Annotated in this window: 208 protein-coding genes, 1 tRNA gene, 1 other RNA gene, 2 pseudogenes and 1 riboswitch (2 of these 213 cut by a window edge); of the genes and pseudogenes, 121 read left to right on the top strand and 91 right to left on the bottom strand. The window is 67.7% G+C overall.

The annotated features are described in order from the left end of the window. Positions 1 to 303 carry the beginning of a transglycosylase SLT domain-containing protein gene (locus tag AC3A56_RS07390; protein WP_487769852.1) on the bottom strand. It extends 1,743 nt beyond the left edge of the window, so 303 of the gene's 2,046 nt are visible here — the first part of the coding sequence; its start codon is at positions 301 to 303; the stop codon falls past the left edge of the window. A 36-nt stretch (positions 304 to 339) separates the two neighbouring features. Here AC3A56_RS07390 and AC3A56_RS07385 point away from each other — a divergent pair, with 36 nt between their 5' ends. Beyond that, on the top strand, positions 340 to 2,025 hold the full coding sequence (locus AC3A56_RS07385; RefSeq protein ID WP_487769851.1) for a glycoside hydrolase family 17 protein: 1,686 nt from the start codon (positions 340 to 342) through the stop codon (positions 2,023 to 2,025). Here the strand turns inward: AC3A56_RS07385 and AC3A56_RS07380 are convergent. From AC3A56_RS07380 to AC3A56_RS07360, 5 genes are all read right to left on the bottom strand, one after another. Next, complete coding sequence (locus tag AC3A56_RS07380; protein ID WP_487769850.1) at positions 1,939 to 2,355, bottom strand: hypothetical protein; 417 nt, start codon at positions 2,353 to 2,355, stop codon at positions 1,939 to 1,941. The two genes, AC3A56_RS07385 and AC3A56_RS07380, sit on opposite strands and share 87 nt — an antisense overlap. Continuing rightward, the gene (locus tag AC3A56_RS07375; protein ID WP_204109876.1) at positions 2,352 to 3,161 is read right to left on the bottom strand and encodes an endonuclease/exonuclease/phosphatase family protein; all 810 of its coding nucleotides are present in this window, start codon (positions 3,159 to 3,161) and stop codon (positions 2,352 to 2,354) included. The genes AC3A56_RS07380 and AC3A56_RS07375 overlap by 4 nt, the downstream gene beginning before the upstream one ends. 113 nt (positions 3,162 to 3,274) lie before the next feature. Then, the gene (locus tag AC3A56_RS07370) at positions 3,275 to 3,925 is read right to left on the bottom strand and encodes a thiol:disulfide interchange protein DsbA/DsbL (RefSeq protein WP_056714378.1); all 651 of its coding nucleotides are present in this window, start codon (positions 3,923 to 3,925) and stop codon (positions 3,275 to 3,277) included. A gap of 56 nt (positions 3,926 to 3,981) precedes the next feature. Further along, positions 3,982 to 4,860: a thiol:disulfide interchange protein DsbA/DsbL gene (locus AC3A56_RS07365; protein WP_056768092.1), complete on the bottom strand. Its 879-nt coding sequence runs from the start codon at positions 4,858 to 4,860 to the stop codon at positions 3,982 to 3,984. A gap of 65 nt (positions 4,861 to 4,925) precedes the next feature. After that, entirely contained in the window at positions 4,926 to 5,645 is a 720-nt protein-coding gene (locus tag AC3A56_RS07360; protein WP_487769849.1) for a c-type cytochrome, read from the bottom strand. Between the two features lie 164 nt (positions 5,646 to 5,809). On the opposite strand from AC3A56_RS07360, the gene yihA reads away from it, so the two are divergent. Then, on the top strand, positions 5,810 to 6,469 hold the full coding sequence (yihA, locus tag AC3A56_RS07355; protein WP_487769848.1) for a ribosome biogenesis GTP-binding protein YihA/YsxC: 660 nt from the start codon (positions 5,810 to 5,812) through the stop codon (positions 6,467 to 6,469). A 222-nt stretch (positions 6,470 to 6,691) separates the two neighbouring features. Here yihA and AC3A56_RS07350 read toward each other — a convergent pair whose 3' ends face one another. Further along, positions 6,692 to 7,183, bottom strand: a complete 492-nt coding sequence (locus AC3A56_RS07350) for a GAF domain-containing protein (protein WP_056715369.1) — start codon at positions 7,181 to 7,183, stop codon at positions 6,692 to 6,694. A gap of 61 nt (positions 7,184 to 7,244) precedes the next feature. On the opposite strand from AC3A56_RS07350, the gene AC3A56_RS07345 reads away from it, so the two are divergent. The 5 genes from AC3A56_RS07345 to AC3A56_RS07325 all read left to right on the top strand — a co-directional run bounded on the left by AC3A56_RS07345 (position 7,245) and on the right by AC3A56_RS07325 (position 13,468). Further along, positions 7,245 to 7,928: a TMEM175 family protein gene (locus AC3A56_RS07345; RefSeq protein WP_487769847.1), complete on the top strand. Its 684-nt coding sequence runs from the start codon at positions 7,245 to 7,247 to the stop codon at positions 7,926 to 7,928. Next, positions 7,925 to 8,605, top strand: a complete 681-nt coding sequence (bioD, locus tag AC3A56_RS07340; protein ID WP_487769846.1) for a dethiobiotin synthase — start codon at positions 7,925 to 7,927, stop codon at positions 8,603 to 8,605. Before AC3A56_RS07345 ends, bioD begins: the two co-directional genes overlap by 4 nt. Positions 8,606 to 8,657: 52 nt before the next feature. Then, on the top strand, positions 8,658 to 9,005 hold the full coding sequence (locus tag AC3A56_RS07335; protein ID WP_056715433.1) for a hypothetical protein: 348 nt from the start codon (positions 8,658 to 8,660) through the stop codon (positions 9,003 to 9,005). 283 nt (positions 9,006 to 9,288) lie between these two features. Continuing rightward, positions 9,289 to 11,484: a peptidyl-dipeptidase Dcp gene (gene dcp, locus AC3A56_RS07330; protein ID WP_487769845.1), complete on the top strand. Its 2,196-nt coding sequence runs from the start codon at positions 9,289 to 9,291 to the stop codon at positions 11,482 to 11,484. A 148-nt stretch (positions 11,485 to 11,632) separates the two neighbouring features. Beyond that, positions 11,633 to 13,468 (top strand): monovalent cation:proton antiporter-2 (CPA2) family protein, encoded by a 1,836-nt coding sequence (locus AC3A56_RS07325; protein WP_487769844.1) that lies wholly within the window; start codon positions 11,633 to 11,635, stop codon positions 13,466 to 13,468. Between the two features lie 44 nt (positions 13,469 to 13,512). Here AC3A56_RS07325 and AC3A56_RS07320 read toward each other — a convergent pair whose 3' ends face one another. The 9 genes from AC3A56_RS07320 to putA all read right to left on the bottom strand — a co-directional run bounded on the left by AC3A56_RS07320 (position 13,513) and on the right by putA (position 29,051). Beyond that, positions 13,513 to 16,947 (bottom strand): ankyrin repeat domain-containing protein, encoded by a 3,435-nt coding sequence (locus AC3A56_RS07320; protein WP_487769843.1) that lies wholly within the window; start codon positions 16,945 to 16,947, stop codon positions 13,513 to 13,515. 122 nt (positions 16,948 to 17,069) lie between these two features. Continuing rightward, a complete protein-coding gene (locus tag AC3A56_RS07315) occupies positions 17,070 to 17,363 on the bottom strand; it encodes a YcgL domain-containing protein (RefSeq protein ID WP_056715437.1) in 294 nt (97 codons plus the stop codon). Between the two features lie 93 nt (positions 17,364 to 17,456). Beyond that, positions 17,457 to 18,866 (bottom strand): coniferyl aldehyde dehydrogenase, encoded by a 1,410-nt coding sequence (locus AC3A56_RS07310; RefSeq protein ID WP_487769842.1) that lies wholly within the window; start codon positions 18,864 to 18,866, stop codon positions 17,457 to 17,459. A 159-nt stretch (positions 18,867 to 19,025) separates the two neighbouring features. Next, entirely contained in the window at positions 19,026 to 21,512 is a 2,487-nt protein-coding gene (locus AC3A56_RS07305) for a TonB-dependent receptor (RefSeq protein ID WP_487769841.1), read from the bottom strand. Positions 21,513 to 21,583: 71 nt separating this feature from the next. After that, positions 21,584 to 22,750, bottom strand: a complete 1,167-nt coding sequence (locus AC3A56_RS07300) for an SO2930 family diheme c-type cytochrome (protein WP_056715390.1) — start codon at positions 22,748 to 22,750, stop codon at positions 21,584 to 21,586. Continuing rightward, positions 22,747 to 23,982 (bottom strand): parallel beta-helix domain-containing protein, encoded by a 1,236-nt coding sequence (locus AC3A56_RS07295; RefSeq protein WP_056715393.1) that lies wholly within the window; start codon positions 23,980 to 23,982, stop codon positions 22,747 to 22,749. Before AC3A56_RS07295 ends, AC3A56_RS07300 begins: the two co-directional genes overlap by 4 nt. Positions 23,983 to 24,207: 225 nt before the next feature. After that, complete coding sequence (locus tag AC3A56_RS07290) at positions 24,208 to 25,293, bottom strand: AraC family transcriptional regulator (protein WP_487769840.1); 1,086 nt, start codon at positions 25,291 to 25,293, stop codon at positions 24,208 to 24,210. 201 nt (positions 25,294 to 25,494) lie between these two features. Continuing rightward, positions 25,495 to 25,692 carry a hypothetical protein gene (locus AC3A56_RS07285; RefSeq protein WP_487769839.1) on the bottom strand — a complete coding sequence of 66 codons (198 nt, stop codon included), beginning with the start codon at positions 25,690 to 25,692 and terminating at the stop codon, positions 25,495 to 25,497. Between the two features lie 170 nt (positions 25,693 to 25,862). Then, entirely contained in the window at positions 25,863 to 29,051 is a 3,189-nt protein-coding gene (gene putA, locus AC3A56_RS07280) for a bifunctional proline dehydrogenase/L-glutamate gamma-semialdehyde dehydrogenase PutA (RefSeq protein ID WP_487769838.1), read from the bottom strand. A gap of 260 nt (positions 29,052 to 29,311) precedes the next feature. Here putA and AC3A56_RS07275 point away from each other — a divergent pair, with 260 nt between their 5' ends. From AC3A56_RS07275 to AC3A56_RS07255, 5 genes are all read left to right on the top strand, one after another. Next, positions 29,312 to 29,752, top strand: coding sequence for a DUF2244 domain-containing protein (locus AC3A56_RS07275; protein WP_056715440.1), 441 nt, complete (start codon positions 29,312 to 29,314; stop codon positions 29,750 to 29,752). Positions 29,753 to 29,772: 20 nt separating this feature from the next. Continuing rightward, positions 29,773 to 30,684 (top strand): cytochrome c oxidase subunit II, encoded by a 912-nt coding sequence (gene coxB / locus AC3A56_RS07270; protein ID WP_056715406.1) that lies wholly within the window; start codon positions 29,773 to 29,775, stop codon positions 30,682 to 30,684. Positions 30,685 to 30,755: 71 nt separating this feature from the next. After that, the gene (ctaD, locus tag AC3A56_RS07265) at positions 30,756 to 32,372 is read left to right on the top strand and encodes a cytochrome c oxidase subunit I (protein WP_056715410.1); all 1,617 of its coding nucleotides are present in this window, start codon (positions 30,756 to 30,758) and stop codon (positions 32,370 to 32,372) included. A gap of 55 nt (positions 32,373 to 32,427) precedes the next feature. Continuing rightward, positions 32,428 to 32,571: a hypothetical protein gene (locus AC3A56_RS07260; RefSeq protein ID WP_487769837.1), complete on the top strand. Its 144-nt coding sequence runs from the start codon at positions 32,428 to 32,430 to the stop codon at positions 32,569 to 32,571. Positions 32,572 to 32,685: 114 nt separating this feature from the next. Next, entirely contained in the window at positions 32,686 to 33,573 is an 888-nt protein-coding gene (locus tag AC3A56_RS07255; RefSeq protein WP_056715413.1) for a cytochrome c oxidase subunit 3, read from the top strand. 113 nt (positions 33,574 to 33,686) lie between these two features. On the opposite strand, the gene AC3A56_RS07250 is transcribed toward AC3A56_RS07255, so the two are convergent. Then, positions 33,687 to 33,902: a twin transmembrane helix small protein gene (locus tag AC3A56_RS07250; protein WP_007806734.1), complete on the bottom strand. Its 216-nt coding sequence runs from the start codon at positions 33,900 to 33,902 to the stop codon at positions 33,687 to 33,689. 59 nt (positions 33,903 to 33,961) lie between these two features. Between AC3A56_RS07250 and AC3A56_RS07245 the strand changes: the two genes are divergently transcribed. The 7 genes from AC3A56_RS07245 to pyrC all read left to right on the top strand — a co-directional run bounded on the left by AC3A56_RS07245 (position 33,962) and on the right by pyrC (position 41,980). After that, positions 33,962 to 34,726 carry an SURF1 family protein gene (locus tag AC3A56_RS07245; RefSeq protein ID WP_487769836.1) on the top strand — a complete coding sequence of 255 codons (765 nt, stop codon included), beginning with the start codon at positions 33,962 to 33,964 and terminating at the stop codon, positions 34,724 to 34,726. Beyond that, positions 34,723 to 35,295 (top strand): hypothetical protein, encoded by a 573-nt coding sequence (locus tag AC3A56_RS07240; RefSeq protein WP_487769835.1) that lies wholly within the window; start codon positions 34,723 to 34,725, stop codon positions 35,293 to 35,295. The genes AC3A56_RS07245 and AC3A56_RS07240 overlap by 4 nt, the downstream gene beginning before the upstream one ends. Beyond that, a complete protein-coding gene (locus AC3A56_RS07235) occupies positions 35,295 to 36,470 on the top strand; it encodes a COX15/CtaA family protein (RefSeq protein WP_487769834.1) in 1,176 nt (391 codons plus the stop codon). The genes AC3A56_RS07240 and AC3A56_RS07235 overlap by 1 nt, the downstream gene beginning before the upstream one ends. 2 nt (positions 36,471 to 36,472) lie before the next feature. Further along, entirely contained in the window at positions 36,473 to 37,375 is a 903-nt protein-coding gene (cyoE, locus tag AC3A56_RS07230; protein ID WP_487769833.1) for a heme o synthase, read from the top strand. A gap of 303 nt (positions 37,376 to 37,678) precedes the next feature. Beyond that, the gene (locus AC3A56_RS07225) at positions 37,679 to 37,909 is read left to right on the top strand and encodes a hypothetical protein (RefSeq protein WP_056715427.1); all 231 of its coding nucleotides are present in this window, start codon (positions 37,679 to 37,681) and stop codon (positions 37,907 to 37,909) included. A gap of 187 nt (positions 37,910 to 38,096) precedes the next feature. Further along, positions 38,097 to 40,730 carry a magnesium-translocating P-type ATPase gene (gene mgtA / locus AC3A56_RS07220; RefSeq protein WP_487769832.1) on the top strand — a complete coding sequence of 878 codons (2,634 nt, stop codon included), beginning with the start codon at positions 38,097 to 38,099 and terminating at the stop codon, positions 40,728 to 40,730. Between the two features lie 197 nt (positions 40,731 to 40,927). Then, positions 40,928 to 41,980: a dihydroorotase gene (gene pyrC, locus AC3A56_RS07215; protein WP_487769831.1), complete on the top strand. Its 1,053-nt coding sequence runs from the start codon at positions 40,928 to 40,930 to the stop codon at positions 41,978 to 41,980. A gap of 26 nt (positions 41,981 to 42,006) precedes the next feature. Here the strand turns inward: pyrC and AC3A56_RS07210 are convergent, their stop codons facing one another. The 5 genes from AC3A56_RS07210 to trxA all read right to left on the bottom strand — a co-directional run bounded on the left by AC3A56_RS07210 (position 42,007) and on the right by trxA (position 47,487). Next, complete coding sequence (locus tag AC3A56_RS07210) at positions 42,007 to 42,387, bottom strand: tautomerase family protein (protein ID WP_056717122.1); 381 nt, start codon at positions 42,385 to 42,387, stop codon at positions 42,007 to 42,009. Between the two features lie 76 nt (positions 42,388 to 42,463). After that, positions 42,464 to 43,831 (bottom strand): glutamate--cysteine ligase, encoded by a 1,368-nt coding sequence (locus AC3A56_RS07205; protein ID WP_487769830.1) that lies wholly within the window; start codon positions 43,829 to 43,831, stop codon positions 42,464 to 42,466. Between the two features lie 149 nt (positions 43,832 to 43,980). Then, complete coding sequence (locus AC3A56_RS07200; protein WP_487769829.1) at positions 43,981 to 45,060, bottom strand: acyltransferase family protein; 1,080 nt, start codon at positions 45,058 to 45,060, stop codon at positions 43,981 to 43,983. Positions 45,061 to 45,131: 71 nt separating this feature from the next. Then, positions 45,132 to 46,973, bottom strand: coding sequence for a transcription termination factor Rho (gene rho / locus AC3A56_RS07195; RefSeq protein WP_487769828.1), 1,842 nt, complete (start codon positions 46,971 to 46,973; stop codon positions 45,132 to 45,134). Positions 46,974 to 47,160: 187 nt separating this feature from the next. After that, positions 47,161 to 47,487 (bottom strand): thioredoxin TrxA, encoded by a 327-nt coding sequence (gene trxA / locus AC3A56_RS07190; RefSeq protein ID WP_007808139.1) that lies wholly within the window; start codon positions 47,485 to 47,487, stop codon positions 47,161 to 47,163. Between the two features lie 554 nt (positions 47,488 to 48,041). Between trxA and rhlB the strand changes: the two genes are divergently transcribed. The 5 genes from rhlB (at position 48,042) to ung (ending at position 53,275) form a co-directional block, all read left to right on the top strand. After that, complete coding sequence (rhlB, locus tag AC3A56_RS07185) at positions 48,042 to 49,793, top strand: ATP-dependent RNA helicase RhlB (protein ID WP_056717118.1); 1,752 nt, start codon at positions 48,042 to 48,044, stop codon at positions 49,791 to 49,793. A 148-nt stretch (positions 49,794 to 49,941) separates the two neighbouring features. Then, positions 49,942 to 50,619 carry a cell division ATP-binding protein FtsE gene (gene ftsE / locus AC3A56_RS07180; RefSeq protein ID WP_056717117.1) on the top strand — a complete coding sequence of 226 codons (678 nt, stop codon included), beginning with the start codon at positions 49,942 to 49,944 and terminating at the stop codon, positions 50,617 to 50,619. Between the two features lie 23 nt (positions 50,620 to 50,642). Continuing rightward, a complete protein-coding gene (gene ftsX / locus AC3A56_RS07175; protein WP_487770032.1) occupies positions 50,643 to 51,596 on the top strand; it encodes a permease-like cell division protein FtsX in 954 nt (317 codons plus the stop codon). A gap of 129 nt (positions 51,597 to 51,725) precedes the next feature. Continuing rightward, complete coding sequence (locus AC3A56_RS07170; RefSeq protein WP_056717115.1) at positions 51,726 to 52,568, top strand: response regulator; 843 nt, start codon at positions 51,726 to 51,728, stop codon at positions 52,566 to 52,568. Then, complete coding sequence (ung, locus tag AC3A56_RS07165) at positions 52,565 to 53,275, top strand: uracil-DNA glycosylase (RefSeq protein WP_487769827.1); 711 nt, start codon at positions 52,565 to 52,567, stop codon at positions 53,273 to 53,275. The genes AC3A56_RS07170 and ung overlap by 4 nt, the downstream gene beginning before the upstream one ends. On the opposite strand, the gene thiD is transcribed toward ung, so the two are convergent. Genes thiD through thiC form a run of 7 tightly spaced genes read right to left on the bottom strand, consistent with a single transcriptional unit; the run spans position 53,221 to position 59,419 of the window. After that, positions 53,221 to 54,021, bottom strand: a complete 801-nt coding sequence (gene thiD, locus AC3A56_RS07160) for a bifunctional hydroxymethylpyrimidine kinase/phosphomethylpyrimidine kinase (RefSeq protein WP_487770031.1) — start codon at positions 54,019 to 54,021, stop codon at positions 53,221 to 53,223. The two genes, ung and thiD, sit on opposite strands and share 55 nt — an antisense overlap. A 29-nt stretch (positions 54,022 to 54,050) precedes the next feature. Then, positions 54,051 to 55,037: a ThiF family adenylyltransferase gene (locus AC3A56_RS07155; RefSeq protein ID WP_487769826.1), complete on the bottom strand. Its 987-nt coding sequence runs from the start codon at positions 55,035 to 55,037 to the stop codon at positions 54,051 to 54,053. Beyond that, complete coding sequence (locus tag AC3A56_RS07150; protein WP_487769825.1) at positions 55,034 to 55,642, bottom strand: thiamine phosphate synthase; 609 nt, start codon at positions 55,640 to 55,642, stop codon at positions 55,034 to 55,036. The genes AC3A56_RS07155 and AC3A56_RS07150 overlap by 4 nt, the downstream gene beginning before the upstream one ends. Then, on the bottom strand, positions 55,639 to 56,409 hold the full coding sequence (locus AC3A56_RS07145; RefSeq protein WP_487769824.1) for a thiazole synthase: 771 nt from the start codon (positions 56,407 to 56,409) through the stop codon (positions 55,639 to 55,641). The genes AC3A56_RS07150 and AC3A56_RS07145 overlap by 4 nt, the downstream gene beginning before the upstream one ends. A 3-nt stretch (positions 56,410 to 56,412) precedes the next feature. Then, entirely contained in the window at positions 56,413 to 56,610 is a 198-nt protein-coding gene (gene thiS / locus AC3A56_RS07140) for a sulfur carrier protein ThiS (RefSeq protein ID WP_487769823.1), read from the bottom strand. Then, a complete protein-coding gene (locus AC3A56_RS07135) occupies positions 56,595 to 57,575 on the bottom strand; it encodes an FAD-dependent oxidoreductase (RefSeq protein ID WP_487769822.1) in 981 nt (326 codons plus the stop codon). The genes thiS and AC3A56_RS07135 overlap by 16 nt, the downstream gene beginning before the upstream one ends. 5 nt (positions 57,576 to 57,580) lie before the next feature. Continuing rightward, positions 57,581 to 59,419: a phosphomethylpyrimidine synthase ThiC gene (thiC, locus tag AC3A56_RS07130; protein ID WP_487769821.1), complete on the bottom strand. Its 1,839-nt coding sequence runs from the start codon at positions 59,417 to 59,419 to the stop codon at positions 57,581 to 57,583. A 69-nt stretch (positions 59,420 to 59,488) separates the two neighbouring features. Further along, a riboswitch (TPP riboswitch) is annotated at positions 59,489 to 59,589 on the bottom strand. A 290-nt stretch (positions 59,590 to 59,879) separates the two neighbouring features. Between thiC and rpoH the strand changes: the two genes are divergently transcribed. Further along, entirely contained in the window at positions 59,880 to 60,743 is an 864-nt protein-coding gene (gene rpoH / locus AC3A56_RS07125; protein ID WP_487769820.1) for an RNA polymerase sigma factor RpoH, read from the top strand. Between the two features lie 96 nt (positions 60,744 to 60,839). Here the strand turns inward: rpoH and AC3A56_RS07120 are convergent, their stop codons facing one another. Beyond that, entirely contained in the window at positions 60,840 to 62,213 is a 1,374-nt protein-coding gene (locus AC3A56_RS07120; protein ID WP_487769819.1) for a S41 family peptidase, read from the bottom strand. A gap of 131 nt (positions 62,214 to 62,344) precedes the next feature. Then, positions 62,345 to 63,568, bottom strand: a complete 1,224-nt coding sequence (locus tag AC3A56_RS07115; protein WP_487769818.1) for a murein hydrolase activator EnvC family protein — start codon at positions 63,566 to 63,568, stop codon at positions 62,345 to 62,347. An 88-nt stretch (positions 63,569 to 63,656) separates the two neighbouring features. Here AC3A56_RS07115 and AC3A56_RS07110 point away from each other — a divergent pair, with 88 nt between their 5' ends. Together AC3A56_RS07110 and ligB are read left to right on the top strand one after the other, a co-directional pair. Further along, complete coding sequence (locus AC3A56_RS07110) at positions 63,657 to 64,430, top strand: NRDE family protein (protein WP_487770030.1); 774 nt, start codon at positions 63,657 to 63,659, stop codon at positions 64,428 to 64,430. Positions 64,431 to 64,537: 107 nt separating this feature from the next. Continuing rightward, a complete protein-coding gene (gene ligB / locus AC3A56_RS07105) occupies positions 64,538 to 66,226 on the top strand; it encodes an NAD-dependent DNA ligase LigB (RefSeq protein WP_487769817.1) in 1,689 nt (562 codons plus the stop codon). 3 nt (positions 66,227 to 66,229) lie between these two features. Here ligB and AC3A56_RS07100 read toward each other — a convergent pair whose 3' ends face one another. The 5 genes from AC3A56_RS07100 to dinG all read right to left on the bottom strand — a co-directional run bounded on the left by AC3A56_RS07100 (position 66,230) and on the right by dinG (position 70,386). Next, a complete protein-coding gene (locus AC3A56_RS07100) occupies positions 66,230 to 66,631 on the bottom strand; it encodes a YchJ family protein (RefSeq protein WP_487769816.1) in 402 nt (133 codons plus the stop codon). A gap of 194 nt (positions 66,632 to 66,825) precedes the next feature. After that, on the bottom strand, positions 66,826 to 67,419 hold the full coding sequence (locus AC3A56_RS07095) for a DUF938 domain-containing protein (protein WP_487769815.1): 594 nt from the start codon (positions 67,417 to 67,419) through the stop codon (positions 66,826 to 66,828). A 12-nt stretch (positions 67,420 to 67,431) separates the two neighbouring features. After that, a complete protein-coding gene (locus AC3A56_RS07090) occupies positions 67,432 to 67,629 on the bottom strand; it encodes a hypothetical protein (protein WP_056763563.1) in 198 nt (65 codons plus the stop codon). Between the two features lie 82 nt (positions 67,630 to 67,711). Then, positions 67,712 to 68,272, bottom strand: a complete 561-nt coding sequence (locus AC3A56_RS07085) for a HutD/Ves family protein (RefSeq protein ID WP_487769814.1) — start codon at positions 68,270 to 68,272, stop codon at positions 67,712 to 67,714. Then, positions 68,269 to 70,386 (bottom strand): ATP-dependent DNA helicase DinG, encoded by a 2,118-nt coding sequence (gene dinG, locus AC3A56_RS07080; protein ID WP_487769813.1) that lies wholly within the window; start codon positions 70,384 to 70,386, stop codon positions 68,269 to 68,271. The genes AC3A56_RS07085 and dinG overlap by 4 nt, the downstream gene beginning before the upstream one ends. Positions 70,387 to 70,603: 217 nt before the next feature. On the opposite strand from dinG, the gene AC3A56_RS07075 reads away from it, so the two are divergent. Next, the gene (locus AC3A56_RS07075) at positions 70,604 to 73,555 is read left to right on the top strand and encodes a bifunctional diguanylate cyclase/phosphodiesterase (protein ID WP_487769812.1); all 2,952 of its coding nucleotides are present in this window, start codon (positions 70,604 to 70,606) and stop codon (positions 73,553 to 73,555) included. 9 nt (positions 73,556 to 73,564) lie between these two features. Here the strand turns inward: AC3A56_RS07075 and AC3A56_RS07070 are convergent, their stop codons facing one another. The 4 genes from AC3A56_RS07070 to AC3A56_RS07055 all read right to left on the bottom strand — a co-directional run bounded on the left by AC3A56_RS07070 (position 73,565) and on the right by AC3A56_RS07055 (position 77,883). Then, a complete protein-coding gene (locus AC3A56_RS07070; protein WP_487769811.1) occupies positions 73,565 to 74,218 on the bottom strand; it encodes a DsbA family oxidoreductase in 654 nt (217 codons plus the stop codon). 78 nt (positions 74,219 to 74,296) lie between these two features. Beyond that, positions 74,297 to 75,940, bottom strand: coding sequence for an NAD(P)/FAD-dependent oxidoreductase (locus tag AC3A56_RS07065; protein WP_487769810.1), 1,644 nt, complete (start codon positions 75,938 to 75,940; stop codon positions 74,297 to 74,299). 87 nt (positions 75,941 to 76,027) lie between these two features. Continuing rightward, the gene (locus tag AC3A56_RS07060; protein ID WP_056717098.1) at positions 76,028 to 76,534 is read right to left on the bottom strand and encodes a DUF1993 domain-containing protein; all 507 of its coding nucleotides are present in this window, start codon (positions 76,532 to 76,534) and stop codon (positions 76,028 to 76,030) included. Further along, the gene (locus AC3A56_RS07055; RefSeq protein ID WP_487769809.1) at positions 76,531 to 77,883 is read right to left on the bottom strand and encodes a TCR/Tet family MFS transporter; all 1,353 of its coding nucleotides are present in this window, start codon (positions 77,881 to 77,883) and stop codon (positions 76,531 to 76,533) included. Before AC3A56_RS07055 ends, AC3A56_RS07060 begins: the two co-directional genes overlap by 4 nt. A 126-nt stretch (positions 77,884 to 78,009) precedes the next feature. On the opposite strand from AC3A56_RS07055, the gene AC3A56_RS07050 reads away from it, so the two are divergent. Continuing rightward, a complete protein-coding gene (locus AC3A56_RS07050) occupies positions 78,010 to 79,731 on the top strand; it encodes a dipeptidyl-peptidase 3 family protein (RefSeq protein WP_487769808.1) in 1,722 nt (573 codons plus the stop codon). A 25-nt stretch (positions 79,732 to 79,756) separates the two neighbouring features. Here the strand turns inward: AC3A56_RS07050 and AC3A56_RS07045 are convergent, their stop codons facing one another. Then, positions 79,757 to 80,587, bottom strand: coding sequence for an alpha/beta fold hydrolase (locus AC3A56_RS07045; RefSeq protein ID WP_487769807.1), 831 nt, complete (start codon positions 80,585 to 80,587; stop codon positions 79,757 to 79,759). Then, positions 80,580 to 81,716: a ferrochelatase gene (hemH, locus tag AC3A56_RS07040; protein WP_487769806.1), complete on the bottom strand. Its 1,137-nt coding sequence runs from the start codon at positions 81,714 to 81,716 to the stop codon at positions 80,580 to 80,582. Before hemH ends, AC3A56_RS07045 begins: the two co-directional genes overlap by 8 nt. Before the next feature lie 147 nt (positions 81,717 to 81,863). Between hemH and AC3A56_RS07035 the strand changes: the two are divergent. From AC3A56_RS07035 to tatC, 4 genes and pseudogenes are all read left to right on the top strand, one after another. Continuing rightward, positions 81,864 to 82,535, top strand: a pseudogene (locus AC3A56_RS07035) (lipid-binding SYLF domain-containing protein); the annotation flags it as partial. Between the two features lie 63 nt (positions 82,536 to 82,598). Next, positions 82,599 to 82,838: a Sec-independent protein translocase subunit TatA gene (gene tatA / locus AC3A56_RS07030; RefSeq protein WP_487769805.1), complete on the top strand. Its 240-nt coding sequence runs from the start codon at positions 82,599 to 82,601 to the stop codon at positions 82,836 to 82,838. Positions 82,839 to 82,856: 18 nt separating this feature from the next. Beyond that, the gene (gene tatB / locus AC3A56_RS07025) at positions 82,857 to 83,306 is read left to right on the top strand and encodes a Sec-independent protein translocase protein TatB (RefSeq protein ID WP_487769804.1); all 450 of its coding nucleotides are present in this window, start codon (positions 82,857 to 82,859) and stop codon (positions 83,304 to 83,306) included. Then, complete coding sequence (tatC, locus tag AC3A56_RS07020) at positions 83,293 to 84,051, top strand: twin-arginine translocase subunit TatC (protein WP_056717091.1); 759 nt, start codon at positions 83,293 to 83,295, stop codon at positions 84,049 to 84,051. Before tatB ends, tatC begins: the two co-directional genes overlap by 14 nt. 16 nt (positions 84,052 to 84,067) lie before the next feature. Here the strand turns inward: tatC and AC3A56_RS07015 are convergent, their stop codons facing one another. Together AC3A56_RS07015 and AC3A56_RS07010 are read right to left on the bottom strand one after the other, a co-directional pair. Further along, positions 84,068 to 86,242 (bottom strand): primosomal protein N', encoded by a 2,175-nt coding sequence (locus AC3A56_RS07015; protein ID WP_487769803.1) that lies wholly within the window; start codon positions 86,240 to 86,242, stop codon positions 84,068 to 84,070. Between the two features lie 387 nt (positions 86,243 to 86,629). Continuing rightward, entirely contained in the window at positions 86,630 to 87,832 is a 1,203-nt protein-coding gene (locus tag AC3A56_RS07010; protein ID WP_487769802.1) for a DUF3667 domain-containing protein, read from the bottom strand. Positions 87,833 to 87,939: 107 nt separating this feature from the next. Between AC3A56_RS07010 and AC3A56_RS07005 the strand changes: the two genes are divergently transcribed. After that, a complete protein-coding gene (locus AC3A56_RS07005; RefSeq protein WP_487769801.1) occupies positions 87,940 to 89,325 on the top strand; it encodes an MATE family efflux transporter in 1,386 nt (461 codons plus the stop codon). 46 nt (positions 89,326 to 89,371) lie between these two features. Further along, positions 89,372 to 91,231 carry a signal peptide peptidase SppA gene (sppA, locus tag AC3A56_RS07000; RefSeq protein ID WP_487769800.1) on the top strand — a complete coding sequence of 620 codons (1,860 nt, stop codon included), beginning with the start codon at positions 89,372 to 89,374 and terminating at the stop codon, positions 91,229 to 91,231. 17 nt (positions 91,232 to 91,248) lie between these two features. Here sppA and AC3A56_RS06995 read toward each other — a convergent pair whose 3' ends face one another. Next, positions 91,249 to 91,452, bottom strand: a complete 204-nt coding sequence (locus AC3A56_RS06995) for a hypothetical protein (protein ID WP_007809979.1) — start codon at positions 91,450 to 91,452, stop codon at positions 91,249 to 91,251. A 102-nt stretch (positions 91,453 to 91,554) separates the two neighbouring features. Between AC3A56_RS06995 and AC3A56_RS06990 the strand changes: the two genes are divergently transcribed. Further along, positions 91,555 to 92,337 (top strand): SDR family oxidoreductase, encoded by a 783-nt coding sequence (locus AC3A56_RS06990; protein WP_056763589.1) that lies wholly within the window; start codon positions 91,555 to 91,557, stop codon positions 92,335 to 92,337. Between the two features lie 28 nt (positions 92,338 to 92,365). On the opposite strand, the gene AC3A56_RS06985 is transcribed toward AC3A56_RS06990, so the two are convergent. Then, positions 92,366 to 93,310 carry a DegV family protein gene (locus AC3A56_RS06985; RefSeq protein ID WP_200946052.1) on the bottom strand — a complete coding sequence of 315 codons (945 nt, stop codon included), beginning with the start codon at positions 93,308 to 93,310 and terminating at the stop codon, positions 92,366 to 92,368. 194 nt (positions 93,311 to 93,504) lie between these two features. Between AC3A56_RS06985 and AC3A56_RS06980 the strand changes: the two genes are divergently transcribed. After that, positions 93,505 to 94,296, top strand: a complete 792-nt coding sequence (locus tag AC3A56_RS06980) for an AMP nucleosidase (protein ID WP_056717084.1) — start codon at positions 93,505 to 93,507, stop codon at positions 94,294 to 94,296. A gap of 74 nt (positions 94,297 to 94,370) precedes the next feature. Here the strand turns inward: AC3A56_RS06980 and grxD are convergent. Then, a pseudogene (grxD, locus tag AC3A56_RS06975) lies at positions 94,371 to 94,979 on the bottom strand (Grx4 family monothiol glutaredoxin); the annotation flags it as partial. Positions 94,980 to 95,092: 113 nt separating this feature from the next. Between grxD and AC3A56_RS06970 the strand changes: the two are divergent. Together AC3A56_RS06970 and AC3A56_RS06965 are read left to right on the top strand one after the other, a co-directional pair. Continuing rightward, positions 95,093 to 95,791, top strand: coding sequence for a TetR/AcrR family transcriptional regulator (locus AC3A56_RS06970; protein ID WP_487769799.1), 699 nt, complete (start codon positions 95,093 to 95,095; stop codon positions 95,789 to 95,791). Continuing rightward, positions 95,775 to 96,560: an SDR family NAD(P)-dependent oxidoreductase gene (locus AC3A56_RS06965; RefSeq protein ID WP_487769798.1), complete on the top strand. Its 786-nt coding sequence runs from the start codon at positions 95,775 to 95,777 to the stop codon at positions 96,558 to 96,560. Before AC3A56_RS06970 ends, AC3A56_RS06965 begins: the two co-directional genes overlap by 17 nt. Positions 96,561 to 96,576: 16 nt before the next feature. Here AC3A56_RS06965 and AC3A56_RS06960 read toward each other — a convergent pair whose 3' ends face one another. Further along, on the bottom strand, positions 96,577 to 97,185 hold the full coding sequence (locus AC3A56_RS06960) for an SGNH/GDSL hydrolase family protein (RefSeq protein ID WP_487769797.1): 609 nt from the start codon (positions 97,183 to 97,185) through the stop codon (positions 96,577 to 96,579). 5 nt (positions 97,186 to 97,190) lie between these two features. After that, the gene (locus tag AC3A56_RS06955) at positions 97,191 to 98,432 is read right to left on the bottom strand and encodes an aminotransferase class I/II-fold pyridoxal phosphate-dependent enzyme (protein WP_056763597.1); all 1,242 of its coding nucleotides are present in this window, start codon (positions 98,430 to 98,432) and stop codon (positions 97,191 to 97,193) included. A gap of 171 nt (positions 98,433 to 98,603) precedes the next feature. Between AC3A56_RS06955 and rsgA the strand changes: the two genes are divergently transcribed. The 5 genes from rsgA to AC3A56_RS06930 all read left to right on the top strand — a co-directional run bounded on the left by rsgA (position 98,604) and on the right by AC3A56_RS06930 (position 107,398). Continuing rightward, positions 98,604 to 99,659, top strand: coding sequence for a ribosome small subunit-dependent GTPase A (gene rsgA / locus AC3A56_RS06950; RefSeq protein ID WP_487769796.1), 1,056 nt, complete (start codon positions 98,604 to 98,606; stop codon positions 99,657 to 99,659). A gap of 152 nt (positions 99,660 to 99,811) precedes the next feature. Then, positions 99,812 to 101,101, top strand: a complete 1,290-nt coding sequence (locus AC3A56_RS06945; RefSeq protein ID WP_487769795.1) for a peptidase MATCAP family protein — start codon at positions 99,812 to 99,814, stop codon at positions 101,099 to 101,101. 104 nt (positions 101,102 to 101,205) lie between these two features. Further along, on the top strand, positions 101,206 to 103,497 hold the full coding sequence (locus AC3A56_RS06940; protein WP_487769794.1) for an NADP-dependent malic enzyme: 2,292 nt from the start codon (positions 101,206 to 101,208) through the stop codon (positions 103,495 to 103,497). Between the two features lie 156 nt (positions 103,498 to 103,653). Further along, entirely contained in the window at positions 103,654 to 106,353 is a 2,700-nt protein-coding gene (gene aceE / locus AC3A56_RS06935) for a pyruvate dehydrogenase (acetyl-transferring), homodimeric type (RefSeq protein ID WP_056717077.1), read from the top strand. Between the two features lie 202 nt (positions 106,354 to 106,555). Continuing rightward, positions 106,556 to 107,398, top strand: a complete 843-nt coding sequence (locus AC3A56_RS06930; RefSeq protein ID WP_487769793.1) for an OmpA family protein — start codon at positions 106,556 to 106,558, stop codon at positions 107,396 to 107,398. Positions 107,399 to 107,507: 109 nt separating this feature from the next. On the opposite strand, the gene AC3A56_RS06925 is transcribed toward AC3A56_RS06930, so the two are convergent. The 4 genes from AC3A56_RS06925 to AC3A56_RS06910 form a co-directional block, all read right to left on the bottom strand. Continuing rightward, positions 107,508 to 107,837: a hypothetical protein gene (locus AC3A56_RS06925; RefSeq protein WP_056714192.1), complete on the bottom strand. Its 330-nt coding sequence runs from the start codon at positions 107,835 to 107,837 to the stop codon at positions 107,508 to 107,510. Between the two features lie 87 nt (positions 107,838 to 107,924). After that, on the bottom strand, positions 107,925 to 108,593 hold the full coding sequence (locus AC3A56_RS06920) for a glutathione S-transferase family protein (RefSeq protein WP_056763607.1): 669 nt from the start codon (positions 108,591 to 108,593) through the stop codon (positions 107,925 to 107,927). Positions 108,594 to 108,662: 69 nt separating this feature from the next. Further along, complete coding sequence (locus tag AC3A56_RS06915; protein WP_487769792.1) at positions 108,663 to 109,580, bottom strand: arginine deiminase-related protein; 918 nt, start codon at positions 109,578 to 109,580, stop codon at positions 108,663 to 108,665. 26 nt (positions 109,581 to 109,606) lie between these two features. Further along, a complete protein-coding gene (locus AC3A56_RS06910) occupies positions 109,607 to 110,872 on the bottom strand; it encodes an MFS transporter (protein WP_487769791.1) in 1,266 nt (421 codons plus the stop codon). Positions 110,873 to 111,018: 146 nt separating this feature from the next. Between AC3A56_RS06910 and AC3A56_RS06905 the strand changes: the two genes are divergently transcribed. Beyond that, a complete protein-coding gene (locus AC3A56_RS06905) occupies positions 111,019 to 111,321 on the top strand; it encodes a DUF3247 family protein (protein ID WP_056714204.1) in 303 nt (100 codons plus the stop codon). 3 nt (positions 111,322 to 111,324) lie between these two features. Here the strand turns inward: AC3A56_RS06905 and AC3A56_RS06900 are convergent, their stop codons facing one another. Beyond that, positions 111,325 to 112,524, bottom strand: coding sequence for an acyltransferase family protein (locus tag AC3A56_RS06900; RefSeq protein ID WP_056763612.1), 1,200 nt, complete (start codon positions 112,522 to 112,524; stop codon positions 111,325 to 111,327). A gap of 144 nt (positions 112,525 to 112,668) precedes the next feature. Here AC3A56_RS06900 and AC3A56_RS06895 point away from each other — a divergent pair, with 144 nt between their 5' ends. From AC3A56_RS06895 to AC3A56_RS06885, 3 genes are all read left to right on the top strand, one after another. Further along, positions 112,669 to 113,535 (top strand): LytTR family DNA-binding domain-containing protein, encoded by an 867-nt coding sequence (locus AC3A56_RS06895; RefSeq protein WP_487769790.1) that lies wholly within the window; start codon positions 112,669 to 112,671, stop codon positions 113,533 to 113,535. An 82-nt stretch (positions 113,536 to 113,617) separates the two neighbouring features. Next, positions 113,618 to 114,355: a hypothetical protein gene (locus tag AC3A56_RS06890; RefSeq protein WP_056714244.1), complete on the top strand. Its 738-nt coding sequence runs from the start codon at positions 113,618 to 113,620 to the stop codon at positions 114,353 to 114,355. 70 nt (positions 114,356 to 114,425) lie between these two features. After that, positions 114,426 to 114,884, top strand: a complete 459-nt coding sequence (locus AC3A56_RS06885) for a DUF6491 family protein (protein WP_487769789.1) — start codon at positions 114,426 to 114,428, stop codon at positions 114,882 to 114,884. Between the two features lie 22 nt (positions 114,885 to 114,906). Here the strand turns inward: AC3A56_RS06885 and AC3A56_RS06880 are convergent, their stop codons facing one another. Next, positions 114,907 to 115,323, bottom strand: a complete 417-nt coding sequence (locus AC3A56_RS06880; protein ID WP_056714247.1) for a universal stress protein — start codon at positions 115,321 to 115,323, stop codon at positions 114,907 to 114,909. Positions 115,324 to 115,591: 268 nt separating this feature from the next. Between AC3A56_RS06880 and AC3A56_RS06875 the strand changes: the two genes are divergently transcribed. The 10 genes from AC3A56_RS06875 (at position 115,592) to AC3A56_RS06830 (ending at position 122,164) form a co-directional block, all read left to right on the top strand. Continuing rightward, positions 115,592 to 116,050, top strand: a complete 459-nt coding sequence (locus tag AC3A56_RS06875) for a hypothetical protein (RefSeq protein ID WP_056714215.1) — start codon at positions 115,592 to 115,594, stop codon at positions 116,048 to 116,050. Positions 116,051 to 116,165: 115 nt separating this feature from the next. Further along, positions 116,166 to 116,696, top strand: coding sequence for a peroxiredoxin (locus tag AC3A56_RS06870; RefSeq protein WP_056763618.1), 531 nt, complete (start codon positions 116,166 to 116,168; stop codon positions 116,694 to 116,696). Further along, positions 116,696 to 117,169: a hypothetical protein gene (locus tag AC3A56_RS06865; RefSeq protein WP_487769788.1), complete on the top strand. Its 474-nt coding sequence runs from the start codon at positions 116,696 to 116,698 to the stop codon at positions 117,167 to 117,169. Before AC3A56_RS06870 ends, AC3A56_RS06865 begins: the two co-directional genes overlap by 1 nt. Before the next feature lie 53 nt (positions 117,170 to 117,222). Next, positions 117,223 to 118,077, top strand: a complete 855-nt coding sequence (locus AC3A56_RS06860) for an energy transducer TonB (RefSeq protein WP_487769787.1) — start codon at positions 117,223 to 117,225, stop codon at positions 118,075 to 118,077. 92 nt (positions 118,078 to 118,169) lie between these two features. Beyond that, positions 118,170 to 119,012: an energy transducer TonB gene (locus AC3A56_RS06855; RefSeq protein ID WP_056763623.1), complete on the top strand. Its 843-nt coding sequence runs from the start codon at positions 118,170 to 118,172 to the stop codon at positions 119,010 to 119,012. Between the two features lie 122 nt (positions 119,013 to 119,134). Continuing rightward, the gene (locus tag AC3A56_RS06850; protein ID WP_487769786.1) at positions 119,135 to 119,893 is read left to right on the top strand and encodes a DUF2884 family protein; all 759 of its coding nucleotides are present in this window, start codon (positions 119,135 to 119,137) and stop codon (positions 119,891 to 119,893) included. 84 nt (positions 119,894 to 119,977) lie between these two features. Beyond that, positions 119,978 to 120,553 carry a DUF924 family protein gene (locus AC3A56_RS06845; RefSeq protein ID WP_487769785.1) on the top strand — a complete coding sequence of 192 codons (576 nt, stop codon included), beginning with the start codon at positions 119,978 to 119,980 and terminating at the stop codon, positions 120,551 to 120,553. Positions 120,554 to 120,579: 26 nt separating this feature from the next. Continuing rightward, positions 120,580 to 120,852: a DUF2845 domain-containing protein gene (locus AC3A56_RS06840; protein ID WP_487769784.1), complete on the top strand. Its 273-nt coding sequence runs from the start codon at positions 120,580 to 120,582 to the stop codon at positions 120,850 to 120,852. A gap of 38 nt (positions 120,853 to 120,890) precedes the next feature. Further along, entirely contained in the window at positions 120,891 to 121,199 is a 309-nt protein-coding gene (locus tag AC3A56_RS06835) for a DUF2845 domain-containing protein (protein WP_056763634.1), read from the top strand. Positions 121,200 to 121,312: 113 nt separating this feature from the next. Beyond that, positions 121,313 to 122,164, top strand: coding sequence for a mechanosensitive ion channel family protein (locus AC3A56_RS06830; protein WP_487769783.1), 852 nt, complete (start codon positions 121,313 to 121,315; stop codon positions 122,162 to 122,164). Between the two features lie 30 nt (positions 122,165 to 122,194). Here AC3A56_RS06830 and AC3A56_RS06825 read toward each other — a convergent pair whose 3' ends face one another. Both AC3A56_RS06825 and AC3A56_RS06820 read right to left on the bottom strand, forming a co-directional pair. Then, positions 122,195 to 125,782 (bottom strand): ABC transporter permease/M1 family aminopeptidase, encoded by a 3,588-nt coding sequence (locus tag AC3A56_RS06825; RefSeq protein WP_487769782.1) that lies wholly within the window; start codon positions 125,780 to 125,782, stop codon positions 122,195 to 122,197. Positions 125,783 to 125,881: 99 nt separating this feature from the next. Beyond that, positions 125,882 to 126,766, bottom strand: a complete 885-nt coding sequence (locus AC3A56_RS06820) for an ABC transporter ATP-binding protein (protein ID WP_487769781.1) — start codon at positions 126,764 to 126,766, stop codon at positions 125,882 to 125,884. Positions 126,767 to 126,992: 226 nt separating this feature from the next. Here AC3A56_RS06820 and aceF point away from each other — a divergent pair, with 226 nt between their 5' ends. From aceF to AC3A56_RS06805, 3 genes are all read left to right on the top strand, one after another. Next, entirely contained in the window at positions 126,993 to 128,414 is a 1,422-nt protein-coding gene (gene aceF, locus AC3A56_RS06815; RefSeq protein ID WP_487769780.1) for a dihydrolipoyllysine-residue acetyltransferase, read from the top strand. Between the two features lie 15 nt (positions 128,415 to 128,429). Further along, positions 128,430 to 130,280, top strand: coding sequence for a dihydrolipoyl dehydrogenase (lpdA, locus tag AC3A56_RS06810; protein WP_487769779.1), 1,851 nt, complete (start codon positions 128,430 to 128,432; stop codon positions 130,278 to 130,280). 128 nt (positions 130,281 to 130,408) lie between these two features. Continuing rightward, on the top strand, positions 130,409 to 131,038 hold the full coding sequence (locus AC3A56_RS06805) for a DUF6624 domain-containing protein (protein ID WP_487769778.1): 630 nt from the start codon (positions 130,409 to 130,411) through the stop codon (positions 131,036 to 131,038). An 80-nt stretch (positions 131,039 to 131,118) separates the two neighbouring features. On the opposite strand, the gene AC3A56_RS06800 is transcribed toward AC3A56_RS06805, so the two are convergent. After that, positions 131,119 to 131,622 (bottom strand): Spy/CpxP family protein refolding chaperone, encoded by a 504-nt coding sequence (locus AC3A56_RS06800; RefSeq protein ID WP_487769777.1) that lies wholly within the window; start codon positions 131,620 to 131,622, stop codon positions 131,119 to 131,121. A 131-nt stretch (positions 131,623 to 131,753) separates the two neighbouring features. Here AC3A56_RS06800 and AC3A56_RS06795 point away from each other — a divergent pair, with 131 nt between their 5' ends. The 4 genes from AC3A56_RS06795 to AC3A56_RS06780 all read left to right on the top strand — a co-directional run bounded on the left by AC3A56_RS06795 (position 131,754) and on the right by AC3A56_RS06780 (position 135,981). Continuing rightward, positions 131,754 to 132,455, top strand: a complete 702-nt coding sequence (locus AC3A56_RS06795; protein WP_056713636.1) for a response regulator transcription factor — start codon at positions 131,754 to 131,756, stop codon at positions 132,453 to 132,455. Beyond that, positions 132,452 to 133,804, top strand: coding sequence for a sensor histidine kinase (locus AC3A56_RS06790; RefSeq protein WP_487769776.1), 1,353 nt, complete (start codon positions 132,452 to 132,454; stop codon positions 133,802 to 133,804). The genes AC3A56_RS06795 and AC3A56_RS06790 overlap by 4 nt, the downstream gene beginning before the upstream one ends. A 917-nt stretch (positions 133,805 to 134,721) precedes the next feature. After that, the gene (locus AC3A56_RS06785; protein WP_487769775.1) at positions 134,722 to 135,375 is read left to right on the top strand and encodes a hypothetical protein; all 654 of its coding nucleotides are present in this window, start codon (positions 134,722 to 134,724) and stop codon (positions 135,373 to 135,375) included. A 93-nt stretch (positions 135,376 to 135,468) separates the two neighbouring features. After that, positions 135,469 to 135,981, top strand: a complete 513-nt coding sequence (locus AC3A56_RS06780; RefSeq protein WP_487769774.1) for a hypothetical protein — start codon at positions 135,469 to 135,471, stop codon at positions 135,979 to 135,981. 720 nt (positions 135,982 to 136,701) lie between these two features. Here AC3A56_RS06780 and AC3A56_RS06775 read toward each other — a convergent pair. The 4 genes from AC3A56_RS06775 to AC3A56_RS06760 all read right to left on the bottom strand — a co-directional run bounded on the left by AC3A56_RS06775 (position 136,702) and on the right by AC3A56_RS06760 (position 141,082). Beyond that, positions 136,702 to 138,690, bottom strand: coding sequence for a DUF2207 family protein (locus AC3A56_RS06775; RefSeq protein ID WP_487769773.1), 1,989 nt, complete (start codon positions 138,688 to 138,690; stop codon positions 136,702 to 136,704). Position 138,691: 1 nt separating this feature from the next. Next, entirely contained in the window at positions 138,692 to 139,294 is a 603-nt protein-coding gene (locus tag AC3A56_RS06770) for a LemA family protein (protein WP_487769772.1), read from the bottom strand. A 167-nt stretch (positions 139,295 to 139,461) separates the two neighbouring features. Next, positions 139,462 to 140,175, bottom strand: a complete 714-nt coding sequence (locus tag AC3A56_RS06765) for a hypothetical protein (RefSeq protein WP_487769771.1) — start codon at positions 140,173 to 140,175, stop codon at positions 139,462 to 139,464. A 235-nt stretch (positions 140,176 to 140,410) separates the two neighbouring features. Further along, a complete protein-coding gene (locus AC3A56_RS06760; protein ID WP_487769770.1) occupies positions 140,411 to 141,082 on the bottom strand; it encodes a LemA family protein in 672 nt (223 codons plus the stop codon). A 134-nt stretch (positions 141,083 to 141,216) separates the two neighbouring features. Between AC3A56_RS06760 and dapB the strand changes: the two genes are divergently transcribed. Next, a complete protein-coding gene (gene dapB, locus AC3A56_RS06755; protein ID WP_056715270.1) occupies positions 141,217 to 142,017 on the top strand; it encodes a 4-hydroxy-tetrahydrodipicolinate reductase in 801 nt (266 codons plus the stop codon). 49 nt (positions 142,018 to 142,066) lie between these two features. Here dapB and AC3A56_RS06750 read toward each other — a convergent pair whose 3' ends face one another. Then, positions 142,067 to 142,525, bottom strand: a complete 459-nt coding sequence (locus AC3A56_RS06750) for a hypothetical protein (protein ID WP_487769769.1) — start codon at positions 142,523 to 142,525, stop codon at positions 142,067 to 142,069. Next, positions 142,522 to 143,097: an RNA polymerase sigma factor gene (locus AC3A56_RS06745; protein WP_487769768.1), complete on the bottom strand. Its 576-nt coding sequence runs from the start codon at positions 143,095 to 143,097 to the stop codon at positions 142,522 to 142,524. Before AC3A56_RS06745 ends, AC3A56_RS06750 begins: the two co-directional genes overlap by 4 nt. A 122-nt stretch (positions 143,098 to 143,219) precedes the next feature. On the opposite strand from AC3A56_RS06745, the gene AC3A56_RS06740 reads away from it, so the two are divergent. Together AC3A56_RS06740 and AC3A56_RS06735 are read left to right on the top strand one after the other, a co-directional pair. Beyond that, positions 143,220 to 143,546, top strand: a complete 327-nt coding sequence (locus AC3A56_RS06740; RefSeq protein WP_056715278.1) for a DUF6249 domain-containing protein — start codon at positions 143,220 to 143,222, stop codon at positions 143,544 to 143,546. 59 nt (positions 143,547 to 143,605) lie between these two features. Beyond that, a complete protein-coding gene (locus AC3A56_RS06735; protein WP_487769767.1) occupies positions 143,606 to 144,232 on the top strand; it encodes a trimeric intracellular cation channel family protein in 627 nt (208 codons plus the stop codon). A 52-nt stretch (positions 144,233 to 144,284) separates the two neighbouring features. Here the strand turns inward: AC3A56_RS06735 and AC3A56_RS06730 are convergent, their stop codons facing one another. Continuing rightward, positions 144,285 to 145,289 carry an OmpA family protein gene (locus AC3A56_RS06730; protein ID WP_487769766.1) on the bottom strand — a complete coding sequence of 335 codons (1,005 nt, stop codon included), beginning with the start codon at positions 145,287 to 145,289 and terminating at the stop codon, positions 144,285 to 144,287. Between the two features lie 363 nt (positions 145,290 to 145,652). Here AC3A56_RS06730 and AC3A56_RS06725 point away from each other — a divergent pair, with 363 nt between their 5' ends. The 15 genes from AC3A56_RS06725 to AC3A56_RS06655 all read left to right on the top strand — a co-directional run bounded on the left by AC3A56_RS06725 (position 145,653) and on the right by AC3A56_RS06655 (position 158,227). Continuing rightward, the gene (locus tag AC3A56_RS06725; protein WP_007807412.1) at positions 145,653 to 145,937 is read left to right on the top strand and encodes a hypothetical protein; all 285 of its coding nucleotides are present in this window, start codon (positions 145,653 to 145,655) and stop codon (positions 145,935 to 145,937) included. A 117-nt stretch (positions 145,938 to 146,054) separates the two neighbouring features. Further along, the gene (locus tag AC3A56_RS06720) at positions 146,055 to 147,638 is read left to right on the top strand and encodes a pilus assembly protein TadG-related protein (protein WP_487769765.1); all 1,584 of its coding nucleotides are present in this window, start codon (positions 146,055 to 146,057) and stop codon (positions 147,636 to 147,638) included. A gap of 48 nt (positions 147,639 to 147,686) precedes the next feature. Then, positions 147,687 to 148,661, top strand: a complete 975-nt coding sequence (locus AC3A56_RS06715) for a hypothetical protein (RefSeq protein ID WP_487769764.1) — start codon at positions 147,687 to 147,689, stop codon at positions 148,659 to 148,661. 21 nt (positions 148,662 to 148,682) lie between these two features. Next, positions 148,683 to 149,597, top strand: a complete 915-nt coding sequence (locus tag AC3A56_RS06710) for a TadE/TadG family type IV pilus assembly protein (RefSeq protein ID WP_487769763.1) — start codon at positions 148,683 to 148,685, stop codon at positions 149,595 to 149,597. Continuing rightward, a complete protein-coding gene (locus tag AC3A56_RS06705; RefSeq protein ID WP_487769762.1) occupies positions 149,587 to 150,243 on the top strand; it encodes a hypothetical protein in 657 nt (218 codons plus the stop codon). Before AC3A56_RS06710 ends, AC3A56_RS06705 begins: the two co-directional genes overlap by 11 nt. A gap of 17 nt (positions 150,244 to 150,260) precedes the next feature. After that, positions 150,261 to 150,467 (top strand): hypothetical protein, encoded by a 207-nt coding sequence (locus tag AC3A56_RS06700; RefSeq protein WP_056715297.1) that lies wholly within the window; start codon positions 150,261 to 150,263, stop codon positions 150,465 to 150,467. 5 nt (positions 150,468 to 150,472) lie between these two features. Then, positions 150,473 to 151,264 (top strand): Flp pilus assembly protein CpaB, encoded by a 792-nt coding sequence (gene cpaB / locus AC3A56_RS06695; RefSeq protein WP_487769761.1) that lies wholly within the window; start codon positions 150,473 to 150,475, stop codon positions 151,262 to 151,264. Between the two features lie 2 nt (positions 151,265 to 151,266). Next, complete coding sequence (locus AC3A56_RS06690) at positions 151,267 to 152,619, top strand: type II and III secretion system protein family protein (RefSeq protein ID WP_056763680.1); 1,353 nt, start codon at positions 151,267 to 151,269, stop codon at positions 152,617 to 152,619. 10 nt (positions 152,620 to 152,629) lie between these two features. Continuing rightward, a complete protein-coding gene (locus AC3A56_RS06685; RefSeq protein ID WP_056763681.1) occupies positions 152,630 to 154,348 on the top strand; it encodes a TadA family conjugal transfer-associated ATPase in 1,719 nt (572 codons plus the stop codon). Next, on the top strand, positions 154,345 to 155,193 hold the full coding sequence (locus tag AC3A56_RS06680) for a type II secretion system F family protein (protein WP_487769760.1): 849 nt from the start codon (positions 154,345 to 154,347) through the stop codon (positions 155,191 to 155,193). The genes AC3A56_RS06685 and AC3A56_RS06680 overlap by 4 nt, the downstream gene beginning before the upstream one ends. Then, a complete protein-coding gene (locus AC3A56_RS06675; RefSeq protein WP_204110463.1) occupies positions 155,190 to 156,080 on the top strand; it encodes a type II secretion system F family protein in 891 nt (296 codons plus the stop codon). The genes AC3A56_RS06680 and AC3A56_RS06675 overlap by 4 nt, the downstream gene beginning before the upstream one ends. 8 nt (positions 156,081 to 156,088) lie before the next feature. Continuing rightward, on the top strand, positions 156,089 to 156,430 hold the full coding sequence (locus AC3A56_RS06670; protein WP_235580623.1) for a DUF192 domain-containing protein: 342 nt from the start codon (positions 156,089 to 156,091) through the stop codon (positions 156,428 to 156,430). After that, positions 156,415 to 156,927: a tetratricopeptide repeat protein gene (locus AC3A56_RS06665; protein WP_487769759.1), complete on the top strand. Its 513-nt coding sequence runs from the start codon at positions 156,415 to 156,417 to the stop codon at positions 156,925 to 156,927. Before AC3A56_RS06670 ends, AC3A56_RS06665 begins: the two co-directional genes overlap by 16 nt. Continuing rightward, positions 156,924 to 157,580, top strand: a complete 657-nt coding sequence (locus tag AC3A56_RS06660) for a TadE/TadG family type IV pilus assembly protein (protein ID WP_056715320.1) — start codon at positions 156,924 to 156,926, stop codon at positions 157,578 to 157,580. The genes AC3A56_RS06665 and AC3A56_RS06660 overlap by 4 nt, the downstream gene beginning before the upstream one ends. Further along, positions 157,577 to 158,227 (top strand): hypothetical protein, encoded by a 651-nt coding sequence (locus tag AC3A56_RS06655; RefSeq protein WP_487769758.1) that lies wholly within the window; start codon positions 157,577 to 157,579, stop codon positions 158,225 to 158,227. The genes AC3A56_RS06660 and AC3A56_RS06655 overlap by 4 nt, the downstream gene beginning before the upstream one ends. 4 nt (positions 158,228 to 158,231) lie before the next feature. Here AC3A56_RS06655 and dinB read toward each other — a convergent pair whose 3' ends face one another. The 3 genes from dinB to AC3A56_RS06640 all read right to left on the bottom strand — a co-directional run bounded on the left by dinB (position 158,232) and on the right by AC3A56_RS06640 (position 160,675). After that, on the bottom strand, positions 158,232 to 159,305 hold the full coding sequence (gene dinB / locus AC3A56_RS06650) for a DNA polymerase IV (protein ID WP_487769757.1): 1,074 nt from the start codon (positions 159,303 to 159,305) through the stop codon (positions 158,232 to 158,234). Between the two features lie 57 nt (positions 159,306 to 159,362). Then, positions 159,363 to 160,265, bottom strand: coding sequence for an ATP-grasp domain-containing protein (locus AC3A56_RS06645; RefSeq protein ID WP_487769756.1), 903 nt, complete (start codon positions 160,263 to 160,265; stop codon positions 159,363 to 159,365). An 86-nt stretch (positions 160,266 to 160,351) separates the two neighbouring features. After that, on the bottom strand, positions 160,352 to 160,675 hold the full coding sequence (locus AC3A56_RS06640) for a hypothetical protein (RefSeq protein WP_056715331.1): 324 nt from the start codon (positions 160,673 to 160,675) through the stop codon (positions 160,352 to 160,354). A gap of 116 nt (positions 160,676 to 160,791) precedes the next feature. Here AC3A56_RS06640 and AC3A56_RS06635 point away from each other — a divergent pair, with 116 nt between their 5' ends. From AC3A56_RS06635 to AC3A56_RS06600, 8 genes are all read left to right on the top strand, one after another. Beyond that, positions 160,792 to 162,129 carry an APC family permease gene (locus AC3A56_RS06635; protein ID WP_056715333.1) on the top strand — a complete coding sequence of 446 codons (1,338 nt, stop codon included), beginning with the start codon at positions 160,792 to 160,794 and terminating at the stop codon, positions 162,127 to 162,129. 14 nt (positions 162,130 to 162,143) lie between these two features. After that, entirely contained in the window at positions 162,144 to 163,376 is a 1,233-nt protein-coding gene (locus AC3A56_RS06630) for a hypothetical protein (RefSeq protein WP_487769755.1), read from the top strand. After that, positions 163,360 to 164,274: a hypothetical protein gene (locus AC3A56_RS06625; RefSeq protein WP_487769754.1), complete on the top strand. Its 915-nt coding sequence runs from the start codon at positions 163,360 to 163,362 to the stop codon at positions 164,272 to 164,274. The genes AC3A56_RS06630 and AC3A56_RS06625 overlap by 17 nt, the downstream gene beginning before the upstream one ends. A gap of 249 nt (positions 164,275 to 164,523) precedes the next feature. Further along, complete coding sequence (gene lexA, locus AC3A56_RS06620) at positions 164,524 to 165,144, top strand: transcriptional repressor LexA (RefSeq protein WP_056715361.1); 621 nt, start codon at positions 164,524 to 164,526, stop codon at positions 165,142 to 165,144. Next, positions 165,144 to 165,767 carry a translesion DNA synthesis-associated protein ImuA gene (gene imuA, locus AC3A56_RS06615; RefSeq protein ID WP_056715339.1) on the top strand — a complete coding sequence of 208 codons (624 nt, stop codon included), beginning with the start codon at positions 165,144 to 165,146 and terminating at the stop codon, positions 165,765 to 165,767. Before lexA ends, imuA begins: the two co-directional genes overlap by 1 nt. A 12-nt stretch (positions 165,768 to 165,779) precedes the next feature. After that, entirely contained in the window at positions 165,780 to 167,180 is a 1,401-nt protein-coding gene (locus tag AC3A56_RS06610) for a Y-family DNA polymerase (RefSeq protein ID WP_487769753.1), read from the top strand. Further along, complete coding sequence (locus AC3A56_RS06605) at positions 167,177 to 170,251, top strand: error-prone DNA polymerase (RefSeq protein ID WP_487769752.1); 3,075 nt, start codon at positions 167,177 to 167,179, stop codon at positions 170,249 to 170,251. Before AC3A56_RS06610 ends, AC3A56_RS06605 begins: the two co-directional genes overlap by 4 nt. Positions 170,252 to 170,369: 118 nt before the next feature. After that, positions 170,370 to 170,798, top strand: coding sequence for a hypothetical protein (locus tag AC3A56_RS06600; RefSeq protein WP_056763701.1), 429 nt, complete (start codon positions 170,370 to 170,372; stop codon positions 170,796 to 170,798). Between the two features lie 39 nt (positions 170,799 to 170,837). On the opposite strand, the gene AC3A56_RS06595 is transcribed toward AC3A56_RS06600, so the two are convergent. From AC3A56_RS06595 to AC3A56_RS06585, 3 genes are read right to left on the bottom strand one after another with little or no spacing between them, the layout of a single operon-like run. Next, positions 170,838 to 171,242 (bottom strand): hypothetical protein, encoded by a 405-nt coding sequence (locus tag AC3A56_RS06595; protein WP_056715349.1) that lies wholly within the window; start codon positions 171,240 to 171,242, stop codon positions 170,838 to 170,840. After that, a complete protein-coding gene (locus AC3A56_RS06590; protein ID WP_487769751.1) occupies positions 171,239 to 171,709 on the bottom strand; it encodes an Mpo1 family 2-hydroxy fatty acid dioxygenase in 471 nt (156 codons plus the stop codon). The genes AC3A56_RS06595 and AC3A56_RS06590 overlap by 4 nt, the downstream gene beginning before the upstream one ends. A gap of 21 nt (positions 171,710 to 171,730) precedes the next feature. Then, complete coding sequence (locus tag AC3A56_RS06585) at positions 171,731 to 172,627, bottom strand: phosphoribosylaminoimidazolesuccinocarboxamide synthase (RefSeq protein WP_487769750.1); 897 nt, start codon at positions 172,625 to 172,627, stop codon at positions 171,731 to 171,733. A 124-nt stretch (positions 172,628 to 172,751) separates the two neighbouring features. Here AC3A56_RS06585 and AC3A56_RS06580 point away from each other — a divergent pair, with 124 nt between their 5' ends. The 3 genes from AC3A56_RS06580 (at position 172,752) to rpe (ending at position 174,703) form a co-directional block, all read left to right on the top strand. After that, the gene (locus AC3A56_RS06580) at positions 172,752 to 173,078 is read left to right on the top strand and encodes a c-type cytochrome (protein WP_056715356.1); all 327 of its coding nucleotides are present in this window, start codon (positions 172,752 to 172,754) and stop codon (positions 173,076 to 173,078) included. Beyond that, positions 173,075 to 173,887, top strand: coding sequence for a co-chaperone DjlA (gene djlA, locus AC3A56_RS06575; protein WP_056715359.1), 813 nt, complete (start codon positions 173,075 to 173,077; stop codon positions 173,885 to 173,887). Before AC3A56_RS06580 ends, djlA begins: the two co-directional genes overlap by 4 nt. A gap of 135 nt (positions 173,888 to 174,022) precedes the next feature. Next, on the top strand, positions 174,023 to 174,703 hold the full coding sequence (rpe, locus tag AC3A56_RS06570) for a ribulose-phosphate 3-epimerase (RefSeq protein ID WP_487769749.1): 681 nt from the start codon (positions 174,023 to 174,025) through the stop codon (positions 174,701 to 174,703). A 144-nt stretch (positions 174,704 to 174,847) separates the two neighbouring features. On the opposite strand, the gene AC3A56_RS06565 is transcribed toward rpe, so the two are convergent. Beyond that, the gene (locus AC3A56_RS06565) at positions 174,848 to 175,495 is read right to left on the bottom strand and encodes a class GN sortase (protein WP_487769748.1); all 648 of its coding nucleotides are present in this window, start codon (positions 175,493 to 175,495) and stop codon (positions 174,848 to 174,850) included. Further along, a complete protein-coding gene (locus AC3A56_RS06560; protein ID WP_487769747.1) occupies positions 175,486 to 177,447 on the bottom strand; it encodes a marine proteobacterial sortase target protein in 1,962 nt (653 codons plus the stop codon). The genes AC3A56_RS06565 and AC3A56_RS06560 overlap by 10 nt, the downstream gene beginning before the upstream one ends. 652 nt (positions 177,448 to 178,099) lie before the next feature. Here AC3A56_RS06560 and pdsR point away from each other — a divergent pair. The 5 genes from pdsR (at position 178,100) to AC3A56_RS06535 (ending at position 183,729) form a co-directional block, all read left to right on the top strand. Next, positions 178,100 to 178,789 (top strand): proteobacterial dedicated sortase system response regulator, encoded by a 690-nt coding sequence (pdsR, locus tag AC3A56_RS06555; RefSeq protein ID WP_007807361.1) that lies wholly within the window; start codon positions 178,100 to 178,102, stop codon positions 178,787 to 178,789. Next, positions 178,777 to 179,367 carry a hypothetical protein gene (locus AC3A56_RS06550; protein ID WP_487769746.1) on the top strand — a complete coding sequence of 197 codons (591 nt, stop codon included), beginning with the start codon at positions 178,777 to 178,779 and terminating at the stop codon, positions 179,365 to 179,367. The genes pdsR and AC3A56_RS06550 overlap by 13 nt, the downstream gene beginning before the upstream one ends. A gap of 27 nt (positions 179,368 to 179,394) precedes the next feature. Further along, the gene (locus AC3A56_RS06545; protein ID WP_487769745.1) at positions 179,395 to 181,419 is read left to right on the top strand and encodes an ATP-binding protein; all 2,025 of its coding nucleotides are present in this window, start codon (positions 179,395 to 179,397) and stop codon (positions 181,417 to 181,419) included. A gap of 91 nt (positions 181,420 to 181,510) precedes the next feature. Beyond that, a complete protein-coding gene (trpE, locus tag AC3A56_RS06540) occupies positions 181,511 to 182,983 on the top strand; it encodes an anthranilate synthase component I (protein ID WP_200946068.1) in 1,473 nt (490 codons plus the stop codon). A gap of 41 nt (positions 182,984 to 183,024) precedes the next feature. Beyond that, on the top strand, positions 183,025 to 183,729 hold the full coding sequence (locus AC3A56_RS06535) for an SIMPL domain-containing protein (RefSeq protein WP_056714161.1): 705 nt from the start codon (positions 183,025 to 183,027) through the stop codon (positions 183,727 to 183,729). A gap of 31 nt (positions 183,730 to 183,760) precedes the next feature. On the opposite strand, the gene AC3A56_RS06530 is transcribed toward AC3A56_RS06535, so the two are convergent. Continuing rightward, positions 183,761 to 184,072 carry a hypothetical protein gene (locus tag AC3A56_RS06530; protein WP_056714164.1) on the bottom strand — a complete coding sequence of 104 codons (312 nt, stop codon included), beginning with the start codon at positions 184,070 to 184,072 and terminating at the stop codon, positions 183,761 to 183,763. Positions 184,073 to 184,271: 199 nt separating this feature from the next. Between AC3A56_RS06530 and AC3A56_RS06525 the strand changes: the two genes are divergently transcribed. The 4 genes from AC3A56_RS06525 (at position 184,272) to AC3A56_RS06510 (ending at position 190,925) form a co-directional block, all read left to right on the top strand. Continuing rightward, entirely contained in the window at positions 184,272 to 185,828 is a 1,557-nt protein-coding gene (locus AC3A56_RS06525; protein ID WP_487769744.1) for an efflux transporter outer membrane subunit, read from the top strand. After that, entirely contained in the window at positions 185,825 to 187,000 is a 1,176-nt protein-coding gene (locus AC3A56_RS06520; protein ID WP_487769743.1) for an efflux RND transporter periplasmic adaptor subunit, read from the top strand. The genes AC3A56_RS06525 and AC3A56_RS06520 overlap by 4 nt, the downstream gene beginning before the upstream one ends. Further along, positions 186,997 to 190,116: an efflux RND transporter permease subunit gene (locus tag AC3A56_RS06515; RefSeq protein WP_487769742.1), complete on the top strand. Its 3,120-nt coding sequence runs from the start codon at positions 186,997 to 186,999 to the stop codon at positions 190,114 to 190,116. Before AC3A56_RS06520 ends, AC3A56_RS06515 begins: the two co-directional genes overlap by 4 nt. A gap of 77 nt (positions 190,117 to 190,193) precedes the next feature. Beyond that, on the top strand, positions 190,194 to 190,925 hold the full coding sequence (locus AC3A56_RS06510; RefSeq protein WP_487769741.1) for a hypothetical protein: 732 nt from the start codon (positions 190,194 to 190,196) through the stop codon (positions 190,923 to 190,925). Here AC3A56_RS06510 and AC3A56_RS06505 read toward each other — a convergent pair. The 8 genes from AC3A56_RS06505 to AC3A56_RS06470 form a co-directional block, all read right to left on the bottom strand. Further along, positions 190,915 to 191,682 (bottom strand): N-acetylmuramoyl-L-alanine amidase, encoded by a 768-nt coding sequence (locus AC3A56_RS06505; RefSeq protein WP_487769740.1) that lies wholly within the window; start codon positions 191,680 to 191,682, stop codon positions 190,915 to 190,917. The two genes, AC3A56_RS06510 and AC3A56_RS06505, sit on opposite strands and share 11 nt — an antisense overlap. Beyond that, positions 191,682 to 192,737, bottom strand: coding sequence for a serine hydrolase domain-containing protein (locus tag AC3A56_RS06500; RefSeq protein ID WP_487769739.1), 1,056 nt, complete (start codon positions 192,735 to 192,737; stop codon positions 191,682 to 191,684). Before AC3A56_RS06500 ends, AC3A56_RS06505 begins: the two co-directional genes overlap by 1 nt. A gap of 31 nt (positions 192,738 to 192,768) precedes the next feature. After that, the gene (locus tag AC3A56_RS06495) at positions 192,769 to 193,461 is read right to left on the bottom strand and encodes a M15 family metallopeptidase (protein WP_487769738.1); all 693 of its coding nucleotides are present in this window, start codon (positions 193,459 to 193,461) and stop codon (positions 192,769 to 192,771) included. Between the two features lie 140 nt (positions 193,462 to 193,601). Beyond that, on the bottom strand, positions 193,602 to 195,128 hold the full coding sequence (locus AC3A56_RS06490; RefSeq protein WP_487769737.1) for a serine hydrolase: 1,527 nt from the start codon (positions 195,126 to 195,128) through the stop codon (positions 193,602 to 193,604). Positions 195,129 to 195,183: 55 nt separating this feature from the next. Then, the gene (locus AC3A56_RS06485; RefSeq protein ID WP_487769736.1) at positions 195,184 to 196,395 is read right to left on the bottom strand and encodes a dipeptidase; all 1,212 of its coding nucleotides are present in this window, start codon (positions 196,393 to 196,395) and stop codon (positions 195,184 to 195,186) included. Continuing rightward, complete coding sequence (gene lysA / locus AC3A56_RS06480) at positions 196,392 to 197,693, bottom strand: diaminopimelate decarboxylase (protein WP_487769735.1); 1,302 nt, start codon at positions 197,691 to 197,693, stop codon at positions 196,392 to 196,394. Before lysA ends, AC3A56_RS06485 begins: the two co-directional genes overlap by 4 nt. Positions 197,694 to 197,775: 82 nt before the next feature. Continuing rightward, complete coding sequence (locus AC3A56_RS06475; protein ID WP_487769734.1) at positions 197,776 to 200,775, bottom strand: TonB-dependent receptor; 3,000 nt, start codon at positions 200,773 to 200,775, stop codon at positions 197,776 to 197,778. Between the two features lie 53 nt (positions 200,776 to 200,828). Then, positions 200,829 to 202,355: a transglutaminase-like domain-containing protein gene (locus AC3A56_RS06470; protein ID WP_487769733.1), complete on the bottom strand. Its 1,527-nt coding sequence runs from the start codon at positions 202,353 to 202,355 to the stop codon at positions 200,829 to 200,831. A gap of 166 nt (positions 202,356 to 202,521) precedes the next feature. Between AC3A56_RS06470 and AC3A56_RS06465 the strand changes: the two genes are divergently transcribed. The 11 genes from AC3A56_RS06465 to AC3A56_RS06415 all read left to right on the top strand — a co-directional run bounded on the left by AC3A56_RS06465 (position 202,522) and on the right by AC3A56_RS06415 (position 213,699). After that, positions 202,522 to 203,673: a DUF819 family protein gene (locus AC3A56_RS06465; protein WP_056718517.1), complete on the top strand. Its 1,152-nt coding sequence runs from the start codon at positions 202,522 to 202,524 to the stop codon at positions 203,671 to 203,673. Positions 203,674 to 203,699: 26 nt separating this feature from the next. Beyond that, positions 203,700 to 205,103, top strand: coding sequence for a C40 family peptidase (locus AC3A56_RS06460; protein ID WP_487769732.1), 1,404 nt, complete (start codon positions 203,700 to 203,702; stop codon positions 205,101 to 205,103). 48 nt (positions 205,104 to 205,151) lie between these two features. Continuing rightward, complete coding sequence (locus AC3A56_RS06455) at positions 205,152 to 206,249, top strand: dipeptide epimerase (protein ID WP_056763731.1); 1,098 nt, start codon at positions 205,152 to 205,154, stop codon at positions 206,247 to 206,249. Next, positions 206,249 to 207,097 carry a MurR/RpiR family transcriptional regulator gene (locus AC3A56_RS06450; protein ID WP_487769731.1) on the top strand — a complete coding sequence of 283 codons (849 nt, stop codon included), beginning with the start codon at positions 206,249 to 206,251 and terminating at the stop codon, positions 207,095 to 207,097. The genes AC3A56_RS06455 and AC3A56_RS06450 overlap by 1 nt, the downstream gene beginning before the upstream one ends. A gap of 94 nt (positions 207,098 to 207,191) precedes the next feature. Then, entirely contained in the window at positions 207,192 to 207,977 is a 786-nt protein-coding gene (locus AC3A56_RS06445) for a L,D-transpeptidase family protein (RefSeq protein ID WP_487769730.1), read from the top strand. Next, the gene (locus tag AC3A56_RS06440) at positions 207,974 to 209,224 is read left to right on the top strand and encodes a dicarboxylate/amino acid:cation symporter (protein WP_487769729.1); all 1,251 of its coding nucleotides are present in this window, start codon (positions 207,974 to 207,976) and stop codon (positions 209,222 to 209,224) included. The genes AC3A56_RS06445 and AC3A56_RS06440 overlap by 4 nt, the downstream gene beginning before the upstream one ends. A gap of 51 nt (positions 209,225 to 209,275) precedes the next feature. After that, positions 209,276 to 210,400 carry an NAD(P)/FAD-dependent oxidoreductase gene (locus AC3A56_RS06435; RefSeq protein WP_487769728.1) on the top strand — a complete coding sequence of 375 codons (1,125 nt, stop codon included), beginning with the start codon at positions 209,276 to 209,278 and terminating at the stop codon, positions 210,398 to 210,400. A gap of 84 nt (positions 210,401 to 210,484) precedes the next feature. Then, positions 210,485 to 211,081 (top strand): anthranilate synthase component II, encoded by a 597-nt coding sequence (locus AC3A56_RS06430; RefSeq protein ID WP_056763738.1) that lies wholly within the window; start codon positions 210,485 to 210,487, stop codon positions 211,079 to 211,081. Beyond that, positions 211,078 to 212,148, top strand: a complete 1,071-nt coding sequence (trpD, locus tag AC3A56_RS06425) for an anthranilate phosphoribosyltransferase (RefSeq protein WP_487769727.1) — start codon at positions 211,078 to 211,080, stop codon at positions 212,146 to 212,148. The genes AC3A56_RS06430 and trpD overlap by 4 nt, the downstream gene beginning before the upstream one ends. Before the next feature lie 61 nt (positions 212,149 to 212,209). Further along, positions 212,210 to 213,004, top strand: coding sequence for an indole-3-glycerol phosphate synthase TrpC (gene trpC / locus AC3A56_RS06420; protein WP_056718498.1), 795 nt, complete (start codon positions 212,210 to 212,212; stop codon positions 213,002 to 213,004). A 5-nt stretch (positions 213,005 to 213,009) separates the two neighbouring features. Continuing rightward, positions 213,010 to 213,699: a haloacid dehalogenase-like hydrolase gene (locus AC3A56_RS06415; protein ID WP_487770029.1), complete on the top strand. Its 690-nt coding sequence runs from the start codon at positions 213,010 to 213,012 to the stop codon at positions 213,697 to 213,699. A 29-nt stretch (positions 213,700 to 213,728) separates the two neighbouring features. Here AC3A56_RS06415 and AC3A56_RS06410 read toward each other — a convergent pair whose 3' ends face one another. Further along, the gene (locus tag AC3A56_RS06410) at positions 213,729 to 214,475 is read right to left on the bottom strand and encodes a sulfite exporter TauE/SafE family protein (RefSeq protein WP_056718497.1); all 747 of its coding nucleotides are present in this window, start codon (positions 214,473 to 214,475) and stop codon (positions 213,729 to 213,731) included. 92 nt (positions 214,476 to 214,567) lie between these two features. Further along, positions 214,568 to 215,269, bottom strand: coding sequence for a cAMP-activated global transcriptional regulator CRP (gene crp / locus AC3A56_RS06405; protein WP_007807303.1), 702 nt, complete (start codon positions 215,267 to 215,269; stop codon positions 214,568 to 214,570). A 288-nt stretch (positions 215,270 to 215,557) separates the two neighbouring features. Between crp and speD the strand changes: the two genes are divergently transcribed. Next, entirely contained in the window at positions 215,558 to 216,343 is a 786-nt protein-coding gene (gene speD, locus AC3A56_RS06400; protein ID WP_007807301.1) for an adenosylmethionine decarboxylase, read from the top strand. A 131-nt stretch (positions 216,344 to 216,474) separates the two neighbouring features. Here speD and coq7 read toward each other — a convergent pair whose 3' ends face one another. Beyond that, positions 216,475 to 217,116, bottom strand: a complete 642-nt coding sequence (gene coq7 / locus AC3A56_RS06395; protein ID WP_056763743.1) for a 2-polyprenyl-3-methyl-6-methoxy-1,4-benzoquinone monooxygenase — start codon at positions 217,114 to 217,116, stop codon at positions 216,475 to 216,477. A gap of 290 nt (positions 217,117 to 217,406) precedes the next feature. Between coq7 and rplM the strand changes: the two genes are divergently transcribed. From rplM to AC3A56_RS06375, 4 genes are all read left to right on the top strand, one after another. After that, the gene (gene rplM / locus AC3A56_RS06390) at positions 217,407 to 217,835 is read left to right on the top strand and encodes a 50S ribosomal protein L13 (protein ID WP_007807297.1); all 429 of its coding nucleotides are present in this window, start codon (positions 217,407 to 217,409) and stop codon (positions 217,833 to 217,835) included. A 9-nt stretch (positions 217,836 to 217,844) separates the two neighbouring features. After that, entirely contained in the window at positions 217,845 to 218,237 is a 393-nt protein-coding gene (rpsI, locus tag AC3A56_RS06385) for a 30S ribosomal protein S9 (protein ID WP_007807295.1), read from the top strand. A 12-nt stretch (positions 218,238 to 218,249) separates the two neighbouring features. Further along, positions 218,250 to 218,323: transfer RNA gene (locus AC3A56_RS06380), tRNA-Gln, on the top strand. 185 nt (positions 218,324 to 218,508) lie between these two features. Further along, the gene (locus tag AC3A56_RS06375) at positions 218,509 to 220,407 is read left to right on the top strand and encodes a chloride channel protein (protein WP_056718495.1); all 1,899 of its coding nucleotides are present in this window, start codon (positions 218,509 to 218,511) and stop codon (positions 220,405 to 220,407) included. 63 nt (positions 220,408 to 220,470) lie between these two features. On the opposite strand, the gene rpiA is transcribed toward AC3A56_RS06375, so the two are convergent. The 6 genes from rpiA to AC3A56_RS06345 all read right to left on the bottom strand — a co-directional run bounded on the left by rpiA (position 220,471) and on the right by AC3A56_RS06345 (position 223,090). After that, complete coding sequence (rpiA, locus tag AC3A56_RS06370; protein WP_487769726.1) at positions 220,471 to 221,112, bottom strand: ribose-5-phosphate isomerase RpiA; 642 nt, start codon at positions 221,110 to 221,112, stop codon at positions 220,471 to 220,473. Between the two features lie 34 nt (positions 221,113 to 221,146). Then, positions 221,147 to 221,584: an EVE domain-containing protein gene (locus AC3A56_RS06365; RefSeq protein WP_200950320.1), complete on the bottom strand. Its 438-nt coding sequence runs from the start codon at positions 221,582 to 221,584 to the stop codon at positions 221,147 to 221,149. A gap of 11 nt (positions 221,585 to 221,595) precedes the next feature. Further along, positions 221,596 to 222,216: a 5-formyltetrahydrofolate cyclo-ligase gene (locus tag AC3A56_RS06360; protein WP_056718492.1), complete on the bottom strand. Its 621-nt coding sequence runs from the start codon at positions 222,214 to 222,216 to the stop codon at positions 221,596 to 221,598. A 66-nt stretch (positions 222,217 to 222,282) separates the two neighbouring features. Then, positions 222,283 to 222,469, bottom strand: a non-coding RNA gene (gene ssrS, locus AC3A56_RS06355) — 6S RNA. 67 nt (positions 222,470 to 222,536) lie between these two features. After that, positions 222,537 to 222,851: a cell division protein ZapA gene (locus tag AC3A56_RS06350; RefSeq protein WP_487769725.1), complete on the bottom strand. Its 315-nt coding sequence runs from the start codon at positions 222,849 to 222,851 to the stop codon at positions 222,537 to 222,539. Next, on the bottom strand, positions 222,851 to 223,090 hold the full coding sequence (locus tag AC3A56_RS06345; RefSeq protein ID WP_056718490.1) for a TIGR02449 family protein: 240 nt from the start codon (positions 223,088 to 223,090) through the stop codon (positions 222,851 to 222,853). The genes AC3A56_RS06350 and AC3A56_RS06345 overlap by 1 nt, the downstream gene beginning before the upstream one ends. Positions 223,091 to 223,200: 110 nt before the next feature. On the opposite strand from AC3A56_RS06345, the gene AC3A56_RS06340 reads away from it, so the two are divergent. Both AC3A56_RS06340 and AC3A56_RS06335 read left to right on the top strand, forming a co-directional pair. After that, entirely contained in the window at positions 223,201 to 223,764 is a 564-nt protein-coding gene (locus tag AC3A56_RS06340; protein WP_487769724.1) for a UPF0149 family protein, read from the top strand. Continuing rightward, a protein-coding gene (locus AC3A56_RS06335; protein ID WP_487770028.1) for an aminopeptidase P N-terminal domain-containing protein crosses the window boundary here: on the top strand, positions 223,761 to 225,058 show its 5' portion. Its footprint extends 43 nt past the window's final position; only the first 1,298 of its 1,341 coding nucleotides appear in the window; its start codon is at positions 223,761 to 223,763; its stop codon lies off the right edge, out of view. The genes AC3A56_RS06340 and AC3A56_RS06335 overlap by 4 nt, the downstream gene beginning before the upstream one ends.

The following is a 225,058-nucleotide window of genomic DNA, read 5'->3' as shown; positions in this document are numbered from 1 at the left end:
CGCGGGGATCCAGTCCGGATACTGCGCGAGATAGGCTTCCACGCTGGCGCGGTCGACCTGCTGGATGTCGTGTTGCAGCGCCGCCGCAGCCAGGTAGGGATACAAGGGGTAGTCGTGCAGGTTGCCGGCAAACTGGCGCCAGCCGTCGCCGCCCTGCTGGGCGACGGCGTACGCCTGCTTGAAGGCGACGCGTTGCGCGGCATCGGGCGTGGCGGCCAGTGCGGTCGAGCCGGTGAGCAGCCAGGCGCCGGCCAGCGCCAGCCAGGCCAGCGGCACGCGCCGCGACGAAGCGAAAGAAAACATGACAACTCCTGCGGTGGATCGCGGCCAGTGTAGTGGATGGCCCGTTTCGACTTGTCGGCGTTCGGTGAGTGCGTGGTGGGCCCTGTTAAGCTGTCGCGCTTCATCCACGCCTTTACCGGGATCGGCATGTCGCCAGCTGCTTCGCCTGTTTTCCGTCGCGTCTGGCCGGCGTGGCTCGCGCTGGTGGTGATGGCACTGGCCGCCGCGTGGTGGTGGTGGGCGATCGGTCGACCGGTGGCCTTGCCGGATGCGCCGTCGGCGCGCATCGCCTGCGTGTCGTATGCGCCGTTTCGTCGTGCCGGCGAGACGCCACTGGACCCGACGGCGCACATCAGCGCCGAGCGCATCGATGCCGACCTTGCCGCGCTGTCGCAGCGCTTCGATTGCGTGCGCACGTATTCGCAAGGGCAGGGCCTGAGCGAGGTGCCGGCGATCGCCGAACGCCATGGCATGAAGGTGCTGATGGGCATCTGGCTGGGCGGCGACGCGAAGGCGAACGCCGAGCAGGTGCGACTGGGCATCGCTACCGCAAACAGGTATCCACAGGTGCTGCGCGGGGTGATCGTGGGCAACGAGGTGCTGTTGCGTGGCGATCTGCCGGCCAGCCAGTTGGCCGTCTATCTGAAACAGGTGCGCGAGGCGGTCACGGTGCCGGTGACCTACGCCGACGTGTGGGAGTTCTGGCTGCGCCATCCCGAGCTGGCCGGCTCGGTCGACTACCTGACCATCCACATCCTGCCGTACTGGGAAGACCAGCCGGTGTCACCCGAGCGGGCGGTGCAGCACGTGGCCGACGTCTATGCGAAGGTGCAGCAGGCGTTTCCCGGCCGCGCCGTGATGATCGGCGAGACCGGCTGGCCCAGCGCCGGCCGCCCGCGCCAGGCGGCCAGTGCCAGCGTGGTCAACGAGGCCCGCTACCTGCGCGAATTCCTGCGCTACGCGGCCACCGTGCACATGCCGTACAACGTGATCGAAGCGTTCGACCAGCCGTGGAAACGCGCCCAGGAAGGCACCGTGGGCGGCTACTGGGGCATCTTCGATGCGCAGGCGCGGCCGAAGTTCGCGATGCAGGGGCCGGTGGTGGAAGAGCCGCACTGGTGGGCGGGCTGGCTGGCCGGCGTGGCCGGCGCCGGCGTGTTCCTGCTGGTCGGTGCGTGGCGGCGTCGCTGGCGCGGAGCGCGTGGCTGGCTGGCCCTGACGCTGGCCGGCGCGGCCAGCGGCGGCGCGCTGGCCTGGCAGTTCCGGCAGATGTGGTACGCCTGTCGCGACGCGTGGGAATGGACGGTGTCGCTGGGCGCCTGCGTGCTGGCGCTGCTTACCGCGCTGCGCCTGGCGCGCTGGATCGCCGCGCGCCTGTGCGGGATGACGCCGCCGCTGCCGCGGTCGTGGTGGCGACTGGGCTGGTTGTTCGCGCTGGCCTTCTACGGCCTGTTGCTGGTGGTCGACGGGCGCTACCGGGATTTTCCGCTGGGCCTGTTCCTGTTGCCCTGCGCCGGCTACGCGCTGTCCGGCTGGCTGTCCGATCGTCGCGCGCCGCTGATGCCGTTGCTGGAGGAGCGCTTCCTGGCTTGCCTGCTGCCGCTGCTGGCGGCGACGGTGCTGTGGCAGGAATCCGGTCTCACGCATGTGGCGTGGCTATGGCTGGGTGTGAACCTGCTGCTGGTCCTGCCGGTGTGGTCGGCGTGGCGGCAGGCCGTCCGCCTGCAGCCCGATCAGGCGTAGGCAGCCGATCAGCGCAGCCAGTGCGCCGCTCTCGAAGCAGTACAGCTGCAGCGCCACGATGCCCAGGGCGGCGGCCAGCCAGGCCAGCCACGGGCGCTTCCACACCAACGCCAGCGCGGTCGCGACCAGCGCCGCGATGCCATACACGTTGTGCAGGAAACCGAGTACCAGCCGTTGCCGCCACGGGCACCACCACGGCGCGTGGCCGGCGCCGCACTGCTGCGCCATCGAGCCGGGCTCGACCACGCCGTAGCGCAACCACGCGCCGAGCAGCGCCACCAGCAGCAGGGCCAGCCATGGCCAGGCCAGTCGCCATCGGTTCGACGTCATCGACTGCGCTTCGCCGAGGCCTTGCCGCCGACGTGCGCCGGCAGGCGGATCTCCGCCGCCAGCGGCAGGTGATCGGAGAACGCCTGCGGCAAGGCCCAGGTTTTCTCCAGCGTGATCGCCGGCGAGGTGAGGATGTGATCCAGCGCCCGCCGCGGCTTCCAGCTGGGGAAGGTGGGCGTGGGCTGGGCTGGTGGCTGCAGCGTGGACCTGGCGAAAAGATGCTTCATCTCGGCGCTGCCGGGCTCGGCGTTGAGATCGCCCATCAGCACCGCATGGGGGAAATCCTGCAGCAGCTCGGCGATGAAGCCGAGCTGGCGCGCGCGCGCCTGCGCGCTCAGCGACAGGTGGGCGATCATCACCGCCAGCGCGTTGTCGCCTTCACCGAACTGGGCCAGCAGGGCGCCGCGGCCCGGGATGCGGCTGGGCAGCGGGTAGTCCGTCACCGAATGCGGTTCGAGCCGGCTGATCAGCCCGTTCGCCGAATGCGCCAGCCGCGCCATCGCCCGGTTGGGCTGGTGGCTCCAGAACGGCAAGCCGGAGGTTTCGGCGAGGTAGCGGGTCTGGTTGAGGAAACCCGAACGCAGGCTGCCGGCATCGGCTTCCTGCAGGCCGACCACGTCGAACTGCGCCAGCACTTCGGCGAGCCGGTCGAGGTTGTCCATCTTGCTGCGCCCGGGCAGCACCGCACTGAGGCTGCGGGTTACGTACTGGCGATAGCGCTGCACGCTGGCGCCGGCCAGGATGTTGCAGCTCAGCAGGCGCAGGTGGCGCTCGGCAGGGGCGGTGGAAACGGAGGCGCGAGTCATGGCGGGCCACTACGCGAAAAGGGGAAGCCGGCGCATGGGTTCATGCGCCGAGATGACGACAAGCATGATCCATCCGTTGTGAATGCCACGCCAGCCGCCGGGGAACCCGGCGATTACTTGCCGGCCAGCTCGCGCTTCACCAGCCACTGCGTGACGGCGACCATCTCGTCATAGGAGTGCACCGCGGCGACGCGGTACTTGCCGTTGATCACGATGGTCGGCGTGCCATCGACCTGCCACTTCTGGATCAGGGCGAGGTCGCTCTTCATCTGGTCGGTGGTCTGGGTCGATGTGGCCGCCTGCATGAACGCGGCGCGATCGACACCCGCGCGGGCGTAGAAGTCGGCCAGTTCGTTCATCGAGTTGATCGGATAGTGCTGTTCGAACTTCGCCTGGAACAGGGCCAGGTGCGTGCGGTCCAGCACGCCCAGCTGCCTGGCCGCGTAGAACGCCCGGGCAAACGGCACCCATTCGGCACTGAACGGCGCCGGCAGCAGCTTGAACTCCACGCCCTTGGGGAACTGTTTGGCCAGCGCATCGGCCACCGGCGCGAAGTGGGCGCAATGGATGCAGCCATACGAGAACACCTCGACCACTTCCACCTTGCCCTCGCTGCTGTAGCGCTGGTGCGGGGCGGGCAGGGTGACGTACTCGGCGCCGTCGGTGTACGGGTCCACCGCACCGGATTTCGCGGTGCAGGCGGTGGCCAGCAGCAGGCCGGCAAGCAGGATCAGGACGCGGGAACAGGCGAATCGCTGGAACATGGGTTTCTTCGCTCGAATGCGGTGGGGATGCCGGCTGACCAGCTTAACCGAAGCGCCTACTTGCCGGCCGCTTCCTTCGACACCAGCCACAGGGTCAGCTCGATCGACTGCGCATAGCCGCCCGCGTCACCGGCGGTGAAGCGGTACTTGCCGTTGACGATCATGGTCGGCGTGCTTTCCACGCCGTAGGCCTTCATCAGGTCGTCGGCGCGCTTCATCTGGGTGTTGACGCTGAACGAGTTGGCGACGGCGACGAATTCCTTCGGGTCGACGCCGTACTTGGCGTAGAACTTCGCCGCGTCCTCGATCGTGGGCCACGCCTCGTGCGGCTTCAGTCCGCTGGAGGTGGCGTTGTAGGTCGACAGTTCCTTGCTCTTCCACACCGCGTCGTACATCGCGTCGTGGCTCTTGTCGACCACGCCCAGCGCCTGCGCGGTGTAGAACGCGCGCTGGTACATCGGCCAGTTTTCGTCAGGACGGAACGAGGCGGCCAGGTAGTTCATCACCGCGTCCGACGGCAGGCTCTTGGCGATGCGGTCGACGGTGGAATGGAAGGCGTTGCAGGCGGGGCAGCCGTAGGAGAACACCTCGGTCACCTCGATCTTGCCGGGGTGGCTGGTCGGCTGCGCCGGATCGATGCGGAAGTAGTTCTTGCCCTCGACCCACTTGCCGGTGTCCACGAACGGCGCGGCGGCCACCGCCGGTGTTGCTGCCTCGGCAGGAGCCTGGGCCGGCGCGACGGTCGCACTGCTGGCGGGCGCCGCGGCGGTGCTGGCGGCAGCGGCCGTGGCGGGGCTGCTCACGGCGCTGGCCGGCGCCGTGCTGGTGACGGCCGGAGCGCTGGCCTCGGCGGCGGGACTGCCGTTGTTGCTGTCATGGCTGCAGGCGGCAAGCGCGAGCAGGGCGGCACACAGGAACGGCAGACGCTTCAACATGGCAGACCTCGAAAGTGGGGCGCGAAAACCAGCGCGCCGACGTTTGAAGGTCGGCGCGGGTTCGATCAGGGAGTGGCGGCCGGCTGGCTGTCGGCGCTGTGCAGGCCTTCGATGTAGCTGGCCAGGGCGGCGATGTCGTCGGGGGTCAGCTGCTTGGCGATCGCCGGCATGATCTGCGCGTGCGCGTCGTCACCCCAGGTGGTGCCGTCGTGCCAGGACTTCAGCGTCGCCTCGATGTACTGCGCGTGCTGGCTGGTCAGCTGCGGATACATCGCACCCGGATTGCCGCGGCCGTCGATGCTGTGGCAGGCCATGCAGGCCGGGATGCCACGGGTCGAATCGCCCTGGCGGAACAGCGTCTGGCCATGCTCGACCAGGGCCTGGTCGGCCACGCCCGGCAGCGCCGTCTTGCTGGCGAAGTAGGCGCCCACGTCGTGCATGTCCTGGGTCGACAGCGGCGCGGCCATGCCCATCATGATCGGGTTCTGGCGCTTGCCCGCCTTGAAGTCGGTCAGCTGACGCACGATGTACTGCTCGCTCTGGCCGGCCAGCTTCGGGTACTGCGCGTCGGCGGAATTGCCGTCCATGCCGTGGCAGGCGCCGCAGACGGCGGCCTTGGCCTGGCCCGCGGTGGCGTCGCCCGGCTTGGCCGGGGCTTCAGCAGCGGCGACGGCCGGTGCGGCAGGCGCTGCAGCGGCGGTGCTGGCGGCAGCGGGGGACGCGGTCTCCGGCTTGGCATCTTGGGCCATCGCGGCGCTGGCGGACAGCGCGAACACGAGGGCCATGGCGGACCCGAGAACAGCGGGCCGAAAACCAGCGGACCGAAAACTCATACACTTGACTCCCGAGAGACTTGCAAACACTGCCAGCGATTGCGGCCATGCGGTCCGCAACAGGCAGAAACCGAAGAATTATCCCTGCGCCACCCCAGCTTGGTCAAACCATCCCCATGTCGAATCCCCTCCAGGGCGCGCAATTCGTGCTCGCCGCCCATCGCATCAGCCAGCTTCCCGTCGACCAGGGCGCGGAAGTCGCCTTCGCCGGCCGTTCCAACGCGGGCAAGTCCAGTGCGCTGAACGCACTGACCAACCACAAGGGACTGGCACGCACCTCGAAGACGCCGGGGCGCACCCAGCAGATGGTGGCCTTCAGCCTGCCGCCGCACCGGGATGTGCAGGAGCGACCGACCCCCGACCTGCGCCTGATCGACCTGCCCGGCTACGGCTACGCCAAGGTGCCGCTGGACATGCGCGAGCACTGGAAGCAGGAGATCGACGCCTACCTGCACCAGCGCCGCAGCCTGCGCGGGCTGGTGCTGATCGTGGACATCCGCCATCCGCTGAAGGAATTCGACCGGCTGATGCTGCAGTTCTGCTTCGACACCCAGCTGCCGTGCCACGTGCTGCTGACCAAGGCGGACAAGATCTCGCGGGGCCAGGCGGCGCAGGCATTGGCCGCGTTGCGCAAGCAGTTCGCCGCCGAAAACCTGTCCGCCACCGCCCAGGTGTTTTCCTCGTCCGCCGGCACCGGGGTGGAGGAGGCGCGGCAGGCGGTGATGGACTTGCTGGCGCAGCCGCGCGAAGGCGCGCATCAGGACCGCGAGCGCTGAGATCTCAGAGCCTGTGAAGAAAGCCACTTCCTGTCGCTTTCTTCTATCGCACGTCCGGTACATGCCCGGACGTGCTCACGTGAATCAGTCACTTGCGTGACCGATCCACGTCCGGCCATCGGGCAACTGCTCCTGCGTTGCCTCAATTCGGGCATCCATGCCCTCGCCATGGCCGGGCTTCGAGGTTGAAAAATCACAACCTCTCACGGCTGAGCTCCGGTTTCAGCCCTGCACGGCGTCCATGAACACCGCGCACAGCGCTTCCATGCCGGCGCGGTCGTCCTCGTCGAAGCGGTCGGTGACCGGGCTGTCGACATCCCACACGCCGAGCAGCGAACCGTCGGCCCTGACCAGCGGCACCACGATTTCCGATTGCGAGGCGGCGTCGCAGGCGATGTGCCCGGCGAACGCGTTGACGTCGCGCACCAGTTGGGTTTCGCGGGTCTGCGCGGCGGTGCCGCAGACACCCCGGCCCAGTGCGATGCGGATGCACGCGGGCTTGCCCTGGAACGGACCCACCACGAGTTCATGGCCGTCGTACAGGTAGAAGCCGGCCCAGTTCACCTGCGCCAGGCTGTGATAGACCAGTGCGCCGAAATTGGCCGCGTTGGCGATCAGGTCGCGCTCGCCGGCCAGGATGCCGCGCGCCTGCTGCACCAGGTCGGCGTAGTGCTCGCGCTTGCTGGCGTAGGTCTGGGCTTTCAGGTCGAACATGCGATGCGTCCCGCGGCAAAGTCCGTATTATGCGCCGAGCCATCATCACGGGGGATGCCAGATGAGTCTGACCGAGCAGCGCGAAGGGATCGAGGCGGGGCGGCTGGACATGTTCGTGGATGGCGCGTTCGCGTTCATCCTCACCTTGCTGCTGATCGGCGGCGAGTCGATTCCCGACAGCACCGGCAAGTTGCTGCACGCGCTGGGCGGCATCCCCGCGTTCGCCGTGTGCTTCTTTCAGATCGCGTTTTTCTGGCATGGCCATGTGCGCTGGCGCAAGCGCTGCCATGGCGCCGGCGCCAGCGGGCGCTGGCTGTCGCTGCTGCTGGTGTTCTTCGCGATGATCTTCGTCTACCCGCTGCACATGGTGTTTTCCGGGGTGTTCTCCTCGATCAGCGGCGGCTACCTGCCCGGTGATTTCAAGGTGAGCGGGCCGGCCGACATGCGCACGCTGTTCGTCTGCTACGGGCTGGCCTATGCCTGCATGGCGGGCACGTTGACGCTGCTGTTTCTGGATGCGGCCAAGGTCGCGGCGCGGCACGGCCTGGACAACCTGGACGCGCGCCGCGAGATGCGGATCTGGAGCGTGCCGGCGGTGATCGGTCTGGCATCGGCGCTGGTCGCCCTGCTGATGCCGTTGTCGGTGCCCGGATGGATGTGGTCGATCCCCGGCATGATGTATTCGCTGCTGTTCCTGATCGGGCCTGTGACGAGTCACTTCGACCGACGTCACGCGCCGGCATGATGTCGGCCGTGTTCATCGCCGGCACCGATACCGGCATCGGCAAGACGCACTCGGCCTGCACGCTGCTGCACGCCTTGCGTGCGGCCGGTCACGACGCCTGCGGCATGAAACCGGTTGCCAGTGGTTGTGTGGAAACGCCGCAAGGCCTGCGCAACGACGATGCGCTGGCGCTGCTGGCGGCGGGCGCTGACGTCGAGCTGCCGTATGCGCTGGTCAACCCGGTGGCGCTGCGCGATCCGTTGTCGCCGCATCTTGCCGCGGCCCACGATGGTGTGGAGATCACGCTGGCGCCGTTGCGCGCGGCGTTCGAACAACTGGCCGCGCGGCACGCGAAGGTGGTGGTGGAGGGCGTGGGTGGCTGGCTGGTGCCGCTGGCGCCTGGCCTGTTTGCCTCGGACATCGCCAAACAATGGCGACTGCCGGTAATCCTGGTGGTGGGCCTCCGGCTGGGTTGCCTCAACCATGCCCTGCTCAGCGCCCGGGCGATCGTGGCCGACGGCTGCCACCTGCTGGGCTGGATCGGTAACCGGGTGGACCCATCGATGGACGCGCCGGAAGAAAACCTGGACACGCTGCGCGCGTTGCTGCCCGCGCCGTGCCTGGGCGTGCTGCCGCATGGCGTGGCACCGGCGCAGGCCGCCGGCTGTCTGGACGCGGCCGTGGCAGCCTTGGACTGAGCTTCACATTCGATGTGTTCGGATGGCGCACGTTTCCCACGCCGGAGTGACCATGGCCCGCAACCATTACTACCTTTCGATCGCCGACATCGTCCACGCACGCGGCGACGATCCGCGTTTCTCGTGGGATGGCGCCGGCCCGGACGGTTTCGCCAGCACCCTGCAGCAGGCCTTGCGCAGCGACGAGCTTTTCCAGCGCTGGCGCGCGGCGCAGCCCGATCCGGACGCGGTCGACGACAGTCTCGGCGCCACCGACCCGACCGCGCAGGTGGACGCACGAGTGGTCGACCTGCACACCGAGGTGGACCTGATCACCGACCTGCCGATGAGCGTGGTGCGCCATCGGCTGTACCTGATGATCGGCGGCGCCTGGCAGTTGCGCGACCTGCGCGCCGCCTGAGTCGCAGGATTCTGCGCCGCTTCACGGCGTCACCGTTTGGAAACTGGCCGCCGTCTCGCCAGGAGCGTGGGTGGTAGAAACCAGGTGAGCGAGGCAACGTGGTTTTTGAGTCAGGTTTTTCGATCGTTTGAGGCGAATAGCCGCAGCTATTCAACGAAAAGGAGCGGAAAAGCTGGCCAAAACCACGCAGCCGCAGCCGCTTGTGTTTCTACCGCCCACGCTCCTACAGTCGGCGGTCAGACTTCCGTGCCCGATGCCGGGCGCACCACTCCTGGGGAACCCGATGCTTCGACTGCGCACGATTGTGATCGCCACCACGATGGCCCTGGCCGCCTGCTCGCAGCAGCCGGAAGGCGCCGCCAACCCACCCGCGCCGGCCGCTTCCGCCGCCAGCACCAGCAGCGCCGCGCCGGCGGCCACCGACATGACCAGCAACCCGTTCTACAGCGCCAGCACGCTGCCGTTCCAGGCGCCGCCATTCGACAAGATCCACGATGCCGACTACCAGCCCGCGATCGAAGAGGGCATGAAGCAGCACATGGCCGAGATCGAGAAGATCGCGAACAACCCCGAAGCGCCCACCTTCGAGAACACCTACGTGGCGATGGAGAAGTCCGGCGCCATGCTCAACCGGGTGATGACCGCCTTCAACGCCGTCACCGGTGCCAACACCGACGACGCGCTGCAGAAAGTGCAGGAAGACGAAGCGCCGAAGCTGGCCGCGCACGAGGATGCGATCTATCTCGACAGCAAGCTGTTCCAGCGCGTGCAGACGGTCTACGACCAGCGCGACACGCTCAAGCTCGACCCCGAATCGGCGCGCCTGGTCGAGGTGGTCTACCGGAACTTCGTGCACGCCGGCGCCAAGCTGTCCGACGCCGACAAGGCGAAGCTGAAGGACCTCAACAAGGAAGAGTCCACGCTGAGCACCGCGTTCACCAACAAGCTGCTGGCCGCAACGAAGGACGCCGCGCCGGTGATCGCCGACAAGGCGAAGCTGGCCGGCCTGTCCGATGCCGAACTGGCCGCCGCCAGCCAGGCCGGCAAGGACCGCAAGCAGGACGGCAAGTACGTGCTGTCGCTGCAGAACACCACCCAGCAGCCGGAGCTGCAGGACCTCACCGACCGCGCCACCCGCCAGGCGCTGTTCGAGGCTTCCTGGAACCGTGCCGAGCAGGGTGACGCGAACGACACCCGCAAGACCATCGAGCGGCTGGCGCAGATCCGCGCCGAGCAGGCGAAGCTGCTCGGCTTCCCGAGTTATGCCGCGTGGAAGCTCGACGACCAGATGGCCAAGACGCCGGAAACCGCGCTGAAATTCATGCAGGACCTGGTGCCCGCCGTCACCGGCCGCGCCAAGGTGGAGGCGGCCGACATTCAGGCGGTGATCGACCAGCAGCACGGCGGCTTCAAGCTGCAGCCGTGGGACTGGAACTTCTACGCCGAGCAGGTGCGCAAGGCGAAGTACGACCTCGACGAAAACCAGATCAAGCCGTACTTCGAACTGGACAACGTGTTGCAGAACGGCGTGTTCTACGCGGCCAACCAGCTGTACGGGCTGACCTTCAAGGAGCGCAAGGACATCCCGGTGTACCAGCCGGACGTGCGCGTGTTCGAGGTGTTCGACAAGGACGGCAGCTCGATGGCGCTGTTCTACTGCGACTACTTCAAGCGCGACAACAAGAACGGCGGCGCCTGGATGGACAACCTGGTCACCCAGTCGAAACTGCTGGGCACCAAGCCGGTGATCTACAACGTCGGCAACTTCAGCAAGCCGGCCGCGGGCCAGCCGGCGCTGCTGTCGTTCGATGACGTGATCACCATGTTCCACGAGTTCGGCCACGCGCTGCACGGCATCTTCGCCGACGAGCAGTACCCGACCCTGTCCGGCACCAACACCGCGCGCGACTTCGTCGAGTTCCCCTCGCAGTTCAACGAGCACTGGGCCACCGATCCGAAGGTGTTCGCCCACTACGCGAAGAACTACAAGACCGGCGAGCCGATGCCCAAGGCACTGGTCGACAAGATGACGAAGGCCGGCAAGTTCAACTCCGGCTACAACATGACCGAGCTGGTCTCGGCCGCGCTGCTGGACATGAACTGGCACATGCTGGGCGCCGACGCGCCGCTGCAGGACGCCGACAAGTTCGAAGCCGCCGCGCTGAAGAAGGACGGCATCGACCTCGGCTACGTGCCGCCGCGCTACCGCTCCAGCTACTTCCAGCACATCTGGGGCAACGGCTACGCCGCCGGCTACTACGCCTACCTGTGGACCGAGATGCTGGCCGACGACGCCTTCGTGGGCTTCAAGGAACACGGCGGCCTGACCCGCGAGAACGGCGACCGCTTCCGCGCGATGGTGCTGTCGCGGGGCAACACCGAGGAGCTGGCGAAGATGTACAAGGACTGGCGCGGCCAGGACCCGCAGATCGAGCCGATGCTGGAAAACCGCGGCTTGAAGGACGTGCCGAAGAAGTAAGCCGTTGCAGCATCCGTGTTGGAAGCTCAGGCCCGCCGCAAGCGGGCCTGATCTTTTTCGGGAACTGCGAGATGAAACCGCACCGCCAGCGGGTGCCGCCGGCCTTCACGTGGAATAATCGAACCTCCCCGACCGGAGCCGCACGCGCTTGGACAACCACCACTACCTGCAGACCGCGCTGGTGTTCCTGCTGGCCACGGTGATCGCGGTGCCGCTGACCAAGCGCTTCCGGCTGGGTTCGGTGCTGGGCTACCTGCTGGCCGGCGTGGTGATCGGTCCGCAGTTGCTGGGGCTGGTCGGCGATACCGCCGGGGTCAGCACGATTTCCGAGTTCGGCATCGTGCTGATGCTGTTCGTGATCGGCCTGGAATTGTCGCCGCAACGGCTGTGGGTGATGCGCCGCTCGGTGTTCGGCACCGGCCTGTTGCAGGTGCTCGCCAGCAGCGTGGTGATCGCGGCGGTGGTGTACTTCCTGGAAGGCCTGCCCGGCAAGACGGCGGTGGTCGTGGGCGGCAGCCTGGCGCTGTCGTCCACCGCATTCGGCCTGCAGATCCTCGCCGAGCGCAAGGAGGCCGGCTCGGCCTATGGGCGCCAGGCGTTCGCGATCCTGCTGTTCCAGGACCTGGCGGCGATCCCGCTGATCGCGATGGTGCCGTTGCTGGCCACGGCCTCCGCCCGGCATGGCGTGGACCTGACCGGCGCCATGCGCACGATCGGCGTGATCGTGGCGGTGGTGGTCGGTGGTCGCTACCTGTTGCGGCCGGTGTTCCGCTTCGTGGCCAAGGCCGATGCGGTGGAGGTCTCCACCGCCACCGCGCTGCTGGTGGTGATGGGCACCGCCTGGCTGATGGAGCTGGCCGGCGTGTCCGCCACGCTGGGCGCCTTCCTGGCCGGCGTGCTGCTGGCCGATTCCGAATACCGGCACGACCTGGAATCGCATCTCGAACCGTTCAAGGGGCTGTTGCTGGGGCTGTTCTTCATCAGCGTCGGCATGTCGATGGATCTTTCGCTGCTGCTGCATCAGCCGCTGCACGTGCTGGCGGTGGTACTGGTCCTGATGCTGCTGAAGGGGGCGCTGCTGTGGCCGCTGGGGCGGCTGGTCGGCGGGCTGGATCGCGCCGAGGCGCTGCGGCTGGCAGTGCTGCTGGCCTGCGGCGGCGAGTTTGCATTCGTGGTGCTGAAGCTGGCGCAGGAGCAGCAACTGCTCAACGGCCCGCAGCACAACCTGCTGGTGCTGGCGATCTCGCTGTCGATGGCGTTGACGCCGCTGCTGGTCGCCGTGTCGTCGCGGCTGCTCGGCGGCAAGGCGAAGAAGCCCACGCGCGCCTACGACACCATCGACACGCACGTGCCGCGGGTGATCATCGCCGGCTATGGCCGCATGGGCCAGATCGTGGCGCGCGTGCTGCGCGCGCAGAGCATTCCGTTCGTGGCGCTGGACCACTCGGTGGAGCAGATGGACCTGATCCAGCGTTTCGGCAACGTCACCGACATTTTCTACGGCGATCCGGCCCGGCCGGAGCTGCTGCGCGCCGCGCAGGCGGACAAGGCCGAGGTATTCGTGCTGGCCAGCGACGACCCCGAGTCGAGCCTGCGCGTGGCGCGGGTGGTGCGCCGGCAATACCCGCACCTGAAGATCATCGCGCGGGCGCGCAACCGCCAGCATGTGTGGCGGCTGATGGACCTGGGCGTCGACGATCCGGTGCGCGAGACGCTGTATTCCAGCCTGAAGATGACCAAGCAGGCCCTCGTCGCGCTGGGCCTCACGCCGGAACAGGCGGTCGACCGGGTGGAACGTTTCCGGCGCCAGGATGCGGAGCTGATCAAGGCGCAATACCTGGTCTACGACGACGAAACCAAGCTGGTGCAGACCACGCGCGAGGCGCTGGCGGACCTGGAGCGCCTGTTCGAGGCGGATGCCTCGCCCGAGGCCGAGCGTGCGCGCGAGCGCGATGCCGGCACCCCGCTGACCGGGGAAGAGTGAGGCGCTGATCGGGCGATGGCTGCGCCGCGGCGCGCGGCCGCGCCTCAGTCGGCCGGCTGGGCGGGCTGGCGCAGGGTCTGCCGCACACTGGGGATCGCGCTGCTGCGCGCGGCCAGTTCGTGGGCGATGTCCACATAACCGAGTTGCCGCGCCACGTCCGCCGCGCTGCGTCCGAACGCATCGGCCGCGTTGCGGTCGGCGCCGCGGGACAGCAGCACGCGGGCGGGCGGCAACAAGGCGTGCATGGCGCAGGCGTGCAGCGCGGTGACGCCGCGCTGGTCGGCGTGGCCGACCTGGGCGCCCGCGTCCAGCAACAGCGGCACCAGCGCCCCGATGTGGGTGGCGTCGCAGCTGCTGCCCGGCCGCAGCTGGGCGCCGAGCAAAAGCAGCAGCGGCGTCTTGCCTTCGTGGTCGGCGTGGTTGATGTCGGCGCCGCGCTTGAGCAGCGCGTCGAACAGGCGTCGCGCGCGCAGGCTGTCGTTGTGCTCGAAGCCGAACTGCGCCGCCGCGTGCAGCGCGCTGCGCCCGGCGTTGTCGACCGCCTTGATGTCGGCGCCCGCATCGAGCAGCTGTTCGGCGATTTCCGGATAACCCATCGCCGCCGCTGCCATCAGCGCGGTGGCGTCGTTCGGCAGGCGCTGGTCGACGGCGACCTCGCGCTGCAGAAGCAGGGCCACCAGCGATTCGCGCCGCGCGGCGACCGCGGCGGCCAGCGGGGTCACGCCGCTGCGGGCGGCGCGGGTCGCGTCGGCGTTGGCGTCCAGCAGGCAGGCGGCGATCTCGCGGTGACCGGCGCCGCAGGCGTGCAGCAGGGCGCTGGCGCCCTGTTCGTCGAGAGTGTCCACGGCGAAACCCAGTTCCAGCAGTCGCTGCACGCTGGCCAGCGCGCCGGCGCGCGCGGCGGCGGGAAGGTCGCTGGCGCGCAGCGCGCGATCCGGCCGCGACCAGTCGCGCCAGTCCAGCCAGCGCTCCACCGCGGGATGTTCCAGCGCCAGGCCCAGCGGCGTTTCGCCGTTGGCGTCGGTGGCTTCCGGGTCGGCGCCGTGGGCGATCAGTGCGCGCACCAGCGGCAGCGCCTGGGCGCCGTGTTCCAGCGCGGCGAACAGCGGCGTGCGGCCGTCGCGGTCGCGTGTGTTGGGATCGCAGCCCCGCTGCAGCAGCGCCTGAAGCAGTTCCACCTGGTCGTTCACCGCGGCCAGTTGCAGCGGGCTGCGCGCCCGGGCGTCAGGGCCGAACGGATCGGCGCCTGCCTCGAGCATCTTCAACGGCAGCGCGGCCGACTGGACCGCACCGTTCGTGTTCAGCAGCGCCTGCGCCAGCAGGCCGGCGCCGGCGGGCGTGGCGCCGGCTTGCAGCAGGTCGTCGAGCGCTTCGGTGGCATCGGGCAACTGCTGCAGCAGCGCATCGAACAGGCGCTGGCCCGGTGGCGGCAGGTGCGGCGTGTCGCCGGTGTCGGCGTCGTCGATCTGCGGTGCGTCCAGCCGCGCTTCGGCGGCCAGGCCGTGTTCGAGCAGCCAGCGGCGGGCGGCGCCCAAGCCGGGCGAGGCCAGTTCCAGATACATCCGGGCCAGCTCGGCCTGCGGCCATTCGTGTACGCGGGCAACGAAGCCCGAGACGATCGCCCAGTGGCCGAAGCGCAGGGCATCGAGCAGGTGTCCGGGGGTGTCGGCGCCTTCGGCCAGCACGTCCTGGCTGAGGCTGGTCGGCAGCGGCGTATCCGGATCAAGCACGGCGACCAGGTCCCAGCGTCCCGCGGCGGCGGCATGGTCGAGTGCGCCGCGACCGTCGCTGGCCGGCGCCTTCGGGTCGGCGCCCAGGGCAAGCAGGGCGCTGATCGTGCCGGCGTCGGCATGCGGCGACTGGCAGGCGAGGGTCAGTGCGTCGCGACCGTGGCTGTCGCGCAGGCCCGCGTCGGCCTTCGCCTCGGCCAGCAATTGCACGATGCCGCCGGCGCCGGCGCGGGCCGCTTCCATCAGCGCGCTGCTGCCGCGGTGGTCGACCAGGTTCACGTCGGCACCGGCGGCGCAAAGCGCGCGGGCGATCTGTTCGTGGCCTTCGGCGGCGGCGCCGAGCAGGGCGTGCCGGTGACGTGCATCGCAGGCATTCACCGGGGCGCGGTGCTTGAGCAGCAGCTTCACGCCTTCGACGTCGTCGTCGGCGATGCCGCTGGCGGCGACCAGGGCCGGCTCGCCGTCGGGCACGACGGGCTTGGCGCCGTGCTCCAGCAGGAACTTCGCCAGCGGCCAATTCGCCGCGCGGCAGGCGGTGGCCAGCGGGCTGATGCCGGCCTGGTTCAGCGCGTTGATCGGTGCGGCGGCATCCAGCAGCATCGCGGCCACGCCGGCGTCGGCGCTGAGTACCGCGCCGTGCAGCGCGGTGTTGCCTTCGGCATCGGTGACCAGCGGGCTGGCGCCGTTGGCCAGCAGGGTCAGCACCGCCTCGGCGCGGCCGTGCCAGCTGTCGCGGGTGGCGGCCAGCAGCGGGGTGATGCCGCCGCTGGCGCGATTGACGTCGGCGCCCCGGGCGATCAGCGCGCGCAGCAGGCGGGTGTCGGGCAGCAAGGCGGCCAGCATCAGCACCGGCCGCTGGTCGCGATCGTCCGCCGCGGGCGCGGTGTCCGGATCGGCGCCCACCTCGACCAGCGCCAGCGCGCGCTCGATGTCGCCATCACGGGTGGCGGCGAGCAGCGCGGCGGCCTGTTCCGGCGTGCCGGCGGTGCGCTCGACCTCGGTGAGGATCGGGCGATGCGCCGGGGGCGGCGCCAGGTCGGAGCGCCGGCGCGCATGCCGGCTTTCGCACAACAGCGCCCGCAGCGTGCGGTTGGCGATCACCAGGCAGCCGGCCGGCAGCAGCACGATGCCGTACAGGGCCAGCGCCGCGATGCGCGGCTCGGAGGGCACCACGCCGTACAGGCCGGTCAGCGTGATCGCGCCGAAGGACAGCACCAGCAGCGAGAACGCGACCGGCAGGAAGTGGCTGAAGAAGTGCTCCTCGCGCGACAGGTGGCGGCCGAATGCGACGCTGCGCAGGGTGGCGGTGAAGATCCACGAGCCGTCACGCTGGCTCGGATAGGCGTCATCCCACAGAAACACCAGCCCGAACGCGGGCCACAGCCGCCACAGCGCGACCAGCGCCAGCACCAGGGCGGCAGCCAGCAGCAGGGCGCCGCTGAGGCTGGGCGCGTGGGTCAGCTGCATCATCGGCCAGGCCACCAGCACGAACACCGCCACGGTGTAACCGGTGAACATCACCAGGTGCGCGGCGCCACGGCGCAGCACGGTGCGCATGAACTTCGGTTCCGGATCGAAGCCGATCGCATGGCAGACCGCCGCCAGGGTCAGCGCGTTGGCGACCAGCAGCGGAATCAGGGTCAGCGGATGGTTGACCAGGCCGGCCACGAAGACCGCCAGCAAACCGGGAACGAACCAGGCCAGGGCTTGCAGAAAGGGAGGGCGGCGACGTGATTTGGGCTGGGTCATGGAGGGAGTATAGAAATCGTTGGATGGGCAGACGGTAACCAAGTGTTAATGCCGATGGAAATCCGCCGATGTAGATCCGCCGGCGCGAACAGGCCGGCGGAATCCGCGCGCAGGTCGGCGCGTCACTCGTCCCGGTCATCCTGCGGGGAGTGGGTATACGGCAGGTGGTTGGCCGCGGCCAGCGTTTCGTTGGGCGGCACCTGCAGGTGCCAGCCCTGCTCGCGCAGGTGGGCGAGGACCTGCGCGGTGTCTTCCACCGGCAGCTTGCGCTGTTCGTCCAGCTGCACTTCCATCACGAAACGCAGCTCGCCCAGCAGCAGCAACAGCGACTCGGGCAGCCTGGCGAACGCGTCGCGTTCGGCCAGCCACAGGTAGCTGCCAGCCTTGCGCAGGCTGGCGTAGACGAAACATGGCATCGCGAAACCCATCGGAAAGTGCCGGGCCGGCCCCGGCATCGCATCGAGGGTAGCAGGTGCGCAAGCCGGGCGTGCCCGGCTGCGGCCCGCGGTTCAACCGCGCTTCAACAACAACTCGAGCATGCGCCGGAAGCGTGCCCCGTACGGCGGGTTGAGCAGGCCGGTGCCGTTCAGGCGGGCCTGCCGGAACACCGGCTTCAGGTGCGAAAACGTGCGGAAGCCCGCTTCGCCGTGATAGCCGCCCATGCCCGAGGCGCCGACGCCGCCGAACGGCAGCTTGTGCTGGGCAATGTGGTACAGCGTGTCGTTGACGCTGACGCCGCCGGCGTGGGTGCGCGCCAGCACGCGGTCGACCAGCGCCTGGTCGTGCTCGAACAGGTACAGGGCCAGCGGATGCGGCCGCGCGCGGACGTGGGCGATCGCGTCATCCAGGTGGTCGTACGGCACCAGCGGCAGCAGCGGGCCGAAGATTTCCTCGCGCATCACCGCCATGTCGTCGCTGACGCCGGTGAGCAGCTGCGGCGGCAGCAGCCGGCTGGCGGCGTCCTCGCCGGCCTCGCCGAGCCGGTGCAATTGCGCGCCGGCGGCCAGCGCGTCATCGCGCAGGCCGGTGAGGCGCTGGTACTGCCGGTCGGAAACGATGCTGGCGTACTGCCCGTTCTGGCCGAGCGCGGGGTACATCCGCGCCAGTACCTTGCCGGCGGCCTCGATGAACGCCGGTATCCGGGCGCGCGGCAGCAGCACGTAGTCGGGCGCGATGCAGGTCTGCCCCGCATTGACCAGCTTGCCGAACACGATGCGCTCCACCGCGTGGTCGAAGCGCGCCCCGGGGCCGATGATCGCCGGTGACTTGCCGCCCAGCTCCAGCGTCACCGGGGTGAGGTTGGCGGCCGCCGCGCGCATCACGTGGTGGCCCACCGCGGTGGAGCCGGTGAACAGCAGGTGGTCGAACGGCAGCGCGGAAAACGCCTGCGCCACCGCCGCGTCGCCGTTCACCACCAGCACTTCGTCGGCGGCGAAATAGCGGGCCACCTGCTCGGCGAACAGCGCCGAGAAACGCGGGGTGAACTCGCTCATCTTCAGCATCGCGCGGTTGCCGGCCACCAGCGCGTCGACCAGCGGACCGACGGCCAGGTACAGCGGATAGTTCCACGGCACGATGATGCCGACCACGCCCAGCGGCTGCGGGCGCAGTTCGGTGCGCGCGGGCAGGAACAGCCAGTCGGCCAGCCGTCGCCGCGGCTTCATCCAGCGCCGGCCATGGCCGAGCGCGTGGCGGATCGCCGACAGGCTGGGGAAGATCTCCAGCAGGTCGGTTTCCTCGACCGGGCGCTGGCCGAAGTCGGCGTGGATCGCGGCGGCGAAAGCCTTGCGCTGCTCGCGCAGCATCGCCTCCAGCTTGCGCAGGCGCTGCGCGCGCAGCGCCCACCCCGGCATCGGTTCGCGCGCCTGCGCCTCGCGCAGGCGTTGCAGGTCGGCGGTCAGCGGCTGGCTTTCGGTCATGGGCTTCTCAGAGTCTGTGAAGAAAGCCACTTCCTGTCGCTTTCTTCTATCGCACGTCCGGTACATGCCCGGACGTGCTCGCGCGAATCAGTCACTGGCGTGACCGATCCGCGTCCAGCCATCCCTGGCCGGACTTCGAGCTTGAAAAATCACCACCTCTCAGAATTTCACGCGCAGTTCGACGCCGACCGCGCGTGGTGGGGTGATGCTGGCGAACGGCGTGCCGAACACGCTGGTGGAGATATTGTTCACTCCGGTCACGTAGCGCTTGTTGAACACGTTGTTGGCGTACAGCGCGACGCCCCACTGGTCGTCGGCCGCATGCCAGTCCAGCCGCGCGTCGGTGCGTTGCTGGGCGACGCCGGTGTCGAAGTTCGGGCTGATCTGGCAGGTGCCCTGCAGTTGCGAGTCGCGGTTGCAGCGCGACTTGCCGCGGTAGGCATGCGACAGGTCGAACTCCAGCGCGCCGCCCGCCACGCCCTGCCAGGTGTACGACAGCGAGCTGGCAAACGAAAACAGCGGTTCGCCGGTGGGCTGGCCGGACAGGTCGGCGCCCGACGGCGCCACCGCCTGGCGGTAGGTGGCGTCGATGTAGGCTCCGGTGAAGCTGAGCTTGAACGCATCCACCGGTTGCCATTGCGCCTCGAACTCCAGGCCGTGGGCTTCCTGGTCGGTACTGCTGACCAGGTAGCGCGGCACGCCGGAGCCGGCGCTGTTGGGATCGAGCGTGAGCGACTGCTTGTTGTCGTAGCGGTAGTAGTAGACCGAGCCGTTCAGCAGCAGGTGCTGCTCGGGGAATAGGGTCTTCAGGCCGGCCTCGTAGTTGAGCACCTTCTCCGGGTCGAAGCGCGAGCCGATCTGCACGCTGTTGTAGCCGCCGGCCTTGTAGCCCTTGGTCACCGAGGCGTAGCCCATCACGTCGGGGGTGAACTTGTAGTCCAGCACCACGCGGGGGCTGAAGTCGTTCCAGCTGTTCTTGTCCTTCACCAGCACGTTGACCGGAGCGCCGCCGGCGGCATTGAAGATCAGGTTCTGCTGGAACACGCTGGGGTCGATGCCGACCAGGTTGAGCAGGGGCATCAGCGCGTCGATGGTGGCGTCCAGCTCGTCGGCGCGGCGCGGCGGGTTGAACCACGAGAACTCCTTCTCGTCGCGGGTGAAGCGGGCGCCGGTGGTGAGGCTGAGCTGGTCGGTGAGGTGCCAGATCACGTCGCCGTAAGCGGCGTAGGCCTTGAAGCGGCCCACATTGTCGATCTGCTCGCGCCACGGATCGCCCAGCAGGTGGTACTGGCCGTAGCCGACCAGCGGCAGCAGCGAATCGTAGAAGGCGAACGTGTCGGTGGCCGCCGCGCCGCCCACGTTCATCGCCAGCGAATCGACGCTGTCGGTGAACACGTTGGTCTGGCTGGTCTGCCGCGCGTGTTCGTCGTAGTAGCTGACGCCGCCGACCCAGTCGGCGATGCCGGTGGTGCCGGCGAACTTGAACTCCTGGTACCAGCTGTTGTTGCTCTCGATGTTGGCGGTGTCGAGGTAGGTGGCACGGTTGTTGGTGCCGTCGTAGTCGCCGCGGTTGTAGGTGTTGAAGTGCCGCCACGCGGTGGTCGAGGTGAGGCTGCCCCAGCTGAAGGAGTGGTCGACGGTGAGCGTGGCGCCGTCGAAGTGGCGCTTCTCGCCCGCGTTCACCGTGTCGTTGTACAGCGGCGCATGGCGCGGATCGAGGTAGCTCGACGGATCGGCCGGGAACGGCGGGACCTGGTCGTTGAACGGAGGGTCCCGCGTCACGTAGTCCGATTTCGCGATCAGCCCGATCGCCGGCTGCGGCGGCTGCTTGAGTTGTTCGTGGTCCCACGCCAGCAGCACGCGGGTATCGGGCGTGGCGTTCCAGCGCCACACCAGGCGGCTGCCCCAGTCGTGGTCCTTGCCGTAGCTTTCGCCGGTGGCGGCGTCCTTGATCCAGCCGTCGCTGCGGTTGTCCAGCACGCTCATGCGCACGGCCATGTCGCGGTTCACCGGCACGTTGACCAGGGCGTCGGCGTACTTGCGGCCGTCGTTGCCGAAGCGCACGCGGGCCTTGCCCTCGAAGCGGTCGCTGGGTTCGTTGGTGACAATCGAGATCGCGCCGGCGGCGGCATTGCGGCCGAACAGCGTGCCCTGCGGCCCCTTCAGCACTTCGATCCGCGCGATGTCGTTGAACGCCAGCAGGGCGCCGCCGGAGCGGGCCGCATAGACGCCATCGACGTAGACGCCCACGGCCGACTCGGTGCCGATGCCGAAGTTGCTGGTCTCGATGCCGCGCATCTGGTAGCTCGGCTGGGTCGGCTGGTCGGCGCCGACCACCAGGCCGGGCACGAAGATGTCCATCCGGCTGAGGTCGGTCGCCGCCAGCGTGTCGATCTGCTTCGCGGTGACGATCTGCAGCGGGATCGGCACTTCCTGCATTTCCTGCGAGCGGCTTTGCGCGGTGACGGTGATCTTGCCCAGCTGGGTGACGTCCTTGACCGGGTCGCTCGCCGGCGCATTGCTGCCGGCGGCATCCTGCGGCGGCGCCTCGGCGCCGAAGGCCAGCGACGGGCTGCACAGCAACAGCAGCGTGCTGCCGCCGAACAGCAGTTTGCGCAGGCTGATCGAAAGTGGGCGTTGGCGCATGTTCATTCGGTGCTCTCCCCTTGCATCGGATCGCGCGGCCATGGACAGCCGCGCACAGTTGTCTTGTGGAATCAGTGGATCGCCACGCAGCTCCCCGGCTGCGCCGCAATCCATGCCTTGATCAGCGCCACGCCCTCGCGGTGCACGGTGCTGCGGCCGAGCTCCGGCATCATCACGCCCGGTTCGGTCGACGACAGCCGGTAGGGCAGGATCGACTCGTCCGGCTGGCCCGGCACGATGTCGAAGAAGTGGTCGCCGGTGCCCTGGCCGGCCGCGGTCGGCGGCTTGCAGATGCCCAGGTGACGGTCTTCCGGCGTGGTGTAGTCGAGCGTGAGGCCGGTGGTGTTGGCGGCGCCGTTGGCGTTGTGGCAATGGCCGCAGTTGATGTCGAGGTAGGCGCGGGCGCGGGCGTCCAGCGGCGCGTGCGGATCTTCCCAGTTCGCGTCGCGGGGGACGTCGGCCGCGGCGGGCAGGCCGCCGAGGTAGCCCAGCTTCACCAGGTGTTCCAGCTGGTTGGCGCTGCCCTCGGCGTAGTGATAGTCCTTGTTGAGGTGGCGCGCCTTCGGCCCGATCGGATGGATCTTGCGGCTGACCCAGTCCTGCGCATGGCAGCTGGCGCACTGGCTTTCGTCGGGCACCACGTAGTTGAAGTCCTCGCGGGCAGGTATGCCGGCGGCCGGCTGGTCGGCGACCAGGGTCATCGGCAGCACCGCGCCGGTGCGCGCCAGGGTGGCTTCGGTCTGCGCCTCGTTCCACACATAGGGAATCGCCGCCCAGCCGTCCTTGCGATGGACCAGGATGCGCGTTTCGACCAGGTGCACGTGCGCCATGTCCAGGCCCTGCCCGGCGAAGTCGCGCGAGTAGTCGTCATTGCGCAGGACTTCGCCCACCTTGCCGTCGGCGGCGCGCGGGTAATAGAAGGTCTTGCTGATCACCGTGCCGACCGGGAAGTCCAGGGTGTCGGTCGGGTTGTATTTTGCCGACGTGCCCGCGGGCATCCAGATCGTGCGCAGCTTGTGCGCGTAGTCGGTGAACAGCGGCGTGTTGAGGTCGTACGGCACCACGCCGGCGTTGAGCTGCAGCTTGCCGTCGTGGACCTCGACCACGTGCCAGTCACCGAGCTTCTGCGGGCGGCCCTCGGCATGGAAGGCCACCGGCGCCATGCCCTGCTGGCATCCCGCCAGCAGCAGCCATCCCAGCAGTGGAAGTGCGTAACGCCAGTGTCGCCCTGCCGTCATGCCTTCGGCTCCGGGTTCAGCACCACCGGCGACAGCTTCGGCAGCGTGCACTGGTAGGGCTTCATGTCGTTGCTGGGGCTCTTGTAGTCGTGCGGGCCGTCGGCGTTCAGCACGCCGCTGACGTCCTGGATACAGATGCGGTCGGCGGCCGGTGGCACGCCGTCGACCAGGCTCTTCGCGTCGACGTAGCCGTCCCACAGCACGTCGGGGAAGTGGCCGGTGAGGCCGTACATGGCCGTCTTCAGCGTCTTCAGCTTGATCCCGTCCGGCGAATCGCCGCCGCCCTTGAGCCGGTTGCCGTAGATGAAGATGCCTTTCGGATACGGGTTGTAGTTCGGCGAGACGCCGCGGGTGTTGTAGTAGTTGGTCGAGAAGTAGCTGGCGATGATCAGGTTCGCGGTCTGGTTGTCGGAGATGTCGTTGTCGAAGATCTCCACCTTGTCGTTCGAGTTCACCACCACGCCCGAGCCGGCCGGCACGCTGGCCACCGCGGCGCCCTTGGCGGCGAAGTTGCCCGTGTTGTTGGAGTAGATCTTGTTCTTGAACACCCGCGTGCTGTGGCCTTCCTGCGACAGGTTCGGCATGTTGAACACCAGGATGCCGCCGGTGTTGTTGGTGGCGGTGTTGCCGTAGACGTCGGCGTTCACCGAGTTCTCGATCTCCACGCCGGCCACGTTGTACTCGGCGCGGTTGTTGCGCACGATGATGTCGTGCGACTGGCCCACGTAGATGCCCGCGTCGGAAGCGCCGATCACCACCGAGTTCTCGATCAGCACGTTCTGCGTCTTCACCGGATACAGGCCGTAGGCGCCGTTGGTGGTCTTCGGGCCGCCGGTCCACTCGATGCGCACGCCGCGAATGGTGATGTTCTTGCCCTGGTTGATCTTCAGCGCGTCGCCCTTGGTGTCTTCCAGCGCCAGGTTCTCGATGGTGAAGTCACTGGCGTTGACCAGCAGGCCTTCCGGCCCGACCACCTGGCCCTTGAACGACAGCACGGTCTTGTCCATGCCGGCGCCCTTGATGGTGACGCCGTCGGTGCGCAGGCTGAGACCGCGCCGCAGCGAGTAGTGGCCGGCGGGAATCTCGATCACGCTGCCGGGCTTGGCGTCCAGCAACTGTTCCTGCAACCTGGCTTCGAAGCTGGCGTCGGTGCCGGTCTGTGACGCCGGCTCGGACTTGCCGCAGCCAGCCAGGGCCGCGGCGATCGCCACCGTGATGAACAAAGTGCGCATGTTGCTGACTCCCCGTTAGGCATCGAATGCCGACAATGACCCCACTCTCCCTCAATCCACGCCAAAGGGGGAGGGCAGAACGGCCAGGGTACGGGGGGCAAACCGGTCAGCGTGGCGGGGCGATGGGGGGTGAGGAGTGGGTAGAGGGGAAAGCTGGAGCGCGGTGCGCCAGGCTCTTCTCTCATTTCCCACCTCTCTCTCTTCCCTGCACTCACTCCTGTTTCATCAAACCGCGTTGCGGCGGGCGTCCTGTGGCGGCATGCCGGTCCAGCGCTTGAAGGCGCGGCGGAATTCGCGCGGGTCGTTGAAGCCGACCTCGCTGCCGATCTGGGCCACGCTCAGGGTGCCGGCCTGCAACAGCTGCAGCGCCCGCTCAGCCCGCACACGGTCGTGGATCTCGCGGAAGATGCGGCCACTCTCGGCGAGCTTGCGCCGCAGCGAGCGCTCGCTGAGGTTGAGCGTGCGCGCCACGTCGTTGAGCTTGGGCTGCTGCGCCAGTTGGCTGCGCAGCAGGCGTTCCACCGCGGCGACGATTTCCTGGTGCGGCTCGCCGCCGTCCGGCGTGCGCTGCTGCGCGCACAGGGCCAGCGCCTGCTGCGCGGTCAGCGGGTTGTAGCCGGGCAGCGTCCGCGCCAGCCATTGGGTGTCGATCAGTAACTGGTTGCGCGGCGCGCCGAAACGCACCTCGCAGCCGAACAGCGCTTCGTACTTGGCGGCATAGGCGGGCCTGGGATAGGCGAAGTCCGCCCGCACCGGGCACAGCTCGGCGCCGACCAGTTCGCGGGCGATCATCAGGCAGCTGGCGAACAGTTCCTCGCAGAAGAACGGCATCAGTTCGGTATCGCCGAAGCGTGGCCAGGCCAGCAGCGCGACCTCGCGCTCGCTGACCGGCTCGACGGCGACCTCCAGCAGGCAGCCGCAGATCTTGTGATGGGCGATGCCGGCGAACATCGCCTCGCCCAGCGTGCGCGAGGTCATCATCGCCAGGCCAAGCAGGCCGAAGCCGCCGATGGTGCCTTCGCGCCCGATGCGCAGGCCGGCATCGGGAACATCCAGGGCCTGCAGCGCGCGACGCACGAAGGTATTGGCCTGGCGATAGGACACGCGCAAGGCGGGGTCGGCGATCTGTTCCCGGCTCAGCGCCAGGCCGGCAAACCAGGATCGGCTGTCCACCCCGGCGGCATCGGCCAGCTGCACCAGGTAGAGCAGCTTGTTGGGCGGAAATTCCGCGGCGGTATAGCGCGGATCGTCGCTAGCGATGGCGGGGCTGGCGACGGGTGATGGGCCGATCATGCCGGCGGGACGTGCCATGTTGCGAGTGCTCCAGGAAAGCCTGCCGGCACCGGGCCGGCGACGAAAGGGTCTCTATAACATGGCCCGGCGCCCCGCCGTTTGCGCGCCGCACAACATCGGTGTTGCTGACGATTCGCAGGTCATCGAAGCGACGGCATGGCACCACGCGATCAAGGCGAGGCGGTATCGCATCGCTCCCCGGTCCGCACCCGCCAGGCCTCAGTGCCAGCGGTCACCGTCGCGATCCCGGTCGCGGTCGCGATCGTGGTGGCGGTCGTTGTCATGGCGGCGATCATGGTCGCGGTGATGTCCGATGTAGCCGTGATCGCGTGGCGGTACCACGATGCAGCCATTGAGCGACAAGCTGCCCACCAGCACGCTGGCGGCGATGAGGGTGGTGGTCATGAATCGACGCATGGCGGCTTCCTCGTGGCGGTGGACGCAAGAAGTAGCACGCCGGTGAGCGCGCCGCCGTCCACGGGAGCCGTCGGTGACGGCTCCCGTTCATCCGCTGGGCGCTTGTCGTTCAGCTGGATGAAGCCCCGCTGAGGATGCGCCGGATCTCCGGGCGGATTCCGGCGCGGGACTTACTCGCCGATCGTCAGCAGCGAGGCATTGCCGCCGGCCGCGGTGGTGTTGACGGTGAGCGTGCGCTCGCCGGCGAAACGCAGCAGGTAGTGCGGGCCGCCGGCCTTGGGGCCGGTGCCGGACAGGCACTCGCCGCCGAACGGCTGCACGCCGACCACCGCGCCGATCTGGTTGCGGTTGACGTAGCAGTTGCCGACGCGGGCGTGGCTGGCGATGTAGTCGACGGTGTCGTTGATGCGGCTGTGGATGCCCAGGGTGAGGCCGTAGCCGGTGGCGTTGATCTGGTCGACGATCTGCTTCAGCTCGCTGCCCTTCCAGCGGATCACGTGCAGCACCGGGCCGAACACTTCGCGGGTCAGCGTGGCGAGCGAGGGGATTTCGTAGGCCCGCGGCGCGAAGAAGGTGCCGTTGGCGGTGAGCGCGGGGTCCAGCGCGACCTCGCCGATCTTCTTCGCTTCCTTGTCCATGCGCGCGGCGTGGTCGACCAGGATCTGCTTCGCGTCCTCGTCGATCACCGGGCCGACGTCGGTGGACAGCAGGCCCGGATCGCCGACCTTCAGCTCGGCCATCGCGCCGGTGAGCATGGCGGTGACCTTGTCGGCGATGTCTTCCTGCACGAACAGCACGCGCGCGGCCGAGCAGCGCTGGCCGGCGGACTGGAACGCCGAGGCGATCACGTCCTTGACGATCTGCTCGGGCAGGGCGGAGGAGTCGGCGATCATCGCGTTCTGCCCGCCGGTCTCGGCGATCAGCGCGGCGATCGGTGCATTGCGCGCGGCCAAGCTCCGGTTGATCGCCCACGCGGTGTCGGTGGAGCCGGTGAAGGCGACACCGGCCACGCGCGGGTCCCTGGTGAGCGCGGCGCCCACGGTAGCGCCGTCGCCCGGCAGGTACTGCAGCACGTCGACCGGCACGCCGGCTTCGTGCAGCAGCTTCACCGCGGCATGGCCGATCAGCGAGGTCTGCTCGGCGGGCTTGGCGATCACGCTGTTGCCGGCGGCCAGCGCGGCGCTGACCTGGCCCAGGAAGATCGCCAGCGGGAAGTTCCACGGGCTGATGCAGACGAACACGCCGCGACCGTTGAGGAACAATTGATTGCTCTCGCCGGTGGGGCCGGGCAGCGGTTCGGGCTGGCCGAACAGGCGGCGCGCCATGGCCGCGTAGTAGCGCAGGAAGTCGGCCGCCTCGCGGATCTCGGCGATCGCGTCGGGCAGGCTCTTGCCGGCCTCGCGCACGCACAGCGCGATGAACTCGCCGCGGCGCGCTTCGAGCTGGTCGGCGGCGTGTTCGAGGATCGCGGCGCGGCTGGCCGCGGGCAGGCGATCCCAGCCGAACTGGGCGGCGACCGCGTTGCCCAGCGCCTTGTCGACGGTGGCGCTGTCGGCGCCGGTATAGCTGCCCACCACCTGGCGGCGATCGGCCGGGTTGGTCACCTGCACGGTCGGGCCGTTCGCGCTCGCGCCCGGCACCAGCGGCGTCGCGGTCCACGGGCCGGTGTGTGCGTTGACCGCGTCGGCCATCGCCTTCAGTTCGTTGTCGTTGGAGAAGTTGACGCCCATGGAATTCTTCCGGGTGATCGAATTGGAATGCTGCGCAGGCGCGGTGTTGTCGCCGTAGAGATTCACCGGCAGCGGGATGCGCGGATGCGGAATGGAACTGAAGCCGCGCACCGTCTCGCAGGGATCGGCGACCAGCTCGCGCACCGGCACGCTTTCATCGACGACGCGATTGACGAAGCTGGTGTTGGCGCCGTTCTCCAGCAGGCGACGCACCAGGTACGGCAGCAGGTCTTCGTGCGTGCCCACCGGCGCATACACGCGGCAGGGCACGTTCAGATTCTGCGGGCCGATCACCTCGGCGTACAGGTCGGTGCCCATGCCGTGCAGGCGCTGGAACTCGAACGGACGGCCGTGCGCCAGGTGATGGACGGCGGCGATCGAGTGCGCGTTGTGGGTGGCGAACTGCGGATAGATCAGCTCGCTGCCGGCATCGAACAGCTTGCGGGCGCAGGCCAGGTAGGAGACGTCGGTGTTCGGCTTGCGCGTGTACACCGGATAGCCGGCCAGGCCGTTTTCCTGGGCGCGCTTGATCTCCGCATCCCAGTAGGCGCCCTTGACCAGGCGCACGTACCAGCGGCGGTTGGCGGCGCGCGCGGTCTCGACCAGCCAGTCGATCACGAACGGCGTGCGCTTGGCGTACGCCTGCACCACGATGCCCAGGCCGTTCCAGCCTTCCAGCGAGGGATGGGCGAAGACGTCGCCGATGATGTCCAGCGACAGCTCCAGCCGCTCCGCTTCCTCGGCGTCGACCGACAGCGCGATGCCATGCTTCATCGCCAGCTGCGACAGTTCCAGCAGCTTTTCGGTGAGCTGGCGGCGCGCCAGCTCGCGCTTGGCCACTTCATAGCGCGGATGCAGCGCGGACAGCTTCACCGAGATCGACGGCGCGTCGGTGTGGTTGGCGAACGGGCCGCGCGCGCCGATCGCGGCGATCGCGCGGCGGTAGTCTTCCTGGTAGCGCTCGGCGGTGGCGCTGGTCAGCGCGGACTCGCCCAGCATGTCGTAGGAATAGCGGTAGACCGCGTATTCCTTCTTCGCGCAGCGGTCGAGCGCCTCGTCGATGCTGCGACCCATCACGAACTGGTGGCCCATGATGCGCATGGCCTGGCGCACGGCAAGGCGGATCGCCGGTTCGCCCGCACGACCGACCAGCCGCTTCAGCGCGCCGGTGAAGTCGTGGCGGGTGTCCTCGGCGAGGTTGACCAGGTGGCCGGTCAGCATCAGGCCCCAGGTCGAGGCGTTGACGAACAGCGATTCGCTCTGGCCCAGGTGCTTCTTCCAGTCCGCGTCGCCCAGCTTGTCGCGGATCAGCTTGTCGGCGGTGGCCTTGTCCGGAATGCGCAGCAGGGCTTCGGCCACGCACATCAGCAGCACGCCTTCCTCGGAGGAAAGATCGTACTGGCGCATGAAGGATTCGACCGCGCTCTGGTCGCTGGCGCGCGACCGCACGCGGGTGACCAGGCCGGCGGCCACGTCGATCACCTGTTCGCGTTCGGCCGGCGGCAGGCTGGCCTGGACCAGCAGGTCGTTGACCGCTTCGGTCTCGTCGCGCAGCCAGGCCGCAGTAATGCGCGCGCGCGCGGGCGTGCAGTCGAGGGGAAGTTCGGGGCTGAGAATGGCTTGGGTCACGGGAAGCTTGCCAGAATCCGCTCGGGGCGGAGGGAAGCGCGGGATTGTACGCCGCAGCTCGCCATTTCGGGCGGCTGCGGCCGCTTTCCGCAGGGCAGGCGAGCATGTCCGCAGGCCCTGCCCCGAGACGTGATCCAGGTCAACAGGGTGCGACATTCTTGCCCGTTGCGCCGCCGCGGCCTATCATTCCCGCGTTCCAGGCACGCCGGATCCCCATGATCGTGCTTCGACCAGCTACCGCCGGCTTGCCCTGCGTGACGATGTGGCTCAAGCCCAATCGCACGCTCAGCCGGCGCGGTCTGCGTCGACTGATCATGGTTCTGGCAGCGCTGGTGCTGATGACGGCTGGACTGGGATCGTGGCAGGGGAATGTGTTCGCTCCGCTGTTTGCCCTGGTTGAATCCGCCGCCGTGGCCTTCGCCCTGAGCGTGGCATGGCGGGCCGGTGACCGTAGTGAGCGCATCACTCTCGACGCCGTGTCGCTGGAGGTGCAATCGCTGCCAGGCCGGCGCCGCATGCGTTTCCAGTCGTACTGGGTACGCGTGTTGCTGGAGCCCGCCAACGGGCGCCAGCGGCTGCTGCTGTCATCGCATGGGCGCGAGCTGGAGATCGGCGCATTCCTGGCGGATCAGGAACGCGTCGAGCTGTCGAAGAAACTCATGGTGTTGCTGGCCGATCTCAACGGACAGCTACGCAGGTAGGTTCAACAAAGGTGCAAGACATGACATCTGGCGGCATCAGGCGATCATTCACGGCAGCGGCGGCTCTCGCCCTTGCCTCGTTCGGCAGCGTGGCCCTGGCCGCTCCCGGTCCGTGGCAACTGAACATGGAGCGTGGTTCGAGCACCTGGTCGCAGGTGCCGTACCATCTCAACAACATCTCGCTGGCCGTGTGCACCGTGATCGGCGTGCTGGTGTTCGGCGCGATGTTCGTGGCGATGTTCCGCTTCCGCAAATCGCGCGGTGCGGTCGCCGAGAAGTGGTCACACAACACCATGGTGGAAGTGATCTGGACCACCATCCCGGTGCTGATCCTGATCACTCTGGCGTGGCTGGCCACCGGTGGCCTCACCAGCTGGGCCGACACCACCGGCTCGCAGATGACCGTCAAGGTCACCGGCTACCAGTGGAAATGGCGCTACGACTACGTCGACTACATGGGCAAGTCGATCGACAAGGTCGGCTTCATGTCCAAGCTGGATACGCAGAGCGACCAGACCCGCCAGCTCGGTTCGGGCATGGACCCGTTCGCGGTCAAGGTCGGTGACGAAAGCACCTATCTGCTCAATGTCGACAAGCCGCTGGTCGTGCCGGTCGACACCAAGATCCGCTTCGTGATCACCAGCGGCGACGTGATCCACTCCTGGTGGGTGCCGGCGACCGGCTGGAAGATCGACGCCATCCCCGGAATCATCAATGCCGCGTGGGCGAACTTCACCACGCCGGGCACCTATCGCGGCCAGTGCGCCGAGCTGTGCGGCCAGGATCACGGCTTCATGCCGATCGTGGTGGTGGTGAAGTCCAAGGCGGATTTCGCCAAGTGGCTGGCCGAGCAGGAGACGCAGTCCGCCGCGCCCGCCGCCACGCCGCAAACCGCGCAGGTCGCCATCCCGGCCGGTGGCAAGCAGGGCTGACCCGCGGGTCAGCCTTGTCGGCACGACTTCATTTTCGCAGTTGCATTCCACTTTCAGGTTAGAGGTACGTCATGTCCCACGCAGCCACCCATGATCACCATGATGATCACCACGGCGCGCCGAAGAATTTCTTCCAGCGCTGGGTCATGTCCACCAACCACAAGGACATCGGCACGCTGTACCTGGTCTTCGCGCTGACGATGTTCTTCATCGGCGGCAGCTTCGCGATGGGTATCCGTGCCGAGCTGTTCAAGCCCGGCATGCAGCTGATGCAGCCGTACTTCTTCAATGAGCTCACCACCATGCATGCGCTGGTGATGATCTTCGGCGCGATCATGCCGGCCTTCGTCGGCCTCGGTAACTGGATGATCCCGCTGATGGTCGGCGCGCCGGACATGGCGTTGCCGCGCATGAACAACCTGTCGTTCTGGATCCTGCCGTTCGCCTTCATCCTGATGCTGTCCACCCTGTTCATGCCCGGTGGTGGCCCGGCCGGTGGCTGGACCATGTATCCGCCGCTGGCGCTGCAGAGCGACTCGCTGGCCTACGTGGTGTTCGCGGTCCACCTGATGGGCATCAGCTCGATCATGGGCGCGATCAACATCATCGCCACCATCCTCAACATGCGCGCGCCGGGCATGGATCTGCTGAAGATGCCGGTGTTCGTGTGGAGCTGGCTGATCACCGCGTTCCTGCTGATCGCCGTGATGCCGGTGCTGGCCGGTGCGGTGACCATGCTGCTCACCGACAAGTATTTCGGCACCAACTTCTTCAACCCGGGCGGCGGCGGCGACCCCGTCCTGTACCAGCACATCTTCTGGTTCTTCGGCCATCCCGAGGTCTACATCATGATCCTGCCCGCGTTCGGGATCATCTCGGAAGTGGTGCCGACCTTCGCGCGCAAGCCGATCTTCGGCTACAAGGCGATGGTGTTCGCGATCGCCTGCATCGCCTTCCTGTCGTTCATCGTGTGGGCGCACCACATGTTCGCGGTCGGCCTGCCGCTGGGCGCTGAAATCTTCTTCATGTACGCCACCATGCTGATCTCGGTGCCGACCGGCGTGAAGGTGTTCAACTGGGTCGCCACCATGTGGGGCGGTTCGATGACGTTCGAGACGCCGATGCTGTTCTCGCTGGCGTTCATCATCCTGTTCACCATCGGCGGCTTCTCCGGCCTGATGCTGGCGCTGGTCCCGGCCGACTTCCAGTATCACGACACCTACTTCGTGGTGGCGCATTTCCACTACGTGCTGGTGACCGGTGCGCTGTTCGCGATCATCTCGGCGGCCTACTACTGGATGCCGAAGTGGACCGGCAACATGTACAGCGAGTTCTGGGGCAAGGTGCACTTCTGGAACAGCGTGATCTGGGTCAACGTGCTGTTCTTCCCGCAGCACTTCCTGGGCCTGGCCGGCATGCCGCGCCGCATCCCCGACTACAACGTGGCGTTCGCCAACTTCAACATGATCAGCTCGATCGGTGGCTTCCTGTTCGGCGCCACCCAGCTGATCTTCATCGGCGTGCTGATCCATTGCGCGTTCTTCTCCAAGAAGAAGGCCACCGACCGCGTGTGGGAAGGTGCCAAGGGCCTGGAGTGGACCGTGCCGTCGCCGGCGCCGCATCACACCTTCGAAGTGCCGCCGGTGATCAACGACGACGAGCTGGCGCACGGTCACGTGAACGACTGACGGTTTTCGCGACATCCTGGCCAGCGCCGGGATATCGCACAGGAACAGGCAGCAGATGAAGCAGGAAACGATGAAGTCTCCGGTCACCGATGGCGACGACAGTCGCCGCCGGGGCGTACGACGCACCGTGACGGTGCTGGTGGCGATCGTGGCGTTCTTCTTCCTGATTTCGTTCGTGCAGATCGTGTTGATGAAGTAATCGGTCGCGATTGCCACAAAGTTTTCACCGGTTCGCCGCGGCGGCGGCCGGCACGCAGTTCCCCGGGCGACATGACGGGGCAGAGCCATCAAGAGAAATCCACGGGGTTACACCATGGGTCAGCAGCACGACGCTTATTTCGTACCGGCCAAGAGCCAGTGGCCGATTGTGGCCGCGGTGGTCATGTTCCTCACCGTGTTCGGTGCCGCGCACTGGCTGAATGCAGCGCCCGGTGAGGCTGGCTTCGGCAAGACCGTGCTGACCGTCGGCGTGATCGGCGTGCTGGCCATGTTCTTCGGCTGGTTCCGCTCGGTGATCCGCGAATCACTGGCCGGCAGCTACAACCACCAGGTCGACACCTCGTTCCGCATGGGCATGATGTGGTTCATCTTCTCCGAGGTGATGTTCTTCGGCGCGTTCTTCGGCGCGCTGTTCTACATCCGCATGTTTTCGGTGCCGTGGCTCGGCGGCAACGGCCATGGCGTGCTGACCCACCAGTTCCTGTGGAGCGATTACGCTGCCGCCTGGGGCGCCAACGGCGGCAACGGCCCGGAACAGATCGGTGGTTCCTTCCACACCGTGCCGGCCTGGGGCCTGCCGCTGCTGAACACGCTGATCCTGCTGACCTCCAGCGTCACCGTGACGATCGCGCACCACGCGCTGCGCGCGGGTCACCGCGGCAAGATCCTGCTGTTCCTGGGCCTCACCGTCCTGCTCGGCGCAACCTTCCTGTACTTCCAGGCCCACGAGTACATGGAGGCCTACCGCGAGCTCAACCTGACCCTGCACAGCGGCGTCTATGGTTCGACCTTCTTCATGCTGACCGGCTTCCACGGTCTGCACGTGACGCTGGGCACGATCATGCTGGCGGTGATCTGGTTCCGCGTGCTGGCGGGTCATTTCAACAAGGAGCACCACTTCGGTTTCGAAGCCGTGGCCTGGTACTGGCACTTCGTCGACGTGGTCTGGCTCGGCCTGTTCATGTTCGTGTATATCTTGTAGTTGGGCGAGGTCCTTCTCGCGGAGCGACCGACAACAAAAAACCCGCCATCGGCGGGTTTTTTGTTGTCGCTGGATTGGCCCCGGCGGGCGAGGCGGCGGCACAACCGCTACAATTACTGGCCGACGTCGTGGGGATGGATCCAGCCCATCTTCCAGCCGATGATCACCATCGCGATCAGGAGCAGGGACAGGCCGATGCGGCGGGTCAGGGCCCACACCGTGCGCCGGTCGTCATCCTGATCCTTCATCATGAAGAACAGCGCCTGGCCGAGGCTGAAGATCACCACCAGCAGCACCACGACCAGCGCAAATTTATAGACGGTTTCCACGTGATTGATCCGATCCAGTTCGACATGGCCAGTATAGCGGTCGCTGGCAGGCGCCCGGCGTGAGCGGTTTTCGCCGTCCGTCGTGGTGGGCGCTGCTGCTGACCGTGGCCGGAGCCTTGCTGTTCGTGCGTCTGGGCTTCTGGCAGCTGCATCGTGCCGACTTCAAGGAAGCTCTTCTGCGACGGTATGCCGCGGCGGCCACGGCGCCCGTGCAGGACTTCCCGCCGGCGTCGGGATCGTCGACACCGGCGCCGGACCGCTTCGCCCGGGTGCGGGTCCGCGGCCGTTACCTGGCCGACCGCATCTACCTGCTGGACAACCCCAAGCACGACGGGCTTGGCGGGGTGGAGGTTTTCGTCCCGCTGGCGCTGCATGGCGACTCGCACCTGCTGCTGGTCGACCTGGGCTTCCTGCCCGGCAACGGCAATGGCAAGACGCCCCAGTTGCCGCCGCTTCCGGCCGGCGAGGTGACCTTGCAGGGCCTGTACGTGCCGCCGCCGCCGACCGGTTTCGAGATGGGCGGCAATGCGCTTGCGCAGCAGGCCGGCTGGCCGAAGAGCACGATCTTCCTCGACACCAGCGAAGTCGCGCGCGATCTTGGCCAGCCGCTGTATCCGCACCTGCTGGCGCTGGATGCCGACCCCGCGTCGATCTACGTGCGCGTGCACACGCTCGATTTCTCCTCGATGCCGCCGGCGCGGCATCGGGCCTATGCCTTCCAGTGGTTCACCTTTGCGCTTGCCGCGGTGGTGATCCTGCTGGTCGTGCATCGCAAGCGCAAACCGCGCAAATCCGATTCCACCAAGGTTGATGACGTCCGATGAAAGCTGCCGATCCCGCCGCCGTGCGCAAAAGCCGAATCTTCCTGGTGCTGGTCGCGCTGGTTTTCGCCGCACCGATGATCGCCGCCGCCCTGCTCGGCTGGGCGGGCTGGATGCCCGGCACCAAGGGCAACGGCGAGGCGATCCTGCCGCAGCGCAATTTCGTGACCGAGCAGTTGCGCGTGCAACTCGCTGACGGCAAGACCTATGCGTGGCGCGACAGCTCGCCGCGCTTCACCCTGGTTGCGCTGGCCGGTCCGGACTGTGCGGCGCAATGCTTCGAGACGCTGACCGGCATCGCCAAGGCGCGGGTCATGCTCAATCGCAATCAGTCGCGCCTGCGCCTGCTCTACATCGGCGCGCCACCGGCGGATGCGAACCAGCGCACCGCGATGCAGGCGTACTGGACCTTCGGCAGCGATGTCGAAGGCAAGCTGGCCACGTATGTGCCGTCCACGCCGGACAGCATCAGTGCGGTGCTGGTCGAGTCCAACGGCACCGCGCTGTCGTTGTATCCGGCAGGTTTCGATGAGCCCGGCCTGCTGCGCGACATGCTGAAGGTGATCAAGTGATGTCCCAGCGTACGGTGAAGGCATTGCGCTGGCTGGCCCTGTTCGCCACCGTGTTCGCGTTCGGGCTGGTGATGTTCGGTGCGTTCGTGCGGCTGTCCAACGCCGGCCTGTCCTGCCCGGACTGGCCGACCTGCTACGGACAGGTGACCTGGCCGCAGCATGCGCAGGCGGTGGCCCACGCCGACGCAAGCTTCCCCGATCGTCCGTACGAGGCGCACAAGGCCTGGCGCGAGCAGGTGCACCGCTTCCTCGCCGGTACCCTGGGCGTGATGGTGCTGTTGCTGGCCCTGTTGGCGAGCTGGCGCCGTCGCGCGGCGCTGCTGGCGGTCATCGCCGGCGCGCTGTTCGCGGCGCTCGGGGTGGGCCTGTACATGCGCGGCGAACACCTGTGGTCATCGATGCTGGCCGCCTGCGCGATCGCGCTGCCGCTGATCGCCGCGGCCCGGCTGCCGCGTCCGGCCGCATGGAGGATCTGCGTGCTGGCGCTGGCGGTGATCATCTTCCAGGCCATGCTCGGCATGTGGACGGTGACCCTGCTGCTGAAGCCGGTGGTGGTGATGGGCCACCTGCTCGGCGGCATGGCCACGTTCGCCTTGCTGGCTTGGGCCGCGTTGCGCTTCGCCGGCGTGGCCGCGGCGGACGACCGGCATGCCGGCCTGCGCCGCTGGGTGGCGCTCGGCGTGGTGCTGCTGTTCTGCCAGATCGCGCTGGGCGGCTGGACCTCGGCGAACTACGCCGCGCTGGCCTGCGGCTACGGTCCCGGCTCGTTCCCGCAATGCCTCGGCCAGTGGGCGCCGCCGACCGACTTCCACGAAGGCTTCGTGCTGTGGCGTGGCATCGGCGTGAACTACGAGGGCGGCGTGCTGGACATGGCCGCGCGCAGCGCGATCCAGATCGCCCACCGGATCGGCGCGCTGGTGGTGTTCTGCTACCTCGGCGTGCTGGCGGTCGGCGCGGCGCGGCGCGGCCTGCGCCTGGCCGGCCTGGCGATCGCGCTGGCGCTGGCGATCCAGGTCATGCTGGGCATCAGCAACGTCTACCTGGGCCTGCCGCTGACGGTGGCGACCGCACACAATGGTGGCGCAGCCCTGCTGCTGTTCACCCTGCTGGCCACGCTGGCACGTACGCAGCGGCGGCATGACGAATCGATGTTCCTGTCGTTGGGGCGACACTGAAGATGAGCGTTTTTCGCGAGTACCTGCAACTGACCAAGCCGCGCATCGTCGCCCTGCTGGTGTTCTGCGCGGTGATCGGCATGTTCCTCGCCGTGCCGGGCATGCCGCCGTGGCGGGCGCTGGTGTTCGGCACGCTGGGCATCTGGCTGGCGTCCTCGTCGGCCGCCGCGTTCAACCAGCTGATCGACCAGCGCATCGACAAGCTGATGGTGCGCACCGCACACCGGCCATTGGCCACCGGTCACCTCAACGTGCGCCAGGTGTTCGTCTTCGCGCTGTTGCTGGGCATCGCCTCAATGGTGGTGCTGGTGCTGCTGGTCAACACGCTGACCGCGGTGCTGACCTTTGCCGGACTGATCGGCTATGCGGTGATCTACACCGCCTTCCTGAAGCGGGCCTCGCCGCAGAACATCGTGATCGGCGGCCTCGCCGGCGCGATTCCGCCGGTGCTGGGCTGGACCGCGGTCACCGGCGCGCTGCACCCGTACGCGCTGCAGCTGTGCCTGATCATCTTCGTGTGGACCCCGCCGCATTTCTGGGCGCTGGCGATCTTCCGTCGCGACGACTATTCGCGCGCCCAGGTACCGATGCTGCCGGTGACCCACGGCGTGGTGTTCACCCGCTGGCACATCCTGTTCTACACCGTGTTGCTGGTGCTGGTGACCCTGTTGCCTGCGCTGACGGGGATGAGCGGGCTGGTCTACCTCGGTGGTGCCGTGGTGCTGGGCGGCGCCTTCCTGTATTACGCGGTGCGCCTGCTGCACCCGCCCGACGAGCTGTACTCGATGAAGGTGTTCAACTACTCGATCATCTACCTGATGGCGCTGTTCGCGTTCCTGCTGGCCGACCACTGGCTGGTGGCGCCGATCGTGCGGCAGGCGGTGACCGTGCTCCAGGTGAGCTGAGCGGCTCACACCCGTTCGCCCGACGGCGCCGATTTTTTCGATTGACACTCGCGCGGCGCCGCACCAAAATGCGCGCGCCCTCCGGCGCGCTCGCGCCGGCCGGCTTCCTGTCCTGACTAACCAAGGCATATGGACGTTTACCCTAGTCGCAACGTCGACATCCGCTCGCTTCGGGTGCCGGCGCCGCATAACAACAAGTTGAACGCCTGCGGCGACCGCCTGCGGTCGGCTGGTGCTTTCCGCTAGGGAAAGTCCGGCCCACTCCTGAGGACGCCCCCGGCGTCGTCATGAGGAGATGGGCTGATGAAGCTCCTTCACGATTTTTTCCGCCTGCACCTTGCAGGCCGGCGCGCGTCAGCCGTTCGCGGCGGTGCCGCCATGCCCGAGTTCAGCGTGACCGTGCCCGCGCCCCTGGCAGCGCAGGTCACCGAGGACACGGCTTGTGCAACGCCCGACAGCCGCGGCACCGCTCGCCGCGAGCCGGCGTCCTTCCTGAAATCCTCGCGTCATCACCGCCGCGGTGCCGCGCGCTGATGAAGGCCGTAATTCGCCATCCGGGGTGGCCTCCGCCATCACCAGGGCCGGCGTAGCCGCCGCCAACGGGCGCCGTGCGCCGCCCGCCGCAAGAGCTCCCGAGTCCCTGCCAACCCGGTTGACGTGACGCTGGCCCGACGCGGCTGGCGCTTCGCCGCATCGGCATTCCGCCCCACGGAAACGAAGCATGAGCAAGATCCTTCCCACGCCTGCCCATCGCCCGGGCGGCAAGACCGCCGTCGTGGCCGCGCACGCGTTTCGCGAAAGCAGCGCCTTGCTGGCCGAGCTGGAAACCTCGACCGGCGGGCTCGACGCGAGCCGGATCGAGGCGCGCCTGCACCGCGACGGGGCGAACGAGGTGTCGCACGAAAAGCCGCCGCACTGGACGCTGCAGCTGCTGCGCGCTTTCAGGAACCCGTTCATCGTGGTGCTGCTGGTGCTGGCCGGCGTGCAGCTGTTCACCGACGGCGGCGACCTCACCGGGCCGCTGATCATTGCGGTGATGGTCGGCATCAGCGTGCTGCTGAGCTTCACCCAGGAATACCGTTCGACCCGCGCTGCCGAAAGCCTGAAGGCGATGGTGCGCAACACCGCCACGGTGACGCGGCGCGCTTCCGACGGCCACAGCGAGCAGATCGAGGTGCCGGTGGTCGAGCTGGTGGCCGGCGACATCGTCCACCTGGGTGCGGGCGACATGGTGCCCGCTGACCTGCGCCTGCTCGGTGCGAAAGACCTGTTCATCAGCCAGGCGATCCTCACCGGCGAATCGCTGCCGGTGGAGAAGTCCGCTCCCACGCCTGCCCGCGTCGATTCCGACGACGGCGGCAATCCGCTGGACCTGGCCAGCGTCTGCTACATGGGCACCAACGTGGTCAGCGGCACCGCCACCGCCGTGGTGGTGGCCACCGGCATGCAGACCTACCTGGGTTCGCTGGCGCACAGCATGTCGGGCCAGCGCGTGCAGACCAGCTTCGATCGCGGGGTGAGCTCGGTCAGCTGGCTGCTGATCCGCTTCATGCTGGTGATGGTGCCGGTGGTGATCGCGATCAACTGGATCGACAAGGGCAGCTTCCTGCAGGCCTTCCTGTTCGGCCTATCCGTCGCGGTGGGTCTGACTCCGGAGATGCTGCCGCTGATCGTCACGGCGAACCTGTCCAAGGGTGCGCTGGCGATGTCGCGGCGCAAGGTGGTGGTCAAGCGGCTCAACGCGATCCAGAACTTCGGCGCGATGGACGTGCTGTGCACCGACAAGACGGGCACACTGACCCTGGACCGGATCGTGCTGGAGCGCCATCTCGACCTCGACGGCGAGGAGTCGGACGAGGCACTGGAATATGGCTACCTCAACAGTCGTTTCCAGACCGGCCTGAAGAACCTGATGGACAAGGCCGTGCTGGAGCATCGCGACCTGGAGTCGGCGGCCCGGCGCTATCGAGTGATCGACGAAATCCCGTTCGACTTCCAGCGCCGGCGCATGTCGGTGGTGGTCGCCGACGGCGACGGCGAGCACGTGCTGATCTGCAAGGGCGCGGTGGAGGAAATGCTGTCGATCTGCGCGTTCGCGAAAACCGGCGACGTCACCGAGCCGCTGACCGACGAGCGCCGCCGCGAAATCAAGGCGATGACCCACCGCCTCAACGAGGACGGCCTGCGCGTGCTGGTGGTCGCGGTGCGGCGCGAATCCGCGCACGCGCGACCCTACGGCGTGGCCGACGAAAGCGGCCTGGTCGCGGTCGGCTGCCTGGCCTTCCTCGACCCGCCGAAGGATTCGGCCGCCACCGCGATCCGCGCACTCAACCAGCACGGTGTCGAGGTCAAGGTGATCACCGGCGACAACGAGGCGGTAACACGCAAGATCTGCCGCGAGGTCGGACTCGACGTCACCCATTCGGTCGAGGGCCGCGAGATTGAGGCGCTGGATGACCCCGCACTGGACACCCTGGTGGCGCGCGTCACCGTGTTCGCCAAGATGTCGCCGCTGCAGAAGGCGCGCGTGGTGCGCTCGCTGCAGCGGCTCGGTCACACCGTGGGCTTCCTTGGCGACGGCATCAACGACGCACCGGCGCTGCACGACGCCGACGTCGGCATCTCGGTGGACACCGCCACCGACATCGCCAAGGAGTCCGCCGACATCATCCTGCTGGAAAAGAACCTGATGGTGCTGGAGGAGGGCGTGCTGGAAGGCCGCGTCACCTTCGGCAACATCATGAAGTACATCAAGATGACCGCCAGCTCGAACTTCGGCAACGTGTTCAGCGTGCTGGTGGCCAGCGCCTTCCTGCCGTTTCTGCCGATGCTGCCGCTGCAGATCCTGGTGCAGAACCTGCTGTACGACATCTCGCAGCTGTCGATCCCGTTCGACCGCATGGACGAGGAATACCTGAGCCGGCCGCGCAAGTGGGATGCCGGCGACATCGGCCGTTTCATGGTGTGGATCGGCCCGGTCAGCTCGATTTTCGACATCACCACGTTCTGGCTGATGTGGCACGTCTTCGGCGCCAGCACGACGGCCCACCAGTCGCTGTTCCAGTCCGGCTGGTTCATCGAGGGCCTGCTGTCGCAAACCCTGATCGTGCACATGATCCGCACCCGGCGCATCCCGTTCGTGCAAAGCATCGCCGCCGCGCCGGTGCTGGGCCTGACCATCGCGGTCATCGTGATCGGCATGCTGATCCCGTTCAGCGCGCTGGGCGCGAAGATCGGCATGGTGCCGCTGCCACCGATGTACTTCGCCTGGCTGGCGCTGACCCTGGTCAGCTACTGCGTGCTGACCCAGCTGATGAAGCTGATCTACATCCGACGGTATGGCCGCTGGCTCTGACTTCGCTTTGCGCTCTGGCGATCCGGCAAGCGTGCATCCAGCGCGAGGTGTTCTTGTTGCATTCAGAGCAAGAGCTTTCGTCCTCCTGCGAAGGGCGAAAGCTCTGCTTCCAACAACGGGCCGGCCAACAACGAAAGCCCCGATCGCGCCCGCGCGATACCATTACCCCTCTGACAGCACAACCGAGTCCGCCAGCCATGACGCCAACCCGCCTGGAAATCACCCGCCCCGACGACTGGCACCTCCACCTCCGCGACGGCGAAGCGCTGGCCTCGGTGATCGGCCACACCGCCGAACGTTTCGCTCGCGCCATCGTGATGCCGAACCTCAAGCCGCCGGTGACCACGGTGGCTCAGGCCGATGACTACCGCCGCCGCATCCTGGCTAGTCTGCCGAAAGGCTCAAGCTTCCAGCCGCTGATGACGCTGTACCTCACCGAGAACACCCCGGTCGAGGAGATCGCGCGGGCCAGGGCTAGCGACAGCGTGTTTGCGGTGAAGTATTACCCGGCCGGCGCCACCACCAATTCCGATTCCGGTGTGCGCGAGCTGTCGCGGGTTTACCGCGTGATCGAAGCGATGCAGGAACACGATCTGCCGCTGCTGCTGCATGGTGAGGTCACCGATCCGGATATCGACATCTTCGATCGCGAGCGGGTGTTCATCGAGCGTCACCTGTTGCCGCTGCGCGAGCGCTTCCCCGCGCTGCGCATGGTGCTGGAACACATCACCACCCGCGATGCAGCCGAGTTCGTCAGCAACGCGCCGAGCAACGTGGCGGCCACGATCACCGCGCATCACCTGTTGCTCAATCGCAATGCGTTGTTCGAAGGCGGCATCCGCCCACACAATTACTGTGCGCCGATCCTCAAGCGCGAGACGCATCGCGCGGCCCTGCTGCAGGCGGCCACCAGCGGCGATCCGCACTTTTTCCTGGGCACGGACAGCGCGCCGCATCCGCGCGAGGCGAAGGAAACGGGTTGCGGCTGCGCCGGCTTGTACACGGCGCATGCGGCGCTGGAGCTGTATGCCGAGGCGTTCGAGCAGGCGGGCCGGCTGGAGCAGCTCGAAGCGTTCGCCAGTTTCCACGGCCCGGATTTCTATCGCCTGCCGCGCAATACGGATCGGGTCGTGCTCGAACGCACGCCATGGACCGTGCCAGACGAATACCCGCTGGCCGGTTCCACCTGCAAACCGATGCGGGCGGGCGAATCAGTCGCCTGGTCAGTGGTGGAAACGACGCCACGCTGAGTGGATCCTTCCGCCAGCACCGAACCTTACGCGTACTGCGCGATCCCGTTGCCGAACGACCAGTTCTCCTTCGCCACCTCGACCAGGTTGATGAACACGTCTTCCGGGCGCAGGCCCGGGTCGGCGGAAAATTTCTCCGCGATGCTTCGGTACAGCGCCTGCTTCTGCTCCACCGTGCGTCCCTGGTTGCAGGTGATCTGCACGATCACCAGGTCGTCGCTGCGGGCGATGCCGAGGTAGTTCGGGTCGTAGTCGAATTCGTCCGCGTCGTGCTGGTTGACCAGGATGAAGCGGTCGTCTTCCGGCACGTTGAAGGTCTCGCGCATGGCCTGGTAGATGCCATTGCGCAGGGCGGCTAGCTGTGCGGGCGACTTGCCACGACGCAGGGCGATACGGACGAGGGGCATGGGTTCCTCCGTGGAGACGGGCATGGCACGGTCAGGCTGAACGCAGCGAACCTCAGCCTGTGATGTCGTCGGTGATTCAGTAGGCGAACTCGCCGAACACCGGGTCGACGCTGCCGTTCCATGCGCCGTGGAACAGTTCGAGCTTGCGCTCGGCCGGGGTCTGGTTGGCCTGCACGATTTCGATCAGCGGTTCGAGGAAGATGCTTTCGTCGGCACCGTTCTTGTTCAAGCGGGCGCGGCGCTTGAGTCCGTGGGCGGCGATCTTCAGCGCTTCCTCGGCCAGGTCGCGCACCGTGCCGCCGCGGAATGGCAGCTTCAGCGCGTGCTTCGGCACGCCGTCGCGCAGGGCGTGGCGCTCTGCCGGGGAAAAGTCCCTGACCAGGTCCCAGGCGGCGTCCAGCGCTTCCTGGTCGTACAGCAGGCCGACCCAAAACGCGGGCAAGGCGCACAGGCGATTCCACGGACCGCCGTCGGCGCCGCGCATTTCCAGGTACTGCTTCAGGCGCACTTCCGGGAAGGCCGTGGTGAGGTGGTCGGCGAAGTCCTTCATGGTGGCGTGGGTGCCGGGCAGGGCGGCCAGTTCGCCGGCCATGAATTGCTTGAAATCCTGGCCGGCGAGGTCGAGGTACTGGCCGTTCTGCAGGCTGAAGTACATCGGCACGTCGAGGATGTAGTCGACGTAGCGTTCGTAACCGAAACCATCGGCGAAGACGAAATCGAGCATGCCGGTGCGATCCTTGTCGGTATCGGTCCAGATGTGCGAGCGATACGACAGATAGCCGTTTGGACGTCCTTCGGTGAACGGCGAGTCGGCGAACAGCGCGGTGGCGATCGGCTGCAGCGCGAGGCTGGTGCGGAATTTCCTGATCATGTCCGCTTCGGACGAGAAGTCCAGGTTCACCTGCACCGTGCAGGTGCGCGTCATCATGTCCAGGCCCAGCGAGCCGACCTTGGGCATGTATTCGCGCATGATCTTGTAGCGGCCCTTGGGCATCCACGGCATCTCGTCGCGGCGCCACTTGGGCTGGAAGCCCATGCCGAGGAAGCCGAGGCCTAGTTCGTCGGCGACCGAGCGCACGTCCTTCAGATGCGAGTTCACCTCGCAGCAGGTCTGGTGGATCGTCTCCAGCATCGCGCCGGACAGTTCCAGCTGGCCGGCCGGCTCCAGCGTGATCGAGGCGCCGTTGCGCGACAAGGCGACCGGGTTCTCGCCCTCGCGCGCCACGTCCCAGCCGTAACGGGTGGCCAGCGTCTCCAGCAGGACCTTGATGCCGCGATCGCCCTCGAAGGTGGGCGGGCGCAGGTCGTCGGTGCGGAAGCCGAATTTCTCGTGCTCGGTGCCGATGCGCCAGGCTTCGCGCGGCTTCTCGCCCGCCGCAAGGTAATCCGCAAGCTGCTGGCGACCCGCAATCGGGATGCTCTTCACGGCACTGGGTATGGACACGGGCAAGGCCTCGCTGGGGGAGCCGACACTATGGGGGCGACGCATGTCGACGAAAAGGGGTCTCGTGGCATACGGGCCGGACAGCGCATTGGAACATCACGCGGGCGGGTACGCCCTGCGCTGGATCAGCTGCCGCTGGCGCGGCCTCGTCAATGGGCGGAGTCGGGGAACCAGGCGCGAAGTCGCCGTTTCAGCGCCAGCGCCGGGGCTTCCACCGCATGCCACGAGCACCATGCCATCATCAGGGTGACGACGGCGGCCACGGCTGCCGTGGCCGGGTATGAAGGCGTCGCCGGCCACAGGTGCACGCTGAGCTGCTGCACGAAGTAGGCGTACAGATAGGCACCGTAGGACAGGTCGCCGAAGCGGGCTGCGGAGTGCAGGCCCGGCGTGGCTTGGTGTCCGAACCACAGGGTGAACGGCACCAACACGGCCCATTGTGCCAGTCGTGCATGGTGCAGCACGGCGGCGGCCAGCAGGCAGGCTGCCAGGGCCACGGCCACCGGCAGGCGCCATCGGCTGATCTCGACGACGAACTGGCGCGCGCAGACGCCGCCGAAGAAGAACGCCGTGTAGAAGTAGCAGAGGTTGTCGAAGCTGTTGTCACGCGAGTGCCCGGGCAGCGTCTTGGCGCACATCACCGCGACCACGAGCAGCGCGAGCAGGCTGAAGATCCTGCGGCGCAGGCCGATGGCGCCGAGCACGGCGACATAGGCATAGCATTTCGCCTCCAGGGGTATCGTCCACCAGCTGCCATTGACCGCCGACAGGATCGCGTTGGCCGGCGCCGTGGCGAATACCCCTGGCAGCGTGTAGTAGGCGCGCAACTGGGCATTGAAGGTGATGAAGCGGCGGGTCTCGCGACCGAAATAGTCGTGCAGCGGCAAGGTGGTGAGCGCGGCTGCGGCGACCACGATGACCAGCGTGGCGACGATCAGCGCAGGCCAGATGCGCAGGAACCGGCGCATGGCGAAACGCATGATGTGCGGGTCGTGGTACCAGCTCTCGGTGACCAGGTAGCCGCTCATGGTGAAGAACATCGCGACCGCGATCGAGCCGAGCGTCATGCCCTCGGCCAGGGTGGCCTCATGCAGGCCAAGCAGCACGAACTGGTGCGAGGCCAGCACCATCAGCGAGGCGACCAGCCGCAGCCCGTCGAAATTGTTGGCATGTTCGCCGGAGGGCGAAAAACGAGGAAGGTTGATCACGAAGATCCTTTTCGCCGCCATGTCGATGACTCCGCGCATCGCCCGAAGTCATCGCCACGAACAAACAGGGCCGGCATGGCCGGCCCTGTTCTTCAGCGCTTCATGGAATTGAAGAACTCGTCGTTGGACTTGGTGTTCTTCATCTTGTCGAGCATGAATTCCATCGCGCTCAACTCATCCATCGGGTGTAGCAGTTTGCGCAGGATCCAGATCTTGGCCAGCATGTCCGGCTCGATCAGCAGGTCCTCGCGGCGGGTGCCGGAGCGGTTGATGTCGATCGCCGGGTAGACGCGCTTCTCGGAGATGCGGCGGGACAGGTGCACTTCCATATTGCCGGTGCCCTTGAACTCCTCGTAGATCACCTCGTCCATCTTGCTGCCGGTTTCGGTCAGCGCGGTGGCGATGATGGTCAGGCTGCCGCCTTCCTCGACGTTGCGGGCGGCGCCGAAGAAGCGCTTCGGGCGCTGCAGCGCGTTCGCGTCCACACCGCCGGTGAGCACCTTGCCGGAGCTGGGGATCACGGTGTTGTAGGCACGCGCCAGGCGGGTGATCGAGTCGAGCAGGATGATCACGTCCTTCTTGTGCTCGACCAGGCGCTTGGCCCGCTCGATCACCATTTCGGCGACCTGCACGTGGCGCACGGCCGGCTCGTCGAAGGTGGAGCTGATGACCTCGGCGCGCACGGTGCGGGCGATCTCGGTGACTTCCTCCGGACGCTCGTCGATCAGCAGCATGATCAGGTGCGATTCGGGGTGGTTGTACTGGATCGCCTGGGCGATGTTCTGCAGCATCATCGTCTTGCCGGATTTCGGCTGGGAGACGATCAGGCCGCGCTGGCCCTTGCCGATCGGTGCGATCAGGTCGAGGATGCGGCCGGTGATGTCCTCGCTCGATCCGTTGCCGCGCTCCAGCTTGAACGCCTTGCGCGGGAACAGCGGGGTGAGGTTCTCGAACAGCATCTTGTTCTTCGACGCCTCCGGCGGATCGCCGTTGATGTCGTCGACGCGCAGCATGGCGAAGTAGCGTTCGCCTTCCTTCGGGTGGCGCACGCGCCCGGTGATGTAGTCGCCGGTGCGCAGGTTGAAGCGGCGGATCTGGCTGGGCGACACGTAGATGTCGTCGGGGCCGGCCAGGTACGACTCGTCGGCCGAGCGCAGGAAGCCGAAGCCGTCCTGCAGGATTTCCAGCACGCCTTCGGCCCAGATGCCGCCGCCGGAGCGGGCATGCGCCTTGAGCACGTTGAAGATCACGTCCTGCTTGCGGGCGCGGGCGACGCCTTCGTGCACGCCCAGCGACTCGGCGAACTCCAGCAGCTGCGGCGCGCGCATGCGCTTGAGTTCGGTGAGGTTGATCAGGCGGCTGTCGCTGCCCGGATCGGCATTGTCGTCATCCACCGGCAGGCCGTTCGGGTTCGGGCGCGGATGGTTCTGCGGGCGGCCCTGTTGCTGGTTGCTGCGCTCGCCGCGGTCACCGCGTTCGTTGCGCCGGCGGCGGCCACGACCTTCGCGGGCGCCATTGTTCTGGCCACCATTCGGATTCGGGTTGGCGCCGGGCGCCGGCGCCGGGTTCGGTCCGCCCTGGTTCGCGGCCTGGTTCGGGTTCGACGATGGCGCATTCTGCTGGCCGTTCTGCTGGCCGGCGTTGTCGCGCGGTTCCTGCGCTGCGCGCGGCGCGGCAGGCTCGGTCGTGGTCATCGGCAGGCTCGCCTGGGCAGGTGCGGGTGAGGGTGCTGGTGCAGGTGATGGAACAGGCGCCGGAGCAGGCGCTGGCGCTGCGGCCTTTTCGCCGCCGGCAGCCTTCTCGGCGTTCGCCGCGGCAATCGCCGCTGCGCTGCGTCGGGGCGCGCGGGCGCGCGGCTCGGGCTTGCCCTCGACCACGGGCCTGGTGTCGACACTTTTGGCGTCGTTCGGAATTTTGTTATCGGTATCGGACACGGGCAATCCTCGCGGGGCGCCGTTGAATTACAGGAGGGAGGGTGTGCGTCGCGCGGAGGGCGCAAGGGGACAGGACTGTCCCGACGGACGCGAGGAATCTAGCACCCGTCGTGGTTCGGCGTAAAGCCTCGCGAGCCTGCCGGGCTGTGCCGGACAGGCTGCGGATGACGGATCTGCAACGGGTGGCTCAGATGGCCTTGTCGATCATCTGGGTCAGCTGACCCTTGCTGACGGCGCCGATCTGGGTCGCCTCGACCTTGCCGTTCTTGAACACCATCAGGGTCGGGATGCCGCGTACGCCGTAGGTGCGCGGCGTCTGCTGGTTCTGGTCGATGTTGACCTTGACGATGCGCAGCTTGCCTTCGTACTGGCTGGCCAGCTCGTCCAGCATCGGCGCGATGGCCTTGCACGGGCCGCACCATTCCGCCCAGAAGTCCAGCAGCACGGGGGTTTCGGACTTGAGCACCTGCTCTTCGAAGGCGTCGTCGTTCACATGGGTAATCAGGTCGCTCACCGGGGATCTCCGTGGCAGGGGGCCAGAACTGGCAGGCCGAAAACAATGGGGTGGTCGGGGCGGAAAAACAAGGAGTGACGACGGGCGGGGCCGTCATCGGCTACACTCAGGCGCCCACGAAGCGCGGGTTGAGCCGGAAACAGGTCTTGCCGGGGCGGCAGATCTTCATTCCAGCGCAACTCCGGGCACGATTCAAGGGTGGCCTTCCAGGCCGCCTGTCAGACCGCCGGCAAAGACGGCGTCGCAGGGATCTGGATGGCAGAGGTCCAGCGAGCAAGGCAATGCAGATTTGGCCAGGTTTTCCGATCGTTCGAGGCGAACAGCCGCAGCTGTTCAACGAAAGGGAGAGGGAAAGTTGACCAAATCTGCGTAGCCGCAGCCGCTGGCACTCTGCCCAGCAGACTCCTCCGCGTCGCCAGCTTGTTGACCCTGACGATTGAACGCTTCGCTGCGCATCGCGCACCCCGTCCTGCACCGTTTCGCGCCGAGGTTCGGCCGCCGAAACGGGTGCAGCGCATCACGCCGCCGTCAGGCCAAGGTCCCGAATTCCCCATATGTCCCAAACCGTACTCACCGAAACCTTCTTCACCAACTTCGATCTTCATCCGCTGCTGCAGCAAGGCCTGGACGACAGCGGCTTCACCCGCTGCACGCCGATCCAGGAAATGACCCTGCCGCTGGCGCTGGCCGGTCGCGACGTCGCCGGCCAGGCGCAGACCGGCACCGGCAAGACCTGCGCCTTCCTGGTCGCACTGATGAACCGCCTGCTGACCACGCCCGCCGTGGCCGACCGCAAGGACAGCGACCCGCGTGCGCTGATCATCGCGCCCACCCGCGAACTGGCGATCCAGATCGACAAGGATGCGCGCAACATCGGCCAGCACACCGGCCTGAAGACCGCACTGATCTACGGCGGCGTCGACTACGACAAGCAGCGCCAGCAGCTGAAGGACGGTTGCGACATCATCATCGCCACCCCGGGCCGCATGCTCGACTACCACAAGCAGGGCGTGTTCAACCTCAACAGCGTCGAGGTGATGGTGATCGACGAAGCGGACCGCATGTTCGACCTCGGCTTCATCAAGGACGTGCGCTTCATCTTCCGCAAGCTGCCGCCGCGCGAGCAGCGCCAGGTGCTGCTGTTCTCCGCCACCTTGAGCCATCGCGTGCTGGAGCTGGCCTACGAGCACATGCACGAGGCCGAGAAGCTGGTGGTGGAAAGCGACAACGTCACCGCCGACAAGGTGCGCCAGGTCGTCTACTTCCCGGCCAAGGAAGAAAAGATGCCGCTGCTGCTGAACCTGATCGACAGGCACCAGCCCGCCCGCAGCATCATTTTCGTCAACACCAAGGCGGCCGCCGAACGGATCACCGAGCGGGTGAAGCGCCACGGCTGCCGCGTCGGCGCGATCTCCGGCGACGTGCCGCAGCTGAAGCGGCAGAAGCTGCTGCAGCGTTTCCAGGAAGGCCAGCTGGACATCCTGGTCGCCACCGACGTGGCCGCCCGCGGCCTGCACATCCCGGCGGTCAGCCACGTGTTCAACTACGACCTGCCGCACGACGCCGAGGATTACGTGCACCGCATCGGCCGCACCGCCCGGCTCGGTGCCGAGGGTGATGCGATCAGCTTCGCCTGCGACCTGTACGCGATGTCGCTGCCGGATATCGAGACGTATATCGGGCAGAGCATCCCCGTCGCTTCGATGGACCCCGACCTGCTGGTGATGCCGAAGCCGCGCGCGGTCGATGCCGAGTTTGCCGCGAATGCCGCTGCCGACAGCGCCGAGTTCGGCGACGTGGTGCCGCCGCGTCCGGGCGAGAAGCCCCGTCGCGGCAGTGATTCCAGCCGTGGCGGCGAGCGTGGCCGCGGTCCCCGCAGCGGCGGCGCGTCGCGGCCGCCGCGCGAGCGCAAGCCCGCCACCGAGACGGCCGTCGCCAGCGAGCAGCCGGTGGCCGTGGCCGTGCACAGGACCGAGGCGGTCGCCGGTGCCGACGGCAGCGTCACCGCCGAAGGCGCGCGCAAGCCGCGCCGTCGTCGTGGCGGCCGCAATCGTCGCCGTGAAGGTGCGCCGGCCGACGGCGTGGCCACGAACGGCCAGACCGGCGCCGTCGCCGAGGGCAATCGCGCCCCGCGTGGCGAGCGTCGCCCGCCGCGCGAGCGCAACGTCACCCAGCCCACCGAGAGTCCCGCGCACAGCCGGCCCTCGCGCCAGGTGGCGGTGACCTCGGGCAAGGCCGTCGAGCAGGCCCATCCGCAGAAGCCGGGCCTGTTCCGCCGCCTGACGAAATTGTTCACCGGCCGCTGAAGCCCGACCGGGACGGGCCGACGGCCCGCTCCCGATCCGCCGCGTTCTGAATCAACCGCGGCGGATCGGCGTGGCAAGACGTCATCTTGATGCCGGCATCCCTTATCCTTGCGGTTGATACGAAGCAACGCAGGCTCGGGGACGCTCGGTGATCCAATTCGACCAGGTCAGCAAACGCTACGAGGGTGGCCACGAGGCGCTCTCGCAGTTGTCGTTCGAGGTGCCCACGGGCGAGATGGCCTTCGTCACCGGACATTCCGGTGCCGGCAAGAGCACCTTGCTGAAACTGCTGGGGCTGATCGAACGGCCATCGCACGGCACGATCAGCGTGGACGGCAAGAGCCTGGCGAAGATCCGCCACAGCGGCATACCGAAGTGGCGCCGGCACCTGGGCATGGTGTTCCAGGATCATCGCCTGCTGCTCGATCGCAGCGTGTTCGCCAACGTCGAGCTGCCGCTGGTGATCGGCGGCATCGCCCGGCCCGAGCGTGCGCGACGGGTGCGCGCGGCGCTGGAGAAGGTTGGCCTGCTCGCCTACGAACGGCAGCTGCCGGCCACGCTGTCCACCGGCGAGCAGCAGCGCGTCGGCATCGCCCGCGCCATCGTGGCGCGACCCAGCCTGCTGATCGCCGACGAACCCACCGGCAACCTCGATCCGCAACTGGCGGTGGAAATCATGGGCCTGTTCGACGAATTCCAGCAGGTCGGCACCACCGTGCTGATCGCCAGCCACGACCTGCCGCTGATCAAGCGCATGAAGAAGCGGGTGATCGTGCTGGACCATGGCCGGCTGGTCGCGGATCTGGCAGCGCAGGAGGTGTTGTGAGCGAGTCTTCCGAATCCGTGCGGGTGGCGGCGGATGCGCCGCAGCGCAACGGCCACAGCCGCGGCAGCCGTTTCGGCAGCTGGCAGGAACACCATCGCTGGAGTGCCGGCTCCAGCCTGCGCCGACTGGCATCGCGTCCGCTCGGCAGCCTGCTGACGATCGCCGTGATGGGACTGGCGCTGGCCTTGCCGCTGGCGTTCTACCTGCTGCTGGGCAACGTGCAGCAGCTCGGCCAGGCGCTGGGCCAGAGCCAGTCGATCAGCGTGTTCCTGCAGCCGGGGCAGAGTGCCTCGCAGGCACAGCTGCTGGCGAAACAGATCGGCGACCGGCCCGAGCTGGCCGCGGTCAGCGTGAAAACGCCGCAGCAGGGCATGGACGAACTGGCGAAGATGCAGGGTTTCTCCGGCGCGCTGCAGACGCTGGACGACAACCCGCTGCCCTACGTGCTGCAACTGCAGCCGCGCGACGGCACCACGGCGCAGGCGCTGGAACAACTGGTGGTCGATGTGCGCGGCATGCGCGGCGTCGAACTGGTGCAGGACAGCGGAACCTGGCGCCAGCGCCTGGACGCGCTGCTCGGCGTGGGCAATCGCGTGGTGCTGGTGCTGGCCTCGCTGCTGGCCCTGGCCGCCCTGCTGGTGGTGGGCAACACGGTGCGGGTGGACATCGCCAGTCGCAGCGAGGAGATCGGCGTGCTGCTGCTGGTCGGCGCCAGCGGTGCCTTCATCCGGCGGCCGTATCTGTATGCGGGAATCTGGTACGGCCTGTTCAGCGGCGTGCTGGCCGTCTGCGTGGCGGTGCTGATCGAATGGACGCTGGCCGCACCGGTGGCCCAATTGAGCCACGCTTATGACGGCAAGCTGCAGGTCGGCGGCCTGCCGGCGTGGTTGCTGCTGGCGGTGCCGCTGGTTGCCGCGGCGCTGGGCTGGCTTGGCGCGCGCCTGGTCAGTGCCTGGCAATTGCGCAAGGCGGGCTAGGAGCGGTGACGTGAATCGCAGCGCCGGGGGCGGCATTCGGTGCACTATGCGCTTTCAGGCTTGTGCAGGGGATGCGCTTGCAGGTTCTCTGGCCGGGGATGGCCACGGGTCAAGTGGATGAGCCAAGCAATGAGTACGAAGATCAGCAGCCGTCTGCTCACCGACGCACCGCGGGTGCTGGTGGTCGACGGTTCGCGCGTGGTGCGGCAGTTGATCACCCGGGTGCTGCAGGCCGAGCTGCCCGGGGTCGAGGTGGTTGGTTGCGGCAGCGGCGCCGAGGCACAGCAGGTGCTGGGCGAGGGCGTGTTCGATTTCATCACCATCGCGCTGCGGCTGCCCGACATGGACGGACTGGAACTGGCGCGTTTCGTGCGCGAGTCGGCGCCGCAGACCTATGTGCCGATCGTGGTGGTTTCCGGTGACGTCGAGGGACGCCTGCACAGCCGCTCGCTGGGCGAGCACGTCACCGACTATTTCGACAAGTCGCTGGGCTTCCAGGCGCTGGCGGAATTCATCCGCGGCTACGTGAGTCCGGACGCCAGCGCCGAGGGCGTGGTGCTGTACGTCGAGGACAGCCGCGTGGTGGCACTGGCCACCCGTCGCATGCTGGAGAAGGTCGGTCTTACCGTGCGTCACGTGGTCAGCGTGGAAGATGCGCTGGCACTGATGGAAACCTCGCGCGCGCAGGGCGAGGTGGGCGCCGACGTGGTGCTCACCGACGTCAGCCTGAAGGGCGAACTGACCGGCGGCGACCTGCTCGAGCACATCCGCAACGAGTTCGGCTACGGCAAGGGCCGGCTGCCGGTGCTGGTGATGACCGGCGACGAGAACCCGGCCAACCAGGCCGCGCTGATCAAGTCCGGCGCCAACGACCTGGTCGAGAAACCGGTCGAGGAAAAATTGCTGATCACCAAGGTGCTGTTCCAGTTGCGCGTGGCCAGGCACCTGCGCGAGCACACGGCCGAGGCATGAGCGAGGCGGCGAAGGTCCGGCTGGAACCCTCGTGGCTCGCGCGCGTCGGCGACTACCTGCAGCGTCCGGACATGCAGGCGCTGGCGGCCTTCCTGCGCGACGAGATTCATCACGGCAAGCGCATCTATCCGCCCGGGCCGGAGATGTTTTCGGCGTTCGCGCATACGCCGTTCGAGGCGGTGCGGGTGGTGATCCTGGGCCAGGACCCGTACCATGGCCCCGGCCAGGCGCACGGCCTGTGTTTCTCGGTGCGCCCCGGCGTGCGGGTGCCGCCGTCGCTGGACAACATCTTCAAGGAAATCCAGCGCGACCTCGGCATCGCGCGCCCCGATCATGGCTGCCTGACGCCCTGGGCCGACCGCGGCGTGCTGCTGCTCAACAGCGTGCTGACGGTGGAAGAGGGCCGCGCCGGCGCGCACCAGGGCAAAGGCTGGGAAGGTTTCACCGACGCGGCGATCGATGCGCTCAACCGCGAGCGCGAAGGGATCGTGTTCCTGCTGTGGGGCAGCTACGCGCAGCGCAAGGGCCAGCTGATCGACCAGGCTCGCCACTGCGTGCTGAAGTCGGTGCACCCCTCGCCGCTGTCAGCCCATCGGGGCTTCCTTGGTTGCGGCCACTTCTCCGCGGCCAACCGCTATCTGGAAAGCCGCGGTCAGTCGCCGATCGACTGGTCGCTGCCGCCACGGGCTTCGCTTCCCGTCGCTTGAGATGAAGACAGCCAGTGTTGGCGACCCACCAGCACGGCTCGCACATGGGCTTTCGCGCGACCAACGGCATCGGCCAGCGGATGGCCGCGGGCCACGCCCGCCGCGATGCCCGCCGAGAGCATGCAGCCGGTGCCGTGCAGACGGCGGGTGTCTATCCACGGCGCGGCGAAGCGCTGCGTGCCTTCGGCGGTGATCAGCAGGTCGACCGCTTCCGCCAGCGCGGCATGGCCGCCTTTCATCAGCACCGATCGCGATCCGAGCGTGAGCAGGGCGCGGCCTTGTGCCTCCATGTCCGGCTCGCCTTGAGCACACGTCGTGCCGAGCAATGCGGCCGCTTCGGCCAGGTTCGGCGCAAGGCAATCGGCCAGCGGCAGCAGGCGCGAGCGCAGCAGGTGCAGCGCGCCCTCGTCCAGCAGTCGGGTGCCCGAGGTGGCGATGAGCACCGGGTCGATGACCACGAAGGGCGGGCGGCGGCGCTCCAGCTGTCCGGCCACGGCCGCGACGATATCGGCGTTGGCCAGCATGCCCAGCTTCACGGCGCGGATGTCGATCTCGTCGAACACGGCGTCCAGTTGCGCCTGAACCATCGCGGCGGACATCGTCTGTACGGCGCGGATGCCCCTGGTGTTCTGCGCGGTGACCGCAGTCACGGCGGTAGCACCGTCGACGCCGAAGGCGGCGAAGGTCTTCAGATCGGCCTGGATGCCGGCGCCGCCGCAGGAGTCGGAGCCGGCGATGGAGAGCACGCCGGCTGCCGGCGTCACGCCTCTGCGCGTCACGATGGCAGGCCGGCGAGCGTCACCAGCGCCAGCTGACGGTAGCGACGGGATTGCAGCTGTCGGGCGGCACGCCATGCGCGCAAACCGCTCTGGCAGCACAGCACGACACGGCAATCGGTGGGCGAGTGTTCGGCGACGAACGCGGTGATGCGTTCGGGGGTGCAGCGCAAGGCGTTTGCCAGCGGGGAGGTCGGCGCTTCGTCAAGGCTGCGCAGATCGATCACGACGTCGCAGGGCGTGACCTCGTCGACGTCGATGAAGCGCAGCACCTCGCCTTCGGGTTCGCCGGCATGGTGGAAAGCGAAGCCGCCGAACGCCAGCCGGCTGGCGTCGAAACTCGTCAGTCGGCCCAGCGGCGAGGGCTCGATGCGCAGCAGCCACTGCAGCACGAACTGCGCCTGCAGGCTGCCGAGCAGTCCGACCACGCTGCCCAGCACGCCGGCGCTGCTGCAACTGGCGGCGCGTGCGGGCATCTCGGGAAACACCGCGCGGTAACTGGGCGCGCCGGCGCAGAAGCCGCCGACGTAGCCGGCCAGGCCGACCGCCGACGCGCTGATCAGGGGCGTGTGCTGTTGCAGGCAGGCGTCGCTCAGGACGTAGGTGGCGGCGAGACTGTCCGCGGCATCGACGACGATGTCGGCCGCGGCGACCAGCGCCGTCGCGTTGCCTGGCGTCAGCCGCTGCGCCAGCGCTTCCACCGCGATGTCCGGGTTCAGGCGCAGCAGCGCAGCGCGCGCCGCTTCCACCTTGCGTGCGCCGATGTCGGCCATCGTGTACAGCGGTTGCCGGTGCAGGTTGCTCTCTTCGACGCGGTCGGGGTCAACGACGATCAGCCGGCCGATGCCGGCGGCGGCCAGGTAGTGCAACACGGGACAGCCGAGGCCGCCGGCGCCGACCACCAGCACGCGGGCCGCGGCGAGTCGGGCCTGGCCGCTCGGGCCGACTTCGGGCAGGACGATCTGGCGCGCGTAGCGGTCGGTCATGCGCGCGCGCCGGTAGAAGCGATCCATTCCGCGACGCGGATGGCCGGCTCGGGATGCCGGGTCACGTCGCTGACCACGGCGACGCTGTCCGCGCCGGCGTCGAAACAACCGGCGGCGCGCTCCAGCGTGATGCCGCCGATCGCCACCAGCGGCCGCCTGCCGACCCGCCGTTTCCACTCACCGATGCGCGGCAAACCCTGCGGCGCCCACGGCATCGCCTTGAGCGTGGTGGGATAGATCGGGCCCAGCGCGACGTAGTCGGGGGCGAACGCCAGCGCCTGTTCCAGCTCGGCGTGGTCGTGCGTGCTGATGCCGAGGCGCACGCCACGCGCGCGGATCGCCCGCAGGTCCGCCGCGAGCAGATCCTGCTGTCCCAGGTGGATGAAGTCGGCGCCTTCGTCCAGTGCGATCTGCCAGTGATCGTTGACCACCAGTTGCACCTGCCGCGCGCGGCAGGCCGCCAGCGCCGCGCGCACTTCATGACGAACCTGCACCGGCGGCCGTTCCTTGATGCGCAACTGCAGCAGCCGGACGCCGAGCGGGGTGAGTCGGCCGACCCAGTCGGCGCTGTCCACGATCGGGTAGAACGCGGGGAACGCGTTCATGCCAGCCACGCCATGCCTGCCACCGGCGTCGAGGGCACGGCGAGATCGCGCGGCTCCATCGGTTGCGCCTCGAAGCCGGCGCGGCCCGCCTCGATCGCCCGTGCGAACGCCCCGGCCATCGCCACCGGATCGCCGGCCATGGCCACCGCGGTGTTCAGCAGCACGCCGTCGATGCCCAGCTCCATCGCCTGCACCGCGTGCGACGGGCGGCCGATGCCGGCGTCCACGATCAGCGGCACGTCGGGGAAGTGCGCGCGCAGCGCACGCAGGCCGAACGCATTGTTGAGCCCGCGGCCGCTGCCGATCGGCGCGCCCCACGGCATCAGCACGCGGCAGCCGGCCTGCAGCAGGCGCTCGGCCACCACCAGGTCCTCGGTGGTGTAAGGAAACACCTCGAAGCCGTCGGCGGCCAGTTCGGCCGCGGCCTCGACCAGGCCGAACACGTCGGGCTGCAGCGTGTCGGCATCGCCGATCACCTCCAGCTTGATCCAGCCGGTGTGGAAGATCTCGCGCGCCATCCTGGCGGTGGTCACCGCTTCCTTCGCCGAGTGGCAGCCGGCGGTGTTCGGCAGCACGCGCACGCCGAGGTCGCGGATCAGCGACCAGAAGTCCTGGCCGCTGCGCTGCGTGCCGGCTTCGCGCCGCAGCGACACGGTGACCACCTCGGTGCCCGAGGCGCGCACCGCCTCGGCGAGGATCGCCGGCGAGGGGTAACGCGCGCTGCCCAGCAACAGGCGTGAGCCCAGTTCGATGCCGTAGAGATTCATGGCTCAGCCGCCCTGCATCGGTGCGAGGATTTCCAGCGCGTCGCCTTCGGCCAGCGCGGTCGTGTGGCGCTGACTGGCCGCCACGAAGCGGCCGTTCACGGCCGTGGCGACGATGGCCTGGTGGTAATCGAGTTCGTCCAGCGCCTGCGCCAGGGTGGTGGCGCGCACTGCGTTGGCGATGCCGTTCACGGTGATGTGCATGAAGCGGTTTCCGGGAGGGTGGGAAGGATCATCTGCGCGGCCTGCCGGGCGAGCGCCGGCGCCAGCAGGAAGCCGTGGCGGTAAAGCCCGTTGAGGTACACGGTGCGGCCGCGCCTGAGCACGCGGGGCAGGTTGTCGGCGAAGGCCGGGCGCACGCCCACGCCCAGTTCCAGGATCTCGGCCTCGCCGAACGCCGGGTGCAGCGCGTACGCGGCGTTGAGCAGGTCCATCGCCGAACGCACGGTGACCGGGCCGCGGCTGCTGCTTTCCAGCAGCGTGCCGCCGAGCATGAAGACGCCGTCGCCGCGCGGCACCACGTACAACCCAAAGCGCGGATGCAGCAGGCGCACCGGGCGCGAGAGCCGGAGGTTGGGCGAGCGCACGACGATCATTTCGCCGCGTACGCCGCGCAGGCCCTCCAGCGTGTCGCGCGCGGCAAGGCCGCGGCAGTCGAGTACCTGGTCCGCCGCGATGCGTTCGGCGTCCGCGTCGTAGCGGATCGTCACGCCCATCGCGGCCAGTTGCGCGGCCAGCGCGGGCAGCGCGCGGCGTGGATCGAGGTGGGCTTCCTCGGGGAAGAACAAGGCCTGGCGGAAACGCCCGGCCAGTTCCGGTTCCAGCGCGCCGATGCGCTCGGCATCGATCGGTTCGAAGCGCTCGGTACGCCGGCCGAACAGGGCCAGTTCGCCGGCGTCGCGGCTGGCCGCGACGACCAGCGTGCCGTGCTGCACGGTCCCGTCGAAATGGCGCTGCCACCACGCGATGGCGGGCGCGCCCAGCACGGCCACCTGCGGCTCGGCGGTGGCCTGCTCGCACCACGGCGCCAGCATGCCGCCGGCGACCCACGCGCAGGCCTGCGCGTGGTCTGGCGCGCGCTCGATGATCTCCACCCGGGCGCCGCGCTCGGCGAGTTCCATCGCCGCGACCAGGCCGGCGACGCCCGTGCCGAGGATGCCGATGTGCATGGCGGCTACTCCCCGGTCGGCACGTAGAGCGTGGCGCCGTGTTCGATGAACTCGCGCGACTTGCCGTCCAGGCCGGCCTGCAGCGCGGCCTCCTCCATCTCGCGCACTTCGCGGCGCAGGTCCTGGGTGATCTGCATCGAGCAGAACTTCGGTCCGCACATCGAGCAGAAATGCGCGACCTTGTGCGCCTCCTTCGGCAGGGTGGCGTCGTGGTAGGCGCGCGCCGTGTCGGGGTCGAGCGACAGGTTGAACTGGTCCTCCCAGCGGAATTCGAAACGCGCGCGCGACAGCGCGTCGTCGCGGCGCTGTGCCGCCGGATGGCCCTTGGCGAGGTCGGCGGCGTGCGCGGCGATCTTGTAGGTGATGACGCCGGTCTTGACGTCGTCGCGATTTGGCAGGCCGAGGTGTTCCTTCGGCGTGACGTAGCAGAGCATTGCGGTGCCGAACCAGCCGATCATCGCCGCGCCGATGCCCGAGGTGATGTGGTCGTAACCCGGCGCGATGTCGGTGGTCAGCGGGCCGAGCGTGTAGAACGGTGCCTCGGCGCACTGCTCCAGCTGCTTGTCCATGTTGAGCCGGATCTTGTGCATCGGCACGTGGCCGGGCCCTTCGATCATCACCTGGCAGCCGTGTTCCCACGCGATCCGGGTCAGCTCGCCCAGGGTTTCCAGCTCGGCGAACTGGGCCGCGTCGTTGGCGTCGGCGATCGAGCCGGGGCGCAGGCCGTCGCCCAGCGAGAAGGCGACGTCGTAGCGGCGCATGATCTGGCAGATCTCGGCGAAGTGTTCGTACAGGAAACTCTCGCGGTGATGGCTCAGGCACCAGCGCGCCATGATCGAGCCGCCGCGCGAGACGATGCCGGTGACCCGCTGCGCCGTCAGCGGCACGTGCTGCAGGCGCACGCCGGCATGGATGGTGAAGTAGTCCACGCCCTGCTCGGCCTGCTCGATCAGCGTGTCGCGGAAGACCTCCCAGTTCAGCCGGGCCGGATCGCCGCCGACTTTCTCCAGCGCCTGGTAGATCGGCACGGTGCCGATCGGCACCGGCGAGTTGCGGATGATCCACGAGCGGATGTTGTGGATGTTGCGGCCGGTGGAGAGGTCCATGATCGTGTCCGCGCCCCAACGGATCGCCCATACCAGTTTCTCCACTTCCTCGGCGACGCCGGAGGACACCGCCGAGTTGCCGATGTTCGCGTTGACCTTCACCAGGAAGTTGCGCCCGATCACCATCGGCTCCAGCTCGCCATGGTTGATGTTGGCCGGCAGGATCGCGCGCCCCCGCGCGATTTCGCTGCGCACGAACTCGGGCGTGACCAAGGCGGGCAGGGCCGCGCCGAACGCCTCGCCATCGGCCAGCCGGGCGACGTCGTCCTCGTGCATCCGGGTGCGCGCCAGATTCTCGCGCTGGGCCGCGTAGACCATTTCCTCGGTGATGATGCCGGCGCGGGCGAACTCCAGCTGGGTCACCGGCTGGCCCGGCCCGCCCATGCGCAAGGTGCGCTGCGCGGGACACGGCGCCACCAGCCGTTCCGCGCCGACCCCGCCGTTGTCTTCCGGGCGGGCGGCGCGGCCCTCGATGGTCGCGAAGCCGCGCGCCCCGATCCACGCGTCGCGCAGTGGCGGCAGGCCGGCGGCGAGATCGATCCGCGCGTCGTCGTCGGTGTACGGCCCGGACGGATCGTAGACCTGCAGCGTCGGCGTCAGCGGATCCTTCAGCGTGATCTCGCGTATCGGCACGCGCAGCGACGGATGCCCGGGCGGCGTCACGTAGACCTTGCGCGAGCCGCGGATTGGCCCGGTGGTGACGGTCGAGGGTGCGGTGGCAGCGGCGGGATGGTTCATGGATCTCCTCCTTGGATGGAGATCCGGGGCGTGACGCTGCAACGGCGCACGGGCGCGCCGACAGGGGCCGCCCATGGTGATTCCCGTTCCTACGCCGGCATGACCCGGATCAGGTTCAAGGGTCAGCTCGCGCTATCTCAGCCCCTTGCGGGGCACCCCTCGGAATGCGCCGGAGGATGGCGGCGGGGTCGAAGGCTGTCAAGCCGGATCGCACGACCTTCGGCACTCGCGGCGGCGGAGAAGCCGCGTTCTGATGCGAACGCGGGAAGTGCATCGGGCCGATCATGACGCGTCGTGAACGTAACCCCGGCCAAGCTGGGGGCGAAGGGAAGAAGAGGCTGGACAGGGTTGGTAAATATCTGTACCATTCGGTTCATTAAAAGCCCGGAACCAAACGCCGGACTTAGCACTCCAACCACCCGAGTGCTAAACTTTGATGTCATTGAAGGAGGTTCCATCCATGTCTCAAGCCTTGGTGACCGCCAACTTCCCGCTGCCGAGTGTCGTCGGCAGCCTGGATGCGTATATCTCTGCGGTCCATCGGATTCCCGTGCTGAGCTCGGAAGAAGAGCAGGCGCTGTCGCGCGACTACCTCGAAGAGGCCAACCTGGGCGCCGCGAAGAAGCTGGTGATGTCGCACCTGCGTTTCGTGGTCCACGTGGCACGTGGCTACAGTGGCTACGGCCTGCAGCTGGCCGACCTGATCCAGGAAGGCAACATCGGCCTGATGAAGGCGGTCAAGCGTTTCGACCCCGACCAGGGCGTGCGCCTGGTCAGCTTCGCGGTGCACTGGATTCGTGCCGAGATGCACGAGTTCATCCTGAAGAACTGGCGCATCGTGAAGGTCGCCACCACCAAGGCGCAGCGCAAGCTGTTCTTCAACCTGCGCAAGAGCAAGAAGCGTCTGGGCTGGATGAACGCGGCGGAAGTCAGCACGGTGGCGAAGGATCTGGGCGTGCCCGAGGCCACGGTGCGCGAGATGGAGTCGCGCCTGTCCGGCCGCGACATCGGTTTCGAGGCTCCGGCCGACGCCGATGACGACGCCAAGCCGGCGCCGGCGGCGTTCCTGATCGACGACGGCGCCGACCCGTACGAGAACGTGGCCGACGAAGACTACGCCGACAACCAGATGCAGACGCTGACCGATGCGCTGAGCCATCTGGACAAGCGTTCGCGCGACATCATCCAGCGCCGCTGGCTGGATGGCGACAACAAGGCCACGCTGCAGGATCTGGCCGACGAGTACGGCGTCTCCGCCGAGCGCATCCGCCAGGTCGAGGCGAACGCGATGAAGAAGATGCGCGGCTTGTTCGCCACGGCTTGATCCGATTCCCGTAGCGACGCCCGCCTAGGGAGGGGACGGACAGCAAGACGGCCCCGCGAGGGGCCGTTTTCGTGTGGGCGACTGCAGACGGCGCGCCTAGCGCCGTACCGCCGCGGGCTGGCGCAGCGCCATGCCCTTGAGCACGTTCAGTGCCTGGGACAGAGCGTAGTCGCTGGTGGCCAGTTTCCCGTCGGCGGCGCTGCCGTCGTCGTTGATGTCGGTGCCGGCCTGGGCCTTCTCGTTGGCCAGATGGTTGGGCAGGTCGGCCTCCGAGCTGATCAGCACCGGGCCGCTGTCGGCCTTGTTGACGGTGAGGTCGGCCAGCGCGATGTCGGGCTTGATCCCTTCGGCCTGGATCGAGGTGCCGTTCGGCGTGTAGTAACGCGCGGTGGTGATCTTCACGGCGTGGTCGGCGTCCAGCGGCAGCACGGTCTGCACCACGCCCTTGCCGAACGTGCGCTGGCCCATGATCAGGGCGCGATGGTTGTCCTTCAGCGCGCCGGAGACGATTTCGGCGGCCGATGCGGTGCCGTTGTTGGTCAGCACGATCAGCGGGGCGCCATCGAGCTGGTCGCCGGGGTGCGCCTTGAAGCTCATGTTGGCGTCCTGCAGGCGGCCGCGGGTGGTGACGATGACGCCGGCGTCGAGGAAGTCGTCGCTGACGCCGACCGCGGCAGTGAGCAGGCCACCCGGGTTGTTGCGCAGGTCGAGCACCGCGCCCCTGGGCGCGCCGTTCTTCCTGATCAGTTCGGCCAGCTTGTGCTCGAGATCGCTGGTGGTGTCTTCCTGGAACTGGCTGATCCGCACATAGGCGTAGCCGGGTTCCAGTTCGCGCACCTTGATGCTGCTCACCGAGATGTTCTCGCGCACCAGCTGCAGGTCGACCAGCTTGTCGCTGTTCGGATGCACGACAGTCAGCTCGATCTTGCTGCCCGGCTTGCCGCGCAGCTGGCGGAACATGTCGTCCACGTTCTGCGCATCGATCAGCGTGCCGTTGATCTTGACGATGTTGTCGCCGGGCTTGATCCCCGCGCGCGCGGCCGGCGTGTCGTCGATCGGCGAGACGATGCGCAGGCCGCCGTCGACCTGCAGCACCTCGATGCCCAGGCCGCTGTATTCGCCGGTGGTGTCCTCGTTGAGCTGGGTCAGGCCGTCCTTGTCCAGGTATTCGCTGTGCGGATCGAGCCCGGCCAGCATGCCGGTGATCGCGGCCTTCATCAGGGTCTTGTCGTCGACCTTCTCGACGTACGCCTGGCGCACCACCTCATAGACGCGACTGAAGTTGCGGATGTCATCGAGGTCCACCGCGCTCGGCGCACTGGTGGCCGTGCTGCTGGTGGCGGGCAGGTCGACCGGAGCGGCGACGCTGGCGCTGCCGGCGGGCGTGTCCTTGGCGTGGCTGGCCGGCAGCGCCAACGCAAGCGGAGTGGCCAGCAGCAGGGCGAGCGGGATACGGGAGGTTGGACGCATGAAGGGTGACTCCGCACAACGGACAGGCAACGCGCTCGCACGCGGTGAAAAGGGGCGCAACCACTGGGACAACCAAACCCCGGCGGAATTCAGCGCAGGCGTGCCTAGCCTGCGTCGGGGTCGCGCCGGCGTCAACGGCGCTGGCTCAGCCAGCTGCGCGGGTCGACCGGCTTGCCGTTCTTGCGCAACTCGAAATACACGCCGGTGTTGATGCCGGTGGGCGGGCTGGCGGTGCCGATCACCTGGCCGGCCTCGACCTGGTCGCCGACGTCGCGCAGCAGGCTTTCGTTGTTGCCGTACATGCTCATCCAGCCATTGCCGTGGTTGACGATCAGCAACATGCCGTAGCCGCGCAGGAAGCCCGCGTAGATCACCTTGCCGCGCGCCACCGCATGGATGTCGCTGCCGCCGCCGGCCTTGATCAGCACGCCGTTGCCGTAGCTGTTGACCACGCCGCTGGCCGGCCATGGCAGGTTGCCGCGGATGTTGGCAGCGGCGCCGCCCACCTCGATCGGCGGTGGCGGCTTGCGCCCGGGGTGCTTGCGCACCGCTTCCGCGCGTTCGGCGGCGGCGCGCCGGGCGGCCTCGTCGATCGCCTTCTGCAACTTGTCGAGCAGGTTGTTCAGCGATTGCGCGTTCTGCTTCAGGGCGGTCAGCTTCTGCGCCTGGTCCTTGTACTGGGCGTCGGCGGCGGCGGCCAGCTTCTGCTGGGCGGCGCGCTGCTGGCCGAGCTCGGCGGCCTGCTGTTCGCGCTTCGCCTTGACCGCCTGCAACGCCTGCTGCTCGGCGGTGATCGAGCTTTCCAGCTGTTGCAGGGTGGCCAGGTCGCCCATCAGCTTCTGCACCCGCTGCACGCGGTCCTGCTGGAAATACTTCGAGTACACCAGCGCCCGCGCGATGCGCGCCACGTCCTCGTCGCCCAGCAGCAGGCGCAGGTCCGAGCCATGGCCCAGCGCATAGGTGGCGCGCAGCAGATCGGCGATCGCGGCCCGCTGGCTGTGCAGGTTCTGGTTCAGCACGCCGCGTTGCTGCTGCAGCTGTTCGAGCTGGGCCTGCTTGGCGGCCAGTTCGGCATCCGTCTGGCGCACCATCCGCGCCGCCTTGGCCAGCGCATTGGCCTGCCTGGCCAGTTCCGCATTGACGCTGTCACGGCGGGCGGCGGTGTCGGCCTGCTGCTGCGCCAGCGCCTTCATCTTCTGCTGCAGTTCGGCCAGCTTCTTCTTCGCTGCGGCCTGTTCGGTGCTGCTGCCCTGGGTCGGGTGGGCGATCGCCGCGGAGTGGAGCACACCCCAAGCCAGCAGGGCGCCAAGCAGGCGGGGGGCGAATGAACGGGCGACGCGAGGGCGTATGGGCATGGCCCGATTATCGCCGAGCTGGCGGCCCATGGGCGAACCGGCGACAAGTCGCTGGAGATCGCCGCCCCGCATGGCGTAAATTCGGATGATGTGCCTGATCGCTTTCGCCTGGAAAAGCCACCCGCGCTGGCGCCTGCTGCTGGCCGGCAACCGCGACGAATTCCATGCGCGCCCGAGCCTCGCGCTGGCGCACTGGGACGACCTGCCGATCATCGGTGGCCGCGACCGCGAGGCCGGCGGCACCTGGTTGGGGGTGAACGAAGACGGACGCTGCGGCGTGGTGACCAATGTCCGTGATCCGGCGGACCCGCAGCGGGGTGCTTCGCGGGGGCTGCTGATCACCGACTATCTTGCCGGCAAGGTCGATGCGCCACGCCACGCGCAGCATCTGCTGACTGCCGGCGCGCAGTACCGGCCGTTCAACCTGCTGACGTTCGACCCGCATGCCGCGTTCTACCTGGGCAATCGTCCCGAGCCACGCATGCAGCCGGTGACGCCGGGCGTGCACGGCCTGTCCAACGCCGACTTCAACACGCCGTGGCCGAAGACACGCGCACTGATGCGGCGAGTGCAGGCGTGGATCGACAACGGCGACGAAGCGGATTTCGGTGACCTGTTCGAGGCGCTGGCCGACGAGCGGCAGGCACCGGACGAGCAATTGCCGGATACCGGGGTGGGGCTGGAACGCGAACGCTGGCTGTCGTCGGCCTTCATCCGCGGCGAACACTACGGCACCCGCGCCAGCACGCTGGTGGCGATCGGTCATGACGGGAAGGGCGTGATCGTCGAGCGGCGGTTCGGCCCGCTGGGAAGCTTCGAGGGCGAGACGACGCTGCACTTCGCCAGCCCGTCGCCGGGCTGAACCCAGGCCAGAAGCCCCGCGCCTACGTGCGCCATCGGCATCCTCGACTGCCGGCATGGCCGCGGGCCGGCTAGCCTGCCTGCAACGTCCACGGAGCGGAGCAAAGCATGCGTGCAGGGAAGCTGTTGATGATCGCGTTGCTGGTGCTGGCTGCAAGCGCGGCGCAGGCCACTGACTGCCCCGGCTGGTCGCCGACGCAGGCTCGCGAGGAGATGCGTGCGCTGCACGATCGCCTGGATGGCTGGAATCATGCCTATCGGGTCAGCGGCCAGTCGCCGGTCGATGACGCCGTCTACGACCAGTCGCAGCAGCGGCTGGCGCAGTGGACGCGCTGCTTTCCTTCGCAGGCGCCAAAGGCGCTGGCGCAGCTTGCCGACGCCGGCGGCGCGGCGCGCTCGCCGGTGGCGCAGACCGGCCTGGCCAAGTTGCCCGACGCGGCGGCCCTGGCGAGGTGGATGCAGCAGCGCGGCGGGCACGACCTGTGGGTGCAGCCGAAGGCCGACGGCGTGGCGGTGACCCTGCTTTACCTGGACGGCCATCTGCGCCAGGCGACCAGCCGCGGCGATGGCCTGCACGGCTCGGACTGGCTGGAAAAGGCGCAGCGCATCGCGGCGATCCCGAAGACGCTGCCACATGCACCGAAACGCGTGGTGTTGCAGGGTGAACTGTACTGGCGCCTTCCCGGTCACGTGCAGGCCGGGGACGGCGGGGCGAATGCGCGCTCGGCGGTCGCCGGCGCGCTGGCGCGCGACACGCTGGATGCCGACACCGCCGCACGGATCGGCCTGTTCGTGTGGGACTGGCCCAGCGGTCCGGCCGACATGCCGGCGCGACTGGCCGGGCTGCAGGCGATGGGGCTGGCCGACAGTGTGACCTATACGCATGCCGTCACCTCACTGGACGAGGTGCAGCGCTGGCGCGAACAGTGGTATCGCCACGCGATGCCGTTCGCTGCCGACGGCACGGTGGTACGCCAGGGCCATCGCCCGCCGGCCTCGAGCTGGCAGCCCTCGCCGCCGACGTGGGCGGTGGCCTGGAAATACCCGGCGGCGTCGGCGCTGGCCCAGGTGCACGCGGTGGACTTCACGATCGGCCGCAGCGGTCGCATCACCCCGGTGCTCGAACTCGAGCCGGTGCAACTGGACGATCATCGGGTGCAGCGGGTCAGCGTGGGCTCGCTCAAACGCTGGCAGGAACTCGACATCCGTCCCGGTGACCAGGTCGAGGTGGTGCTGGCCGGCCTGACCATTCCGCGCCTGCAGTCGGTGGTCTGGCGCGCGCGCCAGCGTGTGCCGGTGACGCCACCCGATCCGGCCCGGCATGGTCCGCTCAGTTGCTGGCAGGCCGGTCCGGGTTGCCAACAGCAGTTCCGTGCGCGGCTGGTCTGGCTGGGCGGTCGCCAGGGCCTGCAACTGGACGGTGTGGGCGAGGACACCTGGCAGGCATTGATCGACGCCGGCCTGATCCACGACTTGCTGGACTGGATGCGGCTCACCCCCGCGCAGCTGGCGACCGTGCCAGGGATCGGCGCCGATCGCGCGGCGGTGCTGGCCAGCGCCTTTGCCGCCGCCCGCGATCGTCCGTTCCCGCACTGGCTGCGTGCGCTCGGCCTGCCCGCGGGCATCGCCAGCGGCCTGTCCGACTGGCAGGCGATGAGCGCCCGCGCGGCCGGTGACTGGCAGGCACTGGACGGCATCGGTGCCGGGCGGGCGAACCAGCTGGTGGCGTTCTTCGATTGCGCGGACGTGCGGGCGCAGGCCGTCCGGCTGCACGCGGCGGGCGTGCAGGGCTTCTGAGCGTCAGCTCTTCAGTTCGCCGTCGAGGTAGTACCAGCGGCCGTCCATGCGCACGAAGCGGCTCGTCTCGTGCTGGCGTTGCGCGCGACCGCCGCCCAGGCGGTAGCGGGCCACGAACTCGACCACGGCATGTTCGTCATCGATCTGCTTGGCCTGCCGCACCTCCAGCCCCAGCCAGCTGGGCGGCGGTTGCTGCGCCGCCAGTCGCAGCGTGTCCGGCCGGGTGTCGGGGTGCCAGCTGGCCAGCAGGTAGTCCTCGCGCTTGAGCACGTAGGCGCTGTAGCGCGAGCGCATCAACTGCTCGGCGCTGGTGGCGGCGCCGCCGTCATGCAGCGATCCGCAACAGGCGGCGTAGCCGGCCGGGTTGCCGCAGGGACATGGGGTCAACGTATCGATGGACTTCATGCCGCCTTTGTACCCGGTTCGGCGGATTCGTGCAGGCGGGCCTCAACGCCTGTGAAGAAAACCACTTCCTGTGGTTTTCTTCTATCGCGAGTCCGGCGCATGTCCGGACTCGCTCACATGAAACAGTCACTTGCGTGACTGCTTCATGCCCGGCCCTCGTGGCCGGACTGAGAGGTTGAAAAACTCACGACCTCTCAGCCGCGGCGATGCCACACCCGACAGCGGTTGTTCGCCGGCATCGCGATGTCGGCAACCAGCTGCAGGCCGGCCTGGTTCGCCAATGCATCGACCGCTTCCGCATCGCGGATCGCCATGTGTTCGCCGCGTTCCTTCAACCAGACGTCGAACGCGGCATTGCTCTGGCTGCTGTAGCGGCCGTCGTGGTTGAACGGGCCGTAGATGACCACCACGGCATCGCTGGCGAGGATCGTGGGCAGTCGCGCAAACAGCTGCTGCACTTCGTCCCAGTGCATGATGTGCAATGTGTTGGCGCTGAACACCGCGTCGAACGGTCCGGCCGGCCAGTCACCGCCGACGTCGAATTCCAGCGGTGCCGGCGTGTTCGGCAGTCGTGCATCGTCCAGCCAGGCGCGGATGCCGGGCAGGTTTTCGCGGCGGTCGGAGCTTTGCCAGGTCAGCTGCGGCAATGCCGCGGCAAAGTGCACGGCGTGCTCACCGGTGCCGCTGCCGATCTCCAGCACGTGGCGACGATCGGCGAACTGCTCGCGCAGCACCTCGAGGATCGGTTCGCGATTGCGTTGGCAGGCCGGCGAGCGGGGTTTTTCCACGCCGCGATCGATTCAGGCCGGATGGCCGCGCAGCACCCGCGCCGGCAGCATCAGCAGCGCGTGGAGGAAGGCGAACACCGCACCGACGGTGATGCCGACCAGCCGGAACGGCAGAAGAATCAGCCACACGATCGGATAGAGCACCAGCGCGAGCAACGCCAGCGGCCAGCAGAACACCAGCAGCAACAGCCAGAGCAGGAAACCAGCCATCGGTCGTTCCTCGCGGTTGGGGATGTCGGAGATTCTAGCGCAGCCAAAACGGCGGCCACAGGTGACTCTCGGCACCCCGCCGTCAGCCGGCCACGGCCTCGACCCGGACGACCAGGGCCACGGTGGCGTCATGCAGGGTGATCTCGACCGCGCCAGCCGCATCGGGGCGCCAGGCGTCGCCGGCCTGCAGGCGCCCGTCCGCGGTATCGATCGCGCCGCGGGCACAGAACACCAGGGCGGTGCCGGCGGCCATCGTGCGCGTGCCGGCTTCCGTCCATGCCTGCACCTCGCCACGCACCCGGGCACGACGCAGCATCAGGTTGAAGTCGCGGGTAGGTCCGCCGGCCAAGGCCACGGTGACCTTCGCTTCGCCGGGAAAGGCGAACGGGGCGAACGGCGTGGTCAGCGCATGGATGCGGCCATCGTCCAGCGTCATCGTGAAGCCGGCGCCGTCGAGCAGGGCGATCTGCCGGTCGATGCCCGGGAAAAGCGAGAACGGCGCCGCGCTGTCGACCTCGGCGATGCTGACCCGCCAGTCGAAATCGTCGCCGTGGGCCAGCGTCGGATGGACGGCTATTTCGCGGGTGCGGCCGAGGCCGTTCTTCCACGGCTGCGACGGGCAATCGGCGAGGCGGATGATCATGCGGTTCTCTCGATGACGCGCTCGAACGGCGGCAGCGCGCGCAGCATGCCGGCGCCGTAGCGCTTGGTGACCACGCGGCGGTCCAGCAGCACGATGCGACCGTGGTCGGTCTCGTTGCGGATCAGGCGGCCACAATATTGCGTGAGCAGTCGCGTGGCTTCGGGGATGCTGACCTCGATGAACGGATTGCGCCCGCGCGACTCCAGCCACTCGGCGTAGGTGGCGCCGACCGGATCGGTGGGCACCGCGAACGGCAGCTGGGTGATCACCACCGTCTCGCAGAACTTGCCCGGAAGATCGAGGCCCTCGCCGAACGAGGCCAGCCCGAACAGCGTGCTGCCCTTGCCGGCCTCGATGTCGGCGCAGTGCTCGGCGACCAGTTGCGACTTGCCCAGCGAGCCTTGCGCACGCACCTTGCGCACCTGGGCGATCGGCAGTTTCTGCAGCACGCGGTCGAGTTTCTGGCGCGAGGTGAACAGCACCAGGTTGCCGGCATCCCAGTCGAGGTTGTCGGCCAGCCACTCGCTGATTTCCTCGGCGTGCGCCTCGCGTGCGTCGGGCAGGGTGCGCATCGCCGGGACTTCCAGCCGGGCCTGTGTGGCAAGGTCGAACGGCGAGGGCAGGCTCAGCGTCACCGCGTCATTGGGCAGGCCGACGGCGTCGGCGAAGCCGCGGAAATTGCCGCCCGCGCTCAACGTGGCCGAGGTCATCACCACGCCGCTGGCGTTGTCCCACAGCACGTTGCGCAGCAGGCCCGCGGCGGACACCGCCGAGGCGTGGCAGACCAGCTGCTGGTCTGCGCCAAGCGTGACCCAGCGCGCCATGGGCGGGGTGTTGTCGGAGTCCTCACTGGACCACGCACGCCAGCACGCGGCCTGCTTGCCGATGCGCTCCAGCGCCAGGCCCAGCTCGCGCGACAAGGCTTCCTGGGTCGGCCCGCCGTCGGTCATCTCGACCACGGCGCGACGCACCGCAGCCAGCCAGCGTTGCACTTCGCCGGTGAGCAGGTCGAGCATGCGGGCGTGTTCCACCCACGGCTCGGGCAACTGCCCCAGCGAGCCCCGGTACATCGGTTCGTTCTCGGCCGGATCGGGTAGCCAGGCCAGGCGGATTTCCTTCTCCAGTTCCTCCAGCGTGTTGCTGAGTTCCTGCAGTTTCTCGTCGCCCTGGTCGAGGCCGAGCTTGCCCAGGCGCTCCTTGTCGGTCAGCGAATAGGCTGCGTGCACCTGCCGGCCGAGCCGGCTCAGCTGGCGCACGGTGGCGGTCATGTAGACCTCGGCGGCGCCGCGGTCGATCGCCTTGCCCGGCACGTGGTGGCCTTCGTCGAAGATGTACAGCGTTTCGTCCGGCCGCGGCAGGATCACGCCACCCCAGCCCTGCACGCCCTCGGCGCCGCCTTCGCCCGGCATGGTCAGGTCGGCCAGCACCAGGTCCTGGTTGGCCACGATGATCTCGGCGTCGTCGACCGCGCGGCGCGCGGCGAAGAACGGGCAGTTCATGAACTGCCCGCACTTGCGTCCGGTGCAGCCGCCGGCGCTGGTGGTGATCATCGGCCGCAGCAGGTCGCTGACCGGCTCGGGCGCGCTGTCCATGTCGCCGTTCCACTCGTTGTGGTCGAACGCCACGCGCAGCTTCGCCAGCGACTGCTTGTCGCGTGCCTGTGGCGGTTTCGCCCACAGCATCAGGTCCGATTCGAAGCCGGCCAGGCCCATCTGCGCGTCGTGGATGCTGTTGGCGGCCATCAGCAGGTTGCGCGGGCACAGGTAGCGACCACGGCCCTTGGCCAGCGCCACCTTGGCCTCGATGCCGTTGAGCTGCAGGTACAGCGGGATGTCCCGTTGCACCAGCTGTTCCTGCAGCGCCACCGTGGCGGTGGCGATCAGCAGCTTCTTCTTCTGCGCCCGCGCCACCTCGACGCCGGCGATCAGGTAGGCCATCGACTTGCCGGTGCCGGTGGGCGCCTCGATCACCGCCACGCCGCCGGTCTGGCCGAAGGCCTTGGCCACTTCGGCGATCATCTTTCCCTGCGAGGCGCGTGCGCGGAAGCCGGGCAAGCCGTCCTTCAGGCGCGCGTAGGCGGCGCGGATGGCGTCTTTGGTGGTGTCGGCAAGCATGGACGAATCGGCAACCTGTGGCGCGGTCGCGGCTGGGCGTCGGCAGGATCGACGGCCGGCGCGGATGACCGGTACAAAGGCACAGTCTATCGGTATTGCGTGTTCCGCCCCATGCAGGCAGGCTCGGTCCTGTCTGGCAAGGTCTTGCCGCGTCGGTGCGAAGCGGTATCCTGACCAACCGGCGTTGGCAGGCCCGGGACTGGGGGAGTCTTCAACGATGAAGCAGGCGGGCGCGGTCGGCTCGGCATCGTACGAGGGAGCGCAGCAGCTGAGCTGGCTGGCTCGGCTGATCATCGCGCATACCCCGGAGGAAGTGGCCACCGGCGTGGCCGGCCTGGTCAGGGCGCATCCGGATTGCCTGGCGGCCGAAGTCCTGTGGGGCAGCGGTGCCCTGGAGTACGTGCAGCAGCACAGCCCGGGGCTGGTGGCGGAAGCCGACGCGTCCTGGCTCGATGCCGCGCGCGCCACCTCGCAGCCGCTGTGGCATGCCGACGGTCGCCGCGCCGCCATGCGGCTGTGCGAGCAGCCCGAACCCGTGCTGCTGGCGGTGCGCACGGCGCACCCGGCGTCCAGCCTGTTCGAGGCGTTGCAGGAGCCGCTGACGCTCGCCGGGCAACTGCTGCAGCGGGCGCTGGAATGGGTGGAACTGCGCGATTCCCACGAACAGCTGGAGCGCTCGGAGAACCTGCAGCGCGCGCTGTTCGCGATCTCCGACCTGGCCGGCTCCGAACGCGACATGCCGGACATGCTGCGTGGCATCCATGCCATCGTCAGCGCGCTGATGTACGCGGAGAACATGTTCATCGTGACGCGCAACGCGGGCGAAAACACGGTGCGCTTCCTCTATTACGTGGATGTCGTCGACCCTTCCGTGCCCGGCGACGGTCAGGACATGCCGTTGAGTGCGATCGAGCACACGCTGACCTGGTACGTGATGCGCGACGGCAATGCGCGGATGGGCGACGCGGAGGAGCTGCGCAACCAGGCGCCGGGCCCGGTGGCCGTGATCGGACCGGACAGCCACGACTGGCTCGGCGTGCCGATGCTGCGCGACGGTCATGTCGGCGGCGCGCTGGTGGTGCAGAGTTACCAGCAAAACATCGGTTTCAGCGAGGAAGATCTCGCCCTGCTGCAGTTCGTCGGCAGCCACATCCTGACCGCGCTGGAGCGCAAGCAGGGCAAGGACGAACTCGAACGCCAGGTGCAGCAACGCACCGTGCAACTGGCCGAGGCCAATCGCGGCCTGCAGATGGAAGTGATCGAACGGCAGCGCGCCGAGCATCTGCAGGCGGCGCTGTTCCGGATCGCCGAGATGGCCACCGCCGACATCGATCAGGACGCCTTCTACCGACGCGTGCACGGCGTGGTGGGCGAGCTGCTGAACGCGGAGAACTTCTTCATCGCACTGCTTTCCGACGATCGCCAGAAGCTGACCTTTCCCTACTCGGTGGACGCCGTGCTGGCGCCGCCGGCCGAGCGCCCGCTGGGCCGCGGCCTCAGCGAGTACGTGCTGCGCCAGGGCACCGAGTTGCGGCTGGACAATGCGCAGATCGAGGAGCTCGAACGACAGGGCGAGATCGCGCCCGGCCGCATGGGCTCGCCGGCGATGTGCTGGCTGGGCGTGCCGCTGGTCGTCGGTGACGAGGTGATCGGCCTGGTCACCGTGCAGAGCTACCGGCCCGACGTGGTGTACGGGCCGGCCGACCAGGAACTGCTGAGTTTTGCCGCATCGCAGATCGCCAACAGCCTGAGCCGGCGGCGCTCGGCCGAGACGTTGCGGCGCGCCTATGGCGAACTGGAGCAGCGGGTGGAGGAACGCACGCTGGCGCTGCGCAAGGAAATCATCGAGCGCGAGCGCATGCAGGACCAGCTGCGCCACCAGGTCATGCACGATTCGCTGACCGGCCTGCCCAATCGCAGTTACCTGCGCGACCGCATCGATCGCGTGCTCGCCACGATGCGGCACAACCCGGACCAGCGCTGTGCGCTGCTGTACCTGGACGTCGACCGCTTCAAGATCATCAACGACAGCCTCGGCCACCTTGCCGGCGACGAAGTGCTGAAGGAAGTGGCGAACCGCCTCGCCGCCTGCGTGCGCCATCCCGACCTGGTGGCGCGGCTGGCCGGTGACGAATTCGCGATCCTGCTGGAACAGGAGGAGCTGCCGCCGGCGGCCACCACGGTGGCGCAGCGCGTGCTGGATGCGCTGGGCCCGCCGATGCTGGTGGCCGGCAAGGAGCTGCAGGTGACCGCCAGCGTCGGCATCGCGATGGGCGACGACCACTACGCCACCGCCGACGAGATGCTGCGTGATGCGGACATCGCGCTGTATCGCGCCAAGGAACTTGGCCGCAAGCGCTTCGCGATGTTCGACGAGACCCTGGCCAAGAACGTGGTCGACGTGCTGGCGATGGAAGGCGAGTTGCGCCAGGCCCTGCAGCACGACCAGTTCGAGCCGTACTTCCAGCCGATCTGCGCGCTGGACGGCAGTGACCGCGTGCTCGGTTACGAGGCGCTGATCCGCTGGAACCATCCCCGGCGCGGCGTGCTGGTTCCCGGCGACTTCCTGAAGATCGCCGAGGACAGCGGCCTGGTCGAGGCGATCGACTGGCGCATGTTCGAACTGAGCTGCCGGGAACTGCTGCGCCATGGCGACGGCGAGGCGTTCATGACCATCAACGTCTCGGCCCTGCACCTGCGCCACGCCGATTTCGATCGCCGCCTGGTGCAGCTGCTGGAAACCACCGGGCTGCCGCCGTCGCGGCTGGTGGTGGAAGTCACCGAGGGCGCCCTGCTGGACAATCCCGAACACGTGCGGGCCACGCTGGACCGCCTGCGGCTGATCGGCGTCGGCGCCGCGCTGGACGACTTCGGCACCGGCTATTCGTCGCTGAGCTACCTGCATTCGCTGCCGCTGCGCATCCTGAAGATCGACCGCGCCTTCGTGCACGAGCTGGACAAGGGCGCGAACACCTCGGGCACCACGGTGGTCGCCGCGATCCTGGCGCTGGCGCGGGCGCTGAACATCCAGGTGATCGCCGAGGGCATCGAGACGCCGATCCAGCGCGGCGCGCTGATCGCGATGGGTTGCGAGATGGGCCAGGGCTACCTGCTCGGTCGCCCCGCGCCGATCGCCCGGCCATCGGCGGCCGTCGGTGGCGCGGCCTGAGTCCGCGGCCTACTCGCCCGCAGCAATCTGCCGCAAGGCCTGCTCGAACGCCTCCGGCGGCTGGCCACCGAAAATCAGGTGCTGGCCGTTGACGATGGTGGCCGGCACCGAATGGATGCCGCGCGAGGTGAAGAACCGTTCCTGCTCGCGGACGTCGTCGGCGTATTCGTCGCCGGCCAGGATCTGCCGTGCGCGTTCACCGTCCAGTCCCGCCTCGATGGCCAGGCGCTGCAAGGTGTCGTGCGCGCTGACGTCCTCGCCATCGGTGAAGTACGCGCGCAGCAGGATCTGCTTCAGCGCCAGCTGGCGACCTTCCAGTCCGGCCCAGTGCAGCAGCCGGTGCGCATCGAAGGTGTTGTAGACGCGGCTGCGCCGATCCATGTTGAAGGTGAAGCCCAGCGCCGCGCCACGCTCGCGGATCGCCGCGCGGTTGGCGTCGATCTGCTCGGCGCTGCTGCCGTACTTGCGCACCAGGTGCTCGGTGGAGTCCTCGCCTGCGGCCGCCATCTGCGGATTCAGCTCGAACGGCTGGAAGTGGATCTCGGCGCTGATCTCGCCGTCGAGCCTGGCCAGCGCCTGCTGCAGCGAAGCCAGTCCCACCGCGCACCAAGGGCAGGAAACGTCGGAGACGAAGTCGATGCGGAGGGCGGCGGGGGTGGTCATGGCAGGCCTTCGAACAGGGATCGGATTCTCCAGAATTGGGGCGCCGCGCAACTGTTCAATGGTGACGAGGGCCGGTGTTCACCGGGTCATGCTCAAGGCCACCGCCTCGGCGATCCTGATCCCGTCGATAGCGGCGGAGAGGATGCCGCCGGCGTAACCGGCGCCTTCGCCGGCAGGATACAGGCCGCGGGTGTTGAGGCTTTGCAGGTTGTCGTCGCGCTTGATGCGCACGGGCGAGGAGGTGCGCGTCTCCACGCCGGTGAGGATCGCGTCGGGCATCGCGTAGCCGCGGACCTGCCGTTCGAATGCGGGCAGCGCTTCGCGGATCGCGGCGAGGGCGTAGTCGGGCAGGGCGCTGTCCAGGCTGCCAAGCATCACGCCGGGCTTGTACGACGGCTGCACCTCGCCGAACTCGCGCGAGGCGCGGCCGGCGAGGAAATCGCCGACCAGCTGCGCCGGCGCGCTGTAGTTTTCGCCACCCAGCGCATAGGCGTGGCTTTCCAGCGCGCGTTGCAGCGCGATGCCGGCCAGCGGGCCGCCGGCGGGATCGAACGCGGCAAAGTCCGACGGCTCGATGCCGACCACCACCGCCGCGTTCGCGTTGCGCTCGTTGCGCGAATACTGGCTCATGCCGTTGGTGACCACGCGGCCCGGTTCGCTGGTGGCCGCCACCACGGTGCCGCCGGGGCACATGCAGAAGCTGTACACCGAGCGGCCGTTGCCCGCGTGGCTGCCCTTGCAGTGATGCACCAGCTTGTAGTCCGCTGCTCCAAGAATGGGATGGCCGGCTTGCGGGCCGAAGCGGGCACGATCGATCACCGATTGCGGATGTTCGATGCGGAAGCCGATCGAGAACGGCTTCGCTTCGAGATAGACGCCGCGGGCGTGCAGCATCTCGAAGGTGTCGCGTGCGCTGTGGCCCAGCGCCAGCACCACGTGGTCGGAGCGGATCTGCTCGCCGCTGGCCAGGGTGACGCCGCGCACGCGGCGTTCGCCGTCCGCGTCGGTGTCGATCAGCAGGTCGTCCACGCGCTGGCTGAAGCGGATCTCGCCGCCCAGCGACTCGATCGTCTCGCGCATGTTCTCCACCATCGACACCAGCCGGAAGGTGCCGATGTGCGGCTTGCTGACGTAGAGGATTTCCTCCGGCGCGCCGGCCTTGACGAACTCGGTCAGCACCTTGCGGCCATGGTGCTGCGGATCGCGGATCTGGCTGTACAGCTTGCCGTCGGAAAACGTGCCGGCGCCGCCCTCGCCGAACTGCACGTTGGACTCCGGATGCAGCTCGCGCTTGCGCCACAGGTCCCAGGTGTCCCTGGTGCGCTCGCGCACGGCCTTGCCCCGGTCGAGGATGATCGGGCGAAAACCCATCTGGGCCAGGACCAGTCCCACGAACAGCCCGCAGGGGCCGAAGCCGATCACCAGGGGACGATGGGGCAGTTGCGCGGGCGCCTTCGCCACGAAGTGGTAGTCGGTGTCCGGCGTCGGTTGCACGTGCGGATCGTCGGCGTAGCGCTGCAGCAGCTCGGCTTCGCGCGGCGTGTCGATATCCACCGCATAGATCAGCGCGATCGCGCCGCGCTTGCGCGCGTCATGGCCGCGCCGCGCCACGGCGTAGCTGCGGATGTCGGCCGCCGCGAGGTGCAGGCGCTTGCGGATCGCCGCCGCCAGTTCGGCCTCGTCGTGATCGAGGGGCAGCTTGAGGTCGCTCAGTCGCAGCATGGTCCAGCATTCCGTGAAGGCATCAGTTGCATGCGACGATTTTCGCAGATATCGCGCCGCCGCGAAGATCGCGGCGGCGCGCGGCGATCAGGCCTGGCCGATGAAGTCGGTCTTGCCGATGTCGGTGCCGGCCTCGCGCAGGATGTTGTACGCGGTGGTGCAGTGGAAGAACAGGTTGGGGATGGTGAAGCCGAACAGGTAGGCCTGGCCCGCGAAGGTCATCTCGCCGGTGCGCATCTTCATCACGACGGTGCGGTTCTCGCTGCCGTCGATCTGTTCCGGCGTGAAGCTCTTGATGTATTCGATCGCGCGTTCGATGCGACCGTACGCCTGTTCCAGCGTGGTCTCGTTGTCCTCGAACGATTGGGGTTCGACGCCGGCCAGACGGGCGGCGCCACGGGCGGCCATGTCGCAGGCGATCTGGATCTGCTTGATCAGCGGCAGCATGTCGGGGATCAGTCGCGTCTGCAGCAGCACCTCGTCGCTGACGTTCTTCGATTTCGCGTGTTCGGCACCTTTCTTCAGCACATGCGTGAGGTTGGTCAGCGCGCGGGTGAAAACGGGGACGGAGGCTTGGTACATGGACAGCGTCATGGGTGACTCTCCTGCGGTTCGTGAAGTGATTCGGGCAAGGGGTTGATGGCCAGCGCGGGCAGATCGCCGGTGAGCACGACGGGCGCGGCCTCGTCGGGTTGCGGTGCGACGACGGCGGGCAGATTTCGGGTGACCCGCGCCGCGACCACCAGGCCGACCAGCATCAGCACGGCCGAGAGCACGAACGCGGCGCCTGGCAGATGGACGGGCGAACCCGGCGCGATCGACAGCGCGAAAATCTGTGCAAACAGATACGGCCCGAAGATGCCGGCGAAACTGCCCAGGCTGCCGATCGCGCCTTGCAGCCGGCCCTGCTCGGACGGATCGACCTGCTGCGTCATGATCGACTGGATCGGCGGCATCGCCAGCCCCCATAGCGCCAGCAGCGGTATGCCGAACAGGAACGCCCAGCCCACGTTGGCCACGCCCATCACCAGGAACGCACCGACGCCGAACAGCATGCCGGCCAGCAGCACGCGGCGCTCGCCGAAGCGCGGCGCCAGCTTGCCGGTGAGCACCGCCTGCACGAAACCGTCGCAGCCGCCGACCAGCATCAGCACGTAGCCGACCGCCTGCGGGCCCCAGTGGTAGCGGTAATCCGCGTACAGCACGAACACCGTCTGCAGCACGTAATGAGCGAGATAGACCATGAACAGCACCACTGCCAGGCCGAGTACCTGCGGCTGGCGGCGCAGCAGTTTCAGCGAGCCGAACGGATGCGCGCTGTGCAATTCGAGTCGGGCCGTGCGGCGTTCCTTCGGCAGTGATTCGGGCAGGACGAAACAGCCGTACAGGAAGTTGCACAGCGCCAGTCCCGCCGCCACCCAGAACGGCAGGCGCAGCGCGATGCTGCCCAGGAAACCGCCCAGGCCCGGGCCGATGATGAAGCCCAGGCCGAATGCGCTGCCGAGGATGCCGAACGCGGCCGCGCGCTTTTCCTTCGGCACGATGTCGGCGATGTAGGCATTGGCCGTGCTGAAGCTGGCTGCGGTCATGCCCAGCAGGATGCGCGCCGCGAACAGCATCCACAGCGTGGGCGCCAACGCCAGCACCACGAAATCCACGGCCAGGCCGAGGTTGGAGATCAGGATCACCGGCCGCCGGCCGTAGCGGTCGGACAACGCGCCCTGTACCGGCGAGAACACGAACTGCACGATCGCGAACACCGTGCTGAAGATGCCCACCCACCACGCCGCCCGGGCGATGCCGCCGCCGGCCAGCTGCTCGATCAGGTGAGGCAGTACCGGGATGATGATGCCGAACGCCAGCATGTCCAGCAGCACGGTGACGTAGATGAAGGCCAGCGCGGCGCGATGGCGCGGAGCGACAGGCATCGGCGACTGGTCCATGGGCGTGGCGAGGCGGAGGGACTGCGACGATAGCCGAAGCGGGGCACCGCGGCATGTGCATCCGGTCAGGTATCGCCGCGGCATCGGCGCGATACCATGGAGCATTCTCCTGCCAGGACTGCCCTCATGGTTCGACGTCTGCTTCCCGTCTGTCTGCTGCTGGCGCTTGCCGGCTGCTCTTCCCACCAGGACGCGCCGGCGCAGGCGCCGGTGTCGAAGGAGGAGCTGGCCCCCGCACCTGCCGCCACGGCGTCGGATGCCGTCGAGTCCGCCGCGGCCGTGCGCAAGCATCTGGCCGACTACGCCACGGTCAAGCTCACTGCCGACCTGTCGAAGTTCGATGCGCAACAGCAGCAGATGATCGCCTTGCTGGTCGAGGCCGCGGACAGCATGAACGCGCTGTACTGGAAGCAGGGCTGGGGCGACAAGGACGCGCTGCTGGCGAAGATCAGCGACCCGTCGGTGCGCGAGTTCGCCGAGATTAACTACGGCCCGTGGGACCGGCTGGACAACGACAAGCCTTTCGTCGACGGCATCGGTCCGCGCCCCGCCGGCGCGCAGTTCTACCCGGCCGACATGACGAAGGAGCAGTTCGAGCAGTCGCCGCTGAAGGACAAGACCGGGCTGTACACCCTGCTGCGCCGCGACGACAAGGGCCAGCTGATCAGCGTGCCCTACCACGAGGCGTACAAGGCCGAACTGGAAAAGACCGCCGGCCTGCTGCGCGAAGCCGCGAAACTGGCGAAGGATGCGGGTTTCCGCAAGTACCTCACGATGCGCGCCGACGCGCTGCTCAGCGACGACTACCAGGCCAGCGACTTCGCCTGGATGGACATGAAGAGCAACCCGGTCGACATCGTGATCGGTCCGATCGAGACCTACGAGGACAAGCTGTTCGGCTACAAGGCCAGCTACGAATCCTACGTGCTGGTCAAGGATCAGGCCTGGAGCGCGAAACTCGCGCGCTTCGCCAAGTACCTGCCCGAACTGCAGCGCGGCCTGCCGGTGGCCGACAAGTACAAGGCCGAGAAACCCGGCTCCGACGCCGACCTCAACGCCTACTTCGCGATCTACTACGGCGGCGACGCCAACGTCGGCGCCAAGACCATCGCGATCAACCTGCCCAACGACGAGCAGGTGCAGCTGAAGAAGGGCACGCGCCGCCTGCAGCTGGAAAACGTGATGCAGGCGAAGTTCGACAAGATCATGCTGCCGATCGGCAAGGAACTGATCGCCGACGACCAGCAGAAGAACCTCACCTTCGACGCGTTCTTCCAGAACACCATGTTCCATGAAGTGGCGCACGGCCTCGGCATCAAGGAAACACTTGACGGCAAGGGCACTGTACGCAAGGCGCTGAAGGACCAGGCCTCCAGCTTCGAGGAAGGCAAGGCCGACATCCTCGGCCTGTACATGGTCAGCAAGCTGGCCGACAAGGGCGAGCTGGACAAGTCGAAGCTGATGGACAACTACGTCACCTTCCTCGCCGGCATCCTGCGCTCGGTGCGCTTCGGCGCCAGCGACGCGCACGCCAAGGCGAACATGGTGCGCTTCAACTTCTTCAAGCAGCAGGGTGCCTTCACCCGCGACGAAGCCAGCGGCCGCTACCGCGTCGACTTCGACAAGATGACCGCGGCGATGAACGCGCTGTCGGCCAAGCTGCTGACCATCCAGGGCGACGGCGATTACGAAGCCGCGAAACAGCTCACCGAGCAGATGGGCAACGTCGACGCCGGGCTCGCCGGCGACCTGAAGCGACTCGACCAGGCGCACATCCCGGTCGACATCCGTTTCGAGCAGGGGCTGGACGTGCTGGGCCTCAAGCAGCCCCGATGCATGAGTACGTGAGGACGTAGGGCGGGCAGTGCCCGCCCTACGCGGCGGCGATCCAGTCGGCAACCGCCTGCGGGTGTTCCAGGTGCAGGTGATGGCCACCGTCCATGTGCGTCACGGTGATGTTCGCCACGCAGGCGGCGCGCGCCTGCATCATCGTGTCGGGCAGGTACGAGGTGGCCGGCTGCGCCAGCAGCAGGGCGGTGGGTGCGGTGATGCCGCGCAGCAGGGCATGCACCTGCGATTCGGCCAGTCGGCTGGCGCTCGATCGGGTCAATCGTGAATCGCTGCGCCAGCGCCAGCCGCCGCCGGTTTCGAGCAGCCCCCGTTCGACGATGGGACGGGCCAGTTCGGTGGCCAGGCCGCTGACCATGCTGCGTGCGTCGACCGCCTGTTCGACGCTGTGGAACACCCGCAGGGGCTTGTCGCTGCGCGGCGCCAGTGCATCGCGAAAGCGCTGCAGGGTGTGCGAGCCATCGTCGCCGAGCGGGCCCAGTCCCTCGATCAGCAACAGCCGCTCGATCCGCTGTGGCCGCGCGCTGGCCACCAGCGCGGCGACGCCGGCGCCCAGCGAATGCCCGAGCAGGGTGTAGCGCGCAAGCTGCAGCGCATCCGCGGCAGCCAGCACGTCGCGCACGTAGTCGAGGAAGTGGTAATGGCTGCCGGCGGGCAGGTGATCGGAATGGCCGTGGCCAGGCAGCTCCAGCGCGATCACATGATGATGTTCCGCCAGCAGGGGCGCCAGCCGCGCAAAGCTGCCGGCGTTGTCGAGCCAGCCATGCAGGGCCAGCAAGGGCGGCAGCGCGGCGTCGCCCCAGCGCTGCGCGCGCAGCGAGCACGGCGGCAGGTCGATCGTGACGAACTCACTCATGGCCGGCGCGGACGGCTGTTGCCCGCTGCCCCGCCTGGATGCGCTGTTGCCGGTGTGCGGCGGCATCGTAGTCGGCGGCGAACTCGGGCCAGCCCTGGGTGTGCCGCAGCACCAGCGCGGCAAGGCTGTCGACCTGGTCCGGACTGTCGTTGAGCGCGGGGATGTAGCGCAGCGCTTCGCCGCCGGCGCCGATGAAGAAGTCGCGGTTCTGCATGGCGATCTCTTCCAGCGTCTCCAGGCAGTCCACCGCGAAGCCCGGGCAGGCCACGTCGAGCTTGCGCACACCCTCGGCGGCGAGCCGGCGCACGGTGGCGTCGGTGTACGGATGCAGCCAGCGTTCGCGACCGACCCGCGACTGGAAGCTCACCACCAGCTGTTGCTGGTCCAGCTGCAGGCGCTCGCGCAACAGCCGCGCGGTGGCGTGGCACTGGCAGAAATACGGGTCGCCTTCGTGCAGGTAGCGCTCGGGAATGCCGTGGAACGACAGCAGCAGCTTCTCGCCGCGGCCGTTCGCGGCCCACCAGCGTTCGATGCTCCGCGCCAGCGCCTCGATGTGCGCCGGATCGTCGTGGTAGTCGTTGACGATGCGCAGTTCCGGCGGCCAGCGCAGCTGCTTGATGGTGTCGGCGACCGCGTCGAGCACCGAGCCGGTGGAGGTGCCCGAATACTGCGGGTACAGCGGCAGCACCAGCAGCCGGCGCACGCCTTCGCGCTGCAGCTGTTCGATCGCCTGGCGCACCGAAGGCTCGCCGTAGCGCATCGCCAGCGCCACCTTCACCGGCGCCTGTGGCCGTTGCCGGGCGATTTCCGTTTGCAGCGCCGTGGCCAGCGCCTCGCTGCCGAAACGCAGCGGCGAGCCGCGGGTGTCCCAGATTCTGGCGTAGGCATGCGCCGAACGTTTGGGCCGCACGCGCAGGATCACACCGTGCAGGATCAGCCACCACAGCCAGCGCGGATACTCGATCACCCGCGGATCGGCGAGGAACTCCGCCAGGTAGGGGCGCACCGCGCGGGCTGTCGGCGCGGTCGGCGTGCCCAGGTTGACCAGCAGGACGCCAGCCTGAACAGGCTGAACATCCGGGTCATGGGAATAGCCGGCAAGGCCGGTATAGTTGTTGCGAAATGGCATGGTGGTGATCGTGACGACGTCGATCAGTGAGTCTGCCACAAGCCCGCCACCCCCACTTGGCGTCGGGGCCGGGTTCGACACGTATCCCCCGATTCCAGCCGAAACCGACCCCGAACCGAAGCGGAGCTGCCCATGTTGAACAAATCAATGCGACGACTGCTGCTGATCGGCTTGGCCCTGTTGCTGCCGGCGATGGCCGCGCACGCCGAGGACCCGCCGCTGGTGCGCGCCAGCAATGCCGTGCGCGTGATGAACGACATCATGCAGGCGCCGGACAAGGCGATTCCGCAGGACCTGTTGCGCAATGCGCGGGCCATCGCGGTGATCCCGGACATGATCAAGGCCGGTTTCATCTTCGGCGGCCGCCGTGGCGAAGGGCTGATCTCGGTGAAGAGCCCGGACGGCACCTGGTCCAATCCCAGCTTCATCACCATGACCGGCGGCAGCGTGGGCTTCCAGGCCGGCGTGTCCTCCACCGACGTGATCCTGGTGTTCCGCACCCAGCGCGGAGTGGATTCGATCGTCAACGGCAAGTTCACCCTCGGCGCGGACGCGTCGGCCGCGGCCGGCCCGGTGGGTCGCACCGCCAGCGCCTCCACCGATGCCCAGCTGAAGGCCGAGATCTATTCGTACTCGCGCAGCCGGGGCCTGTTCGCCGGTGTCGCACTCGACGGTTCGGCGTTGCGCATCGACTATGATGCGAACGCTGCCGTGTATGGCGCCGGCGTGACCCCGCGGCGCATCTTCGAGGGCGGCGTCAGCAACGTGCCCACGCCCGTGGTGGACTTCCGCGACCGCCTCGAAGAGTACACTTCGCGCTGATGCGGAATGCCGGCCCGTGCGGGCTGGCGTTTCCGGTTCGATCCGTTTTCGAGGTAATACATGAGCATCTGGCACCTGATCATCCTGCTGGTCGTGGTCGTAGTGATCTTTGGCACCGGCAAGCTGCGCAACATCGGCTCCGATCTCGGTGGTGCCATGCGCGACTTCAAGAAGGGCCTGAACGGCGACGAGGAAGAAGCCAAGCGCAAGGAAGACGCCGAGCGCCTGCGCGCCGATCCGCCCGCGTCGTCCGCTGGCCAGACCACGCAGAGTCAGCGCGACTCCAGCGATCCGAAGTAAGCCGGCGGGTTGCGGGCGATGATCGAGATCAGCTTCGGCAAGCTGGTGCTGCTGGCGCTCATCGCGCTGATCGTGCTCGGCCCGGAAAAGCTGCCGGGCGCGGCGCGCACCGCCGGTGCGCTGCTGCGCCGCATGCGCAGTGGCTGGGACAACGTGCGCGCCGAAGTGGAGCGCGAATTGCAGATCGAGGAAATCAGGCGCACCGCGCGCGAGGCGGCCGCCCGCGCCGAGGCGGCGCAGGCCGAGCTGGATGCGGCCGTGCAGAAGGTCCGCGAGGTGGGCAACGAGATTCCGCCGCCTGCCGCGACGGCGGTCGAGGCGGGCGAGGAGCCCCCGGTCATGCTGCCGCTGGCGGAGGCGCCGTCAGCGCCCGCCGCCGCCGCCGATGATGCCGGGTCCGACGACCGTACCGGCGACCTGTTCGCCTCGGTGAAGTCTCCCCCGGAGCCGCCGCATGGCCACGCCTGAGCCCGACATCGACCTGCAGCAAGGCCTGTTCTCGCACCTGCTGGAGCTGCGCACGCGCCTGCTCAAGGCCTGCGCCACGGTGCTGCTGGTGCTGCTGGCGCTGGTGCCGTTCGCCAACCGCCTGTACACCGAACTGGCCGCGCCGCTGGTGGCGCGCCTGCCGCAGGGCGCGCACCTGATCGCCACCGAGGTGGCCAGCCCGTTCGTGACGCCGCTGAAGCTGGCGTTCTATGCGTCGCTGTTCATCAGCATGCCGATGATCTTGTACCAGCTGTGGGCCTTCGTCAGCCCCGGTCTGTACAAGCACGAGAAACGCCTGGCCCGCCCGCTGCTGGCCGCGGCGCTGGTGCTGTTCTACGTCGGCTGCGCGTTCGCCTATTTCCTGGTGCTGCCGGCGGCGTTCCGGTTCCTCACCGCGGTGACTCCGCAGGGCGTGGAGATGATGACCGACATCACCCACTACCTCGACTTCGTGATGCTGATGTTCTTCGCCTTCGGACTGTGCTTCGAAGTGCCGGTGGCCGTGGTGGTGCTGGCCGCGGTGGGCATCGTGGACGTGGACAAGCTGCGCAGCGGTCGTCGCTACGCGATCGTGGGCGCGTTCGCGATCGCCGCCTTCATCACCCCGCCGGACATCACCTCGATGATCATGCTGGCGGTGCCGATGTGCCTGCTCTACGAACTGGGTGTGCTGGCGGTGCGCTGGCTGGTCAAGCCGGTGAAGCCGACGCCTGCCGGCAGCTGATCGCGCGCCAACGGCGTCAGTACAAATCGATCGGATCGACATCCAGCGACCAGCGCAGCTTGCGCGCCAGCGGAAGCCTGGCCAGCGCCAGCTGCCACGAGCGCAGCATGCCGTGCAGGCTGCGCCGGCTGGCGGCTTCCAGCAGCAGCTGGGCGCGATGACGGCCGGCGCGCAGCGGCATCGGCGCGGGCATCGGGCCGGCGATCTGCAGTAAATCGTCCTGCGGCAAGGCCGCACGTGCGGCGGCGAGGAAGCCGTCCACGTCCTCGCGCCGCACCGACTCGGCACGCAGCAGCACCTGGTGGCTGTATGGCGGCAACTGGATCAGCCGGCGTTCGGCCAGCAGTTCGCGCGCCGCCGCCGCATAGCCTTGCGCCAGCAGGCTGCGCAACAGCGGGTGTGCCGGCTGGTGGGTCTGCAACACCACACGGCCGGGCTTGCTGGCGCGGCCGGCGCGGCCGGCTACCTGAACCACCAACTGGGCCAGCCGTTCGCCCGCGCGGAAGTCGATGCTGTGCAGGCCTTCGTCGACACCGACGATGGCGACCAGGGTGAGGTTGGGCAGGTCGTGGCCCTTGGCCAGCATCTGGGTGCCGACCAGGATTGCCGGCTGGTCGTCGGCCAGCGTTTCCAGCAATTGCTCGAAGGCGTCCCGGCGCCGGGTGGTCTCGCGATCGACGCGCAGCACCGGCACCTGCGGAAACAGCGTGACCAGCGCCTCCTCCAGCCGCTCGGTGCCCTGGCCCTGCGGCTTGAGATCGCCGGCGCCGCAGGTGGGACAGGCGGCGGGCAGGCGCTGGCGATAATCGCAGTGGTGGCAGATCAACTGGCGCCGACCCGCGTGCAGGGTCAGCGGCCGCTCGCAGCGGGGACAGTCGGCGTGCCAGCCGCAGGCGTGGCACAACAACACCGGCGCGTAGCCGCGGCGGTTGCGGAACACCAGCGCCTGTTCGCCGCGCGCCACCGTGTCCGCCACCGCGGCCAGCAGGGCGGGCGACATGCCGTGCTCCAGCCGCTGCGCCCGCATGTCGATGATCTGCACCTGGGGCGGCCGTATCGCGCCGGGGCGTGCACGCAGGTGCAGGGTGCGGTAGCGGCCGGCCTCGGCGTTGGCCAGCGATTCCAGCGACGGCGTGCCCGAGCCCAGCAGCACCGGCACGCCCAGCGCCCGGGCGCGCACCACGGCCAGGTCGCGGGCGTGGTAGCGGAAGCCGTCCTGCTGCTTGTAGGAGCCGTCGTGTTCCTCGTCGACGATGATCAGCCCGGCCTGCGGCAGCGGGGTGAAGATCGCCGAGCGGGTGCCCAGGATCACCCGCGCCGTGCCGGCGCGTGCACGCAGCCAGGCGCGGGCGCGATCGCCCTCGGACAGGTTCGAATGCAGCACCTCGATCAGCACGCCGAGCCGCTGGCGCAGGCGCCGCACGGTCTGCGGCGCCAGGCCGATTTCCGGCACCAGCAGCAGGGCCTGCTTGCCCTGTGCCAGCACCTGTTCGATCAGCGCCAGGTAGACCTCGGTCTTGCCGCTGCCGGTGACGCCGTCGAGCAGGAAGGGCTGGAAGCCGCCGAGGCTGGCGCCCACCGTGGCCACCGCCTGCTGCTGCTCCTCGTTGAGTTGCGGTGCCGGCGATGGTGGCGGCCGGTGATCCGCTGGCGGGCGTTCGCTGCGTTCGAGCAGGCTGGCCGCGGCCAGCCGCCGGGCCGCTTCGCGCCAGCCGGGCAGGCGTTCGGTCAGTTCCTGCGCGCTCAACGCTCCCGTGGCGAGCAGGGCCAGCAAGGCCTTGCTGCCGCCGCGCCGGTTGCCGGTATCGTGCGCGCTGCGCCCGCTTGCGGTGGTCGACCAGTACTCGTCGCCGATCGGCGGCAACGGCTTCGCTTCGCGCAAAGCCAGCGGCAAGGCGTTCGCGTATGCCTCGCCCGGCGCGCCGAGCCAGTAGTCGGCGGCCCAGGCCAGGGTCTGCATCAGTTCGGCGTCGAGCAGGGGCTCGTCGTCCAGCAGACGGGTCACCTGCTTCAGCCGGCCGCCCTCGACCGCGGCGGCGGCCTCGATCGCCACCACCACGCCGACGCTCTTGCCACGGCCGAACGGCACCAACACCCGACTGCCCACGCCAGCCTCTCCCGTGGCCGGTGGCAGGTAATCGAACAGGGTAGGCAGGGGCACCGGCAGGGCGATGCGCAGGACGGCGGGCATGGGCGACCTCATGGGCGGGCCAGTGTAACCGCCGGCCCCGTCCGGCTCGCCACGCCATGTGCGGCCGCTCGCCCGGAGTTGCGTGAACTTGCTCCCCGTCTATCGAGGAGTCGGGGGTAAGTGGCTATCCCGGGGAGGGTTTTACGCTTATCCACAGCGGCTGTGGATAAGTCTGTGGATGCAACGGGGAGGGCAGGCCGCAAAGGGCGTGGTGGCGCCCTTCATGACGGCTTGACGACGTTTTGGTCACGTAGAAAAATTGTTTTCGATCAAGTACATGCAAAATGCGTTCGGGCATGGTTCACACAATTGACAAACCCGTGAGCAGTGCCTTGACAGTCAGTTGATGCTGTGCAAAACCGCTGGCGGAGCCATCGAAAAACCGGCTCAGTGAGCCATGCCCAGCAGCGCGGCGATCGTCAGCGCGAAGATCAGCAACCAGAAGTAGAACCAGCCGATGAACCAGAATTTCACCACGGTCATCGGCCAGCCCTGGTGGTAGATCCGTTTCTGCATGATCAGCAGACAGGTCGGGATCCACAGGATCAGCAGGGTCTGCACCCAGCCCAGCACCTCGCCGGTCCAGGCCGCATGTGGACGCAGCCAGCTCGACAGCATGCCGACGAGGGTGATCAGCAGCAGGCTCATGAACATGAAGGCGTGGCTGTGCAGGGCCACGATCAGGTGTTCCATGTACAGCCGTCGGCGGAATATGTAGAACAGCTTGAGCAGGCCGGCGAACACCGGGATCAGCACGAACATGGTCATCGGTAGCGCGCCGAAGACGCCATTGATCATGCGTTGCTTGGCTTCGGCGCGGGTGGCGGGATCACCGTCCTTGTACGCCCGTACGTTGTCGCGGAAGCGCTGGCCCAGCGTGGTCAGGCGGGCGTTAACTACGTCCGGCAGCCAGCTGACGTGGATCGGTTCGGAGGCTTCCCTGGCCCTGGCGGACCGGACTTTCGCCGGCTTGGCGCTGTCGGCGCTCCGTGCCGGTGCCGGCTCCGGCGATGCGGCGACGGAGCTGGCCGGCATCGGCGCGGCGCCCAGCGCAATCAGGCGTTGGTTGGCCTTCTGGCGAAGTTCCTGGTCGGCGGCCTGGATGCGTTCCAGTGCCTTGGGCGGCAGCACGCCGGTTTCCCGCGCGCTCTGCAGGCCGTCAAGTTCCTCCTTCAGTGCCTTGCGCACGTCAGCCGGAGTGGCGGCGCCTTCGATCTCCGAACTGTCCACCTTCACCAGCGGCAGTCCGGTTGCGGGGAGCTTGTCGGCAAACTGGTCGATCGCCAGGTGAAACACGAAGAACGACAACAGGCACAGCACGAACATCAGCCGGAACGGCGCGATGTAGCGCACCCGCCGGCCGCCGAAATATTCCAGCGTGAGGAACCCCGGCTTCAGCAGCAGTGGCGGCAGCGTGTGCACGATGCGACCGTCGATGTGCAGCACCGTCTCCACGGTCTCCTCGAACATGTGGTGCATCGGCTTGAGCACGCTGTGGATCGACTGCCCGCACTCGTGGCAGAACTCGCCCTGCATCGGGGCGCCGCAGTTGGCGCAATGCATTCCTTCGTAGCTGGTGAGCTGCTTCATGGCAGTCCGTAGTCCGTCGCAGCGGGGAATAGTCGCACAGGTTGCCCGGGCGGCGGCCGTGACGAATGGCTCAGGTAGAATGACCGGCTCTGGAGTCTGCTGTGTCGATGAAACCCTTCCGTCCCGAACGTGCCCGTCTGCAGCACGAGGTGCGCGCCACGGTGCGTCTTGCGCTGCCGTTGATCGCTGCCCAGCTGGCGGCGATCGGCAGCAACGTGATCGACACGGTGCTGGCCGGCCACGTCAATGAACACGTGCTGGGCGCGGTGGCGGTGGGCGCGAACATCTGGTCGCTGGCGATCGTCAGCGGCATCGGCATGATGATGGCGGTGCCGCCGTCGGTGGCCCAGCTCGATGGCGCCGGGCGCCGGCCGGAGGTTGGCGCGGTGTTCCACCAGGCGCTGTGGATGGCGCTGGGCATGGGCGTGCTGCTGTGGTTCGCGGTGCGCCACGCGGAACCGCTGATCGATTTCATCGGGGTGACGCCGAGCCTGCGCCACGACGTGCAGCGTTTCCTGCTGGCGATCAGCTGGGGCGCGCCGGCGCTGACCTGTTACTTCGCGCTGCGCGGCCTGTCCGAAGGACTGTCGCTGACCCGGCCGTCGATGTATTTCAGCCTCGGCGGGCTGGTCCTGCTGATTCCGCTGGGCTACGTGCTGATGTTCGGCAAGCTGGGCATCCCGCCGCAGGGTGCGCACGGCTGCGGCGTGGCCACCGCGATCGTGTTGTGGCTGGAGATGCTGGCGTTCGGCATCTATGTGGTCTTCCGCCGCAACTACCGCGGGCTGGGACTGTTCGAGCGTTTCGAATGGCCGGACCTGCGCCGGATCGGCCAACTGCTGCACATCGGCCTGCCGATGACGGTGACCCTGCTGGCCGAGGCCGGGCTGTTCGTGGCCACCGCGCTGATCATCGCCACACTGGGCGAGTCGGTGATCGCCAGCCACCAGATCGCGATCAACATCGCCTCGTTCTTCTTCATGATCCCGCTGGGGCTGGCGATGGCGATCACCGTGCGGGTGGGCAACGCGGTGGGGCGCGGCGACGAGCAGGGCGTGCGTTACGCGGGCTTCTGCGGGATCGGCCTGACCCTGTTGACCCAGCTGGTTTCGGCCGGCTTCATGCTGGGCCTGCCCCATTTCATCGCCACGCTGTACACGCACGATCCGAAGGTGATCATGCTGGCCGCGCAACTGATCATGCTGGCCGGCGTGTTCCAGTTTTCCGATGGCATCCAGGTGGCCGCCAATGGCGCGCTGCGAGGCCTCAAGGACACCCGCGTGCCGATGGCGATCACCCTGTTCGCGTACTGGGTGGTCGGCATGCCGGTGGGCTGGTGGCTGGCGTTCCATCACGGCATGGGCGCGCGGGGCATGTGGATCGGCCTGATCGCCGGCCTGTCGGTGGCTGCAGTGATGCTGTTCACCCGCTTCTGGCGCAGCGCCTGGAAACAGCGCTGGCGCCGCCACCTGTCGATCACGGCAGCGGCCTGACCCCCGACCCGCTACGCTGGCCCATCAAACACGGACTACCCATCGCATGACCTCACCGCCACCGCTCCGCCGCAACGGCTTCTGGGCCTTTCTCTGCGCCGTGGGGCGTTTCATCAACGGCTGTCGGCTGATCATCATCAACGTGGTGTTCTTCGGCCTGCTGTTCGTCCTGCTGCTGGTGCTCGGCGCCGACGTGGATCGCACGGTGCAGTCCGACAGCGTGCTGGTGATCAAGCCGCGGGGGCAGCTGGTCGAGCAGTCCAGCATCGATCCGCTGCAGCGCGCGCTGGACGGCTTGTCCGGCGAAGAGCCCAGGCAGGTGCAACTGCGCGACCTGACCGGCGCGATCGATGCCGCGGCGAAGGATCCGCGGATCAGCCGCATCCTGCTGCTGCCCGATGAACTGCAGGGCGGCGGCTTTGCCGCGTTGCGCGAAGTCGGCGCGGCGCTGGACCGGTTCCGGGCGGCGGGCAAGCCGGTGATCGCCTGGGGCGTGAACCTGGACCAGGGCCAGTATTACCTGGCGGCCCACGCCGACCGGCTGCTGGTCGATCCGCAGGGCGGCGTGATGCTCACCGGCCTGGCCAATTACCGGCTGTTCTACAAGGACCTGCTGGACAAGCTCGGCGTGGACGTCCACCTGTTCCGGGTCGGCGAGTTCAAGAGCGCGGCCGAGCCGTACATCCTCGACCACGCCTCGACCGAGGCGAAGCAGGCCGACAGCTACTGGATGGGTGGCCTGTGGACGGGCTACCTGGCCGAGGTGGCGCAGCTGCGCAAGCTGGACCCCGCCACGTTGCGCGACGACGTCGACAACCTGCCCGAGCATATCGCCAGCACCCAGGGCAACCTCGCCGAGCTGGCGCTGAACCAGCACCTGGTCGATGGGCTGGCCACGCGGGCCGACCTGATCGCGATGATGCGCAAGGAAGGCGTACCGGCCGACCGCAAGGGCCACGACTTCCGCCAGATCGCGCTGGACCGTTATGCCTCCGCGGTGTCGAGCGATGGCGATCTGCCCGCCGCGGGCGTGGCGATCGTGGTGGCCGAGGGCGAGATTGCCGGCGGCAAGCGCGGTCCCGGTTCGATCGGTGGCGAATCGACGGCGGCGCTGATCCGCAGCGCCCGCGAGGATCGCAAGACCAGGGCGCTGGTGCTGCGGGTCAATTCGCCCGGCGGCGAGGTGTATGCCGCCGAGCAGATCCGCCGCGAGGTCGAGCTGACCCGCACGGCCGGCATTCCCGTGGTGGTCTCGATGGGCGACGTGGCGGCCAGCGGCGGCTACTGGATCTCGATGAATGCGAACCGCATCTTCGCCGAGCCCAACACGATCACCGGATCGATCGGCATCTTCGGCCTGTATTACACGGTACCAGGCACGCTGGCCAGGCTTGGCGTGCAGAGCGATGGCGTCAGCACCGGACCGATGGCCGGCGCGTTCGACATCACCCGTCCGCTCGATCCGAAGGTCGGCACGGTGATCCAGGCGATCATCGACAAGGGCTATCGCGATTTCGTGGGCAGCGTGGCCAGGGCCCGGGGCAAGAGCTACCAGGCGATCGACGCCATCGCGCAGGGGCGGGTGTGGACCGGCGAGCAGGCGCTGCAGCGTGGCCTGGTCGACCAGCTCGGCGGGCTGGACGCGGCGGTGGCCGAGGCGGGTCGTCTGGCCCGGCTGGGCAAGGACTATCCGGTGCGCTACGTGGAACCGCCGCAAGGCGGCTTCGAGCGCTTCCTGATGGGCCTCAGCCAGAGCGCCAGCGTGCATGTGCTGCAATCGTTCGGCGTGCGCCTGCCGGACTGGGTCGCCCAGCTGCCGGCGAAAGCCCCCGAACTGCAGTTGCTGCGCAATGCGAAGGCGGGCACGCCGAACATCTACGCTGACTGCCTGTGCCGTCCGCGTTGAGCTGAGGCCGCCAGCGGCTACTGGCCCGCGGCCTCGATCTGCTTGTCCTGCTCGGCGGATTTTTTCTCCAGCGCCTTGCTGACGTCCTTCGCGCGCTGCTCGTCGGCGCGCATCGCGTCGAACGGCGTGCTGACCGCGGCCGGTTTCGCCTGCGGTTCGGGCGGCTTGCGCGAGCATGCGCCCAGCGCGGCAAGGCAGAGCAGGAGCGGCAGCAGCTTCATGGCGATGTCCGTGCATGATGGATGCGGCGAGTGTCCCGCCAGTGGCGGGCGCCAGGCAAGGAACGCGTTGGCAGCCTGCGTATGAGGCTTTAAGCTGACCGGATGAACAGCCGCCTCGATGCCTGGCAACTGCAAGGCCACAACGCCCTGATCACCGGCGCCAGCAAGGGCATCGGCCACGCTACGGCGCGCGAGCTGGCCGGGCTGGGCGCCAACCTGCTGCTGGTGGCGCGCGATGCGGATCACCTGGAGCAGGTCAGGGTCGAGCTGGCCGACGATTTCCCCGCCAGCGAGGTGATGGCGTTCGCCGCCGACGTCAGCGAAGCGGAGGATCGGCTGGCCGTGTTCGACTGGATCGCCGACCTGGGCACGCCGCTGTCGCTGCTGGTCAACAACGCCGGCGGCAACCAGCCTGGCGCCACGCTCGACTATCGCGTGGACGACTGGCGCCGGATCTTCGAGCAGAACCTTTTCAGCGCGTTCGAGATGTGCCGGCTGGCGCATCCGCAGCTGGTGCAGCACGCGCATGCGGCGATCGTCAACGTGGGCTCGGTGTCCGGAATGACCCACGTGCGCACCGGTTCGCCCTACGGGATGAGCAAGGCCGCACTGCACCAGCTCACTCGCAACCTGGCCGCCGAATGGGCGGTGGACGGCATCCGGGTCAACGCCGTGGCGCCGTGGTACATCCGCACCCAGCGCTCCGAACCGGCGCTGGCCGATGCCGACTACCTCGACGAGGTGCTCGATCGCACGCCGCTGGACCGGATCGGCGAACCGGAGGAAGTCGCGGCGGCGATCGCCTTCCTGTGCCTGCCCGCAGCCAGCTACATCACCGGCCAGGTGCTGGCGGTGGATGGCGGCTTCCTGAACTACGGCTTCTGAGCCTTGCGCGCGCCGGCGCGCCGCGGCGTCAGAACTCGGCCACGTGATCCTCGGCGGCAAAGCCGATGGTGACCGCGCCCTCGCCCACGTTGACCATGCCGGTGATGCTCATCGGCGCTTCCATCAGCTCGACGCCGCATTCCTCGCAGGCCTGGCGCAGCTCGAGATAGCCGGGCAGGTGCTCCAGCACGGCAAGGTCGCCGCCGTAGCTGGCGCACACCATGGGCACGATCAGGCCGGCGCGGACCCGTTTGGTCACGTAGCCGAACAGCGCTTCGGCGCCCTGCTCGAAGCCGCGCACCTTGCCGACCGGGCCGGTTTCGCCCTGGAAACAGCGCAGGATCGGCTTGATGTCGAGTGCCGAGCCCAGCATGGCACTGACCAGGCCCACGCTGCGGTCGTTCTTCTTCTTGGCGCGGGCGCGCAGGTAGTAAAGGTCGCGCGGCAGCATGTAGCCATAGGTGTGATTGGCGACATGGGTGAGTCGCTCGCGGATCGCCGCAGGCGGTTCGTCGGCGGCGATCAGACGGGTCGCCTCGTAGATCGCCGGCGCGGCGCCGGCGAAGATGTTGCGGGTGTCGACCACGCGCATCATGAACGGGCCGGGGACGCCGGCCTGGTCGCGCACCTGACGATAGTTCTTGAGGATGCCGAAGCTGGCCTTGTTGACGTGCTCGTTGATCGGGCTGCGGGTGGCGGTGATGGTCAGGCAGAACACGCAGTCCTGTTCCAGCACCAGTTTTTCCAGGAACAGCTTCTGGACCTCTTCCACCGGGCACGGTTCGGTCTCGGCCGAATGGCTGCGGTTGCCCAGCCGGCGGTTGATGAAGCGCTGGATCTCCTCCGGCCGGCGGTCATCCATGAAGACTTCGCGGTCGATCCGGACCGTGATCGGCATCACCGCGATGTCGTGCTTCTGAAGGAACTCCTGCGAAAGATCGCAGGCCGCATCGATTGCCAGACCCATCCGCATCAGGTAGTCCCCCGCAACATTGATGGCAGGCAAAACATAACATGAGGGCCGTGATTGTGGCGTCTGTCGCGACTTTGAACGAACGCCGCGATGATCCGGCTGGTCGGGGGCCGACGGCCCCCCTAAAATGAAGCCACTGAACTGGCATCTCGCCGGCGTGGCGTCGCCGGTAACGTGATTCGGGCAATACCCAGATGAAAAGCAAACAGGAAATCGTCTCCAACTGGCTGCCGCGCTATACCGGCACTGCGCTGGAGCAATTCGGCGAACACATCCTGCTGACCAATTTCGGCAATTACGTGGAGCTGTTCGCCCAGTGGCATGGCGTGGAGGTGCAGGGCCGCGACCGGCCGATGCCGAACGCCACCGCCGACGGCATCACCCTGATCAACTTCGGCATGGGCAGCCCCAACGCGGCGACCGTGATGGACCTGCTCGGTGCCATCGAACCGCAGGCCGCGCTGTTCCTGGGCAAGTGCGGCGGGGTCAAGAAGAAGAACCAGCTGGGCGACCTGGTGCTGCCGATCGCAGCGATCCGTGGCGAGGGCACCAGCAACGACTACCTGCCGCCGGAGGTGCCGGCGTTGCCGGCGTTCCAGTTGCAGCGTGCCGTGTCCACCATGATCCGCGACCTTGGCCACGATTACTGGACCGGCACGGTCTACACCACCAACCGGCGCGTGTGGGAACACGACGACACGTTCAAGGATTACCTGCGGCGCACCCGTTGCATGGCGGTGGACATGGAGACGGCGACGATCTTCGCCGCCGGCTTCGCCAACCGGATTCCGTGCGGCGCGCTGCTGCTGGTATCGGACCAACCGATGGTGCCCGAGGGCGTCAAGACCGAGGCCAGCGATCGCAGCATCACCGCGAAGTATGTCGAGGCCCATATCAAGATCGGCATCGAGGCACTCAAGCTGGTGCGTCGCAACGGTCGCAGCGTGAAGCACCTGCGCTTCGAGGAAGAGATCGAGTCGGAATGAGCCTGCAATGAAGAGCCCCGCCATGGCGGGGCTCTTCATGTAGCGAGTCGACCGGGTCGAATGCCCGATCAGGCTTCCGGCGCGCCCGGGAATTTCAGGCTGAGGCCTTCGCCCTGCACGGTGGACACCCAGTCGATCACGATGCCCCGGGCACGCTGTGCGCTGGCCGGATCAAAATGCACTTCCAGGCCGTTGGCCACCGCCACGATGTCGTGCTCGCTGGCCGGCGCCAGCTGGAAACCGGCGCTGTGGTCGGGGCCGATCTCCAGGTGCAGCGCCACGCCCTGGGCGTTCGCGGTGCCCTGGCGAATCGCCTCGGCGGCGGCGTCGGTGATGGTGATTTCCGGCGGCGTGCGGTCCGGCGCGGACACGCCGAACAGCTGGTGCAGTTCGCCGCTGCCGTACATCTGGCGAATGATGTCGGCGCCGCCGACCAGCTCGCCTTCCACGTACAGCTGCGGAATCGTCGGCCAGTCGCCAAAGGCCTTGATGCCTTCGCGGATCTCCGGGTCGTCCAGCACGTTGACCGTGTGATATTCCGGCAACAGCTCGTTGAGCGTATTGGTGGCGGCAGCAGAGAAGCCGCACATCGGCTGGCGGCGGTTGCCCTTCATGAACAGCACCACGCGGTGCTCCCTGAGCAGGGTTTCGATGCGTTCGCGGGTGCCGGGATCGAGCGACATGGCGTGATTTCCTGAAGATCGGGGGAGACCGTCCATGATACCGCGCCTGCGGGGCCGGCTGACTTGACCCGGATCAGCTTGAAAAATGACTCACGGTCATTTATAAATGACCGATGGTCAACAAAGCTCCCGCCAAGATCGGTCCGGGTCGTCGCGCCGTCAGCGCCGACCTGAAGGATCGCCGCCGCAGCGAAATCCTTGCCGCCGCGCTGCGGCTGCTGTCGGAGCGGCCGTATGCGGCGATCACGATGAGCGACGTAGCGGCGGCGGCCGGCGTGGCCAAGGGCACCAGCTACTTGTACTTCCCCACCCGGGAGGCGCTGTTCCTGCAACTGCTGGCCGAGCATTACCTCGGCTGGTTCGATGCCTTCGATGCGCAGTTGCAGGCGTCCGCCGCCAGCGACCTCGACGGCTGGATCGACGGGCTGCTGCAGGATTTCGCCCGGCGTCCGCTGCTGTTGCAGCTGATGGGCGTGCTGCATGCCGTCCTGGAACACAACGTGCCGGTGGCCGAGGTGCTGGCGTTCAAGCGGCAACTGGCGCAGCGGGTGACCGCCAGCGGTGCCGCGCTGGAGCAGGTGCTGCAGCTGTCGCCCGGTGCGGGCAGCCGCCTGCTGCTGTGGCTGCAGGCGATCGTCCCCGGCCTGGCGCAGATGGCGGCGCCGCCGGCGCCGTTGCGGGCCGCGCTGCTGGCTGCGCCGGATCTGTCCGGCTTCGTGATCGACTTTTCCGCCGAACTGCGGCGACTTCTGCTGGCCCTGATTGCCGGCTTGCGTACCTGCCCGGAGACCTTGCATGACCCCCGAACCTGATCACCGCACCGCCCTGGTGACCGGCGCCTCCAGCGGGCTGGGCGTGGCCTTTGCCCGCGAGCTGGCACGGCGTGGCTGGAACCTCGTGCTGGTGGCGCGCAGCGAGGCACCGATGCAGCAACTGGCCGATGAATTGCGCGCCGACGGTGCGATGGTGCAGGTGCATCCGGCTGACCTTGCCGACGCGGGCGCGCGCGAAGCGCTGGTGGCGAACCTGGCCAGGGCCGGCGTGCAGATCGATGCGCTGGTCAACAACGCCGGCTTCGGCGTGTTCGGCGACTTTGCCGACACCGACTGGGCGCGCCTGGAAAGCATGCTGATGGTGGACGTGATGGCGCTCACCCATCTGACCCGCCTGTTCCTGCCGGGCATGCGCCAGCGCGGCTACGGCCGCGTGCTGCAGGTGGCATCGACCGGCGCGTTCCAGCCTACGCCCGGCTACGCCGCCTACGCGGCGGCGAAGAGCTACGTGCTGGCGTTTTCCCATGCGCTGGACGAGGAGCTGCGGGACAGCGGCGTGCATTGCACCGTGGTTTCCCCCGGGGTCACGGCTACCCGTTTCCTCGAAGTGTCCGGCCAGCGCGCCACCTGGTACCAGCGGCTGACCCGGATGGAGGCGCCGGCGGTGGCCAGGCGCGGCATCGACGCCATGCTGGCCGGGCGCGCCGGGGTGATCACGGGCTGGGTCAATGCCTTGATGGCCCATTCGATCCGGCTGACGCCGCGCGTGCTGTCGGCGCGGGTCGCGGGCCGGCTGATGCGCAACTGAGCCGGTGCGGCGGTGATCAGCGCTGCGTGCGCATGGCGTCCGCCGCCACCGGGGCGATCGCGGCCAGCCAGCGCCGATACTGGTCGGCGGCAGGATGCAATCCGTCTGCGGCGACCAGCTGTGGATGCGCCCGCGAGATGCCGGTGATGTCGACGAAACCGGCGCCCGCGCGCGCACTCTCGTGGCGGGCGATCGCGTTGTAGACGTCCAGTTCCGCCGCGATCACCGAGCGGTCGCGGCCCTGTTCGCCGGCGAAGCGGGTGACGCCCCAGTCGGGAATCGATACCACCACCACGCGGGCGGCGCGGCCACCCGCCAGTGCCGTGGCGCGGGCCAGCAGCGCGGCGAACTGCGTGCGGTATTCGTCGGCCGGCCGGCCGCGATACTGGTTGTTCACGCCGATCTGCAGGCTGACCAGCGCGTAGGGCGGGTGCAGCGCGGCCTGGTCCATGCCCTGCGCCAGCTCGTCGGTGGTCCAGCCGGTGACCGCGATGATCTGCGGCTCGTCGATCGGCAAGCCATCCGCCCGCAACTGCCGCGCCAGCAGGGCCGGCCAGCGTTCGTCGGCCGCCACGGCCTCGCCGATCGTGTACGAATCGCCGAGCGCGAGATAACCCGTCGGCACGACGTTCAGGCCACCGCGGCGGCGGGTGACTGCTCGCGCGCCATCCCCGCCAGCACCCGTTCGATGCGCACGAACACTTCATGCAGCTGCGCCGGCGGCGGCAGCAGGGTCAGCCGGAAGTGGCGGCTGCGCGGCACGTTGAAGCTGCTGCCGGGCACCACCAGCACCGACTCCTCTTCCAGCAGGCGCAGCGCAAACGCTTCGTCGTCGAAGCCGGGAATGCGGTCGGCGCGCACCTGGGGGAAGGCGTAGAGCGCGCCATCGGGTGCGACCAGTTCCAGGTATTCGCTGGCGGCCACGCCGTCGAGCACGGCCCGCCGCGCCTCATGCAGGCGGCCGCCCGGCGCGGTCAGCGTGCCGATCGTGGGCGCGTCCTGCAGGGCGGGCAGCACCGCCCACTGCGCGGTGACGTTGGCGCACAGGCGCAACGCAGCCAGCAGCTGCAGTGCGTCGCGATAGGCGGCGCTGTGGGTCGGGTCGCCGGAAAGACTCATCCAGCCGACCCGGTAGCCGCAGGCACGATGGACCTTCGACAGGCCGCCGAAGCTGAGGCAGGGCAGCTCGCCGGCCACTTCGGCCAGCGGCTGGAACCGGGCGCCGTCGTAGAGGATCTCGTCGTAGATCTCGTCGGCCAGCAGCAGCAGCCGATGGCGCGCCGCGATCGTCACCAGCCGTTCCAGCATCGCGCGCGGGTAGGTGACGCCGGTGGGATTGTTCGGGTTGATCAGCACCAGGGCGCGGGTGCGCGGGCCGATCAGCGCCTCGATCTCGTCCGGATCGGGCAGGTGGCCGTTGCGCGCCAGGCAGCGGTAATAGCGTGGCTGGCCACCGTTGAGGATGGTGGCGGCGCTCCACAGCGGATAGTCCGGGCTGGGCAGCAGCACTTCGTCGCCGTCCTGCAGCAGCGCGCGCAGGGACAGGTCGATCAGCTCGCTGACGCCGTTGCCGATGAAGATGCGCTCGGCGTCCACACCGCGGGCGCCGCGGGCGCGCTGCTGCGCGGCAATCGCCTCGCGGGCCAGCTCCAGTCCCTGCTCGTGGCCGTAGGCCTCGCTGTCGTGCAGGTGGCTGGCGATCGCTTCGCGCAGGTGCGCCGGCGCCTCGAAACCATAGCGGCCGGGGTTGCCGATGTTGAGCTTGATGATGTCCCGCCCGGCCGCTTCCAGCTCGCGCGCGCGCCGGGTCAGCGCCCCGCGGATTTCATAGCGCACGTCCGCCAGGTGCGCACTGGGTGTGATCGAGACCAACGCCGGTATCCTTGTCGCAGGTTGATGACGGGCGGCGGTCGTGCCGCCGGCAGCCCGATGCTAGCAGCGTGATGCAGTGCAGCGCGAGGGCTGCACGGCCGTTTTGCGGTTCATCGTCGGGCAATCTTCGGGCAGGGCATAATCACCGAACCGTGCCGACTGATCTCCCCCATGAGTGACCCCGAAACGATCGAACGCCTGCGCAGCATCGGCTGGCGTGGTGACCGGCTGCCCGATGGCGGCCTGCGGCTGGCGCGGGTGGTTGCCCAGCACCGGGCCGGCTACGAATTGCACGACGGCCAGACGCTGTTCGGCGCGCAGCCGGACGGGCGCTACCTCAAGCGCGGCATCGATGCGGGCGAGCGGCCGGTGGTTGGCGATTTCGTCGAAGTGAGCGACGGCAAGCCGCCGCACATCGTCAACGTGCTGCCGCGGCGCACGGTGCTGTCGCGCGCCGCCGCGGGCGAGCGCTACGAGCGCCAGCTGATCGCCACCAATATCGACTACGTGCTGGTGCTGACCGGCCTGGACGGCGATTTCAATCCGGCGCGGATCGAGCGCTACCTGTCGCTGACCGAGGACTCCGGCGCGCAGCCGGTGGTCCTGCTCAGCAAGCTGGACACCCGCGACGATGCGGACGCGCAGATCGCGGCCTTGCGCGCACGGCTGCCCGCCGATGTGCCGATCCATCCCTTGAACGGCAAGGACCCGGCCAGCGTGGCCTTGCTGGCCCGCTATCTCGGGCCCGGCGACAGCGCGGTGCTGGTCGGTTCGTCCGGCGCCGGCAAGTCGACCCTGACCAACACCTTGCTCGGCACCGCCACGATGGCTACCGCCGAGGTGCGCAGCCACGACAGCCGCGGCCGCCACACCACCACCCATCGCGCCCTGCTGCAGCTGCCCAGCGGCGGCTGCATGATCGACACGCCGGGCATGCGCGAACTGAAGCTCACCGGCGAGGAAAACCTCGACCTGTTCGCCGACATCGAGGCGCTGGCCGAAGCCTGCCGGTTCGCCGATTGCGGCCACGGCAGCGAGCCGGGCTGCGCGGTGCAGGTGGCGCTGGACAATGGCGAGCTGGCGCCCGGCCGCTGGCGCAACTACCTCAAGCTGCACGACGAGCGCGAGGAGCAGGCGGCCACGCTGGAAGCACGTCTGCGCAAGCAGCGCGGCGGCCGTCCGATCGAACGGCCGCACGGCCATCGCGGGCAGCGCGAGCGCGACTGAAGCCGGGCGGCTCCCACGCTGGCGGGCGAAGCGTCTAGTATCGCGGCAACGCCATGGGTGCGCCGGCATGCGCTGGCGGAGTCGCCGCCTGCCACCCACCGCCGCGCGCCCGGATGGTGCGCCGACGCCGCCACCTGCGCTGGACTGCCACCATGAACGCCCCGGATCACCACGTCGCGCCCGAGCTGCAGCGCTACGCCGCCCTCGACCAGCGCCTGCTGGCGGCAGTGCGCGGCATCCACATCCTGCCCACGGTGGCGTGGCCGGCGTCGCTGGAAAACCGCATGATCGACGCCTACAGCCGGGGCCAGTTCAGCCTGCCGGAAGTGACGTACGCGCGGCCGGAACTGAGTGCCGTGCGGGCCGAGCTGGCGGCGATCGAGGCCGCCGCCGGCGGCGGCGATCCGCTCGACATCGATCCGCTGGGCGACTACCTGCGGCGCACCGCCGAGTCCTGGCGCATCGCCGCCGAAATGCTGGAGTCGGTCGGCAGCGCGGGCGTCACCGCGCCGTCGATCGCCCTGTATGGACGTCCGGACGACATGATCCCCGGCAGCCAGCGCAGCAACCTGGACGCCGCCCATTACTTCGTCGCCCTGTCCGACGAGCTGGGCGCGGACCTGCTCGCCGACGACAGCATCGTGAACATGCCGGCCGACGCGCTGCGCGCCGACCTGTCCGCCACCCTCGACGACTTCTTCGGCGCCGGCACGATCAGCGTGGAAGTGGACCCCGAACTGACCGCCAAGGCCGCCGCCGGCGCCACCCGCATCCGCCTGCGCGGTGGCGACTGCTTCAGCGACTACGATCGCCACCAGTTGCTGGCGCACGAGGCCTTCGTGCATTCGCTGACCGCCCTGAACGGCCGCCGGCAGCCGTTGCTGGCGTCGCTGGCGCGCACCTCGCCGCGGGTCACTGCCACCCAGGAAGGCCTGGCGGTGTTCGCCGAGCTGATGTCCGGCGCCATCGACATCACCCGGCTCAAGCGCATCAGCCTGCGCATCCTGGCCATCGACATGGCGCTGAACGGCGCGGATTTCGTCGAGGTGTACAAATATTTCAGCCTGTGCGGGCAGAGCACGGCGGACAGCTTCCACTCGGCCCAGCGGGTGTTCCGCGGCGTGCCGCCGGGCGGCGGCGCGGTGTTCGCCAAGGACAACGTCTACCTGTCCGGGCTGCTCACCGTGCACACCTTCTTTCGCTGGGCGCTGCGACAGCGGCGGATGGATCTGCTGCGCCACCTGTTCGCCGGCAAGCTGACCCTGCACGACGTGATCGCACTGCAGCCGCATTTCGAATCCGGCGCGATCCTGCCGCCGCGCTGGCTGCCGCCTTGGATGCAGCACGTGCATGGACTGGCCGGCAAGCTGGCCTTCTCGGTCTTCATCAACGGCATCCAGTTGAGCCAGGTGCAGGGCGAGGACTGGCTGGCCGGCGTCTGAATCCGCGCCGTGGTCGAAACCGGGGGAGGCCGCGCCGGTGTTAACATCACGGCACGTCGACTGCACTGCCGGCCGACGCTCCTTCAAGGACAACAACGCATCCCATGAGCCTCCCCGAAGAACTGCGCCTCGCCGCGCTCGAATATCACCGCCTGCCCCGGCCGGGCAAGATCAAGGTCACCCCGACCACCTCGCTGCTGACCCAACGCGACCTGTCGCTGGCGTATTCGCCCGGTGTGGCCGCGGCCTGCGACGCGATCGTCGAGGACCCGACCACCGCCGCCGAATACACCGCGCGCTCGAACCTGGTGGCGGTGATCAGCAACGGCACCGCGGTGCTCGGCCTGGGCAACATCGGCCCGCTGGCCAGCAAGCCGGTGATGGAAGGCAAGGGCGTGCTGTTCCAGAAGTTCGCCGGCATCGACGTGTTCGACATCGAGATCGACGAGAACGACCCGGACAAGCTGGTCGACATCATCGCCAGCCTGGAGCCGACCTTCGGCGGCATCAACCTGGAAGACATCAAGGCGCCGGAGTGCTTCATCGTCGAGCGCAAGCTGCGCGAGCGGATGAAGATCCCGGTGTTCCACGACGACCAGCACGGCACCTCGATCATCGTCGGCGCGGCGCTGATCAATGCGCTGGTGGTGGTCGGCAAGAAGATCGAGGACATCCGCGTGGCCACCACCGGCGCCGGCGCGGCGGGCATTTCCTGCCTGGACATGCTGGTGGCGCTGGGCGTGAAGCCGCAGAACATCCTGGCGTTCGATCGCGACGGCGTGATCCACACCGGGCGCACCAACCTCGACCCCGACAAGCAGCGCTACGCGCGTGACACGAAAGCACGCACGCTGGCCGAGATCGTCGATGGCGCGGACGTGTTCCTGGGCCTGTCCGCCGGCGGCATCCTGAAGCCGGAGATGGTCGCCACGATGGCCGAGCGGCCGATCATCTTCGCGCTGGCCAATCCGAACCCGGAGATCACCCCGGAGGACGCCAAGGCGGTGCGCCCGGACTGCATCATGGCCACCGGCCGGTCGGATTATCCGAACCAGGTCAACAACGCGCTGTGCTTCCCCTACCTGTTCCGCGGCGCGCTGGACGTGGGCGCCACGGTGATCAACGAGCCGATGAAGATCGCCTGCGTCAAGGCGATCGCGGCGCTGGCGCGGCGCGAGTCGTCCGACGTCAGTGCGCGCGCCTACGGCGGCAAGCCGCCCAGCTTCGGCGCGAATTACCTGATCCCGCAGCCGTTCGACCCGCGCCTGCTGCTGCAGCTGCCGCCGGCAGTGGCGCAGGCGGCGATGGATTCGGGCGTGGCCACGCGGCCGATGGCCGATTTTGCCGAATACACCGATCGCCTCACCAGCTTCGTGTTCCGCACCGGCCTGCTGATGAAGCCGGTGTTCGAGCGGGCCAAGTCCGCGCCCGCGCGGCTGGTCTACGCCGAGGGCGAGGAAGAGACCGTGCTGCGCGCGGTGCAGGTGGTGGTCGACGAAGGCTTGGGCAAGCCGATCCTGATCGGTCGCCCCGAGGTGATCGACAAGCGCATCAAGCGCGCCGGCCTGCGCATCAAGCCCGGCGTCGACATCGAGATCTGCAACATCAACTCCGACCCGCGCTTCGACGACTACTGGCAGCACTACCACCGGCTGATGGAGCGCCGCGGGGTCACGCCGTCGATGGCCAAGGCGGTGATCCGCTCGCGGCCCACCGCGATCGCGGCGCTGATGGTCGAGCGTGGCGAGGCGGACGCGATGATCTGCGGCCTGGTCGGCCAGTACCAGAGCAAGCTGCGCTATATCCGCGACATCATCGGCCTGGACGAGGGCGTGGTGGAACCGTCGGCGATGGCCGCGGTGTCCACCGACAAGGGCACCTTCTTCTACCTCGACACCCACGTGCAGGACGATCCCTGCCCCGAGCAGATCGCCGAGGCCACGCTGCAGGCATCGATCCGGCTGAAGCTGTTCGGCATCCAGCCCAAGATCGCGCTGCTCTCCGGCGGCAACTTCGGCAGCCGCGACACCTGCGGTTCGAAGAAGATGCGCAAGGCGCTGGAGCTGATCCGCGCCCGCGCGCCGCGGCTGGAAGTGGAAGGCGAAATGCAGGCCGACGTGGCGCTGGTGCCGGCGTTGCGCGAAAAGCTGTTCCCGCATTCACGACTCGAGGGCAAGGCGAACGTGTTCGTGTTCCCGAACCTGGACGCGGCCAACATCGCCTACAACATGACCCGCATGCTGTCGGACGGCGTGGTGATCGGCCCGATCCTGATGGGCGTGGCCAAGCCGGCGCACATCCTGATGCCGCAGTCGACCGTGCGCCGCGTGGTCAACATGAGCGCGGTGGCGTGCGTCGAGGCGCAGATCCGCGCGGCAAATCGTTCGCAGGGCTGAAGTTTTGCGGCGCCTGCCATGCGCCGGCGCATGGCAGGCGGATTGGCTAGCCTCAGGCCCAGCGGCTAGACTTGGACGTTGATTCCCGCCGCACTCCCCGGCGGCGGGCATTCCCCCTCAAGCATGAGCGCTGCAACGGCGCTGCGGAGAATCTTCATGGATCAGCTCGACGATATCCTCAACCAGGACATCGACCCCACCGAAACCCGCGAGTGGATCGATTCGCTCGACGCGGTGATCCATCACGACGGTACCGAGCGCGCGCACTTCCTGCTGGAGAAGATGGTCGACACCACCCGCCGTTCGGGTGGCCATCTGCCGTTCAATCCCACCACCGAATACGTCAACACGATCCCGCCCAGCCAGGAGGCGAAGAGCCCCGGCGACGCCGCGATGGAATGGCGCATCCGCTCGCTGATCCGCTGGAACGCGATGGCGATGGTGGTGCGCGCCAACCGCAAGCCCGGCGAACTGGGCGGCCACATCGCCAGCTTCGCCTCCAGCGCCACGCTGTATGACGTGGGCTTCAACCATTTCTGGCGCGCGCCCAGCGCCGATCATCCGGGCGATCTGGTATTCCACCAGGGCCATTCCAGCCCGGGCGTCTACGCGCGTTCGTTCCTCGAAGGCCGCCTGGCCGAGGACCAGCTCGACCTGTTCCGCATGGAAGTGGTCGGCAAGGGCCGTGCGCTGTCGTCGTATCCGCATCCGTGGCTGATGCCGGATTACTGGCAGGTGCCGACGGTGTCGATGGGCCTGGGTCCGATCCAGGCGATCTACCAGGCACAGTTCTTCAAGTACCTGGAGAACCGCGGCCTGGTGCCGAAGAGCGACCGCAAGATCTGGTGCTTCCTGGGCGACGGCGAGTGCGACGAGCCGGAGTCGCTCGGCGCGATCTCGCTGGCCGGGCGCGAAGGCCTGGACAACCTGATCTTCGTGATCAACTGCAACCTGCAGCGCCTGGACGGCCCGGTGCGCGGCAACGGCAAGATCATCCAGGAACTGGAAGGCGTGTTCCGCGGCGGTGGCTGGAACGCGATCAAGCTGGCCTGGGGCAGCTACTGGGACCCGCTCCTGGCGCGCGACGACAAGGGCGTGCTGCGCAAGCTGATGATGGAAACCGTCGACGGCGAGTACCAGGCCTGCAAGGCGTTCGGCGGCGCGTACACGCGCGAGCATTTCTTCGGCAAGTATCCGGAGACGCGCGAGATGGTCGCCAACCTCAGCGACGACGACATCTGGCGGCTGAACCGTGGCGGCCATGATCCGCACAAGGTCTATGCGGCCTACCACGCGGCGTCGAACACCAAGGGCATGCCGACGGTGATCCTGGCCAAGACGGTCAAGGGCTACGGCATGGGCCTGGGTTCGGGTGAGTCGCAGAACCCCACCCACCAGCAGAAGAAGCTGGACGACGAATCGGTGCGCCACTTCCGCGACCGTTTCCAGATCCCGATCGCCGACGACAAGCTGCACGACGAAGTGCCGTACTACCACCCGGGCATGGATTCGCCGGAAGTGCAGTACATGCTGGAGCGCCGCCGGGCGCTGGGCGGCTTCCTGCCGCAGCGCCGGCGCAAGGCCGAGGCCAAGCTGAAGGCGCCGGAGCTGGCCGCGTTCGAGCAGATCACCAAGGGCACCGGCGAGCGTGAAATCTCCACCACGATGGCGCTGGTGCGCGGCATCAACCTGTTGCTGCGCGACAAGCAGCTGGGCGAGCGGATCGTGCCGATCGTCGCCGACGAGGCGCGCACCTTCGGCATGGAAGGCATGTTCCGCCAGATCGGCATCTACGCGCCGTTCGGCCAGAAGTACAAGCCGCAGGACTCCGACCAGCTCCTGTATTACCGCGAAGACCAGAAGGGTCAGGTGCTGCAGCAGGGCATCAGCGAGGCCGGCGGCATGGCCTCGTGGATGGCGGCGGCGACCAGCTACTCGGTCAGCAACCAGGCGATGCTGCCGTTCTTCATCTACTACTCGATGTTCGGCTTCCAGCGCATCGGCGACCTGTGCTGGGCCGCCGGCGACATGCGCGCGCGCGGCTTCCTGGTCGGCGGCACCGCCGGCCGCACCACGCTGAACGGCGAAGGCCTGCAACACGAGGACGGCCATTCGCACCTGCTGGCCGGCGCGATCCCGAACGTGAAGGCGTATGACCCCACGTTCTCCTACGAGGTCGCGGTGATCCTGCAGGACGGCGTGCGCAGCATGCTGCAGGAGCAGGAAGACCACTACTACTACATCACCGTGATGAACGAGAACTACAGCCATCCGGACCTGCCCAAGGGCAGCGAGGAAGGCATCATCAAGGGCATGTACCTGTTCCAGGATGGCGGCAAGCCGAAGAAGGGCGAGCCGCGCGTGCAGCTGCTGGGCTCGGGCACGATCCTGCGCGAGGTGATCGCGGCGGCCGAGCTGCTGGAGAAGGATTTCGGCGTGAAGTCCGACATCTGGTCCTGCCCCAGCTTCGTCGAATTGCGTCGTGACGGCTTCGACGCCGAGCGCTGGAATCGCCTGCATCCGGAAGCGGAGCAGCGCGTGCCGTACGTCACCAGCCTGCTCGACGGGCGTTCCGGCCCGGCGATCGCCGCCACCGACTACGTGCGCGAGTTCGCCGACCAGATCCGCGCCTTCATGCCCGACGGCATGCGCTACACCGTGCTCGGCACCGACGGTTATGGCCGCTCGGACACCCGCGCGCACCTGCGTGACTTCTTCGAGGTCGACCGTTACTGGATCGCCCACGCGGCGCTGGCCGCGCTGGCGAAGGACGGCAAGGTCAACGCCAAGGACGTCAGCCGGGCGATCAAGGAATACAAGCTCGACCCGGAGCGGCCCAATCCGCTGGGTCAGTAAGCACCGCGCTCACGAAAGCCCCGCTTCGGCGGGGTTTTTTTCGCCCGAACGGTTTTCTTCACCTGCGCTGCACCCGGCGCGACACTCGGCCGCTATATCCTGCATGGCATGGGGAAGCCGGTGATGGGCGGCGACGATGTCGGCGATACCGCGGCGATACCGGGTATGGTCCGACAGTCACTCGACACATGAGGGGTGAGCCATGCAAACCATACGTCCGTACGTTTACCTGCTTGGCGGCGCCGTTGCACTGGTGCTGGCCGGTTGCCGCAAGGAGGCTGTCCAGCCAACGCCGCTGCCGGCACCGGAGCCGCAGGCCGCCATGCCTGCGCAGCAGAATCTGTCGGCCGACGCGCTGTTCGCGTTCGGCAAGGCGTCGCTGCGGTCCGCCGACAATGCCGAGCTCGACGCACTGGCCGACAAGATGAAGGCGGCATCGCAGATCGACTCGGTGCAGGTGCTGGGCTACACCGACCGGATCGGCAGCGAGCAGGCCAACCAGAAACTTTCCGAGCAACGCGCCGAGACGGTGAGTGACTATCTGGTGGCGCATGGCGTGCCGGCCGGGGCGATCCGGGCCGAAGGCCGGGGCGAGGCTGACCCGCTGGTGGCCTGCCCGGATCAGAAGGGTCAGAAGCTGATCGCCTGCCTGGCGCCGAACCGCCGCGTCGTGATCAATACCATCGTAAGTGATGCGGGCGCCGCCATGCCGGTGGTCATCCCGCCGGGCAGTCACGGCGTGACCCAAACGGTGTGGATCGGTCCGCACACGGTGCCCTGCGACGGCGACAGTGCGGGCTACTGCTATCGCGTGCGCGAAAGCGAGAACGGGCCGTGGAAGCTGTGGCACGGTCGCATCCAGGGCTTCGACTACGTCGAGGGAAACGACTATGAGCTGGTGGTCAAGGCATACCGCTCGGATGTGAAACTGGAGAACGAGTCCAGGGACCCGGCTTCCCGCTACGTGTTCTCCAACGACAATGGCCCGTTCGTGGTCTGGGTGCTCGACCATGTGGTGAGCGAGCAGCCGCACGCCGGTCGCTGAGTCGTCGTATTGCAGTGCACAGCCTGGCGATCAACGGAGCTGTTTCGCCGGTGCAAACGGAAAGGGCCGGACGAGTGATCGTCCGGCCCTTCTGCCTGATGCGTGATGTCTACTCGTCGTCGTCGCGGAATGCACGGCGCAGCAGCAGGAAGGCACCGATCGTACCGGCGACGATGGCCACGGTGGCCGCCGGGTGGCGGTTCACCTTCCGGCGCAGGCGGCGATACTGGTAGTTCGCCTCGTCGGCGAAATCCTCGGCGGCGCGGCTCAACTGGCGGCGGTAATCGCCACGCTTGTCGAAACGTTCGCGGATCGTGCGGCGGCCCCGTTCCAGCAGGTTCTGCGCACCATTGCTGGCGTCATCGGCGTAGTGGCGGGCCCGCTCGCCGGCACGCTCGGCGGTGTCCTGGAGCTGGCGTCCGATATCGTGTTTGCGCATGGTCGTCTCCTCGGCGTCTGAGCTCTCAGGCTGGCAGCGCCACCGTGAGCGAGGCGTAAACAGGGTCGCGCAACCCGCGGCCAGCATTCAGCCAAGCCGGTACTCGCCACCTTTTTCCAGCGCGCGCGCGTAGGCCGGGCGAGCGTGGATGCGCTGCAGGAAGGCGGCCAGATTCGGGTGGCTTGCGTCGAGTCCGCCACGGGCAGCGAAGGCTTCCAGCGGAAAGCTCAGCTGGATGTCCGCCGCGCCGAAGGCGTCATCGACGAACCACGTCCTGCCGGCCAGTTCATTTTCCAGATAGTCCAGGTGCAGGCGCAGCTGCGGATCGACGAACGTGCGCATCACCTTGCGCGCGATGCTCCGGGCGACGGGCTTGACGAAGAACGGCGCCGGCGCGGCCTCCACTTTCCGGAACACCAGCTTCAGCAGCAACGGCGGCATCGCCGAGCCTTCGGCGTAGTGCAGCCAGTAATTGCAGCGCAGCCGCGCCGGCGTGCCGTGGGCGGGAATCAGCACGCCGGCGCCGTAGCGGTCGGCCAGGTACTCGATGATCGCGCCGGACTCGGCCAGGGTCAGTTCGCCATCGGTGATTACCGGCGATTTGCCCAGCGGATGCACGGCGCGCAGTTCGGGCGGCGCCAGCATGGTCTTCGGGTCGCGCTGGTAGCGCCTGATCTCGTAGGGCAGGCCCAGTTCTTCCAGCAGCCACAGGATGCGCTGCGAGCGCGAATTGTTGAGGTGGTGGACGGTGATCATGACGGGCTCCGCAGTATGAGGTGACACGACGACATGCATGGCCGCGGAACGGCATACGCAGATCGGCGCTCAGTAGATCTCGCCCACGCAGCAACGCAGGCTGCCGCCGGCCTTCTCGATCTCGTCCAGTTCCACCGCGCCGACGGCGAAGCCATAGTCGGCCAGCGTCGCCACCTGCGCGTCGGTCAGGGACGCCGCGGCGCAGGCGCTCATCCACACCCGTTCGTCGGACAGGGTGATCGCATTGCCGGCGAAGGCCTGCTTCTGTGCCGGACTGATCCAGATCGCACGACTGCCGTAAGCGCCGGCGATCGCCTGCGCAGCGGCGGGATCGCGGAAACCGTCGGCGGCGATGATCGCGGCTCGGCTGGCCAGCAGGGTCAGCACCACGTTGGTGTGATATTCGCCCTCGGCCAGTTCGAAGCAGAACATCAGGCGCAGCTCGAATGCCTTCAGCATCGCCTGTGCGCCGGCCATGTCGCAGCGCTCGCTGAGGCCGCAGTAGCCGACGCCGCGGGCGCGGTCGATGATCAGCGAACCGGTCAGCTCGGCGACCAGGTCGTCGCAGCCGGACAGGTCGATCTCGTCGTAGCCCAGCACGTCGCCGAAGAACGCGCGGATGTCCGCGCGCCCGGCCTCGCGCTGGCGCACCGGATGACGCATGCGACCGATCACCAGCCGCCCCGGCGCGGTGCCGAACACGTTGTTGGGAAATACCGCATCGGGCGTGGCGGGATCGCCGGGAAAGGTGATCACCGGCACGTCCGCACGCAGGGCCTGCGCCAGCGCGCCGTGCTGGGCCAGCGCCTTGAGCGGATCGACCGCCAGGCTCATGTCCATGTAGCGGTTGTCGCGCGCCGATTCCGCGGCCAGCGCGAACCCGGCCGGCGCCACCAGATAGGCGGCGCGTGCCGTCGCGGCGGCGCCAGGCAGTGGCGCCAGCGCGGCAAACGCCTCGAGGAAGTCGGTGGGCGACGTGGTGATCACGGTGCGGTTCCAGACGCGAAGAGACGTCAGAGAATATCCGCTGCCGGTTCTTCCCGCGCGGCGGCTTCCACGTGCAGCTGCTGGCGCCGGCGCAGGCTCGGGAACATGCCCATCCACAGGACGACCACCACCAGCGTGCCGACGCCGCCGAGCACGGTGGCGTTCACCGCGCCCAGCCATGCCGCCAGCATGCCGGACTCGAACTCGCCGAGCTGGTTCGAGGTGTTGATGAAGATCGCATTCACCGCGCTGACCCGGCCGCGCATGTCGTCCGGTGTATCCAGCTGCACCAGGGCGCCGCGGATCACCATGCTGACCATGTCGAACGCCCCCAGCGCGAACAGCGCCAGCAGCGACAGCCACAGCGCGGTCGATACGGCGAACACCAGCGTCGCCACGCCGAAGCCGGCCACCGAGGCGAACATGATCATGCCGACCCGCCGCTGCATGTCATGCCGCGCCAGCCACACCGACATCAGCAGCGCCCCCACCGCCGGGGCCGCCCGCAACAGGCCCAGGCCCCACGGGCCGGTGTGCAGGATGTCCCTGGCGAAGATCGGCAGCAGGGCGGTGGCGCCGCCGAGCAGCACGGCGAACAGGTCCAGCGAGATCACGCCCAGCACGTCGGGGCGGCGACGGATGAAATGCACACCGGCAAACAGGGTCTTCAGCGTGGCCGGTTCGCGTTTCGGCGGCGCCTGTTCATAGCGCAATCGCGCCATCAGTACGATCGACACCAGGTACAGCGCAGCGCAGGTCGTGTACACCACGCCGGGCCCGGCCACGTACAGGAAGCCGCCGACCGCCGGGCCCATGATCATCGCCGCCTGGCCGGCCGAACCGTTCACTGCCATCGCGCGGGGCAGCACCGTGGCCGGCACCAGCGCCGGCAGCATCGATTGCAGTGCGGGAAATTCGAAAGCCTTGGCGATGCCGATCACGAACACCAGCAGCAGGATGCCTGCCTCGTGGATGCCGTGGGCCAGGCTCATGCCGGCCAGCGCGGCAATGGCGATCCACTCCACCACCTGGCCGAGCAGCACGATGCGGCGCCGCTCGAACTGGTCGGCGACATGGCCGGCCGGCAAGGCCAGCAACACCGATGGCACGAACTGCACCAAGCCGATCAGGCCGAGGTCGAAGGCGCGGCCGGTGATCGCGTAGATCTGCCAGCCTACCGCCACCGACAGCATCTGGAAGCCGAAGCCCGAGGCGATCCGGGCGAACCAGAACGCGACGAAGGCGGGATGTCGAAGCAGCGAATCCGTGGCCGTGGAACGAGGCGGAAGCATGGGGTGTCCTTGCGGGGGCGCCATTATCCCGCGGGCGTGCCCGGCCACAAGCGTTGGCGGTTCAGCTGGCAGACGGCTGATTTGACGCGGCCTTGCCATATTCCCGCCTAGCGTCCTGTCCAAATACCGAGCCGAAGGACACTCCCATGGGCCGCCAGGCAAAACATGTCTACACCGACCATGCCAGCATCCACCAGCTGGAATCGCTGGTGGATGAGTTGCCCGCGAACGGCCACGTGGTGCTGCTGCTGAAGGACGGCAGCAGCTGCGACGGCGTCGTCAGCACGCGGCCGAACGTGCAGGTGTTCCGTGATGCCGAGGAGCGCGAAGGCATCAATGCCACCGTGCAGCTCGAACGGCCGGACGTGCCGGAGTGGACGCGTCGGATCTGGCTCGACCAGATCGTGCGGGTCGAGCACCTCGACTCGATCATGGCCAGCGAGAACTGAAGCTCAGGCAAGGTCGTCGGCCACGCTGGCCGGGACGGCCCGCGGTGACGCCGCGCGCGCCGGCGCATCCAGGCCGAACAGGGGCCGCAGCCAGCGGCTCCGGCGGATCACGAACTCGTGCAGCAGCGCGCAACCGCCCACCGTGGCCAGCACGATCAGGGTGGGTTCAATCACCGGTCCCAGCCCCAGCGGCATCAGCTGCCAGGCGAACAGCAACAGCAGGCTCTGGTGCAGCACGTACCACGGATACACCGCCTCGCGCGCATACGGCAGCCAGCGGAACGGGCGGTTGAGATACGCATGACCCCAGCCCAGCACCGCCACGATCGCGCTCCACAGGTACAGGTAATGCAGCGCCCGCACCGCCAGCACCAGGGGCAGGGCGGCGTCGTCCGGCAGGGTCTCGATGCCCAGCAGGTAGAACGCGAAGCAGCCCAGCGCCAGCGGCAGCGAGGCCCGGCGCAGCCGCGCCAGTTCGGCCCAGATGCCGGTATCGGTGCCCAGCAGGTAGCCGTAGAGGAACACCGTGGCGTAGATCGCATGGGCGTACCAGTCGCCCCACAGCGCGCCGGTCACCGGGTAGCGGTTGGCCAGCAGGCAACCCCACAACAGCAGGGGCAGGGCAGGCAACAGCAGCAGGCGCACGCCGCGCAACTTCAGGCAGGCGTTGCGCAGGCGCTGGCCCGGACGCGACTCCAGCAACGGCAGCAGGGCCAGCAGCAGCATCGTGTACACCCACAGGTAGGGCAGGTACCACAGGTGGTTCCAGGTGAAGCCGTACTGCCAGCCGGTGAACGCGCCCGCGGGCCACGGGCCGCCGCTCCAGTAGCGCAGCAGGAAGTGGCCGAAGCCGGGCTCGACCAGATGGTTCGACAGTCCCTGCACATACGGCTGGATCGGCACCACCACCAGCACGCCGAACACCAGCGGCAACAGCAGGCGCAGGCTGCGCTTGCCGGCTAGCCGGCCGATGCTGCCGCGCCGGCGCATGAAGTTCACCGCCAGCCCGGAGACCAGGAACAGCAGCTCCATCCGCCAGCGGTTGAGGAACAGCATCGGGTACTGCAGCCATTCGGCGGTGTGGCTGCTCTTGAGGTGGAAGTCCCAGCCGTCCCCGGCCACGTACAACATCGCGGCGTGGTACAGGATCAGCAGGCCGAAGGCGAGGACGCGCAGTGCATCGATATCGTGGCGGCGGTTCATGGCGGCATTCCCGTGTGAAAGTGGCCTCAGCCTGTCCCGCCGCGCGCCGCCTGTCCCGCCCGAAGTGACCGCCTGACGGGCCCTGGGGACGAATGGCGGCCGGCAGGGACGAGTAGTGGGGACGAGTTGGGTAAACTCCGGTCGATGGGCACGACTTCCGGCTTCGACATCTACCAGCGCTGGCGGCGACCGTTCGAGGTCGGGGTCTGGCTGGTGTTCTTCGCGATCAACGGCGTCTTCAACAGCATCAACTCGGGCATCGACCACGCCGGCGCGGCGGCGTGGGAACCCTGGCTGTGGGAGTGGAGCAGCGTGCTGCTGCTGCTGGCGCTGTTGCCGGGGGTGATCGCGCTGGAGCGGCGCTGGCCGATCCGCTTCGATACCTGGCGCCGCAACCTGCCGTTGCATCTGCTGTTCAGCGTGCCGTTCAGCCTGATCCACGTGGGCGGGATGCACGTGCTGCGGAAGCTGGGCTACGCCCTCGCCGGTGCGCATTACGACGCGTTCGGCGCCTCATGGTGGATGAATGCCGGCTACGAATACCTCAAGGACGTGCGCACCTATTTCGTGATCGTCGGCACGCTGGTGCTGTACCGGCTGTGGCTGCTGCGCCAGCAGGGCGAAGCGCGACTGCTGGCGGCGCCGGATGATGGCGCGCCGGTGGAGCCGGTCGAGCGCCCCGAACGTTTCCTGGTGCGCAAGCTGGGCAAGGAATTCCTGCTCAACGCCAGCGAGATCGAATGGCTGCAGGCCTCGGGCAACTACGTGAACCTGCACGTACGCGGCCGCGACTACCCGCTGCGGGCCACCATGGCGGGGATCGAGGAGCGGCTGGACCCGGCCCGCTTCGTGCGGGTGCATCGCGGCTACTTCGTCAACCTCGACTATCTTGTCGAGATCGAGCCGCTGGAAACCGGCGACGCGCGCCTGCAGATGCGCGACGGCACGAAGATTTCCTGCAGCCGGCGTTACCGCGCCGCACTGCGCGAACGTTTCGGACAGCCCGATTGACCCCCCGGACTGCGTGCGCCGGTTGCGCGGCAATGGCGGATCGTTACAAGCTAGCCGTCTGTTCCCGCCAGGTATGCCGCTGATGAATGTCGCCTTCCCCTGTCGCGCCGTGATGGCGTGCGGTTTCGCCGTGCTGCTGGCCGCCTGTTCGCAGGGCGGGGCTCCGGCGCCGGACGCCGCGCAGCAGCAGGCGCAAGCCGCGAATGCGGACGCCGTGCGCAACCTCGACGCGTATCGCCAGCTGCTGCGCATCCACAACGACGAGATGGCGGTGACGATGGGCAAGGAGATCGTCAGGCGCTTCCCGGACAGCGACGCCGCGAAGGAAGTGCAGCGGACCCTGCCGGCGATCGAGAAGCGCTACACCGAAGCCAGCGAAAAGAGCCGGCTCGAACGCCTGTGGCTGTACCAGGTGGCGCCGATGGCCGGTGGCACGCAATCCACCGCGACCATCGAAAACAGCCAGCCCGCCAGCGGTGACCGCGTGCGACTGGTGCTGCGCCGGCACACCAGCTGGGGCCAGAGCGTGTTCCTGTATGGCAGCAAGCCCGGTTTCGTCTGCCGCGGCAACTGCAGCATCGCCACCCACGTCGACGGACGCACGGTGTCGGTAAAGGCATTTGCGCCGTCCACCGGCGAGCCGGCGCTGATGATCCGCGACGACAAGGCGTTCATCGCCATGCTCGGCAAGGCGAAGAAGATCAGCATGGACGTCACCCTGGTCGATGGCGAGAAGAAAGAGACCCTGGTCTATGAAGTGGCCGGCTTCGATCCGGCAAAGTGGACCGCGCTGGGCAAGAGCAAGCCCGCCGGGAAATAGCCGGCGGTGTCATCCGCGACACCGCTGCTGCGTTCCTGGCAGTAGGCATTCCCCACATGAGGATGGCGTCATGGACAAGTCATGGCTGATCCCCGCCGGCGCGCTGGCGCTGGCCGCGTTGACTGCTGGATGCTCCAGCGTGCCGTACGCGCAGCGCGTGCAGCAGCGGCAGGCGGCGTACGCTGCGGCTGCCGGCGCGCCGGTGCGCAGCTTCAACTACTTCAGCCTGTACTCGTGGGAGCCGCTGAGCGATACCGAGCTGGCGGTGTATACCCGGCCGAACCAGGCGTACCTGCTCGACCTCGGTGGCTGCCAGGACCTGATGTTCGCGAACGCGATCGGACTCACCTCGAACATCAACCAGGTGACGGTGGGCTTCGACAAGGTGCTCACCGGCCGCCACAACTTTCCCTGCACCATCACCGGCATCCGTCCGGTCGACGTGAAGAGCCTGAAGATCGCCCAGGAAAAGCAGCGCAGGATCGAGGCGGCCGCGCGCCGCGCCGCGCCGCCAGCAGCGAAAAATTAGCGAGGTTGCCGGAGACCTGCCGTCAGCGCACCACGGTGACCGGCACGTGGGCACGTGCCAGCACGTTGCCGGAGACCGAGCCCAGCAGCCATCGCGCCAGTGCGCCGCGTTCGGTGTGTCCGATCACGATGTGATCGATGCCGTGCTGTTCGACCTGGCTGAGCAGCACGTCGCCGGGGCTGCCATAGACCAGCTCCACGTCGACCATGTCGCTCGCATCGGGAACCACGGCGGCCAGTTCCTGCAGCAGCTCCTGCGCCCGTCGGGTGCCGGAGTCGGCCATCATCAGCGCCGACACGTCGGTGCCGCCTTCGGTCACCTGCAGCACCGACACCACGCGAACCCGGCCACCGGAGCAGCGCGCCAGATCGATCGCGAACTGGAACGCGCGTTGTGACACTTCCGAACCGTCGTAACCCACCAGCGAGTGCTTGACCATCATTTCCCTTCGCGACTGCGCGGCCATCAGGCCGTTGCCTTGGAGTCTAGGAGCGTGGGGAGTGGAAACCAAGCGACGGATGCCGCCTGCTGTGCCTGGCCGTCCACGCCCGCCGCCGAAAGCTGAACGGCTGGTCATTCGTCTGCACGTCTCTGTCACGCCGCCCTGCACAGGATTCATTCCACCCGCATCCACGACCGCCGTGCTGTCCAGGTTGGCCGCGGGAAGCGCATCAACTGTTGTTCCGCACACTCGAAGGAGAGACATCATGATCAAGCGTACTTTTGGAATGGCTGCCCTGGTAATGGCCTGCGCGGGTGCGATGACCGTGCTGCCGACGAGCTCCGCGCAGGCTGCTGAGGCGAGTGTGAAATGCGATCTGGTCTACAACCTGTCGGGCTGGTCGCTGATCTACAAGCACGCCGAAGGCACCGGCATGGTCACCTGCAGCAACGGCCAGAGCGCCAAGGTGAAGATCGCCGTGGTCGGCGGCGGCCTGACCGCCGGCAAGTACCACATCGACAACGGCAAGGGCGAGATCACCAAGGTGCACGGCATCGCCGATGTCTTCGGCGACTATGCACAGGCCGGCGCCGAAGCGGGCGTGGTCAAGAGCTCGACGGCGCAGGTGCTGACCAAGGGCACCACGTCGCTGGCCCTGGCCGGCACCGGCGAGGGCGTGAACCTGGGCATTTCGGTGGGCAAGTTCACCATCAGCCAGCTCTGATCAGGGCAGCTCTGATCACGGCCACGGCCTGATCCGGAAGGGCGCCATGGGCGCCCTTCCTTTTTCCGTGCGCGTAAACTGCAGCGATTGCGCACACCCGATCGGAGGCCCTGTCATGCGTCGTCTTGCTGCCCTGTTTGCGTTGACCCTGATGCTCGCCATGAGCGGAGCGGCTTTCGCCGCCACGCCCCAGGTGGGCGAGGCTGCACCGGCGTTCCGTTTGCAGGATCAGAACGGCCACTGGCTCGCGCCGGATGATTTTCGCGGTGGCTGGCTGGTCATGTACTTCTACCCGAAGGACTTCACCCCCGGCTGCACCACCGAGGTCTGCATGTTCCGCGACGACATCGCCAAGCTGCGCCAGGCCGGCGCCAAGGTCGTCGGCGTGAGCCTGGACGATGTGAAATCGCATGCGGCCTTCGCCGAGAAGTACCACGTGCCCTTCCCGCTGCTGGCCGACGAGGATCGCCAGGTCGCCACGCGTTACGGCGTGCTCACCTCGCGCATGGGTCTGCACTATGCGAAGCGGACCACCTTCCTGATCGATCCGCAGGGGCGCATCGCCAGGGTCTATGTCGATGTCGATCCGGAGAAGAACTCGGCCCAGGTGCTGGCCGACCTGGCCAGCCTGAAGGCGACGCGCTGATGGCGCTGGCACCGAACCCCGCCAGCGCGGCGAACCGGCGTTTCGCGCCCTGGGCGATCGGCCCCTGGGTCCTGCTGTTGCTGGCCGCGATCGGCTTCGTGCAATACCTGCGGCATGCCGAGTACCTCTATCTCGGCGTGGCCGTCGCGGTCATCGTGGTCTGCGCCGGCTGCATCCTGCGCCAGGCCTGGTCGCGGTCGGCGATGCAGGTGCTGGCGCTGCTGCTGGCGGCGTGGTCGCTGGTGACCGCGGTGCTGATGCTGCAGCAATCGGGTGACTTCGAGATCGCCCGCCAGCACGCCCGGGCGCAACCGCAGCTCGGCGAGATGGCGCTGTGGATGATCGCGCGGGCGCAACGCACTTGGCAGGTCGGCATCGCGCTGAAGCTGGCGGCCATTCCCGCGCTGCTGTGGCTGGCCTGGCAACTGGGGCGGCCGGCCGTGCGCGCGCAATTCCGCTCGCGTCGGCCCTGACGGTCGGTGATACTGCAGCCGGGCACTTGCGCGGATTCGCTTCGGGGGAAGGGATGAAGAACTGGCTGGCGGGATTGTGCTGTCTGTTGCTTTGCGGCGTGGCATTCGCGTCGGGCCCGGGCGGCGTACGCAAGCGGGTCCAGGCGAGCATGCTGCTCACCGGGACGATCGTGGTGGCGCCTGACGGCAGCGTGCGCAGTTACGCCATCGATCGCGCCGACCAGGTCGAGCCCGCGGCGATGAGCCTGGTCAACCGCAGTATTCCTGCATGGAAGTTCGAACCCGTGCTGCTCGCCGGCAAGCCGGTGGCGGCCAAGGCAACGATGAGCCTGCGGGTGGTTGCCAAACCGATCGGCGATGGCAACTACTCACTGGCCATCAGCGGCACGCATTTCGGCCAGGAAGCACCCGGTCAACATGTCACCTACCAGAATCGCGTGCCGCCCACCTATCCGCCGCAGGCCATCAAGGGGCGCGTGACCGGTACGGTTTACCTGGTCCTGCGAGTGGGGCGGCAGGGGCAGGTCGAGGATGCCGAGGCCGAACAGGTCAATCTGGCCGTGATCGCCAGCGACCGGGACATGGTGCAATGGCGCAATGTGCTTGCGAAGTCCGCGCTGGCGGCCGCCAGGAAGTGGACTTTCCATACGCCGACCTCGGGCGAATATGTCAATGCGCCGTACTGGATTGCACGCGTGCCGGTTGCCTACCATCTGAAAACTCTCGACGAGCCCGAAGTCGATACCTACGGGAAATGGCAGGCGTACGTCCCCGGGCCGAAGGAGCTGGTGCCGTGGATCGATAGCCAGCGCCTGCTGTCCGGCAGCGCCGATGCACTGCCGGGCGACGGCATCTATCAGCTTGATCGGAATGGACTGCAGCTGCTCACGCCACTGAGCGGCGCCTGACTCCGTCGGGCAGATTTCCGACGAATCGTGCCGGTCAGTTGCCTGGCACGGTTTGCGGCACCGGTATTCCAAGGGCTCACAGGGGAACACGGATGAAGCGATTTCTGATCGGGCTGTCCTGCGCTTTGCTGTCGGTCGCCGCGCTGGCTACCGGCCCGACCGCACTGCGCAAGCGGATGCAGGCGAGCATGCTGCTCACCGGAACGATCGTGGTGGCACCGGACGGCAGCGTCCGCAGCCATATCATCGATCAGGTGGAGAAAGTGCCGCCGGATGTCATCAGCCTGGTCGAGGGAAACGTGCGGCAGTGGAAGTTCGAACCCGTTCTGGTGAACGGCGCGCCGGTGGCGGCCGAGGCGAAGATGAGCTTTCGCGTCGTTGCCAGGCCGGTGGGTGACGACAAATTCTCCATCGGCATCAATGGCGCCCAGTTTGGCCAGGGCAATCCGGGTGAGTCGATCAGCTTCAGGAACAGGGTCAATCCGATCTATCCGACTGTGGCGGCCCAGGCTCGCGTGTCAGGAACGGTCTATCTGCTCCTGCGCGTAGGGCGGCAGGGGCAAGTTCTGGACGTCGTTGCCGAGCAGGTCAACATGGGCGTGCTGGACAGCGAGTTTCAGCTGCAAAGATGGCGACCAGTCCTTGCGAAGGCCGCCACCAGCGCCGCCAAACGATGGACCTTCAACCTGCCGACATCCGGGGCGGCGGTCGATGACGATGAATGGTTTGCCAGGGTGCCGGTCAACTTCGGTAGCGGCCCACCCACCGCTGATGACTATGGCAAATGGGAGACCTACATACCGGGGCCGCGGCAACCGATCTCCTGGTTTGACAAGGAGCAGCGGATCTCGTCCAGCGCGGATGCCGCCCCGGATGGCGCCATCACCCAGGCCGATCGGGGGCTGCATCTGCTGACTCCGCTGGACGGCGCCTGAGGGTAGTGAGGGATGAGTGAAGCGAGCCGTGAGCGTCACGCTTCACTTCCGCGCGCCATGTTCAGCGAGGGTTGCTGCGCGGGCAGCTATCGCTTGACGCACTGTTCTCCGGAAATCCGCCGATGCCTACGCGTGCGTTTCGAATCTTCGCCGTTCTGTTGCTGCTGTCGGGAGCGTGTTCGCTGCACGCGCAGGACCTGGCGGCGACCTGCCATGCCAGCAGCAGTTACGACGTCACCCTGAAGCCGGACAGCCTGTTGTTCGACCGGCCCGCGCCGGCGCCGTTCCATGTCGAGTTGCAGCAGGGCGCCCTGCGCACCGATGGCGTCAGCGTGAGCTTGAACGCGGAGAACCAGGACCGGCTGACGCTGTTCGAACGCGAGCTGCGCGAGCTGGCGCCGCGCGTGCGCACGGTGGCCCGCAACGGGGTCGACATCGCGGCACAGGCCCTGCGCAGCGAGTCCGACGGCATGGGCCTGGGCGCCGATACCCGGGCCGAGTTCCAGCGTCGGCTGGACGCCCACGCGGCGGAGCTGAAACGGCGCATCTCGGTCAGCCAGAGCACGCGCGACTGGCAGGGCGATGCCGCCAACCAGGCGATGAACCAGATCGCCGGCGACCTGTTGCCGCTGCTGGCGGCCGACCTGGGTCAGCAGGCGATCAACGCGGCGCTGTCCGGTGACCTGCAGGCCGCCGCCACGCTGCGTGATCGCGCGGCCGACCTGGCTACCGACCTCCAGCCACGATTGCAGGCGCGGTTGCAGGTATTGCGTCCGCAGGTCGAGGCGCTGTGTCCGGCGATCCGCCGGCTTGCCTCGTTGCAGCAGGGCGTGCGCGGCAGCAATGGCCAGCCGCTGAACCTGCTGCAGGTCGGGCAATGACACCCGCGCACCGGGCGCGTGTTTGCATGGTCCGCGTGCCAGCGGGCATAGTCGGAAGCCCCGCCACTGCCTGATGGAAGGATCATGCCGGCCAGCGCCAGCGATGTCCTCGAATTCTGGTTCGCCGAGGCGAACGCCGCGCACTGGTTTGCCGCCAGCGCCGACTTCGACGGGTGGATACGCGAGCAATTCGGCGGCGCCGTGCAGGATGCCGCGAACGGACGGCTGGACGGCTGGGCGGCCACGCCGTCCGGCTGGCTCGCGCTGCTGATCCTGCTCGATCAGTTTCCCCGCAACCTGTATCGCCATGACCCGCGCGCCTGGGCGACCGATCCGGCGGCGCAGCGCGTCGCGTTGTCGGGGCTGTCCCGTGGTGATGACCGCCAACTTCCCGCCATCCGGCGCGTGTTCGCCTACCTGCCGCTGGAACACGCGGAAGATCCCGCATTGCAGCGGCGTTCGGTCGAATTGTTCGAGGCGCTGAGGACCGACGCACCGCCCGGCGAGGTCTCCCGCTTCGATGATTTTCTGGACTATGCTCGACGCCATCGCGACGTGATCGAGCGCTTCGGCCGCTTTCCCCATCGCAACGCCGTGCTTGGCCGGGCCGATACACCGGAGGAAGCGATCTACCTGGCGCAGCCCGGCGCCGGATTCTGAAACCCGGGTTCCTCGGAGGCATGACCATGCGCACACTCATCCTTTCCCTGCTGCTCGCGTTCAGCGCGGCTGCGCAAGCCGGACAAACCCTGCGCATCGGCCAGCACGTATTGACGGTCGGTGACACCGCTACCCGCGCGATAACCCTGCTCGGCACGCCCGGCTACAAGGAGCCGGTGGAGAACAAGTTCGGCGCCCGGGTGGGCGAGCGCTGGCAATACGCCCGCGACGATGGCCATGTGGTCGTGCTAACCATCGTCGACGGCAAGGTCGGCGATATCGACGATCGCCGCGAATAGGTACCCGGAAATCCATTCAACCGACCAGGGAGCAGGTCATGCGTATTCGTCTAGTCATTGCGTTGTTCGCCTTCAGTGCCGCGGTGCAGGCATCCAGCACCTTGCGCGTCGGCAACCAGGTGCTGGTTGCCGGCGACAGCCGCGAGCGGGTGGTGGATTTGCTGGGCAAGCCCAGTTCGAAGTCGCATGCGCACAAGTCGCGCAGTCACGGCAGTCGTCGCGGCGGCGTGCGAGTGGTGGACCGCAACGAAGGTGGCGAGCAATGGCGCTACCGGCGCGACGGGCATGCCACCGTGGTGACCCTTGTTGACGGCAAGGTCACCGACATTCAGGACGACCGGCTCTGACATCGTCGGGCACGGCGTTCGGGAAATATCGATCATCACTTCGCCACGTGCGTGTCACGCAGTTTTTTCGGCGGTTTGCTAGGCTGGCGAGGTTTTCCGCCTGAGCCGAAGCGATGCACGATTTCCTCGACAACCTGCTGGGCCAGGCGCTGTCCGCCAGCGTGATCCATGCCGGACTGAACCTGCTGTTCGCCTTGCTGATCCTGCTGGTCGGCACCTGGGTGGCGGCGCGCATGGCCAACTTCAGCCGCCGCGCGCTGCAGCGGGCGAATGTGGACGACACCCTCAGCGGCTTCCTGCGCAACGTGATCTACGGCGTGCTGGTGGCGATGCTGATCGTGATGGCGCTGACCCGCGCCGGCGTGCCGTCGGCACCGCTGGTCGCGGCGCTGGGCGCGGGCGGACTGGCGATCGGGCTGGCCTTGCAGGGTTCGCTGAGCAACCTGGCCTGGGGCGTCTTGCTGGTGATCTTCCGGCCGTTCCGGGTCGGCGATTTCGTCACCGCCGGCGGGCTCGACGGCACGGTGCAGAGCATCAACCTGATGCACACCCTGCTGCTGTTGCCGGACGGGCGCGAGGCGGTGGTGCCGAACGGCAAGGTCGGCGGCGATGCCATCGTCAACCATAACCGGCGCGGCACGCGGCGGCTCGAGTTGAAGCTGGGCATTGGCTACAAGGACGATATCGGCGCGGCGATGGCCGAGATCCGTCGCCTGTTCGCAGCCGACGCGCGCATCCTCAAGGACCCCGCGCCCGGCGTGTGGACGGTCGGCCTGGGCGAGAACGTGGTCGACCTGGTGATCCGCGCCTGGACCAGCTCGGCCGACTCGTGGGACGTGCAGACCGACCTGCTGCGCGCGATCCGCGAGCATTTCGAGGCGGCCGGCATCAGCCTTCCCGCACCGCGCCGCGAACTGGTCATCACCCACGGTGACGTGTCGGACGCGGCGCCGCGCCAGCCATGACGCGGCCTCACCGATGCGTGGCGCGGGCAGCTATTCCAGCGTGATGCCCCGCCGGTTGTCGGTGGACACCTTGTCGATCAGCTCGTTGTAGGGATCGACGCCGGCCAGCGCGGGCTTGCCGTCGACCACCACGGTGATCGTGCTGTCGCCGTCCTTCAGCAGGCGCTTCTCCAGGTACAGCGGCTTGCCGTCCCGGCCGCCGCCGGGCGAGGCCGCGAACACGCCGATCTCGATCGGGATGTCCGGCTTCGCCGCGGTTTCCTTGCCGGTGCCGTCCAGGTAGACCTTGCCGGCGTGCAGCTTCAGGGTCACTTCGTACTTCCCGTTGGCCAGTTTCTTCGCCCGGGCATCGGTGAGCCGGTTGTCGAACAGGGTGATCTTCCAGAAGAAGTCGTCCAGCAGCGACTTCCACTGCGGCCCGGCCACCTGGTCCAGCGCGTCCATGAACTCCTGCGAGGTGGTGTAGGGCGGCTGCTGGAAGCCCTTGTCGAGCAGGAACTGCTTCAGCATGCCGTTGAGCTTCGCTTCGCCCAGGTAGTCCTGCAGCGCGTAGAAGATCAGCGAACCCTTGCGGTAGTGGATGTACGGCTGGTTCTCCACCTTCGCCAGCGGCTCCTCGGCCAGCTTCTCGGTGGCGCGGCCGACCAGGTAGGCATCCAGTTCGTACTTCAGGAACTTGTGCATCTGGTCGGCGCCGTACTTGTGCTTCATCACCATCAGCGACGAGTACTGCGCCAGCGACTCGCTGAGCATGGTGGAGCCCTGCATGTTCGCGCCGATCACCCGGTGCGCCCACCATTGATGGGCCACTTCGTGGGCAGTGACGTCGTAGACGTAGTCGATCTTCGACTTGTCGCGCAGGTCGGCGATGAAGCCGATCGATTCGGAGAACGGGATGGTGTTGGCGAACGACTGGGCGAACGCGGCGTAGCCGGGGAACTCCAGGATGCGCAGCTGCTTGAACTGGTACGGCGTGTAGTTGGCGTCGTAGTAGTCCAGCGAGTCCTTCGCGCTCTCGATCATCCGGTCCACGTTCCAGGCATGTGCCGGGTTGTAGTAGACCGAGATGTCCACGCCCTTCCACCGCACGTGCTTCACCGAGTAGCGCGCCGACAGGTAGGCGAAGAAGTTCAGCATCGGCCGCTGCATGGTGTAATGGAAGTAGTGCCGGCCATTGGCCGTCCATTCCTTCTGCAGCGTGCCCGGCGCCAGCGCGATCTGGTCGGCGGCGGTGGAGACGGTGGTGTCGAAGTCGATCCAGTCCGCGTCGTTGTTGATGTAGTTGTTGGCGCGGGCCTTCTCGTCACCCAGCTTCGGCATCCGCGGCACCTCGGCGGACAGGCCGTACTTGCGTCGGTCGTTGCGATCGGAGAGCTGGTACTGGGTCTGGTAGCCGAACTGCGGCAGCATGCCGCTGTTGAAGAAGCTGCCGTTGTGCACCAGGAAGGTGGCGCCGGTGTCGTTGGTGAAGCCCTTCGGCGCGTATGCCAGGCTGAAGTCGAAATCCATCGACGCGCCCGGCGCCAGCGGCGTCTTCAGCCGGTACACGGTGAAGCCCAGGTCCTTGTCCTCGCTGACCGTGTCGTGCGGGGCGAACTGCAGCGACTTCACGGTGAACTCGTCGGTGAAGTTCACGTACAGCTCGCTGATCGGCGCGGTGAATTTGTTGACCAGGGTGTAGTGGGCGCGGATGTCCAGCCTGCGCTGGTAGGGGTGGATGTCCACATCGGCCTTCACCGCGGTGATGCGGGGCTGCGGAGCATCCTTGTACTTCGCGTACTTCTTCTCGTAGTCCGCGCGCTGCACCGTCTTCGCGGTGCTGTTGCGGTAGGTGTTGAGCACGTTGGTGTTGTAGTAGATCCACGCGCCGCTGCCGATGAAGCCGAGCGACGCGATGACCAGCACTAGCAGCGCCGGGGCATGCAGTCGTGCCCGTGCCTCGCGCAGGCGGTCGCGCCACGCGTCGTCGGTGCCACGCGCCCAGAACAGCGCGGCCACTACCAGCATGACCACCGCCAGGCAGGCCCAGTAGCCGTCGAACCACAGTGCGCCGGTGAGGAAGTGGCCGAAGCCGTTCATGTCCGAATACGGCACGGTGGGACCGCTGCCGTAGTTGTACAGGTTGTGGTCCCAGTGCAGCAGGCCGAAGCCGATCGAGCTGGCCGCCACCCACAGGATGGTCAGCAGGTAGCCCAGGAACTTGTTGTTGGACATCACCTGCAGGAACAGCGCCAGCACCGCGATCAGCACGAACGGGATCGCGTTCAGCGCCAGCATGCCCAGGTACAGGCCCGGCTCCAGGTGCGTGTAGCCGTGTGCCAGCTGCCAGCCGATGCCGACCACCGCGCCGATCAGCAGCATCAGCACGATGATGGTCAGCAGCGCGCCGAACTTCGCCAGCAGCGGTACCCAGTCCGGCACCGGGAAGGCGTCGGTGACTTCGGCGGAGTGCTGACCACGCTCGCGCCAGACCAGTTCGCCGGCATAGAAGATCACGATGATGATCAGGGGCAGGCTGAAGCTGCCATTGATCGCGGTGAGCACCTGATGCGTCACTGGCCATACCGGCGTGCCATAGATCAGCCCCGACGAAACCAGCGACACCAGCATCAGCACCAGCGACAGCGCCAGCAGCACCAGCAGGGCCACGCCGCGCACCACGCCAAGCGTGTCGAACAGGAACTGGGCGCGCAGCTGCTGCAGGTGGATACGCCAGCCGTGGCCAATGCTCACCCGGGGCAGGGTCAGCGCGGCGCCGCTGGCTGGCGGGCGCAGCATCGGCGGTTCGGCGCGCTTCTTGCGGCGCGGCAGCTGCAGTCCCTCGCGGTTCGGGCGGAACAGCCAGTAGGCCGCCACGAACAGCACGACCGCCACGCCGATCCACAGCAGGCGGTTGAACAGCAGCACCCCGTCCAGCGCGGGCAGTAGGTGGTTGCTCTGCTCCGACGACCAGTAGCGGGTGACGATGCCCAGCGTGCGGCCGCCGAACGGGTCCAGCATCGCGGCGATGGTGTGGCTGTCGATGTCCCGGCTGAGGTAGCCGGTGACGCCCGACAGCACGAAATACGCGATCACCCCGATATACGTGGCCAGCAGCGAACGGGTGGTGGTCGCCAGCAGGAACAGCAGGGCGGCGATGAACAGCATGTTCGGGATCACCATCACGCCCAGCGACCAGGCGTAGCCGTACCAGCTGGCCGGGCCCAGACGCGCCGCGTCGATCCACGGCATCGCTGCGCCCAGTGCCAGCCCCAGCGCGCACACCAGCATGATCGCCAGCGCCGCCAGGTAGCCCGCGGCGAAGCGGCCGCCCAGGTAGGCGCCGCGGCTCATCGGCGTGCTGAAGATCAGTTCCGAGGTGCGATGGTCGAAGTCACGCAGGGCCGCACCGGCCACGAAGATGGTGACCAGCAAAATGCTGAACAGGGTGAGCGCGCCCAGCAGGCGCACGATCACCAGCGGCGCGTTGCGCAGCACATTGCCGCTGGCACCGCCGATGATCACCATGTCGGTACTGGAAAAAGCGAACGCCAGCGCGCCGAACGCGGCGGCGACGATCCAGAACAGCGGCGCCTTCAACTGCTGGCGCAACTCGAAGCGGAGTATTTCGAAGAACATGGGTGATCCTGGCTGCTGCAGGAGCGCCGTGTGCGCGATGTCTTCCATCGGAAGAACGGACATCGCGCGCGGGTGCGCCCCTGCGGATTCGGGGCGCCTTCAGGCGGCCTTGGCGGTGGCCTGCGCCCGCAGGCGGCCGAAATAGACGTCCTCCAGGTCCGGTGCGACCGCTTCGAAGCCTTCCTCCGGCTTCGCGTCGGCCAGCACGTGCAGCAGGGTGCGGCCGCCGGCGAGGCGGGTGGACAGGATGTTCATGCGGGCGCGATAGCCGTCCAGTTCGGCCTTGTCGATGCTGCGCCGCCAGACCCGGCCCTCCAGCGAACGGATCGCCTCGCCCGGTTCGCCGGTCAGCAGCACCTGGCCCTGGCCGATGATCGCCATGCGCGAGCACAGGTCGGTGACGTCCTCCACGATGTGGGTGGACAGGATCACCACCATCCGCTCGCCCAGCTCGGCCAGCAGGTTGAGGAAGCGGTTGCGTTCCTCCGGGTCCAGTCCGGCGGTGGGTTCGTCGACGATGATCAGGCGGGGCTCGCCGATCAGCGCCTGGGCGATGCCGAAGCGCTGGCGCATGCCGCCGGAGTAGGTGCCCAGCTTGCGCTTGCGCACGTCCCACAGGTTGACCTGGCGCAGCAGCGCCTCGACCAGCTCGCGCCGCTCGCCCTTCGCGGTGACGCCCTTGAGCACGGCGAAGTGGTCCAGCATCGCCTCGGCCGAGACCTTGGGATACACGCCGAACTCCTGCGGCAGATAGCCCAGCAGGCGCCGCGTGGCCTGCTTGTCGGCCAGCAGGTCCATCTCGTCCAGCCTGATCGTGCCCTCGTCCGGGTCCTGCAGCGTGGCGATCGTGCGCATCAGCGACGACTTGCCGGCGCCATTGGGGCCAAGCAGGCCGAACATGCCGCCGGGAATGTCGAGCGACACCCCGCGCAGCGCCCGGACGCCGTTGGCATAGGTCTTGGACAGGTCACGTATCGTCAGCATGGGTTCCTTCCGGTGCCGCGTTGTGCGGCGTGGACATGGGCTCAGGTTAGGCTACGCAACCGCACGGCGCGTCCGCTCAAGGTCATGGATACGCGGGCGCATGGTGGGGTGCGAAGGCCCGAAGTTACACGATTCGGCATACGCAAGGCATGACCCTTCGCTATGATTGACGTCTTGTATGCAGCCGCCATCCCCGAGCGGCGCGCCATCGCCAGCAGGAGTCAACATGGCCGACCTCAAAGAAGCCCGCGTTCCCGACATCGGCCATGCCGACGTCCCCGTCATCGAAGTGCTGGTGAAGGTCGGCGACCGGGTCGAGAAGGAACAAAGCCTGATCACGCTGGAGTCGGACAAGGCCACGATGGAAGTTCCCTCGCCGTTTGCCGGCGTGGTGAAGGAGATGAAGCTCAAGGTGGGCGACGAGGTTTCCGAGGGCGCGGTGATTGCCTTGATTGAAGCCGACGGCGCAGCCGTCTCGCCGTCCCCCTCTCCCGTATCGGGAGACGACCGCAAGGATGCGGGAGGTAGAGCAATGCAGGGAGCGATTGCCGAGGGCAGGGGTGAGGGAGCCCAGGCCCCTTCAAATTCCCCAGCGCCCGCTCCGGCTCCCGCCCCCGCTCAGCCGACCCCCGCGCCGGTAGCCGGCCAGGGCGTGCAGCCGGGCATCGCGCCCGAGGGCGACGTGGCGCCGCAGGTGCGTCCGCCGGTCGATGCGCGCGTGGTGATGCCTGGCGACGCGCCGTATGCCAGCCCGGCGATCCGTGCGTTCGCGCGCGAGCTGGGCGTGGACATCCAGCAGGTCAAGGGCAGCGGCCGTGGCGGGCGCATCCAGCGCGACGATGTCAGCGCCTACGTCAAGCACGCGCTGGCCTCCGGCGCGCGTCCGTCGACGGGCGCCTCGGCTTCGGTCGGCGGCCTCAGCCTGCTGCCGTGGCCCAAGGTCGACTTCGCCAAGTTCGGCGAGATCGAGGAGAAGCCGCTCACGCGCATCCAGAAGATCTCCGGCGCGAACCTGGCGCGCAACTGGGCGATGATCCCGCACGTCACCCAGCACGAGGACGCCGACATCACCGAGATGGAGGCGTTCCGCAAGCAGCTCGGCGCCGAGAACAAGGACCTGAAGATCAGCCCGCTGGTGTTCCAGATCAAGGCGGTGGTGGCGGCGCTGAAGGCGTTCCCGCAGTTCAACGCCTCGCTGGACGAGTCGGGCGAGAAGCTGATCCTCAAGAAGTATTTCCACATCGGCATCGCGGTGGACACGCCCGACGGCCTGGTGGTGCCGGTGATCCGCGACTGCGACAAGAAGGGCCTGCTCGACCTGGCCCGCGAACTGGGCGAGATCTCGAAGAAGGCGCGCGACAAGAAGCTTGGCCCGGCCGAGATGTCCGGCGGCTGCTTCTCGATCAGCTCGCTCGGCGGCATCGGCGGCACCTATTTCACGCCGATCGTCAACGCGCCGGAGGTGGCCATCCTGGGCGTCTCCAAGTCGGCGGTGAAGCCGGTGTGGAACGGCAAGGAATTCGCGCCGCGCACGATGCTGCCGCTGTCGCTCTCGTACGACCACCGGGTGATCGACGGCGCGCTCGCCGCGCGCTTCGCATCGTTCCTGGCCAACCAGCTCGGCGACATCCGCCGGCTGCTGCTCTGACCGGAGGCGATGACCATGGCGAACACGATCGAGATCAAGGTTCCCGACATCGGCGGCCACGACAACGTGCCGGTGATCGAGGTGCTGGTGAAGGCCGGCGACACGGTGGCGAAGGAACAGAGCCTGATCACGCTGGAGTCGGACAAGGCGACCATGGAGATTCCTTCCAGCGCCGCTGGTGTGATCAAGGAAGTGAAGTTGAAGGTGGGGGATGAGGTTTCCGAAGGGGCGGTGATTGCCGTATTGGAAACCGACGGCGCAGCCGTCTCGCCGTCCCCCTCTCCCGCTCCGGGAGAGGGCAGGGGTGAGGGTGCGGGATCGCCGGGCAGCTCCAACGAAGAAGCGACCAGGAGCAGCCAGCCCCCCGCAAGCCCCGTCCCCTCACCTCAATCCTCTCCCCGGGGGGGAGAGGAGGCGAAGGTGCCGCAAGCGGCAGCTTTATCTGGAAAGAAGCCGGACATCGAATGCAAGCTGGTCGTGCTCGGCTCCGGTCCCGGCGGCTACTCGGCCGCGTTCCGCGCTGCCGACCTCGGCGTCGACACCGTGCTGGTCGAACGCTACGACAGCCTGGGCGGCGTCTGCCTCAACGTGGGCTGCATCCCCTCCAAGGCATTGCTGCATGCCGCGGCGGTGATCGATGAAGCCGCGGCGATGTCCGCGCACGGCGTCAGCTTCGGCGCGCCAAAGATCGACCTCGACAAGCTGCGCAGCTTCAAGACCAGGGTGGTCGGCCAGCTCACCGGCGGCCTCGCCGGCATGGCCAAGGCGCGCAAGGTCCGCACCGTGACGGGCACCGGCATGTTTGTCTCGCCGAACGAAATGGAAGTCCAGACGGCCGAAGGCACGAAGCTGATCCGCTTCGAGAACGCGATCATCGCGGCCGGTTCGCAGTCGGTGAAGCTGCCGGCGTTCCCATGGGACGACGAGCGCGTGGTGGACTCCACCGGCGCGCTGGAACTGAAAGACGTGCCGAAGAACCTGCTGGTCGTCGGCGGCGGCATCATCGGCCTGGAGATGGCCACCGTGTATTCGGCGCTGGGCAGCGCGGTGACCGTGGTCGAATTCATGGACCAGCTGATCCCGGGCGCGGACGCCGACCTGATCAAGCCGCTGGCCAAACGCCTGGGCGGCAAGCTCAAGGGCGTGCACCTGAAGACCAAGGTGGTCAGCGCCAAGGCCACGAAGAAAGGCATCGAGGTCGGCTACGAAGGCGACAGCATTCCCGAGACCACGCTGTTCGACCGCGTGCTGGTCGCGGTGGGCCGCTCGCCGAACGGCGGCAAGATCGGCGCGGACAAGGCCGGCGTCGCGGTGACCGAGCGCGGCTTCATCAACGTCGACACGCAGATGCGCACCAACGTGCCGCACATCTACGCCATCGGCGACCTGGTCGGCCAGCCGATGCTGGCGCACAAGGCCACCCACGAAGCGCACGTCGCAGCGCAAGTGGTAGCGGGTCAGAAAAGTCATTTCGACGCGCGGGTGATCCCGTCGGTCGCCTATACCGATCCGGAAATCGCCTGGGTCGGCGTGACCGAGCGCGAGGCGAAGGAGAAGGGACTGAAAGTCGGCGTGGGCAAGTTCCCGTGGGCGGCCTCGGGCCGCGCCATCGGCATCGACCGTACCGAGGGTTTCACCAAGCTGATCTTCGACGAGGAAACCCATCGCATCGTGGGCGCCGGGATCGTCGGCGTACACGCGGGCGACCTGATTTCCGAGCTGGCACTGGCGATCGAGATGGGCAGTGAAGCGGCCGACATCGCGCTCACCATCCACCCGCATCCGACCCTGGGTGAATCGGTGGGCATGGCCGCGGAAGTCTACGAAGGCACCATCACCGACCTGTACCTGCCGAAGAAGAAATGAGGTTGCTCATGTCAAGGATGACGCTGTCTTGCCTCATGGTTGCGGCCTTGCTGTTGCCCGCCACTGGGCGTGCCGATGATGATGCAGACCTGTTGAAGGCTTGTCCGGGCCTGGCTGGCTGGGCGGCCATGCATCCGCACGTCGACGAAGCGAATGCGCGGGAGGATGCCGGTCGTCGCGTCACCGATCCGGCACTGCGTCGGGAGCTGGCAGCGCGGGGCGAGGCCGACCAGCGTGCGCGTGATACGGCGCTGGCGGCCGGCATGCGTGACCCGGTGGCGAACAAGGCGATGCTTGTGGTGGATGCGGACAACCTCACATGGTTGAAAGCTGTCGTGGCAAGACAAGGTTTTCCGACGCCGGAGGCCGTGGGTGCGCAAGGTGTCGCCAACGCCTGGTTGCTGGTGCAGCATGCCGACCGCGATCCGGCCTTCCAGGCGGCGGTGCTGAAAACGCTGGAGTCGCGCCTGGCGGTGAGCGGTGTGCGCAAGGCCGACGTGGCCATGCTCACGGACCGCGTGTTGCTTGCGCAGGGAAAGCCCCAGCGTTACGGCTCGCAGTTCAAGCCGTCACAGGACGGCAGTCCGGTATCCGAGCCCACCGAGGACATGGCGCATGTCGATCAACGCCGCGCCAGCATGGACCTGATGCCACTGGCCGACTATCAATGCATGCTGCACTTCTCCTACGCACCCGCGCAGGCGACGGACGCTCGTGCGCAGCAGGCGCGGGATGTCGGCACGGATCGGCAGCGCTGATTGGCACGGGGCGCGGTGGGAATGGATGCAGAAGAGCCCGGGCATGCCCGGGCTCTTTATCTTTCACGACCGCGGATCGCTTACTTGGCCGACGGCTGCGGATGCTCAGCCCGGAACTGCTTCCACTGGGCGCGGCGGGCCTGTGCCTGGGCCTTGAGCGTGGCTGCCTGCGCCTGTTGCGCCGGGGTCAGCACCGCGTAGATCTGCGCCCGCAGGTTGGCCATCTGCTGCACCCGCTGCTGGGTGGCCTGGCCTTCGGCCTGGGCCAGCCGGGAAGCGGCGGCCTGGTAGCCGACCTGGTTCGGCGTCATCGATTCGAAGGCGCTGCGCTGTTGCCGCAAGGCATCGCGCGAGGACTTGTTCTGCTCGCGGCTGCTGCGGATGATCTGCTTGACGCTGGCCTTCTGCGCGTCGCTGAGATTCAGCTTGCCCAGCATCATCATCTGGCCGTGGCCGCGATGATGGTGGCGCCCATGGCCGAAGTCGCCATGTCCTGCGCCGCCAGCGGGCGCGGCCAGTGCGACGGAGCTGCCGATGGCCAGTGCCGAGGCCAGGGCCAGGCCGAGGAGGGTGTTCTTGCGCATGACGTGTACCTCTGTGGTGGGGAGTTTGTACGCCATCATTTGACGACACCGCTGCGTATATGTTCTTTGCGGACAGGTAAAGATCGGTAAAGAACGTGGTGTCCGGCCCGGGCCACCGTATTGAATGAGCCATGCAGACTCCGAACCCCTCCCGCATCCTGATTGTCGACGACGACCGCGCGCTGTGCCGGCTGCTGGCCGAATACCTGCAGCGCGAGGGCTTCGTGGTGGACGTCGCGCACGACGGCGACGCCGCGCTGGCCCGCCTGCGCAATACCGCCGAGCGGCCCGACCTGTTGATCCTCGACGTGATGATGCCCGGCCGCGACGGCCTGGAAACCCTGCGCGAGCTGCGCATGCAGCACCGCCTGCCGGTGATCATGCTGTCCGCGCGGGGAGAGCCGGTGGACCGGGTGATCGGGCTGGAGCTGGGCGCCGACGATTACCTGGCCAAGCCCTGCCTGCCGCGCGAGCTGCTGGCGCGCGTGCGCGCGCAACTGCGCCGCAACGCGCCGCCGGTGTCCGGCACGGTGCAGGTGGGCAACCTGCAGCTGTTTCCGGGCGAGCGCCGGGCCCAGGTCGGCGAGCAGGACCTGGTGCTTACCGGCGCCGAATTCCTGTTGCTGCTGGGGCTGGCGCAGCGCGCCGGTGAACTGGTCGACAAGGCCAGCCTGACCCGCCAGGCGCTGGGCCGCGAGATCGAGCGCTTCGACCGCAGCATCGATGTCCACGTCAGCCGCCTGCGGCACAAGCTGGCCGATGCATCGCCGGATGCGCCAAGGATCGATGCGGTGCGCGGCTCCGGCTACGTGCTGGTGGCGGCCGCGCCATGAAGCCGATGCGCACCTCGCTGTACTGGCGATTGCTGGTCTGGTTCTGCGTGGCCAACCTGCTGGTGCTGGCGCTGGGCGGCCTGTTAGCCCGCCGCTTCATCGAGTTCACCACCAGCATCGAAATCAACTGGGCGGCGCTCGCGCAGGACGCCGACCAAGCCTACGAAAGCGGTGGTCGCGATGCACTCGCTGCGTGGGTGGCGCAGCAGCGTCAGCAGGGCGTGGAGGCCACCCTGTTCGAGCACGGCGAAATGCTCTACCCGATCCGCCTGGGCGCATCGGTGCGTTCACTGCTGCCCGCGTTGTTGTCGTCCGATCGCAGCGTGGTGATGCAGCCGCGGCCTAGTTTCTACGTCGCCGTCCAGCAGGTCGTCGGCGACGACGGCCACGCCCGCCAGCTGCTGGCGATGAGCCGCTCGCACGTGCGCCTGCGGCCGCAGACCCGCGAGAAGATCTATCTGGCCATGCAGCTGGCTCTGTCGCTGCTGTTCATCGGCCTGGTCGGCTGGTGGGTGGCGCGCAGCGTGGCGCGTCCGGTCGAGGCCTTGCGCCGGGCGACCCGACGCATGGCCGAAGGCGAACTGTCGGCGCGGGTCGGCCGCCAGGGTGGGCTGGCACACGACGAACTGGCCCAGTTGGCCGGCGACTTCGACGTGATGGCCGGACGGATCGAGGCACTGGTCGCGCACGACCGCGGCGTGCTGCAGGATCTGTCGCACGAGCTGCGCTCGCCGCTGGCGCGATTGCAGCTGATCCTCGACCTGGCCCGCCGCGGCGGCGACAGCGAGGAGGGCCCCGCCTACTTCGCCCAGGCCGAACAGGAGATCGCCCGGCTCGACCGGATGCTGGGCGAGATGCTGGCGCTGTCGCGGATGGAAGGCGGCTTGCCCGGCATGGAACGCGAGCCGCTGGAGCTCGCCGAGGTGGTGCATGAGGGCGTGGAGCAGTCGCGTCTGGAAGCGGATGCGCAGCAGGTCGAACTGCAGCTGTCCCGCGCCGACTCCGCGCAAGTTTCCGGCAACGCCATGCTGCTGGAGCGCGCGCTGGCCAACCTGCTCGCCAACGCGATCAAGTTCAGCCCGGCAGGTGGCCGGGTCGAGGTGACCCTGCGTGTTGACTCGTCGTTTGCCGAGATCAGCGTGCGCGATCACGGGCCGGGTGTGCCGGCGGACGAACTGGCGCTGCTGTTTCGGCCGTTCTTCCGTGGCAGCAATGCGGCGCGGGCGGAGGGGCATGGCCTTGGATTGGCGATCGTGCAGCGGGTGGTGCAGGTGCATGGGGGCACGATCGAGGTGGGCAACGCCGAGGGTGGTGGGTTGGAGGTGAGGTTGCGGTTGCCGCTGGCGTGAAGGGGTTTGTCTTGGTCGGCTGATGCGGGCAAGGTGTTTTCGCTGACGGAGGCTCCGGCATCCATGCCGATGCCCCCTGCGCGGCTTGTCGACCCTGCCTCGCCGCTGCAGAGGGACCCCGGGTAGAGCGGCGGGCCATCGTGGCCCGCACTCGGTACGCAACCGCTGCGCGGTCGCGAACGCCGAAGGGCGAAAACCGAAGCGAAGAGCGAAGAGCCGAGGCACAAAGCCTGCTGTCGGCAGGGCTTGCGGCGGACGTGAGCGTGCAACAGCACAAGTCGATCGTCTGATGCTTGCAGCGCAGCTCCCGGCCTTTCTCCCTCCCCTGCTTGCAGGGGAGGGCTGGGGTGGGGTTCGCTCCTGATCTTCTCTTTGACTCCTCGCCCCTTGCCGACACTTCATATGCAAGGTCACCCCCGGCCGTCCGACCCGCTCAAGTCACTCTGCAAGCCACTGCCAAACCGAACGATCTGCCCGCTTGACGGGCTCACTTCGAAAGCTAAACATCGAATGCATGTACCCGATACGGGTCCATTAAGCTTCAGGCCATATAGGTAGACGATGAGCCAGCAAAGACACTGCCCGTACTGCGAGAAACCATTCTCCATCGGGTATCTTGAGTTATGCACGTTGCCTCTGTGGCCAAATTTCATGAGATGGCGTGGCAGGTGTATCCACTGTGATTGTGCCTTGCAAGCATCAGCCCTTTGGGAAATTTTGACCGGGATCGTGTCAACTGCTGCTCTAGTTGCTGCTTTCGTACTTTTCGTACCTGTACATCCGAGGCCATCAAACTCGCTGGTCTGGGCATATGCAGTTTTAGCTTTGCCGGCTCTTTATTTTCTTAATGGATTAATTAGATATATGACGATTTCGTATCCGAAACTTTCGTAGCATCGGCTAATCGTTCAAGGCGGATGGCTTCGCCGCCGCTTAACCCCATGGTCATTCTTCATATGGGTGTTCACGCGAATTTGAAAGCGTCGCCAGTACTGGTCTTTATCGTGTTGGCGGTCATGGTGTTGCTGACTACGTCCTGTAGTGGCCACTACACCAGAACACCCGCTCCTCAAAGTGTGGAGCGTGACGCTGCTTACATGTACAGCGCATTCCTCGATAGCTGGAGCGAAGGCGGCAAATATACGGTCAACGTGTACAAGGCCGCGCAGCTGAGTACGCAGGATCCAGGCGACTTTACGGAATGTGCGCAGAAACTCGGTGAGCCCGCCACACAATGGGGTGAGTCTTACTCGTTTAGGAATCTTCGCAGCGTCATTGGCGAGCTTCCATACGTCCGCTTCATCCGTTCAACCGACCTGCGCGCGTTGGGCCGCGAGCGGTCTGCTGCCGAAGCTGCAACCAAGACGGCAATTATCCAGGCCGGGTTTGCCCATAGCGTCGTCACACTTTCGGCCATCACATTCAACAAGCAGCACACGCTGGCCATGTTCCGCTTCTCGTCTGTCTGCGGAAGCCTTTGTGGCTACGGGCATGTTGTCGCCTTCAAGCGCACCCCCAACGGCTGGGTGCTCCAAAAGAAAAGCGCTGCATGCGGGGCTTGGATGTCGTGAGTAGTCCGGCGCCTGACAGTTCGCTGCAACCGAGCGCCAAGCCGTTATGCGATTCGTCGGCAGCTGAGCTCATGCATTAGGAGTCGGAACAGAATGTTGGCTCTCGAAAGTCCTTTCTGGTCTGAGCTTCGGCATGCGTACGGAGCCGCGACAGATATCCCTGCATTGCTGAGCCAGCTCACTGGTTACCCGAGCGAGGCATCCGGCCAGGACGAGCCATGGTTCACGTTGTGGAGTTCTCTCTGCCATCAAGGCGATGTTTACTCCGCGTCCTTCGCAGCCGTCCCTCACATTGTGCAGGCGCTGGCTGCAAACGCTTCCCGTGCCTCTGTCAGCTACTTCCTGTTGCCGGCAAGCATCGAGGTGGCGCGTGCATCAATCAACGCGGTCGTCCCCCCATCGTTGTCCGTCGCCTACTTTGCAGCGCTCGCTCAAGTTCCAGCGCTTTCAGCGGCGGCCGCGCGGACGGACTGGGACGAATCGTTGTGCACTTCAGCTCTCGCGGCGACCGCCGCTGCCACTGGCAACCATCAAACTGCCCGACTATTGTTGGAGACGGAGCAGAGCGATATTCCGGAAGTCATCAGTTGGCTTCAGTCGCGCTGACTCTCACTCGTTCAAGGCGGACGACTTCGCCGTCTAATTCCGGCGTTAACTATAGGGGGAGTGAATGGGTCAGCTGAAACGTTGCCCGTATTGCGGAATGCCAATTACAGTTCGCTACCCGGATTTCTGTACTCTGCCCACCTTCCAGCCTGGTCGATGGTCGGGGAGGTGCTCTCATTGCAATTGCCAATTGGAAGCATCAAACAATTGGGAGGCTCTGACCGGCATCGCATCATTGGTTGTTTTTGGCGTTGTTTTGAGTTTGGTCATGCCAAATTATCCGGACGCCCCAAAGATGCTTGCATGGATATGTGCGATTCCTGCCGTAGGCTTTCTCTATTTTCTCAACGGCTTGATTCGCTATCTAATGTTTTCCCGTGCCAAGCTGTCGTGACATATGGCTAATATCTCGTTCGAGGCGGGGGCTTCGCCCCCGTCGCTGCACCGATCAAGCGCACCGCCTCAGGGTTAGAACGCACCTGTCTGGACAGCCCAGTCCGGCCAGAAGGAATCATCAAGCAAAGCCCGGGTCAGCGTGAACTTTCGAGTGTTCCCGCCGGATCGAAAATGGACGTCCAAAGCCAGAACAAGTCACTCGAAAGTGCCGGTAAACCTCAGCGTCGACGTTGCACAGGCCCCGATGGACTGGCCCAGTCCCGGCGGTGCGGTCGGTGGCCGCATCGCTGGATCCGGCGGGGGCGGGTTTACCTCCCGCATTGACTAAGTGAACCTGACCTCGTTCTTCGTTTTCACCTGCGACTCGGGCAAGCCTTTGACGAATTTGTCGAGCGCGGCGGCCAGTTCCGGCGAAGGATTCGTCAAGACCCTGGTGTCCGATCCAGCGCCTTGCGCGGCCAATTCCTTGTCGATCATGGCGCGCAATTCGGGTGTGATCGCACCTTGCGCATCGATGGTCGTGGTGGTGATGTTCAGCGGTGCGTCGGTCAACACCGTGCTGTTGAACCAGCTCGGCGAGTCTTCTTCGATCTTGACCACGTCGAGATCCCGGTTGAAACGCTTGATCCACTCGCCGCCAACGCCCAGTGCGACGGCGTAAGCCCGGTAGGTTCCGAGTAGCTCCGGTTGGTTCCTTATGCGCTCGCTCAGGCCGAGCTTGCGGTTCTCGGTCACGCTCAGATACCAGCGAAAGTTGCGCAAATGCCGCAGCAAGCGGGCGGTACGCGGAGTCGGCACTTCGATCCAGTGCCAGAACGCGAAGTTCATGGCCACGAGGGCGAGCAACACGATAACCGCCGGATAACCATGCAGCAGCACGAAGCCGCTGCAGAAAAGGATGGCCATGCCCCCGAAGATGACAGTGTTGGGTGCCATTCCACCGATGGTGCGCATCTCGCGATTGCGCCAGGCCTCGCCGATCTTCATGCCGACCACGCCGAGCCCGACGCCCAGGACGAGCAAGATGAAAAGCTGAACTCGCGTGTCAGCATTGCTGCCGGCGAGCAGCCACACCGCCAACAAACTGAGCGCCATGCCCGGCAGCATGATCTTGCGATTGAGCTGGACCATGGATGTGCCGCAGATCGCCGTCAGCGAGGATTGCAGTGCTTTGGTGGCGGCGTGCGCACGCCATTGCTGGCTGGGATGCAGTCGCAGCGTGTCGCCGTTCTGGAACAATGCGGCGCGAAAGCGACGTTCGTCTGGTGTCAAGGCAGCGATCGTTTTGTCGTCGCCGATTTTGCTCACGACATGCACGCCATCGACCTGGTCCATGCGCAGGCCACCTTTCGCCGCGATGCCGAGCAGTCCGGCACTGAAGCAGGTGCGGTCATAACCGCTGATGTACACATAGCGCGCCATCGCGGCCGAACAATTGTCTGGCGGCCTGTACTCGGCAACCGGCGGGCCCTTGCGCGGGTCGCGCCCGAAGCCATACCAGGCAAGGAGGTAATACAGCAACGCAAGTCCCGCCATCAACAGTCCATGGCGCAGGCCACCGACCACCTTGATCCAGCCGATGCGCTCGGCGACGCCCGGCGCCGCGACGATGCCCTTGGGAAATTCCAGCGTCACAGCCATGACCGCGTTCGGCTTGAAAGGTGCGTCCATCGCGTACGTGACGCCGTCGTCCCGCACGCTCGTCGTCATCGCTTGTTTTTCGATGCCGTTGAATCGGCTGGCCTGAGCCATGGCCACGAGGCCGGATTTGCCAGGACTGGCAGGCAAGGTGATGTCCACGCTGGCGTTGGCGAAGTCATATGCGTACGGCGTGCCGGCGATATCCCAGGCGCTTCTGTCGACCGTCCAACCCAGGCCGTCGTGATCGGCCCTGAACGCGATTCGATCGTGCACGCGATAGTGCAGGGAATAGGTATGCTCGCCGGCCGCCACCGGTGCTTGCTCATCGCCGAGAAACAGGCGCGTGCCGCCTTTGATCGCCTCGGTATGCCAAGGCACCGGGTTGCCGTCGATCTGCACGTCGAGAATTTCCCTTTGCGCGAGGGATGTGCCTCCGTACAAGTCGCGACACTTGGCCGGCAGGTCGCGATGCGTGCCGTAGTGGATCAGGTCTCTGTCCACTCGCATCGTCAGCGTTTCGGTAACGTCGAGATCGGAATTGGCGGCGATTCGGATGTCGGTGTGGTAATCGAGCAACTGTTCGCCGTAGTCATAGCCATCGGCCCGCGCCGATCTGCTGGTCGACACCAGCGCTGCCAGCAGCAGGATCGCGCAGATGGCGATGCGGTTCATGTCAGCTTGCCGTCCGGTCGAGTCGAACTTGCGGATTGGCGCGGGCATCGTCTTCGGCCGCGAAGAATTCAGCCGGATCGAAGCCGAGCCGACCGGCAATCAGCAGCGCGGGGAAGCGTTCCAGCGCCGTGTTGTACTGCCGCACCGAGCCGTTGTAGAAGCGCCGCGCGTACTGCAACATGTTCTCTGTTTCGACCAATTGGGTCGAGAGCTGGCGAAAGTTTTCGCCGGCCTTGAGGTCGGGATAGGCTTCGCCAACCGCGATCAGCTGACCCAGGTCCTTGCCCAGTGCCATTTCCGGTTCGCTGCGCCTGGCGGGCGAGGCGCGAAGTTGACAGGCGCGACGTTCCGCACCGACGCGTTCGAACAGGGCGCTCTCGTGGCTGGCGTAACCCTTCACGACTTCTACCAGCATCGGCACCAGATCGTGACGGCGCGCAAGTTGCACATCGACATCGCTCCAGGCCACGCGCACTTGATTGCGCATTCGCACCAGGGCGTTGAACAGCCAGACGACGGCGACGATCAGCAGCAGCGCGATGACCACGAAGCGGGTATTCAATGGCAGGTTCCCCGAATTGGCGAATGCAAGCGACAGCAGCATGCAGGCTGCGAGTCTACCGTGTCCCCGCGACGATTCGCCAAGCAACAGCGGGGCGCCTCAGGGTCAGAGCGCACTTGTCTGGCTAGCTCGCTTCGGCCAGAAGGAATCATTCAAGGGTGCGCTCTCATCCTGCGGGTTCGAACCTGCGAAGACCAACGCGAATCGGCTCAATGCAGTCGCAGGCTCAGCATCTTTCCGGCGAGCCACAGCGCGGCCAGGGAGAAGCCGATGAACAGTGCCAGCTTGCCGTAGCCAGACAGTTTCAGTTGCCTCACCAGTTCCTCTGTCGGCTGGGACGAGAGAATGAACGGCCGGTGGCCGGGCGGGCACGAGATGATTCCGGTTTCCGGGGTGACCGTCGGTTGGACGGCGTTCGCCGCTGCCTGGATATGCGCCGCGTCGCGCGCACGGTTCCACTCGCTCATGTCGATGACGCCGTCGCCGTTCGCATCGAACCGTGTCAGCAGTGACGCCTGGTTGTTCTTCCATTCGGCGAGGATCGCCGCGGTGTCGACTTCCACGGCCGAAGGCAGGCTTTGTGCCGAATGATTGGTGTGCAGGCCGGCGACGTAAAGCGGTTCACCTTCAGTCATGCGCGTTTCGGTGTGGCGGTACTGGCCGCCAGGCATGTCCATCTCGGGTGGACAGTCGATCCGGTAGTCCGTGCCTTGCCAGCGATCGCGCTTGACGGCGTGCACTTTTGCGCCGGCCGGGTCGATCATCATCTGGCCGGTGCCGTCGTCGAGCAACAAGGGCGTGCGGCTGGTTCTTCTCGCGATGACGACCCACTGCCAGTTGTCGCGCTTCTCGACGGTATGACACCACCAGGTGCACGAACGCCCGGTCATGGGGGCGATCAGCGGATGGCCCGGCACCGCCATTTGCCGACCGGCAAGCGCGACATAACCCTGGGCGACGGAGCGACATCGTGATATCGCCAGGCCTTCGATCAGTCGACGTGCCGACAGCGAGCGGTACCAGCCGATGAAGCCGTAGCCAGCGGGGGCGACGAATACGGCAAGGCCAGTGAGGAACAGCGGAATTTTCGTCACCATCGACGGAAGGTCTCTTGTCTGCGCATCGAAGAAACAACCGGGTCGGGTCGATGCAAGCCGGTCAGCCGAGCAGCACTCGCAGCTCGGGCACCGTGCGTTTGGCTTCGCGGAAATGCAGCAGTTTTCCCGGTTTGAACTTGAACAGGGATGCGATGAAGCGATCCGGGAATTGATCGATGCGCACGTTGAGGCTGTTGACGCAGTCGTTGTAGAACTCGCGGCGGTCGGCGATGGCGTCTTCGAGCCGGCTGATGCGCGCCTGGAGATTCAGGAACGTCCGGTTGGCTTTCAGGTCGGGGTACTTCTCGGCCACCGCGAAGAGGTCACCAAGACCGTTGCGCAGCTGCTGCTCGGCGGGCCCGAGCTCATCGATGCTGGCGTGCTCGCGTGCATCGGAGACGGCGGCGCGCGCCTGCGTCACCTTCAGCAGGGTCTGTTGTTCGTAGAGCATGTACTGCTTGCACGTTTCCACCAGGTTCGGCAGCTCGTCATGCCGTTGCATCAGCAGCACGTCGATGTTCGCCCAGGCCTTGGCGACATTGTTCTTGAGCTGCACCAGGTTGTTGTAGATCACGACCACGTAGACCGCGACCACGATGAAAGCCAGCAGAAACAGGTGTCCCTTGATGCTCATCGGATATCCGTGAATTTTCCCCGCAACGATCATACTCGACGCGAATGCCCGGCCGGACTCGCCGGAAGGACACCAGGCTGATGTTTGCAGCACCGGCATGCCCAGGGAATTGAAGCATCCACGCGTAGCTTGCGCGATGTACTGCGTGCTGCGGCCCAGGCTCTCTCTTGCTCTGAAATCGACATGAGGTCGCCAGCGACTATGCTTATCCATCCCCAAGCAGCGAGGTTCCCATGTCGATCAAGGTCTGTGTCGCCGGTGCCACCGGTTGGGCGGGTTCGGAATTGTCGCGTGGCATTGCCGCGGCGGATGACCTCGACATGGTTGCCGCGGTGGCACGGCGACATGCCGGTGAAACGCTCGGCGCGGTGCTTGTCGAGGCAGGCCTGCAGGCACCGATTTTCGCCAGCGTGGACGCGGCGCTGGCGCAGCCGTGCGACGTGTTCGTCGAGTACACGCGGCCGTCCAGCGCGAAGGCGAACATTCTCGCGGCGCTGGAGCATGGCGCGCACGTGGTGGTCGGCACCTCGGGTCTGACGGACGAGGACTATGCGCAGATCGATGCGCTGGCACGGCAGCGGCAGCGTGGCGTATTGGCCTGCGGCAATTTCGCCTTGACCGCGGTGCTGCTGATCAAGTTTGCCGAGATGGCGGCGAAGCTGATCCCGCAGTGGGAGCTGATCGACTACGCCAGCGCGACCAAGCCCGACGCGCCCAGCGGCACGGTGCGCGAGCTGGCCGGGCGGCTGGGCAAGGTGCGCCAGCCGCTGCTGGCGGTGCCGCTGGAGCAGACCGCAGGTGTTCGCGAGACGCGTGGCGGCACGCTGGCGGGCAGCCAGGTGCATGCGGTGCGGTTGCCGGGTTTCGTGCTGGGGGCGGAGGCGATCTTCGGCATGCCGGACCAGACCTTGACGATCCGCCACAACGCGGGAAGCAGCGCGAAGCCGTATGTCGATGGCGCGCTATTGGCGATACGCAAGGTGCCCGGCCTGGTCGGCCTGCATCGCGGGCTGGATGCAGTGATCGAGTGGTGAGGCGGGTGCGGACTGGCGCCGCACCCGAAGCGGGAGTGCGCTCCTGCGCTCAGTGGCTGCGCTGCTGCCAGAAGCCCAGCAGCCACGAGCCGCCGACGCAGCCGGCCAGGGCCAGGAGCCAGCGGGTGGCCGGCGGCCTGGGCAGCAGCTCGGCGAAGGGGGGCAGCCACGCCTGGCCGTAGATCGCTACCACCGCGACCGCGGCGATGACCAGGGTGGAAGCCAGCACCAGGGTGAGCCGGGATTCGAACGAGGTGCCGGCCGGGGTGGCCTTGGGTGCGGCGCCGACCCGCCTGGCCAGCTGCTGAGCGAAGTCCGCCGGCAGCGATTCGGCCGGCGGCTGGCGCAGGCTGCGCGCGATCAGCCGGTAGCGCCGGCTGCGTGCATCGTCGCCGGCGGGATCGAGCTGCAGCCGTTCGCGCCGCATGGCGCTTTCCTGCGCCTGCCATTCGCGCTCGAGCGCGGCATCGTCGAACGTGGGGATGTGGGCTTCGTCGTGCGGAATCATGCGGCAACTCCTGTCCGTGTTTCGAGCGCGTCGCGCAGGCGCAGGCGCGAGCGGAACAGATGGCTCTTGATCGTGCCCGCGGCCATGCCGGTGATGCGGGCGATCTCGGGTATGGACGTCTCTTCGAGGTAATACAGGGTCAGCAAGGTGCGTTGCAAGGGCGGCAGCGCCTCGATCGCCTCATGCAGGTGGCGGGCGGTTTCCTCGTCGGCGCAGGCGGCCTCCAGGTCGAAACCGTCGCCGATGCTGTCCACCAGCGACTCGCCGTCGTCACCGCCCGGCTCGATCAGGGCGATGCGCTTGTGCTGCAGGTGGCGCAGCGCGATGGTGAAGGCGATGCGACCGATCCACGATTTCAGCGCGCTCTCGTGGCGGTATTGATGCAGGCACTGGTGCACGCGCAGGAAGGTGTCCTGGCACAGCTCGCGGGCGTCCTCCGGATGCCGCACCATGCGCTGGATGATGTGCCAGCACAGTCCCTGGTACTCGCGCACGAGGCGTTCGAACGCGCCCGGCCGGTTGGCCAGCACGGCGTCGACCAGGGCACGATCGGCTTGGCGGATGTCATCCATGGAGTCATGGATACGCGCATCGCCGGATCGGTTGCAAGCGGGCGGCTGCAACCGATCCGGCGCGGCCCGTATCTGTGGGTTCAACGGGCCCATCTTCGTGGCCTTTGCCCAGGGAGTTTTCCATGAATTTCGAGATCCTGATTCCGATCGTGCTGTTCATCTGCATCGCCTACACCATCAAGGTGGTGGTCGATGCCCGGGTCCGCGGCCGCATGATCGGCGCCGGCGGTTCCGAGGAGCTGGTCAAGTCGATCCTGCTCGACGAGGAGCAGCGCCGCCGCCATTCGTCGCTGCGCTGGGGCATCGTGCTGATTTTCGTCGGGCTCGCCTTCGGCCTGATCCAGTGGTTCGGCTGGCAGGAAGTCACCCCCGGCATGGTCGCCGTGCTCGCTGGCGCCACCGGCCTGGGCAACCTGGTTTCCTTCGCGGTCTCGCGCAAGCTCGCCTGAAGCTGGTTCAATGGCGGGCATGCGCCGCCCCGTCGGCATGCCCGCAGTGAGTCGGCAACGTGAACGAGCAATTGTTGTTCAACCTGGTCGACCTGGCCGGCACGTTCGCCTTCGCGATCAGCGGCGCCACCGCCGCGCGGCGCTGCAACCTCGATCTGTTCGGCATCCTGGCGATCGCCTACATCACCGCCTGCGGCGGCGGCATCGCCCGCGACCTGTGCATCGGCGCGGTGCCGCCGGCGGGCCTGTCGGACTGGCGCTACCTGCTGACCGCGGTGATCGCCGCCCTGCTCACCATCGTGGCGTATCCGTGGGTGGAGCGACTGACCTATCCGGTGCGGCTGTTCGATGCGATGGGGCTGGGCCTGTTCGCGGTGTACGGCGCGCACAAGGCGCTGGTGTTCGGCCACAACGCCGAGGTGGCGATCCTGCTTGGCATGATCACCGCCGTGGGCGGCGGCATGGCGCGCGACGTGCTGCTGGCGCGGGTCTCGATCGTGCTGCAGCAGGAGATCTATGCGCTGGCCGCACTGGCCGGCGCCGCGCTGGCGGTGCTCGGCGAATATCTGCACTGGCCCGCGGTATGGGCCACCTGGCTGCCGATCCTGTCCTGCTTCGGCCTGCGCTTTGCATCACTGCACTGGCACTGGAACCTGCCGCGCTTCGGGCGCCCGCGGGACGAGTGAGCGCGGCGCGGGCCGCCTGCCGCCGGCGACCCGCTCGGCCGATGTCCGCGCGTTACTGCTCGACCAGTTCGACGCGCCGGTTGCGTGCCTTGCCGTCGTCGTCGCGATTGCTGGCCACCGGCGCGTAGGAGGCCAGCCCCTTCGCCGCGAGCCGGCCCGGCGCGATGCCGTAATCCGCGATGAGCGCCTTCGTCACCGCCTCGGCGCGCTGTTGCGACAGGGCGAGGTTGTGCGCCAGTGCGCCGCTGTTGTCGGTGTGGCCGACGATGCAGACCTTCAGCGACGGCTGCGTCTTCAGCAGTTTCGCCATCTCTGCCAGCGTGCCGCCGGATGACTTGTCCAGCACCGCGCTGTCGCTGGCGAAGTGGATGCCGTACAGCGCGATGTGTCCGCTTTGCGCCAGGCCCTGGCTCATCGCCTTCGCGTCGACCGTCACCTGGCCGGTGGCCATGGCTTTGGCCTCGACGATCTGCAGCAGGACGCCCACGGGTTGCTGCTCGTTCTGGCTGACCAGCAGCGAAAGATCGACGTTGCCGCCGGGTCGCTGCAGTCGGGCGGTCAGCGATTGCACGTTGCCGTCGGCGGATTCCAGGGTGGAGACCATCAGGTTGCGGTCGCCGTGCATCTGGTCGAGCAGGGGCTCGATCAGTGTGCTGCTGAAATCGAAGCCGCCGCAACCCTCGTCACCGCTGCAATGAAAGCGCAACTGGAAACCGGCGGCCTTCAGCGCCTGGGCGAAATTGCGGTAGACCTCCAGCGCACTCTTGCCGGCCGGCACCGCATAGGCGATGCGGGTGAGCTTGCCTTCCGCCGGTTCGCTGCGGGCGAAGCGGCTCGGCTGGTCGGCGTCGTAGCGGCCCAGTGGCAGGGTCGCGCTGCCGTAATCCTTCTGCGCGTAGCCCACGATGACCGAGTCGGCGAAGCGCGACACCACCGGATGGTCGTGGCTGCCGGATACGTCGTGCGGGGGCAGTTCGGCGGCGAGTGTCGATGCCGCCAACAAGGGGAGTACGAGGGTGAGCACGAGGACGAGCGGGCGGGGCGGGAGCTTGCGCATGTATGGACGTCTCCAGCGACATTCGAAGAGCGGGCACCTTAGCAAATCATCCCCGGACGCCATCGCGATCACGTGCTGCATGGCCTTGCCCGTTCAGCTACAGCGTTTGAATCGCGGCGCATTTTCGCCGTTTGTGTGACGCGTTTCGCAAAAAAAGTCCTGCATGCCGCTGCCTTCACAAATCTGCAGCAGGCCTTCGGTAAGTTTCTGCGACAGGAGTGGCCATCTGCGAAAGCATGACGTTGGCGCTCCTGCATGGTGCGTGGTCGAGATGACTGACCAGGGGGCGCATCACCTTCCATCGAAGTCTGTCTGGGCCGGCCGTGTCGGCGGTCCCACCATCACTAGAGAAAGGGGTAGCCCATGAAAGCTCGTTTCATTCGCAACACAGGGATCCGTGTCCGCCAGCGTGGCCAGGGCATGACCGAGTACATCATCATCACCGCCCTCATCGCGATCGCCGCCATTGCGGCCGTGACGTATTTCGGCGGCACTGCCCGCGCCCAGATCGGCGGCATGGCCAAGGAGCTCTCCGGCCAGAGCGCAACGCAGGACATCAACCGGGCGAAGAACCAGGGCAACAAGGCCCATTCCGAGGGCACCAAGGACAAGACCCTCAACAGCTACAACAACGCCACCGCCAAGTAAGCACCGCCAAGAACTGACGAACCGGATGCGGCATTGCCGCGTTCGCGGGGGCGTCCGTGCGCGCCGGCAGCGATGCCGGCCTGCACGGGTGTCCGGTTCCCGACATGGGGGTGTGCAATGGCCTGGTCGAGCGACGATGGAACAAGTGGCGACGGTGCGAAGCGGCGGCCGTCGCGTGCCGGTGCGCGTGGCCGCCAGCGCGGCCAGGCGCTGGTGCTGGCGGTCGTGGCGTTCCTGGTGCTGTGCATCGGCGTGATCGTGGTGTTCAACACCGGGCAGGCGGTGTCGAAGAAGGTGGAGCTGGTCAACGCCGCCGACGCCGCGGCCTACAGCGCCGCCGTGCAGCAGGCGCGCGCGTACAACCTGATCGCCTACATGAACCGTGCCGAGGTCGCCAACGAGGTGGCCGTGGCGCAGATGACCAGCTGGTATTCGTGGACGAATTTCACCCTGCGCGGCACCGACAATTTTAAGGATGCGGTGCAGGCGATCGCGATCATCTTCGACGTCAGCATCGTCGGCGCCGAGGTGGGCGCGGCGCTGCAGGAAGTGGTCACCGCGCTGAATGAAGTGAAGACGGTGGTGAAGACCTTGCGCGACGGCATGCAGGTGGCGTTCTCGGCGGGCGTGACCGCCATCGCGGCGATCAACAAGGCGTACTCCGTCGCCTCGCGCGGCATCGCCACGGTGGAATCGCAGGAGGCGCTGAAGCTGGTGCCCGAGGTGGTCAAGCGCAATACCGACGGCAAGGCGAAGATCGGCGCCCGTGGCTATGCGCTGCTGGAACAGGGCGCGCTCGACGCGCGCTCCTATGTCACCCACTACACGATCCCCACCTCCGGCCGGCGCGATGCCGGGGCCGACCGCTTCGCCAACGTGGTGATGGAGGCGCGCGACGGTTTCTCGCGCGAGCGCAAGGGCGGCATCGGGCCGATCCACAAGCGTGGCGGCACCGACTTGGTCGGCTACACCCAGTGGGTGGGCGTGGACACGCTCAACGTCAAGGTCGGCTGGCTGGGCGTGAACGAGCCGCTGGCCTGGGGTGGCGGTGCCGCGGTGAACAGCATGTCGCGCTCGTTCCGCTCGGTGGCCAGCCCGGGCTTCAACAACGGCCGCGGCTGGGATTCGCCGTACGAGATCGACCGCGGCCACTACAAGCGCTACGCCGAAGGCATCGACAACGGCAAGGCGGGCAAGAAGGTGCTTTCCTCGCCGGCCATCGGCGGCAGCAGCAAGGCCTGGCTCAGGAACTACACGCCCGCCAGCAGCCCCGGCCTGCAACCTTACGACGACATCGCCGACAACAAGGCCACCGTGCCCTACGACAACGATCGCAGCGCGAAGCAGAACGGCGTGGAGGCGATGGACGTGGGCCCGGTGTTCACCGTGCTGGTCGAGCAGCCGATGAAGACGGTGCGCACCAGCGACAACGTGCCGGGCATCGGCGGGCCGCCGGATTTCGAGGCGCCCGACCAGACCGTCGCCAACGACATGACCGCCCTGTCCTCGGCCCAGGTGTACTTCAGCCGTCCGCGCGGGTTCGGCCTGTTCGACAACGTGATCAGCCCGTCGAGCCGCGAGATGGGCAGCCTGTTCAGTCCCTACTGGCAGGCGCGGCTGATCGACACGCCATGCAACACCCGTCAGGAGGTCGCCATCGCCTATGGCGCCGTGGCTCCCTGCGTGCCGGGCAAATCCTGACGGCCAGCGGCACACCTTCCCCCTCACACCCAGTGGAAACAGCAAACCATGATCGAAGCAAGAACAACACGGAGCGACATCGCGCAGGGATCGTGCAGCAGCAACACCCCGGGTCACCGAGGCCCTCTGCGGCAACTGTCGGTGGCGTTGTGCACCGTCCTGCTGGCGACCGTGCCGCTGGTCGGCTGCTCGGCCGGCGACGGTGGCGACAGTGGCGGTGATGCGCAGGACGGCGCGGTCAACCTGGCGCAGAAGACGCCGCCGATCCACCTCAACCAGACCAGCGTGCTGCTGCACGATGGCGTGCCCGCGGCGGAACACACCTATCGCGAGGCGCTCGCCCGCTGCAGCGCCGGGGCGGTGCCGGTGAAGCCGTTGGCCGACGACGTGGTGGCCAAGCTGGGCCACACCTATCTGGAAACCTGGTACGACGGCGAGCGGATGGCGGTCAAGGCGGATCGTTGGGACTTCAGGAGTGCCGGGGCGTCTGCCGCGGGCTGCGTGTTCGAACCGGTGCACGACGCGCGGCTGACCATCGTCGAGCCAGGCTCGACCACGGTCGCGGATCTGGTCAAGGGTACCGCCACCCGCGAGCATTCGGACGGCGTGGTGCGCGAAGCCGTTGCCGGTGACGACGAGGACGGCGCGGCACAGGATGACGTGGCGCAGGACGACGCGAAGCTGCGGGCCCAGGTCATGGGCGAGCTGCAGAAGCAGGGCCAGGGCGACCTGGTCGGCCAGTCCGCGGGCGAGGCGAAGGTGGCCGGCCAGCCGTGCGTGCGCCTGAGCAGCTCCCAGGGTGAAACCTGCGTGTGGAGTGGCGGCAGCAAGTGGGGCTTCGTCACCGATACCGCGGCCGACGCCGACCGCATGGACGCGCCGGTCGACAACATCACCTTGTCGAACAAGCCGGCCGACGGCAATGGCTACCAGCTGACCACCGACAGCATGAGCGTCGGCACGCCGATCGACGACAAGGTGTTCGTGCTGCCCGGCAAGCTTGCCGTGACCCAGGCCCGCTAGCACCAGGCCATGGAGACGACGATGACGCGCCCTGTTCCAACGCAGCCATTGCGCACGGCCACGATGTCGTCGTCGATCGGCGGCCGGCACCAGCGCGGGCAGAGCCTGGTGGAGATGGCGGTGGCCTGCATCGTGCTGGTGCCGCTGGCGGCGGGCGTGATGTTGCTGGGCCAGTACATCCATATCAAGCAGCAGACCCAGGCCGCCGCCCGCCAGGCGGCCTGGGCCGCCACCGTCGATCCGGCCCTGGCCGACGCCGGCCTGCCGCGCAAGGCCACCGTGCAGACCGCACTGCGCGCGCGCCAGTTCGCCGATGCCAAGGCGCCGATCAAGTCCTCCGCGCGCACGCCGGCGGCGTTCGGCGATCCCATGTTGACCAGCTTCGCCAACCAGGCGCTGCTGAAGACTTCCGACGTGTCGTTGAGCGTCTACCAGCAGGAAACCGCGCCGACCTTCCTCGATGGCGCACTGGGCACCGTGGCCAAGGCGACCAGGACGCTGGGCAACCTGCCGCCCAATCCGAAGGGTTTCGTCACCGCCGAAGTGCATGCGCGACCGCAGAAGCTGAAGGGCGCCGACGGCCGGGCGCTGGCCTTCCTCGATCCGCTCGATACCGCGCAGCTGGATTTTTCCGCGCGGACCGTGCTGCTGGCAGACACCTGGGCGGCCACCGGCGGCGGCGAACGCAGGAACGGCGAAGCCGCGTCGGGCGCCATGTACAACCGCACGGTGCGCGAGGTGATCCGGCCGCTGGTGCCGACCAGTGCGCTGGGCGACAAGGTCGATGACGTGCTCAGCGACGTGATCAACGTGCTGGGCAAGATCCCCATCGTCAACGACCTGTTCACCCCCGGCTTCGACAAGTTCCAGCTGGGCCGGATGGCGCCCGACGCCGTGCCCGCCGACAAGCTGACGAGGTACCGCGATGTGCATTAGGCGCGGCCTGCTGCTGGCCGTCGCCCTGTTGCCGGGCACCGCCGCCGCGGCGTGGCCGCAGCCCGACCTGCCGGCCGGCACGGATGCGGCCGACGTTTCCCGGCACATCGTCTTCAACGGGCTGGACATGCATGCCCGGGTGTTCACCTCGTCGCAGAGCCAGGCCGAGGTGGTGGCCTTCTATCGCAAGCTGTGGAACGGCCGGGTGGTGGTGAACCCGATGGGCGCGGCGCAGGTGGTCGGCCACATGGAGGGCGACTACTACGTCACCGTGCAGGTCAGCGCATCGGGCAGCGGCAGCAAGGGCAACATCGGCATCGTCGACGTGGCCACCGCGCCGAAACACTTCGAGCGCGGCAAGGGCCTGCCGCGGCCGATGGGCTCGACCGTGTTCAACGACATCGCCTATCCGGACGACCCCACGCCCGCCCGCACCGTGGCGATGCGCAACCGCCTTTCGCCGCGGCAGAACGAGGCGTTCTTCCGCGAACGGCTGGGCGCCGATGGCTGGAAACCGGCCGACGCCAACCGCTGCGCCGACGACGGCTGCGTCCTGCGCTACGAGCGCGGCGACAGCAAGATGACGCTGGTGATGAGCCCGCTCGACGGCCAGTCGCAAGTGACGATCAACCTGGTGAATCCGTGAACGGGAGGACGACGGACATGTTCATTCGACGGAACGCGCGCCACCCCGCCATGCCGCTGCGGCGTGGCCGCCAGCGCGGCAGTGCGCTGATCGAATACACCGTGGTGGTGCTGTTGCTGGTGACGGTGCTGCTGGCCAATCCCAACGTCATCCGCCAGCTCGCCGACGCGCTGCGCGATGCCTACACCAGCTTTGTCTACGCACTCTCCATCTCCTGGATATGAATCGAATGGAACGACGCATGCCGGCGGTCAACCGCAACTTCCTCTACCTGGGCGGCGCCATCCTGCTCGGCATCGTGGCCAGCCTGATGGCGGTGCACTACATCAACAAGCAGGTCGCCGCGCGCACGCAGACCAGACCCACCGAGACGCGCCAGGTGGTGGTGCCGGTGCATGACCTGGAGAAGGGCGCCAGCATCAGCCAGGACGACATCGCCGTGCGCGAGGTACCGGCCGAGTTCGTGCCGGCCGATGCACTGACGCCCGACAACTACGAGGACTACCTGGGCCAGGTGCTGCGGGTGCCGCTGGCGCAGGGCGCACCGATCGGCGGCAGCGCGGTGGATCGGGTCACCGACCATTTCTCCAACGTGATCGAACCGGGCAAGGTGGCGTATTCGATCCAGGTGGACGAGTCCAACTCGGTCTCCGGGCTGATCGTGCCGGGCGACCATCTCGACATCCTGCTGCTGCTCGACGGCGAGGGCAGCGAGCAGATCCGCCCGCTGCTCGGCGACGTGCCGGTGCTGGCCACCGGCAAGCGGGCGAAGGGCCTGCGCAGCAGCCATCCGGATGGTGGCGACGACGACACCTACTCGAACATCACGCTCGGGCTCGCGCCGAACGACGCGCAGCGCTTGGGCATGGCGATGAAGGTCGGCGAGTTGCGCGTGATGCTGCGTCCGGCCGGCAACCAGCAGCCGTTCGACCTGAAGACGCTGAGCAAGGCGGAGCTGCTGCGGCTGGGCCGGCCGGTGCATGGCAACGGCATTCAATTCATCATCGGCGGGAACAGTTGAACATGGAAGCAGGCAAACATTCCGGCCGGGCGACGGCGACCTTTCTGGCATGGCTGGCGCTGTGCGCCGCGGCGCTCGCGCTGCCGTTGCGCGAGGCGCGCGCGACCTCCCCGGTGATCGGCGATTCGCTCAGCATGTACGCGGGACAGGCGCTGGTGCAGAGCGCGCCCGGCCCGCTCAAGCGGGTCGCGGTGGGCGACGGCAAGCTGCTGCAGGTCAAGGCGATCGGCAGCCGCGAGCTGGTGCTGATCGCGAACCAGCCCGGCGACACCTCGGTGCAGTTGTGGATGGCCGACGGCAGCCAGCGCAGCGTCAGCGTGCACGTGGTGGTGGGCAACAGCGCGGAAGCGGCCGGGATGGTCGAGCGCCTGCTGGGCGAGGACAGCGCGATCTCGGTCGCCACCGTGGGCGGCAACGTGGTGCTGACCGGCAGCGACCTGTCGCAGGCGGACATGGCGCACATCGCGGCGATCAGGAAGATCTACCCGCAGGTGCTCGACTTCACCAGCGCGAACGCGGTGGAGATGAAGCCCACCGTGATGATGCGCGTGCGCATCATGGAGTTCGACAAGAAGGCGATCAACCAGCTCGGCATCAAGTGGGACAGCATGATCGCCGGCCCCGGCGGCGGCCTGGTGCACGACTGGGTCACCAATCCTTACTACCGGATGACCCCGCAGGGCTTCGCCGGCATCGGCGCCGACGGCGGCCCGGCCAACCTGCCGCTGCGGGTGCCCGGCACGCCGTCGTACTTCGGCATCGCCACCTCGATCGCCTCGCAGATCAACCTGATGATGCAGGACGGCAACGCGTGGGAACTCGCCGCGCCGCAGCTGTCCGCCCGCAGCGGCGGCGTTGCCGATTTCCTGGTCGGCGGCGAGGTGCCGATCCCGATCAGCCAGGGCCTGGGCGAAACCACGGTCGAATACAAGCAGTACGGCATCAAGCTGCACATCGCGCCGGTGGTCAACAGCAAGGGCGACATCTCCACCGACATCGAGACCGAGATCAGCAAGATCGATCCCAGCGTCAACGTGCAGGGCTATCCCGGCTTCATCACCCGCCGTGCCAGCGCGCAGCTCAACGTGCACGAGGGCGACACCATCGTGATCTCGGGCCTGGTCGACGCCAGCGCCTCGAAGACCTTCGACAAGGTGCCCGGGCTGGGCGACATCCCGGTGCTGGGCGCGCTGTTCCGCTCGCGCGACTTCCAGCGCAATCGCACCGACCTGGTGATCTTCGTGACGCCGATCGTGATCACCCCCGACTCGCCGGAGAACCGCGAACTGATCGAGAAGAGCGACCGCCTGCGCGACGACTTCCGCAAGGTCGCCGGCAAGGACATCGTGGATTGAAGGTGAAGCCATGTTCGAAGTGCTGATCGAAACCGCCAACCGCGACCCGCGCCAGGTGCGCTGCCTGCACAACGCCTGCGGCATCGGCCGCGGCGAGGACAACCTGGTGATCCTGCAGGGCTGGAACATCGGCCGCGAGCACGCCATGTTGAGCGTGCGCAAGGGCGGCGTCTTCATCGAGGTGCTCGGTGGCCGCGCCCCGGTGGTGATCAACGGGGCCAGGGTGCAGGGCGAGCACGGCCCGCTGCGCCGCGAGGACATCGTCATCATCGGTTCGTACCGGCTGCGCGTGCTGGTCGATCAGGACGAGGCCGCGCCGGTGAGGGTGCCGCAGCGTGCCGCCAACGCGCCGGTCCATCTCGACCCGGTGGCTTCGCCACCGGCCGTCGAACCGCCGGCTGCGCCAGTGACTGGCCTCCCAGCGACGCTGCAGCCATCGGCCGACATGCTGGCCTGGCGCACCCGTGTGCACCAGTCGCTGGTGCGGCAGATGGACCTGCGCCGGGTCGACGTGCGCGGCATGACGGACGACGACCTGCGCCAGAAGACCTCGTCGCTGATCGAGGAAATCATCGAGCGCGAGTTTGCCGACGAACTGCCGCGCACGATCAACCGCCGCCGGCTCGCCAAGCAGGTGTTGGACGAGGCGATCGGACTGGGGCCGCTGGAGGACCTGCTGGCGGACGAGACGGTCACCGAGGTGATGGTCAACTGCTCGGACGACATCTACATCGAACGTGCGGGCCGGATCGAGAAGTCCGAGGTGATCTTCACCAGCGACAAGGCGGTGCTGGCGGCGATCGAGCGCATCGTGGCACCGCTGGGCCGGCGCATCGACGAGAGCTCGCCGATGGTCGATGCGCGCCTGGCCGACGGCTCGCGCGTCAACGCGGTGATCCCGCCGGTGGCGCTGCGCGGGCCCAGCCTGAGCATCCGCAAGTTCAGCAAGCGCAAGCTCAGCGGCGACGACCTGCTGCAGTACGGCTCGGTCAACCGGCAGATGCTGGAGTTCATGCAGGTGGCGGTGCGCGAGCGCAGGAACATCGTGGTGACCGGCGGCACCGGTTCGGGCAAGACCACGCTGCTGAACATTCTTTCCAACTTCATCCCCGACCACGAGCGCATCGTCACCATCGAGGACGCGGCCGAGCTGCGGCTGAGCCAGCCCAACCTGGTGGCGATGGAGGCCCGTCCGGCCAACCTCGAGGGCAAGGGGCTGATCACCATCCGCGACCTGGTGCGCAACTCGCTGCGCATGCGCCCGGACCGCATCGTGGTGGGCGAGTGCCGCGGCGGCGAGGCGCTGGACATGCTGCAGGCGATGAACACCGGCCACGAGGGTTCGCTGACCACCGCGCATGCCAACTCGCCCCGCGATGCGCTGTCGCGCCTGGAGGTGATGGTGATGATGTCGGGCATGGACCTGCCGATGACCGTGGTGCGCGAGCAGATCGCCTCGGCGATCGACCTGATCATCCACCAGCGCCGCTTCCCCTGCGGCTCGCGCAAGATCACCCACATCTCGGAGATCACCGGCATCGAGAGCGGCACGATCCAGGCGCAGGACCTGTTCACCTTCCGCGCCCGCGACCAGGGCGGCCCCGGCGGCAAGGTCCGCGGCGAGTACGCGGCCACCGGCGCCGTGCCGGAGTTCTACGAGGAGCTGGCCGATCGCGGGGTGCCGGTCGACCTGTCGATCTTCAAGATCAACGAGGACGATCGCGCATGAGCCTGCTTCCCGTCGCGATCGTGGTGTTTCTCGCCGTCGCCGCGATCGGCTACCTGGCGGTGCGCAGTTCGACGGTGTTCTGGGGGCGCTACCAGGAAGCCTTCACCGAGCAGGCGCGTTTCAATCTCGCCGACATGTTCATGTTCATGGACGAGCGGAACCTGTTCCGCCTCAACGCCGTGGCGATGGTGCTGGTGCCCCTGCTGGTGTGGTTCCTCAGTGGCAACCCGCTGCTGGCCATCGTGACCCTGGTGCTGATCCTGGTGCTGCCGAAGAAGATCTACCGGTGGCTGCGCCAGCGACGCATCAACCAGATCCAGCAACAGCTGCCGGACGGGCTGATGATGGTGGCCGGCAGCATGCGCGCGGGGCTGGGTTTCACCCCGGCGCTGGAAAGCCTGGCGCGCGACGTCGAGCCGCCGTTGGCGCAGGAGTTCGCGCTGTTGCTGCGCGAGCAGCGCATGGGCGTGAAGCTGGAAGAGGCGCTGGAACATTTCAACGACCGCGTGCCGATCCAGGACGTGACCCTGTTCGTCTCCGCCGTGGGCATTTCCCGCGAGGTGGGCGGCAACCTGGCCGAGAGCATGGCTTCGCTGGCCGACACCTTGCGGCGGCGGCTGATCATGGAAGGCAAGGTGAATTCGCTGACCGCCCAGGGCCGCCTGCAAGGCATCGTGATGGCGATGATGCCGGTCGGCCTGATCGGCTTCCTCAGCTTCGCCTATCCCGACACGATGCACGAGATGTATCACTCCTACGTGGGCTGGGCGGTGATCGCGGTGGCCGCGGTGATGGAGTACCTGGGCTATCGCATGTGCCGCAAGATCACGAGCATCGACATATGAGCCCGGTCGTCATCCTGCTTGCCGTGGCCATCGGCGGTGGCGTCGGCTTCGCCTTCTGGGGCATCTACGGGCTGATGCGCGAGGTGCCCGTGGCCGATCGCAACTTCCAGGACCCGCTGCCGTTCGGACTGCGCCTGATCTGGCCGCTGGTCAACGCCGCCACCCACGTGCTGGCGCCGAAGCTGGGCGCGGACAAGCTGGAACAGGCGCACCGGCAACTGCAGACCGCGGGCCAGGATTTCGTGCTGAGCCCGGAGCAGCTGTACGGATTGCGCGTGGTGGGCGCCGGCCTCGTGGCGGCGTTCTTCTGGCTGCTGCTGGGCATGCTCGACCGGCACGGCTACCTGCTTTACGGCACGGCGATGCTGTTCGGCGCCGCCGCCGGCTGGTTCTACCCGAGCCTGTGGCTGGGCGAGCGGCGCAGCAAGCGCCGCCGCCTGGTGATCAAGGACCTGCCGGTGTACCTGGACTTCATCACCATGGCGGTGGAGGCGGGACTGAACATCACCGGCGGCATCGAGCAGGCCACCCAGAAGGGCCCGGCCGGTCCGCTGCGGCAGGAGTTCACCCGCCTGCTGCGCGACATCCGTTCGGGTCTGCCCCGCGCCGAGGCGCTGAAGCGGATGTCCGAACGGATGGAGATGTCGCAGATCTCCAGCTTCACCGGCACCCTGATCCAGGCCGACCGGGTCGGCGCCAGCCTGGGCGCCACGCTGCGGGCGCAGGCCGGGCAGCGCCGCGAGGAGCGTTTCCTGCGCGCCGAGAAACTCGCGCTGGAGGCGCCGGTGAAGATGATGCTGCCGCTGGTGCTGTTCTTCTTCCCGCTGATCTTCCTGGTGCTGGGCTACTTCATCTACCTGCGCATGCGCCAGGAGGGCATCTTTTGAAATCGGGCGTGATTCTTCGCGATGGCCAGCCGATCGTGCCGCAGGCGTGGCGCGCCGATCGTCCATGGAGCCGCCTGCGCGGCCTGCTCGGGCGACCGCCACTGCACGGCGGCGCGGCGCAGGCGCTGTGGCTCACGCCCTGCGGCGGCGTGCACACATTCGGCATGGGCTATCCGCTGGACATCGTTTTCCTGGACCGGGACGGGCGCGTGCTGGAATGCTGCGAAAGCCTGCCGCCGTGGCGCACCTGCCTGCGTTCCGACGCCTGGCAGACGGTGGAGCTGGCGCCGGGCGGCATCGCCGCGCTTTCGCCCGCACGCGGCGAGGAGTGGACATGGCAGGCACACTGAAAATCCGCATCGGATGCGTGGTCATGCTGCTGGCGCTGGCTGGCTGCGCCGCGTCGCCCACGCAGCGCCTGGTGAAGACCGTCGCCCGGCAGCAGCGGGCCGAACAGGCGTACCGCGGCGGCCATCCCGAACAGGCGCTGGCCGACTACCAGGCGCTGGTGCAGCAGCTGCCGCAGAACGCGGACTTCTGGTTCCGCCTCGGCAACGTCTACGTGCGGTTGCAGCGTCCCGACGATGCGGTCGACGCCTACCAGCACGTGCTGCGCATCGAGCCCGGCCACGCCAAGGCCTGGCACAACCTGGGCATCGTGCGGCTGCGCCAGGCCGAGGCCGCGTTTGCGCAGGGCGCGCAACATGCGACCGGCATCGACGCCGGCCTGCAGCGGGACAGCGCGGCGATGGCGCATGGCATTGCCGCGCTCGGTGGCGCCGCGCCGGACACGCCGGCGTCCTCCACCTCGGCGCCCCCGCCACCTGCTGCCGGACGGCAGCCATGAACCTGGGCGGGCGGCAACGCGGCCAGGCCGTGGTCGAGACCTGCGTGGTGATCCTGGTGTTCGGCGTGTTCCTGCTGGGCATCCTGCAGGCGATCCTGTTCTACCGGGTCAAGACCACGGTCGACTACGCCGCGCTGGAAGCCGCCCGCAACGGCGCCACCCACAACGCGAAGATGAGCGCGATGCGGGTCGGCCTGGCGCGCGGCCTGATGCCGCTGTACGCGCACAAGGTCGGCAACGGCGAGGCGACCAGGGCGTATGCCGAGGCCTTCGTCGCCGCCAGCAATCCGCTGGTCAGCGAGATCAGGGTGATCAGCCCGACCAAGGCCGCCTTCGCCGACTGGAAGGAGCGGCAGTTCGACGGCGTCGAGGCGATTCCCAACGACAGCCTGGCGTTCCGTCCCTCGTCCGCTGGCGGCCGCAGCGGGCTCACCGTGCAGGACGCGAACGTGTTGAAGATCCGCGTGGTGTACGGCTACAAGATGATCGTGCCGGTGATCGACAAGCTGGTGATCGCGATCTTCCGCGAATCGTTCTACAAGGGCCTGAGCGCCCGGGAAATCGCCATGCTGGAAAGCGGCCGCCTGCCGATCGTGAGCCAGGCGATGGTGCGCATGCAGACGCCGATCCGCGACGCGGGCGTGCTGCCGTGAAGCGATGCCTGATCGTCATGGCGTGGGCCGTGTTTGCGCTGCCGGCGTCTGGCCTTCGGGCGGCCGAGCTGCCCGACGTGAAGATCGACGCGGTGCTGCAAGGCAGCGGCATCCGCACCCTGGCCGGGCACGATGGGGTCGCCGCCGAAACGATCTGGATCAAGGGCGACAAGACGCGGGTGGACTTCGACGCGGGCGCAGGGCGTCGCGGCCGCATCCTGCGCGGTGGCGATCATGCGTGGCTGCTGATGTCCACGTCGCGGCGGGCCTTGCCGGCCGACCACGTGCGGATCGGCGCGATCACCCGGCTCGACGTGGCCAGGCCGTGCTGGGATCTCGGTTTTGCCTGCGCGCCGGTGGAAAGTCGCCGCATCGCCGGTCGCCCGGCGTACGGCTGGCGCTACCGCCACGCCGGCCATGCCGGCCCCGGCGGCAGCGACAGCGGCGTGTTCTGGATCGATGCCGAATACGGCCTGCTGCTGGCCTTCGAGGCCAAGGACAGCGCCGGCCACACCCGTCGCATGGAGGCCACCGCGGTCGGCTTCGCGAAGATTCCCGACGACACCTTCGCCTTGCCCGAAAGCCTGCGCATGGACGTAAAGAAGGCCGATTCGCGGGCGGACCGACTGCGCCGTTACGCGCAGTGAGCGGTCAGGCAAACAGGTCGGACTGGGCCTGGTAGCTGTCGCGGTCGACGAAGCCGGACAGGCCCACGCCGACCAGCCGGTAGCGGCTGTCGGCCGGGCGTTCGACCCGCTCGCGCAGGGCGCAGGCGATGTCGCCCAGTTCGTCGGCGGACAGCGGTCGGGTGGATGGCGTGAGGCTGCGGGTCAGGGTGCGGAAGTCGGAGGTCTTCAGTTTCAGCACCACGGTGCGCGCCACCCGCTCGCGTTCTCGCTGGTAGCCGGCCCAGGCCTTGGCGGCGAGCTGGCGGATGTGCGGTTCGAGATCGTCCAGGGTGAGGTCGTGCTCGAAGGTGTCTTCGGCGGAGATCTGCAAGGTGGGACGATCCGGCTGCACCGGGTGCTCGTCGATGCCCAGCGACAACTCGTGCAGGCGCCGGCCCCAGCGACCGAAACGCTGTTCCAGTTCGGCCAGCGCCAGCGCGCGCAGGTCGGCCACGGTGACGATCTGCAGCGCCGCCAGCTTCGCCTCCATCACCTTGCCCACGCCGGGCAGGCGGCCCACTTTCAGCGGGGCGAGGAAGGCCTCGACCTGGTGCGGACGCACCACGAACAGGCCATCGGGCTTGCGGAAGTCCGAGGCGATCTTGGCCAGGAACTTGTTGGGCGCCACGCCGGCCGAGGCGGTCAATTGCGTCTCCTCGCGGATCGCCGCCCGGATCGCCTCCGCCGTGGCGGTGGCCGAGGGCAGGCCGGTTTTCGTTGCGGTGACGTCGAGATAGGCCTCGTCCAGCGACAGCGGTTCGATCAGGTCGGTGTGCCGCGCGAAGATCTCGCGGATCTGCCGCGACACCGCCTTGTAGCGCACGAAGTCCGGCGGCACGAAGACCAGCTGCGGGCATAGTCGCTCGGCGCTGACCGCCGGCATCGCCGAGCGCACGCCGAACACGCGTGCCTCGTAGCTGGCCGCGCAGACCACCGAACGGGCGCCACGCCAGGCCACCGCCACCGGCTTGCCGCGCAGCGAGGGATCGTCGCGCTGCTCCACCGACGCGTAGAACGCGTCCATGTCGACGTGCAGGATCTTGCGTGGCGAAGACATCGGGGGTTGCGGGCGTCACGGCATGCGGGGTGGGCCATTGTACGCAGCGCCGTCGTTTCAGTGCCGCTGCGCAGCCGCCGGCGGCAGGTCCAGGCGTTGCGCGAGGTGCTGCGCCAGCCGTTCGGCCGCGTGTGCCTGCCCGGCCAGGAACAGGAACGGCTCGATCAGTTCCAGCTCCATGATCAGGAACCGTCCGGCGCTGACCACCCCGTCGACGCGGGCGTAGGCCAGCTCGCCGTGGTTCCGCGTGTCGACGGCGGCCAGCGCTGCGGCGGCCGCGGCAAGGGTGGCCGCGTCGGGCCGGACCGCTTCGACGCTGCCGCCGTATTCGCTCTGCACCCGATAGTCACCGGCGGCCGGACGCTTGATCACCGCGTGGCTGAACTCGCCGCCGAAATACAGCAGCGACCACTCGCCCGCGCTGACGATCTCCGGCACGAACGGCTGCACCAGGAAGTCGATGCCGGAGGGCAGCCGCGCCACGTCGTCGGCGAACGCCGCATCGCCGACCCGGCCGCGCAGCGTATGCCAGGCGCCGCCGCTGATGCTCGGCTTGATCACCACCTGTTGCCCCGGCATCGATGCCAGCACCTGCGGAAGTTCGCCGGCCGCAGCGAGCCGGGTCGGGATGGTCGCCACGGCTTGCGCCGCCAGTTCGAGCAGGTAGCGCTTGTCGCTGTTCCAGCGCAGCACGCGGCTGTCGTTGAAGGTGGCGACGCCGAGCCGGTCGAGCCGGTCCAGCCAGGCGATGAAGTCGGCGTGGTGCTTGTAGTAATCCCAGATGGTGCGGATCAGCACCGCGTCGAACGACGCCCAGTCGACCGCCGGATCGTTCCACACGCAGGACACCGGCGTGACGCCGCGCTGTTCCAGCCGGCGCGCGAGCCCGGCGTCATCGGGCTGGATCGAGGGAAGTTCGGCCGAGGTGGCAAACGCGAGTCGAGTGGCGGTGGCGGACAAGAGGGGACCTCGTGGGGGAGTGCAGGACGGTTCTTCGTGGCCATCGGGTGGGCGCGCCGACGAGTCTCCACGCGCCGGGGCGGCTTTCAGTGCTCATGTTCCCATCTCACCTCGATGGCGTCGCCATCCATCGCGCCCGTCCAGTAAGCGCCCAGCCGTACCCAGCCCGAGCGGATGCGCTTGAGCGAGTCGTCGTAGACCGCCACGTGGTAGACCACCTGGGATCTGGACGTGGTGAAGAACATGCCCAGGGGCATCAACAGGCGGCGCTTCGCGTGCAGGATCCGGTAGCTGTTTGCGTCGGCCCAGGACTGCAGCAGTGCGCGCGCCTTGAGGTAGCGGCGGTAGCCGTAGTAGCTGGCCAGGACAAGCGCGACCAGGCAGAGCGGCAGCAGGCCAAGGTTGTTCATCGTTTGCGGTCTTCCGGAAGGCAGGCGATGGATGGAACCCGCTCGCGTGTGCGTGAACCGTAGCAGACAGCCGATGGGACTGGCTGAAACAGCCCGGACAATGGCAAGGTAGGCAGATGCTGACCGAACCCGCCAATGCCTATGCCCGTCGCCTGAACACTTGGGACGCCGCGATGATCGTCATCGGCGGCGTGATCGGGGCAGGCATCTTCCTCACCCCGGCCACCGTGGCACGCAGCACCTCCTCCGGGGCGGAGGTACTGGTGTTGTGGGTGATCGGCGGCCTGCTGACGCTGGCCGGCGTGCTGTGCTACGCCGAGCTGGGCGCGCGGCGCCCGCAGGCGGGCGGCATCTACGTCTACCTGCGCGAGGCGTTCGGTCTGCTGCCCGGTTTCCTGTTCGGCTGGACCATGGCGCTGATCAACTACCCCGGCAGCGTGGCCGCGGTGGCGACCATGTTTGCCGACTACCTGTGCACGGCGCTGGGCCTGCCCTCGCAGGTGTACGTGAAGCCGGTGGCGGTGGGCGCGATCGTGTTCATCGTCGGCATCAACCTGTTCGGCATCCGCGCCGGCGCGTGGATGCAGAACATCTTCACCGTGCTGAAGCTGGTCGCCGTCACGCTGCTGGTGGTCGCCGGCCTGGTGCTGGCGCATGGCCAGTCGGGGCCGGTGCTGGCGACGGACACGCTCCATCCGGTGTCGTCCTGGGCGTTTGCCGGCGCGCTGCTGCCGGTGCTGTTCACCTATGGCGGCTTCCACTATCTCAATGATCTCGCCGGTGAGGTGCGCAATCCGCAACGCACCCTGCCGCGGGCACTGGGCATGGGCATGGTCGGCGTGGTGGTCTGCTACGTGCTGGTCAATTACGCCTACCTGGCCGGACTGGGCCATGCCGGGCTTGCCGCCAGCACGGCGCCGGCGGCCGACCTGATGCGCGGCCTGTTCGGCGACGCCGGCGCCACCGTGATCGCCGTGGGCATCGCCTGTTCCACCTTCGGCTATTGCAGCATCGCGATCGCCGGTGGTGCGCGAGTGCTGCAGACGATGGGCGCCGACGGCGTGTTCTTCCGTGCCGCCGGACGCGTCGACGCGCGCACCCGCGCGCCGCAGATCGCGCTGGCCCTGCTGGGCGGCTGGGCCGCTGTGCTCACCTATTCGGGCAGCTTCAACCAGTTGCTCAACTACACCACGGTGGGCGAGTGGCTTGGTCACGTGTTCGGCATCGGCACCCTGTTCTGGTATCGCAAGCACTTCATCGACCAGCCGGCGCCGTATCGGGTGCCGTTCTATCCGCTGCTGCCGCTGATCTTCGTGATCACCGTGTTCGGCGTGATCGTGGCCAGCGCGATCCATGCCCCGGGCGACGCCGGCATGAGCCTGCTGATCATCGCGCTGGGCGTGCCGGTGTATTACGGCTGGCAGCACTGGGTCCGCCGGCATCCGGTCGGGTAGCACGGGCACGCGCGATGACATGGCGCGGCTGGCTCGCCCTGTGTTGCCTTTGCAGCCTGCAGCCCTGCCACGCCGCTGCACCGGAGCTGCCCGATCTGGCCCGTGTCGGTGCGCGGGTCAGTCTGGACCAGGTGCGCCGTGTCGGCGCGGTGGAACACGCGGCTGACGGCGTGGCGCAGCAGCGCTACGCGTTCCAGCCGGCGGCGCATCCGTCGATCGTGATGACCCCGGCGGGCGATGCGTGGGACTGGTCGGGCGAGGGCGAGCTGCATGTGCGGGTGCAGAACGCGATGCCGTGGGCGGTGACGCTGGACATCGAGATCGATGGTGCCGGGTCGCAGCGTCTGCAGGCGCGCGTGGGCGTGCCTGCCGGGCCGGCGCAGACGCTGGTGGTTCCGCTGCGCGCCACCTCGCCACGCGAACAGGGCATGCAGGTGGGGCCGCCGATGCCGTTCGGGCTGCGCGGCCGGTCGATCCTGCTGGCGACCACCGTGCAAGGCACGCTGGATCGACACCACGTGCGCGCGATTCGCCTGGGCATCCCGGGGCCGCAAGCGGTGCAGACCCTGCTGTTCGGCAAGCTGTCGACCACGGCGGGCGAGGCCATGCTGCACGAAGCCTATGCCGGTATCGTCGATCGCTACGGACAATCCACGCGCGGCCGCTGGCCGGAGAAGATCGATTCCGATGCCGCGCTGCGCGCGGCGGTCATGGCCGCTCCGGAGGCCGCGAAGCCCGCCGGCGTCGACGCTCATGGCGGACGTCTGGACGGCCAAAAGCTGCGCAAGACCGGCTGGTTCCACGCGCAAAGGCAGGCGGGGCGCTGGCAGCTGGTGACGCCCGAAGGTCATCCGTTCTTTTCGCTGGGCGTCAATGCGGTCAACGTCGGGGACCAGCGCACTCGTGTCGAGGGGCGCGAGTTCATGTTCACCGGGCTGCCGCCGGATCGTGGCGCATGGGCCGCGTTTCATGGGCGCGGCGACAGCCGGCGTCCGGGGCAGGCCGCCAGCAACGGCATCGGCCACGACCACGGACGCTGGTTCGACTTCCACGCGGCCAACCTGTATCGCATCGATGGTGCGGGCTGGTTGTCCGCATGGCGCACGCGCACGCTGGATCGGTTGCAGGCATGGGGCTTCAACACCCTCGGCAACTGGAGCGATCCGGCGTTGGGCCGGGCTCACCGGCTGCCGTATACGCGCTCGATCAACATCGCCGGCGACTACGCGAATGTTTCCAGTGGCTAATTACTGGGGCCGCATGCCCGACCCGTTCGATCCCCGCTTCGTCGCCGCCACCGAGGTGGCGGTGGCGAAGGCCAGCGCCGACGTGTGCGACGATCCCTGGCTGCTCGGCTACTTCGCCGACAACGAGCTGGCCTGGGCCGGCATCGGACCGCAAGGTCGCTGGGGACTGGCGCTGGGCACCCTGGCGGGCGAGGCGGCAAGCCCGGCCAAGCAGGGCTTCATCGCGATGCTGCGCAAGCAGTACGCGACGCCGCAGGCGCTGGCCGCCGCGTGGGGCATTCCACTGGACTCGTGGAAAGCGCTGGACGCCACCGGCTACGTCGCGCCCGTGCCGAGCGAGGCGCATCCGGCGATTGCCCGCGACTACAGCGCGTGGTTGAGTCATTACGCCGACGCCTACTTTCGCATCGTGGCCGCCACGATCCGCCGCCACGATCCGCACCATCTGTTCCTCGGCGGCCGGTTCGCGGTGTACACGCCCGAAGTCGTCGCGGCCTGCGCGCAGTATTGCGACGTGGTCAGCTTCAACGCCTACGCCGACCTGCCGCAGCACCACATCGACATGGTCCGGATGCAGGCGCTGGACAAGCCGGTGCTGATCAGCGAATTCCACTTCGGCTCGAACGATCGCGGCCCGTTTGGCGCAGGCGTGGTGCCGGTAGGGAACGAGGCGCAGCGCGGCGAAGCCTATGCGAAGTACCTCGCGGCCGCCGCGGCGAATCCGCAGGTCGTCGGCGTGCACTGGTTCGAATACACCGACCAGCCGGTGACCGGCCGCCTGCTCGATGGCGAGAACAGCCACATCGGGCTGGTGGGCATCACCGACATTCCGTTTGGCGGCTTTGTGCGGGCCGTGCGCCAGGCCAATGAACAGGCGCAGCCATCAGGCGGGCGTTGACGATGGACGAAAAAAACCCGCAGAGGGGGATCTGCGGGTTTTCGGGGGGTTCCGTCTTGATCGCGTGGAGGAGGGGGGGAGCCTCGCCACGCAGCGGGAAGAGTGTCTCACGACATGGGGCTTAATGTACTACACGGTTTGTTAATGCCGCGTAACTGAGCTGCCGCAACGGCTCGCATGCCATTTTGCCGAACGGGCGATGCATCGCCAGACTATATTTTCACCACAAAAGGTGAAAACATGGCGGCCATGAGCCTGCACCTGACCAGCCGCCAGTCCAACATCCTCGAATTCATCCGGGCCCGCGTGGCGCGGGATGGCCAGGCGCCCACGCTGGAGGAGATCGGCCAGGCGATGGGCCTGCCCCACGTCAGCGCGGTGCTCAAGCACGTGCGCTCGCTGGAGGCCAAGGGGCGGCTGGCGATCGAGCCGAACCGTTCGCGCGGCATCCGCCTGGTGGAGGCGCCCGACGCGCTGGACGCGGACACCCTGGAGCTGCCGCTGGTCGGCCGCATCGCCGCCGGCGAGCCGTTGTTCTCCGAGTCGCGGATCGAGCGCAGCCTGCGGGTATCGCGCTGGCTGTTCCGGCTCACGCCGGATTACCTGGTGCGGGTGGTCGGCGACTCGATGCGCGATGAGGGCATCCTCGACCAAGACCTGGTCGGCGTGCACGCCACGCCGGTGGCGCGGCACGGCCAGGTGGTGGCGGCGCGCGTCGGCGGCGACCGCTTCACGATCAAGCGGCTGTACTGGCAAGGCGAGGTGATCCGGCTGCTGCCGAACAGTCCCGGTTACCAGCCGATCGATCCCGACCCCAGCGAGGACTTCGCCATCGAAGGCCTGTTCGCCGGCCTGCTGAGGGGCGGCTGATGGCGGCCGTGATGCCCTTGTCGAACCTGCTCGATGCGCGCCGGGTCTGGCGCGGCCGGGCCGAACCGCCGCCCGCCGGTGAGCAGCCCACCGGCTGGGCCGCGCTGGATGCGGTGCTGCCCAGCGGCGGCTGGCCGGCGGCGGCGCTGTCGGAAATCCTGCTGCCGCTGGATGGCGTGGGCGAACTGCAACTGGTGCTGCCCACGCTGGCGCGCCTCACCCAGGGCGCGCGGCCGGTGGTGCTGGTGGCGCCGCCGTATCTGCCCTGCGTGGCCGGTTGGCGCCAGCACGGCGTGGACATGCGCCGGATCGAGATCGTCACGGCAGCCGAGACCGACGTGTTGTGGGCGACGGAGCAATGCCTGCGCTCGGGCAGTTGCGCCGCGGTGCTGGCGTGGCCACGGCAGGCCGACGATCGCGCGTTGCGGCGTCTGCAGGTGGCCGCCGACGGCGGCCGCGCGCTGGCGTTCGCGTTCCGCGACCGGCGGCATCTCTCCAATGCCTCGCCGGCGGCGTTGCGGTTGGAGCTGGAAGCGCGGCCGCAGGTGCGGGTATGGGTGCGCAAATGCCGTGGCGGAGCGGTGCCCGCCCAGCCGGTGGCGCTGCCGCGCGCCCTGCATTGATGGCGGGCGCGCATGTTGTGGGCCTGCATAGCGTTGCCGCAGCTGGCACTGGACGGTGTCCTCCGTCGTCGTGCGGACGCGGGCCCGCTCGTGTTGGTGGCCGGCACCGGACATGCGCGCAGCATCGTGGCGGCGAACGCGGCCGCGCGCGAAGCCGGCCTGCGCGTGGGCCAGCGATTGAGCGCGGCGCAGGCGCTGCTGGCGCAATTCGAGGCCTTGCCGTACCAGCCTGAGCGGGTCGATCAGTGGCATCGGTTCCTGGCCGCGGTGGCCTATCGCTACAGCGCCGAGGTGAGTCTGCTGCCGCAGGCGATCGTGCTGGAGGTCAGCCGCAGCCTGAACCTGTTTGGCTCGTGGCCGCGACTGGAAAGCCTGCTGCGCGCCGATCTCGATGCGCTGGGTTTCCGCCACCGGATCAGCGCCGCACCCACGCCGCATGCGGCGCATGTGCTGGCCGGTGTCGCCGATGGCCAGGCGGTGCTCACCGACAGGCAACTGCGCCACGCGCTGCAGCGCATCCCGCTGTCGCAGAGCTACCTGCCCGCGGCGGCGGCCGAGGCCTTGCCGGGCATGGGCATCCGCAGCCTGGGCCAGCTGCTGGCGCTGCCGCGCGACGGCCTGCGCCGGCGTTTCGGTGCGGAGTTGTTGCTCGCGCTGGATCGCCTGACCGGCGCGGTGCCGGCCGGCCTGGAAGCGTATCGGCCACCCGACCGCTTCGACCTGCGCATCGAACTGACGCACGAAGTCGAAGCCATCGGCGCGCTGGTCTTCCCATTGCGCCGCATGACGGCCGACCTGTCCGCCTATCTGGCCGGTCGCGACGGCGGCGTGCAGCGTTTCACGCTGCAGCTGGAACATCGCGAGGGATACACCGAAGTGAAGGTGGGCCTGCTCACACCCGAGCGCGAGGCCGGCATGCTGTTCGAACTGGCACGCGTGCGGCTGGAGCAGGTGCAACTGCCGCAGCCGGTCATCGCCATGCGCCTGCTCGCGCGCGACCTGCCCGCGTTCGTGCCGGCCGGCCGCGACCTGTTCGACGAGCGTCCCGCCAATGCGTTGCCGATCGAACAGTTGCGCGAACGCCTGCGCGCGCGGCTGGGTGATTGCGCCGTGCATCAGTTGGGCAGCACCACCGATCCGCGGCCCGAGCTGGCGCAGAAGGTGACGACTCACGACGACGGCTGGCGGGAACCCTCGCCACGACCGACCTGGCTGTTCGAGCGGCCGATTCCCCTGCGCGGTGCCGCGCCGCACATCCTGGCCGGCCCCGAGCGGCTGGAAACCGGCTGGTGGGATGGCGGCGAGGTGTGCCGCGACTACTACGTGGTGGAGACCGTGCAAGGCCAGCGCGGCTGGGCCTTCTGCGCGCCGGGCGAGCGCGATGGCTGGATGCTGCACGGCTGGTTTGCATGAACGCGTATGCCGAACTGCATTGCCTGTCGAACTTCTCGTTCGGCCGCGGCGCGTCCAGCGCGCGCGAACTGTTCGAGCGCGCGAAGGCCTGTGGTTACGAGGCGCTGGCGATCACCGACGAGTGTTCGCTGGCCGGCATCGTGCGCGCGCTGGAGGCCTCGCGCGCCACCGGCGTGAAACTGATCGTCGGCGCCGAGTTCCAGCTCGACGACGGCCCCAAACTGGTGCTGCTGTGCGAGAACAAGGCCGGCTATACCGCGCTGTGCGGGCTGATCACCCGCGGTCGCCGCGCCTCGGCCAAGGGCACGTATCGCCTGGGTTGCGCCGATCTGGCCGATGGCGTGCCGGGTACCTTCGCGCTGTGGCTGCCCGGACGTGAGCCCGATCCCACGCATGGTCGCTGGATGCGCAACACCTTCGCTGGGCGGGCGTGGCTGGCGGTGGAGCTGCATCACGGGCCCGACGACGCGCAACGCCTGCACGACCTGCAGCAACTCGGGCACGGCCTTGGCCTGCCGCTGGTTGCCGCCGGCGACGTGCACATGCACGTGCGGCGCCGGCTTGCGCTGCAGAACACGCTGACCGCGATCCGTCATCGCGTGCCGCTGGCGGAAGCCGGCGCGCTGATCTTCCGCAACGGCGAACGCCACCTGCGCCGACGCGAGACGCTGGTTGCGATCTATCCTGCCGCACTGATGCACGAAAGCGCCGCCATCGCCGCGCGCTGCATGTTCCGCCTCGACGAACTGACATACCGCTATCCCGCCGAGCTGGTGCCCGAAGGCCACAGCGCGACCAGCTGGTTGCGCCATCTCACTGAAGAAGGCATGCGCTGGCGCTGGCCGAATGGCGTGCCGGAGAAAGTCCGCGCGCAGATCGAGCACGAACTGGGGCTGATCGAGTATCTGAAGTACGAGTCGTATTTCCTCACCGTGCAGGACATCGTGCACTTTGCCCGCGACAAGGGGATTCTCTGCCAGGGCCGCGGCTCGGCGGCGAACTCCGCCGTGTGTTTCGCGCTCGGCGTCACCGAGGTCGATCCGGCGCGGATGAACCTGCTGGTGGAACGCTTCATCAGCAAGGAACGCAACGAGCCGCCCGACATCGACGTGGATTTCGAGCACGAGCGGCGCGAGGAGGTGATTCAGTACATCTACGCCAAGTATGGTCGCGAGCGTGCCGCGCTGGCGGCCACGGTGATCTGCTATCGCGGCCGCAGCGCCGTCCGCGACGTGGCCAAGACGCTGGGTCTGCCGCCGGACCAGGTGGATCAGCTGAGCAGCATTTTCGGCTGGCGCGGTGAGCAATCGCTGGACGAGCGCCTGCGTGAACACGGTTTCGATCCACAGGGCGCGGTGCTGCGCCGGGTGCTGAAACTCACCGCCGAGTTGCGCGACATGCCGCGACACCTGTCGCAGCACGTGGGCGGCTTCGTGATCAGCGACGCACCGCTGGCCGAGCTGGTGCCGGTGGAAAACGCGGCGATGGCCGATCGCACCATCATCCAGTGGGACAAGGACGACCTGGACACGATGCGCCTGCTCAAGGTCGATTGCCTGGCGCTGGGCATGTTGAGTTGCGTGCGCCGTTGCCTGGACCTGCTGCGCGCCCATCGCGGCCAGGATTACAGCCTGGCGACGCTGCCGGCCGAAGACCCGCGAACGTACGAGATGATCCAGCGCGCCGACACCGTCGGCGTGTTCCAGATCGAGAGCCGCGCGCAGATGGCGATGCTGCCGCGGCATCGCCCGGAAAATTTCTACGACCTGGTGATCCAGGTGGCGATCGTGCGGCCCGGCCCGATCCAGGGCGACATGGTGCATCCGTACCTGCGTCGCCGCCGCGGCGAGGAGCCGGTGGACTATCCGTCGGAAGATCTGAAGGACGTATTCGAACGCACCCTGGGCGTGCCGCTGTTCCAGGAGCAGGTGATGAAGCTGGCGATCGTGGCGGCCGGTTATACGGCCGGCGAAGCCGACCAGCTGCGCCGCGCGATGGCGGCGTGGAAGCGCCATGGCGGCATGGAGCACCATCGCGAGCGGATCATCCGCGGCATGCTCGAACGCGGTTATACGGCCGAGTTCGCGGCGCGGCTGTTCGAGCAAATCAAGGGCTTCGGCAGCTACGGTTTTCCCGAAAGTCACGCGGCCAGTTTCGCCGGCATCGTCTACGCCAGCTGCTGGCTGAAATGCCACGAGCCAGCCGCGTTCGCCTGCGCCCTGCTCAATGCGCAGCCGATGGGTTTCTACGGGCCCAGCCAGATCGTGCAGGACGCGCAGCGCCACGGCATCACGGTGCACCCGGTCGACGTGCGCCACAGCGACTGGGACTGCACGCTGGAGGACGACGAGCGCGGTCGGGGCCAGCTGGCGCTGCGGCTCGGGCTGCGGCAAGTGCGTGGTTTTCGCGAAGACGTGGCTGGGCGGATCTCGGCGGCGCGCGCCGCGCGTGCCTTCGTCGACGTGACGGATCTGTGCGCCCGCACCGGCATCGACCGGCGCCAGCAGGAGCTGCTGGCCGAGGCGGGCGCCTTGCGCGGCCTGGCCGGCCATCGCCATCGGGCGAAGTGGGCGGTGGCCGGCGTCGAGCCACAACTGCCGTTGTTCGGCCATGGCAGTCCGGCGGAAGTGGCCGTCGTGCTGCCGGTGCCGTCGACCGCGGAAAACCTGCAGTCCGATTACGCGCGCACCGGCCTCAGCCTCGGCCCGCATCCGCTGCAACTGATCCGTTCGCGCCTGCGCGCGGCGCGTTTCGCCGACTCGCGCAGCCTGCGCGGCCAACGGCACCAGAGCCTGGTGCGCGCCGCGGGCCTGGTCACCCAGCGCCAGCGCCCGCAGACCGCCAGCGGGGTCACCTTCATCACCATCGAAGACGAACATGGCCCCATCAACGTGGTGGTCTGGAGCCATGTCGCCGAGCGGCAGCGGCGCGCGTATCTGGAGGCGCGCCTGCTCGGCGTGGAAGGGCAGTGGGAGTGCGTCGACGGCGTGGCCCACCTGATCGCCCGGCGGCTGACCGACATGAGCGCGTGGCTGGGCGAGCTGGACAGTCGCTCGCGCGATTTCCATTGAATGTCCGCGCGCGTAACCCGTGCGCTGCCGGGCGCCGCGGAATCGGGTAGGCTGGCGTCACCGTCGTGACCGGCATGGGGATGCCGTCACGCGGTTCTCTTTCCAATCCGGGGGATTTATGGGTACTTCTTCGTTGGCTGCATTGGCCGGCATGGGCCTGTTCGCCATGCTGGTGATGATCGTGGTGGGCATCCTGGTGGCGGCACTGGTGCTGAGCGTCGCCTTCCGGCTGGTGGTCGGCGTCATGCCGTCCTACCTGCGTGCGCTGGGCGCGGTGGTGCTGAGCTGGATCGCCGGCGCCGTGGCGATGGTGATCATCGGCATGGTCAGCTCCGGTGGCGGCGGCGGGCTGCTGTCACTGATCGTGCAATTCCTGGTCGGCGCCTTCGTGGTGAACTATCTGCTGCTGTCGCAGAACGGCAGCCAGATCGGCTTCGGCAAGGCCTGCCTGGTGCAGGTGATCTACCTGGTGATCTTCCTGGTGCTGGCGATGATCTTCGCGGCCTTGATGGCGGTGTTCTTCGGCAGCATGCTGGCGCACGGATGATGCATCGAAGGGGCGGGACACCCGCCCCTTCGTCGTGTTTCAGGCCAGGCTGGTGGCCACGCCGAAGCTGATCGCCATGATCGCGGCCACCGCCATGCAGGCGCTGCCCGGGCGGATGCGGCGGGCGTCGATGCGCGGCACCAGCCGCCACAGCAGGACGGTGCCGATCAGCATGTCCAGCACCAGCATCCAGCGCAGCAGGCCGGAACTCAGCAGCGCGCCGTAGGGCGGGTGCAGGTGGCCTTCATAGGCGGCCACGCCGACGACCAGCAGCAGGCCGGTCATCGTCCACAGCAGGCAGGCCAGGTAGATGCGGTTGAACACCACCGCGCAGCGTTCGGTCCAGCGCATCACCGACCAGCCGATCAGGGCGAACACCAGCGCAGCCATGCTGCTGTAGAGCACCCACCACAGCAGGGTGCTGATCACCGTAAGAAGCGTCATGTGATCTGCTTGAACCCCAGTTTGCGAAACAGCTTGGCCATCAGCCAGGCCGGGCCGACCAGCAGATAGGACAGATCGGTGAGGAAGCTGGGCTTGCGGCCTTCATATTTGTGCCCGATGAACTGGCCGATCCAGGCCACCACGAACACGCCGATCGCGAGGTAGCACAGCTGCGCGGTGCCGAGCCGGTAGTACAGGAAATTGTTGAGCAGACCGAACAGGGCGAACACCACCAGCAGGCCAAGCGCCAGCCGGTGCGAGCGCCGCCAGTACCAGTAGAACGCCAGCACCATCACCAGCACCGCCCACGAGCCGGGACGCAACTGGCTGATCGGCACCGGGATCGCCCACAGCAGCGCGATCACCGACCACAGGATCGGCGGCACGCAGAACCAGTGGAACACCTGGTTGGTCGGGTTCTGGTGGTCGCTGCTGTAGCTGTCGAGCCAGTCCTGCATGGTGCGCATGGCGTTCCCCCGTTGAACGTTTCAGTCGAGCCGGATGCCTGCCAGTCGCTGCAGGGCCTCGGCATATTTGGCGGCGGTGCGGGCGATCACGTCGTCCGGAATCACCGGGCCGGGCGCGGTCTTGTTCCAGTCCTGCGTCTCCAGCCAGTCGCGCACGAACTGCTTGTCGTAGCTGGGCGGACTGATGCCCACGCGGTATTCGTCGGCGGGCCAGAAGCGCGAGGAATCCGGCGTCAGCATTTCGTCCATCACGTACAGCTTGCCGCTGGCATCGGTGCCGAACTCGAACTTGGTGTCGGCGATGATGATGCCACGTTCGGCCGCATAGGCGGCTGCCCAGCGATAGATCGCCAGGGTGGCGTCGCGCACCTGGCCGGCCAGTTCGCTGCCGACCGCATCGATCACCGCGTCGAAGCTGACGTTCTCGTCGTGGTCGCCCACCGCGGCCTTGGTCGACGGCGTGAAGATCGGTTCGGGCAGTTGCTGCGCCTGCTGCAGGCCGGCGGGCAGGGCGATGCCGCACAGCGCGCCGGTGGCCCGGTAATCCTTCCAGCCGGAACCGATCAGGTAGCCACGGGCGATGCATTCCACCGGCACCGGCTTCAGCCGTCGCGTCACCACCGCGCGCTTCTCGTACGGCGCGAGATCGGTGCCCGGCGGCAGCACGTCGGCCAGCGGCACGTCGAGCAGGTGGTTCGGCACCAGGTGGGCGGTCTTGCCGAACCAGAAATTGGACATCTGGGTGAGCATTTCGCCCTTGCCCGGGATCGGGTTGGGCAGCACCACGTCGAATGCCGACAGGCGATCGGTGGCCACCATCAGCAGGCGGTCGTCGTCCAGCGCATAGACATCCCGCACCTTGCCGCGGTGGATCAGTTCGAGTCCGGGAAGGTTCGATTGCGGCAGGATGGTGGGCACGGCAGCGGGTTCCACATGGCGGGGAAGCGCCCATTCTAGCCGTTGCGGCACCGTCGCCGGTAACGCGCTGTGGGGTTTCGGGGGCACTGCTAGAATTGGCGTCCTTTGGCCCCATGTGTTGCCGATGCGCATTCCATTGATCGCGGTGCTGGTCCTGCTCGCCGCCCCCACGCTCCATGCCGGCACGCCGGCAGCCCCGGCCCGGCTCGGCCTGTGTGCCGCCTGCCACGGTGCCGACGGCCACGCCAGCATGCCCGGCGTGCCGAACCTGGCCGGGCAGCGGCTGGACTATCTGCGCGACGCGCTGAAGCAGTACCGCGACGGCCGCCGCAGCATCCCGGTGATGCGCGCCGCGATCGGCCCGGTCAGCGACGCCGAGCTCGACGCGCTGGCGCGCTGGTACAGCGCGCAACTTCCCCAACCGCAGGCCCAACCGCAAGGGCAGCCATGAGCTTCACTTATACGCTGTGGTTCGCGTTCTTCGGACTGATCATCGGCCACCTGCCCGGTGCGGTCACCGGCGCGGTGCTCGGTTTTATCTTCGACAACATGCGCTACAGCCAGCGCAAGAACGCCACGCCGGAAGCCGGCGGTTTCGTGGGCCCGCTGTTCACCCTGCTGGGCGCGGTGGCGAAGTCCGACGGCCGCGTGTCGGAGCAGGAGATCGCGATCGCCGAACGGCTGATGACGCGAATGAACCTGGATGCCGAGCTGCGCAAGCAGGCGGTGGTCAGTTTCAACGTGGGCAAACAGCCGGAGTTCGACGTCACCCGCACCATCGCCGAGTTGCGCAACTGGGTCGGCCTGCGTCGCGACCATGCCTTCCCCGTGCTCGACGTGGTGATCGAGACGGTGCTGGCCGAAGGCAATCCGCCGCCGGAGAAGATGTCGATCCTGCGCCAGCTTGCCTTCGCCCTGCGCATCAGCGACATGGAGCTGATGGCGCTGATGGCGATGAAGGGCTACGCATGGAACGCCGGTCCCGGCGGCCCGCGCGGCGGCAACCAGCACTACGGCAGCGGTGGTGGCTACGTGCCGCCGCAGCGCACCCCGCAGGGGCCGGACCCGTACGCGGTGCTGGGCATCGACCGCAACGCCGACGAACGCGCGATCAAGCGCGCCTACCGCAAGCTGATCTCCGAACACCACCCCGACCGCCTCGGCGACCTGCCCGAAGACATGCGCAAGCGCGCCGAATCGCGCGCCAGCGAGATCAATGCGGCGTACGACCGGATCAAAGAGCAGCGCGGGTTCAAGTGATCAGAGCCGGGAATAGGGAATGGTAGAAGCGGCCATGCGGTGGCATTTGTCGCACGAGGCTTCATAATCTTCCCGATTCCCGATTCCCGATTCCCGATTCCCGATTCCCGATTCCCGATTCCCGATTCCCGGCTTATGAGCAAGCAATCCCCCATCATCGCCCCCTCCATCCTCGCCGCCGATTTCGCGCGGCTCGGCGAGGACACCGCCGCAGCGCTGGCCGCCGGTGCCGACTGGGTGCACTTCGACGTGATGGACAACCATTACGTGCCGAATCTCACGATCGGCCCGATGGTTCTTGAGTCGCTGCGCAAGTTCGGCATCACCGCGCCGATCGACGTGCATCTGATGGTCAAGCCGGTGGACCGCATCGTGCCGGACTTCGCCAAGGCCGGCGCCAGCCTGATCAGCTTCCATCCGGAGGCCAGCGAACACATCGACCGCACGCTCGGCCTGATCAGGGAATCCGGTTGCCAGGCCGGCCTGGTGTTCAATCCGGCCACGCCGCTGGATCATCTCGACTACGTGATGGACAAGCTCGACATGATCCTGATCATGTCGGTGAACCCGGGTTTCGGCGGCCAGAAATTCATCCCGGGCACGCTGGACAAGTTGCGCCAGGTGCGCGAGCGGATCGAGGCCAGCGGCCGCGACATCCGGCTCGAAGTGGATGGCGGTGTCACCGCGCAGAACATCGGTGTGATCGCCGCCGCCGGCGCTGACACCTTTGTGGCCGGCTCGGCGATCTTCCATGCCGCGGACTATCGCACCGAGATCGAGGCCATGCACCGGGCGATTGCCGGATCGCGCACATAAAAATCCCGACGCAGTGAACGGCTGCGCCGGGATAAACGTCGTCGGAGACGTGAGAGGAAACACCATGATTGGTGTGCCGGCACGGCCACTATGGGGAGGGACTCACGCCGTGCCGGCACGTTCCACGGCAAGGAACCGCACCAATCACCAGTTCTGACCGGGCTGGTCGGCTTTGGTTCCCGCGATGCGGGGCGAAACCGCCATGCCGTCATTCAGTTTCAGCCGGCGCGCCTGCACCACGTAGCGCAGCGGGCCGCCCGGAACCACCGCATCGAACGGATAGCAGGTGACCAGCCACAGCCCGTCCATGCTGTCGCGGGGCGGAATGCGCGCCTGCCGGCTGTCGATGACGCGGCTGTCCGTCACCACGTAGTCGCTGCTGCCGCGCGGTCCGTCCAGGGCCAGCCGGTCGCCCGGGCGCAGCGAGGGCAGGAAGCGGAACTGGGTGTCGCGATGCGCGCTGATCACGCCGAGTCCCGCGGCGCCCGGGCGCGCGCCGCCGGTACTCCAGCCCGGGCCGAACGCCAGCGCCTGGCCGCTGTCGCCATCCAGCACGATCAGGTCCTGATGCAGGCGCGGTACGCGCAGCCGCGCCAGCGGGGCGATGTCGGCCCACGGCCACGGCCGCTGGGAGAGCCGTCCGTGATCGGAGCGCGTCCAGGCCCGCTCCAGCAGCAGCTGCGCCAGCGCGGCCTTGGCGTGAATCCAGACGCCGTCCAGGCCCAGTCCCGCGGCCAGCATCAGCGCGCCGAACATCAGCGCGCGCCATGCCCGCTGCCGGATCATCGGCATGCCCGTTGCCGCCACCACGCCAGCGCCGCCAGCAGCAGCGCCAGCAGGGCCAGCCAGAGTTCCAGCTCGGCCGCCGTGGCGGTCTGCGCGAAGTGGGTGCCGGCGGGCATCACGTTGGGAATCTGCTGGTGCTTCAGCGCGGCATCGGCGCTGCGCGCCGGGGTCCGGTCCACCGCCACCAGGCTGGTATAGGCGCTGACCAGATGGGCGTCCAGCGCGGTGCGGGTGATCGCCTCGACCAGCTCCGGCGCATCGCCGCCGCGGGCCAGCTGGTCGGACAGGTCGGCGATGCGCGACTGCGCCCACAGCCGATCCAGTCCCGCGGCCGGCCTGGCGGCGGACAGATCCGCGGGCACCGTCCACGCCCGCTCGGCCAGCTGGCCGTGCACCTGCACGCGGTCGACCGGCGCGGCCAGCCTGGCGGTGACCAGCAGCGGCTCGCCCAGGTACAGGTCGGGCAACTGCCGCGGATAGACGTCGCTGCCGGCCGGCCAGTCCACCTCGAGGTCGCGCAGGGCAGGGTGATCCAGCCGGGCCAGCAGGCTGACCATCGCCTTGCCCACGTTGCCGGTGTCGGTGACCAGGGTTTCGCTGCCGCGGCCATGACGCGCGGCGGCCTGCAGGAAGCCCGCGTTCGGCGCATTGCCGATGCCGATCGGGAACAGTCGCGAATCACCCAGCTGCTCGTCGATCAACTGCATCAGGCCGTTCGGATCGTCGACCGCGCCGTCGGTGGCGAACAGCACCTGGCGCACGTAGCCGGCCGGCGCGTGGCCGGCCAGCGCGAAGCGTAGCGCCGGCGCCATCTCGGTGCCGCCGTTGGCCTGCAACTGGTCGACCCAGGCGCGGGCTTTCTGCAACGCCTCGGGCGTGGCGGCCACCGCTTCGCTGGACCAAGGGTTCAGTGTCGAATTGAATTCGGCCACGTTGAAGCGGTCGCCCGGCTGCAGCTGGCTCAGCGCCAGGTCCAGCGCCGCACGCGCCTGGCGGATCGATTCGCCGCCCATCGAGCCGGAGGTGTCGATGATCAGGATCAGCTCGCGCGGCAGGCGCTGCGCCTGTTGCTGCAGCGGCATCAGCATCAGCATCGCGTAATGGGCGCCGTCGATGTCCTGGCGGAAGCTGGCCACGTTGGGCTGGGTTTGCGGCTGCGGCTGCCAACTCAGCATGAAGTCGCGGTCCGGCAGCACGCTGGCGTCGCGCAGGCGGATGTCCCAGCGCTGGTCGTGCCGCGTGCTGATGATCGCGTGACTGGAGCTGTCCACGCTGGCCAGTGGCACGCCGGCATCCAGCTGCACCGCGATGTGCGTGCGCAGCGGCGCCTGCGCGTTGTCGTCGGCAAACACCTGCGGCGTGTCGATGCCGGCGTCGCCGGGCCGGGCGCCGTCGCGCATGTGGTAGCGCGGGGTGAAGGTCAGCGGAAAGCGCAGCGAGAACCTGCCCGCGCTGTAGTCGACGCGCTGCCAGTAGCGCAGCACGATCGTCACCGTTTCGCCCGGCGCCACGTTGGTCACCGCGGTGCGGAACAGGTTGCCGCTGTCGGCCTCGACCAGGGCCGCGCGCTTGCCGCTGTTGCGGGCCTGTTCGAACACCTTCTTCGCCGCCTCCTTGCGCTGGATGTCGGCCACGACGCGGCGTTCGCCGATCTCCAGCGACATCGAATACACCGCCGCGCCGTCGGGCAGCGGCAGCAGGTACTGCGCCTCCAGCCAGTCCTTGCCGCTGTTGCGGAACTGCTGGCGCAGCTGGACTTCGGCAACCAGCCCGCTGACCTTGTACTCGACATCGGTGTCGAGACTGGCAAGCGCCTGCAGCTGGCCGCTGGCATCGCGCCAGCGCAGCTCGCCGCTGCCCGGTTCGGTGGCGTGCGCGGCGAGGCCGAACGAGGGGCCGGCGAACAGCAGGCCGGCGAACAGCAGCAGGTGAAAGAAGAGTCTGGATGATGCGCGCATGGCCGTCCCTTGGTCGTTGGCGGGGTTGTTGGCGGGTGCTACGGCTGCATTGCCGCATCCGGCGCGGCGCGGGCCGCGTCGGGAATGCGGCGGCTTGCGGCGCAATCGGGGCAGAACGATGGCAGGCGCCGTGGACAAAAAAATCCCCTCGCGAGGAGGGGACAAGGAACACCATGGAGGACGGAACAGGGGAGGTCGGAACTAAAGCGGTTGCCAGTCCGCGTCGGGCTCGTCCTGGCCAACGCCCGCTGCGCTTCCCTGCGCAGCGAACGTGCCAGTGCCTTCCACGGCGGGCGGAAGCAGGCGGAACAGGGGGAATCGGTGGAGGGTCATGACAGTCTCCCGAATCAGGGGTGGAGCATCAGATGCCGAGCAGCAGGCCCAGCAGCAGGGCGCCCAGCGCCAGGGTGATGCGCAGCGGTTCGAAGCCGTGCAGTTCGGCATTTGCGTCGCGCGGGTCGGTATCGAGTTTCATGAGCTTTCTCGTCGGGGGGGGGACGACTCCATCAAAACGCCGGTGGCGGCGCGTGCGGCGGCGGCGAGCGGCCGGTTTGCCGTTCGCTTGTGGCAAAACGCGGGCATTCGTCGCCGATGGCTTGCGTCCGGGTGCTTCGCATAGCACGCTGCGCCCACCATTCGAAGGGAACGCATCATGGGCCGCAGCATTGCCATCGTCGAAGACGAACCGTTGATCCGCGCCAATTACGTCGAGGCGCTGAACCGCTTCGGCTACGACGCGCGCGGCTACGGCTCGCGCCAGGAAGCGTCCAGCGCATTCGCGATGAAGCTGCCCGAGCTGGTGATCATCGACATCGGCCTGGGCGACGAGCCGGAAGGCGGCTTCGACCTGTGCCGCGAGCTGCGCGCGAAATCCTCGACGCTGCCGCTGATCTTCCTCACCGCGCGCGATTCGGATTTCGACGTGATCTCCGGCCTGCGCCTGGGCGCCGACGACTACCTCAGCAAGGACACCAGCCTGCACCAGCTGGCCGCGCGCATCGCCGCGCTGTTCCGCCGCATCGAATCGCTGAAGGCGCCGGCTTCCAGCGAGACGGTGATCGAGCACGGCCCGCTGAAGCTGGAATCCGAGCGCATGCGGATCACCTGGAACGACGAGGAGATCCCGCTCACCGTCACCGAGTTCTGGATGGTGCACACGCTGATCCGCTTCCCCGGCCACGTGAAGAATCGCGACCAGCTGATGCGCGAGGCGGAACTCGTCGTGGACGACGCCACCATCACCTCGCACATCAAGCGCATCCGCAAGAAGTTCATCGCGGTGGCGCCGGAGTTCGACGCAATCGAGACCGTGCACGGCGTGGGCTACCGGTGGAAGCCGTGACGCGTGGCGCATGGCTGGTCGTGGCGTTGTGCGGATGGGCCACGCTGGCGCAAGCCGCCACGCCGATGGATGACGTGCTGGCCCGCGGCGCCCGCGACGGCAGCGCTCCCGCATGGGCGATCAGCGTGGCCACACCGGCCGGCTGGACGCGCGACTGCTGCACCTACGCCCGCGCCATCGGCGTCAATGCGGTGCTGTACCAGGGCGAATGGAGCGGCAAGCCGCAGCGGGTGATGGTGCTCAACGTGTGGCCGCGCGAGCTGGGCACGCTGGCCGATGAAGTGCAGGCCGATCGCAAGCGCTACCTGCAGCACGACCCGGCCGGCAAGACCTCCACCTTCGTCGTGCGCCATCCGGCGATGCCGTGCGAGGCTTCGGTGTACGAAGGCAGCGACCACGTCGACGACGTGCTGGTGTTCTGCGACCCCGGCGCCGCCAGCGGCGTGCGGCTGAGCTGGTCGATGGCCTTCGACGATGCCGATCCCGCGCGCCAGGCGCTGCTCGATGACTTCATGCGCGTGGTGGTGGCCAGTCGCTGGATGAAGGACACCGCGGCGCCGGCCACGCATGCACCCTGATCTTCCTCGCCCTGATCGACCGCTCCGATGAGCCTGCGCCGCAAACTGCTGCTGGTCGCGCTGTGCACGCTGGCCCTGCCGATCGCGGGCTGGCTGTACGTGCGACAGATGGAAACGCTGCTGCGCGAAGGCCAGGCGCAGGCCCTGCTGGCTTCGGCCAATGCGGTGGCGCGCAGCCTGGTGGTGACCGGCGCGCTGCCGCCGGTGAGCGCCAGCAACTGGTACGTGGAATCGAGCGCGCAACCGATCACCGTCGACGGCTACGGCGACGACTGGGCGCCGCTGACGCCGTGGAGCCAGTCGCTGGGGTCGCACGGCAAGCTGCTGCTGGCGGGCGACGAGGACTGGCTGTACCTGTATGCCGACGTGCGCGACACCCGTCGCACGCGCGCCGATGCCGATGATGCGAACGCGCTGGCGGCCGACCACCTGATCCTGGCGCTGGGCAATGCGAACGGCCAGCGCCGCTACCTGGTGGCCAGCGCGGCGCCCGGTGCGCTGGCGGCGCGTCCGCTTGATCCGCCGGTCGACGGCCTGCCCGAAATGATCCCCGCGCAATGGCAGGAGGATGGCAGCGGCTACCGCGTCGAACTGCGGTTGCCACGCAGCCTCGCCTTGCGCCGCCTCGGCGTCGGCATCTACGACGCGACGGCCGGCGGCGACCGCATGGCAGCCGACACGCGCCCGCTGCTCGACTACTCGGACAAGTTGTCCGGCGAACTGGCGCAACTGGTGCCCGACCAGGTGCAGGCGCGCGTGCTGGCGCCGCAGGGCTGGCTGCTGGGGCGCAGCGGAAGGTTGAACACCTTGCCGGGCAGCGATGGCCAGCCGGGCTGGTTCGCCGCGCTGGTCTATCGCTCGCTGCTGGCCAATCGGCTGGAGGATGCCAACCTGTGGGCGCAGGACGTGCCGCGACTGGACAGCGGCGAAGTGCGCCGCGCCGCGGGCGGACAGCCCACTACCGTGTGGCGCAGCGGCGAGGAGCGCGGCAGCGTGGTGCTGGCCGCCGCGGTACCGATCGAGCGGGCCGGCAAGGTCGATGGCGTGCTGCTGCTGGAACAGCCCAGCCGCACCGTGCCGCTGCTGGCCAACCGCGCCCTGCTCGGGCTGCTGCTGACCAGCTTCGGCGTACTGCTGGTGGCCGGCGGCATCCTGCTGTGGTTCGCCACGCGGCTGAGCCTGCGGCTGGGCCGGCTGCGCAACGCGGCCGAGCGCGCCCAGTTCAACGACGGACGTCTGGACGGCCTTTTCGATAGTGGCAAGTTCCCGATGACCGACGCGCCGGACGAGATCGGCGACCTGGCCCGCAGCTTCGAGCGGCTGTTCGAGGTGGTCGGCAGTTATACCGACTACCTGCGCACGCTGGCTTCGAAACTCTCGCACGAACTGAACACGCCGCTGGCCATCGTGAAGTCCTCGCTGGACAACCTCGAACACGCCCTGCAGGCGCAGGACCGTCTGCCCGCCGACGCGCAGCCCTACCTGGCGCGCGCCCGCGACGGCGTGGCGCGGCTGGGCGCGCTGGTGCGCGCGATGAGCGAGTCGAGCCGGATGGAGCGTTCGATCACCGCGGCGGAGCCGGAGGATGTCGACCTGCGCGAGGTGGTGCGCGGTTGCGCCGAGGCCTACCGGCCGCTGATCGGAACGCGCCGCCTGGCCTGCGAACTGCCGGCCGGCGCGATCAACCTGCACTGCGCGCCCGAGCTGATCGCCCAGGCGCTGGACAAGCTGCTCGACAACGCGCTGTCGTTCACTCCGCCCGACGGCTGGTTGCGCCTGAGCCTTGCGGCCACGCCCGACGGTGCCGAGATCGAACTGGCCAACCAGGGCCCGCCGCTGCCCGCCGCCATGCAGGGCCGGCTGTTCGACTCGCTGGTCAGCCTGCGCGACAAGGCCACCCCCGGCGACGCGCCGCACCTGGGCCTGGGCCTGTACGTGGTGCGCCTGGTGGCCGAACGCCACGGTGGGGTGGCCAGCGCCCGCAACCTCGACGACGGCAGCGGCGTGGCGTTCTCGCTGCGCCTGCACGGAATGCCGCGGCCGCGGTTGTGAACCGCGCCGTTCGTTCACGCTGTCGCCTGCTCTGCCCTACAATCGGCGATCCTGCCAGCCACGGATTGAGCACGTGATCTCCCCAGACAAAATCAGCCGGGACGAATTCGACGCGCTGGTTGCCCAAGGCCACACGCGCATACCGCTGGTGCGCGAGGTGTTTTCCGACCTCGACACGCCGCTGTCGGTGTACCTGAAACTGGCCGATGGCCCATACACCTTTTTGTTCGAATCGGTCGAGGGTGGCGCCACCTGGGGACGCTATTCGATCATCGGCCTGCCGGCGAAGCGGGTGTATCGCCTGCGCGGCCACGAGCTGGAGGTCGAGGACTCCGGCGAGGTCACCGAACGTCGCCACCTCGACGATCCGCTGGGCGAGATCGAGAAACTGCGCGCGCAGTACGACGTGCCGCGGCTGCCACAGCTGCCCGCGTTCTCGGGCGGCCTGGTCGGCTACTTCGGCTTCGAGACGATCGGTTACATCGAGCCACGGCTCGCCCAGTGGGATCGCGCCGACGAGCTGGGCACGCCCGACGTGCTGCTGATGCTGGCCGAGGAAGTGGCGGTATTCGACAACCTCAAGGGCCGGCTGTACCTGATCGTGCATGCCGATCCGTCGCAGCCGCAGGCGTACGCCGAGGCGCAGCGCCGGCTCGATGCGCTGGTCTACCGGCTGCGCCAGGGTGGCGCGTCGTATCCGCAGCTGACCCAGTCGGTCGCGCTGGACGAGGGCGATTTCAAATCCTCCTTCACGAAGGAGGAATTCGAGGCGATGGTCGAGAAGGCCAAGGAATACATCCGCGCCGGCGACATCTTCCAGGTGGTGCCGTCGCAGCGGCTCAGCGTGGGTTTCAACGCGCGACCGGTCGACGTGTACCGCGCGTTGCGCGCGCTTAACCCGTCACCATACATGTACTTCGTCGACCTGGGCGATACCCAGATCGTGGGTTCCTCGCCGGAAATCCTCGCCCGGCTGAAGGACGGCAAGGTGGTGGTGCGTCCGCTGGCCGGCACGCGCAAGCGCGGCGCCACCGAAGAGGAGGACCAGGCGCTGGAAGCCGAGCTGCTGGCCGATCCCAAGGAACGCGCCGAGCACGTGATGCTGATCGACCTGGGTCGCAACGACATCGGCCGGATCAGCGAGAACGGCACGGTGGAAGTCAGCGAATCGTTCGTGATCGAGCGCTACTCGCACGTGATGCACATCGTCTCGCAGGTGCAGGGCACGGCCAGGCCGAACCTCGGCTACATGGACGTGCTGAAAGCCACGTTCCCCGCCGGCACGCTGAGCGGCGCGCCGAAGATCCGCGCGCTGGAGATCATCCAGGAACTGGAGCCGTACAAGCGCAACATCTACGCCGGCGCGATCGGCTGGATCGGCTGGTGGGGCGACGCCGACACCGCCATCGCGATCCGCACTGCGGTGATCCAGAACGGCCGCCTGCACGTGCAGGCGGGCGCCGGCATAGTCTACGACTCCGACCCCGCGGCGGAATGGGAAGAGACGATGAACAAGGGCCGCGCGCTGTTCCGCGCGGTGGCGCAGGCGGCGAAAGGGTTGTAAACGGACGTCCATATCAGGGGGAGGGGACAATGAAACGGTTGATGATCTCGCTGTTGCTGCTGCTGAGTCCGTGCGTGGCGCTGGCGCAGGCCAATGCGTTGCCGGCGGCGCCCCACCTGCTGGTGATGGGACATGCGCAGGGCCGCTATGTGCCGGACCGGTTTACCGTGAAGATCGATATCAGCGTCGTTGACAAGTCGCCGGCGGCAGCTCGCGCCAAGGTGGAGAACTATGCGAAGCAGGTGTTCTCCGCGCTGGACGAGTACCATGCAATGCCCGCACGCACCCAGGCCAGCACGCTCGCAGTCGGGGCCAAAAGCGAGTACCGGGACGATCGCCAGGTCTTCGTCGGTACGGAGGCCAACCGTGATGTCGAGGCCACCTTCGACAGTTCCGACAAACTGAAGGGGTTCCTCGACGCGATCGAGGCCAACGCCGAGTTGCAGATCCGCCGCGTCGATGTCTCGCGCAGCGACGAGGCCCAGCTCAAGTCCGGTTTGCGCAAACTGGCCATCCAGGATTCCCGGCAGTCTGCCCGGCAGATCGCCGCGTCATACGACTTGAAGATCAAGGGCGTCTACAGCGTTTCCGAAGTGGCACCCAACAGATCCTACGGAATAGGTTCGGGCTTCGCCGAAGGCGCTCCGCCCGCGCCGCCACCGCCGCCGCCACCCGATACGGCGCTTCGAATCGGAACGATCGAGCTTAGCCAGGATATCTATGCTGTTTACCTGACCGCGCCGTGACAAAGGCCTGGGGTGAAGCTCCGTTCACGGGCTAGCGCCAGAACCTCGATGCCCACAGCGCGACCGCGACCAGGGCCAGCACGAGTGCACAGGTTCTTTCCCGGCCGGTCTTCGCCAGCGTCATGATGGCGACCTGGCTGGCCACGATGACGCCCAGCAGGAGCAGCATGAACAGCGCGCCGTTGTCGGAGCCGGCATCGGGCGGCGCGCTGATCGAGGGGTCCACCTGTTGCATCCAGTCGTAGCGACGGACCGGTAGCGTCAGCAGCACCAGCGCTCCCCATGCGAACACCAGCCACGCGACGAGTCTGACCAGACGATGTGCCGTGCCCGCTGATTTCATTCCGGGAGTATGCCGCGGCGCTGGTTCGACTGCAGAGCACTGGCGGGTCCGTGCCGTGGCTTGTTGCGGCACGGGCTGCGGATTCAGCTGCCGCCAGACGGCTGGCCGACGCAATTTCTTGCAGGCTTTCGCCACGACTTGGTACGTTATATCGTTGCGGCCCGATCTTTCCGTGCAGACGCCTCCGCATGAACAATCCGTGGTTCGAGCGCTTGCCGGTGCCGTCGAAGTGACGGCTGCGATGCTCGGGCGGGTGCGTTCCCCGGGGCGACTGCTTGGCGCGGCCATCGCCGCGCTGGCGATCGGCGGTTGCGCGGTGGGGCCGGATTTTCATCGACCGTCCGCGCCGGACATGGCCAGCGTGGCCGCGGAGCCGCTGCCCGCCAGCACGGCCAGCGCGAACGTGGCCGGCGGCCGGGCGCAACATTTCGTCGCCGGCGCGGACATTCCCGCGCAGTGGTGGACGCTGTTCCATTCCACCGCATTGAACGCGCTGGTCGAACAGGCGCTGGCGCACAACGCCGACCTCAAGGCGGCGCAGGCCGCGCTGGATGTGGCGCGCGAAACCACCCTGGCCGGACGCGGCGCCCGCTATCCCAGCGTCAGCGCCGGCATGTCGGCCAGCCGCGAACAGGACCCGCCCGGCGCGCTGGCGCCGGTGCCCAGCAACAACGCGTTTCTGTACAACCTGTTCACCCCGCAGGTCAGCGTGTCGTATGTGCCGGACGTGTTCGGGCTCAACCGGCGCACGCAGGAGTCGCTGCAGGCGCAGCAGCAGGCGGTGCGTTTCCAGATGCTGGCCACGCGCATCACGCTGAGCACCAACGTGGTGGCCGCGGCCGTGCAGCAGGCGTCGTTGCGGGCGCAGGTCGCGGCGACGCGTGAACTGGTCGGGATCAACGCCCACATGGTGCAGATCCTGCAGTACCAGCGAAACAAGGGTTATGCCGGCGGGCTCGAGCTGGCCGCGCAGCAAGCGCAGCTGGCGCAGGTCAAGGCGAGCCTGCCGCCGCTGCTGACCCAGCTGGAGCAGCAGAACCACCTGCTGGCGGTGCTGGCCGGGCAGTTGCCGGAGCAGGCGTCGTCGCCGTCGTTCGATCTCGCCGCCCTGCAGCTGCCGCAGGCGTTGCCGCTGAGCCTGCCTTCGACGCTGGTGGCGCAACGTCCCGACGTGCGCCAGGCCGAAGCGAACATGCATGCGGCCAGCGCCCAGATCGGCGTGGCCATCGCCAACCGGCTGCCGAACATTTCGCTGAGCGCGAACGCGGGCAGCACAGCACTGGCGATCAATCAGCTGTTCAAGTCCGGCACCGGCTTCTGGAGCGTGGGCGCGGACCTGGCTGCGCCGATCTTCCAGGGTGGCAGCCTGCTGCATCAGGAACGGGCGGCGAAGGCTGCCTATGCGCAGGCCGCCGAGGAGTATCGGGGCACGGTACTGACCGCATTCCAGAACGTGGACGACGTGCTGTCCGCGTTGCAGCACGACGCCGAAGGCCTGCAAGCCGCGGCCGGCGCGGAGCAGGCCGCGAAGCTCACCCTGGACCTGTCGCAACGCCAGTACCAGGACGGTTACGCCAGCTATCTGTCGCTGCTTTCCGCGGAGCAGGGCTACCAGCAGGCGCGCATCGCGCTGGTGCAGGCGCAGGCCAGTCGCTACGCCGACACCGCCGCGCTGTTCCAGGCGCTGGGCGGCGGCTGGTGGCATGCGGACGACGCTTCTTCGGATCAGCCAAGGCACAACCCGGGACATCGATGAAAAGCAGATCCTCTTCGGTGGCGCATCGCACGCCGCCCGTTCGCCTGGCCTGCCTGCTTGCGCTGGGCATGCTCGTCGGCGTGGCAGGTTGTTCCTCGAAATCCGCCGCACCGCAGGTTGCGGCGGCCGACACGCCGAAGAACGTGACGATGACCGCGGCACAGCGCCAGCACATCCGCCTGCTCACGCTGGCGCCGGCGAGTTTCCATCGCACGGTCGACACCACCGGCGTGGTGGATTTCGACAACGACCAGGCCACCAGCGTGCTGGCGCCATTCTCCGGCCCGGTGGCGCGGCTGCTGGTCGCGCCGGGCGACAAGGTGCGCCAGGGCCAGCCGCTGGCGCTGGTGGATTCGCCGGACTTTTCCGCGGCGATCGGCAGCTTTCGCAAGGCGCTGATCACGGCGCGGAACGCGCGGCGGCTGGCCGACGCCGACAAGGACCTGCTGCAACACGAAGGCGTGTCGCGGCGCGAAGCCGAGCAGGCGCAGATCGACGCGGCCAGCGCCGAGGCCGATCGCGATGCGGCGCTGCAGGCGCTGGTGGCGCTCGATGTCGATGCCGCCACGATCAAGGCGATCCAGGCCGGCCGCACGGTGACGCGGGTGCAGGGCGTCATCCGCGCGCCGATCGCCGGCACCGTGGTGGAGAAGCTGATCACTCCCGGGCAGCTGCTGCAGGCCGGCAGCACGCCGTGCTTCACCGTGGCCGACCTGTCGAAGGTGTGGGTGATGGCGCAACTGTCGGCGGCGGAACTGGCCGGGATCAGGGTCGGTGATCCCGCGCAGGTCGATGCCGGCACGCCGGGCGAGGAGTGGCCCGGCACGGTGGACAACATCGCCGCGGTGGTGAACCCCGATACCCGGGCGATCGCCGCGCGCATCGTGGTGCGCAATCCCGACCACATGCTGCGCAAGCAGATGTACGTGCGCGTGCGCATCCGGTCGCGCCAGACCGGCGAAGGCCTGCGGGTTCCCGCCTCGGCGTTGCTGCGCGACGACGAGAACCTGCCGTTCGTCTACCTGCTGCAGCACGATGGCAGCTTCGCGCGCCGCCATGTCACCACGGGGACGCGCAGCGGCGACGGCTATCTGATCAGCGAGGGCCTGCGGGCCGGCGACCGCATCGTGGTCGACGGCGGCATCTTCGTGCAGTTCATGCAAAACCAATGAGCGAGCACCTGCCGCCCATGCCGCCGCGTGCGGCGTCGCTGATGAACCGGCTCGTCGGCGCCTCGCTGGCGCAGCGTTTCCTGGTGGCGCTGCTGGTGCTGGTGCTGATCGGTGCGGGCGTGCATGCGCTGCACCGGCTGCCGGTGGATGCGTATCCCGACCTGTCGCCGCCCAGCGTGGAGATCGTCACCCAGTGGCCGGGCCACACCGCCGAGGAAGTGGAACGGCTGATCACGGTGCCGGCCGAGCAGGGCATGACCGGCATTCCGAGAACCGACAACGTCCGCTCGATTTCGCTGTACGGCCTGTCGGTGGTCACGCTCACCTTCGACAACGGCACCGACAATTATTTCGCGCGCCAGCAGGTGTTCAACCGGCTCGGCGATCTCGATCTGCCCGACGGGGTGAAGCCGTCGGTGTCGCCGCTGTCGTCGCCGTCGGGGCTGATCTACCGCTACGTGCTGCAAAGCTCCGACCGCTCGCCGATGGAGCTGAAGACCTTCGAGGACTGGGTGGTCGAGCCGCAGTACCGCGCCGTGGCCGGCGTGGCCGACGACTCCGGTTTCGGCGGAGGCAGCATGCAGTACCAGGTGCTGCTGGACCCGGCGAAGATCGCCGGCGTCGGGCTCACCGCGCAGCAGGTGCAGGCCGCGCTGGCCGCCAACAACGGCAACGCCGGCGGCGGCTTCTACGCGCAGGGCGGCCAGTTCTACTACGTGCGTGGCGTGGGCCGGCTGCAGACGCTGGAGGACATCGGCAACGTGGTGCTGGCCGTGCACGACGGCACTCCGGTGCTGGTGAAGGACGTCGGCCGCGTGGTGATCGGCGTCGCGCCGCGGCTGGGCCAGTTCGGCTTCGAGCAGCAGAACGACGCGGTCGAGGGCGTGATCTCGCTGCGCACCGGCGAGAAGACCCAGGACGTGCTGAAGCGGGTCGAGGCGAAGACGAAGGAACTCAACGAACAGATCCTGCCGAAGGACATCAGGGTCCATCCGTTCTACGACCGCAGCGACCTCGTCGCGGTGACCACCCAGGTGGTCAGGGACAACCTGCTGCGCGGCATGCTGCTGGTCGTGGTGGTGCTGATCTTCTTCCTGTACGACGTGCGCGCCGGGCTGATCGTGGCGGTCACCATCCCGCTGTCCCTGCTGGTCGCCTTCATCGGGCTGGACCTGCAGGGCGCCTCGGCCAACCTGCTGTCGATCGGCGCGATCGACTTCGGCATCCTGGTCGACGCGGCGGTGGTGATGGTGGAGAACATCCATCGCCAGCTCGCCGATCGCGAAGGCACGAAGTTCAACCTGATCGAGGTGATCCGCGACGCGGCGGCCGAAGTCGATCGCCCGCTGTTCTACGCGGTGGCGGTGATCGTGGTCAGCTTCCTGCCGATCTACGTGCTGTCCGGCCCGTCCGGCACGCTGTTCAAGCCGATGGCCGACACCATGGTGTTCGCGCTGGTCGGTTCGCTGGTGGTCACCCTGACCCTGTTGCCGGTGCTGTGCTCCTGGCTGATGCGCAAGGGCGTGCGCGAACGGCGCAACCGCGCGTTCGAGGCGATCAAGGCGGTCTACATCAAGGGGCTGGATTTCTGCCTGGCCCGCGTGTGGCTCACCACGATCGCCTCGGCCCTGCTGCTGGGGCTGTCGCTGTTGCTGATCCCGCGCATCGGTGCGGAGTTCATGCCGCACCTGGACGAGGGCGCGCTGTGGGTGCGCGCGACCATGCCGTACACCATCTCGTTCGACGAGTCGGCGAAGATCACCCCGCAGATCCGCGACATCCTGCGTTCGTTCCCCCAGGTCACCACGGTGGCCTCGGAGCTGGGCCGGCCCGACGACGGCACCGACTCCACCGGCTTCTTCAACGTCGAGTTCTACGTCGGGCTGAAACCGTATTCGCAGTGGACCGGAAAATACCGCAACAAGGCCGAGCTGACCGCGGCGATCAACCGGAAGCTGCAGAGCTTCCCCGGCATCACCTTCAACTACACCCAGCCGGCCGAGGATGCGGTGGACGAGGCCGAGACCGGCCTGAAGAGCGCGCTGGCGGTGAAGGTGTTCGGCCCCGACCTGAACACGCTGCAGGCTAAGGGCAAGGCGATCAAGCACGTGCTGGAACAGGTGCGCGGCATCCGCGACGTGACCCTGGTGCAGGAGCTCGGCCAGCCCAGCCTCAGCATCCGCATCAAGCGCGCGGCGATCGCCCGTTACGGCCTCAACGTGGACGACATCAACGGCCTGATCCAGACCGCCATCGGCGGCGACGTGGCGACCGAGGTGATCCAGGGCGAGAAGCAGTTCGACCTGGTGGTGCGGCTGGACCAGCAGTATCGCGACAACGCCGAGGCGATCGGCAACATCCTGGTGGCCACGCCCGGCGGCCAGCAGCTGCCGCTGAAGGAATTCGCCGATATCGCGGTGACCAACGGCGCCTCCTTCATCTACCGGCAGGACAACTCGCGCTACATCGGCGTGCAGTTCTCGGTGGAAGGCCGCGACCTGGCCGGCGCGGTGGAGGACGCGATCGCCCAGGTCAAAGTGAAAGTAAAACTGCAACAGGGCTACCGGCTGGACTGGGGCGGCGAGTACAAGGAATACACCGCTTCGCGCGCACAACTGAACCTGATCGTGCCGCTCACCGTGGGGCTGATCTTCCTGCTGCTGTTCACCCTGTACAGCAACTTCAAGTTTCCGTTCATCACCGTGCTCGGCGTGGTGCTGTCCGCGCCGGCCGGCGGCATCATCGCGCTGTGGCTGACCGGCACGCCGTTCTCGGTGTCGTCGGGGATCGGCTTCCTCGCGCTGTTCGGCGTCTCGGTGCAGACCGCCGTGGTGTACATCTCCTACGTCAACCAGCTGCGCCGCAACGGTGTCGAGGTGGCCGAGGCGATCCGCGAAGGCGCGATCCTGCGCCTGCGCCCAATCATGATGACGGCGCTGGTGGCGGCGCTGGGCCTGTTGCCGGCAGCGCTGGCCACCGGCGTGGGCACCGACACGCAGCGGCCGTTCGCCCTGGTCATCGTCAGTGGCCTGTTCACCCGCCTGCTGATCAGCGTGTTCCTGATGCCGGCGCTGTACTCGCTGGTGGCGCGGCCGGGCGACCGGCTGGAAGTGTGAGGCCACTTCCGGCAGGCTCGGGTTTTCCCCAAGAATCGCGCGCCCCTGCCCGTGCGGCAGGCGCGCGACACACGACCATGACTCGATCGCTGCTGCGTGCCACCTCGGTTGTCCTGTTCTCGCTGCTGGCCTGCAGCGCCGCCATCGCGCGCGAACCGGTTGCCGGTGGCTGGCGTGATACGCCGCAGGGGCGGATGCAGGCCCAGCGGATGCTGCAAACCCTCAATGCCGACCTGCTCGGCCATGACAGCGCCACGCTGACGCTCGAACGCTGGTGCGCCGCGCATCGGATGGCGTCGCCGGCGCGCGTGGTGGCGCATCGGGTGCGCGGCGTGGACAAGCCGCTGCCGCCCGAGCTGCGCGCGCAACTGATGGCAGCCGAGCAGCGGGTGAAATACCGGCGGGTGCAACTGGCCTGCGGCGACCATGTGCTGTCGGAGGCGGACAACTGGTATCTGCCTGGTCGCCTCACCGCGGCGATGAACCGCCAGCTCGACACCAGCGACGTGCCGTTCGGCAAGGTGGTGCGGCCGCTGCATTTCCGGCGGAAAACACTGAGCGCACGGGTGCTGTGGTCGGTGTCCGCGGCAGCCGGCACGCAGGCGATTCCCCACGCGATCCTGCAGCATCGCGCGCTGTTGTATGACGCAGGCAACCGGCCGTTCAGCGCCCTGATCGAGACTTATACCGACCAGGTGTTGGCGTTTCCGCCGCGGGCTGCCACGCCGGAGGTGACACCGCGCTTCGAGGGCGCGGCGTCCGATCTCCGGCGGATCGCCGAGCCGCCCGCGGAAACGTTCAGTCGGTAAGCGGCGTGCCGCGTTCGACGATCTGCGCCAGGTTGTAGAGGATGCGCAGATCCTGGGTGTCCAGCGCGTCGCCGCCGATGCCGCGGTAGTGGTTGTGGAACGCGCGCACCGCCGCGGCGCGATCCTCCAGCGGGTAGCCGACCAGGCCCAGTGCCATCCACGGATCGAAGCCTGAGGGCGGATCGATCAGTTCGCCCTGCGGCCACAAGCCGAAGCCGGCGGCAGCCAGCTGCGGCCAGGGAAACAGCGGGCCGGGATCGTCCTTGCGCGTGGGCGCGAAATCCTGGTGGCCGATGATCTGCGTGCGCGGGATGTGCAGGCGCGTGGTGAGGTCGGTGAGCAGGCGCAACAGGCTGTCGATCTGCGCCTGGGCGAACGGCGAATGGCCGTCGTTGTCCAGCTCGATGCCGATCGAGGCGGAGTTGATGTCGGTGATCGTGCCCCAGTGGCCGCCACCGCCGTGCCAGGCGCGCAACTGGTCGGACACCAGCTGGTAGATGTGGCCGTCGCTGCCCACCAGGTAATGCGAGCTCACCGGGCCGCCGCTGTTCTTCGTGCGCAGCGTGTCCAGGCTTTCCTGCGCCGAGTGCTGGTTGGTGAAGTGCACCACGATCAGCACCGGCCGGCGGATGTCGTGATTGGGCGAGGGCACCCAGGTCGCCAGCGGGTTGCGCGGCGGCGCGTGGGCGCAGGCGGCGAGCAGGGCGACCAGCGCCAGGACGGCGACGCTGCGCGACAAACGGAGCGGACGGGACATCACGGTTCCTGCAGGTAAGGCTGCGCGATCGCCAGCGCGGTGCGGTACGGCTCCGGCTCGTTGCGGTTGCTGAGCAGGATCACGGTGAGGTGCTGCTTCGGCCAGCGCACGATCACGTTGCGGAAGCCGATGCTCTCGCCCGAATGCCACAGCGTGTCGCCGGTGATGCGCCAGCCGTAGCCGTAGCTGGCCTCGTACGGCTCGCCGGTGACCTTCACGTGGGGGCTGAAGGCGAGCTGGCGCGAAGCGTCGCTGAGCAGGCGGTTGTCGTACAGCGCGGCGTCCCACTTCGCCATGTCCTCGACCGAGGAATAGATGCCGCCGTCGCCGCGGGTGGCGCTGGTGACGCTCTGGTCGGTGCGCGTCCAGCTGCCGTTCTCTTCGCTGTAGCCGTAGGCGCGATGCTCCACTTCGGGACCACCGCTCATGTACATCAGGGTGTGGTCCATGTGCAGCGGACGGAAGATGTGCTGCTGCAGGTACAGCGGCAGGCTGATGCCGGAGGCGCGTTCCACCACCAGGCCCAGCAGCACGTAGCCCGAGTTGCTGTAGCGGTACGCGGTGCCCGGCGCGAAGTAGGTTTTCGGCGTGGCCGACAGCATCCGCAGCACGTCGTTGTCGCTGACCTGGGCGGTGGTGCCGGGCGGGATCAGGTCCTCGTAGTCGACCAGGCCGCCGGTGTGGGTCAGCAGCTGGCGCAGGGTGACGGCGGAGTCCGTCTCCGGCAGCGTGGGCAGCCAGTGGCGCACCGGGTCGTCGAGGCGGAGCCGGCCGCTTTCGGCCAGCAGCAGGATCGCCGCCGCGGTGAACTGCTTGCTCACCGAGGCGAGCCGGTAGTTGGTGGCCGGCGTGGTCTCGTCATGGTCCTCGAGATTGGCCAGTCCGTAGCTGCGGCTGACGATGGGCTTGCCGTCCTTGAGCACCAGCAGCGAGGCGCCGGGCACGTCGCCGGCATAGCGCGCCATCAGCGCATCGGTGGGATCGACCGGCTTGGTGGCGGAGGCGCAGCCGCCGAGCAGGACGGCAACGGCGAGGCTGGCAAGTGGTTTGTACATGGCATGTCGCCTTTGCGCTGCGGGTTTCGGGTCATTGCACCGGCACGTCGTAGAGCGTGTGCGGCGTCGGTTCCGGGTCGAGGGTGTAATGCCACCACTCCATCGGATAGTTGCGGAAGCCCTCGCGCTCCATCGCGTCGCGCAGCAGCAGGCGGTTGGCGTGTTGCTGCGGCGTGACGTCGGGCGTGTCGGTGTGCGCGCGCACGTCGAAGAAATCGAAATCCGTGCCCATGTCCAGCGGCTCGCAGCGGCTGCCGTCGGCGGCGCACTGTTGCATGGTCAGGTCGATGGTGGCGCCGCGGCTGTGGCCCGAGCTTTCCGCGATGTAGCCGTGCAGGAGTTCGGACTTGTCCAGCCGCGGGTAGTGCTGCGGCTTGGTGCGCTGATCGGAAAGATCGTGGGCCCAACGCACGAAATGCGCCACCGCGCGGGCGGGGCGGTAGCAGTCCCAGATCTTCAGGCGCTGGTGGCGTGTGCGCAGGTCACGCTCGACCCGCGCCAGCGCTTCGGCGACCGGACGCAGCAGCAGGCAGGCCGGTGCGCGATAGCCGTCCGCCGGCGTACCCATGAAATTGTCGCTGCCGGCGTACTTGATGTCCTCGGCCATGTCGGGCACCAGCGTGTGGATGTCGACCAGGTTGGCTTCGGCGGCGGTCGTTGCGGGCGACAGGTCGGGTTTGTCCTGGGCGTGGGTGGTGCTGATGCAGAGGCCGAGCAACGCCATCAGCACGATCTTCCTTCCTCCGCTTGCGGGGGAAGGTGCCCGGAGGGCGGATGGGGGCACACTCCCGCAAAAAGCCCCCCATCCGCCTTCGGCACCTTCCCCCGCGAGCGGAGGAAGGGAATGGTGTGGGAAAGCCGTGCTCATGGGCAGTTCCCCGTACGGCGGAAGTCGAGGTCTTCGTAGTCCGAGCTGAAGTCGCCCTGCGGGTCGAGTTTGGCCATGCGCAAGGTGATTGGCGTGTCGCCGGTCGCCGCCTTGAAGTCGAGCCATGCGTCGAGCTCGCCGCCGTCCCAGTGCACCAGGTAGCGCTGGCCCAGACGCATCACGGTGCCGGTCAGCGAAGGTGATTTCGCAGAGGCAAAGCGGACCTTGCCGTCGCGTGGGCACAGCGAGATGTCGCCGAACCAGGGGTCGCGGTATTCGCCGGTCCACGAGGCGAGTTCGACCGTCGTGGCGGCTCGTTGCGCCGAGGTATTCGGTGCGTTCGCGTCGTCGGGACGCTGCGCGGCCTGATGCTCCAGCGCGTCGGCGTACCAGCTCACATCGCGCGGTTCGGCGGGCGCGGTGAAGTGCTTGGTCAGCATCTCGCCGAGTACGGTGCGTGCATCGTCCGCCTCGCCGTTGATCATGAACACGAAACCGCTGTTGCGATCCGGCAGCAGGGCCAGCATCGAGTACATGCCGTTCAGGGTGCCGGTGTGCCAGACCAGCCACTGGCCGTCCACGTCGGTCATGCGCCAGCCGTAGCCGTAGGCCATCACGTGCGAGTTGTCCCAGGCGCGGCGTTGCGCGGAGACCGGAATCAGCATGTGCGGCGCCTGCAGCACCTCGCGTTGCACCGGCGACAGCCACTGCAACTGTGCGTGGGTCGGCACCAGCCAGTTGCGCGCCCAGCTCAGCATGTCGGTGAGGTCGCAGCGGATGCCGCCGGCCGGCGCGGAGGTGATCGCCGGGATCGCGGCGGCTTCCGGGATCGGCACGTTGCGATCGCCGTCGCGGCGATGCGGCGTGGCCACGTCGCCCACCGCGTCGCGGTTCCACGCGCCGACCTGGCAACGGTCCAGGTGCAGCGGCGCGAACACTTCGCGATGCATCAGCGTTTCGTACGACGCGCCGCCCGCGGCGGCGGCCACTTCGCCGGCCACCACGTAGAGCAGGTTGTCGTACTGGTATTGCGAACGGAAGCTGTAGCCGGGCTTGATGAAGGCCAGGCCGTGGATGATGTCGGCGCGGGTGAACGCGTTCGGCTCCGGCCACAGCATCAGGTCGCCGCCGCCCTCGGGCAGGCCGCTGGAGTGGGTGAGCAGGTCGGCCACGCGCATGTTCGCGGTGACCCACGGATCGTGCATGCGGAACTGCGGCAGGTACTTCGTCACCGGATCGTCCCAGCGCAGCTTGCCCTGGTCGACCAGGCGGCCGAGCAGGGCGGTGGTCATCGCCTTGCTGTTGGAGGCGATCTTGAACAGCGTCTGCGGAGTGATCTTCTGGCCGGAGCCGGCGACGGTTTCGCCGGCGGTGCGGGTGTAGACGACCTTGCCGTTCTCGATCACGCCCACGGCGATGCCGGGCAGGTGGTAGCGGGCGATGGTGGCGTCGACGATCTTGTCGTAGGCGGGGTTGGAGGTTTGGGCGATGGCGCTGGAACTGGCGAGCAGGAGCGTAAGCACAAGAGCACCCCACCCCAACCCTCCCCTGCTGCGCAGGGGAGGGAGCAGAGCTTGATCAGTGCTGTGCATGGCGCTCGACCTCGCCCCACACGCGCAACAGGTTGCCGCCCCACAGCTTGGCGATGTCCGCGTCGCTGAAGCCGGCCTTGCGCAGGGCGGCGGTGACGTTGCGGGTTTCGCTGGCGTCTTTCCAACCGGTGATGCCGCCACCGCCGTCGAAGTCGGAGGAAATGCCGACGTGGTCGATGCCGGCCACCTTCACCATGTGGCGGATCTGCTTCACGTAATCGTCCAGCGTGGCCAGCGGGTATTTCTTCTGGATCTCGGCCATGCCCGCTTCCATCTCGGGGCGGTAGTCGTCGCTGTCGCTGTCGTATGCCTTTTCGCCGGCCTGCTTGGCAATGGCGTCCTGCAGTTTCTTTTCCGCGGCCTCGCGGCCCGGATCCTTCTTGAGGAATTCCTTGTAGGCCACGGCGTCGATCACGCCGCCCTTGGCGGCGATCGCCCGCAGCAGGTCGTCGGGCAGGTTGCGCGGATGGTCGAGCACGGCGCGGGCGCCGGAGTGGGTGGCGATGATCGGCGTGGCGGAGGCTTTCAGCGCATCGCGCACGCAGTTGTCCGAGGCGTGCGAGATGTCGATCATCATGCCGAGCTGGTTGGCCCGCTTCACCACGGCGCGGCCGAAGTCGCTCATGCCCTGGTCGCCGGCGCTGTTCATCGCCGGCTCGCCGTGTTCGGTGTCGGGCAGCGAGCTGGTGCACAGGTCGTTGTTGCCGACGTGGACCAGGCCGACCGAGCGCGCGCCGCGATCGAAGGCGGCGTCGAGGCGGCGGATGTCGTGGCCGAGCGAGTAGGCGTTCTCGATCTCGATGGTGGCCGAGAGCAGGCCGGCCTTGCGATTGGCCATCAGCTGTTCGGGCGTGGTGGCCAGGCGGATGCGGTCGGGATACATCATCAGCATGCGGCCGATGCCGTCGTACTTCTGGCTGGCCTGCTGCACTGCCTTGGCGTAGCCCGCGGCGTCGAGCTTGTGCTGCGGCACCCAGATCACGAAGAACGCCGCGTTGAGGCCGCCGCGTTCCATCTTGCCCAGGTCGACCAGCAGGCGGGTGTCCTTGCCGACGTCGAAGCGCGGCTCGCCCATGTAGTTGAACGGGATGTCGATGTGGCTGTCGATGGTGACCGGCGGGTCCTGTGCCGGCTGCGCCGATACGGCGGTGCTGGTGGCCAGTGCAGCGAGCAGGGCAAGGCGGAGGATGGTGTTCATGCGGTCTCCCATTGGCGGGCCGGCTGCTCGCCGGCAATCATTTCCTCGAAGTGCTGGCGGCGCCGCACGATGGCGTAGCGGCCGTTCTGCAGCATCACCTCGGCGGCCAGCGGCCGCGAGTTGTAGGTGGATGCCATCGATGCACCGTACGCGCCGGTGGCCCTGATCAGCAACAGGTCGCCTGCTTCGCAGCGGGGCAACTCGCGGCCGCGGGCGAAGGTGTCGCCGGTTTCGCAGACCGGGCCGACGATGTCATAGGTGGTGACGGGGCGGCCCTCGTCGATGACCGGGACGATGTCGTGCCAGGCGTCATACAGGCTGGGGCGCTGCAGGTCGTTCATCGCCGCGTCCAGCACCAGGAACTGGCGCTGCTCGCCCGGCTTGACCCGGATCACCCGGGTCAGCAGCACGCCGGCTTCGGCCACCAGGTAGCGGCCGGGCTCCAGCAGCAGGCGGCCGTGGTAGCCGGCCAGCGCGGCGCGGATCACGGCCACGTAGTCGGCGGCGGCCACCGGCTGATCCACCCCGGCGCGGTAGCGCACGCCGAGCCCGCCACCGACGTCGATGCTGCGGATCGGGTGGCCGGCCTGTTCGAGCTCGCGCCAGAACGCGGCGACGCGCCGCAGCGCGAGCTGGAACGGTTCGACGCTGAGGATCTGCGAGCCGATGTGCACGTGCAGGCCATCAAGTTGCACGTGGCTCAGCGACTTGCGTTCGGCGAACCAGCGGCGCGCCTCGTCGATGCTGACGCCGAACTTGTTCTCCGACTTGCCGGTGGAAATCTTCGCGTGGGTCTGTGCATCCACGTCGGGGTTGATGCGCACCGCGGCGCGCGCCACCACGTCCTGGGCCCGGGCCACGCGTTGCAGGGTGAGCAGTTCGTCGTGCGATTCCACGTTGAAGCGCTGGATGCCGACGTTCAGCGCGCCGGCGATCTCGTCGGCGTTCTTGCCGACGCCGGAGAACACGATGCGTTCGGCGGGAATGCCCGCATGCAGCGCGCGGCGCAGTTCACCCACCGAGACGATGTCGGCGCCCACGCCGGCATTCGCCATCAGTTGCAGGATGGCCAGGTTCGAATTGGCCTTCACCGCGTAGCAGATCAGTGCGTCCAGCCCGTGCAGGGCGGCGTGCAGTTCATCGATGCGCTGGCGGATCGCGCTGGCCGAGTAGGCGTGCAGCGGCGTGCCCATGCGTTCAGCCAGCCGTGGCAGGTCGACGCCATCGAACAGGCGGGACTCGTCGGCGGTTTCGGAGATCGGCGCCGGTGATGCGGGACGGCTGGTTTGCGGAAGCATGGCAGGTACGCCGTCTTTCGGAAAAGGAGGGTTTCAAAAAAGTGCGGCCCGCCAGCTGGCGGGCCGCGATCGGGGAGGTCGATCAGAAGTTGACGGACATGGTCAGCTGGGTGAACCGCGGCGACTGGAAGCCCAGTGGCTGGCGGAAGGTGCTGCTGGTCTCATTGGAGATGTCGGTCTGCAGGTCCTGGTCCACCGACGTGGTGCGCTTCTGGTTGAGCAGGTTGTAGACGGCCAGCTTCACCCGGAATTCGCCGCCATCGAACGGCTTCACGTAGGTGATGCCGGCGTTGAGGTTGTAGGTCCACGGCAGGCGACCGTACTTGCCGCGCGGCGAGCGTTCGTAGACGCGATCCTCGGACGTCGGCGAGTCGCAGTTGTCCACGCAGATGAAGTAGCTGTGGTAGTTGGTGCCGTCGTACGGGTTGCCCACACCGAAGCCGGTGATCGGTCCGCCGGAGGCCACGTTGAGGTCGGCGCCGAGCTGCCAGTGCGGGGTCAGCGCGTAGGTGCCGCGCAGCTTGAACTGGTGACGGCGGTCGTTCGGCAGGTAGCCATCGCCGCCCAGGTTGACCCACGGATCATCGAAGTTCTCGGTGCGGCCGGTGTCGTCGAAGTTGGTGTCGGAGTTGACCGGACCCTCCGCGTTGCCGCGGTTCCACGACATCGTGTACGAGGCGTTCATCGACCACTTCTCGTCCCACGCACGATCCAGCTGCAATTCGACGGCGGCGTAGGTGCGCTTGGGCTTCACCCAGCCGCGCTGGCCCAGGTAGTTGCCGTCGGCGTCGTACATCGCCCAGCCTTCCTTCGAGGTGTCGACGGTGAGGTAGCCATCGGCGTCGCCGTCGCAGTTGGTGTCGCCCCAGACGGTGACCTTCTGGCCGGGGTTGGCCATCACCCAGCCGATGTAGCCATCCTCGCCGCACTGGGCGGTGGCGCTGATCTCCATGTCGTCGATCGCGTTGTGCAGGCGACGGTAGGTGCCCTTGACGCCCCACGACCACTGCGAGCTGATCAGCTGCTGGAAGCCGAGGATCGCCTCGTCCTGGTAGACCGGGTCCATGTCATGGTCGACTTCCGCGCGCAGATCGCCGACGGTGCCGTCACCCTGCGAATCGTCGACCGCACCGATCTGCGGGCCGAGTTTGGGCACGGCGTATTCCACGCCGTTGAGCGTCTGGATGTCCCAGCCGTCGAACGCGTAATAGGTACGCTCGTCGAGCAGGCCGCCGGCCTGCTTGATGTTGATCACGTTGGCCACCGGCAGGTAGTAGCGGCCGAGGTTGCCGAACAGCTTGGCGCTGCCGTCGCCCTTCATGTCCCAGGAGAAGCCCAGTCGCGGGGCGATCTGCCGATCCATCTTGATGTAGCTGCGGCCCGCCGCATCCTCGTTGTCGAAACTGTCGTTGCGCACGCCGACGTTGAGCACCAGGTTGGGGCTGACCTGCCAGTTGTCCTCGATGTAGTAGGCGGCATTCTTGGTGGTGAACGTGCCGGAGATCTCGTAGCGGCGGGCGCGGATGTAGGAGTCGTAGCCGGCCGGCATCACGCCGCCGTTGGGAATGGTCGAGCCGGCGCTGGCCGCATAGAGGTTGTAGTAGTACGCGCCCGGCCCGGCGTAGTAGCGACTGTAGTCGGAGGTGTCGTTCTCGTGGTCGTAGCCGAAACGCAGCAGGTGGTCACCCAGCGTCCATTCGAAGTCGGCGCGCGCCTGCTTGCGGACGTCGTTGCGATCGTAGACGGTGGAATTGCTGGTGCAACCCAGCGCGACACCCGGGTCGTGGAGCTGCAGGAAGGCGTTGTTGCCCGACACGTAGTTGCAACCGATGTCCAGCTGCGAGCGGGTGAACGCTTCGCGCTCGTTGCGGCCGTACATCAGCTTCATCGACAGGTCGTTGGTGAGGTAGCTGGTCCAGGTCAGCGCCCAGTCCTTGCCGCCGGTATCGCTGAAGACCTTGTTGGTGAGCGGGCCGACGGTGTTGCTGTCGTAGTCGTAGCTGTAGACGTCGCCGGTGTTCTTGTTCTTGTCGGAGAAGGCCATCAGCTGCAGCACGTTGCTGTCGGTGATGTTCCAGTCGATCGTGGTGCCCCAGAAGCCGGTGTTGGCGCTGTTCGAGGTGAGCGTGTTGCCCGCATCGTTGGTGTTGCGCGGGCTGCTGCCGCGGGCTTCGTACATCGCGAAGATGAACAGCTTGTCCTTGATGATCGGGCCGGACGCCCAGACGTTCGTCTTCACCAGCGAGCCCTGGTCGCGGCTGGCGGTGATGTAGCGATGGCCGTCGGCGTCGTACTGGTCGTCGGCCCGCGAATGCCAGTTGCCCGGCTCCAGGGTGACCTCCATGCCGCCTTTCAATTCATTGGTGCCCGAGCGCGCCACGGCGTTGACCACGCCGCCGGTGGTGCGGCCGAACTCCACCGAATAGCCGCCGGTCTTGACCTGGAACTGGTCGTAGAAGGCGAACGGGGCTTCGGAGAAGCCGTTGCGGTTGTAGAAGTCGGTGACGTTGAGGCCGTTGACGTAGAACGCGTTCTCGGCGATCGACGAACCGCCGAAGGAAATGCCGCCGAAGCCTGCATTGCCCTTGACCACGCCCGGCGCCAACAGGGCCACCGAGGTGACGTTCTGGTCGACCGGCAGGCGCACCAGTTCGGCGCGCGAGACATTGGTGGCCGACTCGGTCGAGGTCACGTCGATCACCGGCAGGCCGTTGCCGGTGACCTGGATCGCCGAAAGTTCGGTGGCATTGGGCGAGGCGCCCAGGTCCAGCGTGGTGGCGTTGCCGAGGCTGACGGTGACGGTACGCGGCTGGCCGAGCGGCTGGCCGTTCACGCTGGCGCTGACGGTGTAGTCACCGACGGGAAGGAACGGGAAGCGGTAGTTGCCGCGCTGGTCGGCGGTGATCGTGCGGGTCAGCCCGGTGGCCGGATTCACCGCGGTGATCACCGCGCCGGCCTGGGCATGGCCCACCACCGAACCGTCATTGTTGCCGGCGAAGGCCGCCGGCGCGGCCAGTGACCCCAGGCCGAGGCCCAGCGCCATGCAAAGTACGGTTCTGCGCAAGCTGCGACTGTTGCTCATTTCCCCATCTCCCCATCGACGCCGTCGATGCCATGTTTATTGAAGGCTTTCTGTTATTTGCCGCTGCGTCCCTGCGCCGCCGGCAGAAGCTGCCAGTCGAAGTCGTAATCCAGCTGATCGAAATAGATGTTGCCGCCGCGCCACTCCGCCTCGCCGCGCTGCGAGTCCACGTTGTCCGAGCGGAACTGCTGCTTGGCCGGCTGGAACGGGCGGTCGTAGTCGCTGTTGAAGGCAATGCGGTATTCGTCGAGTCCGCCGAGGTAGAACCATTCCAGCGCCGGGTCGTCCGCAGGCGACGGATGCAGGCGACCGGTGGTGACGTCCATCGGCACCCAGCCGTAGGGCGCGAGGTAGGCGAAGCCCCAGTCGTGGATGTTGCTGTAGCCGCTGCCGTCATTGGAGAACACCATGCCCGACTGCCAGCGCGTGGGTATGCCGTTGAGTCGCAGCAGGGTCATCAGCAGCAGGGTCTGCTGGCCGCAGTCGGCATGGCCGGCGTGCAGGGCGTAGTCGCTGATGTTGGAAATCGTCGAATATTCGCGGGCACCGGCCCAGGGAATCCGGTCGACCGCGGCGAACAGTTTCTGCGCGATGCGGTACGGGTTCTTCTCGTCGCCGACCACCTTGCGCGAGAACGCGCGCATCGCGTCGGTGAACACGATGTGGGGCGAGCGCTCGGCCACGAACGGCGCCAGCTCGGGGGTGATCGTGGCAGGCACCACGCGGGCCGGATCGATCGCGTGGTACTGCGCGTACTGGGTCAGTTCCCAGGTCACCGAGAACACGGTCTTCTGCCCGGCCACCGCCGGCTTCTCCAGATACGCGGTGCGCTGCGGCGCGGACTCGGGCGCGATGCGGTGCTGCGCCGGCACGCTGGCCACGTAGCGGATGTCTTCCTGCTGGCCGGGTATCGCCTGCGGATACGGAATCCACGCGCGCACGGTTTCGCCGGCGGGGACGGCGTCGGCGGCGACGGTCAGCGTCTGCGTCATGCGCAAGCGGCGCGGCAGCACGCTGCTGCGATGTTCGGCCAGCGCCGCCTTGTAGATCGCGCGCTGGTGATCGTTCAGCGCTTCCATCGGGCCGTCGCTGATCGGCGTCTGCACCGCGCGCCGCGCCACCGCCTCGGCGCTGAGCCGGAACAGGTTGCCCGGCGAACGCTTGAAATAAAGTGTCTTGCCGTCGATCAGCTGATGCTCGAACAGGCCGGCCGCGTTCCACTTCGCGAATTCCGCGTCGGTGAGGTCGGGGATCTGCTTGCGCACGCGCGCCTCGACGTCGTCCGCGCTCAGGGTGAAGTCGAGCAGGATGCGGCGCATGCGCTCGCGCTGGAAGGCCAGTTCGTGCTGCGTGTCGGCCGGCACGCCGGGCTGTGCCAGCGCGGCGGTGATCGCCGCTTCGGCGGCCTGGAAATGGCCGGCATCGATCTGGGCGATGATGGGGGCGGTGGTTCCGTTGCTGGCATCCACGCCGGCGAAGGCGACGGAACTGCCAAGCAGCAGGGTGAACAGGCACGCCGTCAGGCGCAGCCCGCGTGTGGGCTGACGTGTTACCGGTGCGACAGGTAGCAACGTATCCATCGACAAACGTCCCCGCGATTGAACCCCTGAAACGGTTGTGTAACACGCTTGCAAATGCTGGTCAATAATTTATGCTTCGATTGAACTCAACAAGAATCAGCTATTCCTTGCTGGCCGCAAACCGCCAGCCTGTGGATGCCCGCAAACGATCCACGAGGGGGTGCACGTGATCCATACGGTCTGGCCTTATCTGGCGCTGATGTTGCTGGTCGCAGGATTGTTTCCGGCGATCGAGCGCCGCTTCGGCTGGAAGATCTTTTCGGTGCTGCCGCCGATCGTGCTGACCTACCTGCTGGTCACCGCGCTGGCGGTGTCGGGGCTGTGGCAGGTCAATGCCGAGATCAAGGCGGCGCAGTCGATGCTGGTGTCGCACATGGTGCCGGCCCTGCTGTTCCTGCTGATGATCAACTGCGACCTGCGCGCGATCTGGCGACTGGGGCCGCGCGTGCTGGGCGTGTTCGCCTGCACCTCGGTCAGCCTGTTCGTGGCCTTCATCGCCAGCTTCCTTATCTATCGCCACTGGTTGCCGGGCAACCAGTGGCAGCCACTGGCCGCGCTGTCCGGCAGCTGGGTCGGCGGCACCGCCAACATGATCGCGGTGAAGCAGGCGATCGCCATGCCCGACGACCTGCTGGCGATGTCGCTGCTGACCGACGCGCTGTGCTACTCGATGTGGGTGGTGGTGCTGTTCTCGGTGGCGCGGCTGGCGCCGGCGTTCAACCGGTGGACCCGGGCCAAGTCCAGCGGCGACATCCCGCTGGCCGAGCCGAAGACCAGCGCGCCGACCACCTACGACAGCGTGCTGCTGTGGCTGGGCATGGCGCTGGCAGTGGCGGCGCTGTCGGGCTGGCTGGCCGGCTGGCTGCCGGTGTCGGGCATGGTCAGCGCCACCACCTGGACCATCCTGCTGGCCACCGGCTGCGGGCTGGTGGTGGCGCATACGCCGCTGGCGCGGTTTCCCGGTGCCGGCACGATCTCCAGCGCGATGCTGATCAGCGTGGTGGCGGTGCTGGCCTCGCAGAGCAATTTCCACGGGATCGCCGCGGCACCGCTGTACCTGCTGTGCGGAGCCACCGTCATCGCGATCCACGCGGTGCTGCTGGTCGGCTTTGCCAAGCTGTTCCGCTTCGATCTCTACCTGTGCGGCATTTCCTCGCTGGCGCATATTGGCGGCGTGGCCGCCACGCCGATCCTGGCGGCCAGCTACTCGGCCGCGCTGGTACCGGTGGGTATTCTGCTGGCCTTGCTCGGTTACATCCTGGGCACGGGCTTCGGCCTGCTGGTGGCGACGATCATGTCGGCACTGGCGCTACCGTGATGCGTATTCGATACAGGACCGGAACGATGCGATTTTCCCTGATTGCCGCCAGCGTGCTTGCCTTCGCCTTCGCCGGCGCACCGCTGCAGGCGCGCGAGGCGAATGACGCGCTGACGATACCGCCGTCGGGCGTGCTGGGCGTGGGCGAGGCGCAGCTGACCCCGCAGTTCTGGATCGGCCTGCAGGCGCAGCCCGACCGGGTGATCATGGATCGCGCCACGATCGAGGCGGAGAACGCGAAGCTGCTGCAGCTCGATCCGTCGATGCACGACCTGCGCAAGCTGCCGGCCGCGCTTTCGCGCGAGCAGGTCAGTGGCTGGATCACGCATGTTTCGGAGCGCCCCACGCGCCAGCGCTACGACGTCGAGGGCAAGCCGGTGCCGTCGGCGACGTTCGATGCGCTGGTGGCGGATCTCGCCCTGGACAAGGTCCCGGCCAGCCAGCCCACGCGTTACGGACTGATCGTGCAGCGCGCCGCGTTCCGCGCGTTTCCGACCGACCTGCGCGTGTTCAGCTCGAACGATGACACCGACATCGACCGCTTCCAGGAAACCGCCGAGTTCCCCGGCGTGCCGGTGGTGATCGTCCATGCCAGTGCCGACGGCCGCTGGCTGTTCGTGCTGAGCCCGCGCTATGCCGCGTGGACGAAGGCGGAGAACGTGGCCGAGGGCAGCGCGGCGCAGGTCTTCGGCTACGTCGACAAGTCGCCGTACCGGGTGATCACCGGAGCCAGCGAACGCACGGTGTTCACCCGCGAACGCCCCGAGCTGTCGCAACTGCAACTGGACATGAGCACGCGCGTGCCGCTGGCCAGCGGCCTGGCACCGGACCAGCCGGTCAACGGGCAGACAGCGTACGCGGCGTACACGCTGGAACTCCCGTGGCGCGATGCCGCCGGCAAGCTGCAGTTCTCGCCCGCGCTGCTGCAGAAGAACACCGACACGGCCGGCGACTACCTGCCGCTGACCCCGGCCAACATCCTCCACCAGGCCTTCAAGTTCCTCGGCGAGCGCTACGGTTGGGGACATGCCTACGACGGCCGCGACTGCAGCGGTTTTGTTTCCGACGTGTATCGCAGCATGGGCGTGCAGATGCCGCGCGATACCAGCAAGCAGTCGATCAGCCCGGCGCTGGAGCATCGGCTGTTCACCGACAAGGACAGCCGCGAGGCGCGCCTCAAGGCCGCGCATGAACTGCAGGTGGGCGACCTGGTCTACATCCCCGGCCACGTGATGATGGTGATCGGCCAGTACAAGGGCCAACCCTGGGTGATCCACGACGTGGGCGGCATGAGCTATCGCAAGGCCGATGGCAGCAAGGCCCGCGTCAAGCTCAACGCGGTATCGGTGACGCCGTTGCTGCCGATGCTCTACAACGACAAGCAGACCTTTGTCGACCGCATGACCAGCATCGTGCGCATCCGTCATTGAGCCCGTCTGCAACAAAAACAAGGACACGGATTCCATGAAGGTTTGCCCATGAAAATCACCGACATCCAGTTCGGCATGCTGCGGGTGCCGCTGAAGACCCCGTTCAAGACGGCCCTGCGTACCGTCTCCACGGTGGAAGACATCGTGGTGATGGTGCACACCGACAGCGGCGAGATCGGCTATGGCGAAGCGCCGGCCACCGCGGTGATCACCGGTGACACCCACGGCTCGATCATCGACGCGATCCGGCACTACATTTCGCCGCGGCTGATCGGCCAGGACATCGCCAACCTCAACCACATCACCCAGCTGATCCAGTCGTCGATGGAGAAGAACACCAGCGCCAAGGCGGCGGTGGAGATCGCGGTGTACGACCTGTGGGGCCAGCTCTACAACGCGCCGCTGTACAAGCTGCTCGGCGGCGGCGATCCGGTGATCACCACCGACATCACCATCAGCGTCGACTACATCGACAAGATGGTGGCCGACTCGATCTCGGCGGTGGAGCGCGGCTTCGAGTCGCTGAAGATCAAGGTCGGCAAGGACATCGGCGTCGACATCGAGCGGGTCAAGGCGATCTACGCCGCGGTCGAGGGCCGCGCGCTGCTGCGGCTGGACGCGAACCAGGGCTGGACCGCCAAGCAGGCGGTGTACGCCTTGCAGACGCTGGAAGACGCCGGCATCAAGCTGGAGCTGATCGAGCAGCCGGTCAAGGCGCGCGACCTGGCCGGCATGCGCTACGTCACCGAACGGGTGCACACGCCGGTGATGGCCGACGAGAGCGTGTTCGGCCCGATGGAGGTGATCGAGCTGATCCGTCTGCGCGCGGCCGACATCATCAACATCAAGCTGATGAAGACCGGCGGCATCTCCAACGCGATCCGCATCGCCGACATCGCCGGCATGCACGGCATCGAATGCATGATCGGCTGCATGCTGGAGACCAGCATCAGCGTGGCGGCTGCCGTGCACGTGGCGGTGGCCAAGGCCGACGTGATCACCAAGATCGACCTCGACGGACCTTCGCTGGGCCAGTTCAACCCGGTGGACGGTGGGGTAATCTTCAACGAATCGGAGATCTCGGTGACGGACGCACCCGGCCTGGGCATCCGCGAGATACGGGGCCTGGAGAGGATCGAAGACTGATGTCGCCGCTGGTCAAAATCCGTTCGGAACGCGACCAGATGTCGGCAGTGGAGCGGCGCATCGCCGACTTCGTGCTGGAGAACGCGCAGCTGCTGCGCGACTACTCCTCGCAGCAACTGGCCAATGCGCTGGGCATCAGCCAGTCCAGCGTGGTCAAGTTCACCCAGAAGCTGGGTTTCAAGGGTTATCCGGATCTCAAGTATTCGGTGGGCGAGGCGATCGCCCGCGCCGACAACGGCGACGCGCCGGAGCTGGCGACGGCCAGCGACGGCGATGCCGGCGGCTCGACCCTGTGGCGGCGCAAGTCCGAGGCCGAGGAGGCGACCCGGCTGATCAACCCGCCGGAAACACTGCAGGCGGTGGCCGAGGCGATCGCCCAGGCTGGCCGCAGCGGCAAGGTGTTCATCATCGGTCTGGGCGAGGACGACATCTACGCGCGCAACTTCGCGCTGCGGCTGTCGCTGCTGGGCATCCTCACCGTGCACAACTTCGACACCGCGCGGATGACCGCCAACATCTCCGTCGCCGGCGCCGGCGACGTGCTGCTGGTGTTCTCCGAGCACGGCAACCATCCGGCGCTGGGCAAGATCGCCCGCTACTTCCGCGAGCGCCGCGGCCAGGTGATCACGGTGACCCGGCACACCGCCAACCCGCTGCGCACGCTGGCCGACCTCGCCCTGGTGGTGTCCGCCCACGACGAGCTGCCGTACATCCAGCCGCTGCTGTACCAGTCGGCGCTGCAGCACCTGCTGGACGGCCTGTTCGTCCAGCTGTGCGAAGGCGGTGACGACCGGCACGCCCAGCTGCTGGCCAACCTAGATCGCATCCAGCTGATGCTGGAGCCTTGAGGGCGGGGATTCGGGATTAGGGATTTGCAAAGGCGGCGCCCGCGCGGCCTCCCACAACATGTTGCGTGACGATGATCTGCCAAGTGGAAAGCCGATGACTGTGAACCGCCGAAACCTTGCCCTGTTGACGTTCGCCGTCACGCTCGCCGGCGCCGCGCATGCCGGCACGGCGAAGACGCCGTGGCATGACGCGCGCCAGATGATCGTGGTGACCACGGCCGGCTGGAACGTGGACCACGGCACGCTGCGCACGTTCGCGCGGGCAGGCGATGGCTGGCGCGAGGTGCGCGCCGCGGTGCCAGTGACCATCGGCAAGAACGGTGCTGGCTGGGGCCTCGGACTGAACGCGCCGCAGGCCGACGCTGGCGGCCCGGTCAAGCGCGAGGGCGACAACCGCAGCCCGGCCGGGGTGTTCCGCATCGGCGACAGCTTCGGTTATGCCGCCAGCGTCGACACCGCGATGCCGTACCTGGCGCTCAACGCCACCGAATACTGCGTCGACGTCAGCGGCGCGAAGCATTACAACCGCATCGTCGACGCCAGCGTGGTTGGCGCCGCGGCGGTGAAGGGTTCCACCGAGCCGATGCGGCGCGACCTGCATGCGCACGGCGACCAGCGCTACCGCATGGGCTTCGTGATCGAGCAGAACCCCGCGAACGTTCCGCAGGCCGGCAGCTGCATCTTCGCCCACCTGTGGAAGTCGCCCAGCGACGCCACCGCCGGCTGCACCGCGATGACGCCCGCGGTGATGCAGTCGCTGCTGGCGTGGCTGAAGCCGGAAGATCATCCGGTGTTCGTGCTGCTGCCGCAGGGCGAGTACGAGCGGCTGCGCACGGCGTGGCAGTTGCCGGCCATCGCCGCCACGGATGCCGCCCGATGAGTGCGACGTCCCGTGTGCTGACCGGACTGGCCGCGGGCGCGGTGATCGGCCTGCTGCTGGCCGGCTGGAACGAAACCGCGGCGTTGCAGGTGGCCAACGTGGTGCAGCCGATCGGCAAGCTGTGGCTGAACGCGCTGCAGATGACCGTGGTGCCGCTGGTGCTGGCGCTGGTGGTGGTGGGCGTCAACACCGCCAGCGACGCGGCGGCGTCCGGGCGTATCGCGCGGCGGGCGATCGTGACCTTCCTGCTGATCCTGACCGGCGGCGCGCTGTTCGCGGCGCTGGCCGCGCCGCTGGTGTTCTCGCTGTTTCCGCACAATCCCGCCCTGGTCGTGGCGCTCGATCACGCCAGCGTGCCGGCCGCCGCGCAGGCGGCGCCGAACTGGATCGATACGCTGGTGGCGATCGTGCCCAGCAACGCGATCATGGCCGCGGCGCAGAGCGCGATGCTGCCGCTGGTGGTGTTCGCCTTGTTCCTGGGTTTTGCGCTGACCCGACTCGCGCCGGAGCGGCGAGCGTTGCTGGTGGAATTTTTTCAGGCGATCAGCGATGCCATGATCGTGATCGTGCGCTGGGTGCTGTGGGTGGCGCCGCTGGGCGTGTTCGCGCTGATCCTTTCCGTATGTGCCCGCTCCGGGCTGGGCATGCTCAGCGCGCTGGGTGTCTACGTGCTGGTGGAGTGCCTGCTGTACCTGTCGGTCACCGTGATGATGCTGCCGGTGGCGCTGTTCTTCGGCGGCGAACGGCTGCGCCGCTTCGTCCCCGCGCTGGTGCCGGCGCAGGTGGTGGCGATCAGCACGCAGTCGTCGCTGGCCTCGCTGCCGGCGATGCTGGAAAGCGCCGACCGCCGGCTTGGTTATCCGAAGCAGGTGGCCGCGCTGGTGCTGCCGATGGCGGTGAGCCTGTTCCGCCTGACCAGCCCGGTGCAGTACGTCACCTCGGCGGTGTTCATCGCCTGGGCCTACGGCGTCGACCTGTCCACCGCGCAGCTGCTGGCCGGTGCGCTGCTGGCGGTGGTGATCAGCCTGGGCTCGGTGGGTTTGCCGGGGCAGGTCACCTTCGTCGCCACCAACCTGCCGGTGGCGCAGGCGATGGGCCTGCCGCTCAGTCCGCTCGGCCTGATGCTGGCGGTCGACACGATTCCCGACGCGCTGGCTACCCTGGGTAACGTCACCGGCGACCTTGCCGCCACCAGCGTGGTCAATCGGCAGTCGCGGGAAGTCAGGAGTGGCGAAGCAGAGCCCTAGAACCCCGCTTTCCCCGTTCCCCATTCCCCCATCTGCAACCCCGAGCTCGAAATGGATCTGATCGAAACCGACGTGATCGTGATCGGTGCCGGCATGGCCGGCGCCTCGATTGCCTACTTCCTTGCGCCGCATGCGCGCGTGCTGGTGCTGGAGCGCGAGTCCTACGCCGGCATGCATTCGACCGGCCGCTCGGCGGCGCTGTTCAGCGAAACCTACGGTTCGGCCCAGGTGCGCGCACTGACCCGCGCCACCCGGCCGTTCCTGGCCTCGCCGCCGGCCGGTTTCGCCGCCGAGCCCATCCTCGGTCCGCGCGGCGCCACCCTGGTCGGCAACGCGGCGCAGGTGGATGACGTGAGCGCGTTGTACGAGGCGATCCGGCCGTTCACGCGCGACATCGAGCTGCATGACGCAGCGCAGTTGCAGGCCACCGTGCCGGTGCTGCGGCCGGAGTTTGCGCAGATCGGCCTGCACGAGCCGGGCGCGGCCGACATCGATGTCAACGAACTGCATCAGGGCTTCCTGCGCGGGCTGCGCGCCCGCGGCGGCCAGTTGCGGGTGGACGTGGCGATCCGGGCGATCGAGCGCGATGCCGGCGGCTGGCGGGTGGAGGCTGGCGAACACGCGTACCGCGCGCCGTTGCTGATCAACGCGGCCGGCGCCTGGGTCGACCAGGTGGCCAGGCTCGCCGGCGTGGCACCGCTGGGCATCGTGCCGAAACGGCGTTCAGCGTTCGTGTTCGATCCGCCCGAAGCGCTGGCCACTGCGCGCTGGCCGTTCATCAACGACTTCAGCGAAACCTTCTATTTCAAGCCCGACGCCGGCCTGTTGCTGGGTTCGTGCGCGAACGCCGATCCGGTCGAGCCGCACGACGTGCAGCCGGAGGAATACGACATCGCGCTGGGCATCCACAACATCGAGCAGGCGACCACGATGACGATCCGCCGGCCCCGCCGCACCTGGGCCGGCCTGCGTTCGTTCGTCGCCGACGGCGACCTGGTCGGCGGGTTCGCAACGGATGCGCCCGGCTTCTTCTGGGTCGCCGCTCAGGGCGGCTACGGCATCCAGACCAGCGCCGCGATGGGCGAAGCCTGCGCCCACCTGGCGCTGGGCCTGCCGCTGCCGGCGCCGCTGGTGGATGCGGGGCTGTCGGCGGCGATGCTGGCGCCGCGCGGCTGAGCCAGGCTCCCCGTCGGCGCGGGCGCGGCAGGCGCACTGTGGTTATCATGACGCACTGCGCCAATGCCACGAAGCGATGCCCCCATGCTGCTGATGATCGACAACTACGACAGCTTCACCTACAACCTCGTGCAGTACCTGGGCGAGCTGGGTCAGCAGGTGAAGGTGGTGCGCAACGATGCGCTGGATGTCGCCGGTATCCGCGCGCTGCGGCCTGCGCACATCATGATTTCGCCCGGACCCGGCACGCCGGATGATTCGGGCGTGTCGCTGGACGTGCTGCGCGAGCTGGCCGGCGAGATCCCGGTGTTCGGCGTGTGCCTTGGTCACCAGGCGATCGGCCAGGTGTTCGGCGGCAAGGTGATCCGGGCCAAGCAGATCATGCACGGCAAGACCTCGCCGGTGATCCATCGCGGCCAGGGCGTGTTCGCCGGCCTGCCCAATCCGTTCGAGGCGACGCGCTACCACTCGCTGGTGGTGGAGAAGTCGTCGCTGCCCGATTGCCTCGAAGTCACCGCCTGGACGGAAAATCCGGACGGCTCGATCGACGAGATCATGGGCCTGCGCCACAAGACGCTGGCGGTCGAGGGCGTGCAGTTCCATCCCGAGTCGATCCTGACCCAGCACGGCCACGACCTGCTGCGCAATTTCCTGGGACAGCCGCTGCGGGCGGCGGCATGAACGACAGCGTGCAGACCATCACGATCACGCCGCAGGAGGCCCTGCAACGGCTGATCGAGCATCGCGAAATCTTCCATGACGAGATGATCGCGCTGATGCGCCAGATCATGAACGGCGAGGTGAGCCCGCTGATGACGGCGGCGATCATCACCGGCCTGCGGGTGAAGAAGGAAACCGTGGGCGAGATCACCGGCGCGGCGCGGGTGATGCGCGAGCTGTCGGCGAAGGTCGAGGCGCCGGCACATCCGCATTTCCTGGATATCGTCGGCACCGGCGGCGACGGTGCGTCGAGCTTCAACATCTCCACCGCCTCGATGTTCGTGGCGGCGGCGGCCGGCGCGCGCATCGCCAAGCATGGCGGTCGCAGCGTGTCGTCGAAGTCCGGTAGCGCGGACGTGCTGGAGGCGCTGGGCGCGTCGATCGAGCTGGCGCCGGCACAGGTCGCCGCGTGCATGGCCGAGACCGACATCGGCTTCATGTTCGCGCCGAACCATCATCCGGCGATGAAGGTGGTGGCGCCGGTGCGCAAGGAAATGGGCGTGCGCACGCTGTTCAACATCCTCGGCCCGCTGACCAACCCGGCCGGCGCCCCGAACATCCTGATGGGCGTGTTCCATCCCGACCTGGTCGGCATCCAGGTGCGCGCGCTGCAGCAGCTCGGCGCGCGGCATGCGCTGGTGGTGTGGGGCCGCGACGGCATGGACGAGATCTCGCTGGGCGCGGCGACCCTGGTCGGCGAACTGCGCGACGGCGTGGTGCGCGAGTATGAGGTGGAGCCGGAGGATTTCGGCCTGGCGATGGCCTCCAGCCGCAACCTGCGGGTGGAGAACGCGGAGGAGTCCAGGTCGATGCTGCTGGGCGCGCTGCAGGGCGAGGCTGGCGTGCCGCACGACATCGTCTGCCTCAACGCGGGCGCGGCGCTGTACGCCGCCGACGTGGTCGCTTCGATCGCCGACGGCATCGAGCTGGCCCGCGCCACGATTGCCAGCGGTGCCGCCCATGCGAAAATGCAGGCCTTCGTGGCGGTCACCCGTCGACTTTCCGGCCTGGTGCCCGTGGGCGTTTGAACTTCGCCGACGTCGCCATCGCTTTCATCGCGCCAGCTGCGCACCATCCAAGTGAGATGCCATGACTGACATCCTCAATCGCATTCTTGTCCGCAAGACCGAGGAAGTGGCCGAACGCCGGGCCCGCGTGCCCGAGGCCGAACTGGTCGCGCGCATCGCCGAGCTGCCGCCCACGCGCGGTTTCGGCGCGGCGATCGAGGCGAAGATCGCCGCGGGCCTGCCGGCGGTGATCGCCGAAGTGAAAAAGGCCAGCCCCAGCAAGGGACTGATCCGGGGCGATTTCGATCCCGCCGCGATCGCGGCCAGCTACGCGGCCGCCGGCGCGGCCTGCCTGTCGGTGCTGACCGACAGCGACTTCTTCCAGGGCAGCGAGGCGTTCCTGCAGCAGGCGCGCGAAGCCTGCGCGCTGCCGGTGCTGCGCAAGGATTTCATCATCGATGCGTACCAGGTGTACGAGGCGCGGGCGATCGGTGCCGACTGCATCCTGCTGATCGTCTCGGCGCTGGATGACGACATGTTGCTGCAGCTGTCGCTGCTGGCGGCCGAGCTGGACATGGACGTGCTGTGCGAAGTGCACGACGAGGAAGAGCTCGAGCGCGCGCTGGCCCTGCCGGTGCCGCTGATCGGCGTCAACAACCGCAACCTGCGCAGTTTCGAGACCTCGCTGGAGACCTCGCTGGCGCTGCAGGAGCTGATCGAATACGACCGCGTGCTGGTGGCCGAGTCCGGCATCCACACCCCGGAAGACGTGGCGCGCCTGCGCGAAGGGGGTATCCAGGCGTTCCTGGTCGGCGAGGCGTTCATGCGCGCCGAGGACCCGGGCAGCGAACTGCGGCGGCTGTTCTCGCTGCCGTGACCGTGATGCCGGAGCCGGAAACCCTGCCCGCCGACGTCGAAGTGGTCGCGCCGCGGGTGGTGCTGTTCGATTTCGACGGCGTGCTGTTCCGCGGCGACGCGTTCCATCTGTTCATCCGCGAGCGTTATCGCCGCTCGTGGTGGCGCTGGCTGCCCGCCGTGCTGGTGGCGCCGTTGCTGCTGCTGATCCTGCCGTTCTCGTGGCGCCTGCCGATGCACGTGCTGGTGCGCATCGCGCTGTTCGGGCTGGACGAGCGGCGTTACCGGCTTGCCGCGGAGACGTTTGCCGCCGATCTCGCACGACGGCCCCGGCAGTTCCACCGCGACGCCCTGCAGGTGTTGCGCCAGCATCAGCTGCAGGGCGACCGGGTGATCGTGGTGACCGGTTGCGAACACGCCCTGGTCAGCGGGATCGTGCAGCAACTGGGGCTGACCGGCCTGGACGTGCTGGCCTCGCAACTGCGCCCCGGCTGGCTGGGCATGCGCGTGCACTGGCACAACGTGGGCAGACGCAAGGTGCAGCTGCTGGCGAAGCAGGGTCTGTCGGCATGGCAGGTCGCCTACGGCGATTCGATGCATGACGTGGCGATGCTGAAGGTCGCCGCCGAGCCGGTGCTGGTCAATGGCACGCCGACCCTGTGCAAGAAGGTCGAGAAGGCGCTGGGCCGTACGGTCGCCCGCGTCGAGTGGTTCTGAGGACGATCCGCAGGTCGCGCAGTTTCCGTCTATCGAAGCAAGGTCTGCACCAGCTGGCCCAGGCTGATCAGCACGATCAGGCTGCCGACGGCCGCCATCACCGCGCGTTCGGGCAGGTGTCGCACCAGCCAGGCGGCGAACGGCGCGGCGATCATGCCACCGGTGAGCAGGCCCAGCACGATCGACCAGTGACCGATGCCCACGTGCAGCACCAGGGTGGCGGACACGCAGATGGTGACCACGAACTCGGCTGCGTTGACCGAGCCGATCGTGCTGCGCACGGCGCCGCCGCGGGCGATCAGCGTGCTGGTGGCCAGCGGTCCCCAGCCACCTCCGCCGATCGCGTCGAGCAGTCCGGCAAGAAAGCCCAGAACGCCGCTGTGCTGCACCTGGTGCCGGGTCAGCCGCTTGCCGAAGGCGCGCAGCAGGATCATCGCGCCGAGGATCAGCAGGTAGGCATTGACCCAGGGGCGGATCGCCTCGCCCGGCACGCTGGCCAGGAAGGTGGCGCCAAGGATGCCGCCGATGGCGCCGGGAATCGCCAGTTGCCAGAACAGCGTCCAGCGCACATTGCCGAACCATGCGTGCGAGGCGCCGGAGACGCCGGTGGTGACCACTTCGGCCGTGTGCACGGTGGCGCTGGCCACCGCCGGAGGCAGGCCCAGCGCCAGCAGGATCGAGTTGGAGACCAGGCCGTAGGCCATGCCCAGCGCGCCGTCGACCAGCTGGGCGAGCAGGCCGACACCGACGAAGATGAAGAACTGTTCGTAATCCAAGCGTGGTCTCGCAGCGGACGGCGGAACGCCATCCTCAACCAGTCGTCGTAAAAAACCGGTTCAGGGGAGGGCTTCCCAGAATGCGCCGACGATCAGCGGGTGCCGCGCACCACGATGGTCTTGCCGGACACGTCGATCATGCGCTGCTCTTCCAGCTGCTTGAGCACGCGGCCGACCATTTCGCGCGAGCAGCCCACGATGCGGCTGACTTCCTGGCGCGAGATGCGGATCTGGGTGCCGTCCGGATGGGTCATCGAATCCGGCTCCTGGCACAGGTCGAGCAGGGTGCGCGAGATGCGGTTGGTGACGTCCATGAAGGCCATCCGGCTGACCTGGCGCGAGGTGCGCAGCAGACGGTTGGTGAGCTGGGCGCCAATCGCGAACAGGATCTTCGGGCATTCCTCGCGCAGCGGGCCTTCCATCAGCTGGAACAGGCGCTCGTAGCTGATCTCGGCCATCTCGCAGGCCGTGCGCGTGCGCACCATCGACTCGCGCTGGGCCTGTTCGACGAACAGCCCCATTTCGCCGATGAACTGGCCGCGGCTGATATAGGCGAGGATGAGTTCGCGACCCTGTTCGTCCTCGGTGCACACCGCCAGCGAGCCGTCCACCACGTAGTACAAGGTGTTGGCCGGGTCACCCGGGCGGATGATCGCGGTCTTGCCCGGGTAGCGGCGGCGATGGCACAGCCCCAGGAAACGTTCCATCGCGGCGGGGTCGGGAGCAAAGCCCAAGGGGGCCTGCGAGCGTTCGAAAGCTTGTTGGAGCTGGTACTTGAGCTGAGCCACGGGCATCCCCTACAGGTAATTCTTGTCACGCCGGGCATCATGGCCACATGTTGTACACGTCCGTCCGGACATCATGACAGGCTTGGTCATTATGACAAAGCCGCGGATTCCACGCAGGTTCAAATTCCTCCGCTTTTGCCGCATACTTCGCGGTCTTTCGACAGCAGCCAGCCCGTTGCCGTCGTTCACAAGGGTCGTGCAGGCACCTGCCTGTACTCCAAACCAATGCCGCGGGGACCCTTGTCGCTAACCCGCCTCTGATGTTGGCCGATATCCGGTCATGGAGCGCCGCCCGTGGTCAAACCACTTCCTCGTCTGCGTCTGCAGGGTTTCAACAACCTGACCAAGGCGTTGAGTTTCAACATCTACGACATCTGCTACGCGGTGTCGGAAGACCAGCGTCGCCGCTACATCGAGTACATCGATGAGCAGTACGACGCCGACCGGCTGACCCAGATCCTCACCGACGTGGCCGAGATCATCGGCGCGAACATCCTCAACGTGGCCCGCCAGGACTACGACCCGCAGGGTGCCTCGGTGACGATCCTGATCTCCGAGGAGCCGGTGGTCGAGAAGCTCGGTCGCGACACCATCTCCGGTGCCGTGGTCGCGCACATGGACAAGAGCCACATCACCGTCCACACCTATCCGGAGACGCATCCGCACAACGGCATCGCCACCTTCCGCGCCGACATCGACGTGGCCACCTGCGGCGTGATCTCGCCGCTGAAGGCGTTGAATTACCTGATCGACAGCTTCGAGTCGGACATCGTGATCGCCGACTACCGCGTGCGCGGCTTCACCCGCGACGTGAAGGGCAAGAAGCACTTCATCGACCACAAGATCAATTCGGTGCAGGACTACCTGGCGCGGCACATCCGCCAGAAGTACGAGATGTTCGACGTCAACGTGTACCAGGAAAACATGTTCCACACGAAGATGCACATCAAGGACTTCGACCTGGACACCTACCTGTTCGAGGCCCACGCCGACGACCTGTCGTTCAAGGAACGCCAGCGCATCGAGTCGCTGCTGCGACGCGAGATCGAGGAACTGTTCCACGGCCGCAACCTGATGTGACAAAAACCCGCCGAAAGGCGGGTTTTTTTTCAGCTACGCACCCGCCGAAAGGGCGGCTTTTTTTCAGCTACGCACCCGCCGAAAGGCGGGTTTCTAATGGATATGGCGCCCGCCGAGCGCGCGGTGCGCTTCTACAGCCGATACGCCACCGTCTTCATCACCATCGAGCTGGCGTGCATCAGCTGCGGCAGCGGAAACGGCAGGTCGATGCCGCCGCGTTGCTGCGCGGCCTGCGCGTGGCGGATCTCGTCGGCCTGCATCCGGGTCAACACGGCGCGCGATCGCTCGTCCTGGGGTGGCAGCTGTTGCAGATGATCGGCCAGGTGGGCCTCGACCTGGCGTTCGGTTTCCACCACGAAGCCCAGGCTCAGCGCGTCGCCGGCCAGCGCGGCGGCGGCGCCGATCGCGTAGCTGCCCGCATACCACAGCGGATTGAGCAGGCTGGGGCGGCTGTCCAGTTGCTGCAGGCGTTCGGCGCACCAGGCCAGGTGGTCGGTTTCCTCGGCGGCGGCATGCAGCAGGTGCTCGCGGTTGTTCGCATCGCGGGCGAGCGCGGCCTGGCCCAGGTAAAGCGCTTGCGCGCAGACCTCGCCGGTGTGGTTGATCCGCATCAGGCCGGCGGCGTGGCGGCGTTCGGCCTCATCGAGTTCGCTTTCGGCAAGATCGGCGGACGGTGAGGGGCGCTGCGCCAGCGGCGCGCCGCCGACCGCTTCCAGTGCACGTTCGCAGCCGGCCAGCAGGCGGTCGAGGCGGCTCAGGGTGCGTACGCTCATGCGTTGTTCTCCAGCTAGAGGATCGGCCAGCAGGCCAATGGGGGTTGCCTTGGCCAGGGCAAGCCGTGCGTCACGCCAGCGGCTAGGTGCCAGCGACCCCAACGGCCATGCGGGTTGCGACCGGGAAGCCTGGGGGTCTTTTCAAGCGGCCCGGTGGTCATGCTATCATTGCCAGCTCACAGCCCGCCGGTCGGTGGGCTTGCGCCGTGGATGAAGGCTCCGCTATCATCTCGCGCCTTTGATCCACCGATTACGCGTACCGCCTCACGGCGGCAGACAGGTATTCTGAAATGAAAACGTTTAGCGCCAATGCAGACAACGTCAAGCGCGACTGGTTCGTGGTGGACGCCACGAACAAGACGCTCGGTCGCCTGTCGACCGAAATCGCCCACCGTCTGCGCGGCAAGCACAAGCCGGAATACACCCCGCATTGCGACACCGGCGATTATATCGTGGTGATCAATGCGCAGAAGGTGCACGTTACCGGTGCCAAGCTGGACGACAAGATGTACCACCGCTTCACCGGCTACGTCGGCAACCTGAAGACCACCAGTCTGAAGGACCTGCTGGCGACCTACCCGGAGCGCGTGATCGAGATCGCCGTCAAGGGCATGCTGCCGAAGAACCCGCTGGGTCGCGAGATGTATCGCAAGCTCAAGGTCTACGGTGGTGCCGAGCATCCGCATACCGCACAGCAGCCGCAGGCGCTGGAAATCTAAGGAAATATCATGAGCATCCAGCAGAATTACGGCACCGGCCGCCGCAAGACCTCCGCCGCTCGCGTGTTCCTGCGCAAGGGCAAGGGCGAAATCATCGTCAACGGCAAGACGCTCGAAGCCTTCTTCGGCCGCGAGACCTCCTGCATGATCGTGCGCCAGCCGCTTGAGCTGACCGACAACACCGACAAGTTCGACATCAAGGTGACGGTCGCCGGTGGCGGCATCACCGGTCAGGCCGGCGCGATCCGCCTGGGCATCGCCCGCGCACTGGTCGAGTACGACGAAAGCCTGAAGTCGCCGCTGCGCAAGGCCGGTTTCGTGACCCGTGACGCCCGCGAAGTCGAGCGCAAGAAGGTCGGTCTGCACAAGGCACGTCGCGCTACCCAGTTCTCCAAGCGCTAAGCTCAGTTCTACAGCCCCGTCGCCAAGCGGTAAGGCACCTGACTCTGACTCAGGCATCGGTGGTTCGAATCCATCCGGGGCTGCCAATACAAATGCCGTCGCCCGCCGCAAGGCGTGGCAAGTCGGCCGAGAAGCCCGCCATCCGGCGGGCTTTTTCGTTGGCGGAGGCGCGCGCGGGCGCAGGATCTTTCGTTGCCGCTCGTGCTTCCGTACCCTTCGGTTTTGCACTGCAGCAGCGTAAAATTTCGGCCTTTGACTCGTGAGCACTTTGATGACGACGGCAAGCGACAACGATCCCGGCCGCCCGGCGGTCCGCACCGAGGGCAGTACCGACGCGTTGCCGCTGGCGCCGACCATGGGCATGAGCCTGGATGCAGCCCGGATGCCGCGCCGCTCCACCCTGGTCGATCGTCGGGTGTTGCGTATCACTGCGGTGTCGATCGTGCTGGGCGTGCTGGCTGCGCTGATTGCGCGGTTGCTGACGGCTCTTATCGGCGTCGTGACCAATCTGGCCTTCTACGGCCGCTGGTCCACCGCGTTCTCCTCGCCTGCCGAAGCCGTGCCCCGACTGGGCTGGTGGGTGGTGCTGGTGCCGGTGGTCGGCGGCCTGATCGTGGGCGTGATGGCGCGCTGGGGTTCGCGCGCGATTCGCGGCCACGGCATCCCCGAGGCGATGGAGCAGGTACTGCTCAATGAGTCGAAGATTCCGCCGCGGATCACCTTCCTGAAGCCGATCTCCTCGGCGATCGCGATCGGCACCGGCGGCCCGTTCGGCGCCGAGGGTCCGATCATCGCCACCGGCGGCGCGCTGGGTTCGTTCATCGGCCAGGTGCTGAAGGTGACCGGCAGCGAGCGCAAGGTGCTGCTGGCGGCGGGTGCGGCAGCGGGCATGGCCGCGGTGTTCTCGGCGCCGATCGCGGCGGTGGTGCTGGCGGTGGAGCTGCTGTTGTTCGAGCTGCGCCCGCGCTCGCTGATCCCGGTGGCGCTGGCCTGCGTGGCTTCGACCGGCACGCGTTACCTGTTGCAGGGTTCGACCGCGGTGTTTGCGATGGGTGCGGTGGCATCGCCGGGAGCGATGGCCTTGCTCGTCTACGTGCTGCTCGGCGCACTGATCGGCGTGGTCAGCGTGTGGACCACCCGCATCGTCTACGGCATCGAAGACCTGTTCGAGAAGCTGCCCATCCACTGGATGTGGTGGCCGGCGATCGGCGGACTGGTGGTCGGTGCAGTCGGCTACTTCGCGCCGCTGACCCTGGGCGTGGGCTATACCAACATCGAGGACATCCTCAATGGCAAGCTGACGCTGACCGCGCTGGCCTTCCTGTGCGTGATGAAATTCATCTCCTGGTCGATCGCGCTGGGCAGCGGCACCTCGGGCGGCACGCTGGCACCGCTGTTCACCATCGGCGGTGCGCTGGGTGCGCTGGTCGGCCTCGGCATCGCCGCCGTGGCGCCGCAATTCGGCGTGGATCCCCGCATTGCTGCACTGGTCGGCATGGCGGCGATCTTCGCCGGCGCCTCACGCGCGCTGCTCACCGCGGTGGTGTTCGCGTTCGAGACCACCGGCCAGCCCGCGGGGCTGCTGCCGTTGCTGGGCGGTTGCACCGCGGCCTACCTGATCTCGGCCCTGATGATGCGCAACACCATCATGACCGAGAAGATCGTGCGGCGTGGCGTGCGCGTGCCATCCGAATACGTGGCCGATTACCTCGACCAGGTCGGGGTGGGCGAGGCCTGCACGCGCGACGTGGTGACCCTGGACAACACGCAGACGCTGGCTGAAGTGCGTCGCTGGCTGGCCGAGGACGTCGAGCAGACCCAGCACCAGGGTTACCCGGTGCTGGACGAACACCGCCGCGTGCTTGGCGTGCTGACCCGGCGCAGCCTGCTCGACCCGCAATGGCACTACACGCTGAGCCTGGGTGAACTGCTGACCCGGCCGCCGATCGCGGTCAGCGAGACACATTCACTGCGCGAGGCGGCGGACCACATGGTGGCCGAGAGCGTGGGCCGGCTGGTCGTGGTGAGCAAGGACGATCCGCACAAGCTGGTGGGCATCATCACCCGCGGTGACATCCTGGCGGCCCATGCGCGACGCCTGCGCGAAGCGCGGCACTCGGCTCGCCACCTGCGTTTCCGCGACGGCCTGAAGCCGCGGCCGGCGCAGTAAGGTGCTGAAACAAGAAACGGCCCGCAAGGGCCGTTTTTTTTCGGAAGCGGACGACGTGGCGAATCACATCTCCCGGTCGCCGATCAGCACCACGTCGGCGGGACGCTGCGCGAACAGGCCCACGGTGACGATGCCGGGCAACTGATTCAGTTCGCTTTCGAGCGCGGCCGGGTCGACGATCTGCCAGCCGTGCACGTCGATGATCCAGTTGCCGTTGTCGGTGACCACGCCGTCGCGCCACACCGGGTTGCCGCCGCGCTTGACGATCTCGCGGCCGATCAGGCTGCGCGCCATCGGGATCACCTCGATCGGCACCGGGAACTTGCCGAGCAGGTCGACCCGCTTGCTGGAATCGATGATGCAGACGAACTTCTCGCTGGCCGCCGCCACGATCTTCTCGCGGGTCAGCGCCGCGCCGCCGCCCTTGATCAGCCGCTTGTACGGATCGCATTCGTCGGCGCCGTCGATGTAGATGGTCAACGTACCGGCGGCGTTGAGGTCGAGTACCGGGATGCCGAGGCGCTTCAGTTGCGCGGTCGACTGCTCCGAGCTCGACACCGCACCCTGGATGCGATCCTTCAGGTCGGCCAGCGCATCGATGAAGAACGCCACGGTGGAACCGGTGCCGACCCCCACGATGGCGCCGTCCTCGACGTAGCGGATGGCGGCTTCGCCGGCCAGCTTTTTCTCGTTTGCGTTGCTCATGGATGGTTTCCGGTGAAAGGGGATCGGGTGACGTTCATTCCAGCGCCAGGATGTATTTCCAGTGCGCCGCATCGACCGGCATCACCGACAGCCGGTTGCCCTTGCGCAGCAGCGGCATCTCGGCCAGTGAGGGATCGTTCTTCATTTCGTCCAGGCTGATCGTGCGCTTGAGCTTCTTCACGAACTTCACGTCGACCAGCATCCAGCGCGGATTGTCGCGCGAGCTGCCGGGGTCGAAATACTTGCTCTTCGGATCGAACTGGCTGGGATCGGGGTACGCGTCGGTGGCCACCTCGGCGACGCCGACGATGCCGGGCACGGCGCAGTTGGAGTGGTAGAAGAACACCTTGTCGCCGGGACGCATGCCGTCGCGCATGAAGTTGCGCGCCTGGTAGTTGCGCACGCCGTCCCAGGCTTCGCGCTTCTTGCGCTTGAGGTCGTCGATCGAGAACGCGTCCGGTTCGGACTTCATCAGCCAGTGGTTCACGCGGGAGTCTCCGGTTCTGAATCAGGCGTGGTGCAGTCGATCAGCTCGCGCTCGGTGGCGATGAAGTCGAGCGGGACATCCCAGTCCTCTTCCTCGACTTCGGGCAATTCCTGGAACGCATAGGCGATGCCGACCAGCAGCGGCTCGGTGGGGCGCACCTGTTCGTTGAGGAAGGCGAAGCTGCGGTCGTAATAGCCGCCGCCGTGGCCGAGCCGGTTGCCGCGGCGGTCGAAACCGAGCAGCGGCACCAGCACCAGGTCGATCTGGAACGGCTCCAGCAATTCGGGCGGATCGACCGGCTCGGGAATGCCGTAACGATTGGGCTGCACCCCGTCGCCCGCCTTCCACGGTGCGAAGCGCAGTTGCCGGCCCGCGCCGATCACCGGCAGCAGGAATTGCTGGCCACGCGTGGCCAGCGGCGGGATCACCAGGTTCAGCGGCAGTTCGCCGTGGCTGGCCCAGTAGCCCGCCACGCGGGCGTCGGTGAAATACTCGGGCAGTTGCTCCAGGCTGCGGCGCAGGCCCTGGGCGGCGGCGATGCGTTCGGCCGGCGGCAAGGCGCGGCGGCGTTCGGCCAGTTGCTGACGCAGATCGCGGCGTTGGGCGTTGACGTCCACGTGGCGCGCGGCTCCGGCGTGATCGTCCCGTTCGTGGCTCGACGAACGGGACGGGGGAAAGAAGTGGCGCAGACCGCGATGCCGCTGCCCACCGAACGACCTTGATCCAAGATGGATCAGGTGGGAGGGTTACATGGTCTAAAGGCTTTCCGCACGCGGCGGACATGCACAACAACCGATGTGAAACCGACCCGGGGCCGTATGTAGGAACAAGGCAAATGTAAGAGTGTGCTGGCGCACATCGCAGAAAACGCCGGGTGTCATTTTAGGCGCTTGATCCGCAATGTGCCACTGGCGCGATGGATGTCGCAGGCTGCGGTTCAGCGCCTAGGCGCTTCGTGCTCGAACGCGTCGTCGAGCTTGCGCTGCAAGATGGCAAGGCCGTCGCTCAGGCGCTGTTCCTGGCTTTCGTGCTGCTTGCGCAGGCCGAGGAATTCGTGCGCGACGCTGATCGCGGCCAGCACGGCCAGTCGTTCGAAGCTGGGTGCCTTGGCGTTCGCACGCAGCTCGCGCATCTTGCGATCGAGAAAGCCGGCGGCTTCGAGCAGGCCTTCGCGTTCTTCCGGCGCGCAGGCGATCAGGAATTCTCGGTCGATCAGTCGCAGTGCGACCGGTTCACTGGCGGGTGTGCTCATCAGCTGTTGCTCTCCAGCGACTTCAGGCGCTGGATCATCGCCTCCACGCGGCTGCGGGCCTGTTCGTTGCGTGCCATCAGGCCGGCGCGCTCGCCGGACAGCTGTTCCTGGCTCTGCCGCAGGCTGCGGTTTTCCTCGTTCAGCCGACGCACCGTTTCCAGCAAATGGTCAAGCTGGCGGGCCAGCGCGGCCAACTGCTGGTGAACCGGATCGGACGGGGCGGGATCGGGCGTGCTCATGGCCGAAACTATAGCAGGACGTTGCGGGAAATCTGCGAGCCGGTCGACGGGTGCGGAGGGCGCCGCCCGGTGCATTAAACTGGCCGTCATTCTTGCGAAGGAGCACCGCCATGGCGGCTACCGGGCCGATCGGCCACGACGATATCGATGCGCTGGTCATGCGTCTGCGCCTGGGCACCGAAGCCAGCGAACTGCACGGGTCGCTGTGCGGCTACCTGGCCGGCGGCGCCCGTCCGCAGGGCGGCGACGTGCTTGCCGCGCTGCAGCTGGATGGCGAGGCGACCGACCCCACGGCCGAGGATCTTGCGCTGCTGCAGCGGCTGACCCGCCAGTGCGTGCGCGAGCTGGCCGACAGCGAACTGGGCTTCGAGCCGCTGCTGCCTGATGACGATCGCCCGCTGGCCGAACGCGCCGAGGCGGTGGTGGACTGGTGTCGCGGCTTCCTCGGCGGCTTCGGCCTGGCCGGTACCGCGGCGCACGCGTCATTGTCGGAGGAGGCGCAGGAGATCCTGCGCGACTTCGGCACCATCGCCGCCTCGTCGTTCGACTTCAACAACGAGGACGAAGACGAGGACGCGCTGATCGAGGTGCAGGAGTTCGTGCGGGTCGGTGCGCTGCTGCTGCATGCCGAGTGCAACCGGCACGATCCGGCGTCCAGCGGCAGCGTGCATTGATACCGGTCGAACACGGCTCGACCCCCGCGGCGATCGACCCCGAGGAATTCGCCCGTCGCCGTCGCCAGCTGATGAAGATGGCTGGCGAGGATGCGGTGCTGCTGGTCGCCGCCGCGCCCGAGCGCATGCGCAACGCGGACGCCGCCTGGCCGTACCGGCAGGACTCGGACTTCCACTACCTGGCCGGCTTCCCGGAAAGCGACGCCGTGCTGGCGCTGTTGCCCGGACGCCAGCACGGCGAAGTGGTGCTGTTCTGTCGCGAGCGTGATGCCGAGCGCGAGCGCTGGCACGGCCACGCGATCGGCACCGAACAGGCGGTGGCCGGCTACGGCATGGACGATGCGTTCCCGATCGACGACATCGACGACATCCTGCCCGGCATGATCGAAGGCCGCGCCCGCGTGTATTGCCACTTCGGCCGCGAGCCCCAGTTCGATGCGCAACTGCTGGGCTGGATGCGCCGCCTGCGCCAGTTGCGCGGCGGCGGCGTGGTGCCCAAGGAATTCGTGGCGCTGGGCCACCTGTTGCACGACCTGCGGCTGTACAAGTCGAAGGCCGAGCTGCGGCTGATGCGCGCGGCGGCCGGGATCGCGGTGGAAGCGCACATGGCGGCGCTGGGCGCGGCCACGCCGGGACGCCACGAGTACGAGGTGGAGGCCGAGCTGCTGCGGGTCATGCGCAGCCGGGGCGCGGTGCCGGCGTTCGTGCCGATCGTCGCCGGCGGCGCCAACGCCTGCGTGATGCACTATCAGAACAACCGGGCGCGACTGCGCGACGGCGACTTGCTGCTGATCGATGCGGGCGCCGAATGGGATTGCTACGCCTCCGACATCAGCAGGACATTTCCCGTCAACGGCCGTTACAGCCGCGAGCAGCGGGCGCTGTATGAAGTGGTGCTGGCCGCGCAGCTGGCGGCGATCGACGAGGTCCGTCCCGGCCGTCCGTTCAACGCGGCGCATCTCGCGGCGGTGCGTGTGCTGAGCGAGGGCCTGTGCGAACTCGGCCTGCTCAAGGGCAGCGCCGATGCGGCGGTGGCCGATGGCAGCTATCAGCGGTTCTTCCCGGCCAAGACCGGCCACTGGCTGGGGCTGGACGTGCATGACGTGGGCGACTACCGCATCGACGGCGAGTCGCGCCTGCTCGAGCCGGGCATGGTGTTGACCGTCGAGCCGGGCCTGTACGTGCCGCCGGACGACCGCTCGATGGCCGAGCGCTGGCGCGGGATCGGCATCCGCATCGAGGACGACGTGGCGGTCACCCGCGACGGCAACGAGGTGCTTACCGCGGCGATGCC

The organism is Rhodanobacter sp. Soil_C_14 (genome assembly GCF_057657335.1).
Note: the sequence above shows the minus strand (reverse complement) of the source record. Positions and strands in the feature narration are given on the sequence as shown.

Bases quoted from the DNA above. Each gene is read 5' to 3' on its own strand.
- AC3A56_RS06430 (WP_056763738.1), top strand. From the start codon at position 210,485: ATGCTGCTGATGATCGACAACTACGACAGCTTCACCTACAACCTCGTG.
- dinB (WP_487769757.1), bottom strand. From the start codon at position 159,305: ATGTCTTCGCCACGCAAGATCCTGCACGTCGACATGGACGCGTTCTAC.
- AC3A56_RS06460 (WP_487769732.1), top strand. From the start codon at position 203,700: ATGCGATTTTCCCTGATTGCCGCCAGCGTGCTTGCCTTCGCCTTCGCC.
- AC3A56_RS06845 (WP_487769785.1), top strand. From the start codon at position 119,978: ATGCCGGCCAGCGCCAGCGATGTCCTCGAATTCTGGTTCGCCGAGGCG.
- AC3A56_RS07145 (WP_487769824.1), bottom strand. From the start codon at position 56,409: ATGAATCTCTACGGCATCGAACTGGGCTCACGCCTGTTGCTGGGCAGC.
- AC3A56_RS06710 (WP_487769763.1), top strand. From the start codon at position 148,683: ATGACGCGCCCTGTTCCAACGCAGCCATTGCGCACGGCCACGATGTCG.
- AC3A56_RS06880 (WP_056714247.1), bottom strand. From the start codon at position 115,323: ATGGTCAAGCACTCGCTGGTGGGTTACGACGGTTCGGAAGTGTCACAA.
- AC3A56_RS07085 (WP_487769814.1), bottom strand. From the start codon at position 68,272: ATGATCATCCGCCTCGCCGATTGCCCGTCGCAGCCGTGGAAGAACGGC.
- bioD (WP_487769846.1), top strand. From the start codon at position 7,925: ATGATGTCGGCCGTGTTCATCGCCGGCACCGATACCGGCATCGGCAAG.
- AC3A56_RS07360 (WP_487769849.1), bottom strand. From the start codon at position 5,645: ATGGCCCTCGTGTTCGCGCTGTCCGCCAGCGCCGCGATGGCCCAAGAT.
- AC3A56_RS06705 (WP_487769762.1), top strand. From the start codon at position 149,587: ATGTGCATTAGGCGCGGCCTGCTGCTGGCCGTCGCCCTGTTGCCGGGC.
- AC3A56_RS06485 (WP_487769736.1), bottom strand. From the start codon at position 196,395: ATGAACACCATCCTCCGCCTTGCCCTGCTCGCTGCACTGGCCACCAGC.
- thiS (WP_487769823.1), bottom strand. From the start codon at position 56,610: ATGCACATCACCGTGAACGGCATCGCCAACGCAGTGCGCGCCACCACC.
- pdsR (WP_007807361.1), top strand. From the start codon at position 178,100: ATGGGCCGCAGCATTGCCATCGTCGAAGACGAACCGTTGATCCGCGCC.
- AC3A56_RS07275 (WP_056715440.1), top strand. From the start codon at position 29,312: ATGTGGCTCAAGCCCAATCGCACGCTCAGCCGGCGCGGTCTGCGTCGA.
- AC3A56_RS06450 (WP_487769731.1), top strand. From the start codon at position 206,249: ATGTCGCCGCTGGTCAAAATCCGTTCGGAACGCGACCAGATGTCGGCA.
- AC3A56_RS07045 (WP_487769807.1), bottom strand. From the start codon at position 80,587: ATGAGTGAGTTCGTCACGATCGACCTGCCGCCGTGCTCGCTGCGCGCG.
- AC3A56_RS06945 (WP_487769795.1), top strand. From the start codon at position 99,812: ATGAACGCCCCGGATCACCACGTCGCGCCCGAGCTGCAGCGCTACGCC.
- sppA (WP_487769800.1), top strand. From the start codon at position 89,372: ATGACCTCACCGCCACCGCTCCGCCGCAACGGCTTCTGGGCCTTTCTC.
- AC3A56_RS07295 (WP_056715393.1), bottom strand. From the start codon at position 23,982: ATGCGCACTTTGTTCATCACGGTGGCGATCGCCGCGGCCCTGGCTGGC.
- AC3A56_RS06605 (WP_487769752.1), top strand. From the start codon at position 167,177: ATGAACGCGTATGCCGAACTGCATTGCCTGTCGAACTTCTCGTTCGGC.
- AC3A56_RS06455 (WP_056763731.1), top strand. From the start codon at position 205,152: ATGAAAATCACCGACATCCAGTTCGGCATGCTGCGGGTGCCGCTGAAG.
- AC3A56_RS07070 (WP_487769811.1), bottom strand. From the start codon at position 74,218: ATGACCACCCCCGCCGCCCTCCGCATCGACTTCGTCTCCGACGTTTCC.
- trpD (WP_487769727.1), top strand. From the start codon at position 211,078: ATGAACGACAGCGTGCAGACCATCACGATCACGCCGCAGGAGGCCCTG.
- AC3A56_RS06345 (WP_056718490.1), bottom strand. From the start codon at position 223,090: ATGAGCACGCCCGATCCCGCCCCGTCCGATCCGGTTCACCAGCAGTTG.
- AC3A56_RS07285 (WP_487769839.1), bottom strand. From the start codon at position 25,692: ATGCGTCGATTCATGACCACCACCCTCATCGCCGCCAGCGTGCTGGTG.
- AC3A56_RS06995 (WP_007809979.1), bottom strand. From the start codon at position 91,452: ATGAAGCTGCTGCCGCTCCTGCTCTGCCTTGCCGCGCTGGGCGCATGC.
- AC3A56_RS06610 (WP_487769753.1), top strand. From the start codon at position 165,780: ATGTTGTGGGCCTGCATAGCGTTGCCGCAGCTGGCACTGGACGGTGTC.
- AC3A56_RS06875 (WP_056714215.1), top strand. From the start codon at position 115,592: ATGATCAAGCGTACTTTTGGAATGGCTGCCCTGGTAATGGCCTGCGCG.
- AC3A56_RS06675 (WP_204110463.1), top strand. From the start codon at position 155,190: ATGAGCCCGGTCGTCATCCTGCTTGCCGTGGCCATCGGCGGTGGCGTC.
- AC3A56_RS07305 (WP_487769841.1), bottom strand. From the start codon at position 21,512: ATGCGCCAACGCCCACTTTCGATCAGCCTGCGCAAACTGCTGTTCGGC.
- AC3A56_RS06475 (WP_487769734.1), bottom strand. From the start codon at position 200,775: ATGAGCAACAGTCGCAGCTTGCGCAGAACCGTACTTTGCATGGCGCTG.
- AC3A56_RS06715 (WP_487769764.1), top strand. From the start codon at position 147,687: ATGATCGAAGCAAGAACAACACGGAGCGACATCGCGCAGGGATCGTGC.
- imuA (WP_056715339.1), top strand. From the start codon at position 165,144: ATGGCGGCCGTGATGCCCTTGTCGAACCTGCTCGATGCGCGCCGGGTC.
- AC3A56_RS06635 (WP_056715333.1), top strand. From the start codon at position 160,792: ATGCTGACCGAACCCGCCAATGCCTATGCCCGTCGCCTGAACACTTGG.
- AC3A56_RS06725 (WP_007807412.1), top strand. From the start codon at position 145,653: ATGAAAGCTCGTTTCATTCGCAACACAGGGATCCGTGTCCGCCAGCGT.
- AC3A56_RS06750 (WP_487769769.1), bottom strand. From the start codon at position 142,525: ATGATTCCGCACGACGAAGCCCACATCCCCACGTTCGACGATGCCGCG.
- AC3A56_RS07005 (WP_487769801.1), top strand. From the start codon at position 87,940: ATGAAACCCTTCCGTCCCGAACGTGCCCGTCTGCAGCACGAGGTGCGC.
- AC3A56_RS07310 (WP_487769842.1), bottom strand. From the start codon at position 18,866: ATGACCGAAAGCCAGCCGCTGACCGCCGACCTGCAACGCCTGCGCGAG.
- AC3A56_RS06625 (WP_487769754.1), top strand. From the start codon at position 163,360: ATGTTTCCAGTGGCTAATTACTGGGGCCGCATGCCCGACCCGTTCGAT.
- AC3A56_RS06565 (WP_487769748.1), bottom strand. From the start codon at position 175,495: ATGCCGATGATCCGGCAGCGGGCATGGCGCGCGCTGATGTTCGGCGCG.
- AC3A56_RS07320 (WP_487769843.1), bottom strand. From the start codon at position 16,947: ATGACCCAGCCCAAATCACGTCGCCGCCCTCCCTTTCTGCAAGCCCTG.
- AC3A56_RS06590 (WP_487769751.1), bottom strand. From the start codon at position 171,709: ATGCGCACCATGCAGGACTGGCTCGACAGCTACAGCAGCGACCACCAG.
- AC3A56_RS06685 (WP_056763681.1), top strand. From the start codon at position 152,630: ATGTTCGAAGTGCTGATCGAAACCGCCAACCGCGACCCGCGCCAGGTG.
- AC3A56_RS06770 (WP_487769772.1), bottom strand. From the start codon at position 139,294: ATGCTGCTGTCGCTTGCATTCGCCAATTCGGGGAACCTGCCATTGAAT.
- AC3A56_RS06825 (WP_487769782.1), bottom strand. From the start codon at position 125,782: ATGTTCTTCGAAATACTCCGCTTCGAGTTGCGCCAGCAGTTGAAGGCG.
- AC3A56_RS06535 (WP_056714161.1), top strand. From the start codon at position 183,025: ATGATCTCGCTGTTGCTGCTGCTGAGTCCGTGCGTGGCGCTGGCGCAG.
- AC3A56_RS06760 (WP_487769770.1), bottom strand. From the start codon at position 141,082: ATGCCGGTGCTGCAAACATCAGCCTGGTGTCCTTCCGGCGAGTCCGGC.
- coxB (WP_056715406.1), top strand. From the start codon at position 29,773: ATGACATCTGGCGGCATCAGGCGATCATTCACGGCAGCGGCGGCTCTC.
- AC3A56_RS06865 (WP_487769788.1), top strand. From the start codon at position 116,696: ATGGCGCTGGCACCGAACCCCGCCAGCGCGGCGAACCGGCGTTTCGCG.
- dcp (WP_487769845.1), top strand. From the start codon at position 9,289: ATGCTTCGACTGCGCACGATTGTGATCGCCACCACGATGGCCCTGGCC.
- AC3A56_RS06470 (WP_487769733.1), bottom strand. From the start codon at position 202,355: ATGGATACGTTGCTACCTGTCGCACCGGTAACACGTCAGCCCACACGC.
- AC3A56_RS06600 (WP_056763701.1), top strand. From the start codon at position 170,370: ATGGGTACTTCTTCGTTGGCTGCATTGGCCGGCATGGGCCTGTTCGCC.
- AC3A56_RS06855 (WP_056763623.1), top strand. From the start codon at position 118,170: ATGAAGCGATTTCTGATCGGGCTGTCCTGCGCTTTGCTGTCGGTCGCC.
- AC3A56_RS06840 (WP_487769784.1), top strand. From the start codon at position 120,580: ATGCGCACACTCATCCTTTCCCTGCTGCTCGCGTTCAGCGCGGCTGCG.
- ctaD (WP_056715410.1), top strand. From the start codon at position 30,756: ATGTCCCACGCAGCCACCCATGATCACCATGATGATCACCACGGCGCG.
- tatA (WP_487769805.1), top strand. From the start codon at position 82,599: ATGAGCATCTGGCACCTGATCATCCTGCTGGTCGTGGTCGTAGTGATC.
- AC3A56_RS06435 (WP_487769728.1), top strand. From the start codon at position 209,276: ATGGATCTGATCGAAACCGACGTGATCGTGATCGGTGCCGGCATGGCC.
- pyrC (WP_487769831.1), top strand. From the start codon at position 40,928: ATGACGCCAACCCGCCTGGAAATCACCCGCCCCGACGACTGGCACCTC.
- AC3A56_RS06350 (WP_487769725.1), bottom strand. From the start codon at position 222,851: ATGAGCACACCCGCCAGTGAACCGGTCGCACTGCGACTGATCGACCGA.
- rsgA (WP_487769796.1), top strand. From the start codon at position 98,604: ATGAGTGACCCCGAAACGATCGAACGCCTGCGCAGCATCGGCTGGCGT.
- AC3A56_RS06910 (WP_487769791.1), bottom strand. From the start codon at position 110,872: ATGCTTCCGCCTCGTTCCACGGCCACGGATTCGCTGCTTCGACATCCC.
- AC3A56_RS06780 (WP_487769774.1), top strand. From the start codon at position 135,469: ATGTTGGCTCTCGAAAGTCCTTTCTGGTCTGAGCTTCGGCATGCGTAC.
- AC3A56_RS06560 (WP_487769747.1), bottom strand. From the start codon at position 177,447: ATGCGCGCATCATCCAGACTCTTCTTTCACCTGCTGCTGTTCGCCGGC.
- AC3A56_RS07385 (WP_487769851.1), top strand. From the start codon at position 340: ATGGCCCGTTTCGACTTGTCGGCGTTCGGTGAGTGCGTGGTGGGCCCT.
- thiC (WP_487769821.1), bottom strand. From the start codon at position 59,419: ATGAACCATCCCGCCGCTGCCACCGCACCCTCGACCGTCACCACCGGG.
- rpoH (WP_487769820.1), top strand. From the start codon at position 59,880: ATGTCTCAAGCCTTGGTGACCGCCAACTTCCCGCTGCCGAGTGTCGTC.
- tatB (WP_487769804.1), top strand. From the start codon at position 82,857: ATGATCGAGATCAGCTTCGGCAAGCTGGTGCTGCTGGCGCTCATCGCG.
- AC3A56_RS07065 (WP_487769810.1), bottom strand. From the start codon at position 75,940: ATGCTGCGACTGAGCGACCTCAAGCTGCCCCTCGATCACGACGAGGCC.
- AC3A56_RS07210 (WP_056717122.1), bottom strand. From the start codon at position 42,387: ATGCCCCTCGTCCGTATCGCCCTGCGTCGTGGCAAGTCGCCCGCACAG.
- AC3A56_RS06545 (WP_487769745.1), top strand. From the start codon at position 179,395: ATGAGCCTGCGCCGCAAACTGCTGCTGGTCGCGCTGTGCACGCTGGCC.
- mgtA (WP_487769832.1), top strand. From the start codon at position 38,097: ATGAGCAAGATCCTTCCCACGCCTGCCCATCGCCCGGGCGGCAAGACC.
- AC3A56_RS06795 (WP_056713636.1), top strand. From the start codon at position 131,754: ATGCAGACTCCGAACCCCTCCCGCATCCTGATTGTCGACGACGACCGC.
- lpdA (WP_487769779.1), top strand. From the start codon at position 128,430: ATGGCGAACACGATCGAGATCAAGGTTCCCGACATCGGCGGCCACGAC.
- AC3A56_RS07365 (WP_056768092.1), bottom strand. From the start codon at position 4,860: ATGTTGAAGCGTCTGCCGTTCCTGTGTGCCGCCCTGCTCGCGCTTGCC.
- AC3A56_RS06440 (WP_487769729.1), top strand. From the start codon at position 207,974: ATGAGTGCGACGTCCCGTGTGCTGACCGGACTGGCCGCGGGCGCGGTG.
- rpe (WP_487769749.1), top strand. From the start codon at position 174,023: ATGAGCAAGCAATCCCCCATCATCGCCCCCTCCATCCTCGCCGCCGAT.
- rpiA (WP_487769726.1), bottom strand. From the start codon at position 221,112: ATGAGCAACGCAAACGAGAAAAAGCTGGCCGGCGAAGCCGCCATCCGC.
- AC3A56_RS06340 (WP_487769724.1), top strand. From the start codon at position 223,201: ATGGCGGCTACCGGGCCGATCGGCCACGACGATATCGATGCGCTGGTC.
- AC3A56_RS06775 (WP_487769773.1), bottom strand. From the start codon at position 138,690: ATGAACCGCATCGCCATCTGCGCGATCCTGCTGCTGGCAGCGCTGGTG.
- AC3A56_RS06980 (WP_056717084.1), top strand. From the start codon at position 93,505: ATGAAAAGCAAACAGGAAATCGTCTCCAACTGGCTGCCGCGCTATACC.
- AC3A56_RS06700 (WP_056715297.1), top strand. From the start codon at position 150,261: ATGTTCATTCGACGGAACGCGCGCCACCCCGCCATGCCGCTGCGGCGT.
- AC3A56_RS07055 (WP_487769809.1), bottom strand. From the start codon at position 77,883: ATGGACCAGTCGCCGATGCCTGTCGCTCCGCGCCATCGCGCCGCGCTG.
- AC3A56_RS06595 (WP_056715349.1), bottom strand. From the start codon at position 171,242: ATGACGCTTCTTACGGTGATCAGCACCCTGCTGTGGTGGGTGCTCTAC.
- AC3A56_RS06365 (WP_200950320.1), bottom strand. From the start codon at position 221,584: ATGAAGTCCGAACCGGACGCGTTCTCGATCGACGACCTCAAGCGCAAG.
- AC3A56_RS07225 (WP_056715427.1), top strand. From the start codon at position 37,679: ATGAAGCTCCTTCACGATTTTTTCCGCCTGCACCTTGCAGGCCGGCGC.
- AC3A56_RS06375 (WP_056718495.1), top strand. From the start codon at position 218,509: ATGACGACGGCAAGCGACAACGATCCCGGCCGCCCGGCGGTCCGCACC.
- AC3A56_RS07255 (WP_056715413.1), top strand. From the start codon at position 32,686: ATGGGTCAGCAGCACGACGCTTATTTCGTACCGGCCAAGAGCCAGTGG.
- AC3A56_RS07240 (WP_487769835.1), top strand. From the start codon at position 34,723: ATGAAAGCTGCCGATCCCGCCGCCGTGCGCAAAAGCCGAATCTTCCTG.
- AC3A56_RS07235 (WP_487769834.1), top strand. From the start codon at position 35,295: ATGTCCCAGCGTACGGTGAAGGCATTGCGCTGGCTGGCCCTGTTCGCC.
- AC3A56_RS07335 (WP_056715433.1), top strand. From the start codon at position 8,658: ATGGCCCGCAACCATTACTACCTTTCGATCGCCGACATCGTCCACGCA.
- AC3A56_RS06805 (WP_487769778.1), top strand. From the start codon at position 130,409: ATGCATCCGCACGTCGACGAAGCGAATGCGCGGGAGGATGCCGGTCGT.
- AC3A56_RS06835 (WP_056763634.1), top strand. From the start codon at position 120,891: ATGCGTATTCGTCTAGTCATTGCGTTGTTCGCCTTCAGTGCCGCGGTG.
- AC3A56_RS06930 (WP_487769793.1), top strand. From the start codon at position 106,556: ATGCAAACCATACGTCCGTACGTTTACCTGCTTGGCGGCGCCGTTGCA.
- AC3A56_RS07375 (WP_204109876.1), bottom strand. From the start codon at position 3,161: ATGACTCGCGCCTCCGTTTCCACCGCCCCTGCCGAGCGCCACCTGCGC.
- AC3A56_RS07050 (WP_487769808.1), top strand. From the start codon at position 78,010: ATGGTTCGACGTCTGCTTCCCGTCTGTCTGCTGCTGGCGCTTGCCGGC.
- AC3A56_RS06800 (WP_487769777.1), bottom strand. From the start codon at position 131,622: ATGCGCAAGAACACCCTCCTCGGCCTGGCCCTGGCCTCGGCACTGGCC.
- rpsI (WP_007807295.1), top strand. From the start codon at position 217,845: ATGAGCATCCAGCAGAATTACGGCACCGGCCGCCGCAAGACCTCCGCC.
- AC3A56_RS06895 (WP_487769790.1), top strand. From the start codon at position 112,669: ATGGGCACGACTTCCGGCTTCGACATCTACCAGCGCTGGCGGCGACCG.
- tatC (WP_056717091.1), top strand. From the start codon at position 83,293: ATGGCCACGCCTGAGCCCGACATCGACCTGCAGCAAGGCCTGTTCTCG.
- AC3A56_RS06730 (WP_487769766.1), bottom strand. From the start codon at position 145,289: ATGCGCAAGCTCCCGCCCCGCCCGCTCGTCCTCGTGCTCACCCTCGTA.
- AC3A56_RS06530 (WP_056714164.1), bottom strand. From the start codon at position 184,072: ATGAAATCAGCGGGCACGGCACATCGTCTGGTCAGACTCGTCGCGTGG.
- dinG (WP_487769813.1), bottom strand. From the start codon at position 70,386: ATGCTTGCCGACACCACCAAAGACGCCATCCGCGCCGCCTACGCGCGC.
- AC3A56_RS07290 (WP_487769840.1), bottom strand. From the start codon at position 25,293: ATGGCACGTCCCGCCGGCATGATCGGCCCATCACCCGTCGCCAGCCCC.
- AC3A56_RS06790 (WP_487769776.1), top strand. From the start codon at position 132,452: ATGAAGCCGATGCGCACCTCGCTGTACTGGCGATTGCTGGTCTGGTTC.
- lexA (WP_056715361.1), top strand. From the start codon at position 164,524: ATGAGCCTGCACCTGACCAGCCGCCAGTCCAACATCCTCGAATTCATC.
- AC3A56_RS06415 (WP_487770029.1), top strand. From the start codon at position 213,010: ATGCCGGAGCCGGAAACCCTGCCCGCCGACGTCGAAGTGGTCGCGCCG.
- AC3A56_RS06905 (WP_056714204.1), top strand. From the start codon at position 111,019: ATGGGCCGCCAGGCAAAACATGTCTACACCGACCATGCCAGCATCCAC.
- AC3A56_RS06745 (WP_487769768.1), bottom strand. From the start codon at position 143,097: ATGGATGACATCCGCCAAGCCGATCGTGCCCTGGTCGACGCCGTGCTG.
- AC3A56_RS06890 (WP_056714244.1), top strand. From the start codon at position 113,618: ATGAATGTCGCCTTCCCCTGTCGCGCCGTGATGGCGTGCGGTTTCGCC.
- AC3A56_RS06740 (WP_056715278.1), top strand. From the start codon at position 143,220: ATGAATTTCGAGATCCTGATTCCGATCGTGCTGTTCATCTGCATCGCC.
- AC3A56_RS06520 (WP_487769743.1), top strand. From the start codon at position 185,825: ATGAAAAGCAGATCCTCTTCGGTGGCGCATCGCACGCCGCCCGTTCGC.
- AC3A56_RS06965 (WP_487769798.1), top strand. From the start codon at position 95,775: ATGACCCCCGAACCTGATCACCGCACCGCCCTGGTGACCGGCGCCTCC.
- AC3A56_RS06580 (WP_056715356.1), top strand. From the start codon at position 172,752: ATGCGCATTCCATTGATCGCGGTGCTGGTCCTGCTCGCCGCCCCCACG.
- crp (WP_007807303.1), bottom strand. From the start codon at position 215,269: ATGCCCGTGGCTCAGCTCAAGTACCAGCTCCAACAAGCTTTCGAACGC.
- AC3A56_RS06900 (WP_056763612.1), bottom strand. From the start codon at position 112,524: ATGAACCGCCGCCACGATATCGATGCACTGCGCGTCCTCGCCTTCGGC.
- hemH (WP_487769806.1), bottom strand. From the start codon at position 81,716: ATGCCATTTCGCAACAACTATACCGGCCTTGCCGGCTATTCCCATGAC.
- AC3A56_RS07100 (WP_487769816.1), bottom strand. From the start codon at position 66,631: ATGAAGTCCATCGATACGTTGACCCCATGTCCCTGCGGCAACCCGGCC.
- AC3A56_RS07120 (WP_487769819.1), bottom strand. From the start codon at position 62,213: ATGCGTCCAACCTCCCGTATCCCGCTCGCCCTGCTGCTGGCCACTCCG.
- AC3A56_RS07015 (WP_487769803.1), bottom strand. From the start codon at position 86,242: ATGCCCGCCGTCCTGCGCATCGCCCTGCCGGTGCCCCTGCCTACCCTG.
- AC3A56_RS06850 (WP_487769786.1), top strand. From the start codon at position 119,135: ATGCCTACGCGTGCGTTTCGAATCTTCGCCGTTCTGTTGCTGCTGTCG.
- AC3A56_RS06500 (WP_487769739.1), bottom strand. From the start codon at position 192,737: ATGTACAAACCACTTGCCAGCCTCGCCGTTGCCGTCCTGCTCGGCGGC.
- AC3A56_RS06970 (WP_487769799.1), top strand. From the start codon at position 95,093: ATGGTCAACAAAGCTCCCGCCAAGATCGGTCCGGGTCGTCGCGCCGTC.
- AC3A56_RS06680 (WP_487769760.1), top strand. From the start codon at position 154,345: ATGAGCCTGCTTCCCGTCGCGATCGTGGTGTTTCTCGCCGTCGCCGCG.
- AC3A56_RS06820 (WP_487769781.1), bottom strand. From the start codon at position 126,766: ATGCTGACGATACGTGACCTGTCCAAGACCTATGCCAACGGCGTCCGG.
- lysA (WP_487769735.1), bottom strand. From the start codon at position 197,693: ATGCTTCCGCAAACCAGCCGTCCCGCATCACCGGCGCCGATCTCCGAA.
- AC3A56_RS07010 (WP_487769802.1), bottom strand. From the start codon at position 87,832: ATGAAGCAGCTCACCAGCTACGAAGGAATGCATTGCGCCAACTGCGGC.
- AC3A56_RS07380 (WP_487769850.1), bottom strand. From the start codon at position 2,355: ATGACGTCGAACCGATGGCGACTGGCCTGGCCATGGCTGGCCCTGCTG.
- rhlB (WP_056717118.1), top strand. From the start codon at position 48,042: ATGTCCCAAACCGTACTCACCGAAACCTTCTTCACCAACTTCGATCTT.
- AC3A56_RS06925 (WP_056714192.1), bottom strand. From the start codon at position 107,837: ATGCGCAAACACGATATCGGACGCCAGCTCCAGGACACCGCCGAGCGT.
- AC3A56_RS07170 (WP_056717115.1), top strand. From the start codon at position 51,726: ATGAGTACGAAGATCAGCAGCCGTCTGCTCACCGACGCACCGCGGGTG.
- cpaB (WP_487769761.1), top strand. From the start codon at position 150,473: ATGGAACGACGCATGCCGGCGGTCAACCGCAACTTCCTCTACCTGGGC.
- AC3A56_RS07200 (WP_487769829.1), bottom strand. From the start codon at position 45,060: ATGGCGGCGAAAAGGATCTTCGTGATCAACCTTCCTCGTTTTTCGCCC.
- cyoE (WP_487769833.1), top strand. From the start codon at position 36,473: ATGAGCGTTTTTCGCGAGTACCTGCAACTGACCAAGCCGCGCATCGTC.
- AC3A56_RS07315 (WP_056715437.1), bottom strand. From the start codon at position 17,363: ATGCCATGTTTCGTCTACGCCAGCCTGCGCAAGGCTGGCAGCTACCTG.
- AC3A56_RS06920 (WP_056763607.1), bottom strand. From the start codon at position 108,593: ATGATCACCGTCCACCACCTCAACAATTCGCGCTCGCAGCGCATCCTG.
- AC3A56_RS06640 (WP_056715331.1), bottom strand. From the start codon at position 160,675: ATGAACAACCTTGGCCTGCTGCCGCTCTGCCTGGTCGCGCTTGTCCTG.
- AC3A56_RS06665 (WP_487769759.1), top strand. From the start codon at position 156,415: ATGGCAGGCACACTGAAAATCCGCATCGGATGCGTGGTCATGCTGCTG.
- aceE (WP_056717077.1), top strand. From the start codon at position 103,654: ATGGATCAGCTCGACGATATCCTCAACCAGGACATCGACCCCACCGAA.
- AC3A56_RS06630 (WP_487769755.1), top strand. From the start codon at position 162,144: ATGACATGGCGCGGCTGGCTCGCCCTGTGTTGCCTTTGCAGCCTGCAG.
- AC3A56_RS07370 (WP_056714378.1), bottom strand. From the start codon at position 3,925: ATGTTCCAGCGATTCGCCTGTTCCCGCGTCCTGATCCTGCTTGCCGGC.
- AC3A56_RS06765 (WP_487769771.1), bottom strand. From the start codon at position 140,175: ATGGCGGTGCCGGGCCATCCGCTGATCGCCCCCATGACCGGGCGTTCG.
- AC3A56_RS06860 (WP_487769787.1), top strand. From the start codon at position 117,223: ATGAAGAACTGGCTGGCGGGATTGTGCTGTCTGTTGCTTTGCGGCGTG.
- dapB (WP_056715270.1), top strand. From the start codon at position 141,217: ATGTCGATCAAGGTCTGTGTCGCCGGTGCCACCGGTTGGGCGGGTTCG.
- AC3A56_RS07060 (WP_056717098.1), bottom strand. From the start codon at position 76,534: ATGACGCTGTCCATGTACCAAGCCTCCGTCCCCGTTTTCACCCGCGCG.
- trpC (WP_056718498.1), top strand. From the start codon at position 212,210: ATGACTGACATCCTCAATCGCATTCTTGTCCGCAAGACCGAGGAAGTG.
- AC3A56_RS06510 (WP_487769741.1), top strand. From the start codon at position 190,194: ATGACTCGATCGCTGCTGCGTGCCACCTCGGTTGTCCTGTTCTCGCTG.
- AC3A56_RS06985 (WP_200946052.1), bottom strand. From the start codon at position 93,310: ATGCGGATGGGTCTGGCAATCGATGCGGCCTGCGATCTTTCGCAGGAG.
- AC3A56_RS06785 (WP_487769775.1), top strand. From the start codon at position 134,722: ATGGCTTCGCCGCCGCTTAACCCCATGGTCATTCTTCATATGGGTGTT.
- AC3A56_RS06870 (WP_056763618.1), top strand. From the start codon at position 116,166: ATGCGTCGTCTTGCTGCCCTGTTTGCGTTGACCCTGATGCTCGCCATG.
- rplM (WP_007807297.1), top strand. From the start codon at position 217,407: ATGAAAACGTTTAGCGCCAATGCAGACAACGTCAAGCGCGACTGGTTC.
- coq7 (WP_056763743.1), bottom strand. From the start codon at position 217,116: ATGAGCGTACGCACCCTGAGCCGCCTCGACCGCCTGCTGGCCGGCTGC.
- yihA (WP_487769848.1), top strand. From the start codon at position 5,810: ATGTCGAATCCCCTCCAGGGCGCGCAATTCGTGCTCGCCGCCCATCGC.
- AC3A56_RS07345 (WP_487769847.1), top strand. From the start codon at position 7,245: ATGAGTCTGACCGAGCAGCGCGAAGGGATCGAGGCGGGGCGGCTGGAC.
- AC3A56_RS07300 (WP_056715390.1), bottom strand. From the start codon at position 22,750: ATGACGGCAGGGCGACACTGGCGTTACGCACTTCCACTGCTGGGATGG.
- AC3A56_RS06515 (WP_487769742.1), top strand. From the start codon at position 186,997: ATGAGCGAGCACCTGCCGCCCATGCCGCCGCGTGCGGCGTCGCTGATG.
- AC3A56_RS06940 (WP_487769794.1), top strand. From the start codon at position 101,206: ATGAGCCTCCCCGAAGAACTGCGCCTCGCCGCGCTCGAATATCACCGC.
- AC3A56_RS07155 (WP_487769826.1), bottom strand. From the start codon at position 55,037: ATGACCGACCGCTACGCGCGCCAGATCGTCCTGCCCGAAGTCGGCCCG.
- AC3A56_RS06505 (WP_487769740.1), bottom strand. From the start codon at position 191,682: ATGTCCCGTCCGCTCCGTTTGTCGCGCAGCGTCGCCGTCCTGGCGCTG.
- AC3A56_RS06830 (WP_487769783.1), top strand. From the start codon at position 121,313: ATGCACGATTTCCTCGACAACCTGCTGGGCCAGGCGCTGTCCGCCAGC.
- AC3A56_RS06990 (WP_056763589.1), top strand. From the start codon at position 91,555: ATGAACAGCCGCCTCGATGCCTGGCAACTGCAAGGCCACAACGCCCTG.
- AC3A56_RS07135 (WP_487769822.1), bottom strand. From the start codon at position 57,575: ATGCACATCGGCATCCTCGGCACGGGCGTCGCCGGCCTGGTCGCGGCG.
- AC3A56_RS07075 (WP_487769812.1), top strand. From the start codon at position 70,604: ATGAAGCAGGCGGGCGCGGTCGGCTCGGCATCGTACGAGGGAGCGCAG.
- aceF (WP_487769780.1), top strand. From the start codon at position 126,993: ATGGCCGACCTCAAAGAAGCCCGCGTTCCCGACATCGGCCATGCCGAC.
- AC3A56_RS07350 (WP_056715369.1), bottom strand. From the start codon at position 7,183: ATGTTCGACCTGAAAGCCCAGACCTACGCCAGCAAGCGCGAGCACTAC.
- AC3A56_RS06720 (WP_487769765.1), top strand. From the start codon at position 146,055: ATGGCCTGGTCGAGCGACGATGGAACAAGTGGCGACGGTGCGAAGCGG.
- AC3A56_RS06445 (WP_487769730.1), top strand. From the start codon at position 207,192: ATGACTGTGAACCGCCGAAACCTTGCCCTGTTGACGTTCGCCGTCACG.
- AC3A56_RS06690 (WP_056763680.1), top strand. From the start codon at position 151,267: ATGGAAGCAGGCAAACATTCCGGCCGGGCGACGGCGACCTTTCTGGCA.
- AC3A56_RS06885 (WP_487769789.1), top strand. From the start codon at position 114,426: ATGGACAAGTCATGGCTGATCCCCGCCGGCGCGCTGGCGCTGGCCGCG.
- AC3A56_RS07150 (WP_487769825.1), bottom strand. From the start codon at position 55,642: ATGAACGCGTTCCCCGCGTTCTACCCGATCGTGGACAGCGCCGACTGG.
- AC3A56_RS07110 (WP_487770030.1), top strand. From the start codon at position 63,657: ATGTGCCTGATCGCTTTCGCCTGGAAAAGCCACCCGCGCTGGCGCCTG.
- AC3A56_RS07260 (WP_487769837.1), top strand. From the start codon at position 32,428: ATGAAGCAGGAAACGATGAAGTCTCCGGTCACCGATGGCGACGACAGT.
- AC3A56_RS06495 (WP_487769738.1), bottom strand. From the start codon at position 193,461: ATGGCGTTGCTCGGCCTCTGCATCAGCACCACCCACGCCCAGGACAAA.
- AC3A56_RS06660 (WP_056715320.1), top strand. From the start codon at position 156,924: ATGAACCTGGGCGGGCGGCAACGCGGCCAGGCCGTGGTCGAGACCTGC.
- AC3A56_RS07115 (WP_487769818.1), bottom strand. From the start codon at position 63,568: ATGCCCATACGCCCTCGCGTCGCCCGTTCATTCGCCCCCCGCCTGCTT.
- ung (WP_487769827.1), top strand. From the start codon at position 52,565: ATGAGCGAGGCGGCGAAGGTCCGGCTGGAACCCTCGTGGCTCGCGCGC.
- djlA (WP_056715359.1), top strand. From the start codon at position 173,075: ATGAGCTTCACTTATACGCTGTGGTTCGCGTTCTTCGGACTGATCATC.
- AC3A56_RS07090 (WP_056763563.1), bottom strand. From the start codon at position 67,629: ATGGCTGGTTTCCTGCTCTGGCTGTTGCTGCTGGTGTTCTGCTGGCCG.
- ligB (WP_487769817.1), top strand. From the start codon at position 64,538: ATGCGTGCAGGGAAGCTGTTGATGATCGCGTTGCTGGTGCTGGCTGCA.